Origin of the sequence: Mesorhizobium sp. B2-4-18 (assembly GCF_006441385.1) — a bacterium.
GTDB lineage: Bacteria > Pseudomonadota > Alphaproteobacteria > Rhizobiales > Rhizobiaceae > Mesorhizobium > Mesorhizobium australicum.
The window spans coordinates 109,673-340,358 of the sequence record NZ_VFUW01000005.1; the positions used below are offsets into that span (position 1 = coordinate 109,673).

A 230,686-nucleotide genomic window follows, 5' to 3' on the forward strand; every position below is an offset into this window, starting at 1 on the left:
CGAAATCCCGGTGGTCGGCTGGGGCAACTCGCTCGACACCACCCAGGAAGTGCTGAACGGCTATGTCAATGCCGGCCAGTGGCAGGATCCGCAGGCGACCAGCTATGTGGCGCTGTCGCTCGCCAACATGGCGGCCAGCGGCATTCCTCCGGGCTTCAACGTCATCACCGGCGCGCTCTATGAGAAGGACACCGCGGCGGTCTACGACAAGATCCTGTCCGGCAAATAATCCGCGATCCCCTGGCGCCGCGCGTTTTCGCACGGCGCCAGATATCTTCCTGTGCCGTGGCATGCCACCCGATGCGGTGGAGCTCGCGGCCCGTCCCAACCATGTCGCGGGTTCCCAGTGGAAAATCATTCGCTCATCCAACGCCTGATCGCGCGGCCGGAATTCGGACCTTTCATTCTGCTCATCGTGGAGATCGCCGTTTTCTGGGGTTTCAACCACGACTTCCTGTCGCCGCAGAACATCTCCAACACGCTGGCCTTCACGGTCGAGCTCGGCCTGATCGCGCTGGCGATGACGCTGTTGATGACTTCGGGCGAATTCGACCTCTCCGTCGGGTCCCTGTTCGGCTTCTCGCCCGTGCTGATGTGGACGCTGTTCAATGCCGGCGTCACCTCGCTGGAAATGGGCTTCCTTGTCGCGCTGGTGGTTGCCGCCTTGATCGGCCTGGTCAATGGCTGGTTCGTCACGCAGCTCAAGATCCCGTCCTTCCTGGTGACGCTCGGCATGCTGCTGGTGGTGCGCGGCAGCGCGCTTTTCATCACCGACGGGTTTCCGCAGCGCACCTGGAGTGCCGAAGGCAGCTGGCTGGCGGAGGCTCTGGTCGGCGACTTCTTCATCGGGCCGTTCCGCATCTACATGTCGCTGTTCTGGTTCATCGCCGCGGCGATCGCGCTCGGCTATGTCCTGACGCAAAGCCGGACCGGCAACTGGATCCAGGCGGCGGGCGGCAATCCCAACGCGGCGCGTGCCCGCGGCGTCAATGTCAATCGCGTCAAGGTCGGCCTGTTCGTCCTGTCGTCGGTCATGGCCTCGCTTGCCGGCGTCATCTCCTCGCTGCGCACATCCGCCGCCAACCCCAACAGCGGCACCGGCTACGAGCTCGAGGTGATCGCCATGGTGGTGATCGGCGGCACCGCACTCACCGGCGGGCGCGGCACCATCATCGGCACCGTGCTCGGCATCCTGATCCTGCGCGTGATGCGCAACGGCATCGTGCTGATCGGCGTGCCCGGCCTTGCCTACAACATCTTCATCGGCGCGATCATCCTTGGCATGATGGCGCTGCATTCATGGCTGGAACGCCGGCACCAGGCGGGGACTTGAACCATGGCCGAGCCATTGATCCGCATGCACAACATCCGCAAGTCCTATGGCCGCGTGCAGGCGCTGGTGGACGCCAATTTCCATGTCAACGAGCGTGAGATCGTCGGCCTTCTGGGCGACAATGGCGCCGGCAAATCGACGCTGATCAAGGTTCTCTCCGGCGCGGTGCCGCTGACCAGCGGCGATATCTTCATCCGCGGCAAGAAGGTCACCTTGCGCGATACCAGCGACGCCATCGCCCACGGCATCGAGACCATCTACCAGGACTCCGCCCTGGTCACGCAATTGTCGATCGCGCGCAACCTGTTCCTGGGTCGAGAACCGATCAAGCCGCCGCGCTTCCTCAACCGCATGGACCAGGACGCCATGAACACGGTCGCCCGCGATCTGCTCAAACAGGTCGGAATCTCCAAGAACATCCCGCCGACGACACCGATCGGCTCGCTCTCCGGCGGCGAGCGGCAGGCGGTCGCGATCGCGCGCGCCATGCATTTCGACAGCGACCTGATCATCCTCGACGAGCCGACCAACAATCTCGGCGTGGCCGAGACCCAAGGCGTGCTCAGCTTCGTGCGCAACGCCCGCGATTCCGGCCACTCCTGCATCTTCATCGCGCACAACATCCACCATGTCTTCCAGGTGGTCGACCGCATCGTCGTCATGCGCAGGGGCAAGGTGGTCGCCGACGACATCGATCCGAAGACGACAACCGTGACGGAAGTCGAGCGCATCATCACCGGCATGTCGGACAAGGACATCCGCGACGCCCTCGCCGACGGCAAGCCGGCGCACTGAGGACGTACGAAGCGACGTGTAGGGTTGCGGCATGAAGGCTACCGTCTCCGACATCGCCAGGAACTGCGGGCTGTCGACCGCGACGGTCGACAGGGTGCTCAACAACCGGCCCGGAGCGAGTGCCGCCAACCGGCAACGCGTCATGGAGGCCGCCAAGCAGCTCGGCTATCTGCCGGTCGCCGACCAGGTGACGCTTCCCTCGAGGCCCGCAAACCTGGAATTCTTCCTGCCGATCGGCTCGAACGACTTCATGCACGACCTGGCAAAGCACATCGAGGACTACGCCTCGCGCCTGCCGCTGGTGGCGTCCTGCCGGATTCACAATCTCGCCGGTATCTCGCCCAATGCCTTGCAGACCGCGGTCGAAAAGCTGTCGCTGCGCGCCAACGGCGTCGGTGTCATCGCGGTCGATCATCCCAGGACGCGCAACATCCTGCGCGACATGGTCGAGGCCGGTATCCGGCTGGTGACGCTGGTGTCCGATATTCCGGCCGCTCCCCGCTCGGCCTATGTCGGCATCGACAACCGCGTGGCGGGACGGACGGCGGCACTTTTGATGGGACGCTTTCTCGGCGGCCGCGAGGGGCAGCTGGCGATGGTCGTCGGTTCGCGTTCCTATCGCGGCCATGAAGAGCGCGAGATGGGCTTCCGCTCCGTGCTTGGCGAGGAGTTTCCCAACCTCACCGTCAGCAGCGCCGTCGAGATCAATGACGAGCCCGACGCCAGCTATGCCGCAACCATGAAAGCGTTGCGCAACGAGCCGGAACTGCTCGGCATCTATTGTGTCGGCGCCGGGCGCTCCGGCATTGCCAAGGCGATCCGGGAAACCAGGCCCAACCGCAAGCCGGTCTTCATCTGCCACGACCTGACCAGGGAGACACGCGGCTACCTCGTCGACGACCTCGCCGACGTCGTCATCGACCAGAACGCCAGGCTGATCGCGGAGCAGTCGGTGATCCAACTGCTCGGCTCGATCGCATCATCGGCGCCCTATCTCACCCGCAAATTCATCGAGCCGCGACTGATCTTCCGGGAAAACGTACCCGTGCAGTGAGATCCCGCATCTCCTGGGGAACCTGACCGCCCCTGCAAATCTGCACAGCAGCTATGCACAATTCATTGTTGCCGAATCATTGGGCAACTCGTACGTTCTGGTTGTCGGCCATCTACTCCTCCCAGATGCGATGCCGACGCTGAATGGGGTGCACCTCCTCCCGCGCCACATTCGAAATCGAGCCCGCTGCCACCTCCTCCCGGCAGCGGGCTTTTTTCGTTCAGTCAACGGGAAATAGCGTGCTGCCTATAGGGCAGCAGACATCGTTTCGGTCACGCGACCGCAAAATCACCAGCAGCCACGGCAATACTTAACCGGCGGCAGTGCCCCGGAAGGAAACGATCAGTCCTTCAGCCATCCGCACGAACTGCGTGCTCGGGCCCTCGGCACCGACGGTCTGCACACTGACCCGCGCACCTTCAAACAGCAGCGACAGCGTATCGGCGAGAAGCTCGGCCTGGCCGATGCCGGCATCCCGGCAGAGCCCGACCAGGCGTTCGCGCTGGGCTTCCTTGAGTTCCTTGATGACGCGCCTTGCCGGATGATCGGGTTCGGTCAGCTCGGCGGCGGCGTTGGCCATGTCGCAGCCACGGCCGTCGGTGTTGAGCATGGCGGCGGCCTTGCGAACCCAGGCATGAAGTTGAGCGAGCTTGTCACCCGGATGCTCGGCCTCGAACGTTTCCCACATCGCGCCAGCTTTCAATGCGTTGGCGCGCAGGCATTCGACGATCAGTTCGTCCTTGGATTCGAAGTGACGATAGAGCGTCATCTTGTTCGTGCCGGCAGCCTCGGTGATGGCGTCGACGCCGACGCCCTTGATGCCGTGCTTGTGGAACATGTCACGCGCAGTCTCCAGAATCCGATCCCGGGGACGAGAGCGCTCCACGACGCCGTCTGTCATCATGATCTCCTTTCGTTTCCAAAAAACTCTCGGCCACCTCTTGACTAGGGTGTTACCGGTCTGTAACTTCCAGAATGTTACTTACTGGTAACACCTATATCGTCCGTCGTCAATAACAAGGTCGTGAACTGGTCCTACCAGATCGAGATGGACGAAAAGATTGCCAATCATGCGGCCTCGGCCGGTGAAGAGATGAAAAACGGTTCGTGAGCACGGGCTGCGAATCGACAGACAAGGAGCCGGCCAATGCCACAGCGCCGCGATCTTACCATAGATGAGGCCGTCCGGGATCCGATGATCCGGCTGGTCATGAAGGCAGACGGGGTCGACCCCCGCGCGTTCGAGAACATGTTGCGCTCGCTTGCCGATGGGCAGCGTCGCGAGGTGCCGTTGCTGCGTTCACGGGAAGGGTCCCGGGACGGGCGCGGGCAGTTGTCCAGGGTCGCCAGCGCCTTCGGGCGGGCAAGAGCGGCCGGAGAGGCGTGCGTGTCGTGGTAAACTTCTTCATCCATCGTCCGATCTTCGCCTCGGCGATCGCCATCATCATGGTGCTCGCCGGCACGATTTGTTATTTCCTGCTGCCCGTCTCGCAGTTTCCCGACATCACACCGCCGCAAGTCGTCGTCAGCGCCCACTATCCGGGCGCCAGCGCGCAAGTGGTGGCAGACACGGTGACGACGCCGCTGGAGCAGCAGATCAACGGCGTGCAAGGCATGACCTACATGTCCTCGACGAGCTCCAATGACGGCTCGTCGACCATCACCATCACCTTCGATGTCGGTTATTCCTTGAGCACGGCCGCCGTCGACGTCCAGAACCGCGTCTCGCAGGCCGCCTCGTCGCTGCCGGCGATCGTCAACCAGGGCGGCGTGACGATCAAGAAGCAGAACCCGAACTTCGTGCTCATCGTCAACCTGACCTCGCCCGACCATTCGGTCGATCCGGTGGCGCTCTCCAACCTTGCCTATCTGCAGGTGGTGGATCCGCTGAAGCGGCTGCCTGGTGTCGGCGACGTGCAGATTTTCGGCGAACGGCGTTATTCGATGCGCGTCTGGCTCGATCCGGACAAGCTCGCCAATCTCGGCATCACCGCGGTCGATGTGCAAAATGCCATCGCCGAACAGAACGTCCAGGTGGCGGCCGGCAAGATCGGCCAGTCGCCGGCGCCCGCCGGCACCGCCTTCGAGATGCAGGTCAACGCCGTCGGACGGTTGAGCGACCCGAAGGAATTCGGCGACATCGTCGTGCGTGCCAACACCGACACCGGTTCGCTGGTGCGGCTGCGCGACGTCGCCCGTATCGAGCTTGGCGCCCTGCAATATTCGTCCTCGGCCTTTTTCGGCAAGGACCCGACCGTGGTGCTCGCCGTTTATCAGATGCCCGGCTCCAACGCGCTCGATCTGCAGCAGCGCGTCAAGGACAAGATGCAGGAACTGTCGGCCCGTTTTCCCAAGGGCGTCGACTATGCGATGCACTACGATACGACGCGCTTCGTCTCGGCCTCGATGCATGACGTGCTGATCACGCTTGGCGAAGCCCTGGTGCTCGTCGTCGCCGTGGTCTTCATCTTCCTGCAAAGCTGGCGCACCACAATCATCCCGACGATCGCCATCCCGGTGTCGCTGGTGGCGACGCTCGTCATCATGGAGATGATGGGCTTCTCGCTCAACATGCTCTCGCTGCTCGGCATGGTGCTGGCGATCGGCCTTGTCGTCGACGATGCCATCGTGGTGGTCGAGAATGTCGAACGACAGCTCGAGGCCGGACTGAAACCGCTGGCGGCGACAAAGGCCGCCATGGCCGAGGTCACCGGCCCGATCATTGCGACCACCGCGGTGCTGATGGCGGTGTTCGTGCCGGTTGCCTTCATTCCCGGTGTCTCCGGCAAGCTCTACAACCAGTTCGCGCTGACGGTGGCGATCTCCGTCGGCATCTCCGCCTTCAACTCGCTGACGCTCAGCCCGGCGCTCAGTGCAGCCTTCCTGCGCCATCGCGGCGAAACGCAATTCTTCCTGTTCCGCTGGTTCAATACGGGCTTCGACAGACTGTCGCATGCCTATGCCAATGGCGTGCGCATCCTTATCCGGCTGCGCTGGATCATGCTTGGCCTCTTCGCCGCCGGCCTGGTCGCCACCTACTTCGTCTGGCAAAAGCTGCCCTCGACCTTCCTTCCGGTCGAGGACCAGGGCTATTTCTTCGTCGTCATCCAGCTGCCCGACGGCGCTTCGCTGGAGCGTACCGATGCAGTGGCACAGAAGGCGCGCGACATCCTGCAGGCAACGCCAGGCGTCGACATCGTCGGCTCGATCAGCGGCCTGAACTTCCTCACCAGCGCGGCGCAGTCGAACTCGGCGGTCGAGTTCGCCATCCTCAAGCCGTGGGAGGAGCGTGGCCCCGACCAGAGCGCCTCGAAGCTCGTCGGCGACGTGCGTGGCAAGCTGATGCAGATTCCGGAGGCTTTTGCGCTCTCCTTCGATCCACCCTCCATCCCCGGCATCGGCACCACGGGCGGCTTCGAATTCGTCGTCGAGGACCTCACCGGCCGCGGCAGCACGGCCCTCAACGACGCCACGCAAGCGGTGATCGCCGAGGCCCGCAAGCAGCCTGAAATCAATCCGCAGCAGCTGTTTTCGCCGTTCTCGACCTCGACGCCGCAGTTCAACTACGATCTCGACCGCGCCAAGGCGAAGCTGCTCGGCCTCAACCTGCCCGACGTCTTCAACACGCTGCAGATCTATCTCGGCTCGCTCTACGTGAACGACTTCAACCTGTTTGGCCGCACCTTCCGGGTGACCATCCAGGCCGACAAGGATTCACGTGCCGGTGCAGCCGACATTTCACGGCTCTATGTGCGCAATGCCTCCGGCGGCATGGTGCCGCTCAGCACGTTGGGGAAACTGGTGCCGTTCGTCGGCCCGGAAACCGTGCCGCACTACAACAACAACGCCTCGGCCACCATCAATGGCGGCGCCGCTCCCGGTTATTCGTCGGGCCAGGCGGTCGCCGCCATGGAACGAGCCGCGGCGACCGCGCTGCCCAGGGATTTCGGTTTCGAATGGACCGGCATCACTTTCCAGGAGCTCAAGGCGGGGTCGATCGCGTCGGTGGTCTTTGCCCTCGCCATCGTCTTCGTCTTCCTGATCCTGGCGGCGCAGTACGAGAGCTGGGCGATGCCCTTCATGGTGCTGCTGACCGTGCCGCTCGCACTGTTCGGCGCGTTCGCCGCACTTTGGGTGCGCGGCATGCAGATCGACGTCTATTCGCAGATCGGCTTCGTCATGCTGATCGGCCTGGCGGCCAAGAACGCGATCCTGATCGTCGAGTTCGCAAGACGGCGGCGCGAGGAAGGCCTCAGCATCGTCGAGGCATCGATGGAGGCCGCCCGGCTGAGACTGCGGCCGATCCTGATGACCGCGTTTGCCTTCATCCTCGGCGTGGTGCCGCTGATGATCGCCACCGGTGCGGGTGCCGCCAGCCGCCAGTCCATCGGCACCACCGTGTTCGGCGGCATGGTCGCCGCGACCATCCTGTCGCTGGTGTTCGTGCCGGTCTTCTACGCGGTCATCGAACAGCTGCGCGAACGGCGCGGCGGCGACGAGCCCGCTTCTCAACACACTGAACCAGCGGCCAAACCCGCCTTCCCTCCCCTGGCGGAAGCGGCCGAATAAGATTGGAGAATCATTATGCGTAAATGGAAAATCGCGTTGGGAACGGCTGTCGCGCTGGGTGCGATCTCGGTGGCCAGTGTCCACCTGCTGGACATGGGCAATCTCAGCCTGAATGCCGGCACGGCCGGGGCCGCGCCGGCTCCAGCAGCGTTCGTCATGCCGGTGCCGGTGGCGAACGTGGTCAAGAAGACGATCCCGATCTATCTCGACTATGCCGCGCGGACCGAGCCGATCCGCAGCATCACGCTGCAGGCACGCGTCCCCGGCTATTTGCAGGAACAGACGGCGCAAGACGGCGCCGACGTGCGGCAAGGCGACCTGCTCTACAGGATCTCGCCCGATGACTTCCAGGCCTCGCTCGACCAGGCGAAGGCACAGGTTCAGCGCGACACGGCGACCCTCGATTATGCACGTTCCAATCTCGGCCGCGGTACCGAACTCGCCAAGAGCGGCTACCTGGACAAGGACAGCTTCGACCAGCGCACCAGCACCTTGCGCGAGGCGCAGGCGTCGCTGGCGCTGAACCAGGCGGCTGTGCGCACGGCCGAGCTCAATTTGAGCTACGCTGAAATCCACGCGCCGTTCGCTGGACGTCTGGGCCGCAACCAGGCTTCCGTGGGAACGCTGGTCAGCGTTGCCGGCACCGTGCTCAACACGCTGGTGCAGCTCGATCCGATCTACGTCACCTTCAATCCGAGCGAGACGGATCTGGCGCAGATCGAGGAAGCGCGTGCCGCCGGCCCGATCGAGGTCGAGGTCCTGCTTCCCGGTGAGACCGAGGCCCACCAGAAGGGCGAGCTCACCTTTATCGACAACACGATCGATCACTCGACCGGCACGATCACCGCACGCGCCACAATCGGCAACGCCAAGTTCACGCTCTTGCCTGGCCAGTATGTTCGCGTGCGGCTGCACGTCAAACAACAGCCCGATGCGCTGATGGTGCCGCAGGTCGCACTGGGATCAAGCCAACTCGGCAAGTATCTCTATGTCGTCGGCAAGGGCAATACGGTCGACCAGCGGCTCGTTTCGCTGGGGCCGACCAGCGGCGACATGGTCGCCATCCTCAGCGGCGTCGCTGAAGGCGACCAGGTGATCACAGGCAATCTGCAGAAGATCGGCCCCGGAATGCCGATTTCGCCCCTGCCACAGAAACCGGCTACCTGACTCCCCCGCAGGCCCGGTTTCCGCGCGGCGCCCCGACCTTTTCTCAGGTCGCGGGCGCCGTTTTCACGAGCAGACCGACCAAAGCGGCGACGTCGGCGCGGTCGGCCTTGGCTGGCGGCATGAAGGCGCAATAGGGGTGACCAAGGCGCACCGAGACCGATGACAGCGCGATCAGGCGCCCTGCGTCCAGATCGGCCTGCGCCATCACCCGCTGGCCGAGGGCAATGCCCAGACCGGCAGCACCTCGTCATGGACCAGGCGGACCATCCGCAGGCCGGGATAGTGATAGTCGCCATAGCTGATGCGCACGTCGACATTCTGGCGCACCAGATCGATCGGATCATCCTCGGCTCGCACATCGATCGCCATATGCGGGAAGGCATCCAGGAGTACGGCCAGCCTCGGCGCCAGCCACAGCTCGGCAAGCGAGAACGGCACGCTGACGACTAGTCGCGTCCTCAGGCCCCCTTCCAGCATGCGCTGGCCGATCGCGGCAATGTCGCCGAGCGCGCGCGCCGTCTGCGGATACATGGCGTGCCCGGCATCGGTCAGCGCGATGCGGTTGCCCGTGCGCACGAAAAGCTGCTTGCCGAACCAGGCTTCGAGATTGCGGATCTGCTGGCTGACCGCCGCCGAGGACACGCCGAGCTCGGCTGCGGCCAAGGTGAAGCTGCCTGACCGGGCCGCGACCTCGAAGGCCTTGATCGCATTCAGCGGCGGCAGCCGGTCCAAATCAGGCTCCTGAAGTTTTTCTTGGCCAATCCTAATAATTTCCGGTGTTGAGAGAAAGAATATTTTGCCGTCTTCTGTGCCTAACGTTGGAGCACATGACATGAAAGACATTCTCGATCTCGACCGCTATCCGCTCGACCGTGAAGGCAGCGTCGAATGGAACCGCCTCGTCGGACAGTCGATCGCGGCGCTGGAAGCCGACGGCATGTTCAATCTCGAAGGTTTGTTGAAGCCCGGCGTCGCCGAACAGGCGGTGCGGGAGATCAAGCCGGTCATGGACACGCAATCCCATGTCCACAAGCGCATGCACAACATCTACTTCAAGCCGAGCATTCCCGAACTGGCGCCCGATCATCCCGCATTGCGCAAGGTCGAGACCGTCAGCCACACGGTCTGCGCCGACCAAATTCCCGGCAGCACGGTGATAGCGATCTATGAGTATGAGCCGCTGGTGCGTTTCCTCGCGGCGACGATGGGCAAGGCAAAGCTGCACGTCATGGAGGATCCGCTGGCCCGCACCAATGTCATGGCCTATCGCGCCGGCGAAGCGCTGAACTGGCACTTCGACCGCTCGGAATTCACCACCACCTTGCTGCTGCAGCAGGCGCAACGCGGCGGCGACCTCGAATACCGCACCGATCTCAGGTCGGATGACAACCCGAACTACGAGGGCGTCGCCCGGCTGCTCGAAGGACGTGACCCCGACGCCAGGATCCTGCGCATGAAACCAGGCACGCTGAACGTGTTTCGCGGCAAGAACACCGCGCATCGTGTCACCACGGTCAAAGGTGAACGCGAACGGATGATCGCGGTGTTCTCCTACTATGAGAAGCCAGGCGTGATGTTCAGCGAGGAGGAGCGCGTCGGCTTCTATGGCCGTGCGGCTTGACCCAGCCCTTCGCACCCCGGCCCGGGCCGCGAAGCGAAGATAAGAATTCGAGCAGAGCCTCTTGTTAGATTGTCGACAATCTGATTGTCTCTGCTCTGTTCTCGCGGGAGTGGGCCGGATGGTGAAGACGGAATTCAGTCCGATTGCCGACACGACACGCCGTGCCGAAATCGTGGCGCTGCTCAGACGCGCGATCCTGACCGGTCAGCTCGAGCCAGGCCAGAAGCTCAACGAGCTCAGGATTTCCGAACAGATGCGGGTCAGCCGCGCCCCGCTGCGCGAGGCGATGCGCGAGCTGGTCCAGGAAGGCATACTGACCAGCATTCCCTATGCAGGCACCTTCGTCATCAATGTCACCGCCAAGGACATCGACGACGTCTATTCGCTCAACAAGGTGCTGGACGAATTCGCCATCGAGCGGATGTGGGAACTGCGCGACCAGCGCTTTTTCGATGAGCTCGACCGGCGCCACGAGGCGGTGAAGCAGGCGACGCGCGACCGCGACACCACGCGCCAGATTGAGACCGCGCTGCAACTGCATGGCCTGATCCATGAATGGGCCGACAATTCAGTGCTCTTGGAAACCTGGCAAAGGCTGACCAGCCGGTTGCAGATGTATTTCGCCCTGCACCAGCAGGCACGCAACGAAGCCGTGCCCGCCGAAGACGTTCACGAGACTTATGTGCGGCTGCTCAAGAGCGACGACATGCGTGCCGCCCAGCGCCACGCACGCGAGCATATCGACCACGATTTCGAAGAGCTTCTTGCCTACGCGCGCGACCTCGAAAAGCGCCCGTCGAAAGGCGCCTGACCCTCCCCTCACCGCGGATAATGGATACTCCACGTGCAGATCGAAACCATCAAAGCCTATCACGTCGTGCAGCCTTTCGTTGACGGCCCCTATCGCATGTCCAAGGGGCGTGTGGCCGACTGCTTCGACGCTGTGATCGTCTCCATCACCTCCGACAGCGGCGTCACCGGCTGGGGTGAGACGGCGCCGCTCGGCAATTTCTACTCGGCCGCCTTCCCGGCCGGCACCCGGGCCGGCGTGCCGGAGATCGCACCGCACCTTATCGGCCAGGACCCGTGCGGGCTGACCAGCATCGGCCGACTGATGGACACGGTGTTCAAGGGCCATCCCTACATCAAATCGGCGCTCGACATGGCCTGCTGGGATTTGGCGGCGCGGGCCGCCGGCGTACCGCTGGTGACGCTGCTCGGCGGCAGGGAAAGCGACACGGCCGAACTCTACAAGGTCGTCACCCATGGCACGGTCGATCAAATGGCCGCACTTGCCAAGCGCATCGTCGAGGATGGTTTCCGCCGGCTCCAGGTCAAGGTCGGCGGCAATGTCCATGACGACGTCGAGCGCGTCATGGCGGTCGCCGCCTCGGTGCCGAAAGGCACTGTCATTTTCTGCGACGCCAATGCCGGGTGGACACCATACCAGGCGCGTCAGTTCACTGACGCGACGCGGGCGATCGACTATACGTTCGAGCAGCCTTGCACGACGATCGACGAGAACATGTCGGTGCGCCGCATGCTCGACAAGCCGATGGTGCTCGACGAATCCGTCACCTCGCTGGAGGCGATGCTGGAAATCCATCGCCTCGGCGCGGCGGACGGGCTGACGCTGAAGATCTCGCGGCTCGGCGGCGTCACCAAGACCCGGCTGATCCGTGACGTCGCCGTCGATCTCGGCTTCATGATCACGGTCGAGGATACCGGCGGCGCCGAGATCGACACATCCGCCATGGCGCATCTGTCGCTGTCGACGCCGGAGGAGCGCCGGCTGCACGCGATCGCCTTCCATGAATGGGTGACGGTGCGCACCGCGTCGAACGCGCCGCCGGTCACCGGCAGCCGCATGGGTATTCCCGCCGGCCCAGGCCTTGGCATCGACGTCGTTCCAGACCTGCTCGGCAAGCCCTTCTTCGAAGTTGGGCGCTGAGATGAAGATCCGCGGCATCAAGGCCACGCCGATCAATCTTCGCCTCGAAGCGCCCTATGCCTGGGTGTTCGGCGAACTCGACGGTTTTTCGCCTGTTATCGTCGAAGTCGAGACCGAGGACGGCCTTGTCGGGCTGGGCGAAGCACCGACGCCGGCAGCGGCCGCCATCATCAATGATGTTCTTGCCCAGCGGCTGGTCGGCCGCGACGCCTTCGACATTGCCGGCGCCGAACATGTCTGCCTGCCGTTTTGGACCGGCGTGCAGTCGATCAACGACCGCACCCGCATCACGGCCTTCGGCGCCATCGAGATGGCGCTTTGGGACCTGCGCGGCAAGGCCTGGAACCAGCCGCTCTATCAGTTGCTCGGCGGGGCCGTGCGCAAGGACATCCCGTTCACCGACTATTTCTCGCTGCGCGGCGATGGGGATGGTGTCAAGGGCGAGACGACGCCGGAAGAAGTCGCCGACTATTGCGTGGAACTGCACGAGACACACGGCACGACCTTCTTCGAAGGAAAATTCTCGACCGACGACCCAAGGATCTCGCTGAGAATGGTCGAGCTGATCCGCGAAAAACTCGGCGACGATGCGATGATCCGCATCGATTCGAACCAGGCTTACTCGCTCAGCACGGCGCGGCGGCTTGCGCGGCCGCTGGAAGAGCTCGGCGTGCGCAACTGGGAGGATCCGGTGGCGACATCAGAGGAGATGCGCGAACTGCGCCGCCATTGCTCGATCCCGTTCTCGACCCACAATATCGACATCGCGCGCGCCATGGACCTCAAGGTGCCGGATGCATTCGTCGGCAACCCGACCGCGCATGGCGGCATCGGCCGGATGCTACGCTTTGTCGGCGCCTGCGAGCACGCGGGCATCGATTTCTGGTGCTACAGCGGCGACAGCGGCATCGGCAGCGCGGCCTACCTGCATCTGTGCGCGGCCCTGGGCTGGATCCGGGAGCCGAACCAGTCGCTGTTTCGTATGCAACCTATGGACATCACCGAGGAGGGGCCGTTTTGCCCCAGGAACAATACGGTGCGTGTCCCGGAAGATCCCGGTCTTGGCGTCACCTTGTCGCGGGAAAATCTCGCGGCGTGCCATCGCGACTTTGCCGAGAACGGCCCTTGCAACAAATATCACGACCCGGCCAAGCCAGGGACATATCGCCGTTTGCCGCTGAACTAGGAGAACGACACGGGAAAGAACACGTATTTCAAGAACAAGAGTCCGCCGCCGCGATCGATGGCGACGGCAGGAGCGGACGGGTGGAAGCATTGCTCAAGAAAATCTGACCCCCGCGCCGCAAGGATCGGATGGACCAGGAAAAACCGCATGCTACAGTCCCGTGCGACTGACATCGTTGATGGCCGGGACAGGAGAACTCCACGGACTTCGTCAACTGAAAAACGCATTCATCAAACCATAAGAAACAGGGGAAGGGTTAAACCCATGATCAAGAACTACCGCATTCTCGACCTGATCCGGCGCAATCGCTCGCCGCTTGAAAATCACCTGATCGACGGCCTCGTCGACGGCCGTGTCAGCCGCCGCGACTTCATCCGCCATGGCAGCCTGCTTGGCCTGTCGCTGCCGCTGCTTGGAGGCATCACCACGGCTGCCGGCCTTGGTGGCATGCCGTCGCTGGCGCGCGCCCAGGGCGCACCCGGCGCCACCATCCGTGTCGCCAGCAGCGTGCCGGCGGCAGCCATCGATCCCGTCACGATCGCCGACGCCGGCGGCCTGCTGATCATGCAGCAGGTTGCGGAATTCCTCTGCGTCGACGGCCCCGACCTGGTGCTGCAGCCCGCGTTGGCTGAGAGCTGGAAGCCGAACGACAACGGCTCGGTTTGGACCTTCAAATTGCGCAAGGGCGTGAAATTCCACAGCGGCGGCGAGATGAAGGCCGAGGACGTGGTGGCGAGCATCGACCGCCTGGCCGATCCGGCAAACTCGTCCAACGCGCTGTCGGTGTTCACCGGTATCCTGTCGAAAGGGGCCAGCAAGAAGGTCGACGATTACACGGTGGAATTCCACCTCGACGCGCCGAACGGCAATTTTCCCTACATGGTCTCGTCCGACAATTACAACGCCGTCATCATCCCGGCGGACTACAAGGGCGACTACGAGAAGAGCTTCGACGGCACCGGCCCGTTCAAGGTGGAGAAATACACGCCGAAGGTCGGCGCTTCCTTCGTCCGCAACGAGAACTACTGGGGAGCGAAGGCGCTGCCTGACCGTACCGAATTCACCTTCTTTACCGACGTGCAGCCGATGATCCTGGCGCTGCAGGGTGGGCAGGTCGACGTCATCAACCAGATGCCGGTGCTGGCCGGCGTGGCCCTGCTCAACGATCCGGGCTTCGAAATCCTCAGCCTGAAGTCGTCGGCTCACCAGCAACTGCATCTGCGCTGCGACGATGGCCCGTTGAAGGATGCACGCGTGCGCCGCGCCATCGCGCTCTGCCTCGATCGCGACAAGCTCGCCGCCGGCCTGATGAAGGGACGCTCGGCGCTTGGCAATGACAGTCCATTCGCCGCGGTCTACCCCTCGACCGATACAAGCATACCGCAGCGCAAGCAGGACATCGCACAAGCCAAGCAGCTCATGGAAGCGGCCGGTGCCGGCAAGGGCTTCAAGATCACGCTGACCACCGAGCGCTATCTCGAAATCCCCGAATATGCCCAGCTCATCCAGAACTGGGTCAAGGAGATCGGCATCGAGCTCGAACTCAACATCCTCGACCAGAGCGCCTATTATGGTGACGCGGTGTTCGGCAAATCGAACTGGCTGGATTCGGTGATGGGCATCACCGACTATGGCCATCGCGGCGTGCCGAATGTTTATCTTGCCGCTCCCCTGAAGAGCGACGGCACCTGGAATGCCGCGCACTTCAAGAACAAGGACTACGACGCGCTGGCGACCAGCTATATCGCGGCGCTCGACCTCGAGGCGCAGAAGGCTGACGCCGGCAAGATCCAGAAGCTTCTGCTCGAGGAAACGCCTGTCATCTTCGGCTATTTCTACGACTACCTGACGGCGACGTCGAAGAGCGTGGCCGGCGTGCAACCGACAGCCATGTCGCAGCTGTTCCTCGAAAAGGCATCGAAGGCGTAAGCGAAAAGGGAAAGCCAGTCCTCTAACAGCCAGCTCCCCAGGGGGCTGGCTTTGCAAGGAGTCTTAGCCATTCTCTCCTTCTTTGCGCGGCGTGTGTCCCTGTCGCTGGTGACGCTGTTCCTGCTCAGCATCATGGTGTTCCTGGGCGGCCAGGTCCTGCCTGGCAATGTCGGGCGCGCGATCCTCGGCCCGTTCGCCGACCAACGCGCGGTCGACGCGCTCAATCACACGCTCGGCGTCGATCGCCCGCTGCTCACCCAGTACTGGAGCTGGATATCGAACTTCGTCCAGGGCGACATGGGCACGTCCTACATTTTCCGTTCGCCGGTGGCGCCCTTCGTCATCGGTGCGCTTGGCAATTCGATGAAGCTGGCGGGGGTCGCCTTCGTGCTGGTGGTGCCGATCGGCATCCTCGGCGGCGTCATTGCCGCACTCAACCTCAACCGCCCGCTCGACCGCATGATCAGCCTCGGCGGCCTGTCGGTGACGGTGCTGCCGGAATTCGTCACCGGCATCATCCTGATCCTGATCTTCGGCGTGTGGCTGCGCTGGCTGCCGATCTCGGCCGCGTGGCCCAGGGATGCCGGCTTCTTCACCCAGCTCTATTACCTGATCCTCCCGTCGCTGCCGCTGTTCCTGGTGCTGTTCGGCTATATCGCGCGCATGGCGCGTTCCGGCATGATCGAGGCGCTCGATTCCGACTATACGCGAACCGCCGTGCTCAAGGGCCTGCCCTGGCGCACGGTGATCTGGCGCCATGTGCTGCGCAATGCGCTGCTGCCGACCATCACCGTCATCGCGACCCAGACCGGCTATCTCATCGGCGGCCTTGTCGTGATCGAGACGCTGTTCCGCTACCAGGGCATCGGCTCGCTGATCTTCACCGCCGCGCGCGGCAAGGATTTTCCGATGCTGGAATCCGGCATCCTCACCATCGGCATCGTCTATGCGGTGGCCACATTGATCGCCGACTTCCTCTACTCCGTGCTCAATCCGCGCATCCGCCTGGGGTCAGACCAATGAGCGCCGTCCAGACCCCCGCCCCCGCACAGGACGACATGCGGCGCCGCGGCGCGGTGGCCGAAGTCTTCTTCTCCCTGCTGCGCTCGCGAACGTTCCTGGTCGGCATCGCCATCGTGCTGTTCTGGGTTGCCTGTGCGCTGTTTGGCGAACATTTTGTCCCCTACGATCCGCTCGCCGACGACATCATCAACGCGCTGGCGCCGCCTTCGCGCGAACACTGGTTCGGCACCGACCAGATCGGCCGCGACGTGTTCTCGCGCGTCATCGTCGGTTCGCGCGATATCCTCACCGTCGCGCCCCTGGCGACCTTGCTGGCGACGGTCGCCGGCACCGCGCTCGGCCTGCTCACCGGCTATTTCCGCGGCCTCGTCGACGATGTCGTCAGCCGCATCCTTGAAGCCTTCATGGCGATCCCCGTGGTGATCGTGGCGCTGCTTGCCATCGTCGCGCTGGGCACATCCAAGACCACCGTCATCATCGTCATCGGCCTGAGCTTCGCGCCGATCATCGCACGTACCGTGCGTTCGGCGGTGCTGGCCGAGCGCGAGCTCGACTATGTCGCCGCCGCACAGCTCAGGCATGAGAGCGCGCTGCATACGATGTTCGTCGAGATCCTGCCCAACGTCATCCCGCCGATCCTGGTCGAGACCACGGTGCGGTTGGGCTACGCCATCTTTGCGGTCGCTACCCTCTCCTTCATGGGCTTTGGCATCCAGCCGCCGTCACCCGACTGGGGGCTCTCCATTTCCAGCAATTACGGCATGATCGGCGGCGGCTTCTGGTGGACGGTGCTGTTCGACGCGCTCGCCATCGCCTCGCTGGTGATCGGCGTCAACCTGGCCGCCGACGGCGTGCATGGGGCCTTCAATGACTGAACCCGCCAATATATCGACCAGGAAGGCAAAGGACGCGCTCGATATCAAGAACCTGTCGGTCGCCTACCGGGTCGCCGGCCGCAATCGCGCGGTGCTGCGCGATCTCAGCCTCACCATCGGCCAGGGCGAGGCCTATGGGCTGGTCGGCGAATCCGGCTGCGGCAAGTCGACGGTAGCCCTCACGGTGGTGCGCTACCTCCCGCGCAACGGCTCGATATCGGGTGGCGCCATCTCACTCGACGGCCAGGATGTGATGAAGCTCGACGCGGAGGCGCTTCGGCGCGCGCGCGCCGAAAGCGTCTCCATGGTCTATCAGGACCCGGGAAAGGCGCTAAACCCGTCGATCCGCATCGGCCGGCAATTGACCGAAATTTTCGAGCTTGGCGGCATCACGGGCCAAGCTGCCACCGATCGCGTCATCGCCATGCTGAACCGCGTGCGCATCTCCGATCCGCCAAGCGTCATGCAGCGCTATCCGCACCAGCTGTCGGGCGGCATGCAGCAGCGCGTGGCGATCGCCATGGCGCTGGCCAACGATCCCTCGATGCTGATCCTCGACGAGCCGACCACCGGCCTCGACGCGACGGTCGAGGCCGAGGTGCTCGACCTCATCGCGCAGCTCAGGCAGGAAGTGTCGGCCTCGATCCTGTTCATCAGCCATAACCTCGCCGTCGTCTCCAACATGTGCGACCGGGTCGGCGTGCTCTATGCCGGCATGCTGGTCGAGGAAGGACCGACCGATGTCGTCTTCAACGATCCGCGCCACCCTTACACGGTGGCGCTGTTGCGTTGCCTGCCGCGCGGCGGCCAGCGCAAGGACCAGGGCCGGCTCGACACCATCCCGGGCTTCCTGCCCGGCATCGGCGCTGACATCAAGGGCTGCGCCTTCGCCGACCGCTGCGCGCTGGCCACCGACCGCTGCCGCACCGAATTGCCGCCGCTCTATGATCTGACCGACGAGCGCGGGAGGCGGCTGTCGCGCTGCCACTACCACGACCAGGCGCAGGCCCTGCCACGTGCCACGCCCGCCAACGTGGTGCGCGCACCGAAACCCACAACGGCGCCGGTGCTGCGCGTCGCCGGGCTGAACAAGACTTACGCCAGCCACGGCCATGCACTGCGCGCCGTCAAGGACGTTTCGCTCGATCTCAGGCCCGGCGAGACGCTCGGGCTGGTCGGCGAATCCGGCTCGGGCAAGACCACCTTCGCCAGGCTGCTGCTCGGTCTGGTGCCTCCCGATGAGGGCGGCACCATCGAGCTCGAGGGCAAGGCGCTGGCGCCGAAGCTGGAGAACCGGGGCGACGACCAGGTCAAGGCGATGCAGATCGTCTTCCAGAACCCGGACTCCGCCCTCAACCGCTCGCATTCGATCCGCCATCTGATCGGCCGTGCGCTGAAGCGGCTGGCGGGCTTGAGGGGTGCCGCACTGGAGGCACGCCTCAACGATCTCGTCCGCTCGGTGCGGCTCACCGACCGGCATCTGGCGGTCAAGCCGCGCCAGCTTTCGGGCGGGCTGAAGCAGCGGGTCGCCATTGCCCGTGCCTTCGCCGGCGACCCGCGCATCGTCGTCTGCGACGAGCCGACCTCGGCGCTCGACGTTTCCGTCCAGGCGGCGATCCTCAACCTGCTCGCCGACCTGCAGGCCAAGGAAGACGTCAGCTACATCTTTATTTCGCATGACCTTGGCGTGGTGCGTTATCTCTCCGACACGATCGCCGTGCTCTATCTCGGCCGCATCATGGAGATCGGGCCATCGGAGGACGTTTTTTCCGGACCGCATCACCCCTATACCGAGGCGCTGCTATCGGCCGTGCCCAAGCTCGATCAGGCCGAGACGGCACGCATCCGGCTCGATGGCGAAATCCCCAGCGCCACCAACCCGCCATCGGGCTGCGTCTTCCACACGCGCTGCCCACGCAAGATCGGGCCGGTCTGCGAACAGCAGGAGCCGCCGCTCGCCGAGGCCCAGCCGGGGCATTCGATCCGTTGCCACATTCCCTATGCCGAGTTGAGGCGGCTGCAGAAACCGGCGGCGGTCGCAGCCCTGCCGGCGTAAGCGGCCCGCATCGATCACGCCTGGCCGGTCATGCTGAAGGAGCGGTCCCCCTCGGCAAAGCCCCGATCACCAGTCCAGTCCCTTGCCAGCGTCCGCAATCCGGTCAACGCGACGTCGAGCACATCCGACGATGCGGGATTGCTGGGATAGGCGAGATAGATCGGCCGCTGAAACACAGGCGCATCCTCGATGCGTTTCATCTCACCGTTCTCGATGTAGCCGCTGACGGCACTGAGCGGCAGATAGGCCGCGGCTTTTTGCGACAGCACGTGCTGCAGGCCGATGAAGACCAGCCCGGCCGAGATTGCCGGCTGCACCATCCCAGCGAAGGCACGGTCGTGCTCGATGCGGAATTCGAGCCCCCAATCCATCAGGATGTAGTTTTGCGTCCACGGTCCTGGCTGTGCGGAATGCTGGACAAGCACGACCTGATCGACGGCCAGCGTCTCGTAGACGATGCCGGGATGCGGCCGCGGCAGATAGAGAATGCAGATGTCGAGCAGTCCTTCGGCCAATTGGTCGATCGCCAGGTCGGGAAAGCTTCCTTCGAGCCGCAGCGCCACGTTCGGCCGCTGGGCCCGCATCCACGCGATCCATGGCGAGGTGACGCGATCCCAAAGATAGGCGGGCGCGGTGAAGCGCAACAGCGACTCGTAACCGTCGGGAACGGCGATGTCCTGCCGCGATTGCTCCCAAGTGCGGGTGATGGAGGAGGCATGCGGCAGGAACTGCCGGCCAGCCGGCGTTAGCGTGACGCCGTCGCGATCCCTTACGAAAAGCCGGCGCCCCAACTGCTCCTCCAGCCCCCTTATCCGGGCGCTGACCGTTGACTGCGCGAGATTGAGCCGGCTGGCCGCGACGGTGAAACTGCCATGCTCGGCGACCTCCAGGAAGCTGCGCAGGTTTTCGGTGTCCATGCCATCACTCCAGCATCGAAAATTTCGATGGGCCCCATCAAAAAAAATCGCTTTCCGGTCGCGGTCAACAATGACCTAAATGGCCACTCTCCCGAGGGCAAGCGAGGAATGCAGCCATGCCAAGGCATTTCATGACGATCGACGCCGCCCGCAAAAGCCTCACGGAAATCGAAAATTCCGCTGTCGACGAGTTGCTGGCAGGCAGGCTCGACCGGCGTAATTTTCTCCGCCACGGCAGCATGCTTGGCCTGTCGCTGCCGTTGCTTGGCGGCATTTTGGGAGCGGCCGGTTTCGGCACGCGGAAGGCCCGCGCCGAGGGCAAGCCGGGCGGCACGGTGCGCGCCGGCGTGGCCACGCCCGGCGGTGCCATCGATCCCGTCACCTTCTATGACAGTGGCAGCTATCAGCTGGTTTTCCAGACCGCCGAATTCCTTTGCATCACCCAGCCGGATCTGACCTTGAAGCCGGTTCTGGCGGAAAGCTGGTCGCCCAATGCGGACGGCAGCGTCTGGACCTTCAAGCTGCGCAAGGGCGTAAAATTCCACAATGGTGAGGAATTCAAAGCCGACGACGTCGCCGCAACGTTCGACCGGCTGGCCGATCCCAACGGCGCCTCCAACGCGCTGTCGGTGTTCAAGGGCCTGTTGTCGAAGGGTGGAACCCGGAAGGTCGACGATCACACCGTCGCCTTCCATCTCGATGCGCCGAACGGCAGCTTTCCCTATTCGGTGTCGATCGACAATTACAACGCCGTCATCCTGCCGGCGAGCTACAAAGGCGATTACGAAAAGACTTTTGAGGGTACCGGGCCGTTCCGGATGGAGACCTATACGCCGAAGGTCGGCGCGACCTTCGTGCGCAATCCCGACTATTGGGGCGAGAAGGCATTGCCCGACCGGCTCGAATTCAAGTTCTACGGCGACGTGCAGCCGCGCATCCTGGCGCTGCAGGCCGGCGAGGTCGACATTCTCGACGCGGTTCCGCTCGATGTCAGCCAGGTGGTGCTGAACAGCCCCGACATCACGGTGCTGCGCGTCGCCTCGACCGCGCATCGCCAGTTGCACATGCGCTGCGACATGGCGCCCTTCACCGACAAGCGCGTGCGCCAGGCGCTGGCGCTTAGCATCGATCGGTCCAAGCTGGTCGACGGACTGTGCCGCGGCATGGCGGCGACCGGCAATGACAGCCCGTTCGCGCCGGCCTTCCCGGCCACCGACAAGTCGGTGCCGCAACGCACGCAGGATATCGCCAAGGCCAAGCAACTCATGGAGGCGGCGGGGCTTGCCGATGGTTTCGACATCACACTGACGACGTTGCGCTACTCCGATATTCCCGGCTACGCGCAGCTGTTCCAGAATTTCGCCAAGGAGATCGGCGCCCGCATCTCGCTCAACATAGAAGACCAGGACAAATATTACGGCAAGGCCGTATTCGGCCAATCGGACTGGCTGGACAGCCCGCTCGGCATCACCGACTACGCTCATCGCAGCGTGCCGAATGTGTTCCTCAAGAGCCCGCTGGTCAGCGACGGCCCCTGGAACGCGGCGCATTTCAAGAGCCCTGCCTATGACGGCATGGTCACGAGCTATCTCAAGGCGCTCGATATCGGCGCGCAGCGCGCGGCAGCCTCCGACATCCAGAAACTGCTGCTCGACGAGACACCCATCATCTTCAGCTACTTCCCCGATCTCCTGGTGCCGGTGCGCAAGAATGTCAGCGGCTTGCCGCCGATCGCCGCCGGGCTGCTGCTCGATCGGGTGTCGCTGGGGTAGATGCTGCCAAGATCATGCTCGGCAGGCAGAAGCAATATTGGACGGCTCCGTGTTTCGGGCGTGAGGCTATCCGGCAACAGGCCCGCGACGAACGATGGGGGGCCATCGCTCCAACGGTTCGACACCGGCAAACGCCCACCGTCCGGAAGCACTCGCCGGCCGTCGGCCCAGCCTCATATCGTCCTAACCACGCGCCGACGACAGACAGAAACAGGAGACTACCATTCGCAAGCCTCATCTGCGCGGTCGCGGACCGCATTTCCCCGTGCTCGACACTATCGAGCAGTACGAGTTCGAGCCCGGCTATGTCGCCTTCACCATGCCGTCGCTGAAGCGGCTGCGGGTCCAGGTCGGCTCGATGACCGTTGCCGACACCACCAAGGCATTGGTGTTGTACGAATCCGATCATCTGCCGGTCTACTATTTCCCGATCGAGGACGTGCGCGAGGAGTTCCTGCTGCCCTCAAAGACGACGACGGAAGATCCGTACAAGGGCGTTGCCACGCACTACTCGCTCAATACAGGCATCACCTTGGTCGAAGACGGTGCATGGCGCTATCTCGATCCGGTCAAGGGTTGTCCGCCGATCGCGGGCTACATGTCCTTCGTGTGGAGCAAGATGGGCCACTGGTTCGAGGAAGACGAGGAGATCTTCGTGCACGCCCGCGACCCGTTCCGCCGCGTCGACTGCCTGCCGTCGTCGCGGCGCGTCCAGGTCATCCTCGATGGCGAGCAGGTCGCCGATTCACGGCGCGGCGTGTTCCTGTTCGAAACCGGCCACCCGGTGCGCCACTATCTGCCGATCTCCGACACGCGCCTCGATATGTTCGCGCCCAGCCGTTACATCTCACGCTGCCCTTACAAGGGCATTTCCAACTATTATCACGTGACCACGCCCAAGAAACGGCACGAGAACATGGTCTGGTACTATCCGGAGCCGGTGCACGAGGCAGAACGCATCAAGGGACTGGTCTGCTTCCACCACGAACTGGTCGACAAGATCCTGGTCGATGGGGTCGAAATCTCGAAGGAAGCCACGGCCGCGTCCGACGGATATTTCTAGGCACGCCGCAGCCCGCTGAAGGCTTGATCGAGATATAGGTCAGCGCATACCCTCCTTGAGAAGGAGGGCTATCGATGGATCTTTTTAAACTGGACGGCGACGTTGCGCTGGTCACCGGGGCTGGCAGCGGCATTGGCCAGGCAATCGCGATCGGACTGGCCGAGGCAGGCGCCGATGTCGCTTGTTTTGGCCATGCGTCGAAGGGCGGGCTGGACGAAACCGCTCACCGGATCACGGCACTCGGCCGCAGGGCGCTGGTGCTGACGGGCACGGTGACGTCGGAGGCGACCTGGCCACGGCCATCGATCGCGCCGAAGCCGAACTCGGTCCGTTGACGGTCGCCGTCAACAATGCCGGCATTGCCGGCTCCGAACCAGCGGAGACACTGGCGCTGGAAAAATGGCGGAAGGTGCACGAGGTCAATGTCGCCGGCGTGTTCCTGTCCTGCCAGGCAGAAGCGCGCAAGATGCTGGCGCGGGGCAAGGGCTCGATTATCAACATCGCCTCGATGTCGGGCACCATCGTCAATCGCGGACTGACGCAGGCGCATTACAATTCCTCGAAGGCCGCCGTCATCCACATGTCGAAGAGCCTGGCCATGGAGTGGGCCGACCGCGGCCTGCGCGTCAACGTCGTCAGCCCGGGCTACACGCTGACGCCGATGAACAAACGGCCGGAGGTGGCCGAAGAGGTGAAGATCTTCAAACGCGACACGCCGATGGGACGCATGGCGGCGCCGGAGGAAATGGTCGGGCCGACGGTTTTCCTGGCCAGCCGCGCGTCGAGCTTCGTCACCGGCCTCGACCTGATCGTCGATGGCGGCTACGTCTGCTGGTAAACAGGGCGTGCGACCCGTGTCCCGCCGTCGTCGGCCGGCTTCGCCTGCGGTCTGGAATTCTGCTTCTTCGCGGCGTTAGTCGTTGCGCGGCATGAACGTTGGTATATATATTTTCATCCTGTGAAACCGCGCTGGCGAAATGGGGCTTGCCAGGGCGACAGCCGAGAGCAATTCCGCCGGAAATGCTCGGGATCATGGGACCTTGATGGCTCGCATGTTGCATGGCGCCGCAGGACTGACAATCGATCCGCGGACGATCGCCATCGCGGCGATCGATCGGCCATGAGACTGGCTGTCTCGGCAGCGTCCGTCATCACCGAAACCGAGCCTCATCGCGCCTGTGCCGGCTTTGGCCCCGACATGGCGAGAACGGTCTTGCACAACCGCCTGCCTTTCCAACACAATCAAGAAAAGACGCAACAAGGGAACGACCAATAACCGTCACAGCTTGAAGGAGAACCAAGCAATGCCATTCCGCAGTGTGATATCGAAATCCTCAATGGGAGCTTTTGCACTTGCCGCGGCAAGTGTCCTGACGCCGACAGCGCAGGCAGCGGCGCCGGAATCCAACGACCCGATCAAGATCGCGCTGTTCGACTGGACCAGCGTCAATCTCAACGCCAAGATCCTCGGCGGCATCCTGGAAAAGCTCGGCTATACCGTCGAATACCCGACCGCCGACTATCTCTCCAGCCTGACAACCGGCCTCACCAATGGCGATATCGATGTCGGCCTGGAATTCTGGGATACGACGGCAGGCGAAGCGATGAAGGCCTCCGACGGCACGGGCCAGACCGAAAGGCTCGGCAAGCTCGGCCCGAAGGCCAAGGAAGAGTGGTGGTTTCCCGAATACATGAAGGAGAAATGTCCGACTTTGCCGGACTGGCACGCTCTGCTCGACGCCACTTGCGCGGCATCGTTCTCGACCGCCGAGACGGCGCCAAAGGGGCGCTATCTCGGCGGCCCGGTGACCTGGGAAGGCTTTGACGACGAGCGTGTCGCGGCGCTGAAGCTGCCCTTCACCGTGATCCATGCCGGCACTGATGCCGCGATGTTCGCCGAGTTGGACTCCGCCTATCAGCGCAAGGCGCCGATCATGCTGTGGATCTATTCGCCGCATTGGGCGCCTGCAAAATACAAGGGCGAATGGGTGCAATTCCCCGAATACACGCCCGAATGCTACACCGACCCGAAATGGGGCGTGAACCCGGACGCCAAATACGACTGCGGCAAACCGCATGGCGAGATCTGGAAGTACTCCTGGAACGGCATGAAAGACAAATGGCCGGTCGCCTACAAAGTGGCCAAGGCCTACACGATCGACACCGACGAGTTGAACAAGATGAGCGGCGAGATCGATCTTGACGGCAAGACGCCGGAAGACGTCGCCGCCGCCTGGATCGCCGCTCACGAGGCAGACTGGAAAGCCTGGGCGCAGTGACCTCCGACTGGAAAGGGAGGCCCGGCTGTTGACCGGCCGGGCCTCAATTCCTGATGTTCCAGAAGGGCGACTGAATGACGGAAGCGATTGAACAGGCATCCGACGCGACGGATGCCCGGCCGATAAAACTTGCTTGCCGCAACGTCTGGAAACTGTTCGGCTCGAACGCCGCCAATTTCATCCGCGAGCGTGACGGCAAGGCCAGTATGGCGGAGGTCTCGGCGGCAGGCCTTGTGGGCGCGGTGCGCGCCGTCGACCTCGAAATCCGCCAGGGCGAGATCTTCATCATCATGGGCCTGTCCGGCTCCGGCAAATCGACCCTGGTGCGCTGCATGTCGCGGCTGGTCGAGCCGACACATGGCAAGGTCGAATTCGAAGGCAAGGACCTGCTCAAGATTTCCGATGCCGCCCTGATCGAGCTCAGGCGCCATCGCATGGGCATGGTGTTCCAGAATTTCGCGCTGTTGCCGCATCTCAACGTGCTCGACAACATCGCCTTTCCTCTGAGTATCCAGGGACAGGATCGGCCGACACGCGAGGCGCGCGCCCGGGAAGTCATCGAACTCGTCGGTCTGCGCGGCCGCGAGCATTTCTATCCGCGCGAACTGTCGGGCGGCCAGCAGCAGCGCGTCGGCATCGCCCGCAGCCTCGCCACCAAGCCGGAGATCTGGTTTCTCGACGAGCCGTTCTCGGCGCTCGATCCGCTGATCCGCCGCGAGATGCAGGACGAGCTGATGCGGCTGCAGACCATGCTGCACAAGACCATTGTCTTCATCACCCATGATTTCGACGAGGCCATCAGGCTGGCCGACCGCATCGCTATCATGAAGGACGGCCAAGTCATCCAGATCGGCACGCCGGAGGAACTGGTGGTCAATCCGGCGACCGACTATGTCGCCGAGTTCACCCGCGACGTCGACCGCGCCAAGGTGATCTCGGCGCGCAGCCTGATGCGTAGCTGCGATGGCGCCGAGCACGGCGGCACGGTGGCGCCCGAGGCCAAGATATCGAGTTTTTCGGCCAGCATCGTTGCCGCCGGCAAACCCTTCGCCGTGATCAACGGCACCGGCACGCCGATCGGCGAAGTGACGCCGCAAGCGGTGATCGATCTTCTGGCCGGCATCGAGCGGGCCCGCGCATGACGGTAACCGCAAACGCCAGCCGGACAAGGCCGCCGATCCAACGGTGGCTGGTGATCTGGGTGCTCGCGCTTGCCGCCGTGCTGGTGATGTTCCTGCTGCAGGACAGGCTGCCATGGGCCGTCAACTACCCGGTCGAGGGGGTCGTCCCCGTCGCCGACTGGGTCAGCGCGCTGATGGGCTGGATCAAGTCGAACCTGTCCTGGCTGACGCGCTCGGTCACCGCGGTGCTCGGCGTGCCGCTCGACTTCGCGCTCAATCTCTTGGCCAAGAATTTCAAGTTCGGCCATGGCGCCGACGCTTTCGTGCTGCCGCGTTTGTCCTGGGTTGGCGTCTGCGCCGTCGCCTTCCTCGCCGGCCATGCGGCGGGAGGCAGGAAGCTCAGCCTGCTGGTTGGCGGATGTTTCCTCTACATCGCGCTGTTCGGCCAATGGACCAGTGCCATGCTGACCCTGGCGCTGATCTCGATCGCGGTGCCGTTCTGCATTCTCACCGGGCTATTCGCCGGCATCTGGGCCTGGCGCACCCCGTGGGCCGAGCGGCTTGTGGTCTCCCCAGCACTTGACCTGATGCAGACGATCCCGACCTTCGCCTATCTCATCCCGATGCTGCTGCTGTTCGGCAACAGCCCGGTCTCGGCGATGATCGCCACCGCCATCTTCGCGACGCCGCCGATGGTGCGGGCGACGATGCTGGGCCTGTCCCGGGTGCCGTCCGAGATCGACGATTTCAGCGAGATGGCAGGCTGCACGGCGCGGCAGAAATTGTGGCGCGTGCTGCTGCCGTCGGCGCGGCCGACGCTGATGGTCGGCGTCAACCAGGTGATCATGCTGGCACTCAACATGGTGATCATCGCTTCGATGATCGGCGCCGGCGGCCTAGGCTACGACGTGCTTTTGGCGCTACGCGCGCTCAAGGTCGGCGAGGCGATGGAAGCCGGGCTTGCCATCGTCGCGCTGGCCATCGCGCTCGACCGGCTGAGCCAGGCCATTGCCCACAAGCAGGCGAAGGGCAATGTCCACCGATCCGCGAGCCCGGGGTTCTGGCGCCGCTATCCCAATCTGACGCTCGCAGTCGCCATCCTTGCCGTCACCACTCTGCTCGGCCTGTTCGTACCCGCCTTCGCGGCCGTGCCCAAGGCGATCACCTTCACCACCGCGCCACTGTGGAAAGCGGCGGTGAACTGGGTGACGATCAACTTCTTCGATCTCATCGAAGCCTTCCGCGTGGCGCTGATCCTCAATGTGCTCAATCCGCTGCGCGCCTTCTGCGAGGGCTTCCCCTGGCTGGGCGCGGTGTTCCTGCTCGGCCTTGCCGGCTACCAGCTTTCCGGCCCGCGGCTGGCCGTCCTGGTGGCAATGCTGACCGCTTTCTGCGCGGTCACCGGCCTGTGGGAAAAGACCATGGCGACGGTCTATCTCTGCGGCATCTCCGCCTTCATCGCCTGCCTGATCGGCATTCCCATCGGCCTGATGGCAGCCCGTAGCGACCGTTTCGAAAAGATCGTCACACCCGTCATCGACACCCTGCAGGTGCTGCCGTCCTTCTGTTTCATCATCCCGGTCGTGATGCTGTTCAGGGTTGGCGACGTGACGGCGATGATTGCAACGATAGCCTTCGCCGTAGTGCCGGCGATCCGCTACACCAATCACGGCATAAGGCAGGTGCCGCCGGCACTGATCGAGGCAGCGAAAGTGTCGGGCTGCACCCCGCGCCAGACCTTTTTCCGCGTGCAATTGCCGCTGGCGCTGCCGGAGATCATGCTCGGCGTCAACCAGACCATCCTGATGGCGTTGGCAATGATCATCATCTGCGCCATGGTCGGCACGCGCGATCTCGGCCAGGAAGTGTTCATCGCGCTGTCGAAAGCCGATTCCGGCCGCGGCATCGTCGCCGGCCTCGCCATCGCCTTCATCGGCATCGTCGCCGACCGGCTGTTCAATGCCTGGACGGCAAAGGCGCGGGCAAGGCTTGGATAGCGGCGGCGGCCTACTCGGCCGCCACTCCTTTCACCTCGAGATAGCTCTCCATGGAATCGTCCAATGCCTGCAGCCAGGGCGTATGGTGCAGCGGCGCCATGGTGCCGGTCATCAGCGAGCGATAGGAATGGTCGCGGAAGCTCATAATGTCTTCGGCCTTGTGATGCTCCCACTCCATGAAGGTCTGGTTGACCGCCTCGACGTCGAAGCCGGGATAGTCGGTCTGGTCCATGAGTTCCTTGGTGTAGTCGCCCTGGAACCAGATCATCTGCTCGGCGTCCTCCAGCGTCTCCTCGCGGGCGCGCCATTTGGCGCCATGCGCCGCCATCGCCTCGGCCGACGGCAGCTTGATGCGGCCCATGATGACGTCGCGCGCGAACCAGGCCTGCGCGTCGAACATGTTGAAGGTGTAGAACTGGTCCTGCATGCCGATATAGGACAGCTTCGGGTTCTTCTCCCAGACAACGCCCTCGTAGAGGTCCAACGGCCACATGCGGTTGGCGGTCTTGAGCTTGAGATCGTCAGTCAGGAACGGGAAGGAATGGAGATAGCCGGTGCACAGGATGATGGCGTCGACATCCTTGGTCGTGCCGTCCTTGAAATGCGCCGTCTTGCCGACGACCTTTTGCAGCAGCGGCACTTCCTTCCAATTCTCGGGCCATTTGAAGCCCATCGGTTTGGAACGATAGCTGGAGGTGATCGACTTGGCGCCATATTTGTAGCACTGCGAACCGATGTCCTCGGCCGAATAGGAGCGGCCGATGATCAGGATGTCCTTGCCCCTGAACTCCATGGCGTCGCGGAAATCGTGGCTGTGCAGGATGCGGCCGTTGAAGGTCGAGAAGCCCTCGAAATAGGGCACGTTGGGCACCGAAAAATGCCCCGAGGCGACGACGACATTGTCGAACTCTTCCGAATAGGTCACGTCGTTGGTGCGGTCATGCGCGGTGACGGTGAATTTCTTCGTCTCGTCCGAGAAGGTGACCATGCGCACCGGGCTGTTGAAGCGCACCCATTTGCGCAGGCCCGACTTCTCGACGCGGCCCTTGATGTAGTCCCACAACACCGCACGTGGCGGGTAGGAGCCGATCGGCCGGCCGAAATGCTCCTCGAATGTGTAGTCGGCGAATTCCAGGCATTCCTTCGGCCCGTTCGACCAGAGATAGCGGTACATCGAGCCGTGCACGGGATCGCCATGTTCGTCGAGGCCGGTACGCCAGGTGTAGTTCCACAGGCCACCCCAGTCGGACTGCTTTTCGAAGCAGACGATCTCGGGAATCTCGGCGCCCTTGTCGGCCGCCGACTTGAAAGCCCTGAGTTGGGCCAGACCGGACGGTCCGGCTCCGATGACGGCAACGCGAGTGTTCATTCCGGGCCTCCTTTTTTGATTTCCCCAGCGAAACAAATTTCACTGGCAGTGACAGTAATTGGCCTCTTGGTGCTGTCAACAGACATCTGCTGGAACGGCGTTTGCGCGCAGTGGATTCCTGGCGGAAAACCCGCGGGCGTCGCGATGGTCGCACTGCCGCGCGCAACATAAGATGGCTTGCCGTTGCGGTTGCGGTCCTGTATCGGCACCTGACATGTTCACCTTGAGTGAAATAAATCCTGACGATTGGGGGCGACATGGCAAAGGCTAATTCGGATTCCAAGGCTCCCGCGAGCGCAAAGGCAAAGCCGTCGCCGAAAGTGTCGACGGACGGCAGGACCATACGCGCGCCGCTGACACAAAACCCGCACGCTATTCGCGATACCCGCGAAAAAGTGCTGGAGGTCGCGATCGGCCGCGAGGTGCGGGCCTTCCGCAAGAAGCTCGGCATCACCGTGGCGGATCTCGCGGTCGCCACCGATATTTCGCTGGGCATGTTGTCGAAGATCGAGAACGGCATCACCTCTCCGTCGCTGACCACCTTGCAGGCACTGTCGCGGGCGCTCGGCGTTCCCGTCACCGCCTTCTTCCGCCGCTTCGAGGAAGAACGCAGCGCCGTCTTCGTCAAGGCCGGCCAAGGCCTCGACGTCGAGCGCCGCGGCACGCGCGCCGGCCACCAGTACAATCTGCTTGGCCATATCGGTTCGAACACCAGCGGCGTCGTCGTCGAGCCCTATCTGATCACGCTGACCGAGGATTCGGACGTGTTCCCGACCTTCCAGCACGAAGGCATGGAGTTCCTTTACATGCTCGAGGGCGAGGTCGTTTACCGGCACGGCAGCAACCTCTACCCGATGAAACCCGGCGACAGCCTGTTCTTCGACGCCGACGCACCGCATGGACCGGAGCAACTGACGAAACTGCCGATGCGTTATTTGTCGATTATCTGTTACCCGCAGGGCAGTGCGGGGTAGGCGGGCCGCCGCAGCCCCTCACCCGGATTGCCCCTAGGGCAGAGGAGCCCGACGCCAGCGTTGGCGATCTCTTCTCCCCTCGGGGAGGTGGCCGCGAAGCGGCCGGATGAGGGGGCTTTTAATCCGGTCCGAACCCCGGGCTCGTCGGGCTGCCATCGTCCAGCTTCGACAGCCATTCGACCAGTGTCGGGCGAAAGCGCGTGAGGCCTTTGTAGCTGGCGAGTTCCTCGGGTAGGTCGCGGATGACGCGGTGCAGGCGCCGTGCCCATTTCGGCTGCGTCACCAGCTCGTCCATCTTGATCAGGTAGCAGCGGATCGGAAAGACGATGCCATTGGAGCGCGGCAGCCGCCAGAAGCTCTGCAGTTCGACCCGCAGATGCACCTTGTCGCCGACATTCTCCGACGTCACCGTCGTGCGGTCCGGACCCCATTTGTGATAATTCTCCGGGCTGGTGTCCAGCCGCGGATTGATGGTCATCGTCCAGTTCAGGCGCCGTGCCGGCTTGCCCTGCTGGATGTTGGTGAGGAACTTCAGCGCGCGCGTGAAAATACCCTTCTCATGCGCCAGCGGCACAGGCGCGTGCCATTCGAAGAAATTCATGCCGATGTCGAAATCGAGCGACCAGTCGGCCTGGGTGGTGACCATGCCGGCGTCCATCCATAGATTGCCGTCGCGCTGGTCGAGGATGCAGAAATCGCCCTGGCTCTGGCGGGTGATGTATTCCATCGGCCCATAAGGCAAAGTCGAGGTGTCGCCGAAGGTGAAAGTATCATCGATGCCGAGCGGCCGGTTGATCCAGCGCCAGCGGTCGCCGTCGCGCGTCAGCGTGAAATGCTCGGGATAGCCCAGCGCCTGCTGCTCCATCAAAAGCTCCAGCAGGTCCCAGCCGGCGAGCGTCATGTGCGGCAGCGACTGGCAGCGCAGGGGATCCTCGGCCAGCACCAAGGCGCGGTCCTGCATCTCGGCGACATAGTGTTCGTCGACGTCGATCAGGTTTTCGAGCACCGAGCCTTTGGGGCCGACGACATGCGGCTCGATGTTGACCGCGTACATGTAGCTGTCTTCATGGAAGGGGAACGGAAACCGCCTGATGTGCTCGGGGCTGTTCTTGAAAGTGAAGTCGTCGCGGAACGTTTCCTTGCGGAAGGTGATGCCCATTCTCGCCTCCTACCTTTCCAAGACCAGCGACCTGCCCTCGAAGCGCGACACGCACGGCATGATCTTCCTGCCCGAACGGTGCTCTTCCTCGCTCAGCCAATGGTCGTTGTGGATGAATTTGCCGTCACACGAGATGACGTTGGTCTCGCACTGGCCGCAGACGCCGCCACGACAAAGATAGGGCGGATCGACGCCGGCGGCTTCGATGGCTTCCAGCAGGCTCTGCTGCTCGCCGACGCGGATGGTCTTGCCGCTGACGGCAAGCGTCACGTCGAATGGCAGGCCGGGCTGCGGCGCCGCGAAATGCTCGTAGTGGACGGTCTCCGGCGGCCATCCGAGGCTAGCTGCGCGGTCGCGCACCCAGTTGATCATGCCGGCCGGGCCGCAGACATAGAGGTGCGTCCCGAGCGGCTGCGAGGATAGCAACCGGTCGAGTTCGATCCGCTCCTCAAGGTCATCATGGTAGAGCCGAACGCGACGGCCGTAGCGTTCCCGCAGCACGTCGGCATAAGTGCCAAGCGAAGCGGTGCGGCAGGTGTAGTGCAGTTCGAAATTACCGCCCTCCCCCGCCAGTTGCGCGGTCTGGGCCATGAACGGCGTGATGCCGATGCCGCCGGCCAGCATCAGGTGTTTCTTGGCGCGAAGATCGAGCGAAAAAAGATTGACCGGATAGCTGATCACCATCTCCAGGCCCGGCTTGACCGACCTGTGCATGAACAGCGAGCCGCCGCGACCGACGTCGTCGCGGCGCACCGAGATGGTGTATTCGCGCGTGTCTAGCGGCGAGCCCATCAGCGAATAGGGATTGAGCCTTGTGCGCTGGCCATCGCGCATCTCGACCACGACATGGGCGCCGCCGGAAAAGGTCGGCAACAGCTCGCCATCACGCCGGCGAAAATGAAAGCGCGTGACCAGCTCATTGACCGGGACGACATCGCTGACGACGACGTCGAGCTTGGTGGTGCCGGTGCTCATCGAAATATCTCCTCCATCGGAGGAATTTCACTGCGATCTTCGGCATTGATGCAGACGCCCTGGAACGCGGCAAGGCGCCGGGAATAGTGATCGCGCACGAGAAGCAGCAGGCCACAATGCGAGCAGGTCGCCGGCTGCGTCGTCACATTCTCGGTGATGCCCTTGCAGTGCACGCACTGCATGCGCCGTGCCAGCGAGCCGCGATGCTCGGTCTGCATGGAGGTGTGGTCGATGCCGGCTTCGAGCGCCACCTGCATGGCCTGCCCGATCAGCCCTTCGGTGCCGGCGAGATAGAGGCGCAGACCCATATGCGCGTTATCAAGCGTCTGCTTCAGACGCGGCAGCAGACTGGCGAAGGACGGGGCGGTGTGAAATTGCGCCGGCTTCAACCCTTCGAGGGCAGCAATATATTTGCCGTCAGGACCGGGAATGAAGACGATCTCGGCACAATCGAAAAAGCCAGGTGGCGCGGTTCGGGCCATATCGGTAATCGCCAGCGCGCCTTCGGCGTCGGCGATGAACAGATGATGCCTGCCAGGCTGCGGAGACAGGGTTCCGTAAATGGGCCGGCTGATGATGGTCTTGGCTGCCATTCTCTCTTTGTGCCTCGAAAACCTTCGCTGTCGATTATGCCTCAGCCTTTCGCCGTGCGCTTGGTCTTCTTGGGATCGTCGAACGGCAAGGGCTGCGCCGTGGCCTTGATCAATCCGCTCTTGTTGCGGATTTCGAGCGTGGTGTCCTTGACCGCGCAGTCGACGTCGAGCCGGGCAATGCCCATCGATTTCTCGACCAGCGGCGAATACATGGCGCAGGTGACAACGCCGACCTTTTTGCCGTCGCGATAGACCGGAGCGCCCTCGTCCGCCGGCTCCTTGCCGTCGAGCAGGACGCCATAGATCTTGAAGCGCTCCTTGCCCTTCAGGCGATAGTGCTCCTCGGCACCGCGAAAGCCGGTCTTGCCGGGGCTGACGGTGAAGTCGAGGCCGAGCTCCCAAAGCGTATCGCCGGGGCCTTCATTCTCGAACGGATACTTTTGGGAATTGTCGTAGGGGTAGAACAGCAGGTAGCTTTCGACGCGCAGCATGTCGAGCGTGGTGAAGCGGCAGGGAATGATGCCGGCGTTCTTGCCCTCGTCGAGAATCCTGTCCCAGATCGTGCCGGCGTCCTGGCCACGGCAGAAGATCTCGTAGCCGCGTTCGCCGGTATAGCCGGTGCGCGAGATCATGACGGGAAAGCCGAACAGCTGCGTCTGCATGTGATGGAAGTAGTTGAGGTCGCGGATGCCGGGCACGTGCTTGGCCAGATAGTCGACCGCTGTTGGCCCCTGCAGCGACAAATCGTGCAGATTGTCGTCGAAGCGCAGCGACACGTCCCGTCCCATCGCCGCCCGCTGCAGTTCCTCATGGCCGGTGCCCGAGCCGTGCACCACCATCCAGGAATTCGGTCCCGTGCGGTAGAGGATGCAGTCGTCGGTGAATTTTCCCGCCTCGTTCAGCATGCAGGCATAGGCCGACTTGCCGGGATAGATCTTTTCGACGTCACGCGTGGTGGCGAGGTCGATCAGATGCGAGGCGTGCGGCCCTGTGATGTGCACCTTCTTCAGGCCGGAAACATCCATAAGGCCGGCCTTGGTGCGGATGGCGATATATTCCTCGTCGGCATCCTTGTCGTAGGTCCAGGCGGTACCCATGCCGCTCCAGTCTTCGAGTTTCGAACCCAGCGCACGATGGCGATCCGCCAGGGTCGAAAATCTCCAGGATGCCGTCATCCGCTCGTCCTCCATTCGAAAATGCTGCTGTTCCCTGCTCCCGTGCGCCAGGCCGGGAGCTTGGTCGAATATTGATCGCAAACGCGAGAGGCCCGCAATCCCCTAAAAGCAAATAATTTCATTGTCAGGCAAAATCGGCAGGTCGAAGCAAGCGGTTAACTCAGCGTAAATTCGTCTTGACAATTGCGAAATTCGGTCTGAATTTATGAAAAAAATTTCACTCTCTTGAAAGAGAGCGGCGGGCGGTGGATTCGGAACCGGGCGTCGGCAAAGAAGGGGAAAACCGATGGCAGACCTGCAGCAGCGCATCGAGGCGCTGTACCGCTCCGACTTGCGCGGATCCGCGCTCCTGATCATCTGCCTATGGGCGACGATCCTCTTCGTCCTCTTCATGACATGGCCATACATTCCGCAGGGCGGCATCAAGGCCGTCGTCGCCATTGCCGCCGCCGCCGTGCTCATCTTCAACACGGCAGCCATCCTGGCGATGGTCAAACACTACAAGGAAGACAAGGAATTCATCTACGGGCTCGACATCAAGAACGCCGACGCATCCCGCAACCGCAAGTCCTGAGGGGAGAAACAATGTCCCGCTATACGCCGCCGGAGCAGAGCAAGGCTGGGCAAGTCTTCGACATCGCCGTTGTCGTGGTCGCCATCTTCGTGGCGCTGTGGCTGCCGCTGAAGCTTGGTCTTGCCGGTGCCGCAAAATCAATCGACGCGCTCGATGCCAAGACCTGGGAAGCGCTCGGGCAGAATCCGACCATGGCGTCGATCTGGGAAAAGCTCGGCTATACGCCCGAGACCGCGCACGACATCATCCAGAACCGGTTCCACTACATCATCGACTGGCCGACGCTGATCATCATGGCGGCCGTCCTGATCGGTTATTTCGTGTTCCTGTTCCGGGCATCCGACCGCGAATATCGCGATGTGATCAACGAGAAGTTCGACGACAAGTAAAGTTTGGCGACGAAGAATTTGGGGACACGATCATGTGGGTGGCACTCTCTTACGCATGCTGGGGCATCTCGATCGTGCTCGCGCTGTGGATGCTCTACGACTGGTTCAAGGTCGATACGAACTACTCCGAGGACGTTTTGACCTCGTCGCGTGAAGGCGAGCTTGAAGCCGCTTCCGAAAAACACCGGATCTGAGTGGGGATTGATCGATGACGGTCGCGCTTGAAAACACCACCACCACCACAATTCACGGCGACCGGGTATCGCTGCTTCGGGTGCTTGGCCCGGCCCATGTCTGGGCGCTCGGCGTCGGCATCGTTCTGGTCGGCGAGTTCACCGGCTGGAATTTCTCGGCCGACAAGGGCGGCGCGCTGGCTGCCCTGATCGTGTGCTGGGTCGTCGGGCTGCTCTACACCTCGGTGGCCATGATCGATTCCGAGGTGACGTCGACAGTGGCCGCCGCCGGCGGCCAGTATGCGCAGGCCAAGCACATTGTCGGGCCGTTGATGGCGTTCAACGTCGCGCTGTTCCTGGTCTTTGCCTATACGATGCTGGAAGTGTCCGATGCCATCCTGCTCGGCGACACCATCGTCGCCAAGGCGGGTGTGGAAGGGCTGACCCACAATTCCTTCATCGCCGCCACCATCGTGGTGCTGGCCTGGCTCAACTATCGCGGCGTACTGATGACGCTCAACGTCAACTTCGTCATCACGGCCATCGCCTATGTCTCGATCGTCGTCCTGTTCTTCTCGGTCAGCCCCTGGACGCAAGGCGCGGTGCTGAAGCTCAACGAACTGGTCACTCCAGGCAACGCGCTGCCCTATGGCTGGATCGGTGTCATCGCCGCCTTCCAGTTCGGCATCTGGTATTATCTCGGCATCGAAGGGACCACCCAGGCCGCCGAGGAAGTGCGCTCGCCGGCACGCTCCCTGCCCTACGGCACCATGGCCGGCATGATCACGCTGCTCATCGCCGCCGCCATGACCTGGTATGTCTGCGCCTCGCTGATGCCTTGGGAATATCTCGGCATCACCTATTATCCGCTGTGGGACGCCGGCAAACTGACCGGCAGCCCCCTGCTCGAGAACCTCCTGTTCATAGCGACGCTGCTCGCCGCGCTTGCCTCCGCCAATGGTTGCATCAACGACGCGGCGCGCGCCTGGTTCTCGCTCGGACGCGACCGCTATCTGCCGAGCTGGTTTTCGGCGGTGCATCCGAAATACCGCACGCCCTATCGCTCGATCCTGTTCCTGCTGCCGATCGCGTTGGCCTTCGCCTTCATCGCCGACCTCAACCAGGCGATCACCTTCTCGATCCTGTCGGGCGTGCTGCAATACACCTTCATGAGCATCAACATCATGATGTTCAGGAAGAAGTGGCCGCTGGGCTCGATCCGCCGCGGCTACACGCACCCGTTCCATCCGCTGCCGGCAATCGTCCTGTTCTGCCTGTGCGTGGTGACCTTCTTCGCCATCTTCCTCGGCTTCGGCTCGCAGTTGATCGCCATGGTCGCCTTCTATTTCCTGATTTCGCTGTGGTTCCATTTCTATCGCTACAAATTCGTGCGGCGTGGGGACCAGTTCACCATGCCGTGGCCGAAACCGCAGGGCTATTGATGGGAGTAGGCCCGTCCAGGATTTGGATGGGCCTTGCACGATAAAATGTCAGACGTGACATCAGCACTGCTTGCCGGGGCAATTGTCCTGGCTCTCGTCCTTCACTTTGCGTGGCAGGCGCGCCGCAGCCGCGACAGGGCCTCGGCAGCGCTGGCCGCCGATGAGGCGGGCATTCGCGCCGTCGTCGCGGATGCAGACAATGTCTCGGACGGCACCGCCGGCGTCATCACCTGGGAAGGATCATGGAACGGCCAACGCGTGCAGGTGCGCACCATCGTCGACACGCTGGCGACGCGGAAACTGCCGGCGCGCTGGCTCAGCGTTTCGATCACCGAGAAGGTCTCGGTACCTGCCATTTTCGACATGATGATGCGGCCGGGCTCGCCGACGACGTTCTCCAATTTCGACCATCTCCAGCATACGCTGCCGAAGGCGCCCGGTTTTCCGGCCGAGGCGGTCCTGCGGACAGACCGCAGGGGCACACGGTTCCCGCAGAGCATCATCGCCGGCCATATGGAACCGTTTTCAGAAGGCCGCGCCAAGGAGCTGCTGATCACGCCGAACGGAGTGCGCATCGTGTGGCTGCTGGCCGAGGCCGAGCGGGCACGCTACGGTGTCTTCCGGCAAGCCGCGTTCGGTGACACACGGATCGATTCTGCGCTGATCGAGCGGTTGCTCGTATCACTCTCGGATCTGCGCGACGCCATCAACCGAAGCGAACGGCAGGCCGCATGAGCACTTCAGACACTTCGCCGGCGCCAGTGAGCCCTTATCTCGTCCTGGGCGCCGCAATCGTGCTGCCGGCAAGCGGTCATGTCATTCTGGGCATCCCGGTGCGCGGACTGCAGTTTCTTTTCTTCATGGTCATCCTGGCCTGGGTGACCGCCAGGATTTCACCGCCGGACGCCAGCTTCGTCGGCCGTCACGCCGGCGGCTTCCTGATCTATGCGCTGTCGATCCTCGACGCCTACAAGATCGCCCGCATTCGTACCGCCAAATGGGCTCATAATGCCCGGCCGGAAGGAAACGGTACGCAGAGCGGCATTGGGCCGCATACGTAACCAGAGGAAAATTTCTTTCATGCCATTGAATTAGAGGATTTCATTCGGTACATCATCTTAGTCACAAACGTCGGGAGGCTGACATGTGCGGAATCGTTGGACTTTTCCTGAAGGACAAGGCGCTGGAGCCGAAGCTCGGCGCGATGCTGTCGGAGATGCTGGTATCGCTCAGCGATCGCGGCCCTGACAGTGCCGGCATCGCCATCTATGGCGCGACATCCGGCAACGAGGCCAAGATCACCATCCAGTCGCCGAAGCCGGAACGCGATTTCCGCGGCCTGGACGCCGAACTCGCGAAGGCCGTCGGAGCGCCGGTGAGCATTGCGGTGAAATCGACCCACGCGGTGGTCAGGACCACGCCGGACAAGGTCGACGCGGCGCGTGAAGCCCTCCAGTCGCTCAGGCCCGACATCCGGATCATGGGCGCCGGCGAAGCGGTGGAAATCTACAAGGAAGTCGGCCTGCCCGAAGCCGTCGTCGATCGCTTCGACGTGCGCAAGATGACCGGCACGCATGGCATCGGTCATACCCGCATGGCGACGGAATCGGCAGTGACGACGATGGGTGCGCATCCTTTCTCGACCGGTGCCGACCAGTGCCTTGTGCACAATGGTTCATTGTCGAACCACAACAATGTTCGCCGCGAATTGATCCGCGAAGGCATGAAATTCGAGACCGAGAACGATACCGAAGTGGCGGCCGCCTACCTTTCCTCGCAAATGGCGCATGGCAAGAACCTCGGCGAGGCACTTGAAGGCACCCTGTCCGACCTCGATGGCTTCTTCACCTTCGTCGTCGGCACCAAGAATGGTTTTGGCGTGGTGCGCGATCCGATCGCCTGCAAGCCCGCCGTGATGGCCGAGACCGACCAGTATGTCGCCTTCGGCTCGGAATATCGCGCCCTGACCAAACTGCCGGGCATAGACAATGCGAGGGTCTGGGAACCGGAGCCCGCAACCGTTTATTTCTGGGAGCATTGAGTTCATGCCGGCAACCTCCAAGGCAACGCGCGACAGCCATGCGCGCGTCTTCGACCTCGACGTCCTGTCGCTGCGCGAACTCAATCAAGCGCTCCACAATCTGGCTCCGGGTTCGAACGAGACGGCGTGGGAAGTGCTCAACCCGAAAGGGAGCCATTCGGTCGCCGTCGGTGTCGACCATCCTGTCAGCATCGATGTGCGCGGCAGCGTCGGCTATTACTGCGGCGGAATGAACTCCGGCAGCGCCATCACCGTGCACGGCTCGGCCGGCCCCGGCGTTGGCGAGAACATGATGTCGGGCTCGATCACCGTCAAAGGCGATGCCAGCCAGTATGCCGGCGCCACCGGCAAGGGCGGGCTGCTGGTCATCGAAGGCAATGCCTCGTCGCGCTGCGGCATCTCGATGAAAGGCATCGACATCGTCGTGCACGGCAATATCGGCCATATGTCGGCCTTCATGGCGCAATCCGGCAACCTCGTTGTTCTGGGCGATGCCGGCGATGCACTGGGCGATTCCATCTACGAGGCGCGGCTCTTCGTGCGCGGCAAGGTCGACAGTCTCGGTGCGGATTGTATCGCCAAGGAGATGCGGCCCGAGCATCTTGAACTGCTGCAGGGTCTGCTCGACCGCGCCGGCGTGACCGGCGTCAAGCCGTCGGAGTTCAAGCGCTACGGCTCGGCGCGCACGCTCTACAATTTCAATATCGACAACGCCGACGCGTATTGAGGCAGCATGACCTATCGCAACCCGCCGACGACGCCGCGCAAATCCGCGACCTTCGACGACTACACGCTCTCCGAAATCCGCCGCGCCGCGGCGACCGGCATCTACGATATCAGAGGTGCCGGCGCCAAGCGCAAGCTGCCGCATTTCGATGACCTTCTGTTCCTCGGCGCCTCGATCTCGCGCTATCCGCTGGAAGGCTACCGCGAGCGCTGCGACACATCCGTGGTGCTCGGTTCGCGCCACGCCAAGAAGCCTATCGAACTGAAGATCCCGATCACCATTGCCGGCATGAGCTTCGGCTCGCTGTCCGGTCCCGCCAAGGAAGCGCTCGGGCGCGGCGCGACGCTGTCGGGCACCTCGACCACGACCGGCGATGGCGGCATGACAGAGGAAGAGCGCGGCCATTCCAAGCAACTGGTCTATCAGTACCTGCCCTCGCGCTACGGCATGAACCTGCGCGACCTGCGTCGCGCCGATGCGATCGAAGTGGTCGTCGGCCAGGGTGCCAAGCCCGGCGGTGGCGGCATGCTGCTCGGCCAGAAGATTTCGGACCGTGTCGCCGAGATGCGCACGCTGCCCAAAGGCATCGACCAGCGCTCGGCCTCGCGCCACCCCGACTGGACCGGACCGGACGATCTCGAGATCAAGATCCTCGAGCTGCGCGAAATCACCGATTGGGAAAAACCGATCTACGTCAAGGTCGGCGGCGCCCGGCCCTACTACGATACAGCGCTTGCGGTGAAGGCCGGCGCCGATGTCGTCGTGGTCGACGGCATGCAGGGCGGAACGGCTGCAACGCAGGAAGTGTTTATCGAGAATGTCGGCCAGCCGACGCTCGCCTGCATCAGGCCGGCGGTGCAGGCGCTGCAGGATCTCGGCATGCACCGCAAGGTTCAGCTCATCGTCTCAGGCGGCATCCGCAACGGCGCCGATGTGGCCAAGGCGCTGGCGCTCGGCGTCGACGCCGTGTCGATCGGCACCGCGGCACTCGTGGCGCTCGGTGACAACGATCCCCGCTGGGAGGCGGAGTACAACGAACTCGGCACCACATCAGGCGCCTATGACGACTGGCATGAGGGCAAGGATCCTGCCGGCATCACCACGCAGGACCCCGAACTGATGAAGCGGGTCGACCCCGTGGCCGCCGGGCGCCGGTTGGCGAACTATTTGAAGGTGATGACGCTGGAGGCGCAAACCATCGCCCGCGCCTGCGGCAAGAACAGCCTCCACAATCTCGAACCCGAGGACCTCGTCGCATTGACTATCGAGGCTGCCGCCATGGCCGGCGTGCCACTGGCCGGCACCAACTGGATACCGGGGAAGAACGGCTTCTGATCAACAAAGGGCCGAAGGCCATATGCTCTAGGGCCAACAATCGATAAGAAATGGGGAACTTCAGTGACAGTTGATCTTGCAGAGTTCGCAAGGGCGAAAAACGTCAAATATTTCATGATTTCCTACACTGACCTGTTCAGTGGCCAGCGTGCCAAGCTGGTACCGGCGCAAGCCATCGCCGACATGCAGAAGGACGGTGCCGGCTTTGCCGGGTTCGCCACCTGGCTCGACCTCACGCCGGCGCATCCCGACATGCTGGCGGTGCCGGATCCGGACTCGGTCATCCAGTTGCCATGGAAACCGGAAGTCGCCTGGGTCGCCGCCAACTGCATCATGGACGACAAGGACGTCGACCAGGCGCCGCGCAATACACTGAAGCGGCTGATCGCCGAGGCAGCCGCCGACGGTATGCACGTCAAGACCGGCGTCGAGGCCGAGTTCTTCCTGATCTCGCCGGACGGCAAGACGATCTCCGATGAGTACGACACGGCATCGAAGCCTTGCTACGACCAGCAAGCGGTGATGCGCCGTTACGATGTCATCGCCGAGATCTGCGACCACATGCTGGCGCTCGGCTGGGGCGCTTACCAGAACGACCACGAGGACGCTAACGGCCAATTCGAGATGAACTGGGCGTTCGACGATGCGCTGCCGACCGCCGACAAGCATTCCTTCTTCAAGTTCATGGTCAAGTCGATCGCGGAAAAACATGGGCTGCGCGCCACCTTCATGCCCAAACCGTTCCAGGGCCTGACCGGCAATGGCTGCCATGCCCACATCTCTGTCTGGGACAGATCGGGCAGGACCAATGTCTTCGCCGACAATTCGATGGAGCTCGGTCTTTCCGCCAAGGGCAAGAACTTCCTTGGCGGCATCATGAAGCACGCTTCGGCGCTCGCCGCGATCACCAACCCGACGGTCAATTCCTATAAGCGCATCAACGCGCCGCGCACCATTTCGGGCGCGACCTGGGCGCCGAACACGGTGACCTGGACCGGCAACAACCGCACCCACATGGTGCGCGTGCCCGGCCCCGGCCGCTTCGAATTGCGCCTGCCCGATGGCGCTGCCAACCCTTATCTCCTGCAGGCGGTCATCATCGCCGCCGGCCTCGACGGCATCCGCTCGAAGGCCGATCCGGGCAAGCGCTACGATATCGACATGTACCAGCATGGCCACACGGTGAGGGGCGCGCCTAAGCTGCCGCTCAACCTGCTCGATGCGTTGCGCGAGTTCGACAAGGACAAATCGCTCAAGGCGGCGCTGGGTGAGGAATTCTCGTCGGCATATCTAAAGCTGAAGCACCAGGAATGGAATTCCTATGCTTCGCATTTCACGCAATGGGAGCGCGACCACACGCTGGACATCTAGAGCATCGGACCGAAAAGTGTGACACGGTTTTCGGCAAAGGCGATGCGTCAAGAAAGTTCCTGCGTGGGGCGAGCGACCTCGGAATGAACGTATGAAATACTCGATCTTCTCGCTCGCCCGCGCCACTCTTTCCGGCCACAAAAACTGGCAACGCACCTGGCGCGACGCCGCGCCGAAGGACCGCTACGACGTGGTGATCATCGGCGGCGGCGGCCATGGGCTGGCCACCGCCTGGTTCCTGGCCAGCGAATTCGGCATCAAAAATGTCGCGGTGCTGGAAAAAGGCTGGATCGGCTCCGGCAATGCCGGCCGCAACACCACCATCATCCGCTCCAACTACGGCCTGCCCGGCAATACCGGCTTCTACGAATTGTCGATGAAGCTTTGGGAACGGATGGAGCAGGACCTCAACTACAACGCGATGGTCAGCCAGCGCGGCGTCATCAACCTCTACCATTCCGATGCGCAGCGCGACGCCTATGCACGGCGCGGCAACACCATGCGCATCAACGGCATCGATGCCGAACTGCTCGACCTGGCGGCGGTCAAGAAGATGATCCCGTTCCTGAACTTCGACAATGCGCGCTTTCCCGTGCAGGGCGGGCTGCTGCAGCGGCGCGGCGGCACGGCGCGGCACGATGCGGTGGCCTGGGGCTACGCCCACGCTGCCAGCGAACTCGGCGTCGACATCATCCAGAATTGCGAAGTCACGGGCTTTGTCAGGGACGCCAACGGCAAGGTGACTGGTGTCGAGACCTCGCGCGGCAGGATCGGCGCCGGCAAGGTCGGCATGGCGGTGGCCGGGTCCTCATCGCGCGTCGCGGCGATGGCTGGCCTGCGGCTGCCGATCGAAAGCCATGTGCTGCAGGCCTTCGTCTCGGAGGCGATCAAGCCGCTCATTCCCGGCGTCATGACGTTTGGCGCCGGCCATTTCTATGTCAGCCAGTCCGACAAGGGCGGGCTGGTCTTCGGCGGCGACATCGACGGCTACAATTCCTATGCCCAGCGCGGCAATATGCCTGTCATGGAAGATGTCTGCGAGGGCGGCATGGCGCTGATGCCGATGATAGGCCGCGTCCGCCTGCTGCGCCAATGGGGCGGCATCATGGATATGTCGATGGACGGCTCGCCGATCATCGACAAGACACCGGTCGACGGGCTCTACCTCAATGCCGGCTGGTGTTATGGCGGCTTCAAGGCGACACCCGGCTCAGGCTTCGTCTTCGCCCATCTGCTTGCTCGCGATGAATCGCACGCCGAGGCCGCCCGCTTCCGGCTCGACCGGTTCCGGTCTGGTGCTGTCATCGACGAAAAGGGCCAGGGCGCCCAACCGAACCTGCACTGAGGACAGTCGAAAAACATGCGTATTGTCTGTCCCTTCTGTGGTGAACGCGAGCTCGGCGAGTTCACCTATCTCGGCGACGCCAAGCCGGTGCGGCCGGCGCCTGGAGCGTCGGAAGATGAGGTCTACGATTACGTCTATCTGCGCGACAACATCGCCGGCGTGATGGATGAGAACTGGTATCATGGCGGCGGCTGCCGGGCCTGGCTGAAGGTCACCCGCAACACGCTGACGCACGAGATTTCGGCTGTGGAACCGGCGGCGGGTGCCGGGGCGAGGCAGGTTGCGAAATGAATATTTCCTGCCAACTCGGCGCCGCCCCTCACCTGCCTGCCGGCATCCTCTCCCCGTATAGTGACGGGGAGAGGGGTGCTGCCGTCCCCGGTTTCGCCGATCGCCAGCGCTGCAAGAAGGAAGCCAACTTAGCGGCCAGCCCCCTTCTCCCCGTCACTATACGGGGAGAAGTGCCCGGCAGGGCGATGAGGGGCAGTGCTGCCCTCCGCCATGACATCGAATCGACGAGAGGCTGGACATCGTGACCTCTCAACCCCATCGTCTCACATCCGGCGGTCTCGTCGACCGTTCGGCGCCGCTGAATTTCAGGTTCGACGGCAAGAGCTTCTCCGGTTTCAAAGGCGACACGCTTGCCTCGGCACTGGTTGCCAACGGCGTCAAGCTGGTTGGCCGCTCGTTCAAGTACCATCGCCCGCGCGGCATCCTGACCGCGGGATCGGAAGAACCTAACGCGCTGGTGGAGCTGCGCAGCGGTGCACGGCGCGAGCCGAACACCAAGGCGACGACAGCGGAGCTCTATGAAGGGCTCGACGCCGCCAGCCAGAACCGCTGGCCGTCGCTCGCCTTCGACGTGATGTCGGTCAACCAGCTGTTCGCGCCGATCTTCGTCGCCGGCTTCTACTACAAGACCTTCATGTGGCCGGCGAAGTTCTGGGAAGCGATCTATGAGCCGGCGATCCGCCGCGCCGCGGGTCTCGGCCGTGCAGCCGGCATTGCCGACCCGGATCATTACGACAAGGCCTGGGCGCATTGCGACGTGCTGATCGCCGGGTCCGGCCCGACGGGCCTCGCAGCCGCCCTCGCAGCAGGCCGCAGCGGCGCCCGCGTCATCCTGTGCGAAGAGGACTTTGTTCCCGGCGGGCGCCTGCTTGCCGATGGCGGCATGATCGACGGCATGCCTGCCGACGAATGGATCGCGCGCACGCTCAGTGAGCTTGCCGCCATGCCTGATGTCCGCATCATGACGCGCACGACGCTGTTCGGCGTCTATGATGGCGGCACCTATGGCGCGATCGAGCGTGTCAGCGACCATCTGCCCTCGCCGCCGGAGCACCAGGTGCGCCAGCGGCTATGGCGGATCGTGGCCAAGCGCTGCGTCGTCGCGGCAGGCGCGCTCGAACGGCCAATCGTCTTTGCCGGCAACGACACGCCGGGCGTGATGATGGCGTCCGCCATGCGCAGCTATATCGCACGTTATGCCGCGGCACCGGCCAGACGCATCGCGCTGTTCACCAACAACGAGGACGGCTGGCGCACCGTCGAGGCAGCGCTCGGGGCGGGACTGCAGGTCGCCGCCGTGATCGACGCGCGCGCGGAAATCTCTTCCGAGCACCGCTCGCTTGCCAGCAAGGGCGGCTTTGCGGTTCTGCATGGCTCCGTCAGCGGCATCGATGGCGGCAAGAATGGCGTGCGCAAGATTTCCGTCTCACTCACCGGCGGCGCGCGTGCCGAAGTGGAAGCCGACGGGCTTGCCGTTTCCGGCGGCTGGAACCCGGCGGTCGGGCTCACCTCCTATCATCGCGGCCGGCCGAAATGGCGCAACGATATCGCCGCCTTCGTGCCCGACGGCGCGCCTCCGGGAATGGTCGCGGCTGGTGCCGCCAACGGCGCCTTCGGGCTTGGCGCCTGCTTGCGCGAAGGATTTGCGGCGGGCGCGGTGGCGGCACGTGATGCCGGACATGGCAATGGCTCAGGCTCCACGCCGGTGGCCGACGACGAAGCCTTTTCGCTGACGCCGCTTTGGCACGTTGCCGGCAAGGGCAAGGCTTTCGTCGACCAACAGCATGATGTCACCGCATCGGATATCGAGCTGGCACAGCGCGAAGGGTTCGAATCGGTCGAGCACCTGAAGCGCTACACCACGCTCGGCATGGCGACCGACCAGGGCAAGACCTCGAACGTCGCCGGCCTCGCCATCATGGCGGCGGTCACGGGCAAATCCATTCCCGAGACCGGCACGACAATCTACCGGCCTCCCTATGTGCCGGTCGCCATCGGCGCCTTCGCCGGCCATCATCGCGACGAGAATTTTCACGCCACGCGGCTGACGCCGTCGCATCACTGGGCCGCCGAACAGGGCGCGATCTTCGTCGACACCGGCCTGTGGAAGCGCGCGCAATGGTATCCGCGCGCCGGCGAGAAGGATTGGCTGGAATCGGTGACCCGCGAGGTCAAGGCGGTGCGCTCAGGCGTCGGCTTCTGCGATGTCTCGACGCTGGGCAAGATCGACGTGCATGGCGCGGACGCCGGCACCTTCCTCGACCGCGTCTACATCAACACCTTCTCCACTCTTGCGGTGGGAAAAGCGCGCTACGGGCTGATGCTGCGCGAGGACGGCATCGTCTATGATGACGGCACCACGTCGCGGCTGGCCGAGGACCACTATTTCCTCACCACCACCACGGCCAAGGCCGGGCTGGTGATGCAGCATCTCGAATTCTGCCGGCAAGTGCTGTTTCCGGAACTCGATGTGCAGTTAACCTCGGTCTCGGACCAGTGGGCGCAATTTTCGATTGCCGGGCCCAAAACCCGCGACCTGTTGAAAGAGATCGTCGATCCTTCGGAAGACCTTTCCAACGAAGGGTTCCCCTTCATGGGCGCGCGCGAAGTCGCGTTGCGCGGCGGCGTCAGGGCGCGGTTGTTCCGCATTTCCTTCTCGGGCGAAATGGCGTTCGAGATTTCGGTGCCGGCGCGCTACGGCGAGGCGATGGCGCGCAATTTGATGATTGCGGGCAAGCCGTTCGGCGTGACGCCTTACGGCACCGAGGCACTCGGCGTCATGCGCATCGAAAAGGGTCACGTCGCGGGTCCGGAACTCAGCGGCACGACCACCGCGGCCGATCTCGGCCTCGGCAAGATGATGTCGACCAGGAAGGATTTCATCGGCCGCGTCATGGCCGGACGCGAGGCGCTGATCGCAGCGGATCGGCAGGTCGTCGTCGGCATCAAGCCGACCGACAAGGTCCGGCGCCTGCGTTCCGGCGCGCACATCATTCCGAAGGGGCAGACACCCGGGCCCGACAACGACCAGGGCTACGTCACCTCGGTCTGCTTTTCGCCGACATCAGACCAATGGATCGGGCTTGCACTTGTCGAGCGCGGCCGCGAGCGGTTCGGCGAGATCGTGCATGCGCACGATCCGCTACGCGGCGAGGATTACGATTTGGAACTGTGCAACCCTGTCTTCTATGACCCGGATGGAGGGCGCCAGCGTGGCTGAGTTTTCCTGGGAAACCCGCAGCCCTCTCCACCGCGCACTCGTCGCCGGTCCACACGGCGCGCGAGGCGACGCCGGCGTGACCCTGAGCGAGATCCGCAATTTCGACCTTGTCCAGGTGATGGCGCGGCGCGGCAAGACGGCCGAGATGGCGAGCGCCGCGAACGCGCATTTCGGCGTGACGGCGCCGGAAACACCGAAGGCGGCCGCAGCAGCCGAAGCCACGCTCATCTGGTCGGGACCGGATCAGTTCTTCGTGCTGTCGAAAGGCAGACACACGGTGGAGTCGCTGGCCCCGGTTTTCGCGACCTCGGCTTCGCTCTCGGACCAGTCACATGCGCGGGTGTTGATCAGCATTTCCGGCAACAAGGCGCGCGCCCTGCTCGCCAAACTGTCGTCGATCGATCTGTATCCGGCGGCGTTCCCGGTCGGAGCCGCGGCAACCACCTCGATGGATCACACCAGCGTCACGCTGTGGCGTGGCAATGATGCGCCGGACGGACAGGCTGTTTTCATCGTTCTGGTGTTTTCGACCTTCGCCGAAAGCCTGTGGCACACGATGCTGGACTCGGCTGCCGAGTATGGTGTCGAGATCGGGCATTCGGAGGACTTGGCGTAGCACTGCGCTTCTTCCCCGCCTTGCCAAACTCCGCTCCGCTGCTATTCTTGCTGCTAAAATAATTTCACACACAGGCAAACTTGTTTCTCGAACCGCAAGGCTGAGATGAGCCAGTCGCCCTACCCCACCGTGACAGCCGGACCGCCCAGGCCAAGCCTGATCCTGCGGCCCGGCCAGATCGCGCTGCCGGCCGGCATGGAGCGCTATACCGTACAGGGGAATGGCGCGGTGCTGATCGACGTCGAGGCCGGCGATACGATCACGGTTCGCAACGTCGAGGGAGGCCAGGCCTGCGAGCTGCTGGCTTGGGACAGGTCAGGCGCCAGCGATCCCGGCATTCTCAGTGAAAAATCCAACAGCAATGCCGCCGGCATCAAGGCGCTGCTCACCGAGGGCGACGACAGTCTTTCGGCGGTGCGCCGCGGCCTCGAACGCCGCCAGGTTCAGCTTGGGCAGGCCGAGGCGGTGCGCGTGTTTGGCGGCATGACACCAGCCGGTACCGAGCAGGCATTCACAGTCGCGCGCGACGGCGCGATGCTGATCGCCGCACCCGGCGGTCCGATGCTGGTCGATGGGCACGACACAGCGACGCCGCTCAGCGTCGTCGTGCGGCGCAACACGATCCGCCTGAAAACGAAATCCCGGCTTGCCGATCCATTGGCCGATCCGATGCTCGATTTGCGCGTCCATTCGGCGACGGCGGAATCGTATTTCGTCAAGGCGGGCGACTATCTGCAGATCATCGATGTCGACGGGCGCCAGTGCACCGACTTCCAGTGTTTCTCGGCCCGCAAGCTGGACAAGGGGCTCGACCATCCGCTCGACGTCACGACCACGCGCACGCTGATGGGCGCGAGCTATCCGATGCCCGGCCTGCATTCGAAATATTACGACCAGGACATGGAACCGCTGGTTGAGGTGGTGCAGGACACATGCGGCCGGCACGATGCCTTCGCGCTCGCCTGCGCGGCGAAATATTATGACGACATCGGCTATCCCGGCCACACCAACTGCTCGGAGAACTTTAATCGCGCGCTGGACGGCAAGGGCGTCAATCCCCGCGCCGGCTGGATGGCGATCAACTTCTTCTTCAACACGGCGATCGACGCCCATGGGGTCATGGTGTCGGACGAGCCATGGTCGCGGGCCGGCGACTATGTTCTGCTCAGAGCGCTGACCGACATCGTCTGCGTCTCCTCGGCCTGCCCCGACGACACGACGCCGGCCAATGGCTGGGACCTGACCGACATCCACGTGCGGACCTATTCCGGCCAGCACAAATTCTCGCGAGCGATCGCCAGACGCATGACGCCTGATTCGGAACCGAAAATGACCCGCGAGACAGCTTTCCATTCGAGCTTTGCCAAACACACACGCGACTTCGTCGAGTACAGGGGCTATTGGCTGGCCAATTCGTTCGCCAGGGAAGGCGCCATCGCCGAATATTGGGCCTGCCGGCAGGATGCCGTGATCATGGACCTGTCGCCGCTGCGCAAGTTCGAAGTGACCGGCCCGGATGCCGAAGCGCTGCTGCAATATACGCTGACGCGTGACGTCAAGAAGCTCGGCGTCGGCCAGGTCGTCTACTCCGCCATGTGTTACGAACATGGCGGCATGATCGACGACGGCACGCTTCTGCGGCTCGGCAAGGACAATTTCCGCTGGGTTGGCGGCGACGATCTGTCCGGCGAATGGCTGCGCGAGACGGCGACAAAACTCGGCCTCAACGTGCTGGTGCGCTCGTCCACCGACCAGATGCACAACATCGCCGTGCAAGGGCCAAAGAGCCGCGCCATCCTGAAGGAGGTGATCTGGACCTCGCCGCTGCAGCCATCGATCGAGGAACTCGAATGGTTCCGCTTCGCCGTCGCCAGGATCGGCGGCGGCAACGGCATCCCCGTCCTCGTTTCACGCACCGGCTATACCGGCGAACTCGGCTACGAGATTTGGTGCCATCCGCGCGACGCGCAAAAAGTCTTCGACGCGATCTGGGAGGCCGGCCAGCCGCATGGGCTGAAGCCGATGGGCCTGCAGGCGCTCGACATGGTGCGCATCGAGGCCGGACTGATCTTCGCCGGTTACGAATTTTCCGACCAGACCGATCCGTTCGAGGCTGGTATCGGCTTCACCGTGCCGCTGAAGAGCAAGACCGACGATTTCATCGGCCGCGAGGCGCTGATCCGGCGCAAGGATCATCCGCAGACAAAGCTGGTCGGCCTCGACATCGACAGCAATGTCGCCGTCGGCCACGGCGACTGCGTCCATGTCGGGCGCGCCCAGATCGGCGTCGTCACGTCGGGCATGCGCTCGCCGTTGCTGAGCAAGAACATCGCGCTGGCGCGGCTCGACGTCGCTCATGCCGCTGTCGGCACGGAGGTCGAGATCGGCAAGCTCGACGGCCACGCCAAGCGGCTGCCGGCTCGGGTCGTGGCCTTTGCCCACTACGATCCGCAAAAGACCAAACCACGTTCCTGACCTGCCCTTTTGGGACTCGCAAAGCGCCCGCCGGCCGCACCGCCGGACGCTTTGATGTTCGCGCGCGCAAGCGTGATGTGCATGGTTTCACAAATCGCTTGACGTGACGGCGCGCCGGATCAATCTTCACTCCTAAGAAAAAAATACAACTGAGTGGAAACACTGCGGCCGGAACGATCATTTGCCGGGGAGTAAGTTTCGCGTAGCCGAGGCATCACTGGCGGGGAACATCGAAAAAGGGGAACTCATCCACATGAGCACAATAAGTACGGTCCTGGACCAGCCTGCCGAAAGCAAGCTGCTCAGGCATATCGACTGGCGCGGCGCCTTCTGGGTGGCGAGTGGCGTTCCGGCGCTGGTCCTGTTCTCGATCGGCGGCATTGCCGGCACGACGGGAAAGCTGGCGTTCCTGATCTGGACGGTCTCCATGATCATGGGCTTTCTGCAATCCTTCACCTATGCCGAGATCGCTGGCCTGTTCCCGAACAAGTCCGGCGGTGCCTCGATCTACGGCGCCACGGCCTGGCTGCGCTACTCCAAGTTCATCGCGCCGCTGTCGGTGTGGTGCAACTGGTTCGCCTGGTCGCCGGTGCTGTCGCTCGGCTGCTCGATCGCCGCCGCCTATATCCTCAATGCACTGGCGCCGGTGCCGCTGTTCACCGAGGCCTCGCCCGATGTCGTCGCCTACATCGCCGCGCACGCCGGAACGGCGCCTGCCGACGCCATCACCGCGGTGACCGCCGCCGCGACGCCGGCGATCCGCAACTGGACGCTGTGGAGCCACACGCTAGGCCCGGTGTCCTTCACGCTCAATGCCACCTTCTTCATCGGCGCGGTGCTGATGCTGATCATCTTCTCGATCCAACATCGCGGCATTCTGGGCACTGCCAGCGTGCAGAAATATATCGGACTGCTGGTCATTATCCCGATGCTGATCGTCGGCGTGGTGCCGATCTTCACCGGCCAGATCGACTGGTCGAACTTTTCGCCGCTGGTGCCGCTCGCCGCCGCCTATGCACCTGAGCCCGGCTCCTGGAACATCGCCGGCTGGACATTGGCGCTCGGCGGCATGTTCATCGCCGCATGGTCGACCTACGGGTTCGAAACCGCCGTCTGCTACACGTCGGAGTTCAAGAACCCGGGTACCGATACGTTCAAGGCCATCTTCTATTCCGGCCTGCTCTGCATGCTTTTGTTCATCCTGGTGCCCTTCACCTTCCAGGGCGTGCTGGGCTTGAACGGCATGCTGGCAACACCGATCGTCGACGGCTCCGGCGTGGCCGATGCGCTGGCCGGCATGGTCGGCGGAGGCAGGCTTATCCACAGTCTGCTGGTGATGCTGATGATCCTGGCGCTGGTGCTGTGCATCATGACGGCGATGGCCGGCTCGTCGCGCACGCTCTACCAGGGCTCGGTCGACGGCTGGCTGCCCCGTTATCTCAGCCACGTCAACGAGCACGGCGCGCCGACGCGGGCCATGTGGACCGATCTCTGCTTCAATCTGGTCGTGCTGGCGATCGCCTCGGCCGACGCGACGAGCTTCTTCTTCATCCTCGCCGTGTCGAACTGCGGCTACATCATCTTCAATTTCCTCAACCTCAATGCCGGCTGGATCCACCGCATCGACAACGGCCATATCGCACGGCCGTGGAAAGCACCGAGCTGGCTCTTGGGGATCGGGGCGATCTTCGCCTACGTCAACGCGATCTTCATGGGCGCAGGCGCCAAGGTGTGGAACCCGATGGCGCTGTGGGCCGGACTGATCACGGCGGCGCTCATCATCCCGGTGTTCTGCTTCCGCCACTACATCCAGGACAAGGGCAAATTCCCCGACCACATGCTGGCCGATCTCGGCATGGCGGGAGCCGACCTTTCGGTCAAGAAGGCGGGCATGCTGCCCTATCTGACGCTGGTCGCCGGCGTGGCGGTCATGCTCATCGCGAATTGGGTGTTCGTCATCTGATGGTCTGACTGCGGCCTAAATCATTGCATCAAGGAAAACCGGCCGGTCGCAAATCGACCGGCCGGTTTTTTATTCCGCCGCCAACGGCAGTTGCGGCCGTTCGATGCCTTCGATCTCCCCTGGCTCCGGCGCCTGCTGGTCGGTCTTCGCCTTCTTCGGCTCGCGGCCGAAGAAGAGCGCATAGCCCGCCGGCAGCACCAGGATGGTGAGCACGGTGGCGACCAGAATGCCGCCCATCATGGCATAGGCGAGCGGTCCCCAGAACACGCCGCGCGAGATCGGGATCAGTGCCAGCACCGCCGTCATCGCCGTCAGCACGATCGGCCTGAAGCGGCGCACGGCCGAGCCGACGATCGCTTCGGAACGGTCCATGCCCTTGGCAATGTCCTGGTCGATCTGGTCGACCAGGATGATCGAGTTGCGCATGATGATGCCGAGCAGGGCGATGACACCGAGGATGGCGACGAAGCCGAACGGTGCACCGCTGATCAGCAGAGCCGCGGCCGCGCCGATGATGCCGAGCGGGCCGGTGGCCAGCACCAGCATCGCCTTGCCGAAGTTCTGCAGCTGGATCATCAGGAGCACGACGATGATGGCCAGCATGATCGGCGCCTTGGCGGCGATCGAAGCCTGGCTTTCGGCTGAATCCTCCGCACCGCCCTGGATCTCGATCTTGTAACCGGGCGCCAGGCCGTCACGCAGGCCCTGCATGTCCTTGTACATCTTGGTGACGACGTCGTTGGACTGCACGCCGTCTGGCAATGTGGCGCGCACGCTGATCGTCGGCAGGCGGTCGCGCCGCCATTCGATGCCTTGCTCCAGCACAGGCACCACCTTGGCCACCTGCGACAGCGGCACGAAGCCGCCGAAATCGGTCGGGATATAGACCGAGTCGACCGACGACAGCAGGCTGCGGCTGGCATCCGGCTCGCGGGCGACGATCGACACCGTCTCCTCGCCGTCGCGGAAATCGTCAAGCGGCGCGCCGGACATCGTCGCCTGCAGCATCTGGCGGATGCGCTGCGAGGTGACGCCGAGCGCACGGGCACGATCCTGATCGATGACCAGCTTCATCGCCGGAACGGGCTCCAGCCAGTCGTCATGGACGGCGCCGAGCAGGGGATCCTGCCGGAACTTCGCCTTCACCTGGTCGGCGATGCGGCGCACCTCCTGGCGGTCCGGACCCATGACGCGCATCTGCACGGGCCACCCGGTCGGCGGTCCGAGGAACAGGCGGTCGACCTTGGCACGGATCGACGGGAAGTCTTCGGCCAGAACCGTGCGCAGCTTGACGATCAGCCGCTCGCGCGCCGGCTCGTCATCGGCCATGACCAGCATCTGGGCGAAGTTCGGGTTGCGCAGTTGCTGGTCGAGCGGCAGGAAGAAGCGCGGGGCGCCCTCGCCGATATAAGTGGCGATGAAACGCTTGTCCTTGTCGTCCATCATCTTGGCTTCCAGGGCCTTGGCCTGCGCCTCGACCTCCTTGATGCTGGTGCCTTCCGGCAGCCAGAGGTCGACAAGAATTTCGGGCCGTGACGATTGCGGGAAGAAATTCTGCGGGATGAACTGGAACGCCCAAAGGCTAGTGCCGAAAGTCGCCAGCGTCATCACCAAAACGATGATGCGATGGCGCACGGCCCAGCCCACCGTGGCACGCAGCCGACGGTAGAAGCCTGTGTCGAAGGCGTCGTGATGGCTGCCGGCATGCTTGCGTTGCTTGAGGATCATATAGCCGAGCCAGGGCGTGAAATAGACCGCCACGAACCACGACACGATCAGCGCGATGCCGACGACATAGAACAAGGTGCGCACATATTCGCCAGCCGTCGAAGCAGCGAACCCGACCGGTATGAAGCCGGCGGTGGTGATCAGTGTGCCGGTCAACATCGGGAAGGCGGTCGAGGAATAGGCGAAGCTCGCCGCCTCGATCTTGACCAGCCCCTCCTCGAGCTTGCGCTCCATCATCTCAACGACGATCATGGCATCATCGACAAGCAGGCCGAGCGCGATGATCAGCGCGCCCAGCGAAATGCGCTGCAGGTCGATGCCGATCTCGTACATGATGGCGAAGGTGGCGGCGAGCACCAGCGGTATGGCGATGGCGATGACCAGCCCCGAGCGCCAGCCGATCGACAGGAACGAGACGACGAGCACGATCAGCAACGCTTCGCCGAGCGCATGCATGAATTCGCTGACGGCATCCGTGACGACGCCCGGCTGGTCGGAAATCTGGTCGACCGAAACGCCATAGGGCAGCGCCTCCTCGAAGCGCTTGTAGGTCGCCTCGACATCCTTGCCGACATCGGTGACTTTAAAACCCTTGGCCATGACCACGCCAAGCTGCACGCTGTCGTGGCCATTGAAGCGGTATTTGCGCTGGAAGGGGTCCTCCAGGCCCGAAGTGACGGTGGCGATGTCGCCCAGCCGGGTAACCTGGCCGCCGGCGCGCAGGCGCAGTTCGCGGATGTCGGCCGCCTTGGCGACGTCGCCTTCGACCGAGATGCGAACCGAATTGACGCCGGTGTCGACGGAACCCGCGGGGTCGACGTTGTTCTGGCCCTTGATCGCGTTCTGCAGGTCGGTCAGCGTCAGGCCGCGTTCGGCCAGCGCCTTGGACGAGACATCGATATAGAGCTTTTCCGGCTGGTCGCCGATGATGACGGCCTTTTCGACGCCGGGCGTCGTCAAAAGCATATCGCGCGCCTGGATGGCGAACTTCTTCAATTCGGGAAAGGAGAAGCCGTCGCCGCTGATCGAATGCAGGGTGATAAACGTGTCGCCGAACTCGTCGTTGAAATACGGCCCAAGCAGGCCCTGCGGCAGGTCGCCTTGGATATCGCCGACCTTCTTGCGCACCTGATAGAAAGCATCCGTCACTTCGGCGGCGTTGGTGTCACCCTTGATCTGGACGGTGATGATGGCGCTGCCGGCGCGGGTGAAGGAACGCACGAAATCGAGATGCGGCGTCTCCTGCAATTTGCGCTCGATCTTGTTGACGACCTGGTCCTCCATCTCCTGGATCGAGGAGCCCGGCCAGATCGCCTGCACGACCATGACGCGGAAGGTGAAGTCGGGATCCTCCTTCTGGCCCATGCGCATCAAGCCGAGCGCGCCGGCTATGATGATCAGCCCGAACAGGAAGCGCGCAATGGAGGGATGGCCGATGGCCCAACGCGACAGGTTGAAGGGACGCTTTTCTTCAGTGGGGGTCGTCATCGGAAGTGGTCCACTTTGCTTGGTTGCCGACGCTTGGTGCTTCGAAAAAGGGGCTTCGAGGAAGCGCGCGCGGAACGAAATCATCTGCGTTCGATACTGGCTTCCGGGCGGCGTTGCTCTTCGAGCGGAGAGACACTCATCGCGGTGGGACGCGAGGGTCGATGCGGGGGTACATCGGCCTTGACGTCTCGACCTTCGGGCACGCCGCCCGGAAACCTGCGGCCGCGGGAACGCGCGGCCGACCTGTCTGTCGTCAGCGCAACTGGCTGGCTTCGTCGCCCTCGGCCGAGGCGGACTGCTGTGCGGTGCCGCCGGGGAGTTTCACCTTCAGGTTCTCGGTCATGAACTGCGTACCGGCGGCGACCACGACGTCGCCCGGTTTCAATCCCTCCGCGACACGCACGCCGTCGGGGGCGAACTCGGCGACCTTGACCGAACGGGCATGCACGGTGTCGGCGCCACGATCGACCGTCCAGACGATCGACTGGCTGTCTTTCTCGGCGAGTGCACTGAGCGGGATGGACACGAGCTGCTTTTCGTTGGCCGCCGACGCCTCGATATTGGCGGTCATGCCGAGCAGCACGCGCGGGTCGTTGGGCAGGCTGACGCGGACGGCAAAGGTGCGCGACTGCGGATCGGCGCTGCCGGCGACCTCACGGACCTTGCCGTCGAGCTTCAGCCCATCGTCCGACCAGAAGCCCGCCTTGACGTCCTTGCCCGGCTTGAACTCGGCGATCTCCATTTCCGGAACCGCGATCAGCACTTCCTTTTCACCGTCGACCGCGACGGTGACCACGGGCGTGCCCGAGCCGACCACCTGGCCGACATCGGCGTTTACCGCCGTGACGATGCCGTCCCTGTCGGCCTTGAGGTCGGTATAGCCGACCTGGTTCCTGGCCTGGGCAAGCGTAGAGCGGGCGGAGTCGCGCGTGGCGATTGCCTGGTCATAGGTCAGTGTCGCCTGTTCGAGCTGCGATTTCGGCGCGAAGTTCTTGGCGAAAAGCTGTTCGGCGCGCTTGCGGGCGAGTTCGACCGTCTCGACCTGCCGTTCAGAGGCATCGAGTGCCGCCTGCGCGCTCTTGACCGACAGGTCATAGTCGGAGGGATCGATGCGGGCGAGCACGTCGCCAGGCGCCACGTGCTGGCCGATGTCGACGAGACGCTCGGTGATCTTGCCATTGACCCGGAAACCCAGCGTGCTCTCGGTGCGGGCGCGCACCGATCCGGAATAGGACAGCGTGCGGGTGTCATGCGCCTGGGCGATCTCGACGACCTTGACCGGACGGATGATGTCCTTCACCTCGGCTTTTTCCTGCGAGCAGCCGGCAAGCCCAAGCGATGCGACGATCAGGCCGGCAGCTGGGAGCTTGCGAAGGATGGAACTGGGCAAAAACATTTCGGTACTCCCGACTGGAGACGGACTGTCGACACCGGCACCGGCTGGCGACGGCTATTTCAAGGCTCTGATGGCGTAATCGATGAGGTCGTCGGGCATTGCCCGATTGGTCTTGGCGAGGCACTGCGCCACCATCTGCGGATGGCACAGGATGACGGTGGCGGCACCGAAGCAACGCGATGCGGTCACCGGGTCCTGCTTCCTGAACTCGCCAGCCTCGATGCCCTCGCCGATCACCTCGGCGAAGAGATCGTGAATGCTGTCGACATGCTTGTCGATCACGCCCCAGTCCCGCTCGAGCGCGACGATGACCATCTCGTGGACCTTCTGGTCGTCGAGCATGACCTCCATCGTCAGCTTGTATTGTGCATGCACATAACGACGCAGCCGCTCCTCGGCGCTGATCGGCAGGTGCATGATCTCGTAAGCCATCTTGTAGCTGGCGCCGAGCATCCGGCCACATACGGCCTGGTGGATCTCGACCTTGGAGGCAAAGAAACGATAGATGTTGGCCGGTGACATGCCGAGTTCGCGGGCGATGTCGGCGACATTGGTCTTGCCGTAGCCATAGTGCCGGAACAGGCGCTCGGCGCAATCGAGTATGCGCGTTACATTTTCCTGTCGGGCGACGTCGGCGACGATGGAGGCGGCTTCGGACATAGCTCTCTGTCAAATAACGAGTGACGAATTTCGATTTTCATCACTCGTAAATCTAAACGAGCGAGGTGTCAACGCGGATTCGGTGTACGCGTACGATAGGTGACAATTGGTGACATCCAGTAGACGTCACAAGGCGCCCTCAGGATGCGGGCCATTGAAAATATTCTCTCGAAGATCCCCGGGGCTTCAGGCGACCTTGGCCATTTCCCGCAGCCGGAACTTCTGGATCTTGCCGGTCGAGGTCTTCGGTATCTCGGCAAAGATCACCGCTTTCGGCACTTTGAAGCGGGCGAGCAGCGTCCGGCAGTGCTCGATGATCTCGGCCTCGCTCGCCTCCTTGCCCGGCTTCAGTTCCACATAGGCGACAGGCACCTCGCCCCATTTGTCGTCATGGCGCGCCACGACGCCGCAGGAGGCGACGGCGGGATGCTTGTAGAGCGCTTCCTCGACCTCGATCGAGGAAATGTTCTCGCCACCGGAGATGATGATGTCCTTGGAGCGGTCCTTGAGCTGGATATAGCCATCCGGGTGCATGACGCCGAGATCGCCAGAGTGGAACCAGCCGCCGCCGAAAGCCTCGTCAGTCGCCCTGCGGTTCTTCAGGTAGCCCTTCATGACGATGTTGCCACGAAACATCACCTCGCCGATGGTCTCGCCGTCGGCGGGCGTCTCGGCCATGGTCTCGGGGTCCATTACCGTCAGGCCTTCGAGTGCGGCATAGCGCACGCCCTGCCGTGCCTTCTTGCCCGCCCTCGCCCCTTTGTCGAGTGCGTCCCAGCCATTATGCCATTCGTTGACGACAGCGGGACCATAGGTCTCTGTCAGGCCGTAGAGATGGGTGACGGCAAAGCCAGCATCGGCCATGCCCGACAGCACGGCTTCGGGCGGCGGGGCGGCCGCCGTGTTGAAGGTGACGGTTTGCGCAAACGCGCGCTTGTCCTCGTCCTTGGCGTTGATCAGCACCGACATGACCACCGGCGCCCCGCACAGATGGGTGACGCCATGATCGGCGATAGCGTCATAAATGGGCTTCGGCCGCACCCAGCGCAGGCAGACATGCGTGCCGGCCTGGACGGCGAGCGTCCAGGGAAAACACCAGCCATTGCAGTGGAACATCGGCAAGGTCCAGAGATAGACCGCGTGCTTGGCCATGCCGGCATGGATGGTGTTGGTGTAGGCCATCAGCGCAGCACCTCGGTGATGGTAGACGACGCCCTTGGGATTGCCTGTCGTGCCCGAAGTATAATTGAGCGAGATGGCGTCCCATTCGTCGTCCGGCATCGACCAGGCGAACGCCTCGTCGCCATTGGCGACAAAGGCTTCATAGTCCACCGTGCCGACCCTCTCGCCTTTCGGATAGGGCGCGTCGGTGGCGTATTCGGGATCGTCGTAGTCGATGACCAGCGGTTTGACCACGGCCAGACCGAGCGCTTCCCGCACCACGCCGGAAAACTCGCGATCGACGATCAGCACCTTGGTCTCGGCATGGTCGAGCTGGAAGGCGATGACGGCGGCGTCGAGACGCGTGTTGAGCGAGTGCAGCACCGCCTTGGTCATCGGCACGCCGAAATGCGCTTCCAGCATCGGCGGCGTGTTCGACAGCATGACCGTCACCGTGTCGCCCTTGCCGATGCCATGCTTGTGCAGGGCCGAGGCGAGCTTCAACGAACGGCGCCAGAAATCGCGGTAGCTGATGCGCTGGCTGCCATGGATGATGGCGACATGGTCGGGATAGGTTCTTGCAGCGCGCTCCAGATAGGTGAGCGGCGTCAGCGGCTGGTGATTGGCCGCGTTCCTGTCGAGATCCTGTTCGTAGGGATTGGCCATCCCATTCTCCCCAAAGTCTTTTCGAGCTTTCTAACCTTACGCTCGTCGTCACGCTATCCCCCTGATGGGCCGAGAATGCTATCCTGCACCGACTTGCTAGAATGGGGATCTGTGCCGCGCCGGCAGGAAATCTCTTCCTGTTATCCAAATTTGACTTTTGTCGAGAGCCGTGACTAATGTCAGCCAAGGAGGCGGCATGGCGATCCGACCGGCAGAACAGCTCATCCACAAGGCGGCCTGGCTTTACTATGCCCATGGGCTTCGCCAGGACGAAGTGGCCAATCAACTCAACATTTCGCGCGCCTCCGTCGCTATGTATCTGCGCAAGGCGCGCGAGACAGGCATCGTCAACATCTCGACCTCGACGCAGCTCTTCACGGACGACGTCATGGCGCGCAGGCTGGAAGACGCCCTGAAGCTCGACGCCGTCTGGATCGCGCCTGAGAACGCCTATCTCGCCGACCCCTCGACCGATATCGCGGTGCTGGCGGCAAGCGTTTTCCTGGAACTCGTCGGGAAAGGCGACCGCATCGGCGTCGCCTGGGGCCGCACCGTCTACACCATCGCCGACATCATGTCCTATGCCGACCTGCAGGACGTCACCGTGGTGCAGCTCTGCGGCAATCTCGGCGCACCCTATTCCTACCGGCCCGATCAATGCACTATGGAAATCGCGCGCCGGCTCAATGCCAAGGGCCTCAACTTCTACGCGCCCCTGGTGCTGTCGACCGAGGAACTGGCGCAAGGCCTGCGCGCCGAACCTGTGATCCGCGACCAGCTTGCCGGGATCAGCGACTGCGATCTTGCGCTCTACTCCATCGGCGCGGTCGATGCCGACAGCCATCTGGTGAAGTGCGGCGCGCTGACGGCAGCCGAGATGGCGGCGCTGCGCAGGGAAGGTGCCGCGGGTGTCATTGCCGGGCAGATCATCGATGCCCGTGGCGAGTTGCTCGACTGCAGCTACAACCGGCGGGTCATCTCGGCGGGGCTTGCTTCACTGCGCGTCATCGGTAAGCGGCTGATGGTCGTGCAGGAAGACAGCAAGTTCGAGCCGCTGCTCGCCGCGATCGCCGGCGGCCTCTGCACGCATCTGGTGGTCGGCGCGCATATGGCGCAGCGGCTGCTCGATCATGCCGGAACGTCAGCAGAAAAGGCGTCCTGAAAACCAATCCTTTGCCGACGCATTTGTCATCAAGGCGTCGCGGCATTCCTGTTCACCATCAAAGACAGCAACTGGACGAAGCGAACATGAAGAATCTGTGGAACGACGACGTGGCCGAACAACTCGTTGCCGACTATGCGAAGAAGGGCGTCGGCCGCGATCTGGCGTTGCGTGTCTACACGACGCGGCTTCTGGGCGGCGTGCCGCAACTGGTCCTGCATGGCGGCGGCAACACCTCCTGCAAGATCAAGGCGACCGATCTCGTCGGTGACGAATGGGACGTGCTGTGCGTCAAGGGCAGCGGCTGGGATATGGCGGTCATCGAGCCGCAGGGCCTGCCGGCGGTCAAGATGGGCGCCCTGCTCAAGGCGCGCAAGCTGGACAGGCTTTCCGACGAGGACATGGTCGCATTGCAGCGGGCCAACCTGATCGACCCCGCCTCGCCCAACCCTTCGGTCGAGACCCTGCTGCATGCCTTCCTGCCGCACAAGTTCGTCGACCACACCCACTCGACCGCTATCCTGGCTATCGTCGACCAGGAAGACAGCAAGCCGCTGGTGGCAAAGGTGTTCGGAGCAAAAATGGGCTATGTGCCCTACATCATGCCGGGCTTCGATCTCGCCAAGGCGGCGGCCGATGTCTTCGACGCCGACCCGACGGTAGAAGGCCTGATCCTCGACAAGCACGGCATCTTCACTTTCGGCGAGGATGCCAGGCAGGCCTATGACCGGATGATCCACTATGTGAACGTCGCCGAGGATTATGTGGCCGAGCATGCCAAGCCGAAGGCTGCAAAGACAGCGCTGCCGGCAAGACTAGCGTCACCAGCGGCGATCGCGCCCATGCTGCGCGGCGCTGTAGCGGCCCCACGCGGCGAAGGCCGCTTCGACCGCATGATCTCTGACTTCCGCACCTCGGACGCGATTGTCGATTTCATCAATTCTGCAGAGATCGCCGACTATGCAGGACGCGGCGTGTCGACGCCGGATCTGTCGATCCGCATCAAGACCGGGCCGCTGGCCGTGCCGGCGCCCGATGCCGACAAGATCGGCGACTACAAGGCCGTAATCCAGAGCCATGTCGACGCTTTCGCCAAGGATTACCGCGCCTATTTCGAGACCAATGACGCGCTCGACGACGTCAAGCGCACCATGCTCGATCCGATGCCCCGGCTGACGCTGGTGCCGGGGCTCGGCATGTTCGGCCATGGCCGCACGCTGAAGGATGCCAGGATCGCCTCGGACGTTGGCGAGATGTGGATCGAGGCCGTGCGCGGCGCCGAGGCCGTCGGGCGTTTCCACCCGCTATCCAAGGCCGACCTGTTCCCGCTCGAATACTGGTCGCTGGAACAGGCCAAGCTCGCCTCCAACAAGCCGAAGCCGCTGACCGGCCAGGTGGTGCTGATCACCGGCGGCGCCGGTGCGATTGGTGCGGCGACCGCAAAACTGTTCGCCGACAATGGCGCTCATGCCGTCGTCGTCGATCTCGACGCCGAAAAGGCCGCCGATGCCGCCAGGAAAGCGGGCAACAATTCGATTGGCGTCGGCGCCGACATCACCGACCCGGACCAGATGCGTGCCGCCTTCGACAAGGCGGTCGCCGTCTTCGGCGGCGTCGACATATTGGTGTCCAATGCGGGTGCTGCCTGGGAAGGCCGCATCGGCGAGCTTGACGATACGCTGCTGCGCAAGAGCTTCGAGCTCAATTTCTTCGCTCACCAGTCGGCGGCGCAGAACGCCGTGCGCATCATGCTGGAACAAGGTACAGGTGGGGCGCTGTTGTTCAACACCTCCAAGCAGGCGGTCAATCCGGGTCCGAAATTCGGCGCCTATGGCGTGCCGAAAGCGGCGACGCTGTTCCTGTCAAGGCAATACGCGCTCGACTACGGCGCCCATGGCATCCGTTCCAACGCCGTCAACGCCGACCGCATCCGCTCCGGGCTTTTGACCGACGCCATGATCGCCAGCCGCTCGGGCGCACGCGGCGTGTCGGAGAAGGAATACATGTCCGGCAATCTGCTCGGCCAGGAAGTGACCGCGCAGGACGTGGCTCAGGCCTTCCTGCACCATGCGCTGGCCGACCGGACGACCGCCGATGTGACGACGGTCGACGGTGGCAACATCGCGGCGGCGCTGCGGTAAGCACCTCCAATTGACAATAAAAAGGGCGGCTCACGGGCCGCCCTTTTCCTTTGTGTGTTGACGAGCCTTACTTCGCGTTGGGGCTCGGCATCCAGGCCGGCATGGCGACATTGGCATGGGCGAACTGCGGCAGCTTGGCCGACAGGTCCTCCATGTTCTTGATATCCTTGTCGATCAGCTCCTTCTGGGTGATCAGCGTCGGCGGCACGATGACGTTGTGGCCGGGATCTTCGCCGGCGAGCAGTTGCGCCAGGGCGCGCACCGAGACCTGGCCGACGACTGCCGGGTTGGTCGCCGCGGTAGCCGCCCAGGCACTGTCGGGCTCGCGCATCGCCGCGATGTCGGATGTCGAAATGTCGGCCGAATAGATCTTGATCTTCTTGTTCAGGCCGGCTTCGTCGACGGCGATCTTCACGCCCTTGGCGAACTCGTCATAGGGCGCGAACATCACGTTGATGTCGGGGTGCGCCGACAGCACCGAGCGCGCCTGGTTGGCGACGGAGTTGGCGATCGGATTGTCGAGCGTGCCGAACATGGCGGCTTCCTTTATGCCGGCATATTTTTTCTTGACGTCAACCCAGGTCTCGTTGCGGCGGTCGAGCGGAGCAATGCCGGCGACATAGACATAGCCGGCGTTCCAGCTTTCGCCATTGTCCTTGACTGCCTGTTCGAGCGCCAGCCGTGCCAGATCTTTGTCCGACTGTTCGATTTGCGGGATCTTGGGGTTTTCGACATTGACGTCGAATGCCACCACCTTGATGCCGGCGTCGACGGCACGCTGGGCGGCGTCCTTCATCGATTCCGTCAGGCCGTGCTGGATGATGATGCCCTGCACGCCAAGCGCGATGGCCTGGTCGACCATGTCGGACTGAAGGGCGGCGTCCTGGCGGCTGTCGAGCACGCGCAGGTCGATACCGAGCGCCTTCGACTGCGCCTCGACGCCCGACAGATACGCCTGGAAGAAGTCGCCGGTCGAGAGATAACGGACCAACGCGATCTTGACGCCGGGTTTGTCGAACGGCGCCGGCTTGTCGGCGGCAAATGCCCCCTGCATCAGCATGGTTGCGCCGGCGAGCCCAAGCGCCACTTTCCCCAGAAGTCTTCTAGTGATGTTCACCTTGTTTTCCTCCACTTTTGTTGAACCCAAATCCTATCCGGCCGAATGCTAGTTCCTGCCCCTGCCCGAAAGGGCAAAGGTGAAGACAAGGGCGACGACCAGAACCACGCCCTTGACGAAATCCTGCGTGTAGTAAGGCGCGTTCATCATTGTCAGGCCTTGCAGCAAGATGCCGACGAACAGCGCGCCGATGGCGGTGCCAAAGGCGTTCGGCTTGGCGGCGCCGAGCACCGCGTAGCCGATCAGCGCCGCGGCAACCGCATCGAGCAGCAGATTATTACCCGAGGCGATGTCGCCGCGTCCAAGCCGGGCCGCGAGCAAAATGCCGCCGATCGAGGCAAAAACGCCTGAAATAACGTAGGCCCAGATCTTGTATGCCTTGACAGGCGCGCCAGCGAGTTCGGCGGCGCGCTCATTGCTGCCGACCGCATACATCATGCGGCCGAAGCGGGTGTATTCGAGGAAGAACCAGATCAGCACGGCCAGCACCAGAAGCACGACGACCGAGACCGGGATGAGGTTTGGGATGAAGAAGTCGAAGCGGTGGCGGCCGAGCGCCAGGAAGGCATCGGAGAACTTGCCGCTGGCGACCGAGCCATCGGGCATGGTCATGCCGGTGGCGATCGAGCGGCCTTCCGTGGGGATGCGCTGCAGGCCGACCAGCAGGAACATCATCCCGAGCGTCGCCAGCAGATCGGGTACACGCATGTAGACGATCAGCCAGCCATTGATCAGGCCGACAATGGCGCCAATCAACAGGCAGACGATGACCGCCACGAACGCGTTTTGCTCCAGCACCACCATCACATAGGCCGCAGCCATCATGGCAGAGGTTGCGACCGAACCAATCGACAGGTCGAAGCCGCCGACGACAAGCGTGGCGGTAACACCGAGCGCCAGCACACCGGTGATGGCGACAGACTGGAAGATGAAGACGGCACTTTGCGGCGAAACGAACCCGTCGGCGGCGATCGCGAAATAGGCGACCAATCCGAACAGCAGCACGATGAACCCATAGCGGATGGCGTAGTCGCGCAGCGTCATTCGGCGCACCCCGGCGCCGCTGCCCCATTTACCCAACTCGCAGCCATGGTCTCTCCATTCTAATTCCATCGGCCGCCACGCTCAGGCAGCGCTGTGCAGCGGTCCACCGGCAACCTCGGCCAGCAGGCGGTCGAGGTCGACATCGGCATTGCGGTGTTCGCCGACGATCGTATGCTCCGACATCACCAGGATGCGGTCTGCCGTCTCCAGCGCTTCGTCGAGTTCGGTGACGAACAGAAGCGTGGCGCGGCCATTGGCGCTGGCCCTCAGCTTGGCGGCGATGTCGCGCCGGGCCGAAATGTCGACGCCCTGGAACGGCTCGTCGAGGATGAACAGCGCGGCATTCTGCGCCATCCAGCGGGCGACCATCACCTTCTGCTGGTTGCCGCCCGACAGCGCCGACATCTCGTCCTTCTCGGAGCGGCAGACGATGCCCAATTGCTCGATCTGCCTGCGCGCGGTGGCGCGTTCGAGGCGGCGCCTGAGCACGCTCAGACTGGACATGCGCTTCAGAAACGGCAGGCTGACATTGCGCTCGATGTTGAAGCCGTCGACGATGCCGCTGGTCGCACGATCCTTGGCGACGAGGAACACGCCGGCGGCGATCGCGTCGCCCGCCGAGCGCGGCGCGTAAGGCTTGCCGTTCATCGTCATGGTGCCGTCGAGCGGCCGGCGCACACCGAACAGCGTCTCGGCAAGCGCGGTCTTGCCGACGCCGACGAGGCCGGTGATGGCGACGACCTCGCCATCGCCGAGTGTCAGCGACATCGGCTTGGCGCCCTGCGCGATGCGCAGGCCTTCGACGCTCAGGACCGCCCTGGCGGAACTCCTGGCCACGATCCGGTCGAGATGGATCTTGCGGCCGAGCATGGCGTTGACCGCACCTTCATAATCGAGCGGCTTGGCATCGAAGGCGCCCGATACGACACCGTCGCGCATCGAGACGATGCGGTCGGCGAGCCGCCTGATGTCCGACATGCGATGCGAGATATAGAGGATCGCCACGCCCTGCTCGCGCAGACGGTCGACCAGCGCGAACAGCCTGTCGGCCTCGGCACTGGAGAGCGACGAGGTCGGCTCATCGAGGATCAGCACTTTCGGCTGGTGCGCCAGCGCCCGGGCAATCGCCACCATCTGGCGGTCGGCCAGCGAAAGATCGCTGACGCGCGCCTTCAAATCGATGGCCAGCCCCATGCGGTCGGCGACCGCCTTGGCCTCACGGCGCACGCGAGCGGGATTGAACAGGGTCGGCACGCCCCGGCCGCTCAGCCGGTCGAGCGTGAGATTGGTGGCGACATCGAGATCGGCGACCACGCCGTCATTTATGTTCTGGTGCACGGTGACGACACCCGCGCGGATCGCTTCCGCCGGCGTGTTCGGCGCGAACTCCGCACCGGCGAGGGTCATAGAGCCGCCGCCACGCTCGTAGACGCCGCTGATGATCTTGACGAGGGTGGATTTGCCGGCGCCGTTGGCGCCCATCAGCACGGTCACTTCACCGGCATGGAGGTCCAGCGCGATGCCGCCAAGCACCTCGTTGCGGCCAAAGGATTTCCTCAGTCCCTCTACGCGGAACACGGCATTGCCGACCATGCGTTCCTCCCTAGTCATGACGCTATGGTCAACGTCGGCAATTGTCAACACGATTGACAATTGCCAGACAGCTTCCTAGCTTGGCCCCGCCGCTTGGGCTCCTTATGATCGGAGCACATAGGCGGGAGGGAACAAGGATGACTGGGAACTTGCCGTTCGAAGCATTGTCGGTGAAGACGCTCGCAACTTGTCTCGGCACGAACGAAGCGCTGTGCGCGAAGATCGGCAAGGATGCGAGCGCCTGGAAAGTTCGCGAGGTTGGCGACGGCAATCTGAACCTGGTGTTCATCGTCGAAGGCGCCTGTGGCGGCGCCATCGTCAAGCAGGCCCTGCCCTATGTCCGCCTCGTCGGCGACAGCTGGCCGCTGCCGCTCAAACGCTCCTTCTTCGAATACCACGCGCTGACCCGGCAAGAGGCACGCGCGCCGGGCTCGGTGCCGGAGATCTACTATTTCGACGAGGTCCAGGCGCTGATCATCATGGAGTATCTGGCGCCGCCATACATCATTCTCAGGCGCGCCCTGATCGATGGGCGCCGACTGCCGAACATTGCCAGGGATATCGGCCTGTTCATGGCCCGCACGCTGTTTCGCGGTTCCGACCTGTCGATGGTGACCAAGGAGCGCAAGGCGGATTTGGCGCTGTTCGCCGACAATGTCGAGCTTTGCGACATCACCGAGAACCTGGTGTTTTCCGACCCCTATTTCGACGCCAAGATGAACCGCCACACCAGTCCGCAGCTCGATAGGCTGGTGGCGGAACTGCGGGCCGACCGCGACCTCAAGGTGGAGGCGCAGCGGCTGAAGCATATGTTCGCCGCCAATGCCGAGACGCTTTTGCATGGCGACCTGCATTCCGGCTCGATCATGGTCACCGATCAGGAAACACGGATGATCGATCCGGAGTTCGCCTTCTACGGCCCGATGGCCTTCGACGTCGGCATGCTGCTCGCCAATTTCTGGATGTCCTTCTTCTCGCAGCGCGGGCATGAGCAGAACGGCAGGCGCGACGCCATGCGTGCCTATCTGCTCGGCGTCACGGCCGAGACCTGGGCCGTGTTCCGCGCCGAGTTCTCGCTGTTATGGCGCACCGAGCGCACCGGCATGCTCTATCAAAAAAGCCTGTTCGAGGATCAGGGCGACCGGCTGGGCGCCGAGCAGGCACTCGATAATGTCCTGCATCAGATCTGGGACGATCTGCTCGGCTTTGCCGGCATCGAGGTTCACAGGCGCATCCTTGGCCTCGCGCACAATGCAGACTTCGAGACCATTGCCGATGAAGATCTGCGCGCCAGTTGTGAGGCGAAGGCACTGAAATTCGGCCGCCACATCGCCGTCAATCGGCGCCAGATCCACAGCATCGACGAGGTCAACAATCTGGCCGCGCTGATCGAACAGGAGAACAGCATTTGAACGTCGGCGACCGCCACTTTCGGACCATCTGGCTGAGCGACGACGGCCGCTCGGTGGAGATCATCGACCAGCGCTGGCTGCCGCATGAGTTCCGTATCGAGAAGCTCGTCACGGTCGCCGGCATCGCCACCGCGATCCGCGACATGTGGGTGCGTGGCGCACCGTTGATCGGGGTCACCGCGGCCTATGGCGTCGCCATGCAGATGACGGATGATGCATCCGACGAAGCGCTCGACACTGTGTGGGAGATACTGCACGATACCAGGCCGACGGCGATCAACCTGCGCTGGGCGCTCGACGAGATGCGGCGCTTTCTGCGGCCGTTGCCGCTTGGTGAACGCGCCGCGGCCGCCTACCGGCGTGCCAATGAGATCGCCGACGAGGATGTCGGGCTCAACCGCGCCATCGGCGAGAACGGTCTCGCCATCATCAAGGATATCGCGGCGCGCAAGCAGCCGGGCGAGACGGTCAATATCCTCACCCACTGCAATGCCGGCTGGCTGGCGACGGTCGACTACGGGACAGCCACTTCACCGATCTACCTCGCTGTCGAAGCCGGCATTCCGGTCCATGTCTATGTCGATGAAACACGCCCACGCAACCAGGGCGCCCAACTCACCGCCTGGGAGATGGCTGGCCACGGCGTGCCGCACACGCTGATCGTTGACAATGCCGGGGGCCATCTGATGCAGCGCGGCGCAATCGACATGGTCATCGTCGGCACCGACCGCACCACCGCCGACGGCGACGTCTGCAACAAGATCGGCACCTATCTGAAGGCGCTCGCCGCCGCAGACAACGACGTGCCGTTCTACGTTGCGCTGCCTTCGCCGACCATCGACTGGATGGTGGGCGACGGACTTGCCGAAATCCCGATCGAGGAACGTTCCGGCGACGAGGTTTCGCTGGTGTGGGGCAAGACCGCGAGCGGCGAGATCGCCCAGGTACGCGTCTCGCCCGAAGCAACGCCTGCGGCAAACCCCGCCTTCGACGTGACGCCGGCGCGGCTGGTCACCGGGCTGATCACCGAGCGCGGCATCGCCAAGGCGTCGCGCGAGGGGCTGAAGGCGATGTTCCCCGAGCGGGGATAGGCGGGCCGCGCTCAGAACTCGGCATTGTCCAGCGCGTTCACGAATTCCAGCGAGCGCCGCAAGGCGCCGCGAATGGTGCCGATATCCACCGGCGTGCTTCGCCGCTGGGGATCATTGCGCTGCGGGCGCTGCAGCCGCAACGGCAGTTCGATGCTGACTGGCAGCGTGGCGGGCAGCACGGCCCAGTAGGATGCATAGTCGACAGAGCCGTCGCCGATGGCGCAGAAGGCCCATCCCTCGCCGGTGCTGACGACATCCTTCAGATGAGCATGTCCAACCGTATCGATGGCATCGGCGATATCTTGCGCCGGCTGCATCGTCTCGCCGCTGTAAGTGAAGATGTTGCCGGCATCGTGGTTCAGGCAGACGTACGGCGATCCGATGTCGCGGACGAAGCTTGCCCCCGATCGCGCGCTGCCGAGCAGATCGCCACTGCCATGTCCGGGGTTTTCGAGCGCCAGAACCATGCCGGCCTCCTCCAGCCTCGGCAGGAGAGCGTCGATCGTCGCGCGGATCGCCGCGCTGTTTCTCGCCGGGCCGGCATTGGTGATCAGGAACGACGCGCCGAGACCGGCGGCAAAGCCGATGCGCCGGGACAAGGCGTCGGCGGCATCGGCCCCCGACAGGTTGAGATGAGCCGACACGGCGTTGATGCCCAGCCCGGCATGTTCCGCTGCCCGGCGCAGCTTCGCGGCGTGCGCAGCCGCAAACAGACCCTCGTCGAAATCGACATAGCCGCTGATAAAGGCCGGCTCGACATGGGCGGCACCCACAGCGGCAATCTCCTCGACGGCCAATTCCATGGAATAGCCGTCGAAGAGAGCGGTCGAGACCGATATGATCCGCGAAGGCAGGGCTCAGGCTCCCTTGCCGTAGACGATCAATTCCGAGGCTTCCTTCACCTTGGCCGGCGAGAGTGCCTCGCGCCAGTCGTCACGGACCACGACGCCCTTGGCGAAGCGCATCAGGCGCAGTGCGGCGTCGGACGGCACTTTCGGCGAGAAGCCGAACCACATGGCGATCTCGACATTCAGATGACCGATCAGGAAGTCGAGCGCGGCCTGCCTGGGAATACCATATTTGCGCTCGCACTCCTCGACGGCCTCGACCATCGTGTCGACGAAGGGCATGGCGACCATTTCGGACAGGCCGGGCTCCAGGATCGCCAGCTGTTCGACCGTCACCCGGTGGCTGTCGATGATCGGCGACCACATCGCCTTGCACACCTCCTCGCCAAGCGCGTAGTCCTCTTCAGGTCCCTGCATCAGGGCGCAGACGATCGACTGCTTGGCGATGCCGCCATGATAGTCGCGACGCGCGGCCCACTCCGTCTCGTCGCCGAACAGCGGCGGATGGCACGGATGGCCGACGAAATAGGTGAGATCTGGCCTGTCCTTCGGCAGGTCGCCGGCATAGGGTGCGGCCGCATCCAGAACGAGGATCATGGTGCCCTTGGCAAGCATCGGCGAGATTTGCCGCGTCACCTGGCCGATGATGTTGTCCGGCAGAGCCATCACCACGACCTTGGCGCCGGGAATGCCTTCCTCCATGGCGACGGCGGCGATATCGGCTTCTCCCAACCGCTTGCGGCCGGCCTCGCCGATCTCCACGGCGCGGACATCGTAACCTGCTTCGATCAGCTTGCGTGTCACGCGGAAGCCCATCTTCCCTCCGGCTCCAAGCACCGCCACGGATGTCGTCATTTGCTTCTCTCCCATTTCCTCTTGATGGCGCGCCGATGGCGCAGATTCAGCCGAACGCTTGCAGCGCGGCCTCGAGCTCCGGATGCGTGGCGGCGTAGTCGCGCGCGGGAATGCCTGCCGCGGCGGCTTCGAAAGCATCGTGCAGACTTTGAACGCCGGCGGCCGGACCGCCGGGATGCGCCATGATCCCGCCGCCGCAGCAATAGATGAAATCGTTCGTGCCGAGCCTTCCATAGGTCTCGCCCGCCTGCACCGCGGTCTGTCCGGACGAAAACACCGGCATCACCGTATCGGGCCGGTCGGCCCGGCCGAACATCGGAGTGAGGCAGGCGTGGGCGGATGCCATCACCGAATCGTCGGGCTCGCAGAACTTGTTGGACAGCCCGTTGACGTGCATGTGGTCGATGCCGGCCAGGCGCCAGAATTTCTGGTAGGCGAGATAGCTCATGCCGACGTCAGGAGAACGGCTGAAGAGACCCCAGCCCGCCCGATGGCCGTGCAGCGCGACGGCGGAATGCCGGCGCATCTTGACGACACCCGACAGGCCGACGGAATTGAGGACAAGCATGGCGCAGGTGCCGCCACGGCGCTCGATCAGGTCAAGCTGGCGGTGCATGGCGTCGATGTCGCCGGAAATGTTGGCCGCGTACATGACCTTGCGCCCGGTCCTGTCGGCGTGCCGGTCGATGACAGCCATGACCGCCTCGAACCGCTGTTCGAACGGCGAATGCGGGGGATCTCCCATCAGTTCGTCGTCCTTGATGAAGTCGAGGCCGGCTGAGATCAGCGTATCGGCCAGGGTCGCGGTCTCCCGCGGCGTAAGGCCGATGCTCGGTTTGACGATGGTGCCGATCAGCGGCCGTCCCGTGACACCGGTCAGACGACGCGTGCCTTCGACAGCGAAAGCCGGCCCCGGATAGGCATCAGCGAAGACATCGGGAAAGCTGACGTCGAGCAGACGCATGGCCGAGAAATGATGCAGCTCGAACAGATTGCCGAGCACCGTCGACCAGACCGAAGCCAGCACGGTGCCCATGTTCTCGATGTTCCAGGAAAGACCCACCTTGGCCCGGCGCGGCCTGACGGCCGCCGCATCTCCGGGCGCGCGCGAAAACGGCAACGCCTCGCCATCGACCTCGCCAAGATCCTCGATGAATTCGACGCGCGCGCCAAATCTGAGCAGCAGTTCCGGCGTCTCCCCAGGGATCCGACGGAATGTCCCGCTCGATTGCTCACCCGCCATCGCGGCCGCGGCGACCTCCATGGGATAGCGGGTTTCGATCAGGTAGGTGGCGTTAAGACGACCGGTCAATGCAGGCTTCCCGGCTGGAATGAACTTCATAACGGGAGCGATAGCATCAAAAAGATATCATGTCATCACATGAGTTTTCCCGGTCAAAAAATTTGCGACTGTCAGTCCCCGCCGTCGTTGCCCGCCAGTTTCGAATAGAGTTCGTTGGCGCGGCCTATATGGTCCGCCATGGCGGCGCTGGCGCCTTCGGCGTCGCCGCTGGCGATCGCCTTGTAGATGCGTTCGTGTTCCTCGACCGTCAGACGCTCGGCGCCTTTCACGGCCACGAGATCGCGCTTGAAGCGCGACAGCCATTCGAGCATGCCCTTGGCCACGGCCGCGATCATCGAATTGCCGCTCATTTCCGCTATGACGGCGTGGAATTCCATGTCGGCGGTTACGAACCGAGCCTGGTCGCCCTTCGCCTCGCGTAGGTGGCGCAAGGTCCCGGCAAGCCGTTCCAGGCTCTTGGCCGTGGCGCGTCGCGTGGCGATCCGAACCAGGCCCGTTTCCAGCAAGAGCCTGACTTCTTTGAGTTCTTCGAGGCCGCGCGAATTCGTCGCCAGCATCATGACCATTGCCGCGGAGACCTGATCGACGATCACCTCCGGCGTCGGGTTGATGACGCGCGCCCGTTCGCCGTGCGATATCCGGATGAGCCCCATCTGCTGCAGCGTCAGCATCGCTTCCCGGATCGACGGCCGCCCGACGCCGATCATCGTCATCAGTTCCTTTTCCGACGGCAATTGGGAACCGGGCGGAAATTCGGATGTCGAGATCGCCGCCATCAGCCGATCGAGCACCTCGACATACAACTTCTTCTTCTGGACCGGTTCCATCCGCATCTCTCCTGATCGTTTCCCGGGGGCAATCGATCCCGAGTCGCACCAACAGGCAAGGTCCCCGCTAATAATTGACATTACATATATGATGACCTAGCGTCCAGTGTGGCCAGTCTCAATGCGGCGCGTGACGGCAAACATAGTGTCGGCACGGCCCGACTGGCCAGGGATGAGACGGAGAACCCGGCGGGCGCGTTGCTCCCGTGGACGCAGTCAAATGAGGTTCCGAGTGGCTTGCCTATTTGGTATGCTGGTATAACATGTAGCTGGTATGGTGTCCTTCGGAAGAGACACCTTTACGGAGTGACAGACGAGCCGATCAGGTCGGCCGATTTTTGGGAGGAGAGATCATGAAGTTTTCAATTGTGGCGGCGCTTGCCGGCGCCGCGCTGGCCAGTGCTTCTGTTTTGCCGGCGATCGCATCGTCGGACAAACCGGTGATCGCGCTCGCCAACGCCTATTACGGCAACACCTGGCGCCACCAGATGGTGGAGGCGTTCGAGGCCTCGGCCAAGGAAGCCAAGGCAGGTGGCCAGATCGCCGATTACATCATCATGAACGGTGACGGCTCGGTGGCGCAGCAGAACAGCCAGATCGCCGAGCTGATCCTCAAGAAGGTCGATGTGCTCGCCGTCGACGCCGCCTCGGAGACCGCGGTCAACGGCATCATCGAAAAGGCCTGCAAGGCCGGCATCATCGTCGTTTCCTTCGATTCGGTTGCTTCGGCGCCCTGCAACTACCAGCTCAACTTCGACTTCAAGGGCTACAAGGCGGCCCAGGCCGAAGCCGTCTTCAAGATGATCGGCGGCAAGGGCAACGTCATCCAGGTGCGCGGCGTGAAGGGCTCTGCGCCCGACAACGACATGTTCAACGCGCAGCAGTCGGTGCTGGCGAAATATCCCGACATCAAGGTTGTCGCCACCGTCTACGGCCAGGCGACCGCCTCGGTCGCGCAGGCGGCGATCGCCAACGTCCTGCCCTCGCTGCCACATGTCGACGCCGTGCTCGGCCAGGGCGGCAGCGACGATGTCGGCATCGCCCAGGCCTTCGTCCAGTATGGCGGCGATTATGCCGGCAAGATGCCGATCATCGAAGGCGGCGGCGGCACCGACTTCGTCAAATGGTGGGCCGAAGAGAATGCCAAGAACGGCTACCAGACCGTCTCGATGAACACCACGCCGGGCATTGGCGGCGCCGCGTTCTGGCTCGGCCTTTCGTTGCTCAAGGGCGGCAAGGCACCGAAGCTGATGATCATGCCGGTGGCGACGGTCGATGCCAGCAATCTCAAGGAGTATGCGAAGCTGCCGGGCGGCCAGATCATCAGCCCTACCTATTCGCTCGACTGGGTCAAGCAGAACCTGCTCAGCAAGTAAGGCTGCCATTGCCAGGGACCGGGCGCGCCAAACGGCCGCGCCCGGTCCCTGCCCGTAAGAAACGGAGGACGAATGTCCCATCTCGCCGTAACCGATCCGGAGGGTGCAGCCGCTACGGTGCCCGACACCAGGCCAAACGTCGTCTCGCTGTCGCGGATCACCAAGAGCTTCGGGCCGACGCTGGCGAATGCGCAGATCGACCTCGCCGTCTCGGCCGGCGAAATCATCGGCCTGGTCGGTGGCAACGGCGCCGGCAAATCGACACTGATGCGCATCCTGTGCGGGGCGACGTCACCGACCCTCGGCTCGATTTCGTTCACCGGCCAGGATGTGGGCTTCGCCGACTACGACACGGCGGAGGCGCAAAGGCGCGGCATCCGCATGGTGCATCAGGAACTGTCGCTGTGCGCCAACCTTTCCGTGGCCGAGAACTTCTTCCTGGAGACGCCAGGCGACGCAGGCAACCGGCCGGGCTGGCGCGCGCTCTATCGAGCCCGCGCCCGGGCGGCGCTGGACGCCGTCTTTCCCGCCAACGGCATCGATGTGAACGCCGAAGTCGGCCATCTCTCCATCGCCGAGCGGCAGATGGTCGAGATCGCGCGCGCCGCCGCCACGCCGGGTGTCAAGCTGATCGTGCTCGACGAGCCGACCTCCTCGCTCGACCTCGACCGCTCGCGGCAGTTGCGGGCCTTCATCCGCGAACGAGCCAAATCCGGCCTTGCCTTCATCTTCATCAGCCACAAGCTGCAGGAAATCATCGACATCGCCACGCAGGTGATGGTGCTGCGCAACGGGCGCACCGCCTGGCGCGGCGATGTGGCCGGCACCTCCATCGGCCAACTTGTGCAGCTCATGGGCGGCGACGCCAATTCGATCCACCAGCACGGCGCCGCCGCCGCCAGCAGCGGCGAGGTGCTGGTCAAACTGTCCGGCTTCCTGACCGCCGGTCTCGGCCGCGACATCGAGATCGGCCGCGGCGAGATCATCGGACTGGCGGGGCTCGAGGGCAGCGGCCAGAAGGAGTTGCTGCACGCCATTTTCGAGCCGGATTCCACCAGGGGGGCCGCGGTGACCCGGAGCGGCGATGCCGGTTTCATTGCCGGCGACCGCCAGAAGGAAGGCGTGTTCCCGCTGTGGAGCGTGCTTGGAAACATCAGCATCGGCAGCCTTGCCCGCCGTCCGGCACTGGGGCTGGTTTCGCAGCGTGCCAACCGCGAGGCGGCGGCCGAAGCGGCTGGCCGGCTGCGGCTCGACGACAAGCGCTTCGGCTCCAACATCCTTGAACTCAGCGGCGGCAACCAGCAGAAGGCGCTGGTTGCGCGCGCGCTCGTCGCCGACGCTCCGATCCTGCTGCTCGACGATCCGACGCGCGGCGTCGATATCGCCACCAAGCAGGACTTCTACAGGCTCTGCAACGAGATCGCGCGCAGCGGGCGCACGCTGGTCTGGCATACGACCGAAGATGCCGAGCTTTTGGCCTGCGACCGCGTGCTGGTGTTTTCGGGCGGGCGCATCGTGAAGGAATTGAGCGGAGCGGCGATCACGGAATCGGCCGTCGTCGGCGCATCCTTCGCCCAGCAGGCGGGCACGCGCGCCGGCCCGCGACACAGCACCGCCGGCGCCGGGCTTGCCCGCCGGCTGGTGAACGCGGCTCCCTTCATCGGCCTCGCCGCCGTGCTGGCAGTGATGATCTCGGCCAACCCGGCGGTCGCTTCGATCTTCGGGCTCGACCTGCTCCTGATGCCGGCGCTGTCGCTGGTGCTGGTGACGGCGGCGCAGATGTTCATCGTCGGCGGCAGCGAGATCGATCTCGGCGTCGGCGCCTTTGCCGGCCTGGTCAGCGTGCTTTCCGCCACGCTGCTCTACGATCAGCCATGGCTCGGCGCGCTGGCGCTGGTGGCGGCGGTCGCCGCCTATGCCGGGCTTGGCGGCCTGATCCAGGCACGCAAGATCCCAGCCATCGTCGTCACGCTTGGCGCCTCCTTCATCTGGATGGGACTGGGCTACGCGCTGCAGCCGACGCCGGGCGGCGCCAGCCCCGAATGGCTGTCGGCGATGTTCAGCTGGTCACTGGGTTTCCTGCCCACCTCCATCATCCTCATCGCCGCGGTCGCGCTGGTGGTGCTGGTGATCGACCGGCTGCCGCTCGGCGTGGTGCTGCGCGGCTTCGGCAACAATCCGACCGCCATGATCCGCTCCGGCTGGTCGCCGACGCGCTATGCGCTGGTGCGCTACCTCGTCGCCGGACTGTTCGCGGCTGCCGCCGGCCTGTCGCTGACCGCGATCAACACGGCAAGCGATATCAATTCCGGCAATTCGTTCACGCTGCTCAGCGTCGCCGCCGTGGTGATGGGCGGCTGCTCGCTGCTGGGCGGCGTCATCTCGCCGGTCGGCGCCGTCGCCGGGGCGGTCACGCTGGCCTTGATCGGCGCCTTGCTCGGCACGCTGAACGTGAGCAGCGACTTCAACGCGGCAACGCAAGGGCTGATCCTCATCGCCCTGCTGACGCTGCGCAGCCTGACCGCCGACCGCAGGAGCGAACAATGAACGGCCTCGCCGCCTTCAGCCTGTGGGCGCAGAAGAACCGCTGGGTCTGGTCGGCGATCGGCGTGCTCGTGCTTTGGCTGGTTCTGTCCATCGTCACCAACCGGTTCAGCCTCTCCAGCCTGTCGGGCATCATTCTATCGGCGTCGTTCCTGACCGTTGTCGGCATAGGCCAGATGTTCGTCGTCACCACCGGGCGCGGCAATATCGACCTTTCGGTGGCGTCGGTGATCACGCTCAGCGCCTTCGTGGCGCTGCTCACCATCAAGGGCCAGGATGCCAACCTCGCCATCGGCGTGGGTGCGGCGATCCTGCTCGGCCTCGCGGTCGGCGGCTTGAATTCGCTGCTCGTCGTCGGGCTGAACATACCAGCCATCATCGCCACGCTGGCGACGGGTTATGTGCTGGCGACGGCAACGCTGCTGTCGAACCGCGCCATATCGGGTTTCGCCGTCAGCCCGCTCTTGAAGACGCTGGCGACGGGCCGCGTCTCCGGCGTGCCGATCATGGCCGTCATCGCCATTGTCGGCGTGGCCGCGACCGCGTTCGTGCTGCGCTACACGGTGTTCGGACAGTTGCTGTCGGCGGTCGGCCAGAATCGCACCGCCGCGCGACTGGCGGCGATCCGCAACAACCGGATCATCGCGTCGGCGTTCATCATCTCGGCGGTGCTGGCTTCGCTCAACGGGCTGCTGCTCGGCGCTTATATAGGCGGCGCCTTCCTCGAAATGGGCCAGCCCTATCTTCTGCAGTCGATCGCCGCGGTGGTTCTTGGCGGAACGCTGATCTTCGGCGGCTCGGCCAGCGCCGTCGGCACGCTGTTCGCCAGCATCCTTTTGATCCTCATCGTCACCACCATGCAGATCGTCGGCCTGCCGCCAGGTGCGCAGGACATCGTGCAAGGCATCGTCGTCATCTTCGTTCTGGCGCTGGCCGGCCGGCAGGTGCTGTCGAGGCGAGCCGCCGTCGACCGCGCAGGCGACGACGGCACGCTGAAATCCGAGTGATGATTTCTCTTGCCAAGCTGTGGTAGAGTGATCATACCAGTGGATAAGATGACGATCGGCAATACCGGCGTCCCGCGACCAAGGAGCAAGGGCTAGATGACGACGATTGCGCTGTTCGGTGCCGGTGGCAAAATGGGCTACCGCCTTTCGACCAATTTCCGCGGTTCGCCCTATACGATCCGCCATGTCGAGGTCAGCGAGGCCGGCCGCGAGCGGCTGAAGACCGGACTGGGCTTCGACACGGTCAGCGCCGACGAGGCGCTGGAAGGCGCCGACGTGGTGATCCTGGCCGTGCCGGACACCCATATCGGCAAGGTCGCGGCCGGCATCGAGAGCAAGCTTGCGCCGGGCACGATGGTCATCGTGCTCGATGCCGCCGCACCGTTTGCCGGCCATCTGCCTAATCGTCCCGACCTGACCTACTTCGTCACCCATCCCTGTCATCCGCCGATCTTCAACGACGAGACCGACATGGCGGCCAAGAAGGATTATTTCGGCGGCGTCAAGGCCAAGCAGCACATGGTCAGCGCACTGATGCAGGGACCGGAGGCCGACTACGCCAAGGGGGAGGCTATCGCCAAGATCATCTGGGCGCCGGTAATGCGCTCGCACCGCGTTTCCGTCGAACAGATGGCGCTGCTCGAGCCGGGACTTTCGGAAACGGTGTGCGCCTCGCTGCTGGTCGTCATGAAGGAAGCGGTCGACGAGGTGGTGGCGCGCGGCGTCGACCAGCAGGCGGCACTCGACTTCCTGCTTGGCCACATGAACGTGCTCGGCGCCGTCATCTTCGGCGAAACCAAGGGGGTGTTCTCGGATGCCTGCAACAAGGCGATCGAGTTTGGCAAGCCGGTGCTGATGCGCGACGACTGGAAGCGCGTCTTCGAGCCCGAAGAGATCGCGGCCAGCATCCAGCGGATCACTTGAGCGTCTTTAGGTACAGATCTGCCTTAGGTACAGATCACCTGAATTTGTGGTTGACTCATCATACCAGTTAGCTAAGCTAATGTTCGCTCGGATCACGCTTCGCCGGGAGTTCGATGCTGAGACGGGTGGAGGATGGGGGAATAGGAACTTGCCTTGGCGGAGCTGGTGGCTTGAGCCCGGGCGTTCCGCAACCTTCACACGCTGACGAATTCAAACACAGACAAGTGGCTCGAACGATCGAGACACAGGCTTTTCAAACGGGAGGACTTCATGAAACTGACACGCAGAATGACGCTCGCCGCCTTCGCCGGCGTGCTGGCGCTCGGCACGGCGATGCCCGCCTACGCGGCGGACCTCATCGCCATCATCACCCCATCGCACGACAATCCGTTCTTCAAGGCGGAAGCCGTCGGCGCCGAGGCCAAGACCAAGGAACTCGGCTACGAGGCGCTGGTGCTGGTGCATGACGACGACGCCAACAAGCAGTCCGAGCTGATCGATACCGCGATCGGCCGCGGCGCCAAGGCGATCATCCTCGACAATGCCGGCGCCGACGCGACCGTCGCCGCCGTGCAGAAGGCCAAGGACGCCGGCATTCCCTCCTTCCTGATCGATCGCGAGATCAACGCCACAGGCGTTGCCGTGGCGCAGATCGTCTCCAACAACTACCAGGGCGCCCAGCTCGGCGCGCAGGAGTTCGTCAAGCTGATGGGCGAAAAGGGTAATTTCGTCGAGCTGGTCGGCAAGGAATCCGACACCAATGCCGGCATCCGCTCCAAGGGCTACCATGACGTCATCGACGATTATCCGGACCTGAAAATGGTCGCGCAGCAATCGGCCAACTGGAGCCAGACCGAGGCCTATTCCAAGATGGAATCGATCCTGCAGGCCAACCCCGACATCAAGGGCGTCATCTCCGGCAACGACACGATGGCGATGGGCGCCTATGCGGCGCTCGCGGCGGCGAACCGCAAGGATGTCATCGTCGTCGGCTTCGACGGTTCGAACGACGTGCGCGATTCCATCACCTCGGGCGGCATCAAGGCGACGGTGCTGCAGCCGGCCTACGCCCAGGCGCAGATGGCGGTCGAACAGGCCAACGACTTCATCAAGAACAAGAAGTCGCCCGAGAAGGAAAAGCAGCTGATGGACTGCGTGCTCATCAATGGCGACAATGCCGCCAAGCTGGAAACCTTCGCGCTGAAGAACTGAGCCGGCACGATATAATTGCGAGGGGCGGACACGCGTTCGCCCCTCAGTGCTTTATTTTGATGCAATTCCGGACGGGAAACCGTTTCACAATTTTCCTGGAATTGCTCTAATTTCACGTTCCGGGTGCTTTTGACCGCCATGCCGAAGACATTGACCTGGCTAACCCCTTTTAGTTGGCTGACGCTTGTCGCGCTCGCGGGCCTTGGCCTCGGCGGTTGCAAAATCCTGCCGACGCCGGTGGCGCAGAGTGAAAACAGCGCGTCTGCCTTTAACCCGGACAAGATGGTCGAGGACATCTGGGCCCCGAAGGTCATCCCCTACCTCAGGCAGAAGGCTGGGCCGTTCGCCGAGGTCCATGCCTTGGCGAAAACCGATCCGGCGGCGGCTGGCGCCAAATACGGCAATCCAAGGAAGCAGGCGAATTCGCCATGGACCTTCGCGGTCCGCGTCGAGGGCAAGATCGTCGCCGCCAACACGCAGTCGCGCGCAGCAACGTTGGATATCGACGTGGACGGCGACGGCAAGGCCGATGCGCGCGTCCAGATCGGGCCGGCGATACGTGGCACCGCACTTAGAGACAGCCTCGATTTCGTCCAGTTCAACGACTTCACCAATCAGATCGACTTCGCCCAGTTCGGCAAGGCCTTCAACGCCTATGCCGATAAGACCGTGCTGTCCAAACTGCCGCGCGAGGCGCTTGAAGGCCGCATCGTCAAGGTGATCGGCGCCTATACGATCGAAGGCGGCCAAGACCTGCCACTGGTGACTCCGGCGGAGGCCGAGATCGGACCGAAGCCATGAGCCCCGCTCACGAGGTTATCCTGAAGCTGGAGGACGTCTCGAAGGTTTATGCCGGCACGGTCGCGGTCAAGCAGGCGAACTTCGAGGTGCACAAGGGGGCCGTCAACGTGCTGGTCGGCGAAAACGGCGCCGGCAAGTCGACGCTGATGAAGATCATCGCCGGCGTCGAGCAGCCGACCCTCGGCCGTATCCTGCTCGAAGGCGAAGAGGTTTCCTTCTCCTCGTCGGGAGACGCGGTCGCGCGCGGCATCGGCATGGTGTTCCAGGAGCTGAACCTGTTCGGCAATATGACCGTGGCCGAGAACATCTTCGCCACACGCGAGATCACCAACCGCCTGGGCAAGATCGATCGCAAGGCACAGGAAAAGCGGGCGGGCGAATTCCTCGACCGGCTCGAGGCCGGCATCCGGCCAGACATGCTGATCGAGGATTTGCGCATCGGCCAGCAGCAACTGGTCGAGATCGCCAAGGCGGTGTCGCTCGACGCCAAGATCCTGATCATGGACGAGCCGACCTCGGCGCTGAGTGCCACGGAAGTCGAAATCCTGTTCAAGGTGATCGCCGACCTCAAGGCGCGCGGCGTCGCTATCGTCTACATCTCGCACCGGCTGGAAGAACTGATCCGCATCGGCGACACGGTCACCGTGCTGCGCGACGGCCGCATCACCGGCCAGGAGGAAATGAAGAACGTCGACACGCAGTGGATCGTGCGCCAGATGATCGGCTCGGACGCCAAGGATTTCGCCAAGGCCGACGGCCACCAGCCAGGCGAGGAAATCTTCCGCGCCGAGGAGATCTGCCTGCCGCGCGTCACCGGCGGGCTGGCGGTCGACCATGTCTCGCTGTCGCTGCGCGCCGGCGAAATCCTCGGCATATACGGGCTGATGGGCGCCGGGCGCAGCGAATTGTTCGACTGCATCATGGGCCGTCACGGCCATGCCAGCGGCAAGATCTTCATCGCCGGAAGGCAAGTGAAGGAGCGCGACACGACGCGCCGTATCCAGCGCGGGCTCGCACTGATCCCCGAGGATCGCCAGCGCGAAGGCCTGGTGTCGAGCCTCTCGGTGGCCAGCAACCTGACGCTGGCGAGCCTGTCGCGTTTCGTGCGCCTGTTCCATATCCGAGGCGGCGTCGAATGGCAGGCCGTGATGCAGATGGTGCGGGAACTGGCAATCAAGGTCGCCGACCCGGCGCAGGAAGTCTCGTCGCTGTCGGGCGGCAACCAGCAGAAGGTGGTGATCGGCAAGGCGCTGCTCACCGGACCGAAAGTGCTTCTGATGGACGAGCCCAGCCGTGGCATCGATGTCGGCGCCAAGGCCGATGTCTTCCGCACCATGCGCAAGCTTTCGCGCGACGGGCTGGGCATCCTGTTCGCCACCTCCGACCTCGACGAAGTGATGGCACTGTCCGACCGCATCGCGGTGATGAGCAATGGCAGATTGACCGGCATGTTCGACCGCACCGAAGCGACGGAGGCGGCGATCGTCGCCGCGTCGGCGCTGGGCCACGGACCGGCCGCACATGGGGAGCAACGCTGATGACTGACATTCCGGCCAAGGCGACCGCTCCTTCCGCCTCCGGCGGCTCCGCGTTGCTGACACTGATGAAGCTCAGGACCTTTATCGCGCTGATCGCGGTCCTGGTGTTCTTCTCGATCGCCGCGCCGAACTTCCTGTCTGCGGCGAACCTGATCCTGATGGCCAAGCACGTGGCGCTCAACGCCTTCCTGGCCATGGGCATGACCTTCGTCATCATCACCGGCGGCATTGATCTTTCGGTCGGCTCGATCGTCGGCCTGTGCGGCATGGTGGCCGGCTATCTCGTGCTCAACGGCATCGACCTGCAGATCGGCTACACCATCTATTTCAACGTCGTCGAGATCGCCCTGATCACGCTTCTGGTCGGCATAGCGATCGGCGCCGTCAACGGGCTGCTGATCACCAGGCTCAACGTCGCACCCTTCATCGCCACGCTCGGCGTGCTCTATGTCGCGCGCGGTTTCGCGCTGCTGTCCTCCGACGGCCGCACCTTCCCCAACCTGGTCGGCAAGCCGGAACTCGGCACCACCGGCTTCGGCTTCCTCGGCGCCGGCCGGCTGCTCGGCCTGCCGGTGTCGATCTGGATTCTGATCGTGGTGGCGCTGGGGGCTGCCTATCTCGCGCGCTACACCCCGCTCGGCCGGCACATCTTCGCCGTCGGCGGCAATGAGAGGGCGGCGCGCATCTCAGGCGTGCGCGTCAACATGGTCAAGATGTTCGTCTACATGTTTTCCGGCTTCTGCGCGGCGATCGTCGGCCTGATCATCTCCTCGGAGCTGATGGCCTCGCATCCGGCGACGGGCGAGAGCTTCGAATTGAACGCCATCGCCGCGGCGGTGCTCGGCGGCACCTCGATGTCGGGCGGGCGCGGCACGATCGGCGGCACCATCGTCGGCGCCTTCGTTATCGGCATCCTGTCGGACGGGCTGGTGATGATGGGCGTGAGTTCTTTCTGGCAGATGGTGATCAAGGGGCTGGTCATCATCGTCGCCGTGGTCGTCGACCAGGCGCAGCGCCGGCTGCAGCAGCGTGTCACCCTCATGCAGATGGCAAAGGCGGGTTGAGAGAATGGCGGGCTTAAGTGGAGCGCTGATCGGCTGCGGCTTCTTCGCCGTCAACCAGATGCATGCCTGGCGTGACATCGAAGGCGCCGCGATCATCGCCGTCTGCGACCGCGATCCCGAGCGGCTCAAGATAGTCGGCGACCAGTTCGGCGTGACGCGGCGCTACACCGACGCGGCGGAACTTTTCACCGCCGAGACGCTCGACTTCGTCGACATTGCCACCACGGTCGGCAGCCATCGGCCGCTGGTCGAGATGGCGGCCGCGCACGGCGTTCCCGTGATCTGCCAGAAACCATTCGCGCCAACGCTTGGCGATGCCAAGGCGATGGTGAAGGCTTGCGCGGATGCCGGCGTGCCGCTGATGGTGCATGAGAATTTTCGCTGGCAATCGCCGATCCAGGCGGTGCGCGCGGTGCTCGACAGCGGCGAGATCGGCACGCCCTTCTTCGGACGCATCTCCTTCCGCTCCGGCTATGACGTGTTTTCCGGCCAGCCCTATCTCGCGACGGGCAAGCGCTTCATCATCGAGGATCTCGGCATCCATATCCTCGATATCGCCCGCTTCCTGCTCGGCGATGTGTCGAGCCTGACCGCGCGGACCAAACGCATCAACCCGGCCATCGCCGGCGAGGATGTCGCCACGATCCTCATGGATCACGCCGGCGGCGCCACCTCGGTGGTCGATTGCAGTTATGCGACCAAGCTTGCGGTGGAGCCGTTCCCGGAGACGCTCATCGAACTCGACGGCAGCGACGGCACGATCCGGCTGGCGCAAGGCTATCGGCTGACCGTCACCGGCAAGAGCGGAACCAAGGTGAGCGACATCTCGCCGCCGCTGCTGCCCTGGGCCTCGCGGCCTTGGCACAACATCCAGGAAAGCGTGCTGGCCATCCAGCGGCACTGGGTCGACTGCCTTGCATCAGGCCAGGAACCGGCGACTTCAGGCGCGGACAATCTGAGGACATTCGCCCTGGTCGAGGCCGCCTATGCCGGTGCCGCCAGCCGAGAACCGGTGCAGATCGACGCGCTGCTCAGATGACGGCGGACGCTTTCCAGCTCTACGGCACGCGCGCGGCCGAGCCCAAGCCGGTCACGCTGCGTGCGGGGGCATTGAGCGCGGAACTGGTCAACGGCAATTTGCGCACCATCCGCCACGGCGGCACCGAAGTGCTGCGCGCCATCGCCTATATCGTGCGCGACCGCGACTGGGGCACCTATGAGCCCGACCTGACGGACCTGACCATCGACCAGAAGGACGACCGTTTCTCCGTCGGCTACGCGGCAAGCTGCCTCAGTCCGGACGGCAGCCGGCTCGGCTTCCACGCGACGATCGAAGGGTCCGCCGACGGCAGGCTGGTCTTCGATGTGACCGTGCTCCCCGAGAGCGATTTCGAAACCAACCGCTGCGGCTTCTGCATCCTGCACCCGATCGCCGGCCTCGCCGGCAGCCCGGTGACGGTCGAGCACACCGACGGCAGCGTGGTCGAGACGGAATTCCCCGATCTGATCGACCCGTGGCAGCCGTTCAAGGATTTGCGCGCCATCACGCATCAGGTCCGGCCCGGCGTTGTCGCGCAATGCCGGATGGAAGGCGACGCATTCGAGATGGAGGACCAGCGCAACTGGTCCGACGCCTCGTACAAAACCTATGTGCGGCCGCTGGCGCTGCCATGGCCCTATGTGCTGCCGGCCGGGCAGGCGCTGCGCCAGACGATCAGCCTGCGCATCACCGGCGATGCCAATGTGCCTGCCTCGGCGGCGCCGGCCGAACCGGTCCGCGTCGAGCTCGGGCAAGCCGGCGCGAAGCTGCCCGATATCGGCATCGTGGTCTATCCCGAGGAGATCGAGGCGGCACTTGCCGACCTGCCGTTGCTGCGAGGGCTCGGTCCCCGGCAACTGCTTTTCCACTTCGACCCGACGCGTGGTCACGGCCTCGAGGCGCTGCGCGCCCATGCCCGGCTGGCGGCCGCCTATCCTGTTTCGACGACGCTGGAGTGCGTGGTCGCTTGTGCCGGCGATCTGGACGCCGAACTTTCCGAGGTCGCCGACATGGTGCGCCGGGCAGGCCTGCGGCTCGACGCCATCGCGGTGTCGCCTGCGGTCGACCGGCAATCGACGCCGCCGGGCAGTGCCTGGCCGGCATGCCCACCGCTCGAGGACGTCTACGCGGCCGCCCGCCGCGCCTTTCCCGGCCTCCGCCTCGGCGGCGGCATGTTCAGCTATTTCACCGAACTCAACCGCAAGCGCGTTCCAGCCGGCCAGCTCGACTTCATCACCCACTGCACCAACCCGATCGTGCATGCCGCCGACGATCTCAGCGTGATGCAGTCGCTGGAGGCGCTGCCCTTCATCACCCGGTCCATGCGGGCGATCTTCGGGACAAAGCCGTACCGGATCGGACCATCGACGATTGCCATGCGCCAGAACCCGTATGGCGGCGCGACCAAGGACAATCCTCAGGGACAGCGCATCGCCATGGCGAACCGCGACCCGCGCCACGCCGCGCGGTTCGCCGCCGCATGGACGATCGGTTATGCCGCGCGGGTCGCGCCGGCGGGACTGGAGATGCTGACACTGTCCAGTTTCGCTGGACCGTTCGGCGTGGTCGCGGGATCGGGCGAACCCGCCGCAGAGGGATCGCCGCGGCCGATTTTCCAGGCCGTCAAAGGGCTTTGTGAGTTGGCCGGGCTGACGCATGTTTCCGCCATGACGAGCGACGAGACGCGGGTCCTGGCGCTGGCCGGCCGCTCCGCGTCGGGCGAGACCATCGTCTGGCTGGCGAACCTGACACCGAACGACATGCGGGTCGACGCTTCCGCGCTTGGCCGGGGCGATCTCGTGATGTCTCCCTATGCGATTACCAGCATCGGTTACTTCTCGGAATTCATCACATAGAGCGCACGCGAGCGCTCGAGGTGCTTGATCATCGCCTTCTCGGCGCCGTCGGCATCCCCGTGCTCGATGCGGTCGATGATCTCTTCGTGCTCGGTCAGCGTGTATTTTTCCTTGCCGGTCCAGATCAGCATTTCGGTGTGGTATTCCTTCAGCCAGCCCAGTGTGGCTTCGCTGACGGCGACATAGATCGGATTGCCTGAAATGGACGCGATCTGGGTATGGAATTTCATGTCGGCGGAGATGAAGGCTTCGGAATCGCCGCGCGCGGCGCGCTGCTCGGCCACGGTCGCCTTCAGCAGTTGCACATCCTCTGATTTGGCCCTTTCCGCAGCTTCCCTGACCATGCCGCGCTCGAAGAAGATGCGCGCGGTCTTCAGGTGCTCCAGCGTGTCCCGGGACGAGGACAGGATGATCTTGGCCGCACCGTCGACCTGCTTGATGATCGACTTGGCGGTGAGTTGCAGCACCTTGGCGCGCTCGCCATGCGAGATGGCGACCAACCCCATATTGCTCAGCGCCTGCATGGCCTCGCGGATCGCCGGCCGGCCGACCTCGAAGCGCTCCATCAACTCGCGCTCGGACGGCATGTCGTCGCCCGGCTGCAGTTCGCCGCTGGTGATCAGCCGCTTCAGTCTTGCAAAGACTTCGTCGGAAAGTTTGCGCCGGACGATCGGCTCCGAACGGTTCATCGTGACGAATCACTCCCTGGCCCGGTTCCTGTTTAGCATTCCCGGCAGGATTACCGGAATGCCCGCGCCTGGAGCGGGTTCGCTCCAGCTTTGCCGCAGCCCACCCGCTCTTGCCGAGGCTCGGATATTTCTTGCAATACTTATGTACTCATTATACCAGATTTCCTGCGCGACGAAACTTTTTTCGAACCTTTTTCGAGCGGCCGACCGACCATGATCACGCTTACCTATCGCATCGAGACCCCTGGCAGCATCGAGGCGCTGGCCGCAAAGATCGCCAGCGACCAGTCGACCGGCACCTTCGTCGCGCTGCCGGGCGAGACCGAGGAGCTGAAGGCGCGCGTAGCGGCGCGCGTCCTGGCGATCCGGCACCTGCCGGATGCCGTGCAACCCTCTCTCCCGGGATCCGGCAGCGGGCCCTTCCGCCGCGCCGATGTCGACATCGGCTTCCCCTTCGATGCCATCGGCACCGACCTGTCGGCACTGATGACCATCGCCATTGGTGGCACCTATTCGATCAGGGGCCTGTCCGGCATCCGCGTCATCGACATGAAGCTGCCGGAACAATACCGGGGCGCCCATCCGGGCCCGCAGTTCGGCGTCGCGGGCAGCCGCGGGCTGACCGGTGTCGAGGGCCGACCGATCATCGGCACCATCGTCAAGCCGGCGCTGGGTCTCAGGCCGCACGAGACAGCCGCGATGGTGGGCGAACTGATCGAGGCCGGCGTCGATTTCATCAAGGACGACGAGAAGCTGATGAGCCCGGCCTATTCGCCGCTGGCGGAGCGGGTGAAGGCGATCATGCCAGGGATTCTCGACCATGAGCAGAAGACCGGCAAGAAAGTGATGTACGCCTTCGGCATCTCGCATGCCGATCCCGACGAGATGATGCGCAACCACGATCTTGTGCTCCAAGCCGGCGGCAATTGCGCGGTCGTCAACATCAACTCGATCGGCTTCGGTGGCATGGCTTTTCTGCGGAAGCGTTCCGGCTTGGTGCTGCATGCCCATCGCAATGGCTGGGACATTCTCACACGCCACCCCGGCCTCGGCATGGACTTCAAGGTCTGGCAGCAATTCTGGCGGCTGCTCGGCGTCGACCAGTTCCAGATCAACGGCATCGGCTCGAAATATTGGGAGCCGGACGATTCCTTCATCCGCTCCTTCGAGGCGGTGGCGACGCCGCTGTTTTCATCAGACGATTGCGCGCTGCCCGTGGCCTGCTCCGGCCAGTGGGGCGGCCAGGCACCCGAAACCTATGAGCGCACCGGCCGCACGGTAGACCTCCTCTACCTCTGCGGCGGCGGCATCGTCAGCCATCCGGACGGACCTGGTGCCGGCGTGCGGGCCGTGCTGCAAGCCTGGCAGGCGGCGGTCGAGGGCATTGCGCTGGCGGACTATGCCCGCGATCACATCGAACTGGCCCGATCGATCGAAAAGTTCGGCGACGGCAAGGCAGCATGAGCATGGCCGCGCAAAACCTGCTCCTCAGTTATTATGGCGACGACCTTACCGGTTCGACGGACGTCATGGAGGCGCTTGAGCTCGGCGGCGTTCCGACGGTGCTGTTCATGAACCAGCCCGATCCGTCCTTGCTGGCGCGATTTTCGCATTGCCGCGCGGTTGGATTGGCGGGCACCAGCCGAAGCGAAACGCCGCAATGGATGGAGGAAAACCTTACGCCGGCCTTCGAATGGCTGAAAGGCCTCGGGGCGGCGATCTGCCACTACAAGATCTGCTCTACCTTCGATTCCAGCCCGGCGGTCGGCAGCATTGGCCGCGCCACCGAAATCGGCAGGCGTATTTTCGGCCGAGCGAGCGTGCCGATGGTGGTCGGGGCGCCGCAGCTCAAGCGCTACACCGCCTTCGGCAATCTCTTCGCGGCATTCCGCGGTGCATATTTCCGCATCGACCGGCATCCGGTGATGAGCAGGCATCCGGTGACGCCGATGGACGAGGCCGACCTGCTCATCCACCTTTCGCGCCAGACCAGCCTAAGTTCCGGTCTGGTCGACCTGGCGGCGCTGCAGGCGGACGATCTTTCGCAAACGGTCGATCAGATCCTGCGAGACAAGGACATCGTCCTGTTCGACGTCGACAGCCTCCGGACTCAGCAGCGGGTCGGCGAACAGCTTTGGCGCATCCATGAAAAGGGCCATGGCTTCGTCGTCGGATCGTCCGGCGCCGAATATGCCTTGCTTGCCGCGTGGGCCGCCAAAGGCATCGTGTCGGGGCATGCGGCATTCGCGTCGCCCGGTCCGGTGGATCGGCTCGCCGTGGTGTCGGGCAGCGTCTCGCCCACCACGGAAAAGCAAATCCGCCACGCACTCGCCCACGGGTTCGAGGGTATTGAGATGGATGCGATGCGGCTGGTCCGCGAGGGCGCCGGCGAAGCGATCGAGCAGGCGGTCGCGGCCGGGCTGGCGAGCCTTGCCAAGGGCCGCAGCGTCATCCTCTACACCGCGCTTGGTCCACAGGCCGATCGCGGCGCCGAGATCGACCGGATCGAGGGCGCCCGCAATACGCTCGGGCGGGCACTGGGGACCATCCTGCGCCGTCTGATCGCCGAGCAGAAACTCAAGCGCGCGGTGATCGCTGGTGGCGATACGTCCAGCCACGCGCTCGGACAATTGGCCATCGACGCGCTGACCGTGCGCATGCCGTTGCCGCAATCGCCGGGATCTCCGCTCTGCGTCGCCCATGGCGGCGGTGAAATCGACGGTCTTGAGATCGCACTGAAAGGCGGCCAGGTCGGCACCGACGCCTATTTCGAGACGATCCGGCTGGGAAGCTAGTCGACGAGCCAAGCCGTTCAATACAACGGCTTGCCCATGTGCTTCGGCGTCGGCCACTGCGCCGTGATGCCGGGTTGCACTGGCCGTTCGAGGTAGGTCGCCAGAACCACGTAGCTGCGCGTCGAGGTGACGCCGGGTGTCTCGTAGAGACGCAACAGGAGGCCTTCGAGCGCCTTGGTGTCCTCGGTGCGCACCTTGAGCAATACGCATGTATCGCCGGCGACGGTGTGGATCTCCTCAACCTCGGGATATTCCGAGATCGCCATCAGTTCCGGGGTCTTGCCCCAGCCGCTGGTGTCTATGTGAACGAAGGTGAGCAGCGGCTTTCGCACCGCGTTGGGATCGATGATGGCGGCCGTGTTGCGAATGGCGCCGCTGCGCCGAAGCCGCTTGACGCGCTCGTGCGCTGCCGGCGGCGACAGGCCGACGCGATCGCCGAGCTCGGCATAGCTGACGGTCGCGTCTTCGACGAGAACGCCTAATATTTTTCGGTCGGTCGCGTCGACATCCCGGGCCGCCGGCCTGTTCCGCGGAATGCCATCTGTTTCTTCATCCATAGCGGTATTCCCGATTGTCACGGAATTTAATACGGCCATTATGATGATATGTCGAACAACGATCAAGCTACAGCCTTGGGCGCGGACACCAGGCCGCCCATCCCGGCCCTCGCTTATCTCTTGACCGGGTGCATCGCCGTGATCGGCTCGAATTCGCTTGTGCTAGGTCCGATCGCTCCGGCAGTGGCCGTGTCGTTCTCGACCAGCGTCCCGATGGTGATGATGGCGGCGGCCGCGTTCGGCCTCGGCACATCGGCGAGCGCCCTGTTCCTGGCACGCCATATCGACCGGCTCGGCGCGCGCCGGATGCTGCGGGCGGCCTTGCTGCTGCTGGCATTGGCCTTGGTCGCCAGCGCGGCCGCGCCGACGGTGAGCGCGCTGGTTGCCGCGCAGCTTGTCGCTGGGATCGCGGCCGGCGTCGCCATGCCGGCAATCTATGCCAGTGCCGCGGCCATCGCCCCGCCCGGGCGGGAAAGCGGCACGATCGGCGTGGTGCTGACCGGGTGGACGCTCAGCATGGTGGCTGGCGTTTCGCTGTCGGCGGTGCTTGCCGATCTCGTGCACTGGCGCGCCGTCTTTGTCGCCGTGGCCGTGCTGGCGGCACTGGCGCTTGGCGGCCTCAGCGCATCGTCGCTCCCGGATGTCCGGAAGGCCGGACCGGCACCCGCCCCGCTGGTGGCGTTGAACATTCCCGGCATTGTGCCGCTTCTCATCGCATGCGGCACCTTCATGACCGCCTTCTACGGTGTCTATGGCTACCTTGGCGACCACCTCCACAGCGGGCTGGGGCAGCCGGTCAGCGCCAATGGGCTGGCGGCCCTCGCCTATGGCGCGGGATTTGGCACGGCGGCGCTCTTCGACGGCATCATCGATCGGCTGGGCGCCCGACGCGTCATGCCCTTTGCCTACCTTCTCGTCGCCATCGTCTACGTGGCGATCGCCGCGACCAGCGGCAGCTATGGCTTGACGCTCGCCATGGTGGCTGCCTGGGGACTTGCCAATCATTTCGGGCTGAACGTGCTGGTGATGCGCCTGTCGGCGCTCGATCCGTCGCGGCGGGGCACGATCATGGGGCTGAACAGCGCGGTGACCTACCTCGCGGTGTTCGTCGGCACCACCGGCTTCGGGCCGCTCTATTCCGGCTTCGGCTTCGCCACATGCGCGGCAGTTGCGGCCTTGCTGATGCTGATTGCCGCTGGCGCGGCGGCATGGCGCACACGCTAGAACGATCCGCCTGTTGCATTGCTCCAGTCGGCAAAACGTGATTGGCCAAGGACACCTGCTGCGTTGACAGCGGCCCCACCATCCTCCCATACAAAGCGCGTTAATGTTCTCAGGGCGGGGTGAAAGTCCCCACCGGCGGTAACGGTTTCGGCCGAAGCCCGCGAGCGCTCTCCGGTATCGGAGAGGTCAGCAGATCCGGTGTGATTCCGGAGCCGACGGTTACAGTCCGGATGAAAGAGAACGAAACGGAAGACGGACCGCCCCGGCGGGCCGCATTTCGTATCGTGCGTCCTGATTCTGGTTCGAAACGGAAGGATGGACCCATGAATCAGCATTCCCACAAAGACTATGAAGCAATCCGCATCGCCGTCATCAGGGCGCGCTGGCATGCCGACATCGTCGACCAGTGCGTGCAAGCCTTTGGGGCGGAACTGGCCGAGATTGGCGGCGGACGCTTTGCCGTCGACATCTTCGACGTGCCCGGCGCCTACGAGATTCCGCTCCATGCCAAGACGCTCGCCGGGACCGGCCGCTACGCCGCGATCCTCGGCACGGCATTCGTCGTCAATGGCGGCATCTACCGGCACGACTTCGTCGCCAACGCCGTTGTCGACGGCATGATGAACGTGCAGCTGTCGACCGGCGTGCCCGTGCTTTCGGCGGTGCTCACGCCCCACAATTTCCACGACAGCGCCGAGCATCATCGCTTCTTCTTCGAGCATTTCACGGTCAAGGGGAAGGAAGCGGCAAACGCCTGTGTGCAGATACTCGCCGCGCGGGAAAAGATCGCGGCCTGAAGCGGCGCTGCCGGGGTGGAAATCCCGGTAACGGGCTGTAGTATCCCGGAAAATACTGAGTTCGGGAGGATGCCGGTGCAGACCAAGAAGATCATCAATGACGGCAACCGTGCCGTCGACGAAATGCTCGAAGGGATCCTGGCCGCGCATCCTCGCCACCTCAGGAGCGTGGACGGCAGTCCGCGCTCGATCATCGCCCGCGATGGACCGAGGCCCGGCAAGGTCGGGCTGGTGATCGGCGGCGGCTCCGGCCACGAGCCGACCTTTCTCGGCTTTGTCGGCAAGGGGCTGGCGGACGCGGCGGCTGTCGGCAACGTCTTTGCCTCGCCGCCGCCCGATCCGATCGTCGAATGCACCAAGGCGATCAGCGGCGGCGCCGGCGTGCTGTTCATGTACGGCAACTATGCCGGCGACGTGATGAATTTCGACATGGCGGCCGAGATGGCCGCCATGGACGACATCGAGGTGCGCACGGTGCTGACCACCGACGACGTCGCCTCGGCGCCGCGTGACCAGCGGCGGAAGCGCCGTGGTGTCGCGGGTAATTTCTTCATCTTCAAGGCGGCCGGTGCCGCCTGCGACCTGATGCTCTCCCTCGACGAATGCGAGCGCGTCGCGCGCAAGGCCAACGACCGCACCTTCACCATGGGCGTGGCACTGTCGCCCTGCTCGCTGCCGCAGACCCGGCGGCCGAATTTCGAGATCGGCGCGGACGAGATGGAAATCGGCATGGGCATCCATGGCGAACCCGGCATCGCCCGCGGCAAGCTCGGGACCGCCGACGAAATCACCGACGAGATGCTCGACAAGATTTTCGCCGAGATGGCGCCGAAGCGCGGCGACAAGGTCGCGGTGCTGGTCAATTCGCTGGGTTCGACGCCGCTGATGGAGCTCTACATCATGAACCGCCGGGTCAAGCAGAGGCTCGACGCCATCGGCGTTTCGGTCCACGCGACCTGGGTCGGCAACTACTGCACGTCGCTGGAAATGGCCGGCGCTTCGGTGACGCTTTTCCATCTCGACGAAGAATTGCAGGCGATGCTCGACCACCCCTGCGACTGCGCCATGTTCCGTGCCGGCTGAGGAGCGCTCCATGACCATCGCCGCGTTCGACCTGAAAAGAATGTTCGATGCGATCGCCGTGGCGATGGAAGCCGACAGGGACCGGCTTTGCCAGCTCGACGGCGTCATCGGCGACGCCGACCACGGCATTGCCATGGCGCTCGGGTTCAACGCCGCGCGCGATGCTCTGGCATCGCTCGACCTTGCGGCGGCCGAGCCGACCGCGCTCCTCAACGCCGCGGCGAAATCGTTTCTCAATGCCGTCGGCGCGTCCTGCGGCCCGCTCTATGCCACCGCCTTCATGCGCGCCGCCGCCGCCGTCAAGGGCAAGGCGACGCTGGCGGATGCCGATGTCGTCGCGCTGCTGCAGGCCATGGCGCAAGGCATCAAGGATCGCGGCAAGGCCGAAACCGGCGAAAAGACAATGGTCGACGCCTGGCAACCGGCGGCGGAAGCGGCCGGCGCCAGCAATGCAGCAGGAAAAAACCTTGCCGAAAGCCTCCAGGCCGCTTTTGCCGCCGCCGAGCGCGGCGCGGAATCGACCAAGGACATGATCGCCGCCAAGGGCCGCTCGTCGCGGCTCGGCGAGCGCTCGCTCGGCCATATCGATCCCGGTGCGGCTTCGGCCGTCACGGTCATCGGTGCGATGCGCGACAGTCTCGCTTAGCCCTTCGCCGCGTCGAGCTTGTCGATCGCCTGGACGTTGCCGGCCGACGGTCCTTTCTCGTCGAACTCCGAGGCCAGCCAGGTATCGACAATGGCCTTGGCGAGTTCCGGGCCGATGACGCGGGCGCCCATGGTGATGATCTGGGCGTTATTGGATTTCGCCGCGCGTTCGGCCGAATAGGTGTCGTGGGTGAGTGCGGCGCGGATGCCCGGCACCTTGTTGGCCGAGATCGAGACGCCGATGCCGGTGCCGCAGAACAGGATGCCGCGATCGTTCTCGCCGTCGACGATCGTCTGGGCAAGTTTCCGCGACAGATCGGCATAGAAGCCGGCCTGGCTGAGGTCGCTGACGGTGAGCCCCGGCTTGGTCGCCAGATGCGCTGATATGACGTCGAGCAGCGGCTTGCCGGCGCTGTCGGCTCCAATGGCTATTTTCATTTTTTGTCCTTTCCAGTTCGATGATTCAGATGGCGGCCGACGCGCGGCGCAGGATGTCGATGTAGCCTTCGGCCTGCCAGGCCGAGCGGCCGATGAACAAGCCGTCGATGTTGGGCTGGGCGATCAGTTCCGCGGCATTGCCGGGATTGACGCTGCCGCCATAGAGCACCGGCGGCACGGACGGCAGCAGGCCGCCGGCGACCGTCTTGATCAGCGCCTGCTGCCTGTCGGCATAGTCGGAACTGGCCGGAATGCCCTTGTCGCCGATCGCCCAGACCGGCTCGTAGGCGAACAGGATTTTTGCTCCCCTCGCCTCGCCCTCGAGGAATTGCAGTGCACCCTCGACCTGGCTGGTCAGCACCGCATCGGCCTTGCCGCCTTCGCGCTCGGCCAGCGTCTCGCCGACGCAGATCAGCGGTATCAGTGCGTGCTTGACCGCCGCCGCCGTCTTCAGCCCAACCGTGCGGTCGGTCTCGCCGAAGTGCTCGCGCCTTTCGCTGTGGCCGAGTTCGACCAGGTCTAGGCCACAATCGTTCAGCATCACCGGCGAGATCTCGCCGGTCCAGGCGCCGGCGTCGGCCCAATGCATGTTCTGCGCGCCGACCTTGACGCGCGTCGTCGACAGCGCCTGCCCGACCTCGCGCACCGCCGTGAAAGGCGGGACGACGAAAGGCTGGATGCGATCGTCGAAACCCGCCACGAAGCCGGCCAGTGCGCCTGCAAAATCAAGCGCCTCGGCGAGCGTCTTGTTCATCTTCCAGCTTGTACCGACCCAGTAAACCACGCGTACACTCCTTGATCCTCAATCCCCGTTTGATCATCAATCCTTGTCGGCAACCACCGTCAGCGAGACGCCGGCCGCATCCAGCGTGTCGCGCATTCCGGGCTCCGGCCCGCGCCCGGTGAAGACGGCGTCGAATGCTTTGAGATCGGTCAGGAAATGCAGCGCGCTGCGGCCAAACTTGCCGTGATCCACCAGCAGATATTTGCGTGTCGCCGCGGCCATCATCAGTCGCTTGGCCTGCACCACTTCCTGGTCCTGATGGAAGGCGGAGGCGCCATGGATGGCGGACGACGACAGGAAGGCGACGTCGGCACGCAGCGACCGCAGCGAAGCCTCGGCGAGCAGGCCGAAGAAGCCGTGGAATTTCTTCGAGTACTGGCCGCCGAGCGCGATCAGGTTGATGCCTGCGGCACCGGCCAGGTCCTGGATGACGGCGAGATTGTTGGTAATCACCGTCAGTGGCCTGAGATCGGCGAGATACCGCGCGATACCGCCCGCGGTCGAGCCGTCGTCGATGATGACCGTCTGGCCGGGTTCGATCATGGCCACGGCCGCCGCCGCAAGGCGCTGTTTTTCCCCAATCGCCTGCTTCTGCCGGTAGCGGAAATCGCTTTCAAAAAGGCTGCTCGGCTGGATCGAGGCGCCGCCGCGCACCTTGCGCAGCAAACCGCTCTCCTCGAGCTCGTCGAGGTCGCGATGCACGGTCATCCTGGAGACGCCAAAGCGGGAGGCAAGATCGTCGACGCTCGCCGCGCCGGCGTCCACCAGGAAGTCCATGATGCGTTGACGTCTGTTGTCGCTCTTCATTCCCGCCGACCCGCCAACGCAGAAGCCTGGCTCCTTATCGAGCGAAGATATAACAGATATGATCGCGTAAGTATCATGATTTTTGTGATAATGGGATATTTTTGTGGGATATTTCGCCGGCTTTTATCGCGCCGCTGTAACAAGAATTGCTGCCGGGACGGTCTGTCACGGTTGCGGTTGCGCGGGATTCCGGCCAGAAGCATCGGTGGGCTGAACGATGCGCGGGCGGCCCGCAACCACAGTTCGAAACCAGATACGGGAGACTAATCGTTGGCTCGCATCACACTGAGACAATTGCTCGATCACGCCGCCGAATACGGCTATGGCGTGCCGGCCTTCAACATGAACAACATGGAACAGGGCCTCGCCATCATGGAGGCTGCCGAGGAGACCAAGTCCCCGGTCATCCTGCAGGCGAGCCGCGGCGCGCGCGCCTATGCCAATGACGTGGTGCTGGCCAAGCTGATCGACGCGCTGGTCGAAATCCATCCCGACATCCCGGTCTGCATGCATCTCGACCATGGCAACAACGAAGCCACCTGCGTCACCGCGATCCAGCACGGCTTCACCTCGGTGATGATGGACGGCTCGCTCAAGGAAGACGGCAAGTCGCCGGCCGACTATGCCTATAATTCCGGTATCACCAAGCGCGTCGTCGACATGGCGCATTGGGGCGGCGTGTCGGTGGAAGGCGAGATCGGCGTTCTGGGCTCGCTCGAGAGCGGCGGCGGCGAGCAGGAAGACGGCCACGGCGTCGAAGGCGCGATCAGCCACGACCAGCTCCTGACCGATCCGGTGCAGGCCGAGCAGTTCGTGCGCGACACCCATGTCGATGCGCTGGCGGTGGCCATGGGCACCAGCCACGGCGCCTACAAATTCTCGCGCAAGCCCGACGGCGCGGTGCTGGCGATGAACGTAATCGAGGAGATCCATCGCCGCTTGCCGAACATGCATCTGGTCATGCACGGCTCGTCCTCGGTGCCGGAGGACTTGCAGGAGATCATCAACAAATATGGCGGCCAGATGAAGCCGACCTGGGGCGTCCCGGTGGAAGAGATCCAGCGCGGCATCAAGCATGGCGTGCGCAAGATCAACATCGACACCGACAACCGCATGGCGCTGACCGGCGCGATCCGCAAGGTGCTGACCGAAAATCCCAGCGAGTTCGATCCGCGCAAATATCTGACGCCGGCGATGGCGGCGATGAGGAAGCTCTGCAAGGAGCGCTTCGAGCAGTTCGGCACCGCCGGCAATGCGCCGAAGATCAAGCCGCTACCGGTTTCGGAAATGGCCAAGCGCTACAAGTCGGGCAGCCTCGATCCGAAATTCGCCTGAGTTCGATCCGGTTGCATTTCATGGACAGGAGCCGCATGGGCTCCTGTCCGATTTCTATCCGGCCTTCGGCGAAATCCCCGCCCTGCCGGCGTCGATGAACGGTGCCCAATAATCGACCGACTCGCGGATCATGGCGACCACCTGATGGTCGACCGGCTCGCGCTCGCGGAAGGATAGTTCGAGGCAGATTTCGTTGTCGGTGCCGCCGCCGCGCCGCACCGTCTCCAGCAGCTTCTCAGGCGTGATGCGGCCGTCCTTGTTGTGGGCCGCGGTGAATGGCCAATGGCCACCCTTGTTCATCGACGATTGCTTGATGTGGATGATCGGCGACTTCAGGGGAAAAGCTTCGGCCCAGGCATAGGGATCGATGTCGGCCGGATTGGAGGAAGTGACGTCGCCATGGTCGATGTCGACCATCATCTCCAGCGGAATGGCCATGCCGGCCGCGTCGATCGCGTCCTGCAGCATCCGGCAATTCTCGATCGTGTGACCGAATTCGCGACCGACCGACATCGGCTCCCAGAACAGATAGGTCAGGCCTGCCGCCCGGGCGTGCTCGGCGACCTCGCGCCAGCAGTCCATCGCGATGTCGAACAGCCTGGCGCGACGGGCGGGATCGTCATAGTCCCGATGCGTGAAGATGGCGAACTGCGTGCCCATGCCGCTGGCGCCAAGCTCGGCCGAGATGTCGGCAAAGGTCTTGAACCAGTCGACATAATAGCGGCGCACATCGGCATCCGGATGGCCGAAATGGTTCAGCCGGCCATAGGGGCCGGTCATGCCGGAGGTGACGCGCACGCCGGTGCGATCCAAGGCGTTGCGGAACAGGCGGACGAACTTGACGATCGTCGCCGCCGGCCAGCCTGGGTTGACGAATTCATGCGTGAGCTGAACGTCGCGAATGCCGATCTCATAGGCGACGGTATCGATCAGATCATCCGGCTCGGCGAAGCGGTTGACCAGCGGATTGGTGTTGAGGGAGAGCGTGAAAGCCAAGGTCGCGATCCCTTCAACGCCGGCGCAGAACAGGGGCGATGAGCGCCATCAGCCTGCCCTCGCCTGCCGGCTCGCGCACCAGTGCTCAAAGGCCGACTTCTCCTCGGCGGACAAATGCAGGCCATGCTTGGTGCGCCGTTCGAGAATGTCGGCCGCGTCTTCCGCCCATTCCTGTTCAAAGAGGTAGTTCGCCTCGCGCTCGAAGAAATCCTTGCCGAAGCACCGCCCCAGTGCGGCGAGCGATCGGGCGCCGCCGACCACGGACCGCGTCCTGGTGCCGTAGAGCCGGCCGTAATGCTTGAGCAGCGATGCCGGCATCCATGGATACTCGTTTGCGAGGTTGCCAAGAAACTGTTCGAAGTCGGCATTGGCGATGTCGCCGCCGGGCAGATGCGCCTTCGCGGTCCAGGCTTTGCCCATGCGGGGAAAGAACGGTGCGATCCTGTCCAGCGCATGCTCGGCCAGTTTGCGGAAGGTGGTGATCTTGCCGCCGAAGACGGAGAGCAGCGGCGCCTGCGCGTCCGGCGCGTCGAGTTCGAAAATATAGTCGCGCGTCACCGCGCTCGGATTGTCGGCGTTGTCGTCATAGAGCGGCCGGACACCGGAGAACGAATGGACCACGTCGCCCCGCGCAAGGCCGCGCTTGAAATAGCGGTTGACCACCTTGATGAGGTAATCGATCTCGCTCTCATCCGCCCTCACATCCTCGGGCCGGCCCTCGTAGGGGATGTCGGTGGTTCCGATCAAGGCTAGATCGTTCTGGTAGGGATTGATGAAGATGACGCGCTTGTCGTTGTTCTGGACGAGATAAGCCTGCCTTCCCTCCCAGAATTTGGGCACGACGATATGGCTGCCCTTGACGAGGCGGACATTGCGCCTGGAGTTCTGGCCGGCAACGCGGTTGACGATGTCGTTGACCCAAGGGCCGGCGGCATTGATCAGCGCGCGGGCCCGTACACTGGTCTTGATGCCGGTCCTGACGTCGCGCATCTCGACAACCCAGAGGCCGCCCTCGCGGCGGGCCGCGGTGCAGGCGGTGCGGGTGAGGACCTTCGCTCCCCGTTCGGCCGCGTCGAGCGCATTGATGACGACGAGGCGGGCATCGTCGACCCAGCAGTCGGAATATTCGAAGCCGCGCTTGAAACTGTCCTTGATCGGCGCGCCCTCGGGCGCGGTGCGCAGGTCGAGCGTCCGCGTGGCGGGCAGCCGCTTGCGGCCGCCGAGGTGGTCGTAGAGGAAGAGGCCGAGCCGCACCAGCCATGCCGGCCGGTCGTCCGGGCTGTGCGGCAGCACGAAGCGCATGGGCCAGATGATGTGCGGCGCCGATTCCAGCAGCACCTCGCGCTCGATCAGCGCCTCGCGCACGAGGCGGAACTCGTAGTATTCGAGGTAGCGCAGACCGCCATGGACGAGCTTGCCCGAGCGTGAGCTGGTGCCTTCGGCGAGATCGTCCTTTTCGCACAGGACGACGGAAAGCCCGCGGCCGGCGGCGTCGCGCGCGATGCCGGCGCCATTGATGCCGCCGCCAATGACGAAGAGGTCGACTATGTCAGGGCCGACGCTCATCTTGCCGTCGCCCCACTGCCTGATTTTCGCATCATGGCCATCGCTCTCAGCACGGATTGACCGGAGGCAGGCCGGCCAGGTAGCGGCGCACTTCCTCGGCGGCCTGCTCGGCGGCATAGGTCACGGTGCGCACCGAAGCGCCGGCGATATGCGGCGTCAGCGTCACGTTGGGCAGCTGCAGCAAGGGCCAGTCCGAGGGCACCGGTTCGACCGCGAAGGTTTCCAGCATGGCGCTGGCGATCTGCCCTGAAACCAGCGCCTCGTAGAGTGCGTCGTAGTCGACCAGCGGGCCACGCGCCGTATTGACGAAGATCACGCCCGGCTTCATCCGCGCGATGGTGTCCTTGCCGATCAGACCGCGTGTCTCCTGCGTCACCCGTGAATGCAGCGTGACCACATCGGAGCGCGACAGGAGGTCGTCGAGCGCAACCAGTTCGACGCCAGCGTTGCGATCCTCGGCGCTCAGTTGCACATAGGGATCGCTGACCAGGACGTGGCAGCCGAAGGCGCGCAGCAGGCGCACCACCTTCGTGCCGATATTGCCGTAGCCGACCACGCCGACGGTCATTTCGCCGAGCTCGCGGCCGGTGCGGTCGGCGCGGTAGAGATCGCCGCGCCATTCCCCCTTGCGCAAGGCCTCGTGGCCGACTCGGATCAGCCGCGTCTCGGCCAGGATGGCGCCGATGGTAAACTCAGCCACGGCGGTGGCGTTGCGGCCGGGCACATTGACCACGGTGATGCCATGCGCGCGGGCCGCTTCCATGTCGATGTTGATCGGGCCGCCGCGCGACACCGCGACCAGCTTGAGCCCTGGCAGGCGCCGCATCATGCCCTCCGACAGGGGCGCAAGCTGGGTGACGAGGATTTCGGCATCGTCGATGAAGTCGACGACCTCGTCGGGATGGCCGAAATATTCCTTGACCTTGTCGAGGCCCAGCGCGGCGTTGCCGAACTCCATCGGCTCGTCGGGCCAGGCCGTCCGCAATGTCCTGATATCGAGGTCGCCACTGGCCACCTTCTCGATTTTGACGCGAAACACCTCCGGCAGCATGAAGTTGTCGCCAATGATCGCTATTTTCCTCAGCATACTCGACTTCTCAATTTTCCTGTGATGTCGCCATGGCACGCCAGACCGGCCGCAGGGCCTGGTGCGCCAGCATGTAGGACGGGGTCATCCTGTCGTAGATCGCGGCGAGATCCGGGTCGCTCGGCTCGGCCTCGCCGAGCAGCGGCGTCACCCATTCGCCGACGCATTCGTCCATGGAGGCGTATTGACCGATGCAGACCGCGGCGATCATTGCGGCACCGGCCGCGCCGGCCTCCTCGCGCGCGCTGGTGCGCGTGTCGGCACCGATGGCCGCACCCAGGATCTTGCGCAGCGCCGGGCTTCTGGCGGCGCCGCCGGTCAGGCGAATTTCGCGCGGCAACGGGCCCATGGCGGCGTAGCAATCGCGCGCCGCGAAGGCCAAGCCTTCGAAGACGGCGCGCACCAGATCGGCGTAGCCGTGACGCGACGAAATGCCGACGAAGCCTGCCCTGGCATTGGCATCGACGAACGGTCCGCGCTCGCCGGCTTCCGACACGTAGGGCTGGTAGAGCAGCGAAGCCGGCTGCGAGGCCGCGATCCAGGCATCGACCAGCGCGATCATCTCGCCATTGCTGCGGGTTATGCCTTGCGAGGCGAGGATGCCCGAAGCGAGGCCAAGCACCCAGTCGATGTTGAGCGTCGCCGCCATGTTGGACTGCATCTGCGCGAAGACGCCCGGCGCCGGCATCGCCATCGTATAACCGGTCGCCGCTTCGTTGAGCTGCACATCATCAGGGGTCTCGGCCAGCCGCATGTGCATGCCGGTGGAACCGATGATCGAGCAGCCGGGCTTGCGCTCGCGGTCGAGAAGGCCGGCGCCGAGCGCGGTGCAGACGACGTCGACATAACCGAGCACGACGGGTGTGCCGGCAAGCATTCCGGTGACTTCGGCGGCGGCCGGCGACAGTCCGGCGCTGTGGCTCGTGCCGTCGACGATCGGCGGCAGCAGGTGCCTGAGATCGGCGACGCCGAGGACGTCGAGCACGTCCCCACTGTAGTCACGGGTGCGGAAGTTGCCGAAAGTGAAGGTCCCTTCGGACGGATCGGTGGCGCGTTCGCCGGTCAGCTTGAAATAGAGCCAATCCTTGCAGTGGAACGCGGTCGCGGCCTTGCCGAGCATTTCGGGCATGGTGCGCTTCATGAAGGCGAACTGCGAGCCTTGCTGGCAGGCGGCGAGACCGCTGCCGGTCTTCTCGAAGCGCAGCCGGTCATCGGGCCGCGCACGGATTTCCTCGACGACGCCGGCGGCGCGCGCGTCGAGCCAGAGCCAACCCTTGGCCACCGGCTCGCCCCCGCCGTCGATCAGCCAGGTGCCGTCGCCCTGCCCGGTCACCGCGATGGCGACGGTCCGGCTGGCGAGATCGGGCACCTTGTCGGCAAGCTGGCGCAGGGTCGTGGCGGCATCGGCCCATGTGCGGGCCAGATCCTGTTCGGCGCCGCCGCCCGGCAGCGTCTCATAATGGTTCGGCGTTGCCGCGGCCGCGATCTGGCGGCCCTTCGTGTCGAAAGCGATGGACTTGATGACGGAAGTGCCGGCATCGATGCCGATCAGTACGTCGCGCATTACGCGAGCTCCATGCCGTGCGAGATCGCCTTGCCGCTCGCCTGGTCGAAGACGTGCAGGTTTTTGGGATCGATGCTGACATTGATGGGCGCGCCGAGGTCGAGCCGGGTGCGGTCATGCTCCACCAGGACCAGCGAGCCGCCGGCGAAGTCGGCGGCGATGTGGGTCTGGTCGCCGAGCCATTGGTTGGCCGAGACCCTGGCCGGAACCCCCTCCTTCGAACGCCGGACCGCATAGGGCCTGATGCCGATGACCACCCGCTCGCGGCTGAGCAGCTGGTCGCGAACCGGAGTGCTGAAGGCGTCCTTGTCATAGTCGAGCGACAGCCCGTCGGGCAGCTTGAGACTGATGCGGCCGGCGGTCGTGCCGACAAAGGCCTCGAAGACGTTCATCGGCGGCTCGCCGACGAAGGTGCCGGTGAACAGGTTCGCCGGGCGCTCCTTGATCCGGTCCGGCGTATCGAACTGCTGCAGCACGCCGCCCTCCATCACCGCGATGCGGTCGGCCAGCGCATTCGCCTCGGTCTGGTCGTGGGTGACCAGGATCGCGGTCAGGCCGCGTTCCTTGATGAAGTGCTTGATGCGGCCGCGCAGCACGGCGCGAAGCTGCGGCTCGAGCTGGCCCATCGGCTCGTCCAGCAGATGCAGGTCGGCCTCGCGGATCAGCGCCCGGCCGAGGCTGGCGCGCTGCTGCTGGCCACCCGAAATGGAGCTGGGATAGCGCTCCAATATGTCCTCGATCTCCAGCAGCTTTGCGATGCTGGCGACCTTGGCGTCGACCTCGCTCCTGGGCAGCCTTGCGGCCTTGAGGGCAAAGGCCATGTTCTCGCGCACGGTGAGCGGCGGATAGAGCGAATAGCCCTCGAAGGCCATCGCCACATTGCGTTTGACCGGCGGCAAGGTGTGTACCGTGCGGCCGGCGACCGCGATCGCGCCACGCGACACCTCCTCGAAGCCAGCGATCATTCGCAAGGTCGAGGTCTTGCCGCAGCCCGACGACCCGAGCAGCGCCACGATCTCGCCCTCGCCGATCTCCATCGTCAGGTTCTTGACGGCGTGAACGCCCCTGTCGATCGGGCCATAGAACTTGTCGACGCCTGATATGGTGAGCGCGCTCGGGCTCATGCCGCTTCTCCGTTGCGCAGTTTGACGACATTCCTGGCGCCGATGCGCTCGCCGCTCGCCCGATCGAACAGCAGGGCGCTCTCGCCGTCGACGGCGATATGCGCCTTGCCTTCGCTGCGCCCCGGGGTTCCGGCCGGGCGCGAGACCAGGATTTCACGGCCGCGCACGGTGCGCACCAGGGTAACGATCTTTTCGTTGAGCGGCGTCTCCGCCTCGACGGTCACCGGAACGGCGCCGGGTTCGTTTTCGCCGACGAAATGCAGGGCCTCGGGTCTCAGCCCGATGATGCAGTCGCGGCCGATGGCGGCCTCGGGAGCATCGGCGAGATGGACCTGCACATTGGACAGGCCGACATAGCCCCCCCGGGCATCGCGCGCGGGCTTGACGTCGAGCAGGTTGATGGTCGGATCGCCGAACAGCCGCGCGATCTCGATGTTGGCCGGCTCACGATAGATCTGCTCGGGCGTACCAAGCTGCCTGATGACGCCTTGCGACATCACCGCGATGCGGTCGCCGAGCGCCATGGCTTCCTTGTAGTCCTGGGTAACGTAAACGACGGTGGCGCCGCGATCGGCGAGCAGCCGCGGCAGTTCGAGCCGCATCTCGAAACGCAGCTTGGCGTCGACATTGCGCAAGGGATCGTCGAGCAGAAGCAGCGGCGGCGAACCGACCAAAGCGCGGGCAAGGGCCGTGCGCTGCTTCTGGCCGTTGGAGAGCGCGCGCGGCTTGTGGGAAAGCACATGGCCGATCTTCAACAATTTGGCGACGCTCTCGACACCGGCCTTGATCGCGCTCTGCGACGAGCGCTTGGCCGCCAGCGGCGTCGCGATATTGTCGAAAGCGCTCATATGCGGAAACAGCGCGAAATTCTGGAACGCCATGCCGACGCCGCGGAATTCCGCGTCGACATCGGTCATGTCCTCGCCGCCGATCAGGATCTTGCCTTCGTCCGGATCGATGACGCCGGCGACCAGCCGCAACAGCACCGTCTTGCCGGCGCCCGAGGGACCAAACAGCACCAGCGTTTCGCCATCGGCGACGGTCAGCGACAGATTGTCGAGGACGGTCTGGCTCTTGTAGCGCTTGACGACGTTTCTGAGTTCGAGGCTGGCCATTTCTATCCTTTCACCGCGCCGAGCGACAGGCCCTCGACCAGATAGCGCTGTGCATAAAGGGCGAGCGCCAGCGTCGGCGTGATCGACAAGACTATGGCCGCCGAAATCTGGCCGTACTGGATGCCCGATGAAGTGATGAAGGCCAACGCGCCGACCGTCACCGGCTGCTTGTCGGCCGAAGCCAACACCAGCGCGAAAACGAAATTGTTCCAGGCGAAGATGAAGGCAAGCAGGCCGGCCGCCGCGATGCCAGGGCCGGCGAGCGGCAGCGCGATCTTGCGAAAGGTGGCGAACCAGGAATGGCCGCCGATGCGGTAGGCATATTCGATGTCGGCCGGAATATCCTCGAAATAGCCGCGCACGATCCACAGGATCAGCGGCAGGCAGATCAGCTGGTAGACCCAGATCAGCCCGATATAGGTGTTGGCCAGGCCGAGCTTCTGGAAATAGAGGGTCAGCGGCAGCAGCACCAGAAGTGCCGGCGCGAACTTGAACGACAGCAGCGTGAAGGCGATGTCTTCCGAACCGCGGAATTTGTGGCGCGCGAAGGCGTAGGCCGCCGGCACGCCGAGCAGCAGTGAAACCGCCACCGAGGTCACCGACAGGAATACCGAGTTCCAGAGGTTGCGCATGAAGGCGATGTCGAGCGTGCCGGCGGCCGTCATCAGCTTGCCGGTGATCAACGCCGTGTAGTTGGCGAGCGTCGGTTCGAAGATGAGCTGCGGCGGGATGCGCAGAATGGTCTCGTTGGTCTGGAACGACATCATGAAGATCCACAGGATCGGGAACATGAAGAAGATCACGACCAGCGTCAGTGCCGCGCCGCGCAGGATGCGTTCGAGAAGCGAGGTATGTTCCATCGCCGCCTCCTATGCCTGGCCGCGGGCGCGTTCGCGCAGCCTGAGCCAGTTCTTGATGAAGATGTTTGAGAGGAAATAGGTGATCGCCCACAGGATGATCATCAGCGCCGCCGAGCGACCGACATTGGTCGACTGGAAGAAGTTGAGATAGGCCTCGACCTGGAACACGGTCAGCGTGTCGCCCGGCCCGCCCTGTGTCATGGCGTAGATGATGTCGAACTGCTGGATGGAATCGAGCAGGCGAAACAAGGTCGCCGTCAGGATGTAGGGCGTCAGCATCGGCAGCGTGATGCGGAAAAAGACGAAGCTCCTCGGCACGCCGTCGAGCGCGGCGGCCTCGAAGGGCTGCGTCGGCAGGCTGCGCAGGCCGGCAAGCAGCAGGATCATGATGAAGGGCGTGTAGACCCAGATGTCGACCAGCACGACGGTGAACAGCGCCGTCGACGGTGACGACGCCCAGCGAAAATCCTGCAGCCCGATGAGGCTGGCGAGATAGCTCAGCACGCCGAAGCCCGGATTGGTCATCAGCTTCCACATCAGTGCTGCCAGCGCGGGCGCCGTCATCAGCGGCATCAACAGCATGATCGAGATGAAGTTGTTGAGCGTCGAGCGCTTCTGCAGCAGCAGCGCGATGGCGAGACCGAGAAGCAGTTCCAGCACGACCGTGGTGCCGGCATAGAGCAGCGACACTTTCAACGTATTCCAGAATTTCGGGTCGGTGAAGAAGGAGATGTAGTTGTCGCCCCAGTTGAACTGGCGCGCCCAAGGCTGGCTCAGACGATAGCGTTGGAACGAGTAAACGACCGACGTCAGGAACGGGATCAGGATGCCTATGCAGACCAGCAAGGCCGGCAGGCTGAGCACATAGGGCAGCACCCGCTTGCTGATCCTGAAGCCGGATGGCTTGAGCCTTTGCGATACCACCGCAGTCATCGAGCTGCTCCGTTGTTGCTGTCGCTTCGCCCTGCCGGCCGCCCAAGGGAGCAAGGCGGCCGGTGGGGCGAAATGGCGGTCACCTTTCGGCACCGCATCGCAAACATGAAAGATGTGGCGAGGGCCGAACCGCCAAGCAGGCCGGCCCTCGTTGCGACTTAACCGAGGCCGGCTTCCTTGAGCTGGCCGTTGATGCTCTCGGCGAGCTTGTCGAGGCCCTCGTCGATCGGCACTTCCTTGGACACCATCTTCTGCAGCGTCGCCGCCCATTCGGTGGTGAGATCGAAGAACAACGGCTGCGCCGTGAACTTGATCGAGGCGCCGGGTGCCGAGGCGTCGAACATCTCGACATAGCCCGGATAGCTCTTGTTCAGCTTCTCGCGGAAGACCTCATCTTTCCAGACCGACTGGCGGACTGGGTTGACAAAATCCATCTTGGTGGCGCCGAACAGCGCATGCTCAGGTCCGGAGGCCCATTGCATGAAGTACCATGTGGCGTCCTTGTCCTTGGAGAAGTTGGACATCGACAGCGACCAGATCCAGATGTTCGGCGTTGGTGCCTTGGCCTCCGGATTCGCCTTGAAGGCGGCGAAGGCAAGCTTGCCGGCCATCTTGTTGTCGCCACCATTCATGAAGTAGCCAAGGATATCGGCGTCGAAGATCATCGCCGAGGCGCCGGCGCCCAGATCGGTGCCGACCTGGTACCAGGTGTAGGTCGACCAGTCCTTCGGGCCGCTCTCCTGGATCATCTGCACCCACTGCTTGTGGAAAGCCTTGGACTGGGCGGTGTTCATGGCGGCCGACAATTTACCGTCGGCCGACACGTTCAGGTCCTTCTGATCGAAATTGGCGTAGGCCGACAGGAACCCCGGGTGTATGGTCGCCCAGGAGCGCGAGCCGCGCACACCAATGCCGTAGACGCCGCCGCCGACATCCTTGGTGAGCTTGGCGGCAGCGGCCACCATCTCGTCCATATTGCCGGGAACCTTGACGCCCGCCTTGTCGAACATCGCCTTGTTGTAGGTGATGTTGTTCTGCTCGAACCCCCACGGAATGCACCACTGCTTGGCGTCTTCCGATCCCAAAGCTCCGCCCGGCTTGCCGTTCCAGGCGCAGGAATTCTTGACGCCTGGCAGGAAGTCGTCCCAAGCATAGTTCGGGTTGGTCTTGGCCGGATCCTTGATCCATTCGTTGAGGTCGGTGATCCAGCCGGCTGGGCCATAGGTCCAGGTCATGTACGCGCCGGTCATGAAGGCATCATATTCGGGCGAGCTCGCCGACAATGCGGCCGTCACCTTGTCGAAATAGACGTCTTCGGGGAATACGTCGTAGACGACGTTCATGCCGGTCAGCTTCTTGAAGTTCTCAAGATTGGCGATCATGGCGTCGGCATAGGGATGCTTGTTGAGCAAGAGCTTGATGGTCTTGCCCTTATGCGCCTGCCAGTCGAAGTCCGCGGCAAGCGCGCGGGTCTGGCCGAGGTTGAGCAGCGTGCCGGCGGTGCCGGCGGCGAGACCCATGGCACCCAGGCCCTTGATCAGTCCACGACGGTCGACTTGTCCGCGCAGGAAGGCATCTATCAGGTCTTTCTCTTTCTCATGCATTTCGTCTTCTCCTCCACAGGGTAGTTTCAACTGGACTGTTGCCGGCTACCCGACCGGCGTCTCTTCCACGAGCGATCGCGCCGTGCGCTCGTCCGTTATCAGGCCCTTGAGATAGCGCCCCTCCAGCACCGACTTGATTGCGCGAACCTTAATCCTGCCGCCGGCGACGGCGACAATCCGGCGGCTGGCGATATCCTCGCGCGCCAGTGCCAGCGCCCGGTTGGAAACGGTCGTCGCCACTGCCTTGCCGGCCTCGTCAAAGAAATGGCCGAGCAATTCGCCGACACCGCCATTGCGACGGATCTCCTCCATCTCGCCCTTCTCGATCATGCCGGTGGCGACAAGCGAAGCCTCGCGTTCGGCGGTGCCGATGCCCGCAAACAACAGGTCGGCGGATCTGGCGAGATCGAAGACCTCACTAATGCCCTTCTGGCCCAGCAGCACGATGCGGTCCTCCGCCGTGTTGGCGAACATCGGCACCGGCATCACATAGGCCTCGGCACCGGTGCGTTCGGCGAGACGGTGGATGACATCATGCGGGTTGGCCGAGAATTTCCGCGTCAGGCCACCAAGCAGCGAGACGAAACGGATGCGGTCGGTGGTGGTCCGCGGCAGATATTCCACGCAGGCCGCGAGCGTGCGGCCATGGCCGACGCCGATCAGCGCCTGCTCGCCGCGCTCGATCTCGCGCTTGAGGAACTGCGCGCCGGCGATGCCGAGCGCCTTGAGCGGCAGATCCTCGGAATCGAAATCCGGAACCACCTCGCAATAGTCGAGGCCGTAGCGGCGGGACAATTCGTCCTCGAGCTCGACGCATTCCGACACTTCGCCGTCGATATAGACCTTCACCAGGCCTTCCTGGTTGGCCTTGGTGATGAGGCGGTGCGCCTTGAGGCTGGTCAGCCCCAGCCGCTTGGCGACCTCGGACTGGGTCAGGCCGCCGGCGTAATGAAGCCACGCGGCCCGCGCCGCCATGCTGGCATCATCGTCCCGCAAAAGGCCGTTTCCAAAACCAACCACGTTTCCATCCCGGTGATATTTTTATCAGTTGCTGCAAAATTTTTCACACGGATCGGACGAAGTCAAGCGCCACCTTCAAATTGCATGGCGTTTGGTCGGCTGCCGCGCGACGGTTCGCCGGGAACCTCACGAAGGCAAAAAGGTTCTTACATCGACAGCCCGAGGTCGCGACGTACCGGCCAGCCGCAAGCAACGTCGTCAGCGAGGGCGCCGAAATCCTGAGAAAAATGGAGGGCGGAGCACCAGCGCCGCCCTGACAGGGCGATGTTCGAGCCGCTTTGCTGCGATATGCCACTTCATCCGACATGGCCCGATCTTGTCGCCCGGTTGCTGCTTGCGCTGCTGGCTGGTTTCTTCATCGGCCTGAACAGGGAAGCGCGCGGCCACACCGCCGGGCTTCGCACGACCATCCTGGTCGCCCTGGCAGCCGCTGTGGCCATGATCCAGGCCAACATACTGCTTGATACCACGGGTAAGGGAATGGACTTCTTCGCCAGCATGGACGTGCTGCGTCTGCCGCTTGGCGTGCTGACCGGCGTCGGCTTCATCGGCGGCGGCGCCATCCTTCGGCGCGGCGATCTCGTGACTGGGATCACCACCGCGGCCACCATGTGGATCATGACGATGATCGGACTTGCCGTTGGCGGCGGCCAGTTTGGTCTTGCGGCAATTGCAACCGTGCTGACGCTACTGACACTTCAGGTGTTGAAATGGGTCGACCTCAAGTTGCCGCGCGACCACCATGCGATCCTGTCGGTTTCCTGGGCAAACGGATTCCCACCTGACCTTCCGGAGATGGTGCGGCCGCTCGGCTACGGCGCGCGCCTTGCCAAGATCGAGCATGATCCCAGCCGCGACCGCTTCGTGTACTCGTTCAATCTCGAATGGAGACAGTCCGACGCCGCCGAACCCTCGACGGAAATCCTGGCGCTGGTCGCGCGCGAATGCGAGATCGAGCGATTCGAGCTCATCGGCGAGAAGGCGTCCTGAAGAGCAATTTTTCCGCCCCGGGGACGCGGCAGATACCGCGGGTCGCCTGCCCGGGAGGTCAATCGAAGAGAAAGGTTACTGCAGGGTCCGTGCGGCGGACGGCACGGAATGGCCATGTGCCATGCCGGCATCGGCATCACCCTCGCCGAGCGAACGATCGAGGCCCGTCGCCACCACCGAGACCCTGAAGCGGCCTTCCATGCTCTTGTCGAAGATGGCGCCGACGATGATATCGGCGTCCTCATAGACCTCTTCACGGATGCGCGTGGCCGCCTCGTCGACCTCGAACAGGGTCATGTCCCGGCCGCCCGAAATCGACACCAGCACGCCCTTGGCGCCCTTCATCGACATTTCGTCAAGCAGCGGATTGGCGATCGCGGCTTCCGCCGCCTTCATCGCCCGGCCTTCGCCCGAAGCCTCGCCGGTTCCCATCATGGCGCGGCCCATGCCGCGCATCACCGATTTGACGTCGGCGAAGTCGAGATTGATCAGGCCTTCCTTGACGATGAGGTCGGTAATGCAGCTGACGCCTGAATAAAGCACCCTGTCGGCGATGACGAAGGCATCGGCAAAAGTGGTCTTGGCATCGGCAATCCGGAACAGGTTCTGGTTGGGGATCACGATCACGGTGTCGGCGGCCTCGCGCAGCCGCTCGATGCCCTCTTCGGCCATCTGCATGCGGCGCCTGCCCTCGAAGGTGAACGGCTTGGTGACGACGCCGACCGTCAGGATGCCGGCCTTGCGCGCCGCCTGGGCGATGATCGGGGCCGCACCGGTTCCGGTGCCGCCGCCCATGCCGGCAGTGACGAAACACATGTGGGTGCCGGCCAAATGATCCATGATCTCGTCCAGCGATTCTTCGGCCGCGGCACGGCCGATCTCGGGCAACGAGCCGGCGCCAAGGCCTTCCGTGACGTGCGCGCCAAGCTGGATCAGCCGCGTCGCCTTCGACATAGTCAGCGCCTGGGCATCGGTGTTGGCGGCAATGAACTCGGTTCCCTGAAGCTGTTCCACGATCATGTTGTTGATCGCGTTGCCGCCGCCGCCGCCGACGCCGATCACGGTGATCTTGGGTCTCATCTCGGAGATTTCCGGCTTCTTGAACTCGGCCATGCCTGCTTCTCCTTCGCCAATTGCGTGCGCTTCACGACCCACAAGCAGACTGCCTGCAAGACATTGCAATCGAGCGGCATGACGCGAATCAGTCCGTTCGGATGGGTACCCCAAAAAGCCAGAGAGCGGCCGGACGTGCAAGTGCGTGAAGGTCAAGTTTTGTGATGAAGAGGCCGACCTACGAGAACGACTGTCCGGTTTCGGACGATCGCGATAATGTCGTCGTGGATCAGGCACCAAGCGGATGCCTGCGATGGATGCCTAGAACTCGCATTTGCCGATGGCCATCGATGGCTGAGCGAGATTTTCTACGAACTTCGTCGGCAAGCAAGGCCGAGGGGATATATGCCCTCCAGACCCAAAGGTATGAAAGAATGTCCAGCTTGCCATCGATGAGGGTGCGACAGCCGGGGAGAGTGCGACAGCCGGGATCGCGACGCGGATTTTTGCGGCGATGAAACGCCCCGTCGACCACGGCGCCATGGCCGTCTCAGGCTATACCGTTCCCTGGCATACAGCGGCAGGAACACCAGTCGCCCTCCATGTCTCGTCGTCGCGGCCGGTACGCGACGTGCACGTCGTGCGGCTCGACACGCAAGCGGCCGAGCCGATGGGCTGGCGCGTCGAGCCGACGGGAAATGCCGTGTCCCGTCGCGATTTCGATCACGGATCCTTCCTCAGGGTCGCGGCGGCGGAACTTGCCAAGGCCACCGAGATCGAAGGCGTCGCCTTCGAAGTATACTTGACCCGCAACGATGGCGCCCGCGTGCTGTTCGAAAGCGGAAACCTGCGCCTCGGCTTGCAGGACGGGCGGCTGATATCAGGCGACGACGGCAACTCGCCCGATAGCGACGTGGTCTTGCCGGCAAACACCTGGCTCAAGGTCGAGATTTCGTCGAACGACGGCGCGACCGTGCTGCGGATCGATTCGGACGATCTCCTGTCGCCGTTTCGCCTGGATCGTCGATTCGACCTGCCGTGGCGGCTCCTGACCGGCGACATGGTCTTCGGCACCAGCACGGCAAACGATGTCAGGTCGCTCAACGCGAAATTCTCGACGATCTCGCTGCAAACCGCGGCTGGCCGTATCGCCTGGACGTTTCCGACCCTGCTGCCGAGAGGCCCGCTCGCCTCGACAGGCACCGATCGCGTCCTCTTCCTGGAAACGGTCAACCAGCCCGCCTTCTGCATGACCTCGCGCCGCTGGGACGGGTCGAGTTTCGACCCCCGGCTGGTGCCGTCGCATTACGACGCCGTGCATTGCCACGACGACGACATGGGGGCGTTGCGGTGGCCGGCCTCATACCAATTGCAGGTTCCCGCCGAGGCGCCCGCCGGGGTCTATGCCTTCGAGGTCGGTCACGATGAAGGATCGGAGCGTATCGTCTTCTTCATCACTTCGTCGGAGCGCCGGGCGCCGTTGTTGTTCCTGGTGCCGACGGCCACCTATCTCGCTTACGCGGACGAATTCCTGCCGGCGCATCTCTACGAATGGATGTGCGAAGATCGCGGCCATCGCTTCGCGATCGATAACAATCTGAAGTCGCTCTACGACTATCACAGCGACCTCAGCGGCGTGTCGATCTGTTCCACCAGGAAGCCCAAGGCGACGCTGCGTGACGACTACAATTATCCGCTCTGCGGCTGCCCGCACAATCTGCCGGTCGACCTGCATTTTCTACGCTTCTGCCACAACAATGATATCGCCTTCGATCTCATCACCGACCGCGACCTGCACGAACTGGGTCTTGGCGGCCTGCAGGGCTATCAGGCGGTCATCACCGGCAGCCATCCCGAATACATGTCGGTCGAGATGGAGCATGCGCTGCGGCAGTTCGCGGCGGCGGGCGGCAGCATCGCCTATCTCGGCGGCAATGGCTTTGCCGGCAAGGTGGCGTTCCAGGACGATCTGATGGAATTGCGCCGCTCGCCGCTCGAGGCGGGCCGGACCTGGGACGGCCCCATCGCCGAACAGTCACTGTCGATTACCAACCAGCCGGGAGGCTACCTGCGCGCCAGCGGGCGCGGCGAGTTCTCGCTGACCGGCGTCGCCATCTCGCTGATGGGTTTCGATGGCGCGCGGCCTTTCACGCGTACGCCGGAAAGCCGTCAGCCCTCGGCCGCGTGGTTGTTCGACGGCGTCACCAGCGAGACCTTCGGCGACGAGGGCATCGTGCTTGGAGGCGCCGCCGGCTACGAGGTCGATGCCACCGACCCGCATCTGGGCACATCCCCCGACACCATGGTCATTGCCCGCGCGACCGGATTCCCGGACAGCTTCGTCCATGACGCGACGCGCTGGTACGAAGGAGGTGACAGAGAGCGCGACGAGCGCCGCTGCGCGGAGATGACGCTGCGCCATCTGCCCTCGGGCGGTCTGATCTTCTGCGCGAGTTCGGTCGCCTGGTGCGGCGCCTTGCCCGCGGGCGATGCCATGAACGACGTCGGCCGGATCACCAGGAATTTGCTGACGCATCTGGCGCAGGAAAAGAGCGGGCCGGCTCCGGATCGATAGCCGGAAAGGAAGGCAGCCCGCCGCACCGCGCCGGCTCCGGCGGTTGGCTTGCCGCGCAACGATCGAAGCGTCTATCATGCCTGATCAATCGGCGGCTTGGGTGTTCCCGCCGTGCCGGGCCTAAGCTTTGTCCGCGGCGCGTGTCGTCAGGTCATTTTCAGAACGGATGAAGGTGCGCCCCGCCAATGGCCGGCAGAACACATTTCGGTTTGACCGCCGTCGACACCGTGCCCCTGCACGAGAAGGTCTATCTGGAGCTTGTGCGAGCCCTGATGTCGGGCCAATTCCTGCCCGGCCAGAAGCTGACCTCGCGCAAGCTCGCCAGGGAACTCGGTACCAGCGACATGCCGGTGCGCAGTGCCTTCATGCGGCTGCAGGCATTGCGTGCACTGAGCCCGATGCCGAATGGCAGCGTCGAGGTGCCGGTGATCTCGGCCGAGCGGTTCTCGCAATTGACCGCCGTGCGCACACTGCTCGAAGGCCCGGCGACCGAGCTTGCGACGATACTGATCAACGGCAACAATCTGCGGGCGATCCGACGCCATTGCACGGAACTGACCCTGACGGCCCGCAAAGGCGATATCGGCGACTATCTCAGGAAGAACCACGATTTTAAGTTCTCGATCTATCGCCATTGCGGCAACGAGCAGATGATCTTCCTGATCGAGACGGTGTGGATGCAGGTCGGCCCGTTTCTCAGAAACCTCGCCGTGGGATTCGAGGACGACCTCTCCTCCATCCTGGATATCGACTATCACGAGGAAGTCGTTGCCGCGATCGAGGCGCAGGACGGTGCGCGAGCGCGGGCGGCCATCGTTCGCGACATCGACGAAGGTGCTGCCCACATCCTGCGGCAGGTCAGGTTCCCGGAAGCGAGGAGCTAAACCGGTGTCTCCTGCACTCCAGATGCCACTTGGCTTTCCCTTGCCTTGTCGCTATGTTGCGATCGCAGATCGCGCAATTGGTTCCTGAAATGCCTCCCGACATACCGGCTAATGACTTGAAAAGATGAAGGAAACTTTTCCGACCGATGTCGGAGATGCCTTCATGAACTCATCAGCTGCTTTGTCGTGAGAATAGGGTGCTCGCCTCAGATGCGACACCGCAGGGAACCAGAGGTTTGAAATTGAGCGATGCAATTGCGGACGTTTTGAACTGGCTTGAAAGCCGAAGCGACATCCAGAGTCTGAGGGCCGCGGTGTGCGACCTCAACGGCATCATGCGGGGAAAACGCATCCCCGTCGAGCAGGCCCGCAAGGCGCTGGAGGGCAAGCTGCGCATGCCTTACTCGCTGATCGGGCTCGACGTCTGGGGCGAGGACATCGAAGGCAACAGCCTGGTCTTCTCGACCGGCGATGCCGATGGCCTTTGCCAATGGACGGGTCGCGGCATTCTGCCGGTGGAATGGACGGCGCATCCGACGGCGCTCGTCCCGCTCTGGCTCGCCGATGAGAGCGGAGCGCCCTATCTCGGCGACCCCCGGCGGGCACTGGCTCGTATCCTCGATCGCTACAAGGCGCTCGGCCTGACGCCGGTCGCGGCGACCGAACTGGAATTCTACCTGGTCGATCCGCAATCGCAGCGGCCGGTCGGACCGGTCTCACCGGTCACCGGGCGGCGTCTCGATTCCGACGCGGCGCTGTCGATCGACGAGATCGACGATTTCGAAGCCTTCATCCACGACATCTATGAAGCCTGCCGGGCGCAAGGCATTCCCGTCGATACGGCGATCGCCGAAAATGGTGTCGGCCAGTTCGAGATCAACCTGAACCATGTCGCCGACGCCTTGCGGGCGGCCGACGATGCGGTGTTGTTCAAGCGCACGGTGAAGGGCATTGCCCGCAAGCACGGCTTTGCCGCCTGCTTCATGGCCAAGCCCTATGGCGACCGCGCCGGCAACGGCTTCCATGTCCATTTCAGCCTGGTCGATGCCGATGGGCGCAACGTGTTCGACGACGGCACCGACCAGGGGTCCGACACCATGCGACACGCGGTCGGCGGGCTGCTGGCGGCGATGGCCGAAAGCACGCTGGTGTTCGCGCCGCACTTCAATTCCTACCGCAGGCTGCGCCCGAGATCCTACGCGCCGACCGCGGTCGCCTGGGGTTACGAGAACCGCATGGTCGCGATCCGCATCCCCGGCGGCCCGACCGGCGCGCGCCGCATCGAACATCGCGTCTCGGGAGCCGACGCCAACCCCTATCTCGTGCTTGCCGCCATACTGGGCGCCGCGCTGATCGGCATCGAGAAGCAGATGTCGCCAGGCGACCCGGCGGGGAATGACGGGCAAGGCGTTGCCCCGGCCAAATTGCCGCCGGACTGGGCGTCGGCGATCGCAACCTTTGAAGGCGGGACGCATGTGGCGGAGATCTTCCCGGCGATCCTGCGCGACTCCTTCGTCGCCTGCAAACGCCAGGAATTGAATACGTTTGCCCTCAACGTCAGCGATTTCGAGATCGAGACCTATCTCGAAAGCGTCTGAGGCCTTTACGACGAGCGCTCGGCCTTCAGCACCGTGACCGCCGCCTCGCTGTTGTGAACGTAGTCGTTGGCGTCGGGCTGCTTCTGTACCAGCAGGATGAACAGAAGGTCGGTCAGCGTCAGCTGCGCGTCGCGCGCGGTGATGGAGGAAGAGCGCGCGCGTTCCTCGTCGGCGAGGGTGTAGAGGCGGATGTCGGCGACGCGGCTCAGCGGATTGTCGTGCAGGCCGGTGACGGCGATCACCGTCGTGCCACGCTTGCTGGCAAGCTCCGCGATACGCAAGGTTTCGATGCTGGCGCCGGAATAGGACAGCGCGAACAGCACATCGTCAGGCCCGAGCGTCGAGGCGTTGGCCATCTGGATGTGGCTGTCGCTGTCATGCAGCACATTGCGGCCGAGCTTCATCAGCTTGTATGAAAAATCGCGCGCCACCAGCGAGGAGGCGCCGACGCCGACCAGATGGATGCGCCGCGCGCCATCAAGCAGGTCCAGCGTCCTGGAGAGGATGCGCTCGCTGTTGGCGGCGACGGTCTGCTGCATCGACAGCAGCTTGCTGCCGATCAGCTTCTTCAGGATGACCGGAAAAGTATCACCCACCTCGATCGAGCCATGGATGACGCCGGCCGGCACCTGCCAATCCTGCGCCTTGGCCTCGCTGACGGCGAGCTTGAGCTCCTGGTAGCTGGCATAGCCGAGCTTCTGGCTGAACTTGACGACGCTAGACTGGCTGCGGCCGATCTCGGCCGCAAGTGCCGCCGTCGACAGCCGCAGCATCTGGTCGGGATTGTCGATGATATAACGGCCGATCTCGCGATCGCCGGGCGCCATGCCGTCGAGCTCGGCACTGATCCTGCTTAAGACGGACACGGAAATCCCTCGCTCTTCACTGCAAAGACGAGGAATAAATTATTCCAATTTTGATTGACAGCCAAGAACGCAGAATTAATTCTCGGCTCAACCCGGGGTCATCGCTCGGGATTCCCGGGTAGGTCACCGGATGTGGCCGTCAAGGTTTCAGCCATGGACAGATTGCGGATCGTCGGCGGACGGAGACTGGAAGGCGCGGTCACCATATCGGGCGCCAAGAATGCCGCTTTGCCGCAGATCGCGGCCGCTCTTCTCAGCCCCTACCCGCTGGAACTGACCAACCTGCCCGATGTGACCGACGTCGAAAACATGCTCGGCGTGGTGCGACTTCACGGCGCCGAAATCACCCGGTCCGCCCATGCCGCCACAATCGACACAAGTACCGCCGTTTCCAAGGAGACCTCCTACGACACGGTACGAAAAATGCGGGCGACGGTGCTCGTCCTGGCGCCGTTGCTGGCGCGGTTCGGCCATGCCCGGGTTTCGCTGCCGGGCGGCTGCGCGATCGGCGCGCGGCCGGTCGACATGCATGTCGCCGCACTCGCCGCGCTTGGCGCCAGGATCGCCGTCGAGAACGGCCTGATCGTCGCCTCGGCCCCGAACGGGCTGACCGGCACGCGCATCGTGCTCCCCTCGCCATCGGTCGGCGCGACGGAAACCGCCATGATGGCGGCAACCGCGGCCAAGGGCGAAACCGAGATCCTGAACGCGGCGCGCGAGCCGGAAGTGGCCGATCTCGCCGCCTGCCTCGTTGCCATGGGCGCGCGCATCGAAGGCGCCGGCACGCACCGCATCCTGATCGCGGGCGACACCAGCTGGCACGCCGCCAGGCACGACATCATCCCCGATCGCATCGAGGCCGGCACCTATGCCATCGCGGCCGCCATTACCGGCGGCCAGCTCGAACTGACGCACGCCCGGCTCGAGCACATGGCCTCGGTGGTGCAATTGCTGGAGGCGACCGGCGTCAGCGTCTGGCCAGGCGATCGCGGTCTGATCGTGTCGCGCGACCGCCCGCTCAAGGCCGCGGATCTGACGACGGAACCCTATCCGGGCTTTCCGACCGACCTGCAGGCGCAGTTCATGGCGCTGATGTGCTGTGCCCAGGGTGCGTCGCTGCTGCGCGAAACCATTTTCGAGAACCGCTTCATGCATGTGCCCGAACTGATGCGGCTCGGCGCCAACATCAAGCTGCAAGGCACCATGGCGCTGGTGCGCGGCGGCGAGAAATTGCACGGCGCGCAAGTGATGGCCACCGATCTGCGGGCTTCGGTGTCGCTGGTGCTGGCGGCGCTGGTCTGTGAAGGCGAGACGACAATCAACCGCGTCTATCACCTCGACCGCGGCTACGAGCAACTGGACCGCAAGCTGCGCCTGTGCGGCGCCGGCATCGAGCGGCTGGGCGCATGAATACCGAAGCGGATTATTTTCTCGGCGTCGATGGCGGCGGCACCGGTTGCCGCGCCCGTCTCGAGGACGCGCAAGGCACGGTGCTGGGACAGGGCCTGTCGGGGCCGGCGACGACGCGGCTCGGCATCGAGGCAGCCTGGGCCTCCATCGCCAAAGCTTTCGGCGCGGCGATCGAGGAAGCAGGTTTCGCGCCAGCCGAAACCGCCAAGATCCATGCCGGCATCGGCCTTGCCGGCATCGGCCGCAAAGGCGCGCTTGAGGCGTTGCGGGCAATCGCGCATCCCTTTGCCAGCATCGACTTCGTCAGCGACGGCATCGGTGCCTGCCTTGGCGCGCATTCCGGCCAGGACGGCGCCATCGTCATCGCCGGGACCGGCTCGATCGGCCTCGGCTTCGTCGAGGGCCGCGACCTGCGCGCCGGCGGCTACGGGTTTCCGATCTCCGACGAGGGCAGCGGCGCCGACCTTGGACTGAAAGCCGTGCAACTGGCATTGCGCGCCCATGACGGCCGCCACGAGCGCACGGCGCTGCTGGCGGAGGTCATGCAGCGCTTCGCGGGCGACCCGATGGAGGCTGTCGCCTGGATGGACCGCGCCAGCGCCACGGACTATGCCGCGCTTGCACCCATGGTGATGCGCCATGCCGACCAGGGCGATCCCGTGGGGCGCCGCATCGTGCAAGGTGCCGCCGAACAGATCGACACGCTGGTGCGGGTGCTGTTCGAAAAAGGCGCGCTGCGCGTGACGTTGCTGGGCGGCCTCGCCAGCCCGCTCGAACCCTGGCTTTCTCCCGATGTGCGCCGCCGCCTGAAGCCCGCCGACGGCGACGCCGTATCCGGCGCGATCATTCTTGCCAAGCGTTCGGTTTGCAAGGGATAGCCAATTTGGGCAGGAATAGAATATTCCAAATCTCCGTTGACGATACGAATATCAAATTCTAGAAAGTTAACAAAGAAAAACTGCGATGACGGACCCCAAGGTCCGTCCGCACTGGCTGCCCGTCGAGTCATGCCGGGCGTCGTGCGGCAGAATTTTTGAAAGCGCTGGGATGACCGAGCAAGGATTGATGTCTGAGCTGGATCGCTTGGTTTCCGAGGGTCGGAACCCAAGGACCGTCGACATCGATCTGCTGCCGACCCTCGACGTGCTGCGCAGGATCAATGACGAGGACAAGATCGTCCCAGCGGCCGTCGAAAAGGTGCTGCCCGAGATTGCCGGCGCGGTGGACCGGATCGTGCTTGCCTTCCAGAGGGGCGCGCGCCTCATCTACATGGGCGCCGGCACCAGCGGCCGGCTTGGCGTGCTCGACGCTTCGGAATGCCCGCCGACATTCGGCGTGCCCGAAGGCATGGTGGTCGGCCTGATTGCCGGCGGGTCCGACGCGCTGGTGCGCTCGCTCGAAGGCGCCGAGGACGACCCGAAGATGGGCGCCAAGGCCTTGCAGGGGATCGGACTCACACCCGACGACGTGGTGGTCGGCATCGCGGTCAGCGGACGCACGCCCTATGTCATCGGCGGGCTGACCCATGCCAGGCAGATCGGCGCAACGACGGTCGCCCTCTCCTGCAATCCGGCATCGGCCATTGCCGGTATCGCCGACATCGCGATCTCGCCGGTCGTCGGCCCCGAAGTGCTCACCGGCTCGACGCGGCTGAAATCGGGAACCGCGCAGAAGCTGGTGCTCAACATGCTGACCACGGCCTCGATGATCCGGATCGGCAAGAGCTACCAGAATCTGATGGTCGACCTGAACCCATCGAACAGGAAGCTGGTGGCCCGGGCGATCAGGATGGTCATGCAGACGACCGGCTGTACCGCGCCGCAGGCGCGGCAGGCGCTCGACCGGACCGGCAAGGACGTCAAGTTGGCGATCCTGGTGACCATCACCGGCCTCGACGTGGACGCGGCGCGGGCCGCTTTGTCCAGGGCCGGAGGGTTCCTGCGAAAGGCGATCGGCGACGAAGCAACCTGAAGCCACTTTAGACAAGACGGCGTCAAGCCGCATAGACTGGGCCGACACTCCATAGCATGTGTGCCTTGGAAGCGGTCCTCGGAAACTGCAAGGCATCGAGTTCAATAATGGGAGACGAGAATGGTTCATCTTACAAGAAGGCTGCTTTCGGGCATCACCCTTGCCACGATGCTCGGCATCGGGACGGTTTCGGCGCAGGCGGCGACACTGCACATGGCCTGGTCCCAGGACGCCACCGGGCTTGATCCGCACAAGCAGACGGCCTTTTCCTCGCTGCGGCTTTTGGAGCTGATCTATGAGCCGCTGGTGCGCGTCGACGCCAGTCTGCGGATCATCCCCGCCATCGCCTCCTCCTGGGAGTTTTCGAAGGACGGCAAGGGGCTGACCTTCAAGCTCGATCCCAAGGCGAAATTCCAGGACGGCACCGCCGTGACATCCGCCGACGTCAAGGCGTCGTTCGAGCGCATTCTCGACGAGAAGACCGGTGCCGCTGCCCGCGCCAACTTCCTGTCGATCGCCAGCATCGACACGCCGGATGCGGCGACCGTCGTGTTCCACCTGTCGCAGGCCGACGCACCTATCCTGACGGCGATGAGCGACGTCAACGCGGCCATCGTTCCGGCGACCGAGATCAAGGCCGGCTCGATCGGCACCAGGACGGTCGGTTCGGGCCCGTTCAAGCTCGACAAGTGGGATCCCAACGCCAAGGAAGTCTTGAGCGCCAACAAGAACTGGGCCGGCGGCGCGACCGGCGTCGACGGCATCGAGATCAGTGTGCTGCCCGACGAGGCGGCGATCCTCGCCGCCATGCGCACCAAGCAGATCGATTTCGCCTTGCTCAACGATCCGCTCGTCGCCACGCTGGTGCCGAAGGAAGCCAACTTGCAATTGAACCGCGTGCCGGTGCTGGCCTACAACGTGCTGCAGCTCAACCCGTCGCGGAAGCCGATGACCGAGCTCAAGGTGCGCCAGGCGATCTCCTGCGCCATCGACCGGCAGGAGGTGCTGGACACCGCCGCGCTGGGCGAAGGCAAGGTCACCGGACCGCTGACCATCCCGGCGCTGGCCACCGATCCCAGCCAGTTGTTCTGCTACAAGCGCGATGTCGAAAAGGCCAAGAAGCTGATGGCCGAGGCCGGCTTTGCCGACGGCTTTTCGGCGACCGTGATCGGCGCCACGGGCGAGCCGCCGACGGCAGCGGCCGAAGCCCAGGTCATCCAGTCGCAGCTCGCCGAAATCGGCGTCAAACTCGATATCAAGATGATGGAGCTCAACGTCTATGTCGACGCCTGGCTGAAGGGCGATTTCGACATGGCGATCGCGCTCAATGGCGGCCGGGCCGACCCCTATACCATGTACAACCGCTACTGGACCAAATCAGGCAATCTGCAAAAGGTGGCGAACTACATCGACGACACGCTCGACAGCCTGATGCAGCAGGGCCGCGCAGAGACCGATCCGGCCAAACGCAAAGCGATCTTCGCCGAATTCGAGAAGCACCTCGCCGAAATGTCGCCGTGGATCTGGCTCTACACCTCCTATAGCTATACGGCGCAACAGAAGAACATATCCGGGTTCGTGCCGACGCCGACCGGCACGCTGTTCAGCCTGAGCAAGGTGACGATCCAGTAGCTTCGGCAACGGGACGAGAGGTCTTCCTGGCGTGAACTATCTCCTGCGACGGCTGGCGACGTTTCCTCTCGTCCTGCTTGGCGTGTCCATCCTGGTCTTCGTCGCGATCCGGATGGTGCCTGGCGATTCGATCACGGCGATGCTGGGAACCGAGGCCGGCCTGCTGACGCCGGCGCAGCGCGATGCGCTCGCCGCCTATTTCGGCATCGACCAGCCCTGGTTCGTCCAGTACTGGCGCTGGATCGGCGGCATCCTGCACGGCAATTTCGGCATATCCGTCACCTATGGCAGGCCGGTTCTCGACGTCATCCTCGAGCGCTTTCCGCTGACCTTGGAGCTGGCGCTCCTCTCTATGATCATCGCGCTCCTGGTCGGCATGCCGGCTGGCATCTATGCCGCCACCCACAGCGAGAAGCCGTCGGACCTCGGTGTGCGCGTCGTCGCCATGATCGGCCAGTCGACGCCGAGCTTCGTGCTTGGCTTGTTGATCATCTACACGCTGTCGGCGGGCTTCGGCGTGCTGCCGGCGATGGGCGAATTCGTGCCGCTCTGGCAGAATCCCTTGCGCAATCTCAGCCAGTTGACCCTGCCCGCCATCACGCTGGGCTTTGCCTTCGCGGCGTCGGTCACCCGCATTGCGCGATCGGCAATGCTCGACGTGTTGAGCGACGATTACGTGCGCACTGCACGCAGCAAGGGCGCTTCGGCGCGCAGCGTCATCTGGCGGCACGCTTTGCCCAATGCACTGATCCCGGTGGTGACGCTGAGCGGCATAGAATTCGGCTACCTCCTGGGCGGCGCCGTCATCGTCGAGCAGATCTACGCCCTGCCCGGTCTCGGACGCATGGTGCTCGACGCCATCCTGCAGCGCGATTACGCGCTGGTGCAGGGCAGCGTGCTGTTCATCGCCTTCAACTTCATGATCGTCAATCTCCTGGTCGACCTCGCCTATGTCGCGCTCGATCCGCGCATCCGGCTGGGGGAACAGTGATGCGCATCCTGCGTGCCATCTTCGGCCATGGCAGCGGCCGCATCGGCGGCGTCATCGTGAGCGTCTATCTGCTGCTTGCCATCCTCGGCCTGCTCGGGCTGACGCCGCACAATCCGATCACGCAGTACCGTATCGACCGGCTGCATGCGCCCAGCGCCGCCTACTGGATGGGCACCGATCTGTTCGGCCGCGACGTCGCCAGCCGCTTGATGGCGGGCATCGGCCAATCCTTTACGGTCGCCTTCTTCTCGGTGGCCTTCGCGGCGCTTGCCGGAACGATCCTGGGGTTGGCCGCCGCCTGGCTCGGGCGCCGCTGGGACGGCGTCGTGATGCGGATCATGGACGTGCTGCTGGCCTTCCCGGCGATCCTCCTGGCGCTGCTCATCGTCACCGTCGCCGGACCCGGCACCTGGACCAGCGTGGTCGCCATCGGCATCGTCTACACGCCGATCTTCACCCGTGTGGTGCGCGGCCCCGCGCTGTCGCTCAAGACACGCGAATTCGTCGATGCCGCGCGCACCTTCGGCAGCAGCTCAAGCTACATCGTCACGCGCCACCTGCTCCTCAACCTGGTGGCGCCGCTGACCGTGCAGGTGACGCTGGCGCTGGCCTGGGCGCTGCTGACCGAAGCCGGCCTGAGCTTTCTCGGCCTCGGCACGCAGCCGCCGGCCGCGTCGCTCGGACTGATGCTGAGCGACAGCCGCAACCTGATGGAGACGGCACCCTGGCTGATGATCTTCCCGGGCCTGGCGATCATGATCAGCATTCTCGGCTTCAACCTTCTGGGCGACGCCTTGCGCGACATACTCGACCCGAGGATGCGGAGCGCGTTCGCATGACCCCGCTCTTGTCAGTCTCGGACCTGCGCGTCGGCTTCGGCCGCGCCCCCCGGGCCAATGAGGTGGTGCGCGGCGTCAGTTTCGATATCGCCGATGGCGAGACGCTGGCCATTGTCGGCGAAAGCGGCTCGGGCAAGTCGGTGACGGCGCTGTCGATCAACCGGCTCGTCGATTTCGGTGGCGGCCGCATCACTGGCGGCTCGATGAAGCTCAAGCGGGCCAATGGGACCATCTTCGAGTTGACGACCGCGACCGAACCGCAACTGACCGGCATTCGCGGCGCCGAGATCGGCATGATTTTTCAGGAACCGATGACCTCGCTCAACCCGGTGCTGACCATCGGCACCCAGATCGAGGAATCGTTCCGCCTGCATCGCGGCCTGACCGGCCGGCAGGCTACTGCGGCAGCCAGGGACGCACTCGACCGCGTGCGCATTCCCGATGCCGCAAGGCGGCTGAAATACACGCCCAACCAGCTGTCCGGCGGCATGCTGCAGCGGGTGATGATCGCCATTGCACTGGCCTGCAACCCGCGCCTGCTGATCGCCGACGAGCCGACGACGGCGCTCGACGTTACCGTGCAGGCACAGATCATGGCGCTGCTTGCCGAGCTGAAGCGCGAAAGCGGCATGTCCGTCATCTTCATCACCCACGATATCGGCCTGGTTGCCGGCATCGCCGACAAGGTGATGGTGATGCAGAACGGGCAGGCCGTCGAACAGGGTGAGCTCAACCGGATCCTCGACAGCCCCCAGCATCCCTACACCCAGCATCTGCTGCACGCCGTGCCGCATTTCGCCAGCGGTCGCGCGACGCGCTCGGATGGGCAACGCGACAACGGCGCGAGCGCCGAACCGGCCTTGAAGGTCGATGGCCTCGTGGTTCGGTTTCCCCTCAAGAGCAGTTTCTTCAGCCGCGCCACCGGCGCGGTGCATGCCGTCGACGGCGTCGATTTCGACCTGATGCACGGCGAGACGCTGGCCATCGTCGGCGAGAGCGGTTCGGGCAAATCCACTGCCGCCAAGGCGGTGCTGGGGCTTGTGCGGCCGGCGCGCGGCAGCTTCTCGGTCGGCGCCCAAGTGGCCTCGCCGAGGCGCAGCGCCAAGCCCATGCAGATGGTGTTCCAGAACCCTTATGCCTCTCTCAATCCAAGGCTGACGATCGAGAGCATTCTGGCGGAACCCGTGATCGCCACCGGCGGCCGGGTGGATGCCGAAACGCGGGCCAGAATGGCGCGCCTGCTGGAACGCGTCGGCCTGCCCAAGAACAGCCTCGAGCGCTATCCGCATGAGTTCTCCGGTGGCCAGCGGCAAAGGCTGTGCATCGCCCGCGCGCTGATGCTCAACCCGTCCGTCGTGGTCCTCGATGAAGCAGTGTCGGCGCTCGATGTGTCGGTGCAGGCCAAGGTGCTGGAGCTGCTGGTCGACCTGCAGCGTGAGTTTGGGCTGGCCTATCTGTTCATCTCGCATGACATGGCGGTGGTCGAGCGGATCGCGCACCGCATCGCGGTCATCTATGCCGGCCAGATCGTCGAGATCGGCGACGCTCAATCCGTGCTGTCGAAGCCGAGACATTCCTATACGAAGAAGCTCATATCAGCCGTTCCGGCCGTCGACCGTCGGCGCGAGCATTTCGAGATCGACACGCGCCAGGTGCCCTCGCTGGTGCGCCCGCCAGGGTTCGAGCCGGCGCCGGCGAAATGGGAGCGGTTTGGCGGGGATCACATGGCGAGGGTGGAGGTGTGATGGACGGTGCACTGGGATATGCAAGGTCGGCGGGACAGCACCCCCCTCTGGCCTGCCGGCCATCTCCCCCGCAAGGGGGGAGATTAGCAGCTTCGGCATCCCGCCCCTTCCTGCGACGTCGGCGATTGGCGAAAGCCGCTATTACGGCCAATCTCCCCCCTTGCGGGGGAGATGTCCGGCAGGACAGAGGGGGGTGCGAAGGATCGCCGACTTTTCCGTTTGACGACATGCCCACGTGCGGTGGCCGGCATTGAGCCCCCTTGCCCAGCTCTTCGATCGCGCGTTCCAACCGCTCGCAGCGGCAGTGGCGGCCAAGCGCATTCCCGGCGGCGTGCTCGGCCTCGTCGGTGGAAATGGCGAGCGCATCACCAGAGCGATCGGCTCCGCGCAGCTTGTGCCTAAGGTCAGGCCGATGACTGTTGAGACCTGGTTCGACCTAGCGTCGCTGACCAAGGTGATCTTTACCACGCCGCGTATCCTGGCGCTGGCGCAGGACGGCATCATCGATCTCGACGCGTCGCTGATTTCCCTGCTTCCCGACCTTCGCCAGTATGACGCGAACGCATGGGAGCGGAAGGTGACTTTTCGCCAGTGCCTGGGCCACCAGACGCCCTTCCCGGCCGTCGAGCCGATCTACACCTATGGGCGCGACCCCGAACTGCTGCGCGCCTTCGTCCTGCAGCGCGAATGGCGGGCGCGCGACCCTGTCTATTCCGACATCAACTTCATCCTACTCGGCTTTGCGATGGAGCGGCTGTCGGGCAAGAGCATCCGCGCCGTGGAACCCGGCCCGGGCTTTGCCTGGTTCGCGGAACCCGATGCCGCCGCGGCGACCGAGGACTGCACCTGGCGCCATCGCGTGCTGTCCGGCGAGGTCCACGACGACAATTGCTCGGCGCTGCAGGGCGCCGGCCATGCCGGTCTGTTCGGCACGGCCGCTTCGGTGCTCGATTTCGCCTGGGGATTGCTGGACGGAACCGGCGCATCCGAACGGTTGATCGCGCTGATGCGCGAGCCCCTGTCGGCCACCCGCACCCATGGCTGGGAGCGCCCTTACCAAGGCTGGTCCGGCGGTGCGCTGTGCGGTCCGGGAACGATCGGCCACACCGGCTTCACCGGCACAGGATTGTGGATCGACTTCGACAAGGGCAAGGCGTGGACCTTGCTTACCAACCGGATCCATCCGACACGTCATTTCGACAGCGGCATCGTTCAGCTTCGGCAAGCGGTCGGCGACCTCATCAATGGAGCTCAATGATGGAACCAATCTGGGCCGTCGGCCTGATGACCGGCACGGTGCTTGACGGCAACATCGATGTCGCCCTGATCAAGACCGATGGCGAGCGGATAGACGATTTCGGCACTTACCGGCTGATGCCCTATCCCGCGTCGATCCGGTCGCTGCTGGAAGAGACGCTGGCGGCGGCGCGGGCCTGGAATTTCACCGGGCCGGAACCTGCGATTTTTCGCAAGGCCGAAGAGGCGCTGACGCGCGCGCAGTCGGCGGCGGTGAAGGAACTCGTGGAAGGTTACGGCATGACGATGGCCGAGATCGGGGTCGTCGGCTTTCACGGCCAGACCGTGCTGCATCGCGCGCCGCAGGTCGGACGGCTCGGCCAGACCCGGCAGCTCGGCGACGGCGAGCTCATGCATGCCATCCTCGGCACCAAGGTCGCCTACGATTTCCGCTCGGCCGACATGCGCGCCGGCGGACAAGGCGCGCCTTTGGCCGCTGCCTATCACACCGCGCTGATGCGCGGCGCCGGCGCCAGTGGCGAGGTGGCGGTGCTCAATCTCGGCGGCGTCGCCAACATCACCTGGTGGGACGGCGCCGACAATGTCATCGCCTTCGACACCGGCCCCGCCAACGCGCCGCTCAATGACTTCATCAAATCGAAGGGGCTCGGCGAAATGGACCGCGACGGCGCGCTTGGCGGCGCGGGAAAGGTGGACGAAGCCCGGCTCGCCAAGCTGTTGCAGCATCCCTATCTGACCAAGGCCTATCCGAAATCACTCGACCGTTTCGATTTCGGCGCGGCCATGGCCGACAGCCTGAGCGCCGAGGATGGCGCGGCCCTGCTCACCGCCTTCACCGCGTCCGCTGTCGGCAAGGCGCTCGACCTTCTGCCCAGCCGGCCGAAGAAGCTGGTGGTCAGCGGTGGAGGTCGCCACAACCCGACAATGATGGCGATGCTCGCCAGCCGCGCCGGGGTCGAGGTCGTACTGGCCGAAAGCCTCGGCTGGAGCGGCGACGCGGTGGAGGCGGAGTGTTTTGCCTTCCTCGCGGTTCGCGTGCTGCGCGGCCTGCCGATCAGTTTCCCGAGCACGACGGGCGCGCCGCGGCCGATGCGCGGCGGAAAGCTGGCTGGCTGATCAGTCGACCAGTTTCTTCCGCAGGAAGATGCGGCTGCGGCCGACCGGGAAATCGGCCAGCGTCCCGAAAGGCTGGTAGCCTTGCCTCTGATAGACCTTGGCGGCGTTGGGATTGAATGTGTCGATCCAGGCGTTTTGGCAGCCGCGCGCCACGGCTTCGCGTTCGGCCGCGTCGAGCATCCGGCCTGCCATGTGCTGGCCGCGCAGCCTTTCGTCGACCCACAGCCACTGCACATAGAGCCAGCCCCAGGCGGTGTAGCCTGAAATGCCGGCGACGATCGCCCCGATCTCGTCGCGCACGAACACCGCCAGCGCCTTCTTTTCGGACGCGCCGACATCGCCGTCGTTGAACGCCGTCAGCCGTTCACTGAGAAAGGCGAGTTCTTCCGGCAGGGGATCGGCGGTCGTTTCAAGTGTCGTGTTCATGGCTTTCGCGATACTCGCTTGGAAAGATCAAGAGGGACGGAAATCAGATGCGGTGATGCCATAGCGCTTGAGCTTGTCGTAGAACGTCTTGCGCGGCACGCCGAGCGCGTCGATGGCGCCGCGCACGTCGCCGCCATGGTCGCGCAGCGCGTCGCGGATGAGCTGCGCCTCGTAATGCCCGACCCGCTCCGGCAGTGCGGCGGCGGGCGCTGGCAATCGTGCGGGCGAGAACCTGGTTTCGTCATCGGGACCAAGACCGAGCGCGACGCGATCGGCGAAATGGGCGAGTTCGCGCACATTGCCCGGCCAGTCGTGCGACTGGAGATGATGGCTCACGGCGGCGTTCACCTTGGCGACAGGCCGGCCAAACCGTTTCGCCGCCTTGCCAAGGAAGTGGCCGAACAGCATCTCGATATCGCCGCGCCGCTCGCGCAGCGGCGGAATGCGCAGCGTCACCACGTTGAGGCGGAAATAGAGATCCTCGCGAAAATCGCCGCGCTGGTCCTGCCGGCTGAGATCGACCTTGGTCGCCGCGACGACCCGGAGATCGAGGCGCCTTGTTTCGTTCGAGCCGAGCGGGGTGAGGCTGCGCGTCTCCAGCACCCGCAACAGCTTGACCTGCAGGGCCGGCGGCATGGATTCGATCTCGTCGAGGAACAGCGTGCCGCCGCTGGAATGCTCTATGCTGCCGATCCGCCGTCGCTGCGCCCCGGTAAACGCGCCGGCCTCGTGCCCGAACAGCTCGCTTTCGATGACGGTCTCGGGCAGAGCGCCGCAGTTCAGTGCCACGAACGGCTTTGCACGCCGCCGGCCCCACCGGTGCAGGAGGTCGGCCACCACTTCCTTGCCGGTTCCGGTCTCGCCTTCCACCAGCACGTCGACGTCCATGTCGGCGATCTGGCGCAAGGTCTCGCGCAACCGCCTTATGGCCGGCGCCTCGCCGATCAACGGCATGCCGTCCGCGGCAAGTGCGGCGGCTTCGCGGAGCCGCCGGTTTTCCATCACCAGCCGCCGCTTCTCCGATGCACGTTTCAGCGCCTCCACCAGACGCTCCCCCGCATAGGGTTTCGGGATGAAATCATAGACCCCATCCTTGAGCGCGGCGACCGCAAGATCGACATCGCCATGCCCGGTGACCAGGATCACCGGCAAGTCGGGATCAACAGCCTTGACGCGGTCGAAGAGTTGCAGCCCATTCATGCCGGGCATGCGGATGTCGCTGACGACCACACCCTCGAAGTCCCTGTCGACGACACCAAGCGCTGCCTCGGCAGCGTCGAGCCCGATCACCGTGAAGCCGGCAAGTTCGAGCAGTTGCGTGGTGGCATGCAGCAGATCCGCATCGTCGTCGACGAGCGCGACCAGCCCTGATCCCTGCGTCATTCGATCCGCCTCAAGTCGATGGTGAAGGATGCGCCGCTGGCGGTGCCGGGGTCGAGCCGCAGCGTGCCGCCCAATTCCTGGGCGATCTCCTGCGAGATCACCAGGCCGAGGCCAAGCCCCTTCTCCTTGGTGGTCTGGAACGGCATGAACAGATTGGCGGCGGCGTCCTGATCGAGGCCGGGGCCATTGTCGCGCACCGAAATCAGCACGCGGTCGCCGCGTTCGGCGAGGTCGATCTCAATGCGGGGATCAGGCCGGTCCTTCATGGCGTCCAGCGCGTTCTGCAACAGGTTCACGAGGATCTGCTCCAGCCGGATGCGGCTTGCCATCACCAATGGCGATGCGGTGCCGCCCGGCTTGACGATGGTGACGCCGGAATCGCGGATGCGGCCGGACAGCAGCGACAGCGCGCCCTCGATCGCCTCGCGTACCGGCAAGGGCGAGGCAGCGACGCCAGGCCGTCGCGCAAAGGTGCGCAGCGTGCTGGTGATCGCGCCGATGCGCTCGGTCATCGAGACGATCGAGGTCAGGTTGCCGCTTGCCGGTTCGGTCTTGCCGGCCTCGAGAAAGCGGCGGGCATTCTCGGCATAGGTGCGGATGGCGGCGACCGGCTGATTGATCTCATGCGCCACACCGGCGGCGATCTGGCCGAGGATGGAGAGCCGGTTGGCCTGGGCAAGATCGTCGCGCAGCCGGCGGACCTTGGCCTCGGCGTTTTCGCGCTCGGCGATTTCGCCGGCAAGGGCCGTGTTCGATCGCGTCAGTTCGGCGGTCCGGCAACTGACCCGGCTTTCGAGTTCGGCATTCATGCGCGCCAGCGCCTCCTGCCGCAGCCGGCGTGTGCGCCGGCGCCGGGTGAACACATAGGCAAGCAGCCCCATCAGCAGCAGCCCGAGCAGTGTCGTCAGGCGCGCCGTGTTGGCGGCGGCGGTCAAGGCGGCATCGGCGGGCGTCAGCAGCCACAGGCGCCAGCCGGGGACGGCACCGGGCAAGTCCTGCACCACCTCGACGAACCGGCGCGATTTTCCGGCTTCTTCGATCGTCGCCAGGCCGTCACCGGCGCCACGCCGTATCGGCAGCGGCTCGAAGGCGGCGTCGACCAGTTGAAGCTGGTCATGCGCTGCGGCGGCATCCGCGGCGGAGAGCGGCGCCAGCGCATGGAACCGCCAGTCGGGCTGGCTGGTGGCCAGAACGACGCCGCGCTCGTCGGTGACGAAAACGAGAAAGCCGCTCGCCCGCCAATTGGCTTCGACACCGCCGAGTTCGACCTTCAGAACCGCGACGCCAAGCGGTTTGCCACCGTCGTCGACACGGCCGGCAAGGTAGAGTCCCGGCTTGCCGCTGATCGTGCCGAGGCCATACTGGCTGGCCGCGCCCTTGGCCATCGCATCGGTGAAATAGTGGCGAAAATTATAATCGATACCGACAAAGCTGTCCGGCTGGCCGGCATTGCTGGCCGATATCGCCATGCCCGCCGTGTCGATGACATAGATGGCGGACGCCGACGCATCGCCGGCTATGGCCTTCAGCTTGGCGTCGAGCGCTGTTTCCTCGACTTTCCCGGCGCGGCGCAGCGCATCACGCACCGCATCGTCGCGCGCCAGCACCAGCGGCACGAGACGTTGCTTTTCGATTTCGCCGGTCAGGGTTCCGGCCGCCAGCGGCAAGGCGGCCAATGCCCCGTCGCGCAGGTCATCGGCGGCCTGACCCTCGGCGATGCGCCCGGCGGTTGCAACCGCGCCGGCAAGCACAGCCAGCGCTATTGCCGCAAACAGCCAACGGCCGCGCAGGCGCGCTACCGCTTCGCGCAGCAGGTCGCGGCCGGTAAACCCCGGGGATCCGCTATCGATGCGCTGTTGTGGCGTCGGCCCTCTCCCTTTGCTCCCCGGCTTTGCCCCAGTCTAATGCGAAATTCCGCCCTGGCAAACAAGGCTTGTGCGGAAATCCGCACAACCCTCTGTCAAAGGCAAGGCAGAAACGGCTGAATCCAGGGATTCCGGTCTATCCGGCATCTGGCACAGCGCTTGCAAAAGTCCTTGCAGCGGCGGGCGACCGGAACGCCGCGATGGGAGAAGTCACGCAGGGCGGGGTCCGTCCATCCGGCCAGGGAGAGTTCGATGCATATCGCAGACCAATCCGCCGCGCCCGCCGCGCAGCGCAAGCCCCTCTATGCCCAGCTCTACGTGCAGGTGCTGGTGGCGATCACCGTGGGCATCCTGCTCGGCCACTATTATCCGTCGATCGGCGAGAGCATGAAGCCATTGGGCGACGCCTTCATCAAGCTGGTCAAGATGATCATCGCTCCGGTCATCTTCCTGACGGTGGCAACCGGCATCGCCGGCATGAGCGACCTGCAAAAGGTCGGACGCGTCGCCGGCAAGGCGATGCTGTACTTCCTCACCTTCTCGACACTGGCGCTGATCATCGGCCTGATCGTGGCCAATGTCGTGCAACCGGGCGCCGGCTTCAACATCGACCCGGCGACGCTCGACGCCTCGACGGTCAACACTTACGCCGCCAAGGCACATGACCAGTCGGTTACCGGCTTCCTGATGAACATCATCCCGACGACGATCGTCGGCGCCTTCGCAGACGGCGACATCCTGCAGGTGCTGTTCTTCTCGGTGCTGTTCGGCATCGCGCTGGCGCTGGTCGGCGACAAGGGCACGCCGGTGCTCAATTTCCTGCAAGCGCTGATGGCGCCGATGTTCAAGCTGGTCAGCGTGCTGATGAAGGCAGCCCCGATCGGCGCGTTCGGTGCGATGGCCTTCACCATCGGCAAATACGGCATCGGCTCGGTCATCAACCTCGCCATGCTGGTCGGAACCTTCTACGCGACCTCGTTCCTGTTCGTGTTCGTCGTGCTCGGTGCCGTCTGCCGCTACAACGGCTTCTCGATCCTGTCGCTGATCCGCTACATCAAGGAAGAGCTGCTGCTGGTGCTCGGCACCTCGTCGTCGGAAGCGGCCCTGCCCTCGCTGATGGAGAAGATGGAGAAGGCCGGCGCCAAGCGCTCGGTGGTCGGACTGGTCATCCCGACCGGCTATTCCTTCAATCTCGACGGCACCAACATCTACATGACGCTTGCCGCCCTGTTCATTGCCCAAGCGACGAACATCCATCTGTCGATATCAGACCAGATCCTGCTTTTGCTGGTGGCGATGCTGTCGTCCAAGGGTGCCGCCGGCATCACCGGGGCAGGCTTCATCACCCTGGCCGCCACGCTTTCGGTGGTTCCCTCGGTGCCGGTCGCCGGCATGGCGCTGATCCTCGGCGTCGACCGCTTCATGTCGGAATGCCGGGCGCTGACCAACTTCGTCGGCAATGCGGTGGCGACGCTGGTCGTGGCGCGCTGGGAAGGCGAACTCGACGAGGCCAAGCTGGCGAGAGCGCTGGCTGGGACCGCCGACGACAGCCTGCCGGCGGACATCGTTCCCGCCGAGTGATCCACGGTTTCATACGACGGATAATGGCCGCAAGCACGCCGCTTGCGGCCATGGTCATGTGTCATCGCTATCAGACGGCTTTGCGCAGCGGTGGCACGGCCTTGCCACCCCCCGCGAAGGGGTCGCAGCGCGACGGACCGGCTTGCGGCGAGACAGGGCCGCGCAAGCTTGAGCTCAGCCGTTGAAGTCCTTCCGCGTGTCCGGATATGTGCTTGGGCCGACCGGCATGGGAGCCGCCAACGTGCCCAAATCATCGGACAGGACGAGGCTCGCCGCGCCGACCAGCCCGGCGTGGCGGCCGAGCTGGGCCTGGACGACCGGCACGTCGCGATAGGCGCGCATGGCGCGCTGGCGGATGGTCGCCTCGATGACGGGCGCCATCAGGTCGAGGCCATTGGCGATGCCGCCGCCAACGACCAGCACGTCGGGCGAATAGAGGTGCAAAAGGTTGGTGAAGCCGACGCCCAGCCAGCGCGCCTCCTCCTCGAGCAGAGCCAGAGCGAGGTCGTCCTGCAGCCGCGCGGCCTCGACCACGTGACGACCCATGACCTCGGCGTTGGCCGAGAGGCGGCGCAGCGTCGAACCGTCCAAAGGAGACGTTGCGGCATTGGCGCGGCGGCCGAGCGCGGTTCCCGAAGCGATGGCCTCGAAGCAGCCGACGACGCCGCACACGCAGCGCTCGCCTTCGCTGGTGATGGTCATGTGGCCGATCTCGGCGGCAAGGCCGCGACGGCCGTGCAGGATGCGTCCGTCGGCGACGACGCCGCCGCCGATGCCGGTCGAGACGGTGACGAAAACCAGCGAGCGCGCACCGTGGCCGGCGCCGAAGCGCCATTCGCCGAGCGCTGCCGCATTGGCGTCGTTCTCCAGCCGCACCGGCAGGCCGAGCCGCCGCTCGAGGATGTCGGCCAGCGGCACGTCCTGCCAGCCCGCCAGCGTCGGCGGTCCGACGGCGATGCCGGCCAGCGGATCGAGCGGCCCCGGTGCGCCGACGCCGACGCCGAGGATCGACAGCCCCGGCGCTTCGGCATGGACGGTCACGGCTAGCGCCTCGATCTGGGCGATCACCACGTCGGGGCCGGCCTGCGCCTGCGTCGGCACAGCCGCGAAGGCCAGGATCTTGCCGTCACGGTCGACCAGGGCGGCACGAAGCTCGGTGCCGCCAAGATCGATCGCGAGGGCGACTTCAATGCTCATCAGGCCGCGACCTTCAGACCATGCAGCCAGCCGATGCGGCCGGCGAGATCCTTGTCGCCGAAAGCGAGCGAACCGAGCACCACGGTCTCGGCGCCGGCGGCGCGCAGCAGCGGCACGGTTTCGTGGCGGATGCCGCCATCGGCGGCGAGCACCACGGCCGACTCACGACCAGCGTTCCTCAGGATGGCGCGGGCTTCGCCCAGCCTGTCACAGGCCTTCTCCGACAGGCCCTGGCCCTTGACGCCGATCGCGGTTCCAAGAAGCGTGACGAACGCCACTTCGGAGACGAAAGGCTTCATCGCCTCTACAGGGGTCTCCAGCCTCAGCACGACGCCGGCCTCGGCGCCGAGTTCATGCGCCAGCCGCACCGCGCGCAGACCCGCCTCGCCGTTCTCGGCATGGACGCTGATCATGTCGGCGCCGGCCTCGATGAACTGGCGCGTCTGTTCCTCGACGATTGCTTGGTCGACCATCAGATGGACGTGGACGGGCCTGGCCGTCAGTTTGGCGATACGGGCGACGAGATCGGGGAAGAACAGGAAGGACGGCGCGAAATGGCCGTCCGCGACGTCGATGTGGTGCATATCGACATAGGGTTCGATGCGCTGCAAGTCGCTCTCGAAATTGGCGAGATTGGCCGACCACGATGAGAATTCGGCGATCAGACGGTCGCGCGGCAGTGCGGCGATGGCGGCCGGGCCTGACAAAGGTTTCGAGATCATGATTGGTCCTGGTTGTTGAAATTTCTATCGAGAAAGCCGCCGATGGCGGCGCGGATTTCGGTGAAGTGGCGATCCTTGTCGAGGGCTTTCGGCGTCACCTCGGTGAAGGCGGCGCCGGGGATGGTCTCAGCCAGTTCGCGGGCGGTCGCCAGGGGATGGACGAGGTCTATGCCGCTGCCGACGACGAGCGTCGGGACTGCGAGGCCGGTCGCCATCGCCCGCGTCACGCCAGGCCCGTCATTGGCGATCGCTTGCATCACCTCGGCAAAGACAACCGCGTTTTCGCGGGCGAAGAAACCGAGCAGCGAGGCGAGATTGTCCGGCGCCTCGCTGCGAAAGCGGGCCGCCGTTGCCGAAGCCGCGAAGATGTCGCGCGCCTCTTCCAGCGGGTGGTCGCGGATGAGTTCCGCCACTTCGACGTAAGGGCGCATGTTTTGCGGGGCCGCGTCGAAGGTCCAGGCCGGGCGCACCAGCACCAGGCCGAGGATACGGTCGGGGTGGCGGCTTGCCAGGTTCAGCGCGATCGCCGCCCCCATCGAGATGCCACCGGCAACGAAGCGCTCGATGCCAGCTGCATCGGCAGCGGCCAGCACATCGTCGGCGAACATCCCGATCGAAAACGGACGCTTGCCGCCGGCACCTGAGCCGCCCTGCGCGCGGCATTCCACCGTCAGCCGGCGGCGCGACGGACTGTCGGGAAAGTTCAGCGCCACCTGCGCGGCATCGCCGCCGAGGCCATGCTGGAAGACGATGGGAAGCCCCTGCCCCGTGTCGAAGACGTGGAGCGCAGCGTCGTCGCGCAGCATGATCGTCGGCGCGGCACCCATCAGAGCAGCCCCCGCAGGATGGTTGCGACGCCAGGAGCCTCGTCGGCGGACAAGCCGTGGGTGACGAGCGCGCCATCGAAACCCACCCCCTTCAGCCGCGCGACGAAATCCGGGAAGTCGACGACACCCTGGCCTGATGTGGCGAAGCGGCCGTCGGCAAAACGATCCTTGGCGTGCGCCATGGCGATGTGGCCAGCGGCCTCATCGATCGCGGCGGCGACGATGGCTCTCGCTTCATCGGGCTTTGCATGCTCGAACAGGTTGGCGGGGTCGAGCACGATCTTCAGATGCTTCGAACCCATCTCGGCGATCAGCCGGGTCGCATCCATGGCCGAGGTGACGATGTTGGTCTGCTCGGGCTCAATGCCGAGATCGACGCCGGCCTCCTCGGCCAGCGCCAGTGCCTTCGCCATTTCGACGGCCATGTCGAACCAGGCCGACGGATCGGCATTGTCGGGATGGTATGCCCATTGGTCGGCTGCGTTGCGCGAGCCGGTGCAGAGCGTCACCAGTGGGATGTCGAGCTTGGCTGCAGTGTCGATGACCACCGCCAGGCGCCTCAGCCCGTCGTCGCGCGCAGCCTTGTCGGGATGCGCCATGTTGTAGGTGCCCGACAACGCGGCCAGCGAAACGCCTGACGATCGCGCGGCGGCACCAATGGCGGCGACGGCATTCGCCGGCACGGCATCCGGCATCGACGGCAGGCCGGCGCAGGCGAGATTGAACTGCGTCGTCTCGTAGCCGGCCTGCTTCACGGCAGCCAGCACGGTGGCCGGGTCGGTGCCCGCAAATGTCTTGGCGAAGATGCCGAGGCGCATCAGACCGCACCCGAAACCGAGGCAAGCTCGATCCGCTCGCCAGTCTCCACAGAGCGCGCAATTGCCACCATGGCGCGGATCGACGCAATGCCGTCCCCGACATTGGCGCCGCGCATCGGCGCGCCGGTGAGCACGGTGTCGGCAAGGCCCTCGAGCTGGCGACGGAAGAAGTGGCCGTCGGCACCAAGCGGTTTTCGCGAGGTCGCGTCCTTCTCATGGAAGATGTCGACCTCGCTGGCGCGGAAATACCAAGGATTGAAGGTTTTGGCGATGACGGAACCGTTCTCGCCATAGAGCTGAAACCCTTCGTGCCAGTCCATGCGCACGGCGACGGTGAGGTCGAGATGGCCGAGCGCGCCGCTGGCGAATTCGGTTTCGACGAACCAGCAATAGGCGCCGAAGCGCTCGTTGAGGCGGGCGCGCACGGCAACGATGTCGCCACAGAGGAAGCGGGCGGTGTCAACCAGATGCGATCCGTGCGCCAGCATGAAATATCGCCTGAGATCAGCCTTGGGATTTCCGCCGGGCTTTTTTGCGAGCTTGCTGGTGACTGGCAGCGGCTGCACGGCGTCGGTGTTGGTGTAGCGGTGGGTGGAATCGCAATACCAGGCCTTCAGTGCCAGCACCTCGCCCATCTCGTCGCGAACGAAGTCGCGGGCGGCCTCCAGCGCCGGATCGAAGCGCTTCATGTGGCCGACCTGCAGCACCTTGCCGGAGCGCTTGACCGCCTCTGCCAAGGCCTCGCCTTCCTCGACCGAGGTACCGATCGGCTTTTCGCAGAGAACATGCTTGCCGGCATCGAGCGCCTTGATCGACATTGGCACGTGATAGGCATCCGACGTGGCGACGATGACTGCTTCGAGCTCGGGATCTGCGAGCATGGCGTCATAGTCGGCATACATCTTCTTTGGTTCATAGGTGGCGCCCATGCGGGCGAGCAAATCGGGTGCCGCATCGCAGATGGCGTAGAGGTCGGCATTGCTGGCCTTGACGCAGGATTCCAGATGCGCGAACTGGGCGATCGGGCCGCAGCCGAGCACACCGACCCTGAGGCGTCTGTCCTGTTTCTTGATCATCGTCTCAGGCCCCGTAGCCGCGCATCGTCCGGCGGTTGGTCTTGACCGCGCCGGCCGGATCGGCGGCGGCGGTGTCGGATTCTTCTTCCAGCACCAGCCAGCCGTTGAAGTTCGGCGCGGTACCGGCGATCTCGATGACTTTAGGCGTGTCGCATACGCCTTGGCCCAGCATCGCCCAGGTGCCGTCGGCATCGACGTCCTTGAGGTGGATGTAGCGGATGCGGTCGCGGTAGGTGGTGAGCGTGTCGGCCATGTCCCTGTGGCCGCGCAGGATGTGACCGGTATCCGGCACCCAGCCGACCAGATCGGGGTCGAGCAAGGCAAAAATCGCGTCGTAATCGGCGCGGTCGAACAGCAGCGTGTTGTGGTGCGAACTCGGATGCACCGCCACCTGGACACCCGCCTTGCGGCCGAGTTCGCCGGCCTTGTTGTAAACCTCGGCCGCGACAGCGAATTTGTCGTGGCGTGGCCCGTCGGAGACGACGGTGGCCGAGCCCATCGACACGAGCGCATCGGGAAAGTTTGCCACGAAATCGATCCAGCGCCTGGCGGTTTCGAGATCGGTGCCGATCCCGTTCTTGAGCGTGAAGCCGCTCCTGGAGCCGAAGGCGAAGGAAATGAGCGCCAGACCGGACGACTTCAGCGCGGCGGCGAACTCGGTGGGTTTGCCGGCATAGTGGCCGATCATGGTGTCGGTGATCTCGATGCCGGCATAGCCACCATCGGCGATCGCCTTCAACAGATCGTCGGGGCCGCCGGTGAACCGGTCTCCCAGCATTTCCCAGGTGAAGGTCTGGCAGCCGACTTTGAGGTCTTTCACGTTCATCCTTTCATTCCTTGATCCCGCCCATTCCTTGATGCCGCCCTGCGTCAGCCCTTCGATGATGGAAGAACGGCACGAGTGCAATCAGCGGAACGGTGACGACGGCGGAGGCGCGGCGATATCGCCCGCCAGCAGACAGGGTCCAATCATCCATTGCAACACACGGACCCTGCTCCGTCAGTCTCCTTGGGAGGGACATCCTACTTGACCGAGCCTGGGTCATGCGGATTCGAGCAAGGGCGTCAGCGGGACCTCCAAGGCCTTTTCGCTGTGATCACGGACGATGGCCTGCCCGGTCCAATACGCAGCCAGCTTGATAGGATGGGGGCCATGGTGATCTATGCCTGAACCCGTCGCGGTCCCTGGCCGCCCTCGAAATATCCGACGCGCGGACGACCCACGGGCTTTGGCGCCCGCGATCGGCCGGTTTTCATGTCCGTCATTTTCTCCTCCAGGGCCAGCAGCCTCCCGACACCGCGCCAGCATTTCCGCATGTTCTATAAAAAATTTACGCGCGTCAATATTTAAAACGTTGTATAGCCATTTCGAGCCCGATCCGGCACCGTCGCGACGATCGGGCAGACGTGATCGCATTGGGAGGTACGACAGAAAATGCAGGCAAACTCACAAGCCAAACTCGGCATCGGTGTCATCGGATGCGGCAACATCTCGATGACGTACCTGCGCAATGCCGCGCTTTTCGGCGGCATCGAATTGCGCGCCTGCGCCGATATTTCAGCCGAGATGGCGGCGCTGCGAGCCAAGGAATACGGTATTCGGCCCCTTGGCGTCGATGCGCTGCTGGCCGATCCCGAGATCGACCTCGTCCTCAACCTGACCATTCCGGCGGCGCATTTCGATATTTCATTCTCCGCCCTTTCGGCGGGAAAGCATGTCTTCACCGAAAAACCGCTCGCAACCTCGGCCGGCGACGGCCGCCGCCTGGTGGCGGAGGCGGCCAAACGCGGCCTGCTGCTCGGCTCGGCTCCAGACACCTTCCTTGGCGCAGCCGGACGCAAAGCGCGCCGCCTGATGGATGAGGGCGCCATCGGCCGCCCTGTCACCGGCACCGCCTTCATGATGGGGCGCGGCATGGAACACTGGCATCCCAATCCGCAATTCTACTACGAGCCGGGCGGCGGCCCGGTGTTCGACATGGGTCCATACTACCTGACGATGCTGGTCAACCTGCTCGGCCCGGTCGCGCGCGTCATGGCGATGGCGACACGCGGCCAGGAGGAACGGCTGATATCGGCCGAAGGGCCATTCAAGAACACCACATTCAAGGTCGGCACGCCGACCAATGTGCTGTCGCTGCTCGAATTCCGCTCCGGCGCGACCGTCACTTTCGGCGCTTCATGGGATGTCTTCAGGCATTCCAATCATCCGATCGAACTGCACGGCACGGAAGGCTCGCTGCGGCTGCCCGACCCGGATACGTTCGGCGGCACGGTGTCGCTGTCGGAACGCGGCGCCGACTGGAAGGATTTCGCCAGCGAAGGCGAACTCTACGGCGCCCGCAACTGGCCTTACGCGGCGCCCGACCGCGCCAACTACCGCATGCTCGGCGTCGCCGACCTGGTGCATTCGCTGCAGACAGGCGCGACGCCCCGCGCTTCCGGCAATCTGGCGCTGCATGTGCTGGAGATCATGGAAGCGATCCTGCATTCGGGCGAGACGGGGAGTTCGGTCGCCATAGCAGGTGACGTCGTCCAGCCGGCCCTGCTTGGCGAAGACGAAGCGCGCGGCCTGCTCGCCTAAGCGTTCCTTGTTTTCACGCAATCCGGACGGAAAACCGCTGCACACTTTTCCTGGAATTGCTTTGACGGAGATGACGATGACGCTCGACCCAGATGCGCTGCGTGCCTTGGAAATCGGCCGTGCCGCCGGCGGCGAACCCTTCGAGAATGACAGCGTCGCGGCGGCGCGGGCCACGTACAACGCTTCGTTCCCGACGCTGCAGGGCGAGCACGAGCCGGTCGCGGCAACCGAGCAGCAGCAGATCGACGGGCCGAACGGCCCGGTGACGATCCGCATCCATCGCGGTATCGGCGCGCCGCGGACGGGGGCGCGCGCCGTGCTCTATCTGCATGGTGGCGGCTGGGTGATCGGCAATCTCTCCTCGCATGACGATATCTGCCGCTGGCTGGCCAATCTCGGCAACGCCGTCGTCGTCTGTCCCGATTACCGGCTGGCGCCGGAGCACAAGTTTCCCGCCGGGCTCGAGGATTGCGCGGCAGCGCTGCGCTTCATGGCCGCTGGAGAACTCGGCATCGACCCTACCCGTATTGCCGTCGCTGGCGACAGTGCCGGCGGCAACCTTGCCGCCGTGCTGGCATTGCTCGCCCGCGACAGGCTGGCGCCGCCGCTCGCCGCCCAGATCCTGATCTATCCCAACACCGATGCCCGCCAGACGGCGGACAGCTACCGGCGTTTCGGCGAAGGCTTCGGACTCACCGCCGCCACCATGGCCTGGTTCCGCGACCACTATGTGCGAACGCCCGATGATATCGCGGACTGGCGCGTATCGCCGCTGCTGGCCTCCAGCCTCGCCGGCGCACCGTCGGCCTTCGTCGTGATCGCCGGCCACGACATCCTTGCCGACGAAGGCACGGCCTATGCCGAGCGCCTGCGCGCCGACGGAGTGCCGCTGGCGTTGCGACACTGGCCGGGTCAGATCCACGGCTTCGTCTCGATGGGCCGCCACATCCTGGCCGCGCGGCAAACGGTAAGCGAGGCGGCGGCCTGGCTCCGCCTACAAACGCCGGAGCCGATCACTCAGGCCGACTGACGCATCACCAGGGTGGCGCCAAGCTTGACGTTGCGCGCCAGATCATGGCCGGACGGATCGGCCTCGTCCAGCAACGCCAGCAGGATCTCGACGCTGCGGCCGGCCATGGCGGCGAAGTCCTGTGCCATGGTGGTCAGCGCGGGACAGGTGTAGCGGCTCAACGGATGATCATCGTGGGCGGCGACGCGAAAATCGCAATCGGCGCGGCGGCCGATCTTCAGCCCGCGCGAAAAGGCGGCCGCCATCACACCGAAGGCGAGACGGTCATTGGCGCAGAGCAGCGTGCGGGCCGGCAGGCCGCCTTTCTCGAGCGTCCTGTCCATCCATTCATGGCCGATGCGCTCGAAGTCCCAGCTATAGTCGCCCGCCGCCTTGAGAACGGTGGGCTCCAGGCCCGCGGCCTGCATCGCGTCGATATAGCTCTGCAGGCGTTCGCCCGAATTGTGGTTGACGTGCGGGATGTCGACATAGACAGGCGGTTCGCCGGACCGGCAGAGATAATCGACGATGGTCGAGGTGCTCTGGTGGTTGTCATTGCCGACGAATGGCGTGTCGCCTTCGATATAGGTGTCGAAATAGACGATCGGGATGTCCTCGCTCATCCGTTCGAAGACGCCGGGTTCGGAGACCAAGCCCAAGGGCGCGACGATAGCACCCGCGACCTTCAGCGACATCAGCGTCCTGACCGATTCCGCCTCCAGTTTCGGCGAACCGTGCGAGGAGATGACGATCGGCCAAAACCCTTCGTCGCGACAGCGCCGTTCGATGCGGCTGACCATCTCGGCGTAGAACGGATCGGTGATCGCCGGTACGACGATGCCGACATTGCGGGTGCGCTTGCGGTTGAGGTTGCGGGCAAAAACATTCGGCTGATAGTCGGACGAACTAAGCGCCGCCTCGATGCGCGCCCGGGTCGCCGGCTTCACGCTGGCCGGATCGTCGAAATACTTCGACAGGGTCGGCCGCGAAACGCCGGACGCCCTGGCGAAATCATTCATCGTCCGGTGGGTCTTTTCCGCCATCTATATTTCAGGCCCCTTATCCTCGATGCCAGCCTTAACGCTCTGGCGAGAATCAGTCTTGCGATCGTCGCGGTGAGGCAGCATTGCTTGAGCCAACTTATTCAGTCAAATTTCCACGGTTTCCAGTACAACGCAGAAGCATTGCGCACGTCAAATTATTTATTGACGCTCCGAAAACGACAACTTAGGTTTTGAACATGCACGGATAAAGGAATTTCTGGCCAAGCGGAGCCCGTCCGTCCGGCAGATGGTGAGGACATGAAGAAACTGGTTTGTGCCGGCGAGATCCTGGTCGAGATCATGGCCGAGCGGATCGGCCAGAGTTTTCGCGCCCCCGGCCCGCTGGTCGGTCCGTTTCCCTCGGGCGCTCCCGCCATCTTCGTCGATCAGGCGGCGCGGCTCGGCCAGCCGGCGGGGCTGATCGCGGCAGTGGGCGACGACGATTTCGGCCATTTGAACATCGAGCGCCTGCGTGCCGACGGCGCCGACATCTCGGCCATTACCGTCCATCACGGTGCCGCGACCGGAACCGCCTTCGTCACCTATGAGAGCGATGGCAGCCGGCACTTCGTCTACAACATCAAGCAGAGTGCCGCCGGCCTGATCGAGATGGGCGCGGAAGCGCGCGCGCTGCTGGCCGGCGCCGACCATTTTCACGTCATGGGGACATCGCTGTTCTCGCCCGAGGTGATCGAAATTGCCCGCAACGGGATCGAAGCCGTCAAGATGCGCGGCGGCACGGTCTCTTTCGACCCCAACATCCGCAAGGAGATGCTCGATCTACCAGGGATGCGCGACGCCTTGCACTTCGTGTTGTCAAAGACCGACGTGTTCCTGCCGAGCGGGCCGGAACTCTTCACCTTCGCCGAGGCAAACGACGAGGAAAGCGCGGTACGCGAAATGCTGGACCGCGGCATCTCCACTATCGTCGTCAAGAAGGGCGCGCAGGGCGCCGTCCACTACGATCAGTCGGGGCGCACGGCTTCACCCGGCTTCGTCGTCGAGGAAATCGATCCGACCGGCGCCGGAGACTGCTTTGCCGCGGCCTTCGTCTCCTTCTGGCTGCGTGGAGAGGCACCGGAAAGGGCGCTGCGAATAGCCAATGGCTGCGGCGCGCTGGCGGTGACGAAGAAGGGACCAATGGAAGGCATCGCCTCGCTCGCCACCGTCGAGGCGTTCATCGAGACCGCCCGGACCGGAGCACCGGCATGAGCCAGGCGACCGATCGACTGGCTAGCATCGCCACGCGCCGTGCGGCCGGCGAACGCTGTGGCATCGCCTCGATCTGCTCGGCCCATCCGCTGGTCGTCGAAGCGGCGCTGCGCCACGGCAAGGCGCGCGGCGCCGATGTGCTGATCGAGGCCACCTGCAACCAGGTCAACCACGAGGGCGGCTACACCGGCATGACACCGCGCGATTTCCGCCGCTTCGTCGAGACGATCGCCGGCAAGGCCGGCTTTCCCCTGGACAGGCTGGTGCTCGGCGGCGATCATCTGGGCCCCAATCCTTGGAAGCACCTGCCGGCGCCCGCGGCGATGGAAAAAGCCGCACGCATGGTGGATGCCTATGCCGAGGCCGGCTTCACCAAGATCCACCTGGACGCCAGCATGGGCTGCGCCGGCGAAGGCGCGGCACCGCCCGACGCCACCATCGCCGCGCGCGCCGCCGAGTTGGCCGAGGTGGCGGAGGCCGCGGTTGAACGAACAGGCGGCACCAGGCCTGTCTACGTCATCGGCACGGAAGTGCCGGTGCCGGGCGGCGCACAGGAGGCCATGGACCATCTGGCGGTGACGACACCGGAGGCCGCGGGTGAGACGGTTCGCATCCACCACGATGCCTTTAGCCGGCGCGGCCTCGACCAGGCTTTCTCGCGGGCGATCGGCGTCGTCGTGCAGCCGGGCGTCGAATTCGGCAATGCCGAGGTCATCACCTACCGGCCGGAACGCGCCCGGGCGCTTGCCGGCACGCTGCGAGACCTGCCGCAATTCGTCTTCGAGGCCCACTCGACCGACTACCAGCCCGCTGCGGCGTTGAGCGCGCTGGTCGACGATGGTTTTGCCATACTCAAGGTCGGGCCCTGGATGACCTTCGCGCTGCGCGAAGCCCTCTACGGCCTGAGCCACATCGCCGACATTCTGGTTCCCGATCCATCGCGGGAAAGCCTGCCGGCGGCCATGGAGCGCGTCATGCTGGCGGCGCCCGGCAATTGGAAGAATTACTATCACGGCTCCGAGGCCGAGCAGCGGATCGAGCGGCATTTTTCCTACAGCGACCGTATCCGCTACTACTGGCCTGCGCCGGCGGCGCGGCAGTCCGTGAACGCGCTGATGCAGGCGCTGGGCGAGCGCGACATCCCCTCACCCCTGATCAGCCAGTATCTCGGCCGCCTCGACAGCGCGGTAGCGAGCGGATCCGTCGCGCCAAAGGCCAGGGAACTCCTCATCGCAGGCGTGACGGACGTTCTCGACATCTATGCCAGCGCAACCGGCTGATCCCGACTTTCATGGCTGTGGCACCAGGGCCCACGTGGTGCGGCGCAACGCCAGATCGCGATGCGCGTCAGCGGCGGCGTCAAGGGCTCCGGCTATGGTTGCTCCGGCGGCAAGGCCTCGGTCGGCGAATTCACCGATTTGCGCTGGGTGACGGCCGAGGACCGGGCCAGCACTATCCGTTCTGACCTGGCCTCGCGTCGAGCAAGCCGCGGCGAAGATCAAACAGCCAGCGACGGTATGAAGCGGACGCTTGCGGATTGTTTCTGGCCAGGGGCCAGCACAATGCAGCCGGTGTCGATGTCCTTGTCGCCCCTCCGGTTGAAAGCATCGGTAATGTTGCTGACCGGCTCGGCGCAAAAGAACGGTTCGCCCGGCGGCGTGTAGAGGGCGAGGAAGTCGAGCGGCGCCTCTGCCTCGATGTCCAGCTGCCGTCCGTGTTCGGGCCAGGTAATCCGGGCGCGGCGCGCCCATCCGGTGAAGACCGTGTCGAAGTCCACTTCCGATACGTCAAAGCCGATCGACGGGTCGGCCCCCACGGGCGGCGGGACATGCCGGATGGGCAGCACCTCCGCATCGGTTTCCCACATGCCTGATACCCGTGCCTGGACATGCGTCCACGGTGTCGACGGGAAGTAAGGATGGAGACCGAGGCCAACCGGCATCGGCGCGTCCGACAGGTTGCGCATGGTAATGGTCATGCAAAGCCTGCCTTCGGCCAGCGAGATCACTTGCTCGGCTTCGTAGCTCCATGGCCAGGAATCGGCGGCGTGGCGATAGCCCAGGACGATCATGCTCGCTTCATGGCTCACGACGGCCCACGGGTGACGCCAGCCATGGCCGTGCTCATGATGTGGATCGTCCGGGGCCGTCGGCAATTGAATGGGGCGCCCCGCGAATTCAAAGCGGCCATTCCTTATGCGGTTGGAATAGGGCACGAGCGGAAAGCAGGCCATGGCGCCGGCATCGCCACGGCCGATCGCCGCTGGGTGAGCCGCACGCAGCCAATCCACGGCCGAACCATCCCGCCACCATTGATACGACGCCAGCGCTCCACCAGCGGCGGGAGCAATTTCGACCGTCGCGATGCCGTCGCTGATCGAGACCAGTTCCGTGTACTGCGCGACGGCCACAGCGAAATTCTTTGTCATCGGCACTCCCCCAATCCCTTGACTCCAATCCCCACGCCTATAAGACATATCATATGAATAGTATGAAGAATAGAAAATCATTCAGCACGGCCCGCACGTCACGAGTCGCGGTCGCGGTTTCCAGCGGTTCCACCGCGCTGCACGCCACCGTCGTCGAGCAGATCGGGCTGCGCATCGTGCAGGGCGACTTCCTGCCCGGCGAGGCGCTGCCTAATGCCGACGATTCCAGCGAGATGCTGGGGGTCAGCCGCACAGTGCTGCGCGAGGCGATCAAGGTGCTGGCGGGCAAGGGGCTGGTCGAATCCAGGCCGAAGACCGGCACGCGGGTGCGTCCTCGCGCCGATTGGAATTTCCTCGACCCCGACGTCCTGTCTTGGCGCTATGCCGGCGGTGTCAGTGCGGAGGATGTGCGGGCGCTGTTTGAACTGCGCCGCGCCATCGAGCCGATGTCGGCGGCCCTTGCCGCGCAGCGTGCGACGCCGGCTCAGATCGCCGAGATCCATGCAGCGCTGGCTGAAATGGAAGCACTGAGCGATGACGGAGACCGCTTCGCCAAGCCCGATCTGGTGTTCCACCAGACCATATTGCGCATGACCGGCAACGAGCTGATCGGCTCGCTGGCCGCGCTGGTCGAGACCGCGTTGGTAATGAGCTTTCGCCTCTCCAACGACAATCCGGAAGGGCAGCGCCATTCCTTGCCGCTGCACCGGGAAGTCGCCGAGAAGATTGCCGACGGCGACGCCGCCGGCGCGCAAAAGGCATTGCTGGTGCTCATCGACAATGCCGAGGATGACGTGCGCCGCAGCGTCGAGAACCGCAACAAACGCCACAACGAGCGGGGCCTGCAATCGTGACCGAGACCAAACGCAAATTGCGGTCCGAAGCCTGGTTCGGCGGTGAAGGCAAGAACGCTTTCATGCACCGCAGCTGGATGAAGAACCAGGGCATTCCCGCTGACGCTTTCGACGGCCGCCCGGTGATCGGCATCTGCAATACCTGGTCGGAACTGACACCATGCAATGCGCATCTGCGGGCGTTGGCCGATCACGTCAAGCGCGGCGTGTATGAGGCCGGCGGCCTGCCGTTCGAATTCCCTGTCATGTCGCTAGGCGAGAGCAACATGCGCCCCACCGCCATGCTGTTTCGCAACCTGGCCAGCATGGATGTCGAGGAATCCATCCGCGGCAATCCGATCGACGGCGTCATCCTGCTTGTCGGTTGCGACAAGACCACGCCGGCGCTCTTGATGGGGGCTGCCTCGTGCAACCTGCCGACCATCGCCGTCTCCGGTGGGCCGATGCTGAACGGCAAGTTCCGCGGACAGGATATCGGCTCAGGCACGCATGTCTGGAAATTCGCCGAGGAGGTCAAGGCCGGCCGCATGCCGGTCGCCGACTTCCTCGCCGCCGAGCAGGGCCAGAGCCGGTCGGCCGGCAGCTGCATGACGATGGGCACAGCCTCGACCATGGCCAGCATGGTGGAAGCACTCGGCATCGGCATGCCCGACAACGCCGCGATCCCGGCAGTGGATTCGCGCCGAGGCGTGCTTGCCCAGTTGGCCGGACGGCAGATCGTCGATCTTGTCCACCGCGACGTGACGATTGCAAAGATCCTTACCAGGCAAGCCTTCGAGAATGCCATTCGCGTCAATGGCGCGATCGGCGGCTCGACCAATGCGGTGCTGCACCTGATCGCCATCGCCAACCGGGTCGGTGTCGATCTCGGCCTCGATGACTGGGACCGCCTTGGCCGCGGCGTGCCAACCATTGTCGACCTGATGCCGTCGGGCCGGTTCCTGATGGAAGATTTCTACTATGCCGGGGGGCTAGCTGCGGTCATGGCGTCGCTTGATGAAGTGGGGCTTCTTCATCGCGACGCCATGACCGTCAGCGCCAAGACCATCGGTGAACTGATCGACGGCGCGCCCAACTATAACCGTGAGGTCATACGGCCGCTGCGCGAGCCGCTGACCAAGGAGGGCGGCATTTCGATCCTGCGTGGCAATCTGGCGCCCAACGGAGCCGTCATCAAGCCGTCCGCGGCAACGCCCGAACTGATGCAGCATCGCGGCAAGGCGGTCGTCTTCGAGAACATCGAGCATTACCATGCCCGCATCGACGATCCGGAGCTGGATATCGACGCCTCCTCGGTGATGGTGTTGAAGAATTGCGGACCACGCGGTTATCCCGGGATGGCCGAGGTCGGCAACATGCCGCTGCCAGCCAAGCTGCTCAGAGAAGGCGTTTCCGACATGGTGCGCATTTCGGACGCGCGCATGAGCGGTACCGCCTACGGCACGGTGGTGCTGCATGTGGCGCCGGAGGCCGCGGCCGGTGGTGTGCTGGCCCTGGTGCGCGACGGCGATCTCATCGAGCTGGACGTCGCCGGCCGCCGTCTCGAGCTTTTGGTTTCGGACGAGGAACTGGCGATCCGCCGCCGTGACTGGAAGCCGCCGGAGCCGCCGCAAGGTGGCTACCAGAGCCTCTATGTCGAGCGCGTGCTGCAGGCCGACAAGGGCTGCGACTTCGACTTTCTCGTCGGTCGGCGCGATGCCGGCATCCCCCGGCATTCCCATTAGAGAGGCGCGCAATGACGAATCAGATCGGCAGCTACGCGACCTACCCCAGCCTGAAGGGCCGCAGCGTGTTCATAACCGGCGGCGGCAGCGGCATCGGTGAAAGCCTGGTGCGCCATTTCTGCGCGCAGGGCAGCCGCGTCGCCTTCGTCGATCTGGCCGAGGAGCCTTCACGGCGCCTGGTCGATGCGATCGCGGCCGAAGGGCATGCCGCGCCGCTGTTCATTCCCTGCGACCTGCGCAATGTCGAGCAGCTGCAGGCGGCGACCGTCGAGGCGATGCGGCACAACGGCCCGATCCAGGTGCTGTGCAACAATGCCGGCAATGACGACCGCCACCAGACCAAGGACGTCACGGTGGCCTATTGGGACGACCGCATGGCGGTCAATCTGCGCCACCAGTTCTTCGCCGCCCAGGCGGTGCGTCCGCAAATGGACTCGCTGGGCGGCGGCTCGATCATCAATTTCGGTTCCATCACCTGGATGGTCGGCGATCCCGACTGCCCTGCCTATGTCACCGCGAAAGCCGCTGTCTACGGCATGACGCGGGCGCTGGCCCGCGAACTCGGCCCCGAGCGCATCCGCGTCAACTGCATGGTGCCTGGCTGGGTGATGACAGAGCGCCAGATGCGGCTATGGCTGAACCCCGCCGGCGAACGCCAGATCGCGGAGCGGCAGTGCCTGCCCGACCGGCTGCAGCCATCCGACATTGCGCGCATGGCGCTGTTCCTCGCCGCCGACGACAGCCTGATGTGCACGAGCCAACAGTTCATCGTCGACGCGGGCTGGGTGTGACCCGGTACGGCCTCTAGGGAAGAAGGGTATTTCATGCGTCTTGTTCAGTACACAACGATCGACGGCGGCAGGCGGGTCGGCCGCGTTTCCGATGACGACGGCAATCGCCTGTATCTACTCGACAAGACAAGCACCGTGCTGGAGCTCGCCGAAGCGGCGATCGCCCAGGGTGCGTCGATCGCGGCGCTGGTCGAGAAGCGGACGGCTGCGGCCACGATCGACTATGGCGAACTGCTGCGCGATGGCCGCGTGCTCGCTCCCGTCGACCATCCGGAACCGGCGCGCTTCCTGGTCACCGGCACCGGCCTCACCCACACGGGAAGTGCCGCCGCGCGCGACAAGATGCATGTGCTGACCCATGGCGAGGACGCCGAGGAGTCGGATTCGCTGAAGATCTTCCGCATGGGCTTGGACGGGGGCAAGCCCGGCGCCGGCAAGATCGGCATCCAGCCCGAATGGTTCTTCAAGGGCGTCGGCACCTGTGTCGTGCCGCCTGGCGCCGATCTGCCGATGCCTGCCTTCGCGAAAGCCGGCGCCGAAGAAGCCGAGATCGTCGGCCTTTACCTCAATGGGCCGGATGGCCGCCCTTATCGCATCGGCTATGCGCTGGGCAACGAATATTCCGACCATGTGACGGAGGCCGAGAACTACCTTTATCTCGCCCACTCGAAACTCCGCTCCTGCTCGATCGGACCGGAGCTTTTGATCGGCGACCTGCCCGAAGAAGTGCGTGGCCATTCCCGCATTCTGCGCGACGGCACTGTTATCTGGGAACAGGAATTCCTGTCGGGCGAAGCGCACATGTCGCATTCGATCGCCAATCTCGAACACTTCCATTTCCGCTACCCGATGCACCGCAGGGCGGGCGACCTGCACGCCTATTTCTTCGGAGCGGCGGTGATGAGCTACGCCTCCGGCGTCAAGACGGCTTCCGGCGACGAGTATGAAATCCAGGCACAGACATTCGGCAAGCCGTTGCGCAACCGGATGGTGTCGGTGCCGGACGAGGGACTGGTCGCCGTCACCCAGCTGTGACGGCGATAGCCCCGGAAATTACGGTCCACCAGAACGACAATGGGAGATTAAAAATGGGACTGAAGAAAGCGTTTCTGAGACTAGCGACCATCGGGCTCAGCATCGGCCTGATGACGTCGGCGGCGCTGGCCGCGAACCTTCGCGTGCTGGCCTGGGACGGTTATGCCGACCCGGACTGGGTGAAGGACTTCACCGCCGCCACCGGCATCGGCGTCGATGTCGTCTTCATCGGCAGCGATGACGAAATCTGGGCCAAGATCAAGGGCAGCGAAGGGCAGGACTTCGACGTCTTCGCCGTCAACACCGCCCAGTTGCAGCGCTACATCAAGGCCGATCTGGTGTCGCCGATCGACATCACCAAGCTGCCGAACCAGAAGGACGTGCTGCCGCGCTTCCGTGATCTGTCTCAGGTCAGCGGCGACACCAAGGACGGCAAGGTCTACGGTATTCCGTTCTGCTTCGATTCCATCGGGCTGATCTACGACACCGACAAGGTCAAGCCGGCGCCGACCTCGATGTCCGTCCTGTGGGATCCGGCCTACAAGGGCAAGATCCTCGCCTACGACAATGGCGAGCACAATTTCTCGTTCACCGCGCTGACGCTCGGCTACAAGGATCCGTTCAACCTCGACGAAAAACAAATGGCGGCGGTCAAGGCCAAGCTGGTCGAGCTCAAGCGCAATGTGCTGAGCTTCTACACCACCGCCGACGAGGCGCAGCAGATCTACCAGAACAATGATGTTGCGCTGATCTGGGCCAATTATGGCCAGCAGCAGGTGAAGGCACTGCAGAAGATCGGCGCCCATGTCGCCTACGTCAATCCGAGCGAAGGCGCGCTTGCCTGGCTCGACAACTGGGTGATCTCCAAGGGTGTCCGCGACAATGCCGCGGCCGAGAAATGGATCGACTTCATGCTGACGAAGAAGGTCAGCGGCGCGCTTTCCGAGCGCACCGGATTCGGCAACACGGTGGTCGAGTCGAGCAGTGCGGGCGGCAACGACAAGCTGGTCTGGCTCAACAATGTCGAGGATCCGCTCAAGCGTTCGGACTTGTGGAACGAGGTCAAGGCGACGCCCTGATCCCTTCCGCGCCTGACTTCGAAGGACCCGGCGGTCCGGACGTTCCGGACCGCCGAAGCGTATGCGAGAATATCCCATGAGCCAGAACACCGACCTCTTGACGCTGCGGTCCGTCTCGAAATCCTACGGCACGGTTCCCGTGCTGCACGACATCGACCTGTCGCTCCGGGACGGTGAGTTCCTCACCGTCCTTGGACCGTCGGGTTCGGGCAAGACCACGGTCCTGCGGCTGATCGGCGGGCTGGAGCCGCTGACGTCAGGCGAGATCCGGCTGGACGGCCAGGACATCAGCCGCATGCCGATCAACAAGCGGCCGTTCAACACGGTGTTCCAGGACTATGCGCTGTTCCCCCATATGACCGTCTCCGGCAATGTCGGCTATGGGCTTTCGGTGCGCCATATCAAGCGCAAGGAGATCGCCAGCCGCGTGGCGCAAGCCCTCGATCTGGTGCAGCTCGGACGTTTCGCCGAGCGCTTTCCGGCACAGCTTTCCGGCGGCCAGCGCCAGCGTGTCGCGCTCGCCCGGGCGCTGATCTGCCAGCCGCGCCTGATCCTGCTCGACGAGCCGCTGGCGGCACTCGATCTCGAATTGCGCCGGCAGATGCAGGAGTTCCTGAAATCCATCCAGCGCGAGATCAAGACCACCTTCCTGTTCGTCACCCACGACCAGGAAGAAGCGATCGGCATGGCCGATCGGATCTGCGTCATGCAGGCCGGCCATATCCGCCAGCTCGGCACGCCGCATGAGCTCTACTACAAGCCGAATTGCGAATTCGTGGCGCGCTTCTTCGGCGAGAACAATCTGGTGGCTGGAAAACTCGGTCCAGTGCAAGGCGAGCAGCGACCGATCGAGACGGCACTCGGACGGCTGGTCTGCTCGATCAGCGACCAGCCGCATCTGAAGATTGCCCCGGATGGCGCCGCGGCTTTCGCGGCGTTCCGCCCCGAAGCCTTGCATCTCGCGGACGCCCGTGATGGCGCCAATCGCTTTTCCGGTGCCATTGTCGATCTCGCCTTTGCCGGCTCGTCGACGGTCGCCACGATCATGGCGGGGGCGGACGATGCCGCGCAGCGCCTGCGGCTGCGCATGCCGAGCCGGATCGACGGCAGCATCTTGAAATCCGGCGAGACGGTCTGGCTTTCGTTTGCGCCGCATGAAGGCCATCTGGTGCTGGCATGAGCGGAACCGGCTCGACACACGCCGCGCAACGGCGGCTGTCACGGCTGGTGACGGTGCTGGCATTCGCCTTGCCGGTTATCTTCGTTCTCGTGCCGCTGGCAATCTTCCTGGTCTACAGTTTCTTCAGCGTCGACCAGGGTACGATCGTCCATGCACCGACGCTCGGCAACTATGTCAGGTTCTTCACCGACCCGATCTTTCTGCCGGTGTTCTGGAACACCATCGTGCTGTGCGTATCGGTGGCCGTGATCTGTATCCTGCTCGCCTATCCCGCCGCCTACTTCCTGACGACGCTGAAGGGGCGGTGGCGCTACGCCCTCCTGATGTTGCTGCTGGTGCCGCTGCTGATGAGCTACGTCATCAAGATCTACGCGATCCGCAGCATCCTCGGCCTCAACGGCTTCCTCAACAACGCGCTGGTGGCGCTCGGCATCCTGGATCAGCCGTCGACGCTTTTCGTCTTCAACATGAACGCCATCCTCTTGACGCTGAGCCTGCTTTTGATCCCGTTCGCCATCCTGCCGATCTTCCTGTCGCTGGAGCGGATTCCGCAGACCTTGCTGCGCGCCTCGGATGACCTGGGCGCCAGCAGCCTGCAGACATTCCTGCGCATCACCTTGCCGCTGAGCCTGCCCGGCGTCGCCTCGGCGGCGAGCTTCGTCTTCGTACTGGCGATCGGCGATTTCCTGACACCGCAGATGGTCGGCGGGATCAGCGGCTTCACCTTCGGCCGTATCCTCTACAGCCAGTTCGGCACGGCCTATAACTGGCCGTTCGGCGCCGCGCTGTCGGTGGCGCTTGCGATCGTGGTGATCGCCGCCATTCTCATTGGCGAACGGTTCGGGCGCAGCCGGGGGACGTCGGTATGAGCGCGCTGCCCCGGCCGTCCACCATCTTCCTGGCCGCGATTACGACGCTGGTCGCGGTACTGCTTTACAGCCCACTGTTCGTGCCGATCGTGTCGTCGTTCTTCACCATTTCGCATGGCAATGTCGACTGGTCGTCGCCGACCTTTTCGACCTATGTGGCGCTGGCTGAAAACCATGACATCCTGACCGCGTTGCGCACCACGCTGATCGTCGGCGTCTGTACCGTGATCCTGTCGGTGGTCAGCGGGACGCTGCTGGCGCTCTACTACCACGGCCGCCGCTCGGGACGTTCGGTTCTGCAGTTCATCATCTTCCTGCCATTCCTGATGCCGCCTATCATCAGCGGCCTGGCGCTGCTGATCTTCTTCCGCGAGATCGGCCTCGAACGCTCGCTGCTGACGGTTGTCATCGGCCACACCGTGTTCGTGCTGGCGATCGTCTACCGCACTGTGCTGATGCGGCTGCAGTCGATGAGCCGCACACTGGTCGAAGCATCCTACGATCTCGGCGCCAGCGGTTGGCAGACCTTCTGGCGCATCATCCTGCCGAACCTGTCGAGCGCCATGGTCGGCGGCGCCATCCTGGCCTTCGCGCTGTCGTTCGACGAGACGATGATCACCATCCTGGTCACCGGCACGCAAAGCACGCTGCCGGTGCGGCTGTGGGCGATGATGCGGCTAGGCTTCTCGCCCGACATCAACGCGCTGGTGGCGCTGATCCTGATGTTCACCGTGCTGCTCTGCGTGCTCGCCGCCCGTTTTCTCATTCCCAGGCAAATGGCGACGGAACGTACCTGAGTTTCAAACGGTTGGGTCAAGGTCGAAGACTCGTCCGGGATTGAGGATGTTCTTCGGATCGAGCGCCGTCTTCAGCCGCCGCATCGTGGCGATCTCGGCGTCACTGCGCACCAGATTCAGCCACTGCTTCTTGTCGAGGCCGATGCCATGCTCGGCCGACACGCCACCTCCGGCCGCCGCCACGCCGCGATAGATGATACCGTAGGCCGCCGCCGGGTCCGCCGTCAGCACCTGATAGTGCAGGTTGCCGTCCCCGAGATGGCCGAAGACGTAGATGTCGGCACCGGGATCGACCGCGCGGATGGCGGCATCCGCTTCTTGCAGGAACGCCCCCATTCGCGCCAACGGGATGCTGATGTCGACGCCGATCAGGCCTTTCATCGAAAACAGGACGCGGTTGGCGTCCTCCCGCACATCCCACAGCGCGCGGAATTCGCGCGGCGATTGGGAGACGACAACATCGTCGACGACGCCGTCCTCGACCGCCTGCATCAAGACCTCGGCGAAGCGCTCGCCGTCACGTTCTGGCTCACTGCCCTGGATTTCGGCCAGCACATAGACGGGTGATCCGGCCGGAAGCGGCGCCGGCATGGCCATGCTGGCGACCATGACGTCATAGAGCGGCGCGATATTGACCTCATAGGCGGACAAAAGCGGGCCGAGCTTTTGCCGCAGCAGCCCAAGCAGGCCAATCGCCGCATCGAGCGAAGGCAGCGCGCAGAAGGCGTTCACCTCGGATGCGGGCTTGGGATGCAGCCGGAGCGCGGCGCGGGTGACGACGCCAAGCGTCCCTTCCGCGCCGATGAAGAGTTGGCCGAGGTCGTAGCCGGAATTGTCCTTGGGCAGGCCCTTGAGCGACGTCAGCACGGTGCCATCCGCGAGTACCGCCTCCAGCCCCAGCACCTGTGCCCGGTACATGCCATAACGCAGCACGCGGATGCCGCCGGCATTGGTGGCGATGTTGCCGCCGACCGTGGCGGAGCCGCGCGCGCCGATATCGACGCCGAACATCAGCCCGGCGCCGTCGGCCGCTTCCTGCACCGATTGCAGCGTCGCGCCAGCTTCGGCGACGATGGTGGCGGTTTGACGATCCGGGGCGGCAAGGCCGGTCATGCGTTCCAGCGATAGCACGACCTCGCCCGGCTGGACGCGCGCGCCACCGGCCAGCCCGGTGCGCCCGCCCTGGACGATGACCGGCTGGCCAAGAGCGTTGCACGCGGCGAGTGCCGCCGCGACACCCTCGGCATCGCGCGGGCGCAGCACGGCTTCGGGAAGCACGCCGAGCTTGCCGTCGGGATCGTCACGATAGCGCTGGTCCACGTCGGAGCCGGCGAGCATGCCGCCCGCGCCCAGCCTGTTGCCAAGCGCGGAGAGCAGCCGTTGTGTTTCAGGCGACATCCGGCTCAGGCGCCTGCGTGACAGGGCGCACCGTCAGCATCCAACAACCAGATCGCCCGATGAGTATCCTTGTCCAGCACGCTAGCCATCCCTGAATTGCAGCCGGCCGATCCTAATCGCGCCCGCTTGTCGTGCAAGCGATATCGAGCTGCCTCAGGCTATGCCGGCATCGATCGCGATGGGCGAGATCGATGCCGGAAGTACAACGTCGGCTTACTGAAGCTTGGCCTGCAGCGCGTTGACGTCATCGGTGGTCATTTCACCATCGGTCGTCACCTTGCCGTCGGCGATCTTCCACAGCCGGAACGGGCCAGTGATGTCGCCAAACTTGTCGAAGGCGACGGGACCGATGACGCCTTCATAGCGGATCGGCTTGCCGTCCTTGATCAGGCCGAGCGCCTTGGCGAATTCTTCCTTGCCGGCATAAATCGGCGTGCCGGCGGGATCGACCGCCTTGTACATGGCGTCCTTGATCTTGGCCGGGTCCTCGGAGCCGGCAATCGCGATGGCGAGCCCGACAATGGCGCCGGCATCATAGGAGCGGTCTGCCGCGGGATTTGACGGTTCGATGCCGGAAAACGCCTTGTAGTTCTTGGTGAAATACTCCGTCGAGGCGGTCGGGCTGGTGCCGGAAGACGTGCCATAGGCGTCCTTCAGATAACCGGCGCCGACGGACTCGATGAAATCAGGGCTGTTCATGCCGTCATTGAGCAGGAATTTCTGCACGCCGCCCTGCGAAATCCAGGTGCGGGCGATGGTGGCGCCGTCGACGGGCGTGCTGACCAGGTACAGTCCATCCGGTTCGCCACCCATCGCCGCGGTGACTTCCGAGGCGTAGCTCGACTGCTTCTCGTTGTAGGGGGTGTCGGAGACGATGGTGCCGCCGAGCGCTTTGTAGGCCCGCGAGAATTCGGCCACCATGTTGACGCCGAAGTCGTTGTTGACGTGGATGATCGCCAGCTTCTTGAAACCCTTGTCGACGGCATATTTGGCGGCGGCCACGCCCTGCAGCGCGTCCGAGGTGATGGTGCGGAAGAAGATGCCGTTGGTCTTGCCGTCGCGGCCGAGTGTCGTCAGTGTCGGCGAGGACGACGCCGGCGAGACCTGGACGATCTTGGCCGGCGCGGTCACCGAGGTCAGGATCGGGATCGACACCGAGGAAATGATGCCACCGATGATCACAGGCACTTTCTTGACCTGCACCAGCTGGGTGGCGGCATCGACCGCGATGTTGCCCTGGCTCTGGCTGTCGCGCGTGTCGGTGACGAGATCGCAGCCGCGCACGCCGCCGGCTTGGTTGATGTCGCGGAAGGCCATTTCGACCGATTTGGCGCCGGCCTGGCCGTATTCGCCGGCCGGACCGGTCAGTTCCATGACGAGGCCGACGGTGATCTTGCAGTCGGCGGCCTGTGCGGCACCCGCCATCGTCACGAGAGCAAGTGCCGTGGTGAGCTGGAGTATCGTCTTTCTCATTGTTGTTCCCCTTGAGTTACACGAACTGATTTGACGTCTGGAAAGTCTCAGTGTTCCGGCACCTGCAGCCAGGTTTCATGCAGATGCCGCCATTGGACGCCGTTGGGCGCCGATGAACGGGTGGTAAAGACCGCGCTCGACTGGCGGCGGCTGTGCTTGCCCGCGCGCAGCTGCGCCTCGACATAGAGGACGACGATCGTATCGCCATCCTGCCAGCCGGGCCGGATGTCCTCGATCGAGATGGCAAAGCCGTCGTCGCAAGTGGCGCGGCTGGAGCGCACATGGTCGATCACGGCATCGCGGTCGAGGATCTGGCCGCCTGGTGCGATCATGGTCAGGCCTTCGCCCATGACGGCTTCGAAGCGGCCGAAATCCACCTTGTCGGCGCGCGAGGCGACGAACCAGTCGACGAAAAAGCGATGCAGATCGACGACTTCGGCGCTGGCCTGCGAAAACAACCTGTCGTCCATGGTCTTCATATCCGGCCCGCGTTGAGATTGTAGTGCATGATCGAGCCGTGGCGGCCGTGGCGGTCGCGCTCCAGCGTGTAGACATCTCCCTCAAGGCCGTTGCCCCTCGCTATCACGGCTGCAATCCGCGCACGGTCATCGGCGTCGAGTACGACATCCATGATCTTGGCGTTGGCCAGCGCATGCGCCTGGTTGCGGGCACCGACGATGACCGCGGCCACTCGCGGCTGCTCCAGCACCCAGGCGCTGGCGATGGTGGCGATGTCGACGGCGTGGCGGTCGCCCACCGCCTTCAGTGCGCGAAGCAGTTGCTGGAACAGGTCCCAGCCGCCGAAATCGTCTATGATCAGCTTGTATTTGACCAGCGAGCGGTTTTCGAGCGGCGTGCGGGGTTCGGCGACATCAAGCCATTTGTCGCTGAGAAAGCCGCCGGCCACAGAACCGTAGCAGAGGAAGCTGACGCCGTTTTCCTCCGCAAGCGTCGCGAGGCTGTTCGCCGGACGCTGGTCGAGCACCGAATATTGCAGCTGCTGGCTGACCAGCGGGATGCCGGCTGACAGGATTTCGGCAAGCCGGGGCGTATCGAAATTGGTGGTGCCGAGATTGCGCAGCTTGCCCTCGCGCCGAAGCTCGTCGAGCCAACCCATCGCCTCGACATAGCGCGGCTGCGCATAATCCCACCAGTGAAATTGCACGAGGTCGAGCCGCTCGGTCTTAAGCCTGCGCAGTGACTGGTCGACGATGCCCCTGATATAGTCGCGGCTGATCGTAGCGAGCCGTTCAAGGTCGGGCACCAGCTTGGTGTGCACCTTCATTTTGGCGGCTGCATCGAGACCACGCTCATTGGCCAGCCGCAAGCGCGCGGCGCCGATCAATTCCTCGACGCCGGTGTAGATATCGGCGCAGTCATAGGTCCAGATGCCGGCATCGAAGGTGGCGATCAGGTCGCTTACGGCCTGACTGCGATCGATGGCGCCATGGCCGCCGGCCAGTTGCCAGCCACCGCGTATGACGCGCGAAATCGCGTAGCCCGGGCTGAGCTCGAATGCCTTGGCGGTCATGTCAGGTCATTCCCCTTCGGCAGCGGCACGGCCGTGGTTTCGGCATGGCTGAACCGCCGCTTGGCCAGCCTGACGATCCGCAGCCTGCTGGCACAGTTGGGATCGGGACAGGCGATCTCCGCGTCCGAGGTCATCCAGTCGTTCGGGTGGGTCGGGCGCTGCTTCGCCGCCAGGAGCGGCAGCACCGCCGAGATCGAATAGATCGAAAAGCCCTGCCCGGCTGGCATCGACAGCATCTCGCCCTTGAGCTCGAAATAGTCGCCGGCCCTGGCGCCGCAATAGATCGGCTTGCCCCGCGGAATGACCGCCTCGACGCGGAGATCGAAGAGTTCGAAACTGTCGTCAGCCATTTCAGGCCTCCACCAGGCTGAAGGTGATGTCGCAGGCGCCGTTGCGGCGGATGATGCCGCAGCCAGCCGCGAATTGATCGCGCTCCCCGGGTCTCACCTGCGCGACGACGCTGCCGGCCAGCCAGCCGATCGGGAACAGCAGACGCGCGCCCTGCCCGTAGAACAGGCCGATGTCGAAGATTGCGTTGGGGTTGCCGCCCCACATGCGCGGCGGCACGTAGGACAACACGATGTCACCTGGCTGCGGCGTAAGGGTCGCGTTCTCCGCCGGCAGCGGCTGGGCATAGGCCTGCCCCTCGAGATCGGCTGATGGAACCGGAGAGGAGATCTCAGGTCCCGTCCACATGGCGTGAATGGCGGGGACGACACGTGGCGTGGCGAGATAGGCTGTGAGAAAGGCCGCATTCTCCGGCGCCTTTTCCGGCAGCAGCAGCGCAGTGACGGAAAGCTTGGAGCGGGGCTCGCTGATCCTGATGGAGGTCATATCTGGCCTTTCGCGACGGCGGATTGCAGTTTGCTGCGCAGGAAGGTGAAGGGCCGGCTGATGTCGGCGACCAGTGCTTCGCGCGCCGCCCGAGCATCCTGCGTGGCCAGCGCCTCGACGATGCGGCGGTGATACTGGGCGGTGTCGACCTCGCCGGCTTCCGAGAAAGCGTAGATGGCGACGCGGATGCATGGACCTGATTGCAGCCACAGGCTCTCGATCATCGGGATCAACACGGCCGAGCCGCAGGAGCGATAGATCTCGAAGTGAAAGCTCTGGTTGAGCGTCACTTCGCGGTCGACATCCTTCTTGTGTTTCAGCGCCCGCATCTCGTCCCACTCGCCGAGAATGGTTTCGATGGTGGAGATCTGGCGCGGCCCCATGCGGGCGGCGGCCAGCGCGATCGCCTCGCCCTCGATCAGGACGCGGGCACGCAAGAGATCGTCGAGGCGCTCCAGCGTGATTGGCGGCACCCGCACCGAACGGTTGGGCAGCGCCTCCAGCGCCTTTTCCGTGATCAGCCGGCCAAGCGCCTCCCGCACCGGCATTGTCGAAGTGACCAGCGCATCGGCCAGCCCACGGATAGTCAGCACCTGGCTTGGCTCGAACAGGCCGCCGATCAAGGCCCGACGCAGCTCGGAATAGACGCGATCCTGCACCGTCTCGCGGCCGACCGGAGCCAGCTGGGCCGCGATCGCCTCGTTGTTTTTCTCGATGGCAGCCTTTTGCATGGAATTCCGTTCTCGGCGGGTTTTCGGCTTGCAGATGAAATTAAAGCCGAATAGCGTGATCAAAGCAAGTGTGATCACAAATCATAATCAGAAGACGGCGACGACCGTCTTCGGCCAGAGGGTTTGATGAGCGAGGCAGCGGAAAGGCAGGGGAAGGAGACCCGTGTCCCGGTTCTGACGGCAAGCAACGTCGTCAGGCGGTTCGGCGGCCTTGTCGCCGTCAACGATGTCTCGTTTCATGTCAAAGCCGGCGAAATCCTCGGCCTGATCGGACCCAACGGGGCCGGCAAGACGACCATGTTCGACCTGCTCGCAGGCAGCATCCTGCCGACCAGCGGCGACATCCTTCTCAACGGCACGCGCGTCTCGGGCGAAGCCGCTCATTTGCGCATCGGCAGAGGGCTCGGCCGCACCTTCCAGATCCCGCGCCCGCTACCCAATCTGACGCTGATCGAAAACATCATGCTCGCGGCACAGGGCCAGGCCGGCGAAAAGCTGCTGGCTAACTTCCTCACGCCGTGGCGGGTGGCGGCACAGGAAAAAGCCGCCCGGACGAAAGCCCTCGACCTGCTCGAACTCGTCACCCTCAGCCATCTCGCCCATGAGCCGGCGCGCGTGCTGTCCGGCGGCCAGCGCAAGCTGCTCGAACTTGCCCGGGTCATGATGGCCGACCCGGCGATCATCCTGCTTGACGAACCCGCCGCCGGCGTCAATGCGGCGTTGCTCGAAGTCATCATCGACCGCATCCGCGACATCAACGCGGGCGGCATCACCTTCCTGCTGATCGAGCACAACATCGACATGGTGACGCGGCTCTGCCACCGCGTCCTTGTCATGGCGAGCGGCCAACTGCTGAGCGAAGGCACGGCAGAAGAGGTCGCGCGCGACCCGCGCGTCATCGAGGCCTATCTCGGAGGCACCGCATGAGCGAGACCGTTCTCGATGTCCGCGACCTCGAAGCCGGCTATGAGCCCGGCGTGCCGATCGTGCGCGGCGCCTCGATCACCGTCGACAGAGGCGAGATCGTCGTCGTGCTCGGCCCCAACGGCGCCGGCAAGTCGAGCTTCATCAAGGCGATCGCCGGCCTCGTGCCGATCACCGGTGGCACGGTGCTGCTGGACGGCAGGGACATCACCGCCGCGCCCGCCCACACCATGGTGCGGCTTGGCCTCGCCTTCGTGCCGCAGACCGAGAACATCTTTCCGCTGATGTCGGTGGAGGACAATCTCAAGGTGTCCTGCGGCATCCTCGAGCGGCGCGAAATCCCGGCCCGCATCGAGGAAATGTACGCCGCCTTCCCCGACCTTGTCCGCCAGCGCCGCACCGCCGCCGGCAATCTGTCGGGAGGCCAGCGGCAGATGCTTGCCGTGGCGCGGGCGCTGATCGTCCATCCCAAGGTGCTGGTGCTGGACGAGCCGTCCGCCGGCCTGTCGCCGAAGTTCGTCGCGATGGTATTCGAGATGCTGGCCGGCATCCGCAAGTCCGGAGTCACCATCCTTTTGGTCGAGCAGAACGCCAAGGCAGCGCTTGCCATCGGCGACCGCGCCTATGTGCTGGCCGAAGGCAAGGACCGGCACGAAGGCATAGCCTCCGAATTGTGGAACGACCCTGTCGTCGCCGAACTCTATCTTGGCCAGCGCCCTTCTCACGTAGGTAAGGGAGGCGCGGCATGAGCCTGCAATTCATCGTCGACGGATTGCTGACCGGCTCGATGATCGGCCTCGGCGCAATCGGCGTGACGCTCACCTATTCGATCCTGCGTTTCTCCAACTTCGCCCATGGCGACTTCATGGCCTGGGGCACCTATGCGACGCTGGCCGTGGTCAGTGCCATCGGTGCGATGTTCGGCAAGGTGGCGCCGATCGGGCCGCTGTCCTTCGGCTGGCCGCTTCTTGTTGCCCTGATCGTCGGCATGGCATTCACCGCCTTGCTCGCACTGCTGCTCGACAAGATCCTGTTTTCGCGGCTGCGCTCGCAGGGCCAGGCGATCATCGTGGTGATGGCGAGCTTCGGCGCCTCGATGGCGCTACGCAGCCTGCTCGAATTCACCTTCACCTCACGGCCGACCTATTTCAGCCGGGCGATCCAGATCGCCATGCCGGTCGGCTTCGGCATCCGCATCACGCCCGACCAGATCGCATTGCTCGTGTTGACCGCCATACTCGTGCTCGGCGTGCATCTGTTGATGACGCGCACGCAGACTGGCCGCGCCATGCAGGCCTTGAGCCAGAACGCGGCACTGGCCCGCGTCGTCGGGATCGACGTTGCCAGCGTGGTGCGGGTGACGTGGATCATCGGCGGCGCGCTCGCCTGCGTGGCTGGCGTGATGATCGGCATCCTGGTGCAGATCCGCCCGTTCATGGGCTTCGACATGCTGCTGCCGATGTTCGCCGCCGCCATCCTAGGCGGCATCGGCAGCATCCCGGGCGCGGTGCTCGGCGGCCTGATCATCGGTCTCGCCGAAGCCGGCGCGGTGCAGCTGATCGGCGCCGAATGGCGCGCCGCCGTTTCCTTCGTCATCTTGATGGCTGTGCTGTTCGTGCGGCCGATCGGCCTTTTCGGAGTTCGGGAAAGATGATCGATCTGGTCGGCTACGGCGCCTTCTTCCTGACCACGGCGCTGATCTTCTCACTGGTCACGCTGGGGCTCAACCTGCAATGGGGCCTGACCGGCCTGTTCAATGTCGGCCTGGCGGGCTTCGTCGCCATCGGCGCCTACACCTCGGCGCTGCTGACGACACCGGACGATCCCGCGCGGCTCGGCGGCTTTGGCCTGCCCATCCTCGCCGGCTGGGTGGGTGCCATGATCGTTGGCGGCATTGCGGCCGCGCTTACCGGCATGGCGACGTTGCGTCTTAGATCCGACTATCTGGCGATCACCACTTTCGGCGTGGCCGTCGTCGTGCAATTGGTCGCACTCAACGCGCAGAACCTGACCGGCGGCCCGTTCGGCATCGGCTTCATCCCGCGCCCCTTCGGCGGCCTGGCGGAGACGCCGCTGCTGTTCAACCTGTCGAACCTTGCCGTCGTCTGCGCTGTGACGCTGATTGCCTATCTCGCCTTGGAACACTTGTCGCGCAGCCCCTGGGGGCGTGTGCTGAAGGCGCTGCGGGAGGACGAGCGGGCCGCGATTTCGCTGGGCAAGAGCGCGCGCTTCTACCGCGTCCAGGCGTTTGCCGTCGGCGGCGCCATCATGGCGCTGGCTGGCGCGCTGCAGGCGCATTTCACCGGCTTCATCGCGCCGGACAATTACCTGCCGATCCTCACCTTTCAGGTCTGGGTGATGCTGATCGTCGGGGGCTCGGGCAGCAATCTCGGCGCGGTCATCGGCACTGTCCTGGTCTGGGGGATTTGGGCCGGATCGGGCACGCTGACCAGCGTGTTCTTCCCGCCCGAGCAGCAGGCGCGCGCCGCTTCGCTGCAGATCGTCGCCATCGGCGTGATGCTCTGCGTGATCCTGCTGATGCGGCCGAACGGATTGTTCGGCGACAGGCCGCTGCGGACGCGCTTCAGCAAGCGCACGCGGATCGCGACGGACAAAAGCAGTTCCGGTTCATGAATTCCCTGATCCGGCAGAGTGCGAACGGCACTTCGCTTTGGCATGCCATCAGCCGCGATCGCCGCAAGCGGCCTGCGCTGAGTGGCAACCTCGATGTCGACCTTGCCATTGTCGGCGGCGGATTTTCTGGCCTTTCAACCGCATTGCACGCCGCCGGAAAAGGACTTTCCATCGCCGTTCTCGAAGCCGAGATCATCGCCTGGGGCGCGACTGGCAGGAATGCCGGTTTCGTCGTGCCGAACTTCGCCAGGATGGACCCCGGCAGCATCCTCGCGCATCTCGGCGCCGAGCGCGGCGAACGCCTCATCGATTTTGCCGCCGGCAGTGCCGACCTCGTCTTCGGATTGATCCGGCGGCACGGCATCGACTGCGACGCGGTGCAGAACGGATGGATCCAGCCGGCGCACTCGCCGGCGGCCCTGGAGAAGGTCAAATCCCGCGCGGACCAATGGGCGCGGCGCGGCCGGCCTGTCGTAACCCTGGATCGGCAAGAGGTCGAAGCGCTGACCGGCGCACGCGGCTATGTCGGTGGCTGGATGGATCGTTCCAGCGGCGTGCTCAATCCGGTCGCCTATGCGCGGGGGCTCGCCGATGCGGCGGAGAAGGCCGGCGCGAAGATTTTCGAGCACACGCCGGTCACCTCGATCGATCGCGTCGCCGATGGTTGGGCACTTCAAACACGGTTGGGCCTGGTACGCGCGGCCAAGGTGCTGATCGCTACCAACGCCTATGGCGGGTCGCTCGATCCGTTGCTGCGGCGAACCTATATTCCGCTGAAGGTCTTCCAGATCGCGACCGCGCCCCTGCCGCATGAAATCCGAACGCGTCTGCTGCCTGGCGGACAAGGCGTCGGCGACACCAGGCGCAACCTCTTCACCTTTCGCTTCGACGCCGACAACCGGCTGATCAGCGGCGGCATGCATATTCTTGGCGCCGGCGCCGATACGCGCGTGCCGCAAACAATCTGGCGACGGCTCGGCCGGCACCTCGACCTGCCTGATTTGCCCCCCCTTGCCTACAGCTGGTCGGGGATGGCGGCGGTCGAACCGGATTTCCTGCCGCATCTCCTGGACCTCGGACCGGGGCTGATCGCCGGTCGCGCCTGCAATGGACGCGGCATCGCCATGACCACGGCGATGGGCAAGGTGCTGGCCGACTGGGCCGCTGGAGCCGAAGCGCGTGATGTGCCGGTGCCCTTCGCACCGCCGGCGCCAATTCCGTTCCATGCCCTGCTGCGGCACGCGCCCAACATGCTGCTCGGCTGGAGCATCCTGCGCGACCGGATGGACGAGACGGCATAGGCCGACCGAGCCTGCCCGCGATCAGTGCGCCATGTGGAGATTGTCGCAGAGGACCGCGGCCGCCACGGAGATATCCTCTTCAAGGGAAGCCCGAACGGCCGGGCCGTTGCGCTGTTCCAGCGCGGCGACGATCCCGCGGTGTGCGTCATTGGATTGCGGAATGTAGCGATCGGCCCGCATCAGGAGCTTGAGATAGGGTCCGACGCGCCCCCAGAGATCGCGGATCATGTTCAAGAGGATCGGCGCGCCGGCGTGCTCATAAATAGCAAAATGGAAGGCTTCGTTCAGGGCCAGATAGGCCGTGGCGTCCTGCGCCTCGATGGCCCGCTGCATGTCGGCGAGCGCGGCTTGGATGTCGGCCAGCCCGCTTTCAGTCATCCGTGACGTGGCCATCTCGCCTGCCAGTCCCTCGACGGCGATGCGGATGCGCGTCAGTTCCGAGAAGGCGGGCGCGGAGAGCAAGGGCACGATGATCGAGCGGTTGTTCTGCATTTCCAGAAGTCGCTCGGCGACCAGTCTTTGCAGCGCCTCGCGGATCGGCGTCGTCGAAATGCCAAAGCTCTCGGCAAGCTTGCGGATGACCAGTGTCTGGCCCGGGCTGAAGCCGCCCGAGATCAATTCCTGCTTGAGCGCGCCGTAGGCGCGATCGTTGAGGGTTTGATGCTCGAGCTTCAGCATGCGTGCCCGCTCAGCTCACCATTTCGACAGTGCGCGATCGAGCGCCTCGGCCAGCTGCTCGGCATTGTCCCTGGCAAAGGGCAGCGGCGGCCTGATCTTCAGCACATTGCCGCGTGGACCGCACGACGAGATCAGCACGCCGTCCTCGCGCATGGCTTCAACGACGGATGAAGTCTTGGCAGCAGCAGTGGCCTCATCCTCCGCCATCAGCTCGACGCCGAAATAGAGGCCGTTGTGCCTGACATCGGCGACCATGCCGTGCCGGCTCTGCAAGGCGCGCAGCAATTCTCCTGTATAGGCGCCAACCGTCCGCGCGTTCTCGATCAGCCCCTCGCCCTCGATCACATCGAGCACGGCGATGCCGACCGCGGCGGCGACCGGATTGCCGCCGAAAGTGTTGAAGTAGCCGGTGTTCGAACCGAACGAGCTCACCAGCTGCGGCCGCACGATCACCGCGCCCATCGGATGCCCGTCGCCGATCGGCTTGCCCATGGTGACGATGTCAGGCGCGAGGCCATAGTTGGCGAAGCCCCACATGCCCTGGCCAAGCCGGCCGAAACCGGACTGGACCTCGTCGGCAATGACGATGCCGCCGGCCTTCCTGACATGATCGGCCGCATCGCGCATGACGGAAGCGTCGGGGAAGAAGATGCCGTCGCTTGAAAAGGCGGAATCGAGCAGCAGCGCCGCCGGGCGGATATTTTGCGCCCGCATATCCTCGATAGCGGCGGCGACATTTCTGGCGAAATCATGCGCGGCGCGGCCGCCGTCGCGGAACGTGTCCGGCGCTGCCACGGCCCGATGCCGGGCGGGCACGCCCGCTGCCCCGACCGCAGCCGGCGACAGCTGTGCTGTCGCGATGGTCGCGCCGTGGTAGGCGAAGTCGGTGATGATCACGCCGGTGTTGCCGGTCGAGTGCTGGGCGATGCGGATGGCGAGATCGTTGGCCTCGCTGCCGGTGCAAGTGAACATGGCATGGCCGAGACGGGGGGGAAGCGTGCCGAGCAGCCTTTCCGCGTAGTCGAGAATGATCTCGCTGAGATAGCGCGTGTGCGTGTTGAGCGTGGCGGCCTGCCCAGATAGCGCCTCCACGACGCGCGGATGGCAGTGTCCGACGGAGGCGACGTTGTTATAGGCGTCGAGGTATTTTCGGCCTTGGGCATCGTAGAGCCAGACACCGCTGCCACGCACCAGATGGATGGGGCTGCGGTAGAAGGCGCGATAGGTTGGCCCGAGCAATCTGGCGCGGCGTTCGAGCAGCGCTTGCTCGGATGCCGCCGAGTCGACATTTGCAGGATGTGGCGAGGACAGGGACACGGCATCTACTCCGGCTTGGAATGGTCGAGAAAATAGCGGCGGGCGTCCGCGGACGACAGTCCGTCCAGCCGCTCAAGCGAGGCCCAGACCTCGGTGATGAGGCGCAGGACATAGTCGCGCTTGGCTGGAAAACGCTCGGCCTGCCAGCTGGCGATGTTGGCGATGAGTGCGAGGCGGGCACGAATGAGGTGAAAGAGGATGCCAAGTTCTTCGATCTCGAGCGGCTGCACGGACTGATAGCCGGCGACGAAGCGCGCGGCGGGCGCCAGCGGATGACCTTCGGCCGGCCAGCGATAGACGGCCCCGATGGCGAGATCGCAGATCAGCGGCGAATGGATCATGTCGCCGAAATCGAGGATGCCGTTGACCATTTCCGGTCGCGAAGCGTCCATCACCACATTGTAGGAGTTCATGTCGTTGTGGACGATCTGGGCGCGCAGTCCGGGAATAACCGGCGCCGCGTGCTCCTCGTAGGCGTCAATGGCGCGCTCGACCATGGCGCGGTGGCCGGCATCAACGATATGCGCCAGCATGGGCCGCGTCTTGGCGACCTTGCGGATGTCCCACAAAAGGTCGCTGCCGGCGGCCGGATGGAAGAAGCCGCGCAGCGCCCGGCCAAGCCGGGCGAGGAAGATGCCGAGATTGCGATCCTGTGCCGATGAGGTGGGCGAGCGCGAAAGCAGCTGGCCCGGCAGATAGGTGACGAGCCGCACGATGCGCGGCACCGATCCGCCGAGGTCGACCATGAACTGCGCTTCGCCTTCAAGGCTCTTGCGCACCGAGGGAACCGGCAAAGCCGGGTCGACGATCAGTATGTGGTCGAGCGCCTTGTTCTGGAAATCGGTGAAATCAGCCTCTTCCGCCGGATGCGAGACCTTCAGGACAAATTCACCCTCGCCTTCTGTCTGGATGTGAAAATTGTGGTCGCGTTCGCCTGGCAGCGTGCGCGCGCTGCCAGTGAGCCCATAGTGGCGACGCAACAGGGCAAGCGCCTCGGCGATCGAGACATCGGGCGCATCGTCCGCGAGCGTCTCGCCGAAAGCATCCGATACGGCCGCGTTCATGGCCTGACCTCGGCATCGATGGGTTCGAGGCCGCACCAGTCGGCGATGAAGAGCGCAATGGTCTGGGTGACCTTGCGCACGGAATCGAGATCGACAGCCTCGTCATAGCCGTGCGGCATGCGGCAGATCGGGCCGTAGACAATTGCCGGCGTGTCGGCATAAAGGCCGAAGAAGCGCGCATCGGTGGTGGCCGAGGTGACATGTTCCGTCAACGGCTCACCCCACACGGCGGTATGGCTGCGGCGCAGCACGGCTTCCATCTCGTCGGCGCCTTCCAGCACATAGCCCTCGGCCATGAAGCCGTTGTAGGTCATCCTGGGCGGGCGATTGGCGAGGAACGGATCGGCGCGGGCGGCATCGGCGATGCAGGCCTCGAGTTCGGCCCTGGCGTCCTCGAGCTTCTGGCCGGGATAGGTCGCGACCCGCATCTCGAAGACGCAGCGCGCCGGAACGCTCGATGTCCATTCGCCGCCTTCGATCTTGCCGAGGTTGAATCGGATCGGGTGCGGATGATTACAGAAATGCCTGTCGTCAACCTTTCTGGCATTCCAGACGATTTCGAGTTGCTTCAGCGCCTGGATGATGAGAAATGCCTTCTCGATGGCATTGGCGCCGGCGGAAAAGGCGCCCGACGCGTGCTGCGGATCGCCGTCGACCTCGACCCTGAACCAGATCGGCCCAACCTGCGCCCGCATCAGTCTTGGTTCCAGCGGTTCGGGAATGAAGGCGGCGTCGGCGCGATAACCGCGCTGCAGGCAAGCAAGCGCGCCATTGCCGGTGCACTCCTCCTCGACCACCGACTGCAGGAACACTTTCGCCGCCGGCTGATAGCCGAGGCCGCGCAAGGCGGCCAGCGCATAGAGACAGGCCGACAGGCCGGCCTTCATGTCGCCGGCGCCGCGCCCATGCATCCAGCCATCCTCGATCGCCGGATCGTAGGGATCTCGCACCCAGCGGTCGAGCGGTCCGGTCGGCACCACATCGATATGGCCGTTGAGGATCAGCGAGCGACCGGTGACGTTTTTCGGCGTGTGGGTGGCGACGACGTTGAACGCGTCATCGTAGGAAACCGCTACGGGCGAGAATCCAGGCAGGTCGCGGATCGCATCGACATCGACACGCCACATATCGACCGCATAGCCATTGGCTTCATAGGCGGCCGCCATGAAGGATTGCGCGGCGTGTTCCTCACCACGCTGCGAGGGAAAGCGTACGAGGTCCGCCAAGAAGGCGAGCTGGCGGTCGAAGCCATCGTCGACCGCCCGCAAGATGGCCTCGTCCGCAATTCGTTCAGGCATGATATTCCGCTTCTCCATGGATGGTGTATCATATCTCATATGCCATTCTTCGAAAAGGCAAGGCGACAGGCGGGTCAAAATCATGGCCCACCTCTGGAGCCACTTGGCAGGCGGCCGCAGAGTTGGCATCAGCTTCTTGACATGCCGGCCAGGCTGCGCGGCGGAGGACCGAGGACAGATGCAAGTCACTGAAGGCTCATTGCCGGATGAAACCACCGATCTGGCGCCGGGTTACCGGCGCGTGCCGGCAGGCAAAATCATCAATGCGGTGACGTGGATGGAGGCGCGTGCCCCGGTGCCCGGTCTCGCGCATCCGCTAGCGATGACCCGCGTCACCAAGCCCGATCCCGCCGTCTACCGCGCAGTCTTCCTCGAGATCGGCGCTCCCTGGCTCTGGGACCGCGCCGCCGAAATGTCGGACGCCGACATCGCGGCGCATTTCGCCGACCCACGTCAGCATCTCTACTACGGCCATGATGAGAGTGGGGGGCATGTCGGCATGGTCGAATTCTCGGTCGCCGACAGCAACGAGATCGAGATCACCTATTTCGGCCTGTTTCCCTCCTTGACTGGCCAAGGCTTCGGCAAACGGCTGATGGCGGGCGCGCTCGGCCAGGCATGGCGCCTAGGCCCCATCCGCATCTGGCTGCACACCAGCAGCTTCGATCATCACAGCGTTATCGGTTTCTACCGGGCTTGCGGATTTGAACCCTATGCAACCGGTTTCGAAATCACCGATGATCCCAGGATCAAGGGCACCCTGCCGCGCGATTGCGCGCCGCAAATTCCGCTGATCGAAACGGAATGGGTGCCCGGCGCCAGATGAGACCGTCGTCGCAACCCGCCAGCCTGGCATCGCCTCACCATCGCCGGTGGGTACGGCGCGAGAGCATCTTGTCGAGGCTGGAGCGGCATGTCGACACGCGCATCGTGCTGTTCGCCGCGCCCGCTGGCTTCGGCAAATCGACGACAATGGCGCAATGGGCGGCCGAGGTCGCGCGCCACGGCCGGCTGACGGCCTGGCTGTCGTGCGAGGCGACGGACAATGACGAAGGCGCCTTCCTGTCGCATCTGGTGGGGGCGTTGCGCCATCTCGTCCAGAACCCGGCCGAGCTCGACCTCGCCTTCCAGTCGAGCCCCATCCCGCAACTCGACGTGGTGCTTGCGGCACTCGTGTCGGGTTTGGCGGCACGCCACGCCGACATCACCCTGTTCTTCGACGACTATCACGCCATCGATGCACCGGCGGTGAAGCGGTTCATGGAACGGCTGACCCGGCAGGCACCAACCAACGTCGTCTTCGTCATCGGTTCGCGCAACCTGCCCGAGCTGCAGCTCGGCAAGCTCAGGGTGCTCGGCGATATCTTTGAAATCGGCCCGGACGATCTGCGTTTCGCCTCGTCGGAAGCCGAAGCCTTCTTCAACGACAAGCTTGGCCTCTCTGTCAGCAGCGGCACGGTGGAAACACTGTGCTCGCGCACCGAAGGCTGGGCCGCCGGCCTGCAGCTCGCCTCGCTGTCGCTTGGTGCGGCCCATGCGCCCGAAACAGTCATCGGCAATTTCACCGGCGCCAACCGCAACGTCGCCGACTTCCTGATGGGAGAAGTGTTCCTGGAACTGCCGCCGGCGCTGGCGAAATTCCTGCTCTATTCCTCGATTTTCGAGCGCTTCAGCGCCGAGGCCTGCCGGGCGGTGATGCGGGCGGCAGACGCCGAGGTTGCCATCACCGAGATCGAGACCCGCAACCTGTTCCTGGTGCCGCTCGACGAGGAACGGCGCTGGTTCCGCTATCATCACCTTTTCCACGACTTCCTCAGCCGTGAAATGGAACGGCGCGAGCCGGAGATGATCGCACCGCTGCACCTGGCGGCTTCGGAATGGTTTGGCGAACGCAAGATGCTGACCGAGGCCATCGGCCATGCGCTCGCCGCCGGCGACGAAGCCCGCGCCGCGGTGTTCATCGAGAACAACGCGCTCGAACTCATCGCCCAATGCCAGCTTCTCTATGTGCGCCAGCTGCTGGCGCTGCTGCCAAGGAAACTGATCGACCAGCGCATCCGGCTGCAACTCGTCGTGCTGTGGCTTGCGGTGCACAGCAGCCAGCCCGAGATTGCCCAGCAGACCCTCGCCAATGCGCGCCAGCTCGTCGAAACCGGGCCGACCGATAGCAAGGACCCGGGCACGCTGACCGGCACGACCATCGAGGCGGAACTCGAGGTCCTTGCAGCGGCCGTGCACAGCACGCTGGAACAGTTCGAGGACGCGCGCGACACCGCACTGGCGGCCCTGCGCATCATCGCCCCCGACGCGTGGTTCATGGAAGGCGCGACTGCAAACGTCATCGGCTACAATCTCTACGCGCTGGGCGACCTTGAGGGGGCACGCGCTGCTGTGGACGCGGCGCGCAAGGCCCATGAGCGAAGCGGCAGCCTGCTCGGCGTCACCATCGCCAACTGCTACATGGCCGTCATCGAGCGCTCGGCCGGCCGCCTGCCCGCGGCCGAACGGCTGCTGCGCAACGCGATCATCGAGGCCAGGACGCGGATCGGCGCCAACTCCTATGCCGAGGCCCTCGCCGGAACGCTGCTTGCCGAACTCGCCTATGAGACCAACGCATCCGGCGAAGCACTGGCGCTGGTCGAGAATCTCGGGCCGCTGATCGAGGGCGCAGCGGTCATTGTCTATCCCCTGGCCAGCGTGCCGACCTATGCCCGGGTGCTGCAGCTGACCGGTCGCGGCCAAGCCGCCCTCGACATGCTGGAGCGCGTCTACCAGCGCGTGCGCGGCTCCGTCTACCGCCGCCTCGCTTCGGTGCTGGTGCACGATCGCATCCGGCTGCTTCTTGACCAGAACCGCACCCCGGAAGCCCGCGCGCTGCTCGACGAGCATCGCCGCGAAAGCGCTGAAACCGCCTCTACCGTCGCCAATGAATTCGAGTTCTTCGCCGAAGGCCGGCTGCTTACGGCGGAAAAATCCTACGCGGCGGCGGCGGCGATTTTCGACGCGCTGCTGGAGCGAACGAAAAGCAGCGGGCGCATGCGCCGGCACATACTGGCGCTGATCCTGCGCGCCAAGAGCGCCGGCCATGACCAGCGGGAAGCAGACCGCCATCTGCACGAAGCATTGCGCCTTGCGCAACCCTCGGGCTTCATCCGCTCCTTCGTCGACGAAGGCAAGTCTGTCGTCGAGGGTTTGATGCGGCTGCGGGCGGCCCGGGCAAAGGCCGACCCGTCACTGTCGGCCTATGCGACGCGCATCATCGATGCCGCGCAGACGATGCCCGTGACGACGCGCAAAACAGCCGCCCCGACGGTCGAGAAAGAACAGCTCACCCAGCGCGAGTCCGAGCTGCTGCACTTTCTGTCGGAAGGCATGTCAAATCGCGATATCGCCGTTGCACTGTCGGTAAGCGAAACGACTGTGAAGTGGCATTTGAAAAACATCTTCGGCAAGCTCTCGGTATCGAACCGCGTCCAGGCAGTGCGCGCCGCGCAGGTCGCCGCAAACCTCCGCACCCCTCCGAAAGGAGGGGCATAGATGACTGACATGGCCCCTCTTTAGGGTCGGGCCGGGCGATTGTTAGCCTGCTAGCGTCTGGTTTTTAGAGGATGCCGCGGATGGCGACAGGCTACGTTTTTCACGAACAGCTGATGTGGCATGATACCGGCTCCAGCGCCGACATGATGCCTCCCGGCCGTTTCGTGGAACCCGGGCGCCACCTGGAATCGCCTGGATCGAAGCGACGGCTCAACAATCTCATCCAAGTCAGCGGCCTGGCAGGCCATCTGGTTCCGATCATTGCCGAACCGGTAACGGTGGAAGACCTGCTGCGCGTCCACACGCAGCGCCACGTCGATGATATCAGGATGCTGAGCGAAGGCGGATCCGGTTTCGCCGGGCCTCAGGCACCGATCGGCCTCAACAGTTTCGACATCGCGCTGTTGTCCGCCGGCACCACCTATGCCGCGATGCGCGCCGTGCTGACCGGCCGCGTCGACAATGCCTACGCGCTGGCGCGGCCGCCGGGGCACCACGCCGAACCCGACCAGGCCATGGGCAATTGCCTGTTTTCCAACATCGGCGTCGCCGTGCGGCGGCTGCAGCACGAGGGCCTGCTCGGCCGCGCCGCCGTGGTGGACTGGGACGTGCATCACGGCAATGGCACCGAGACGGTGTTTTATTCCGATCCGTCGGTGCTGACGATTTCGCTCCATCAGGACAATCTGTACCCGACCGGACGCGGCGCGCTCGTCGACAACGGCAAGGGACCCGGCGAAGGCTATAACATCAACGTCCCGCTGCCGGCCGGCAGCGGCACCGGCGCCTATGAAGCCACGTTCGACCGCGTCATCGGTCCTGCCTTGCGCGCGTTCAAGCCCGACCTCGTCATCGTCGCTTCCGGTTTCGACGCGTCCGGCTTCGATCCGCTCGGCCGCATGATGCTCAACAGCGAATGTTTTCGCCGCCTTGCCGCGCGCATGGTGGCGTTTGCGGCCGAAGTCTCGAACGGACGGCTGATGATGAGCCATGAAGGCGGCTATTCCGAGGGCTATGTGCCATTCTGCGGCCACGCCGTCATCGAGACGCTGGCCAATCACCGCACCGAGGTGGTCGACCCGCTGTCGGACCATATCGACGAGTGGGCGGGGCAGGACCTGCAGCCGCATCAGGCGGCGGTGATCGATGCCGCCGAGGGCCTGCTCGCGGGCTTGCGCCAACGCCTCGCCAGCGCGGCCTGAAGCGATGGATTTCGCCATCACGACATTGCTCAATGCGCTGACGCTGATCAGCATCCTGATGCTGGTCGGGCTCGGGCTCGCCATCAGCTTCGGCCTGATGAACGTGACCAATCTGGCGCATGGCGAGTTTGTGACCGTCGGCGCCTTCGCGGTATACTTCATCCAGAGTATGGGCGGCTCGTTCTGGCTGGGCCTGGCTGCGGCGCCGATCGCCGGCGCCGTGGTCGGCTGCATCCTGGAATTCGCCGTCATTCGCCACCTCTATTCGCGGCCGGTGTCGACGGTGCTTGCCACCTGGGGCGTCAGCCTCATCCTGCAGCAAGGGCTGGAATTGACCTTTGGCCTCGGCGCCAAGCCGGTGACGCCGCCGGTCGAGGGCACGCTCGACCTCTTCTTCACCGTCTATCCGGCCTACCGGCTGATCCTGATTGCCATGGCCATGCTGACCCTGCTCGGCGTCATCCTGCTGATCAGCCGGACGTCGTTCGGGCTCGACATCCGCACCGTCATCCAGAACCGCGAAATGGCGGAGGGCGTCGGTATCAACACGCGCCGCACTTACGCCATCGCCTTCACCTTCGGCGCGGCAATCGCGGGGCTGGCTGGGGGACTGGTCGCGCCGCTGGCGATCGTGCTGCCGCAGATGGGGGTGAACTATCTCGCCAACGCCTTCTTCGTCGTCATCGTCGGCGGGGTCGGCTCGATTGGCGGCCTCGTCGCCGGCAGCGTCTTCGTCGGCGGGCTGACCAGCATCCTAAACTACCAGATCTCGCCATCGCTGGCGCAGGCGGTCGTGCTGCTGGCGGCCATCGTCGCCGTGCGGGTGCGGCCCAACGGCCTGTTCAACGGGGCGTCGCGATGATCGCCCGCGACCGCAACTGGCTGCTGATCTTCGCCGTCTGCGTGGCGCTCGCGATCCTCTATCCCTTCCTCGCCGACGGCTACCAACTGACGGTGATCCGCGACGCGCTGATCTTCGGCCTGTTCGCGGCGAGCCTCGACTTCTTCTGGGGCCGCACCGGAATCCTGTGTTTCGGCCACGCCGCCTTCTTTGGCATCGGCGGCTACATCATGGCATTGGTCACGCTCAATGACGCGATTCCTTTCGGCAGCCTGCTCGGCATCGTGGGCGCCATTGCGGGGGCTGCCTTCGTCGCCGCCATCATCGGTTACTTCCTGTTCTTCGGCGGCATCCGCGGCAGCTACTTCACCATCGTCACGCTGGCCATGGGCGTCATCTGCCAGCAGGCGGCCATCTCCTGGAGTTCGGTCACCGGCGGCGACAGCGGCCTGATCGGGATCCCGCCGATCGAATTCGATCTTGGCGGCCGGCATGTCGATCTCAGCCAGGACCTGTCGAGCTATATCTTCGTCGCGGTCATCGTGGCGGTGGCCGTTCTGTCGCTGTGGTCGATCAGCCGTGGCCGCTGGGGCACGGTGCTGACCGCCATTCAGGATAATGAGGTCCGGGCGGCGGCACTCGGCCACAATGCGCCGTTACGGCTGCTCGTCACCTTCATCCTTTCGGCAGCCATCGCCGGGCTTGCCGGCGCGCTCTATGTCTGCATGGCCGGGCTGGTTGCCCCCGATCTGTCCGGACTGCTTCTGTCGACGGAGGTCATTGTCTGGGTGGCGGTCGGCGGGCGCGGCACGCTGCTTGGCCCAGTGCTGGGCGCAATCTTCATCCAGCGCGCACAGCAGACGATCAGCAGCTTCAATCCGAGCCTGTGGCCGCTGCTGCTGGGCTGCGTCTTCGTCATCATCGTCTTTGTCCTGCCGGACGGCATCCTGTCGATCTATGCGCGGCTGAAGAGCCTGTTCAAAGGCAGGAGCCAGGCCTGATGAGCGACGTCCTGCTCCAAGCCGAAAATGTCGGCATCCGCTTCGGAGGGTTGCAGGCCCTCGAAGGATTGAACCTGACGGTCCGCGACAAGGCGCTCTGCTGCATCATCGGCCCGAACGGCGCCGGCAAGAGTACCTTCCTCAACGTGCTGACCGGCACGTTGCGCCCGACCAGCGGCAGCGTCCATTTCCTCGGCCGCGACATTGCCGGCCTGCCGCTGCATCGCATCGCCCGGCTCGGCATTGCCCGCAAGTTCCAGATCCCGTCGGTCTTCCCGAGCCTCTCGGTTGAGGACAACCTCAAGGTCGCACGATGGGGTGCCCCCTCCCCGGCGCGGCCAATCGGTGAATTGATGGAACTGGTCGCGCTGACCAATCGTGCTGCCACATTGGCCGGCGAACTGGCGCACGGCCAGAAGCAATGGCTGGAGATCGGCATGGCGCTGGCCATCGAGCCACGGCTGCTTTTGCTCGACGAGCCAACCGCCGGCATGACGCCGCAGGAGACGCTGGCGACGGCCGAAATGCTGCTGCGGCTGAAGGGCGAGTTCTCGATCGTCGCCGTCGAGCACGACATACGCTTCGTGCGGGCGCTGAATTGCGAAACGCTGGTGCTGCACCAGGGTCGCCGGCTTCGCAGCGGTCCCTTCCACGACATCGAGGCCGACGAGATGGTCCGCGACGTCTATCTGGGGAGGCGCTGACCATGCTGCGGACACTTGCCGTGTCGGCCGGCTACGGCCTGCTCCCGGTGCTGAACGGCATCGACCTCGGCGTCGCGGCGGGCGAAGTGGTCGGCCTGCTCGGCCGCAACGGCGCCGGGAAGACAACGCTGCTGCGCGTCATCGCCGGGGGCCTGAAGGCGAGCGGCGGTGCGGTGGTTCTCGGCGACCAGGATCTCACCAACGCCCCGGCCTTCCGCCGCGCGCGGGCGGGCATCGCCCATGTGCCGCAGGGCCGCGGTATCTTCAACCAGCTGACGGTGCGGCAGAACCTGGAAGTCGGCACGCGCGCCGCCAAGGATCGTGGCGACGGCGACATTCCAGCCGACATCTTTGGCTATTTTCCCATCCTTCGCGAGCGCGAGGCGCAGACCGCCGGTACGCTCTCGGGGGGCCAGCAGCAGATGCTGGCGATAGGCCGCGCACTGTGCGGCCTGCCGTCGGTGCTGCTGCTCGACGAGCCTTCGGAAGGCATCCAGCCGAACATCGTGCAGTCGATCGCCGAGCTGGTGCCGCGCATCGCGCGCGAGCGCGGCATCGCCATCGTCCTGGTCGAGCAGAATCTCGATCTCGTCCTTAAGGCGGCGGACCGCTGCCTGGTGATGGAGAAGGGCAGGATCGTGCATGAGGGCACGCCGGAAGCATTCGCCGACGAGACCCTGCTGAAGGACCTCTTGGCTTTGTAAGGCGTGCATGGGGCGCGCCTGGACTGGAAGGGAACACAACAATGATAAACAGAAGAACTGTTCTGAAATCCGGCGGCGCCGCGGCCGCCTTCGCAATGGTCGGCGCGCCGGGAATCCTGCGCGCCGCAGACACGGTCAAGGTCGGGCTGTCGATCCCGATCACCGGGCTGCAGGCGATCCTCGGCGAGACGCTGCTCAACTGCTACAAGCTCGCCGCCGCCGAACTCAACGCCGCCAACGGCATTGGCGGGCGCCAGGTGGAGCTCTTCATCGAGGACAACCAGACCACGACCAAGGGCTCCATCGACAAGGCCCGCAAGCTCCTCAACGAGGACAAGGTCGACGTGATCATGGGAACGATCATTTCGCCCGAGCGCAGCGCCACGCTTTCCGTCACCTCGAAGGCCAAGAAGCTGTTCTTCTACCCGACCAATTTCGAGGGCGGCGAATGCAATCGCTACTTCGTCGCCACCGGACCTATCCCGATGCAGCAGGTAGACCCGATGATGCCGTGGGTGGCCGAAAACCTCGGCAAGACCATCTACATCATGGCGTCCGACTATGCCTGGCCGCAGAAAATGACCGAGGCGATCACAGCCGCCTATGAAAAGGCCGGCGGCAAGATTGTCGGCGCCGACTATTATCCGTTCGGCACCACGGATTTCGGCCCGGCCTTCCAGAAGATCAAGTCGCTGAAGCCCGACGTCGTGTGGTCGATGGTGGTCGGCAACGACGCCGTCACGCAGCTCAAGCAGTATCGCAGCTTCGACATCAAGCAGCCTCTGATCGCACCGCTCGACGAGGTCTTCAACAAGGACGCGCTGCCGCCTGGCGTCGCCGCCGGCACCTACGCGCCGCAGCCCTACTGGATGGCGCTCGACAACCCGGTCAACAAGAAGTTCATCGCGAACTTCCGCGAAAAATTCGGCCAGGAGAAGATGGTCAATGGCATCGGCGAGGCCGGCTATAACGGCCTGCATCTCTACGCGCTGGCGGCGGAGAAGGCCGGCTCGCTGAAGGACGACGATGTGCTCAAGGCGCTGCCGACGATCGAGTTCGATGCGCCACAAGGCAAGATCCGGGTCGATGCCAGCAACAACCACACACTCTGCCATTCCTATGTCGGCAAGGCGGCGGCGGACGGCATCGGCTACGAGATCGTCAAGGATTTCGGCACGATCGCGCCGGTAACGCCTTACTGCAAGCTGTAGGCATCAACCGATCCTGACGGCGGCTTTGCCGCTGCCGTCAGGGTGCCTTTGGCGCCGGCAGTCGCTCTCGCAATTCGTCGACGAGCACCCTGGTGTTTTCGGAATAGTCGATGGGCACCACGACGAGATGCACGCCGCCGCCGGCGAAGGCCTGTTCCAACGCCGGTTGCAGGTCGGCTATCGCGCCAACCCTGGTGCCCCTGGCGCCATAGGCTTCGGCGTATTTGACGAAGTCGGGATTGCCGAAGGTCATGCCGAAATCCGGGAATTCGTCGACAGCCTGCTTCCAGCGTATCATGCCATAAGCGTGGTCTTCCAGCAGCAGGATGACGAGATTGAGCTTGAGCCGGACAGCAGTCTCCAGTTCCTGGCTGTTCATCATGAAACCGCCGTCGCCGCAAATGGCCATGACACGGCGTCGGGGATAGAGCAGTGCCGCCATCATCGCCGACGGCAGGCCAGCGCCCATGGTGGCCAGCGCATTGTCGAGCAGCAGCGTGTTGGCCATGCGCGTGCGGTAGTTGCGCGCGAACCAGATCTTGTACATGCCGTTGTCCAGCGCGAGGATCCCATCCGCCGGCATCACGGCGCGCACGTCATGTACGATGCGCTGCGGCGTGAAGCGGTCTTCGGTGGCGCGCGCGGCGATGCGGCTCAAAATGCCTTCGCGCAGTGGCAGCAGGGCCTGCGCGTTGGGAATCCTGCCCTCGACGCGGTCCGCCAGCAGCGCCAGCGATGGGCCGAGGTCGCCGACGATCTCGGCCTGCGGGAAATAGACCTGCTCGACATCAGCCGTCTGGTAGCCGACATGAATGACCTTCGGCCCCTTCGCCCCCATGATGAAGGGCGGCTTCTCGACCGTGTCGTGGCCGATGGTGATGATCAGGTCGGCCTGCTCGATGGCCTCGTGCACGTAGTCGCGTTCCGAAAGAGCCGCCGTGCCCATGTAGAGTTCGGTGCCGCCGGGTACCGTGCCCTTGCCCATCTGCGTGGTAAAATAGGGAATCTGCGTTCGCAGCACGAACTGGGCGACATCGGGAGTCACCCGCGGGCGCGACGCCGCGGCGCCAAACATCAGCAGCGGACGCTTGGCCTCGATGATCATGCGGGCGGCGCGATCGAGCGCGCCAGCGCTGGCCAGGGGCAATTCGACCGGATGTGTCGGCACCAGCGCGATCGGCTCGCATTCCGCCGCCGCAATGTCTTCCGGCAATTCGAGGTGCACGGGGCCGGGGCGCTCTTCCTGGGCGACGCGGAAGGCTTCGCGCACCAGCGACGGGATCATCCTAGGCGAGACGATCTGGCGCGACAGCTTGGTCAGCGGCTTCATCGCCGCGACGATGTCGACGATCTGGAAGCGCGCCTGCCGGGACGACAGGATGCCCTTCTGGCCGGTGATCATGATCATCGGCATCGCGCCGAGCAGCGCATAGGCAGAGCCGGTGGTCAGATTGAGCGCGCCGGGGCCAAGCGTGGTGATGCACACACCCGGCTTGCCGGTGAGCCTGCCATAGGTGGCGGCCATGAAGGCCGCCGCCTGCTCGTGGCGCGTCAGGATCAGCTGGATCGACGAGCGGCGGATGGATTCGACGATGTCGAGATTTTCTTCGCCCGGAATGCCGAAAATTCGTTCGACCCCTTCATTTTCGAGGGCCGCCACGAACAGATCCGAACCCTTGGTCATCAACCGTCTCTCCTGCGATGCGCGCATTCCATAAGCCACCTTCATATGGCATCGGAATGCGACGCCTCAAAGAGCGCAAGTCGTCTGTTGGCGATCACGCCATCATTTTCGGCAAGGTGGCCGCCAATGCGTCGACGGCCAGCCGGACCTTGAGCGACAGATGCGGCGTCCGCAGCCAGAGCGCATGGCAATCGTAGGGATAGCGCGACTGGTCCGGCAACAACTCGACCAGCGTGCCGGCCTGGATGCGCTCGCGAGCCAGCCAGTAAGGCAACCACGCCAGTCCCATGCCGTCGACGGCGGCATCGGCGATGGCATCCAGATCGTCGAGCCGCAGCCGGCCGTTTGGGGTTACCTCGAGCGCAGTCTGCCCCTCGCGCGGAAATAGCCACGGCTGAACGATCATGCCGAGCCGGCGGTAGACAATCGCCTGGTGATCGGCGAGGTCCTCGATCCGCCGTGGCTCGCCATGAATTTCAAGATAGGAAGGCGCGGCACAGACGACCATGTCCTGGCGTGCAAGGCGACGCGCGATCACGCCAGCCTTATCATCCAGACCGCCGGTCCGGATGGCGAGGTCATAGCCATCCTCCGCAAGATCGGCGAAACGGTCGCTGAGCGAGAGGTCGAGTTGCAGCATTGGATATTGCCCTGCCAGCTTCAGCAGCACGGGGGTGACGCAATGGCGCCCGAAATGCGCCGGCATGGTGACGCGCAATTTTCCGCGCGGTTCCGAGAGCTGGTCGGCGGCGAGCGCATCGGCGGCTTCGGCCTCGGCCAGCACCAGGCGACACCGCTCATAATAGGCGCGGCCGAAATCGGTCAGGCTCTGGCGGCGCGTGGTCCGGTTAATCAGACGCATGCCAAGCCGCTCCTCGAGAAACCGGACATGCTTGCCGACCATCGGTCCGGATAGATCGAGCGCGGTGGCCGCCGCCGCGAACGAGCCAAGATCGACCGCCCTGACGAACACGGCCATGCTCTCGAGCCTATCCATATTCGAAACTCCTGGTTTCTACTGAACAATCCAAACAGCCGTTTATCGCACAAAGCTTTCGCGTCATAGCTCATTCAGTGTCAAATATTTTGGAGTGAGCCAAATGGCCCGTATCATTCGCTTCCACCAGCATGGCGGTCCCGAGGTCCTGCGCATCGAGGAGGTCGACCTTCCGCCACCGGGTCCGGGCGAGGTTCAGATCCGCGTCAAGGCGCTCGGCCTCAACCGCGCCGAGGCGCTGCTGCGCGCGGGCAGCTACATTGAGACACCCGTCCTGCCCTCCGGGCTTGGGCTGGAAGCGGCGGGCGTCATCGAGGCAATTGGCGAAGGCGTGATGGGGCTGGCACATGGTGACGCCGTGAGCGTCATCCCGCCGCAATCGATGGTTCGCTGGCCGGCTTACGGTGAGCTTGTCACCTTTCCCGCGGGGCTCATCGTCAAGCATCCGGCGTCCCTCGACTGGCAAACCGCGGCGGCGGTCTGGATGCCGTACCTCACCGCCTACGGCGCCCTGATCGACATCGCCAGGCTGCGCCGCGAAGAGGTCGTCGTCATCACGGCGGCTTCGAGCAGCGTCGGGCTTGCGGCGATCCAGATCGCCAACAGCGTTGGCGCGATAACGATCGCGGTGACGCGGACATCAGTGAAGAGGCAGGCTCTGCTCGACGCCGGCGCGGCGCATGTCGTGGTCCTTGAGGAAGAGGAACTTGCCGACAGACTGAGCCAGATCGCCGGGCCGCAAGGCGTGCGCGTGGTGCTGGATGCGATCGGCGGGCCGATCTTAGAGCCGCTGACGGCGGCGATGTCGCGCGGCGGCATTCTGATCGAATATGGCGGCCTCAGCAGCCAGCCGACGCCGTTCCCGTTGCCTGCGGTACTAGGCAAGACACTGACATTGCGCGGCTATCTCGTGCATGAGATCACCGGCAACCCGGAGAAGTTGGAGGCGGCCAAGGCATTCATCCTCGAAGGCCTCGCGGACGGCGCGCTCAGGCCGATCATCGACAGGATCTTTCCCTTCGACCGGATCGTCGAGGCGCATCGCTATCTCGAATCGAACGGGCAGTTCGGCAAGATCGTGGTGACTGTTTGAGCAGCAAATCGTTCTCACCGGCAACATTGCCCCTTGAAGGCTTCGCCCCGCATTCCTAACTCCCGTGTGCGGGCCGGGCCCCTCTGACTGTCGCTTTGGCGACCGTGATGTCGGACCGCTTCAACGGGCCCGTTTCCATTCGTTTCGGTTAAGCGGGCTCATTCCTTTCTGGTTAGGAGCCCCGCATGACATCTTCCCTCCTTGGCATGGTTTGCCCCTCCTGCCGCGTCGCCCTCGTGATGAGCGAACGCCAGGGGATCGAGATCGACTACTGTCCGCAGTGCCGCGGCGTCTGGCTCGATCGTGGCGAACTCGACAAGATCATCGAACGGTCCAGCAGGGACGCGTCGCCCGCGCCGCAGCCGTTTGCCCAGCCGCAACACAGCCGGGACCGCGATGGCGACTATTCCCGCTCGCATGGCCACCGCTATCCGAAGCGGAAGAAATCATTTTTCGAAGAGCTGTTCGATTGACCATGAGGCCGGTCTTTCCAAGGCCGGCCCTTTGCCGAAGACGCCCGAAACCACAGCGATAAAGGTCACCCCGATGATTTCCCGCACAAGCCGATTTGTCACCCTCTTTGCCGGCCTGTTCCTTGCATTCTCCATGGTCGCGATCGATCATGCCGAGGCGCGGCGCGGCGGCAGTTTCGGCAGCCGCGGCACACGCACGTTCCAATCGGCACCGCCGACCCGGACCGCGCCGGCGCCGACCGCTCCGGTCGAGCGTTCGATGACACCCAACACCGGCGTCAACAATGCTGCCCGGCAACCGCAGGCCGGCCTGCAGAGGCCCGGCTTCATGAGCGGCTTCGGTGGAACGATGATGCGCGGCCTGCTGATCGGCGGCCTGATCGGACTGCTCCTTGGCCAAGGTTTCGGCGGCCTCGCCGGCATGTTCGGATTCCTGCTCCAGGCCCTGCTCATCGGTGGCGCGATCATGCTGGCCATCAGGTTCTTCCGGTCGCAATCCGCGCGTGGCCCCGCGCCCGCGCTCGCCGGCATGGGCGATGCCCAAGCTTCACGGTTCGAGAACCGCGCAACGGCACAGCAGAACACGAGCAGCGCTGGCTCCTTCACAATTCCCGGGTTTGGCGGGGGATCGGGCGGAGGCTACGAAACCACCCGATCCGAAGAGATCACGCTGGCCCAGGCCGACCTTGACGCGTTCCAGCAGCTGTTGACCGATGTCCAGGAAGCGTTCGGGCGCGAAGACCATGCGGCATTGCGCCGGTCGGTCACGCCCGAAATGGTATCCTATCTCTCGGAAGAGCTGGCCGACAATGCCCGGAAAGGTCTCAGGAACGAAGTGTCCGACGTCACCCTGCTGCAGGCCGACATCGCGGAAAGCTGGCGCGAGGATGACCGCGACTACGCCACGGCGGCGTTGCGCTACGAGTCTCGCGACGTGATGCGCGAACGGGCGAGCGGCAAGGTCGTCGAGGGCGACGAAGAGCATCCGACGGAGACGACCGAGTTGTGGACGTTCACGCGCCAGAATGGCTTGACCTGGAAGCTCTCGGCCATCCAAGAGGCTTGAGCCCGGCTAGTCTGCTGGCCGGCGGTCACGCGACGATCTTGACACACATCGGCGTGCCGATCTCGATGCTGCGCCCGGTATTGGTCAGCATGCCGTTGCCGGCGTCGCGGACGAAGATCGAAATGCGGTCGGCATTCTGGTTGGCGGAGAACAGATGGCCGCCCGAAGGCGTCAGCGCCAGGTTGCGTGGCGTGGCGCCTCCGCAAGGGACATAGCCGACAAGACTTAAGCTGCCGGTCTGCTGGTCGACCGCCATGATGACGACGCTGTCGTGGCCACGGTTGCCGCCATAGACGAAACGGCCGTCCGGCGAGATCTGGATATCGGCGCAGTGATTGCTGTCGCGGGCCTCGGCCGGCACCGCCGGCTTGGTGTCGATGATCGATAGCCTGCCGGTCGCATTGTCGAGCGCCATCGACGCGACGGTCGAATCCAGCTCGTTCATGACAAAGACAAAGCGGCCGTTCGGGTGCAAGGCAATGTGACGCGGGCCGGCACCCGGAGGGAGCGCGGACTCTGCGAGCTTCACCAGACTTCCGTTCTGTCCGATCCGATAGGACACCAGCCGGTCGATGCCGAGATCGGCGACGATTGCCGTTCCACCGGCAATGGTTTCGGTGACGCTGTGGGCATGCGAGCGTTCCTGCCGCGTCGCGTTGGGGCCGGTGCCTTTGTGCGAAACGCTGGCCAATGGCGCGGACAGTGCGCCCTCCCCGTCGAAACCATACACGGCCACCGCACGGTCCGGACCACCCTCGCCCATACCGTAATTGGCGACCAGGAGTTTGGTGCCGTCGCGCGTGACGGTATTGTGCGCCGTGATGCTGCCCAGCGAAGGCTGTTTGTTCAAATAGGCGAGCGTGCCCGAGCCGCGATCGAAGCTGTAGGCCGAGACCGTGCCCTCGCGCCAGGTGAAGACTTCCGAATTGGCGTAGATGCGCGAGCCATCCGGTGTCACCGACAGGAAGGTAGGGTTGTCGACATTATTCGTCTCGGCCAGCTTTCTTGTTTGCAGCGTTTCCTCGTCGAAGCTGTAGACACCAAGGCCGACGCCTCGCGCACTCTGAAAATAAGGCGCTTCGCGGTTCAGGCTGCCGACGAAGACCAGACAGGCTTTGCGCATGTTTTCCCTCCCTGCCCGCCGGTGCTCAGTACCGTGGGACCGCCAAAATTTCGCTTGTCCTCGCTTGCAACGTAACCTCATATGTGAAAATAGTATTTACAAAAGAAGATTGACGGGAGGAGACGTCGTGCACCCAGGCGCTTTGAAGCGTGCTCGAATGGCTGGATGGGCGCTCTCGCGAGCCCGGTGGACTACGCCATGAGCGATTTCGCGCTAACCGTTGGCGTTGTCTCGACGCATCCCAGGAATATGCCCGCCGATCATGCCGCCCTCCCGGTGTGGAACGCCGAGAACTGGTTCTATGAGGACTGGCCGGTCGGCCAGAAAATCCGCTCGCTGCGTCGCACCATGGCCGAGGGCGACAGTCACCTTTTCAACGCACTGGTGCTCGACATCCATCCTTACGTGCAGGACCAGATGTTTGCCGAGAGCGAGGGCATTTTCGGCAAGCGGCTGATTGCCGGCGCGTTCGTCTTCTCGGCGGGCCTCGGGCTGGTCGCCACCAACTGCGTCAACGCTTTTTCCTATGGCTATGACAAGCTACGATTCATAAAGCCTGTCTTCATCGGCGACACGATCTATTCGATCCGTTCCAACCTCGACAAACACCCCCGCTACAAGGAGATGGGGCTGATCCGCGCCAGCTACGAGGTGTTCAAGGGCGAAGGCGAGCTCGTTCTTTATTGCGAGCATCTGCAGACGGTGAAGTACCGCAACCCTGCCGATTTCGTCGGCAAGACGGAGAAGTAGAAATGCCGGCAGCAGCCGAATTGCCGCTTGCCGGTCTCGTCGTCGTCGACATGAGCCAGTTCCTGTCTGGACCCTACTGCTCGCTCAGGCTGCTCGATCTCGGCGCCCGCGTCATCAAGATAGAGCGTCCTGACGGCGGCGACCTGTCGCGCCGGCTCTATCTCAGCGACACCGAGATCGGCGGCGATTCCACCATCTTCCATGCCATCAACCGGGCCAAGGAAAGCCTCGCCATCGATCTGAAGAACGAGGCGGACCTCAATACATTGCGCGGGCTGCTGGCCAAGACCGATGTGCTGATCCAGAATTTCCGACCGGGCGTCATCGAGCGCCTTGGGCTCGACTACGAGACCGTCCGCCAGATCAATCCGCGCCTGGTCTATGCCTCGATCAGCGGCTATGGCGAGGATGGCCCGTGGGTGAAGCGCCCGGGCCAGGATCTGCTGGCGCAGTCGCGCTCCGGCGTGATGTGGCTGAACGGCGACGAAGACCAGGGACCGGTGCCGTTCGGCCTCGCCATCGGCGACATGCTGGCGGGTGCGGCCTGCGCGCAAGGCATCCTGGCCGCACTGGTGCGGCGCGGCATCACAGGCCAGGGCAGCCATATCGAGACCAGCCTTCTGGAAGCGCTGGTCGACTTCCAGTTCGAGGTGCTGACCACGCATCTCAATGACGGGCGCCGCCTGCCCAGGCGCTCGAGCTTCCGCAGCGCGCATGCCTATCTCTCGGCGCCTTACGGAGTCTATCCGGCCAAGGACGGCTATCTCGCCATCGCCATGACGCCGATCCCCAAGTTGGCCGACCTTTTGTCGCTCGATGAATTGGCTCCCTATCGCGACAAGCCGGCATCCTGGTTCACCGCGCGCGACGATATCAAGGCAATCATCGCCCAGAGGATCGCGACCAAGACCATCGACGATTGGCTGGCCATTCTCGAACCCGCCGACATCTGGTGCGCCAAGGTGCTGACCTGGCCGGAGATGCTGGCAAGCGAGGGTTTTCAGGCCCTCGACATGCTGCAGACGGTGACGCGCGAGGACGACGTCTCGATCCTCACCACCAGTTCGCCGCTGAGGGTCGACGGTATCAGGGCCAAGGTCGACCGCGCGGCACCCCGTATCGGCGAGCACAGCGCAAAAATCCGCGAGGAGTTCGACCTGTGAGCCTCAAGCTTAGGGGTATGACCTGGAGCCATCCGCGTGGCTATGATCCCATGGTTGCCTGCTCGGCGCTATGGCGCGAGCGGACGGGAGTTGCCATCGAATGGGACAAGCGTTCGCTGCAGGATTTCGAATCCTTCCCGGTCGAGGAGTTGGCGCGCGCCTACGACCTCATCGTCATCGACCATCCGCATGTCGGCCAGATCACCGCGGAGCGCTGCCTCGAGCCTCTCGACGTCGCCGGCCGCGAGGCGGAACGCGCCGCGCTTGCGTCGGGGAGCGTTGGCCAGTCCTATCCGAGTTACACATGGCAAGACCGGCAATGGGCGTTTCCGATCGATGCGGCCAGCCAAGTGCAGGCCTGGCGGCCGGACGCGCTCGATGCGCCGGCAGCGACGTGGAGCGAAGTGCTCGATCTCGCCCGGCAAGGCCGCGTGCTGCTGCCGCTGCGACCGCCGCATTGCCTGATGACCTTCTACACGCTGGCCGGTAATCTCGGGCATCCCTGCGCGACCGATCCGTCGGGCGATCTCATCGCTGTCGAGACGGGCTGCGAAGTCTTCGAGACGATGCGTGAGATCGCCGCGCTGGTCGACCCGACGTGCTTCGACATGGACCCGATCGCCGTTTCGGAACGCATGGCCGAGGCTGGTTCCCGCATTGTCTGCGCGCCGCTGATCTATGGCTACGTCTCTTATGCGGCGTCGGGTTTTCGCGCCAACAGGTTGGCTTTTGCCGACATCCCGGCGGTCGGTTCCAATGGTCCGATCGGCTCGGCGCTCGGCGGCACAGGCATAGCGGTATCAGCCTTCTCCAAGGCTAAAGAGGCAGCGATCGATTTTGCCTATTGGGTCGCCAGCGGCGATGTCCAGCGTGGCATCTATGCCGCCGCCGGCGGCCAGCCGGGCCATGCGGCTGCCTGGGAAGACCAGACTATCAATGAAGTGGCCGGCAACTTCTATCGAGGCACGCGCGCGACGCTGGAGGGCGCCTGGGTGCGGCCGCGCCATGACGGCTACATGGCGTTCCAGCAGGCGGCGTCAGACCGCATCAATTCCGGCCTGACCTCAGGTCATCGTTCCAGCCAGGTCATTGCCGATCTCATCAGCCTGTTCCGGGCCAGTTCCCCCTCGCCTGGCGAGAGCTGAGCGAGGTCGTTATTTCAACCACCAAAGCCTGCGGGCATTGCCCGACAACAGCCTGTCACGCTCCGAAACGCTGCAACCCGAAAGCAGCGCGTGGGTCGCCGCGATCCAGGTCGAGAGACCGCCACCAAGCGTGCAGACCGGCCAGTCGCTGCCCCAGACGACGCGGTCCCAGCCGAATGAATTGATGGTGTGTTCGACGTAAGGCCGCAGCGTATCGACGGTCCAATTGGCGGCGTCGGCATAGGCGACCACGCCGGAAATCTTGGCCATCACGTTCGGGCGCCGTGCGATCTCGCTCATGTGTTCGCGCCAGGGATGCTCGGCTCCGCCCTTGATGTCGGGAACGCCGCAATGGTCGAGGACGAACTGGACGTCGGGCGCCAGTTCGGCGAGCGCGATCGCCTTGGGAATCTGATGCGGCAGCACGACGAGGTCGAAGGTCAGGCCGGTGCCGCCAAGCCGCTTGATGTTGTCACGGAACAGTGCGCCCTCCGAAAGATCGTCCGGGACGACGTGAAGGACGCGGCGGAAACCTTTGACGAAGGGGTTTGTCCGCTGGCGCTCGAGATAAGCGGCAAAGTCAGCGTCTTCGGGACGGCAGGATGCTATCGCCCCAGAGAGCATGCTGCCCGCTTGCCGCGAGAGGCCCTCGACACGGGCGGTCTCCGCCTCGATGTCGGCCGGGTCGACATCGACCTCCATGTGCAGCACGCGTTCGACACCGGCACGCTTTGCCTCCGTGGCGTATTCCTCATAGGAGAAATCGCGGTTCAGTGCCGGTACGCCGGCAAGCCAGGGGTAGCGAAGCGCCGAGCGATCGATGAGATGCAAATGGGTGTCGATGATCATGGCGGGCTCCTCCCTGTAGCTTTTTCGATCCTCTCACGGAGGAATTCTTCATTCAAATAAGAATTCAGGCCGATGAACCGACGGCCGACCCAGCGAGGTGCGACAGCTTCTCGCAGGTTGCGAGCAGCAACTCGATGGTGCGGGTGATGTCGGGTGCCGAGGGCGCGTTGACGACCGTAATGTAGGGGATCGACAGCGCCGCTATGGCCTTGCCGTCGGAACCACGCACCGGAGCGGAAAGGTTGAAGACGCCCGCGGTCTGCATGGAAGCCATCATCTCGTAGCCGCGGTCGCGGATCTGGTCGAGACGGGCGAAGAACTCGGCCGGCTGCGCGGTCTTGTCGGTGCTGCGGACGTGCTCCGAGATCATCATCTGCCGCTCTTCCGGTGAACGGAAGGCGAGCAGGACATGGCCTGAACCGGTGTCGAACAGGCTGATGTGGGAGCCGACTCGGATCGAAATCCCCCAGTAGTTCGGCGCCTCCTGCTGGCCTATCACCACGGCGGAACCGCGATCAAAAACAACGAGTTGATTGGCCTGCTGCGAGGTCTCGGCCAGTTCGCGCATCAGCGGCGTCGCATAGGAAACCAGCCGCCGCACCGGCGCGTGCAATTGTGCCAGGCCAAACAGCTTGAGCGTCAGCGAATAGCGGTCGCCATCGAGCCGCGTGACGTAGCCGCGCCGCACCAGCCGGTCCAGCATGCGGTAGAATTCATTGGGGCTGCGGTCGAGCTTCTTGGCGATTTCCGCTTGGGTCAGGCCACCGTCCACGCCCGCTAGAAGCTCAAGGATGTCGAGCCCCTTGTCGAGCGCCGGCGCGCGATAACGTTCGTCTTCGCTGTCGTCCATGGCTCATCCCTCCAGTGAATTCAACTCTTCATATACGCAGGAACGCGGCCAGGCGGAAACAAATTTCGCCTTGACGTACGGATGAATGTTTTGTTTGTATATGAATGTAGCATTTCTTGTCACGTGACGAGTTGCGGGCGCCACCGAGGCGCACCCAGGGAGGATACCAATGAACAGACTGCTTTCCGGCGTATGCGCCGGCGCATTGATGCTTGCGTCAGGCGCAGGCACCGCCCTTGCCGGCGACCTGCCCGGCAAGTTCGACGGCGTGACCGTCGACGTGAAGCTGATCGGCGGCCAGCAATATGAGAAGCTCTACGAGCGCATTCCCGAATGGGAGAAGGCGACAGGCGCCAAGGTCAACATCCTGACCAAGAAGAACGGCTTCGACATCGACAAGGAATTGAAGTCCGACATCGCCTCGGGCAGCACCAACTGGTGCGTCGGCTGGAATCATTCCTCCTTCGCGCCGCAATACACCGGCCTCTACACCGACCTCAGCAAGCTCCTGCCGAAGTCGGAGATCGACGCCTTCGTGCCGTCGACGATCAAGGCGGCAACCATCGACGGCAAGCTGGAAATGCTGCCGCGCGCGCAGTTCGACGTCTCGGCGCTCTACTACCAGAAGAGCCTGTACGAGAACGCCGACAACAAGACCAAGTTCAAGGCCAAATACGGCTATGACCTGGTGCCGCCGGACACCTGGAAGGAAGTCACCGACCAGGCTGAGTTCTTCGCCAACCCTCCCAATTTCTACGGCACGCAGTTTGCCGGCAAGGAAGAGGCGATCAATGGCCGCTTCTACGAAATGGTCGTCGCCGAGGGCGGCGAATATCTCGACAAGGACGGCAAGCCGGTCTTCAATTCCGAAGCCGGCGTCCGGGCGCTCGACTGGTTCGTCAACCTCTACAAGGCCAAGGCCGTGCCGGCCGGAACCACCAACTACCTCTGGGACGATCTCGGCCAGGGCTTTGCCTCGGGCACCGTCGCCATCAATCTGGACTGGCCGGGCTGGGCTGGCTTCTTCAACGATCCGAAATCGTCGAAAGTCGCGGGCAATGTCGGCGTCAAGGTCGCGCCGAAAGGCTCCGCCGGGGTGCGCACCGGCTGGTCGGGCTTCCATGGCTTCTCGGTGACCGAGAACTGCCCGAACAAGGAGGCAGCGGCATCGCTCGTATGGTGGCTGACCAACGAGGACAGCCAGAAGCTCGAGGCCACCGCCGGCCCGCTGCCAACGCGCACCGCGGTCTGGGATTGGGACCTGCAGCAAGCCGCCAACGACCCTTACAAGAAGGAGGTTCTGTCGGCTTTCCAGGAAGAAGCCAAGCACGCCTTCGCCGTGCCGCAGACGCCTGAGTGGATCGAGATCTCGAACGCCGTCTATCCCGAGTTGCAGGCCGCGATTCTCGGCGACAAGACCTCCAAGCAGGCACTGGACGAAGCCGCCGCCAAGGCGACGCAGATCCTGCAGGACGCTGGCAAACTGTAAGCATTGCTCCCAAGATTGCCTTCCCCATCGTGAATGGGGGAGGCGATCGCCTTTTGCCGGCGTTGCCCGTTTCATCATGTCGGGCCTCTGCCCAAATTTGAATGCCAGACACCAGAGGAGCCCGATGAAGGGCCTCAAGCCATCCGCGCCATTCCTGCTGCTGCTTCCGGCCATCGTCGTTCTGGCGGCGGTCGTCGTGGTGCCGCTGCTTCTGTCGCTCTATTCAAGCTTCACGCCGTTCCGCCTGACCAAACCCGAGACGTTCTTCGTCTTCATCGGCCTCAGGAATTACTTGTCGATCCTGGCCAACACCGATTTCTGGTGGGCATTCGGCCGTACCGTCCTGTTGCTGACGATCGCGCTCAATCTTGAAATGCTGCTTGGCCTTGGTCTCGCCATGCTGGTTGAGAAGGCGACGCGCGGCCAGCGCATCCTGCGCACGCTGATGATGTTTCCGATGATGTTCTCGCCGATCCTCGTCGGCTTCCAGTTCAAGTTCATGTTCAACGACAATATCGGCCTGGTGAACAATGCGCTGCAGTCGCTTGGCATCACCAGAGACGCCATTCCGTGGCTGATCGAGGGCCACCTCGCCTTCATCGCCATCTCGGTTGCCGAGATCTGGTCGTCGACGGCGATCTTCGCCATCCTGATCCTCGCCGGGCTGCTCGCCATGCCCAAGGAGCCGATCGAGGCGGCGCGCGTCGATGGCTGCACGCCGTGGCAGACCTTCCGCTATGTGACCTGGCCGTTCGTCATGCCCTTCGCCTACATCGCCATGACCATCCGCTCGCTCGACGTGGCGCGTGCCTATGACATCGTCAAGATCATGACCGATGGCGGCCCGGCCGGCCGCACCGAGCTTTTGTGGATTCTGGTCGCACGCACCGCCTACAGCGACGGGCGCATGGGCATGGCCAACGCCATGGCCTATTTCTCGATCCTGCTGTCGATCGCCTTCACAGTCTACTTCTTCAACAAGCTCGCCGCGGCGCGCACGCAAATCGGCGCGGAGTGGTGAAGATGGACGAGAATTCTTCCGCCCGCCTTAAGCGCAGGCTGCTTGATATCGTCTATCGCATCGGCCTGTTCCTGGCGATGCTGACCATCTGCCTGCCGGGCCTGTGGATCGTCCTGTCGTCGCTGCGGCCGACGGTCGAGATCATGGCCAAGCCGCCTGTGTGGATCCCGCAGGATATTTCGTTCGACGCCTATGTCGCGATGTTCTCAGGCATCGGCAAGGGCGGCATTCCTGTCATCGAATATTTCCGCAACTCGCTGATCATATCGGTGACTTCGACGGTGATCGCGGTCGCCATCGGCATGGCGGGCGGCTATGCCTTCGCGCGCTATCGCTTTCGCGGTAAATCGAGCGTCTTCCTCGGCCTGATGCTGACACGCACGGCGCCCGGTATCGCGCTGTCGCTGCCGCTGTTCTTCCTCTATGTGCGGCTCGGTATCATCGACACGCATTTCGGGCTGATCCTTGCCTATGTCGCGCTCAACGTGCCTTTCACCATCTGGCTGATCGACGGCTTCTTTCGCCAGGTGCCGAAGGATCTCGCCGAGGCAGCACAAATCGACGGCTGCACGCGCTGGCAGGCCTTTTGGCAGGTCGAGTTCCCGCTCGCCGGACCAGGCATCGCATCGGCCGCGATCTTCGCCTTCCTGACCTGCTGGAACGAGTTCGCGCTGGCCTCCCAACTGACCCGCTCGGTCAGCGCCAAGACGCTGCCGGTCGGCCTGCTCGACTACACGGCCGAGTTCACCATCGACTGGCGCGGCATGTGCGCGCTCGCCGTGGTGATGATCATTCCGGCGCTCACCCTCACTTTCATCGTCCAGAAGCACCTTGTCGGCGGCCTGACCTCCGGCGCGGTGAAAGGCTGATCTCATGGCAACGGTTTCCCTCAAAAAGCTGACCAAGCGCTACGGCAATATCGAGATCGTGCATGGCATCGACCTCGACATCACCGACCGCGAATTCATCGCGCTGGTCGGTCCTTCCGGCTGCGGCAAGTCGACGACGCTGCGCATGATAGCCGGGCTGGAAGAGATCAGCGCCGGTTCGATCGAGATTGGCGGGCGCGTCGTCAACGATTTGCCGCCGCGTTCGCGCAACATCTCGATGGTGTTCCAGTCCTATGCGCTCTACCCGCATATGACGGTGCGCGAAAACCTCGGCTTCTCCTTGAAGATCGCCGGCGCCGCCAAGGACGACATGGATCGCCGCGTCGCCGAGGCCTCGGCTATCCTGGGGCTCGATGCTTTGCTCGACCGTCGGCCGTCGCAACTGTCCGGCGGCCAGCGCCAGCGCGTCGCCATGGGTCGTGCCATCGTGCGCGACCCCGACGTCTTCCTGTTCGACGAGCCGCTTTCCAATCTCGATGCCAAGCTCAGAACGCAGATGCGCACCGAGATCAAGAAGCTGCACGCCAAGGTGCAATCAACGGTGATCTACGTCACCCACGACCAGGTCGAGGCGATGACGCTTGCCGACCGTATCGTCATCATGCGCGACGGACATATCGAACAGGTTGGCACCCCAGATGAAGTGTTCCGCCGGCCAGCCACGCGCTTCGTTGCCGGCTTCATCGGCTCGCCGCCGATGAACCTGCACGAAGCGAGGGTCGACGACGGCCAGCTGGTTTTCGCCAGCGGCGCCAAGCTGCCCCTGCCCGGTCAGTTCAAGGCCAATGTCGCTGGCGGCGACAAGGTCGTGTTCGGGTTGCGGCCAGACGACATCTATCCGACCGGCCATGGTATCAGCTCCGGCGGCGCGGCCGACGTGCATCAGATCGAACTGCCGATCACCGTCACCGAACCGCTCGGCAACGAGACGTTGGTGTTCGTCGAGTTCAACGGCGGTGACTGGGTGTCTCGCATGCTGAACCCCAGGCTGCTGAAGCCAGGCGAGCGCGTCGCCATGAGCCTCGACCTGTCGCAGGCGCATCTGTTTGCCGCTGAGACCGGAAAGACATTGCGGAGCTGACCGACATGGCCAAGATCGAAAAGATAGAATTGCGCATGGTCGACCTTGTGCCCAAGGTCAAACGCACCGACGCGATCCAGAGCTTCGTCAGCCAAGAGACGCCAATCGTCACCATTACCGATTCCGACGGCGCGGTCGGAACTGGTTACAGCTACACGATCGGCACCGGCGGCTCGTCGGTGATGCGGCTCCTGTCCGACCATCTGGTGCCGCGCCTGATCGGCCGCGATCCTGATATGATCGAAGCGATCTGGCACGATCTCGAATTCGCCACCCACGCCACCACGATCGGCGCCATCACGGCAATCGCCATCGCGGCGATCGACACAGCGCTCTGGGACCTCAGGGCGAAGAAACAGGGCCTGCCGCTATGGAAGCTCGCTGGCGGCGCCAAGGACCGCTGCCCGCTTTACACGACAGAAGGCGGCTGGCTGCACATCGAGACGCAGGCGCTGGTCGACGATGCGGTGGCCGCCAAGGCCAAGGGGTTTCGCGGCTCGAAAGTGAAGATCGGCAGGCCGCACGGCTCTGAGGATCTCGCGCGGCTGTCGGCGGTGCGCAAGGCAGTGGGCGACGGCTACGAGATCATGACCGACGCCAATCAGGGTTTCTCCGTCGACGAGGCGATCCGGCGTGCAGCGAGGCTTCGAGAACTCGATCTCGCCTGGATCGAGGAGCCGCTGCCGGCCGACGACATGGACGGGCATGTCAGGCTGTCGAATTCGACGCCGACGCCGATCGCCATCGGCGAGTCGCTCTATTCCGTCAGGCACTTCCGCGAATACATGCAGAAAGGCGCCTGCTCGATCGTGCAGGTCGATGTCGGCCGCATCGGCGGCATCACGCCCTGGCTCAAGATCGCCCATGCGGCGGAGGCCTTCGACATTCCAGTCTGCCCGCATTTCCTGATGGAATTGCATGTCAGCCTGACCTGCGCTGTTCAGAACGGCAGGTATGTCGAGTACATTCCGCAACTCGACCAGTTGACCGGCAAGCACATGCGCATCGAGGATGGGCATGCGCTGGCGCCCGACGAGCCCGGTATCGGCATCGATTGGGACTGGGACGCGGTCAAGGCCATGAGCATCGCCGAATTCACCACGGCGATCACGAGATAAGGAGCTGATATGCAGCGGATGGGATTTGTGCTTGGGCTGAAGCCGGAGAAGGTCGAGGACTATGTTCGCCTCCATGCCGCCGTCTGGCCTGACGTGCTGACCATGATTTCGGCATGCAACATCAAGAACTATTCCATTTACCTGAAGCGGCCGGAGAACCTGCTGTTCAGCACCTTCGAATACCACGGCACCGACTACGAGGCCGACATGGCCAAGATGGGGGCCGATCCGAGGACGCAGGAATGGTGGGCCGTCTGCATACCTTGCCAGGAGCCGCTTGCGACCCGCAAGGAGGGTGAATGGTGGGCTTCGATGGACGAGGTCTTCCACCATGACTGAGGCCGGTTTCGACCCTGCCTCACTCGTCCAGGCCTGGGCCAAACCCTCACGACCCCGACCGATCGTCACTTTCGGTGCAGGGTCGATTGTCGGCGACGCGCATTTCCCGGCCTACCGAAAAGCGGGATTTCCGATCGCCGGTCTTTACGATCCGGACCAGGCCAAGGCGCAAGCCCTGGCCGATAAATGGGACGTGACGGCGTTCCGCTCGGTGCAAGAAGCCGCCGGAGTTAAGGACGCGATCTTCGATCTGGCAACGCCACCGGGGCGGCACGCCGATATCCTGAAGGCTCTGCCCGGCGGTGCGGTCGCCCTGATCCAGAAGCCAATGGGCAATTATCTCGGCGAGGCAAGCGAAATCCTCGAAATCTGCCGCGCCAAGAAGCTCAAGGCGGCGGTGAATTTCCAGCTCCGTTTCGCGCCGATGATGCTGGCGCTGAAGGACGCCATCGCCAAGGGCTGGCTCGGCGAGGTCGTCGATTTCGACGCCTGGCTGGCGCTGGCGACGCCGTGGCAGTTGTGGGAATTCCTGCTCAAGGCGCCGCGCGTCGAGATCGCCATGCACTCGATCCACTATCTCGACCTTATCCGGCAGTTGCTCGGTGACCCCAAGGGCGTGCATGCCAAGACGCTGGGCCATCCCAATCATTCCGTGGCGCAGACGCGCACCAGCGCCATTCTCGACTATGGCGACACCGTGCGCTGCGCGCTATCGATCAACCACGACCACAAGTTCGGGCGCCGGCATCAGGCCTGCGAATTTCGCGTCTGCGGCACCGAGGGTGCCGCCTATCTCAAGCTCGGTCTCAATCTCGATTATCCCCGGGGCGAGCCGGACATTCTGGAAATCTATCCGAAGGGCGGATCGGACTGGATCGCGGTGCCCTTGGCCGGCGAGTGGTTTCCCGACGCCTTTGTCGGGCGCATGGCAAATGTTCAGCGCTTTGCATCCGGCGAAGACGCAGCACTGATCAGTTCGGTCGAGGATGCATGGAACACAATGGCGCTGGTGGAAGCCGCCTATCGTTCGAGCGCGGCGCCGGCGACGCCGGTCGCGGAAAGGCCCTGATGGAACAGACCCAGTATTTCGAGGATTACGAGATCGGCTCGACACGGCTGACCAGCGGCCGCACGATTACCGAGACCGACTTCATCGTCCATGCCGGTCACACCGGCGATTTCTTCCCGCACCACGTGGACGCCGAGTTCATGAAGACAACGCCGTTCGGCCAGCGCATCGCGCATGGCACGCTGGTGTTCTCGGTCGGCATCGGGCTGACGGCAACGGTCATCAATCCCGTCGCCTTTTCCTATGGCTACGACCGGCTGCGGTTCATCAAGCCCGTGTTCATCGGCGACACGATCCGCACACGCACCACCATCGCGGCCAAGGAGGACGACCCCAAGCGACCGGGTTCCGGACGCGTGATCGAGCGCTGCGAAGTGATCAACCAGCGCGGCGAGGTGGTGCTGGCGGCCGACCACATCTACATCGTCGAACGCCAGCCGGCCTGAGGCAATGTGCGCTATGCGCCGGTAGCGCGCTTGGTGATGCGCTCCAGACCGAGCAGCAGGACCAGCGTTGCCGCCACCAGGATCATGGTGAGCGCCGCCCCGGCAAAGATGTCGCCGCGATCGGTCAGTGAGAAAATCGACACCGGCAGCGTCACCCAACCCGGCGGATAGACCATCACGGTCGCGCCAAGCTCGCCCATGGACAGCGCGAAGCTCAGCCCGAAGGCCGCGACCAGATAGGGTGCGAGCAAGGGCAGCGTGACATGCCGGAGCCGATAGGCAGGGCGTGCGCCAAGGCTCGACGCGACCTGCTCGAAGTCGGGCGACAGCCGCGCAAGCCCGGCCGAGACATTGCCGAAGGTGAAAGCCGAGATCAGCACGAAATGCGCGATCATGACGATTGCGATCGTGCCGTTGAGCAACAGCGGGGGATGGCTGAACGCAACCAGCAGGCCAAGGCCGACCGACACCGAAGGCACAGCGCTCGGGATGAAGAACAGCAGGCCGAGTGCCCTCGCCAGCGTGGCGCCCTGGATGCGCAGCGCAAGTGCTGCCCAGGTGCCGCTGACCAGCGCCAGCGCGCTGGCCAGGAAGCCGGTGACAAGGCTGGCCTTGACCGCGTTCCAGGCCGCGCCGCGCGCGACATCGGTGTAGTGCTCCGTGGTCAAGCCATTGGGCAGCACGCCGTTCCACTGGTCGGCCAAGCTGGACAGCAGGATCACCGCCAGCGGCGCCAGGAACAGCACGCCGAAGACCAGCGCGAAGATCACCCAGATGACGAAGCGACCGGAACGCGACCAGACCAGCATCGCTAGACTCCCAACCGGCCGGCAGCGAACCGGTAGAGACCGAACAGGCCGAGCGACAGGGCTATGTTGACCACGGCGATGATGCAGGCGACCTGGTAGGCCGATTCCTGGATCGCCTTGCCATAGATCAGCAGCGGCAGCGTGATGACGCCCTTGGCGCCGATGAACAGGACGATGCCGAATTCGTTGACGGTGAGGAGCAGGCAGAGGCTGCCGCCGGCGATGAGCGCGGGTACCGCCGCCGGCAGAATGACCTGGCGGACAATGCGGAACGGTCGCGCGCCAAGCACGCTTGCCGCTTCGATCTGGCCGCGATCGACCAGCGAAAAGGCGGCAAGCAGCGGCCGCAGGATGAAGGGCGTGTAGACCGTGACCTCGGCCAGAACGACGCCCCATGTCGAATAAAGGAAGTCGACCGGCGGCAGCGGCAGCGAGAAGGCTTCCATCAGCCCGGAGTTGAGCATGCCGGCGGAGCCGTAAAGGAAGGTGAAGGCCAGCGTCACCAGGAAGGTCGGCAGGGCGATGAAAGTGTCGATCAGCCTGGCGATGAAGCCGCTGCCTGGAAACGGCACGAAGGCAAGGATCAGCGCCAGCACCAGGCCAACGACCAGGCATCCGGCCGTCGCCGTGACCGAGATCGTCACCGTGTTGACCAGCGCGTTGAGGAAGAAGCGCGAATGCAGGACGCGGACGATCTCGGCGACATTGGCGACGCCGCTGTCGTCGAGGAAGGCCTGGCGTACAATCAACGCCAGCGGGTAGAAGAACAGCAGTGCCAGCAGGGCCGCCGGCGGCACGATCCACAGCCGGCCCGGCTCTCGCTTTCTGGCCGTCGGCATACCAATGGCGAGCGCTTCAGACACCGGCGTCTTCCGGAAGAAGCGACGTATCGGCCGGCGCAAAGAACAGCGGCACCTCTGTGCCGGGTTCCGGCAAGGCCATTGGCAGTTTCGTTGCCGAGACGCGCACCGGCGTGCCGTCAACATCGAGCACCAGATGCGTGAGTTCACCCTGCCAGTGCACTTCCCTGAGCGTGCCGACAATGCGGTTGGTGTGCTCGCTGTCGGCCGTCAGGCTCAGATGCTGTGGCCTGATGCAAAGCAGGCTCTTGTCGCCAACCTTCTCGCCGCGACCGGCACCGGCGAGCACGGCATCGCCATGCCTGGCCATGGCAAAGCCTTTCGGGCCGGCAGCATCGGCAACCGTCACCGGCAGAAGGTTGGCGCGACCGAGAAACTCGGCGGTGAAGCGGTTTGGCGGACGGCGATAGAGTTCGGTCGTCGGCCCATGCGAACAGACCCTGCCGTCGCGCATGATGGCGATCTTGTCGGCAAGCGTCAGCGCCTCGGTCTGGTCGTGGGTGACGTAGAGGATGGTCAGGCCCGGCAGGCTGCGGTGCAGGCGGGCGATCTCCTCGACCATGTTGCGGCGGATCTGCGCGTCGAGCGCCGAAAGCGGTTCGTCAAGCAGCAGCACGCGCGGCCGCACGGCAAGCGCCCGCGCAATCGCGACGCGCTGCTGCTGGCCGCCCGAAAGCTCGCGCGGATAACGCCGGGCAAACGTCGCCATGCCGACGGTGGCGAGCGCATCCTTCACCCGCTCGCCGATCAGCGCCTTGTCGGCGCCTTGTGCCCTGAGGCCAAAGGCGACGTTGTCCTCGACCCGCATGTGCGGGAACAGCGCGTAGTTCTGCACCACCATGCCGAGCCCACGCTCATAGGGCGGCAGATCGGTGACGTCGGTGGCGCCGATGCGGATGCGGCCGCTTGCCGGCCGCACGAAGCCGGCAACGGCACGCAGAGCGGTCGTCTTGCCGGAGCCGGATGGGCCTATCATCGCCAGGATTTCGCCAGGCGCGATATCGAGGGTCAGCGGATGCAGGACGACATGGGCGCCATAGGCGACAACGACCTTGTCGAAGTGGACGTTCGAGCCGGCGCCGCGAACCTTCGCGGCGTCGATGTCCGTGACACTAGGGCCCGTGAAGGCGGCGGCCGACATGGCATTGTTCTCCGGATTGCTTCCCGTGCGGATCAACTTCCGGTCGCTTCGTTCCACTTCTTGACATAGTCGGGAAGCTTGCTCAGCGCCTCGTCCCAGTTCGGCGACCAGATGGTCAGGCCTTTCATCGCCTCCTGCAGCTTGGCGAAATTGGCGTCGGACGGCGTCACGTCCTTGCGGGCCGGCATGCCGAGGGCAACGGAACTTACAGTCGCCTGTGCCTCCTTGGACAGCAGGAAGTCGATCAGCTTCTTGCCGTTGTCGCTATTTGGCGCACCGGTGACCAGGCCGATTTCGTAGGGCAGCGCAAAGGTGGAGCGGGTGCCATCGGGGCCAGCGGGCCAGAACACCTTGATGTTGGGATTGTCTGCCATCTGCGACATGTTCATCTGCAGGTCGCCATTGGCCACATGCAGCTCGCCCTTGTTGACCAGCGCGGTCAGCTTGCCGGTCGAGGCGGACGGGCCGACATTGTTGTCCTGCAGCTTCTTCATGAACTCGAAGCCGGCATCCTCGCCGCCAAAGGCATGGATGATCTGCAGCATGACGGCCGTCCCGTCGCCAGCCTGGCCGGGGGTCGAGTACTGGATCTTGCCCTTGAACTTCGGATCGAGCAGATCGTTATAGCTCTTCGGCGCTTCGGACAGCACGGCGCTGTTGTAGATGAAATTCATGTAGTTATTGACCAGCGGCCGATACTTGTCGGTGCCGCCGTCGATCTGGGATGCGGCTTCGGGTTTGTAATCCTGCAGCAGACCGTCCGCGGCGGCGCGCTGGATGAAGGGCGGCAAGGTCACCAGCACGTCGGCCTGCGGGTTCGACTTTTCCTTGGCGACGCGCTCGACGACGCCGCCCGAGCCCGCCTCGATATACTGAACGGTGATGCCGGTGGCCTTGGTGAAGGCTGCGAATTCGGTCTCGTACCAGCTGCCATTGCCATCATGCAGCCCATCGGCGGAGTAGACGGTGACGACGCCGTCGGCAAGTGCCGGCCCAATGAGAGCCGCCGACGCGAGCAATGCGGCGAAGGCCCCGACCATGGTTGCGTTTCTTGATTTCATAACCAGTTCCCCTTTGATTGAAGGCACATTCTGCGATGCACTAGGACCAACCGGCCTTTGGGTCTCTGGCGGACGTTGAGCCGGTTGGATGTCTTCGTTGTGACAACTCTGGGGATTGGGCATCGATAAGTAAAATCTATTTATTTTATGAGACCCAAACTTTCTCTGATATTTGTCATGGAACTGTCGCATCGATGTCGTGGATACAATATGCTGCGCCGATGGCGGCTATCGGTTTGAAAATATAGGTTATCGGCCGAACACAATGCCTGCGGTCTGCGCCCGCAATCGCGGATCATGCGAGCGGATGGTCACTGGCCGGCCTTCGAGAATTTCGAAACAGCGCGCGAGCGTGTCGTCTTCCAGCCGGCGCATCGCCTCGTAGGTGAAGAAGGTAAGATGCGGAAACAGGATCACATTGTCGCGACCAAACAATGCGCTCATCGGATGGCCTGACCTCGCCAGCGGCTCGACCGAATAGACATCGAGCCCGGCACCACCGATGCGACCGGCAACGATCGCCTCGACGAGCGCCGCCTCATCGATCAGCGCACCGCGCGAGACATTGACGATGATGGCCGACGGTTTCAGGCAGGCGAGCTCATGCTTGCCGATCAGGCCGCGTGTCTGGTCATTCAGCACGCAATGCAACGAAACGAAATCACAGGCACGCAACACGGCGTGCAGGTCGTCGGCCTTCTCGATGCCGGCGGCGCGCATCGTCGCGGCATCGACACCGGGATCAAAACCAACGACGCGCGCGCGAAATCCCCGGCCGGCCATGCGCGCCATGCTGCGGCCGATCTTGCCGCAGCCGATCAGCCCAAGCGTGGCGCCTGATATATCGCGTCCCAGCCAGCGCTGTTCGGGCCAGATCCAGCCGTCTCGCGTCATTGCCTGGGTGATCCCCGGCAGCCGCTTGGCGAGCGCAATCATCAGCGCGAAGGCACCTTCGGCAACGGTTTCCTCGGCATAGTCGGGCACGTTGACCACGGGAATGCCGCGCCGCATCGCTGCGGGAATATCGATGGCATCGATGCCGACGCCGTATTTGACGATACCCTTCAGCCTGGGAGCGGCGTCGATCACCCGCGCGGTGATGGGCGTGTAGCACATGAGCAGGAGATCGGCGTCGGCCACCGCGTTGGCGAGATCGGGTTCGGGAATGCCATCCGGCAGCGTCACCAGGTCGACGCCTCTCGCCCGTAGGCCGGTATCAATTTCAGGACATTCGAGTTCGCGGTCTGTGCGGACGACCTTCATGGTCAGGCCGCCAGAACCGCGGTCTCGACGATGTCGAGCGCGCGGTCGAGATCAGTTTTGGAGATAACCAACGGCGGCGAGAGCGTCAGCACATTGCCGTGGCTCACCTTGAAGCTCAGGCCTTGTTCCAGGCAGGTGTAGAAGACACGTTCGGCGAGGTCCCGCGCCGGCTGGCGCGAGGCCCGGTCCTCGACGAGTTCGACGCCAACCATCAGCCCCCTGCCCCTGACGTCACCGACATGGGGCGAGCGCGCCATCAGGTCCTGCATACGTGCAAGCATATGGCCGCCAAGCTCAGCCGAACGCTCGACCAGCCCCTCCTCCAGGATGATGTCGATGGTCGTCAGCGCCGCACGCGTTGTCACGGGGTTCTTTTCGTGGGTGTAGTGACCGATGGCGAAGCCGCCGGTGACGTCGAGATCGCGGCGGGCGATGACGGCGGCGATCGGCAGGATGCCGCCGCCGAGTGACTTGCCGAGAACGACGATATCGGGCGTCACGCCGTCATGTTCGTGGGCGAAGAATTTGCCGGTCTTGCCGAGGCCGGTTGGTATCTCGTCGAAGATCAGCAGCGTGCCGTGCCTGTCGCAGGCTTCGCGCACGCGCTTCCAGAAACCGGGCGGAGGTGGATTGGGCGTCGCGCGCATCGGCTCGGCAACGACAGCCGCCACGTCCTGCTCGCGGCCGAGCACATAGGCGATCATGTTGGCGCAAGCGAGCCCCGATGCCTCCAGGGAATCGTGGCCATAGGGACAGCGATAGCCGTCCCAGGGCGCGACGTGCTCGGTGCCGGTCATCATCGGGCCTGCGATATGCGAACGGAACGTCGCCTCGCCGCCGACGCTTGCCGCGCCAAAACCGGCGCCGTGAAACGCGTCCCAGAACGACACCGTCTTGAAGCGACCTGTAGCGGCGCGCGCGATCTTCAGCGCGACCTCGATGGCATCGGAGCCGCCGGTGGTGAACAACACCTTGCCGAGATCGCCGGGAGCCAGCGCGGCCAGTTTTTCGGCCAGTTCGACGGCGGGCTCGCAGGTAAAGCGCCGCGGCGCGAAGCAGAGGTCGTCGAGTTGCTTCTTGATCGCCGCCACCAGTTTTGGGTGGCCGTAGCCGAGGTGATGCACGCTGTTGCCGTGGAAATCCATGAAGCGGCGGCCGGCGGTGTCCTCGATCCAGATGCCTTGCGCCCTAGCGATCGTCGAAAGACAGGGGCTGGACAGGCTCTGGTGCATGAACGCGGCCGCATCGCGATCGAGCAGGCCGCGAATGCGGGGGTCGTTCTGGCCGGTATCCCAGCGGCCGCGCGCCGCCGTCGTGTTGGAATCGCCTTCGGTATGCACAAGCTCTGATATCGCGGCCATCATTGTCTCCGAAATGCGAATGAGGGAGCGTGGGACGCTCCCTCGGTTTGTTCCGCCAGCTTATGTGATCCGGTCAGGACCAAGGCAGCGAAAATGTCTTCACATTGGTGTAGCTCTTCATCGCCTCGATGACGCCTTCCTTGTAGCCATTGCCGCTGTCCTTGATGCCGCCGAAGGGCGACATCTCGATGCGGTAGCCCGGCACTTCCCAGATGTTCACCGTGCCGACCTGCAGGCCGGCGATGTATTTTTGCATGCGGGGAAACGAATTGGTGCAGACGCCCGACGACAGGCCGAAGGCGGTCGAGTTGGACAACGCGATCAGTGCTTCATCGTCATCCGGCGCGCGCACGATCGGGATGATCGGCCCGAACGTTTCTTCCATCACCAGTTCGGATGTGTGCGGCACGCGGTCGACGACGATTGGCGGCAGCAGCGCACCCTGACGACCCGGGTTGTAGAGGATCTCTGCCCCCTGCTCGGCCGCCATGTGGACGCGCGCTTCGAACAACGCCGCCGCCTTCTCATGCACGACGGTGCCGAGATCGGTCGAGCGGTCCATCGGATCGCCGAAGCGGATCTTCTTGGCCCGCTCCAGCACCAGCGGCACGAAGCGGTCGGCGACGCTTTCCTGGACGAGGATGCGCTTGACCGCCGTGCAGCGCTGGCCGGAGTTTTTGGTCGCACCGGCGACCGCGAGATCGGCGGCCTTGGCCAGATCGTCATCGGAGAGATCGTTGAGGATGATCAGCGGATCGTTGCCGCCGAGTTCCAGCACCTGGCGCCTGTAACCGGCGCTGCGGGCGATCATCTTGCCGACCGGCACGCCGCCGGTGAAGGTGATCAAGTCGATATTCTCGTTGGTGATCATCTCGTTGCCGATGTCGACCGGCCAGCCGGTCACCACCGAAAGCATTTCCGGCGGCAGGCCGGCTTCATAAAGAATGTCGGCCAGCACCAACGCCGTCATCGGCGTCAGTTCGGTCGGCTTCACCACCACGCAATTGTTGGTGGCGATGGCCGGCGCCACCTTGTGCGAGACCATGTTGAGCGGATGGTTGAATGGCGTGATCGCCGAGATAGCCTTCAGCGGCTCGCGCGTGGTGAAGATCTTGCGCGCCTTGCCGTGCGGGGTGAGGTCGCAGGAGAAGATCTGGCCATCGTCCTGGATGCACATCTGCGCCGACAGCGTGAACACATCATAGGCGCGGCCGACTTCGTAGAGCGAGTCGGCCTTGGAGATACCGAGCTCGAGCGTGATCAGATCGGATATTTCTTCCCGGCGCGACGCCAGTGCTTCCGCCGTGCGGAACAGGATCTGCTGGCGCTCGTAGCGCGTCAGCTTCGACTTGTAGCCTGCAGCGATCTCGAACGCCTGGCGGGCGTGTTCGGCGCGGCCGGCGGGGACGGTGCCGATGACGGTGTCGTTCCAGGGGTAACGCACCTCGACAACACCACCGGCATCGACCTTCTTGCCGGCAATGCGCATCGGCTCGTGGCGAACTTTGATGGCAGGGTCAAGCTTGGTCATGTGCTCTGCTCCGGCAGATTCTTGGGTACGTCGCGGCGAGGGGTCGACCCCCACTCCGGCCCTTCGGGCCACCTCTCCCCCGATCGACGGGGGAGAGGAAGGCCGCCAGGGCTAGCGGCGGCTTAGCCTAAAAGCGTGGTGGCGCCGACCTCGCCTGATTTCCTCTCCCCCGTCGATCGGGGGAGAGGTGTCGAGCGAAGCTCGACGGAGTGGGGGTCGACCAGCGCCATCATGGAGGCGACACCTACCGGCACCCGACCCATCCGTCACGCGAGCGCCGCGGCAAGCGTGGCGTAGTAGAAGGCGTCGAAGTTCCTCAGCGCCGGCTCATTGGGCATATCCGGCAGCACGCGGTTGACGATGAACGGCACTTCCTGCTCGGTCAGCCCGCCATGCGAGCGCAGCGGCTCGTTCAGCGCCGCCAGATCATGACGATGTTCCGATGTGCCGATCGTCTTGTTCTCGGTCGAGACCAGCACGATGTCGCCGATGCGGTCAGCCGGCAGTTCGAAGCGCTCACAGGCCGTCCTGCTATCGACGACCAGCATGATGCCGTCAACCTTGGCCAGCCGCGCCATGATGCCCGCCTGGTCCGCGCCATCAGGCAAATAGGCGGTGGCGAAAGAGCCCAGCGCGCCATGGTGCACGACATAGGGGTCGGTGATCGGCAGGATGACGCGGGCGGCATCCTTGCCCAGCCATTCGTCAAGCAGGTCCTGGACGTAGACGACGTCGGGCGCACCGCCGGCCTTGTGCTTGGGCTTCATGCCATGGTCGGCGGTGACAACGATCGCGGCGCCCAGCGCATCAAGTTCGGTCAGGTACTTGTCGAACATCTCGTAGAAGGCGTTGGCCTGCGGCACGCCCGGTGCGTATTTGTGCTGCACGTAGTCCGTCGTCGTCAGGTACATGATGTCGGGGCGGAATTCCCTCAGCAACTGGACGCCGGCGGCGAAGACGAATTCCGACAATTCGGCCGAATAGACTTCCGGCACAGGCAGGCCGAAATGCTTCGAGGCATTGTCGATGCCGTGCTCGCCAACCGTGGTCGTATCGGACTTCTCCGCCGAAAAGCACAGCGCACGCCCTTCGCCGAAAGATAGGCCCTTGCCGAGCAGCGCACGCAGCTTGTCTTTGGCGGTCACCACGGCAACCTTGGCGCCAGCATCATAGAAGGCCTGAAAGATGGTCGGCGCGCGCAGGAAGCGCGGGTCGTTCATCATCACTTCCTTGCCGGTCTCGCGCTCGTAGAGATAGTTGCCGCAAATACCGTGCACCGAGGGCGGGCGACCGGTGGCGATCGACAAATTGTTGGGATTGGTAAAGCTCGGAATGACCGAGTGTGCGAAACGCACCGTGCCCTTCTCCTTGATCCTGACCAGGGCCGGCATCAGCCCGGCCTTGATCGCTTCATCGAGATAGGCCGGCTCGCAGCCGTCGAGGCAGATGGCGATCGCCGGCACGCGCGGCCAGGCGTAGGTGCGGCCGTTGACCGCGACGTTGATGGGAGACATCTGGTTCATCAAAAATCCTCGAAATCGGCCGCTTCAGGCGGCGAGTTTGGCGCGCTCGGCGATTGCCGCGGCGGGCGGAGCTGCGGTGTCGACGCCCATTTCATCAAGCGATTGCGCCGCCGCCTCGACGACGCGGCGCATGACATGTTCGTCCATTTGGCCGATGCAGCCGACACGGAAGGAGTCCACGACCGTCAGCTTGCCGGGGTAGATGATAAAGCCCTTGTCCTTCATCAGTTCGTAGAAGCGATCGAAGGCGAAGTTGGCGTGGGCCGGGTTGAAGAAGGTGACGATGATCGGCGACAGCCAGCGGTCCTTGAGCAATGTCTCGAAGCCGAGTTCGCGCATGCCCGACACCATGACGTCGCGGTTCCTGGTGTAGCGGGCACCACGGCCGGCAACGCCGCCTTCCGCCTCATGCTGGCGCAGCGCCTCCAGGAAAGCGGCGACGACATGCGTCGGCGGCGTGTAGCGCCACTGGCCGGTCTTGTTCATATGCGCCCACTGGGCGTGGACGTCGAGCGACAGGGAATGGCTGCGCCCCTTGGCTGCCTCGAGTTCGCTCTTGCGGGCGATGATGAAGCCGAAGCCGGGCACGCCCTCGATGCATTTATTGGCCGACGAGACCATCGCCTCATAGCGGATCTCGTTGACGTCGAGCGCGACGGCGCCGAACGCGCTCATGGAATCGACCAGCAGCTTGCGGCCCTTGGCATGGACGGCCGCGGCGATCTCGGCGACCGGGTTCAAAATGCCGGAGCTGGTCTCGCAATGAATGGCGATGACGTGGGTGATGGCGTGGTCGGCTTCGAGCGCTGCCGCCACCTCGTCGCCGCGCGGCGGCAGGTAATCGCCCTTGTCGATCAGCGTATAGGCCCGGCCGAGATACTGCATGGTCTGCGCGGCACGAAGGCCGTAGGCACCATTGGCCAGCACCAGAACCTTGCCATCCCTGGGCACGAACGACCCCAGCATCGCCTCGACGCAGAACGAGCCTGAGCCTTGCATCGGCACGCAGTCGAACTCGCCGTTGGTGTCGCCGGTCAGCGCCAGTAGGCGACGGCGCATGTCTGATGTCATGGCGCGGAAGTCGCCGTCCCACGATCCCCAGTCGCGCAGCATCGCCTGCTTGACCGAATAGGCCGTGGTGAGCGGCCCGGGGGTCAACAGATAGGGCTCGCCCAGCGCCGGCCTGGCCAGCGGCTCCGCGGCAAATTTCGTTTCGGCGAGCATGATGTCCTCCGACAGGTCGCTGCTTTTTTTATCTGGCGCCATTGTTGGCTGAGGGCACCTATTTGTAAAATCGTTATTTTGTATCGATGTATCGATTTCAGTGATGATCCGATACAGACAGCAGAAGCTGCATGGCGCTCGTGACAGCTTCGTGAAACCCGGCAGGCCCATTCCAAGACATAAACCGAATCGTTTGTTTCCGGCTTTTGCATAGCAGGGCTTATGATAGGCTGCTGGTAATCAGAGAGGCTCGGGAACGAAGAAGATGCGCTATGTTCAGTTGCGGGCCTTTCATCAGGTGGCGATCTCCGGCGGCTTTTCGCGGGCGGCCGAAGCGCTGTTCCTGACCCAGCCGGCGATATCGGACCAGGTGCGCAAGCTTGAGGAAGAGTATGATGTCCTGCTGTTCAATCGTAACAAGAAGCAGGTCACGCTGACCCATTCCGGCCAGAAACTGCTCGAAATAACCCACCGCATGTTCGACACCGAGCAGCAGGCGCTTGAGCTTCTGACCGAGTCGCGCGCCCTGCGTTCCGGCACGCTGCGCATCGTCGCCGATGCCGCGCATCATCTGCTTCACATTCTCGGCAGCTTTCGCGCCCGCTATCCCGGAGTGCAGGTCTCGGTGCGTGCCGGAAACACCGAGACGGTGATCAGCAGCCTCTATAGCTACGATGCCGATATCGGCGTGCTGGGCGAGGTGCCCGCCGGACGCGACTTCGAAGTGCTGAAACTGAACTCGACGCCCATCATCGCCTTCACCTCGATCGACCATCCGCTGTCGGGGAAGAAATCGCTGACGCTCAAGCAGCTCGCACAGGAATCCCTGGTCATGCGCGAGCGCGGCTCGAAGACGCGCCAGAAGCTCGAAGACCTGGCCGCCGCGTCGAAGATCGAACTCAGGCCTGTGATCGAGGCAGAAGGCCGGGAAGCCGTGCGCGAGATCGTCGCCTCTGGCGCCGGCATCGGCTTTGTCTCGGCGGCCGAATTCGGCCAGGACTCGCGGCTCATCCCGATCACCATCGACGCGCCCGAGACCTTGATGGACGAGGCGCTGATCTGCCTGCGCGAGCGCAGCGGCGGCAAACTGGTGCGCGCCTTTCTCGACATGGCGCGCTCGATGTCGACGGACTAAGCGGCGGCACGAATCTCCACCACATCGGCTTTCACCCGCTCCGATTTCGGATCGTAGGGGCTGCGCAGATGCGCGGTGGCCGCATAACGTACGCCGGCTAGATCGATCTCGAAATGGCCGCCGCTCAGGAACACAGCATCCACGCCGGTTTCGTTTTCGATCAAGCCGAGCGCCACTGACCGGCCAAGCGTGTGGCCATAGGCGGCCGAGCGGACCTCGCCGACCGGCTTGCCGTCGCGCAGGACCAACTCGCCGCCCCACAGCATCGGCTCGGTGTCGTCGAGCGTAAGGAGCACGATACGCTTTGCCGGTGCCGACGACGACTTTGCCTCAACAAGCGCGTCATGGCCGATGAACCCACCCGGTTTGTCCATGGCAACAGCAAAGCCAAGCCCGGCCTGCCACGGGTTGATGTCGGGCGTCAGTTCCCGGCTCCAGGCCCGAAAACCCTTTTCGATGCGCAAGGCGTCGAGCGCGTAGTAGCCGGCGTCGGCCAAGCCGAATTCACCGCCGGCCTCGTGCAACGCCTCGTAGACGCCGACGGCGAATTCGGCCGGCACGATCAGTTCCCAGCCGAGTTCGCCGACATAGGTCATGCGGTTGGCATAGACAGTGGCGTAGCCGATATCGATCTCGCGGATAGTGGCGAAGGGAAAGCCGGCGTTGGAAAGATCGGCCGACGACAGTTTGCCGAGGAGATCGCGCGAACGCGGCCCCATTAACGCCAGCACCGCATAGGCCGAGGTGACGTCGGTCAGGACGGCATGCGCATCCGGCGGAATGTTCTTGACGATCCAGTCGGCGTCGTGGACCGCCTGGGCGGAACCGGTAACGATGAGGAATTTTTCCGCGCCAAGCCGCATCACGGTGAGATCGCTTTCGTAGCCGCCGCGCGCATTGAGCACGCCGGTGTAGATCGATGTGCCGACCGGCACATCGATGTCGCCGGCGCAGATGCGGTTCAACACGGCACAGGCATCGCGGCCCTGGACAAGAAGCTTGGCGAAGGAGGTCTGGTCGAAGATGGCGACGGCTTCGCGCGTCGCCTTCATCTCGCGCCGCACGGCCTCGTGCCAGTTCTGGCGGCCGAAGGCATAGTCGTTCCCGGTTTTCTCTCCTGGCGCCGCGAACCAGTTGGCACGCTCCCAGCCCATCTTGGAACCGAAGCAGGCGCCCTTGGCGGCGAGCCGATCATAGAGCGGTGAGCGGCGGAACGGCCGCGCGGTATCCAATTCGCGGTTCGGCCACGGCATGGCGTAGTGCAGGCCGAGCGTCTCCTTGACGCGGTCATGCAGCCAGCGCGGATTGTTGTTGAAAGCGGCGAAGCGCCTGATGTCGACCGGCCACAAATCCATGGTCGGCGCGCCGTTAACGATCCATTCGGCCAATGCCTTGCCGGCGCCACCGGCACTGGCAATGCCCATCGAATTGAAGCCGGCGCCGAGATAGAAATTCTTCAACTCCGGCGCCTCGCCGAGGAGGAAATTGTTGTCCGGCGTAAAGCTCTCGGGACCGTTGTAGAATTTCTTGACTTCGGCCCGCGCCAACTGCGGCACGCGCACCAGCGCGTTTTCCATCAGGATCTCGAACTGGTCCCAGTCGTCGGGCAGCAGAGCGAATTCGAAATTTTCGGGAATGCCGTTCATGCCCCACGGCTTGGCGTGCGGCTCGAAGCCACCCATCACCAGACCGCCGACCTCCTCCTTGAAGTAGATGAAGCCATCGGGGTCGCGCATCACGGGCAGGTCCGGATGCACACCCTCGATCCGGCCGGTGACGATGTACATGTGCTCGGCCGAATGCAGCGGCACCGAGACGCCGCACATCAGCCCGACCTTGCGCGCCCATTGGCCGGCGCAGTTGACGACGATCTCGGCGGCGATGTCGCCGCGGTCCGTCTCGACGCCGCAGGCGACGCCATTTTTCACCGTGATACCGGTGACCTGCACCCGCTCGAAGATTTTGACGCCACCATTGCGCGCGCCCTTGGCCAGCGATTGCGTGAGATCGGTGGGATTGGCCTTGCCGTCTCCGGGCAGCCAGACGGCGCCGACCAGATCGTCTGTCGCCATCACCGGCCAGAGCTCGGCTGCCTCGCGAGGCGAGATGACGTCGATCTCGACCCCTTGGGCACGCGCCGACGCGGCCGTGCGCTTCAACACCGCCATGCGGTCGGTGGTGCGCGCGACGGACAGCGAACCGCAGTTCTTCCAGCCGGTGGCGAGGCCGGTCTCGACCTCCAGTTCGCTATAGAGCTGCGTGGAGTACCGGATCAGGCTGGTCATGTTGGAATGGCTGCGCAGCTGACCGACAAGACCGGCCGCGTGCCAGGTGGTGCCGCCGCTGAGCTGTCCCTGCTCAAGCAGCACCACATCGCTCCAGCCCAGCTTGGTCAGATGATAGGCGACCGAGCAGCCGATGATGCCGCCGCCGACAATGACAATTCGAGCCTGGGTGGGAAATTCATGTGCCATGAGCGTTCCGCCATTTGAGGGATGGCCGAGACATTACCATGGGAAAACCAAATATCAACTCATAATATCACAAAATATCACATCAAGCTGCAACGATGAGTTCAGGCCCCCTGTGCGAAAGCGCCTCGGCAAGCGCGAATTCGGGGTCGGTGTCGACGATTACCCCAGTGGCACGTTCGAAATTCGGAATTCTGAGCGGCGTCAGCTTGCCGAATTTGCTGCTGTCGAGCACGAAATAGGCCTTGCCGGCGAGGCTAATCATCCGGCCCCGCTGTTCGGCCCCGGCGCGGGTGAAATCGGTCACCTCGCCGACCGGAGACAGCGCTCCGCCACCCAGAAAGGCCATATCGACGCGAAAGCGCGCCATCGCATCGAGCGTGTCGATGCCGGAAGCCGCCTCCTCGCCCGGGTCGACTTCGCCGCCCAGCATGTGCACGCGCATGCCGGGAACATGGCATAGATGCAGCGCTATCTTCAGGCTGGCCGTGCAGATCGTCAGATCGCGCAGTTCCGTCATTGCATGCGCGATGGCCAACGTGGTGGTGCCGGAATCGAGAAAGACCACCATGCCATCCCTGACCAGCCTGGCGGCCGCCCTGCCGATCGCGGCCTTGCCTTGGGCATTTTCCTGGCTGCGCTGGCTCATCGCGGGTTCGCTCGGTTCGAAGCGGGCGGCCCCGCCATGCACGATGCCGAGCCTGCCCTGGTCGGAAAGCAGCTTCAAATCGCGGCGGATGGTTTCGCGCGAGACGTCGAAGAACCCAGCCAGTTCGGCGACGCTAACGGAACCCTGGGCGCCCAGCCGCCGCAGGATCTCGTCATGGCGGCGCGGGGCAAGGGCACGTGCCGGCAGGCGGCTGACGGGAGACATGGCATCCTCGTGTCAAGCATTGATGTTGCAATATGTGGCAGCGAACCGGCGCGGTGGCAACCACGCGCCACGATTGCGGGCTGCCCCCTGCCCTTCAGGCTTAGAATTTTCGCGACAACCCGCCGCCATCCGTCGCGTTGACCAGCGTGTCGCTTCCCTCGCGAAGATGCTGTCTCAGAACGCTCACCGCCTTCTTGCCATCGCGCCGGCGGCAGGCGGTCAGCAGATCGCGGTGTTCGCTCTGCGAGCGGGTGCGATAATCCGGATTCGACAGCTCGAGCAGAAGAGTGGGTCCGCCCGGCATGGTCCGGGCGGAGAAATCAGTCAATCGACCTTTACGGCGACCACCGCGGCGCAGTCGCCGGCCTTGACCAGGCCAGGGAAATGCCGCGCCGCCAGCGTGCCCGACATTTTGGCCCGGATTTCCCGCGGCGCGACGCCGGTGCGGCCGGTGGAATGGATGCGGGCCACCACCGCGCCTTCTTCGACAGGTTCGCCGAGATCGACCATGGTTTCGATCATGCCGTCATCCTCGGCGAAGCAGAAGCAATCGCCCGAGGGCATGTCCAGCCACTGCGTTATGCCCGTCTCGGCCGCCCCGGCGACGATACCCTCATGACGCAGCACGTTGAGGATGCCGCGCCGCGCGATCCGCACCGTCTCGGCTCGCGACGTACCGCCACCGCCGAGCTCGGTGGTGACGAAGACCTTGCCCATCTCTTCGGCCGCCGTGTCATACATGCCGATCGCATCGATCTCGGTCATGCGCATCGAGAATGGTGCCGAGAATGCCGCCACCGCGGCAAAGGCTTTCTGCTCCAGCGCCTTGTCGGGCAAAGTGTGGGCGGCACAGAACGGTACGAAATCCAGCGTCCTGCCGCCGGAATGGAAGTCGAAGACGATGTCGGCGCGGGGAAGCAGCTCGCGTTGGAAATAATCGGCGATCTTCTGCGTCACCGTGCCGTCGGGCCGGCCGGGGAAACTGCGGTTCATGTTGCCCTTGTCGATCGGCGAGGTGCGCGTGCCGGCCCGAAAAGCAGGATAGTTCATCGCCGGCACGATTATGACGGTGCCGCTGACCTGGCTGGGATCGAGCGTGCGGGCGAGTTCGTAGAGCGCTAGCGGCCCTTCATACTCGTCGCCATGATTGCCGCCGGTCAGCAGCGCCGCCGGCCCCTTGCCGTTGCGGATGACGCAGATCGGGATCATCACCGAGCCCCAGGCCGAGTCGTCGCGGCTATAGGGCAGGCGCAGGAAACCATGCTGGACGCCGTCACGATCGAAATCGACGGTCGGCGTGACCGGCGACGGGCGAAGACTGGACATCGGGCTCAATCCTTCACCACCAGCTTGCGCGGCACGTTGGCCAGGCACTCCACACCGGTTTCGGTGATCAGGATGGATTCAGTGATCTCCAGCCCCATCGTCTCCAGCCACAGGCCGGTCATGAAATGGAAGGTCATGCCGGGCTTGAGTTCGGTGCGATCTCCGGGGCGCAGGCTCATCGTGCGCTCGCCCCAGTCCGGTGGATAGGAAAGCCCGATCGAATAGCCGGTGCGGTTGTCCTTGACGATGCCGTATTTCTTCAACACGGCGAAGAAGGCATTGGCGATGTCCTCGCAGGCATTACCCGGCTTTGCGGCGGCAAGGCCAGCTTCCATGCCTTCCAGCGTTGCCTTCTCGGCATCGAGGAATTCCTGCGTCGGCTTGCCGAGGAAGACGGTGCGCGACAGCGGGCAATGGTACCTGTTGTAGCAGCCGGCGATCTCGAAGAAAGTGCCCTCGCCCGACTTCATCGGCTTATCGTCCCAGGTCAGGTGCGGCGCCGAGGCGTCGGCGCCCGAGGGCAGCAGCGGCACGATCGCGGGATAGTCACCGCCAATGCCGCCGACGCCGCGCGTGCCGGCATCGTAGATCTCGGCGACGAGATCGTTCTTACGCATGCCGACTTCGATCTTGTCGACGATGCGCTGGTGCATCGCCTCCACGATGCGAGCGGCCTTGCGCATATAGTCGATCTCGGTTGGGCTCTTCACCGCGCGCTGCCAGTTGACCAGCGCGGTGGCATCGACGAAGCGGGCGTTGGGTAAATGCTTCTGCAGCGAGGCGAAGGCGGCGGCGGAGAACCAGTAATTGTCCATCTCGACGCCGACGGTGTGCTTGCCCCAGCCGCGATCGGTCAGCACACCCGATAGGAAATCCATCGGGTGGCGCTCGGTCGACTGCACATAGTGATCGGCATAGCCGACGATGTTGTCATGGGCGAGGTAGGCGGTACGCTTGGCGCCGTTGGCGTCCTGGCCACGGCCGTACCAGACCGGCTCGCCCGATGGTGGCACGATGACCGCCTGGTGGACGTAGAAGGACCAGCCGTCATAGCCGGTCAGCCAGGCCATGTTGGAGGGATCGCTGACGATCAAAAGATCGACGCCTTTCGCCTCCATGGCTTTCCGCGTCTTGGCGAGGCGTTCCGCATATTCGCTTCGCGAGAATTTCAGGTTCGGCTGCATTTTGTTGGTCCTCGTTTGTTGGGGCTGGAGCCCGTTTCAACTCGTTGAATCTGGCTCCAGGGAATTTTTTGATTGAGCATGATGCTGGGGAAACCGGTTGCCATTTTCCGGATCATGCTCCTGCGGCCGGCGTCAGCTTTCAAAGATCGTTCCGGCTTTCGCGGCCAGCGCACGGTCGCGAGCGAGCGTGGCGATCGCCGTATCCTGCACGCCCGTGCCGGTCAGATCGGCGATGGTTATGTCGCTGGCCGAGCGCCGGCCATGCCTCGCGCCGGCGATGATCTGGCCGAGCTCGGTCACCTCCGCGTCTCCAGCCATCACGCCCGCCGCGATGGCATGGTGCAATTCGCCCAGGCGCCGCGTCTGTTTCGCGCTATCGGCGACATAGAGATCGGCCATGCGCAGGATCGCCGGCGCTATCTCGTTCTTGTGCTCGGCGTCCGAACCCATGGCGGTGATGTGCTGGCCGGCCGAGACAAACCCTGCCTTGATCAGTGGTTCGGTCGACGGGGTGGTCGTGACGACGATGTCGGCACCGGCAACAGCGTTGGCTGCGTCAGTCTCGGCGCGCACGTCGATGCCGAGCCTTTCGCGTAAGGTGGCCGCGGTCACTTCGGCCTTGGCGGCATCGCGCGCCCAGATGCGGGCCTGCGTGATCGGCCGCACCAGCGTCAGCGCTTGCAGTTGCAGCCCAGCCTGCACGCCGGCGCCGAAGATCGAGGCGACCGACGAGTCCGGCCGCGACAGATGCTTGGCCGCGACGGCTCCCGCAGCAGCGGTGCGAACATCGGTGAGATAGCCGTTGTCGAGCAGCAAGGCCTCGACCAACCCTGTCTTCGACGACAGCAGCACCATCATGCCGTTGACGCTGGGCAGGCCAAGTTTGGGATTGTCGAAGAAGCCGGGGCTGATCTTGATGGCGAACCCATCGATACCAGGCACATAGGCGGTCTTGACGTCAACCTCGCCGCGATGCTGCGGGATATCGAGCCGCAGGATCGGCGGCATCGCCACCGGCAGCGTGGCTAGCGCGCGAAAAGCGTTCTCGACACAGGCGACGGCGTCGAGATCGAGCGTCACGATTGTGCGCAGTTCAGCTTCGGTGAGGATGGTCATCGTGCTCATGCGGCGCGCTCCGAAATCGATGGCGTTTCCCCGCAGACAATCTTCCTATGCAGTTGCATGTCGATGTTGCGGCCGGAAAGCAGAACCACAACCGGCCCCTCCGCCTTGACCTTGCCGGCGAGCAGCGCCGCGATGCCTACCGCACCGGCTCCCTCGACGATCTCGCGTTCCTGTTCATAGGCGTGGCGAATGCCGGCAGCGATTTCGTCCTCGCTGAGCAGGACGACATCGTCGAGCAGGTCGCGGCACATGGCGAAGGTCAGCCGGTTGTCGAGGCCGATGCCGCCGCCGAGCGAATCCGCCAGCGTCGTCAGTTCCTCGACCAGCACAGGGCGGCCCGCATCCAGGCTGGCCTTCATTGCCGCCCCGCGCGCCATCGAGATGCCGACGACTCTGGTTCCGGGACGGACGCCCTTGACGGCGGCCGCTACACCCGAGGCCAACCCACCTCCGGACAGTTGCACCAGCACCAGAGCGGCATCCGGGACCTGCTCCATCACCTCCAGCCCGAGCGTGCCTTGACCGGCAATGATGGCCGGATGGTCGAAGGGCGGCAGCATGACAAGCCCCTCCTCCGTCACCAGCCGCTCGACCTCGTGCTGGGCATCGTCCTGGCTGTTGCCGACGATACGGATTTCCGCGCCGAGGCGGCGAATTTCGTCCAGCTTATTCCTGGGTACCAGTCGAGACATGCAGATCACAGCACGCATGCCCTCGAGCTTTGCCGCATGCGCAAGCGCACGGCCATGATTGCCGGTCGATGCCGCGACGACGCCGCGCGCCTTCTCCCTTGCGCTGAGCGAAGCGACGGCGTTGGAAGCGCCCCGCAATTTAAAGCTGCCGGTGGTCTGGCGGTGCTCGAGCTTGAGTTGAACCGGGACGCCCAGCCTTTCGGAGAGACTTGCCGAAAGCACGATCGACGTGCGCTCGATCTTGCCGGCAATTCGCTCGCCCGCGGCACGGATATCGCCAAGGGTGACGGTCGCCATGGTCGTCAACCGCGCGGCAAGGGCAGCGTCATCAGACGGCCGAATTCGGGATGGGCTGTCTCATCACCGCAAAGGCGCAGACAGTTCCAGGCGGTCGCCTGATTGCTGGTCACCACCGGGCGGCCGATCGCCTGTTCCATGCCGGTGACCGCCAGCGCGCCGCGCAGTGCCGTGCAGGACACGAACAGCGCGTCGGCTTGCGGATGCGTCGCCCGGCGCGCGAGATCGATTAGGGCTGCCGGGGCAATGCGCGCCATCTCGCGGTCGTCCTCGAAGCCGAGACAGGTGAAGCTTAGGACTTCGAAGCCACGTTCGGCGAAATAGGTCGCCATCGGTCTGGAGGTTTCGACGGTATAGGGCGTGAGGATGCTGATCCGGCGCACGCCGAAGGCGTTCAGCCCGCGCATGCCAGCCATCGGAGGAGTGACAACGGGTATACCTGACTTGGCGGCCTGGATCGCCTTCTCGATCTCGGCATCGCCAATCACCACCGAGGCCGACGTGCAGGAGTAGCAGATGGCGTCGAGCGGCTCGTCGGGCAGGATCAAGGCAGCGCCCGCCGTCAGCGCCGGCTGCATCTTGCGCAGGTTCTCAGGCGTCGTCGGGTTGGCGTAGGGAATGCGCGCGACATAGACGCCGATCCGTTCGCTCGCCACCATGCGGCGAAAATCCGGCTCGGTCGTGTGGTCGGTGGCCAGGATGATCAGCCCGACACGCCGCTCCAGCGGACGCTCATCGAGCGCTGGCCGGTCGGGCACAAGCTTGATCTCGGACAAGGGCTTCATCTTTTATCTTTCGATCTTGCCGTAGCGGCGTTCCAGCCAGCGCAGCAGCACGACCGAAATCAGGCTGATGGCGAGGAAGAAGGCGCCGACCAGCGTGATCGGCTCGAGGTAGCGATAGTAGGTGTTGGCGACGCTTTTCGCCTGGTTCATCAGCTCCAGCACTGTGATCGCCGAGAGCAGCGGCGTCTCCTTGAACATGGCGATGAAGTAATTGGCCAGCGCCGGGATCATCGGCGGAATAGCCTGCGGGATGATGATGTGGGACCAGGTCTGCCGCGCGCTGAGATTGCACGCCTTGGCGGCTTCCCACTGACCACGCGGCACATTGTCGATGCCGGCGCGGTAGACCTCCGCCGTGTAGGTGCCGTAGTGCAAGCCAAGTCCGATGACGCCGGCGACCAGCGGCGGCAAGAGAATGCCGATGTCGGGCAAGACGTAGAAGATGAAATAGAGCTGCACCAGGAGCGGTGTGCCGCGGATGAATTCGGCCACCCAACCGACGGTGCGCGACAGCGCCTTGTTCGGCGAGCGGCGCGCCAGCGCGATGCCCAGACCGACGATCGCGGCCAGTACCGAGCCGAGCAGCGTCGCCAGGATGGTGATCTTCACCCCCTGGATCAGGGTCGGCAGGATCTGCCGGACAAAGTCCCAGTCCCAATCCATCAGTGGACCCAATCCATCAGGAATGCTCTGGCCATCAGACGCGCACTCCGTCGAGGCCGCGCGCCATGCGGCGTTCCAGCGAGCGCACACCCCACGAGATGAGCAGCGCCAGGATGAAATAGATGATGAGGATCGTGGTGAACGGCACCATGGTGTTGCCGGTCTGGGCACGCACCACCTGTGCCTGGAACGTCAGGTCGGCGAGCGAAATCAGCGAGACCACCGATGTCGCCTTGAGCAGCTCGATGGCATTGTTGCCGAAGGTCGGCAGCATCACCAGAAACGCCTGCGGCAGGATGACGTGGCGCATGCCTTGCCAACGGCCGAGATTGAGCGCGACGCAGGCCTCATGCTGTTCGCGGCCGATCGACTGCACGGCGCCGCGCACCACCTCGGCTGCATAGGCGCCCACGTTCAAGCCCAGCGCCAACACACCGGCCTGCAGCGGGGTCAGTTCGAAACCCACCAGCGGCAACACGAAATAGGCGAAGAACAGCTGCACGAAGATCGAGGTGCCGCGGAAGAACTCGATATAGGCCGTGGCCAGGGCCCGCAGCACGAAGAAGCGCGACAGGCGCCCCATGCCGGCGAAAAAGGCCATGATCAGGGCGAGCACCGACCCCATCAGCGTCAGCTCGATGGTGACAAGCGCTCCCTGCAATATCAGGCCGAAATAGCCGGACCACTGGGTCATAGAGTTGAAGTTTCCAACGTTGGTTTCAGCTTCCTTCTCCCCGTTTATGGGGAGAAGATGCCGGCAGGCAGATGAGGGGCAGCGCTAGCTTGTCCAAATATGGCGCCGCCCCTCATCCGTCACTTCGTGACACCTTCTCCCCGTGAACGGGGAGAAGGCAAGAAAGACGCCCTTATTTCGCCGCGCAGAGTTTGTCGCGCGTGGTCGACATAGCCGCCGCCGCCGAGAAGCCGTAGGGCTCGATAATCTTTGCGAACTCACCCGACTTCTTCATCTTGGCGAGTTCGACGTCGAAGGCATCGCGCAACGCCTCGTCGCCCTTCTTGAAGGCCGCGCCGTCGCAATAGACCGGCGCGCCCTGCACCGGGGCGATGACTTCGAGGTTCGGATCGGCGGCCTTCTTCATCAGGTCGTTGATCGAAAGGACAGGCAGCGAATAGGCGTCGATGCGGCCGTCCTGCACCATCTTCAGGCCACTCTGGCCGTCCGGCACGACGATGACGCGTTCGCGTGGCACGCCGGCGTTGAGCGCAAGCTTCTCCTCGGTGCCGCCGCCCGGCGCGCCGATGGTGGCTGACGTGTCCTTGGCGACATCCTCGTAGCTCTTGAAGCCTTTCGGATTGCCCTTCTTCACCAGCATCGCTTCGGCGTCGCACAGAACCGGCTCGGAATAGGCAACCGCGGCGCAACGCTCCGGCTTCATGAACAGGCCGGCGGTGACGACGTCGAAGCGGCCGGCCTGCAGGCCGGGAATCATGGCGCCATATTCCGAGATCGAGGCGGCGACATCGGCAACGCCCAGCCGCTTGAATATCTCGCGCGCGACGTCGGGCGCGGCACCCGAAACCTTGCCGTCGGCGGCGACAGCCGTATAGGGCGGCTCATTGGCGATGGCCAAGCGAGCGAAGCCTTGCGACTTCAGCTGTTCAAGCTTGCTGTCGTCGGCCGAACCCGTGATCGAGGCGGCCAGAACCGCCGAAAGCGCGAGACCGGCGACGCCGGCCAGAGTTCCAAGTTTCTTCATTGTTCCCAACTCCTTGTTCTTGTCTTGGTTTGCGTGATCTTAGGACGGCTCAACCGCCCATAGGGACGGCATCGCCGCCTTTGGCATGCGGTCAGACACGATGTCCGGCCGCGATGATCTTCTTCAGGAACCCTTGCGTGCGCTCCTGCTTGGGATTGCGGAAAATCTCGTCGGGCTTGCCTTCCTCGACTATCCTGCCGCGATCGAAGAACAGCACCCGGTCGGCGAAGTCGTGGGCGAAACCCATCTCGTGGGTGACCAGCAGCATGGTCATGTCGGTCTCGGCGCAGAGCCGCCACAAGACACTGAGCACCTCCTCGACCAGTTCCGGGTCGAGCGCCGACGTCACCTCATCGAACAGCATGATCTTCGGCTGCAAAGCAAGCGCACGGGCGATCGCCACGCGCTGCTTCTGACCGCCTGACAACTGCGCCGGCATCGCCTTCGCCTTGTCGGCCATGCCGACCATCTCGAGCAGTTCCATCGCCCGCTTCTGCGCCGCGGCGCGCGGCGTGCCCTTGGTCAGCATCGGCGCTAGGGTCACATTATCGATGACGCTCTTGTGCGGAAACAGGTTGAACAGCTGGAAGACCATGCCGGTTTTCTGGCGCATTCGCGCCAGATGGCGCTCGTCGGCCGGCAGCAGCTGGCCGTTGCGCTCCATGTGGTAGAGTTGCTCGCCGTCGATCTGGATGTGACCGCCGTCGATGCGCTCCAGCGTCATCAGGATGCGCAAGATCGTCGTCTTGCCCGAGCCGGAGGGGCCGATCAGCGCCAGCTTCTCACGCGGCATGACCTGCATCGACAGGCCGTCCAGAACCTTGAAGCTGCCAAAGCTCTTCGAGATGCTGTCGATCTTGATGATGGGCGCGGTTGCGGACAAATGAATTTCCCCGTGCTGGAGAAGCCTGGTGCCCTAACGATGCGGAACGCGCCAAATCATGTCAATTGGGAAAATAATATCATGACAATTATTCTGATTGCGCACATTTTCCGGTCAATCCCAGCCGGCTTTTTGGACATGCCTTTGTCAGAACGCCTTGGTGTATTGGGCGGCATGCTCAGATTGCAAGCAGCAGATGCTCCGGATCGCCAAGCAAGAGCTTGGTGACAACGCCGAGACCCGCGCGCAGTTCCCCCTCGGTGGTCGAACCCAGCGAAATGCGCACCGCCGGATGCCAGGGCGTATCCGAAATACGGAAGGAGGTGCCCGGCGCAATGGCCACGCCTTGCAGCCGAGCCTGGGCGACAAAGCTTTCCTCGGAACGGTCGGCCGGCAGTTGCAGCCAGATATGCAACCCGTCGCGACGGGCACGGTAGTCGACGCCGGCCAGCACCTCGCCCGCGATGTCCTGTCGCCGCCGCAACGCCGCGCGCTGCCAGCGCACCAGCTCCATCGCGGTGCCGTCGGTCACCCATTTGGTGGCGATCTCGGCCACCAGCGGTGTCGCCATCCAGTTCGAGACTAGATGCCGGTTGGCGACAGCGGCAACGTAGCGATCGGGCGCGGCGAGATAGCCGATGCGCAGGCCGGGCACGGTGATCTTGGTGAAGGAGGTGACGTAGAGCGTCCGTTCCGGCGCGAAAGCGGCGACCGGCGGCGGTCGATCCTCGACCAAGGGACCCAGCACGTCGTTCTCGATGATGGCGATGTCGTGCTTGCGCGCCACCGCCGCGATCTGCTCGCGACGCTCCGCATCCATGAGCGTTGCCGTGGGATTGATTACCGAAGGCTGCACGAAGACGGCGCGGATGTCGGACAGCCGGCAGGCTTCGTCCAGCGCTTCCGGAATCAGGCCATTGCTGTCGATCGGCAGGCCTTGAAGATTGAAGCCGAGATAGCGCGCCAGCGGCACCAGCGTATGATGACCGATCGCCTCGGTGGCAACGGTGGAGCCGGGCGGCGCCACGCTCATCAGCGCCACCGTCATGCCGGCCGTGGCGCCATTGGTGAGGCTGATGTTCTGCGCGGAGGCGTCCAGCCCGCACAGCTTCAGCCATTCGACCGCCACGGCACGGTGGCGCGGGAACACCATGTTTGGCCGGAACGACAGTGCCGAACTCGAAGGCAGGTTTTCGGCGAGCCAGCCCAGCGCCTGCTTCATCTGCTCCAGGTGCATCGGCTCGCAGACCGGCTTCAGGATCGACAGGTCGATGACTTCACCCAGGCGCTCCGGCAGATAAGGCGGCTCCGGTTCGCGGCGCTGCGTCTGCACAAAGCTGCCGCGGCCGATCTCGCCCGAAATCAGGCCGCGCCGGATCAGTTCCTCATAGGCACGACTGACCGTCTGCACTGAAAGCTTGAGGTCGTCGGCCAGGCGGCGGTGGGTCGGCAACCGCGTGCCGTTGGCGAGGCGGCCGTCGTGGATGGCGCGCGCGAACTGGTCGGCCAACGATTGATAGGCCGGCCGCCGGATGAGCGCGGGATCAGGGTGCCACAATGTCATGACTTATTAGAGATCGAAATCAGTGCAATTGACAATCGAAATAATGCGCCGTCATGGTACGATCGACGAAAAAGTGAGCGCTGATGACTGCTGCGAAACTCGACGCGATCGACCTCAAAATCCTCGACGCCATCCAGCGTGATGGACGCATCACCAAGCTGGCGTTGGCCGAGCAGGTCGGGCTGTCGCCGACGCCGTGCTGGATGCGGCTGCGCAAGCTGGAAAAGGCCGGCATCGTCTCGGGTTATCATGCCCGGATCGCCATGCGCGTTGTGGCGCCAGTCGCCACCGTACTGATGGAGGTGACGCTGGCCAGCCATCGCCAGGCCGATTTCGACCGCTTCGAGCGCGTCGTCCGCGACATTCCCGAGATCGTCGCCTGCTGGTCGGTGGGCGGCGGCGTCGATTATGTGCTGAAGGTGATGGCGCGCGACATCGACGCCTATCAGCGGCTGGTCGACGGCTTGCTCGATCGCGAGATCGGCATCGACCGCTACTTCACCTACATCGTCATCAAGACAGTGAAGGATGATGTCGCGCTGCCGATAGCGGACCTGCTGCCGGCGTCGACCTAGACCGGAGAGATCGACTGCCCCTCGCCGCAATAGAGAGACTCTCTCTACGGCCAGGCGTCCAAACAGCCTCTCTGTCTGCCGGTGATGGGTAGTCTCCCCGCATCAAACCGAACCGGGAGGCTTCGACCATGTCCGCGCATTTCGCCCGCTCGCATCGCCACGAAGCGCTCGACCGGCTCGCCGACCGCCGGCTGCTGCGCGAACTCGCCTATATCGACGGCCACTGGACGGCAAGCGAGGCGGCCGAGAGTTTCGAGGTCACCGATCCCGCGACCGGCACCACCGTGGCCTTCGTCGCAGCGCTCGATGCCGGCCAGACGACAAAAGCCATCGACGCCGCCGCGCGCGCCTTTCCGGCCTGGCGGGCGCTGCTGCCGCAGGAGCGCTCCAAAATCCTGCGAAAATGGTTCGAGCTGATCATCGCAGCGAAAGACGACCTCGCTTTGCTGATGACGCTTGAGCAGGGCAAACCGCTCAAGGAGTCGCTTGGCGAAATCGACTACGCCGCCTCTTTCATCGAGTGGTATGCCGAGGAAGCAAAACGCCTCAACGCCGAGAGCGTCACCAGCCATCTGCCGAACGCGGAAATGATGGTGCGGCGCGAACCACTCGGCGTCGTCGGCGTGGTCACGCCGTGGAATTTTCCTTCGGCGATGCTGACCCGCAAGGCAGCCGCCGCTCTTGCCGCCGGCTGCACCATCGTTACCCATCCGTCTTCTGAGACGCCACTTTCGGCGCTGGCGCTGGCCGAACTCGGCGAACGCGCCGGACTGCCGGCCGGCGTTTTCAACATCGTCACCGGCAAGGCCGCGACGATCGTTGGACGCATGTGCGAAGATTCGCGCGTGCGCGCCATGAGTTTTACCGGCTCGACCGAGATCGGCCGGCTGATCGCCGCCCAAAGCGCGCCGACGATGAAGCGGCTGGTGATGGAGCTTGGTGGTCACGCGCCGCTGATCGTCTTTGCCGATGCCGATCTCGACAAAGCGGTCACCATTGCCATCGACGCCAAATTCGCCACATCAGGCCAGGACTGCCTTGCGGCCAACCGCATCTATGTCCAGCGTCCGCTCTATGACCGCTTCTGCGCCGCTTTCGCCAAGCGCGTCGAGGCGCTGCGGGCCGGCAATGGCTTGGCCGATGACATCGACATCGGGCCGCTGATGCATGAGCGCGCCGTCAAGAAGGTCGAGGAACAGGTCGCCGACGCCGTGGCCCTCGGCGCGCGTTGCCTCGCCGGCGGCAAGCGCCATCAGGCCGGACCGCTCTTCTACCAGCCGACGCTGCTGGCCGATGTCGCCGACGACGCGCTGATCATGCGCGAAGAGACCTTTGGTCCGGTCGCCGCCGTCACGCCTTTCGACAGCGAGGACGAAGTCATCGCACGCGCCAATGCGACCGAATATGGCCTGGTCGCCTATGTGGTGACCGAGAACGGCGCGCTCCAGCAGCGCATGGGCCGCGCGCTCGACTACGGCATGGTCGCCATCAACCGTGTGAAGATCACCGGCGCGCCGATCCCGTTCGGTGGCGTCAAGCAGTCCGGCATCGGCCGCGAAGGTTCGCGCCACGGGCTAGAAGCTTTCACCGACCTCAAATACCTTTGCCTGGATGTGGCGTAGGCTCGCACCCGGATCTCTTTCAAGGAGTTAAAAATGCTCGACCAATCCAACGAACTCGCCGCATGGGATCGCGACCATTTCTTCCATCCCTCAACGCATATGGGCACGCACGCACGCGGTGAATCGCCGACGCGGATCATGGCCGGCGGTGAAGGCGTCACCGTCTGGGACAACAATGGCAGGAAGAGCATCGATGCCTTCGCCGGCCTCTATTGCGTCAATGTCGGCTATGGCCGCCAGAAGATATCAGATGCAATCGCGACCCAGGCGAAGAACCTGGCCTATTACCACGCCTATGTCGGGCACGGCACCGAGGCCTCGATCACATTGGCGAAGATGATCATCGACCGCGCGCCGAAGGGCATGTCGAGGGTCTATTTCGGCCTCTCCGGATCGGATGCCAACGAAACCAACATCAAGCTGATCTGGTATTACAACAACGTGCTCGGCCGGCCGGAGAAGAAGAAGATCATCTCGCGCTGGCGCGGCTATCACGGCTCGGGTGTCATGACGGGCTCGCTGACCGGGCTGGAGCTCTTCCACAATGCCTTCGACCTGCCGCGCGCGCCGATCCTGCACACCGAGGCGCCCTACTATTTCCGCCGCGCCGACCGCTCGATGAGCGAGGAGCAGTTCTCGCAGCATTGCGCCGACAAGCTCGAGGAGATGATCCTCGCCGAAGGGCCCGAAACCGTCGCCGCCTTCATCGGCGAGCCGATCCTCGGCACCGGCGGCATCGTGCCGCCGCCCGCCGGCTATTGGGAAAAGATCCAGGCGGTGCTGAAGAAGTATGACGTGCTCCTGGTCGCCGACGAGGTGGTGACGGGCTTCGGCCGGCTGGGCACCATGTTCGGCTCCGACCATTACGGCATGAAGCCCGACCTTATCACCATCGCCAAGGGCCTGACCTCGGCCTATGCGCCGCTGTCGGGCGTCATCGTGGCCGACAAGATGTGGCAGGTGCTGGTGCAAGGCTCCGACAAGCTCGGCTCGCTCGGCCATGGCTGGACTTATTCGGCGCATCCGATCTGCGTTGCCGCCGGCGTCGCCAATCTTGAACTGATCGATGAGATGGACCTGGTGCGGAATGCCGGCGAGACCGGCGCTTATTTCCGTGCCGAACTGGCCAAGGCCGTCGGGGGTCACAAACACGTCGGTGAGGTGCGCGGCGACGGCATGCTGGCGGCGGTGGAATTCGTCAAAGACCGTGACGACCGTGTCTTCTTCGATGCTTCGCAGAAGATTGGGCCGCAGGTCGCCACGGCCCTTGCCGCAAGCGGCGTCATCGGCCGCGCCATGCCGCAGGGCGACATTCTTGGCTTCGCGCCGCCGCTGTGCCTGACCCGCGAGGAAGCCGACATCGTGGTGGCCAAGACCGCCGATGCCGTGAACAGCGTATTTGCCAATCTCTGAGACGACCGATGAATGCCATGACCAAAACCGTCCCCGCCACCATGGCCGCCGTGCTGCTCACCGGGCACGGCGGACCGGAAAAGCTCGTCTACCGAACCGATGTGAAAGTGCCCGCGCCTGCGTCAGGTGAAGTGCTGGTGAAAGTCACCGCTTGCGGCATGAACAATACCGATGTCTGGGTGCGCCAGGGCGCCTATGGCACGGAAGAGGACGCGGCCGCCGTTTCGACTTGGCGCCGCCAGGGCAACACGCTGACCTTCCCGCGCATCCAGGGCACCGACACTGTCGGCACCATCGTTGCCGTCGGCGAAGGCGTTTCGTCGGATCGAATCGGCGAACGGGTGATGGTCGATTTCTCCATCTACAACCGCGACGACGATTCCCTGGCCGACATCGACTATATGGGCCATGGCCGCGACGGCGGCTATGCCGAGTATCAGACCGTGCCGGCCGACAACGCGCATGTTGTCGACACCATTTTGAGCGACGTCGAACTCGCCACCTTCTGCTGCGCCTACCTCACCGGCGAACAGATGCTGGAACGGGCCAGGCTCAAGGCAGGCGAGCGGGTGCTGGTCACCGGCGCGTCGGGCGGCGTCGGCTCCGGCATCGTGCAACTGGCGCGGGCGCGCGGCGCCATTCCCTATGCCGTCGTCGGCAAGGGCAAGGAACAGGCGGTGCTCGACATCGGCGCCGAGGCGGTCGTCACCCGTGGCGTCGCGGACCTGCCGCAAGCCGTGAGCGAGGCGACCGGCGGCCAGCCGATCGATGTGGTCGCCGATCTCGTTGGCGGCGCGATCTTCAACGATCTGCTGCGCGTCCTGAGGCCGGAGGGCCGCTACACCACGGCCGGCGCGATCGCCGGCCCGGTCGTCCAGCTCGATCTCAGGACCATGTATCTGAAACAGTTGCAGCTGCACGGATCGAGCCAGGGCACGCGCTCCGATTTCCGCCGCATCATTCGCTATATCGAACAGGGCAAGATCCGGCCGCTTGTCGGCGGCGTCTACAAACTCTCCGATTTCCACCGCGCACAAGCCGATTTCGTCGCCAAGGATTTCGTCGGCAAGCTGGTGGTGGTGCCCGACGCCGTCGCGAAGTGACCTGCCGAAACCTGCATTTCGCCTGAAGCTCCCCTCGCCTGCTGCCGCCACAATCGGAATGGCTTGCAGACCAGCCGGTAAGCCGCCACAAACGGCGACGCCCGCCGCGCCGTCGGCCCGGGCATACGGTCACGGATACAGGCGAGACATGACAGCCCGAATGATACTGCTCGACGCCAAGCCGCTTGGCATCGAGGATGTCGCCGAGATCGCGCGGCGCAATGCGCGGCTGATGTTGGGCGAGGAGGCGATGCGCCGCATCCGGGCGAGCCGCGCGCTCATCGAGCAGCTGACGCAACTCGGCAAGCCGATGTACGGCGTCACCACCGGCCTCGGCGCCTGCGTCGACACGCCGCTCGCGCAGGCCGATCTGATCGCCTTCCAACACAGCGTGCCGCTCAGCCACAGCATGGGCATCGGCCCGGCCCTTCCCACCGAGGCGGTCCGCGCGCTGATGGCCGCGCGCATTTCGGGAATGGCCGCCGGCGGCACCGGCACTTCCGAACGCGTGGTGATGGGCCTTGTGGCGGCACTCAACGCCGGCGTCCATCCGGTGATCCCGACCTGGGGATCGATCGGAGCGGCGGACCTTGCCCATCTCGGCCACATGGCGCGAGCGCTGCGCGGCGACGGCGAGACGGAGTTCCAGGGCAGGATCATGCCGTCGGCCGAGGCGCTCGCGCTCGCCGGGCTCGAACGGCTCGACCTGCGCGAGAAGGATGGCCATGCCATCATCGTCGCCAACAGCCTGTCGACCGGCACGGCTTGCCTCTGCCTGGAGGATGTCGCCCACCTCATCGACTGGTCGCTGGCCGCGGTGGCACTCAACCACGAAGCGTTCCGCTCGTCACTCACCGCCATCGATGAAGCTGCGCTGTCGGCGCGACCGGCGTTCGGCCAGCGGGAGATCGGGGCGCGGCTGCGGGCGGAACTCGCTGGAAGCGGGCTCTGGAGGGAGAACGCCGCGCGGCGGCTCCAGGATCCGCTCAGCTATCGCTGCGTGCCGCAGGTGTGGGGCGGCCTGTTGCATGCGTTCGAACAGGCGAAGCTGACAACGGAGATCGAACTGGCCCATTCCGGCGACAACCCGGTGATCCTACCCGAGGACGGACGCCTCGTCTCGAACGGCAATTTCGACCTCACCGCGATGACGCTGGCCTGGGAGCAGCTCGGCCAGGCGCTTGCGCATTGCGCCGTGGGCACCGCCAACCGCTGCATGAAGCTGATGTCGCCGACGGTGGCGGAACTGCCGCGCTTCCTGTCGGCCAGGGGCGGCAGCCGCCAGGGCTACGCCGAATTGCAGAAACCGCTTGCCGCGCTGGAGGCCGAGATCCGGCATCTGGCCAACCCGATGTCGCTCAGCCCGCTTGCCGTATCGGACGGGATCGAGGACCAGTCGTCGATGGCACCACGGGTGGTGGCCAAGACAGCCGAGATTGTGGAACGCCTGCGCTATCTCGTGGCGATGGAGCTGATCTTCGCGGCGACGGGCGTGGAGTTGCGCGGCGTCGTCGACAGCATGGGCGAAGGACCACGGCGCACCTATGCCGCCGTGCGTGCGCTCGTCAGCCCGCTCGACGATGACCGCGAGATGAGCGCGGACATGACGCGGGTCGCCCGGATGGTGGCGGGTCCCCGAGACTGAGTTCCGGCTTATCGCTGGAAAGGTCCCCCTGAGATTGAGGTTCTCGGCCAGAAGGCAGAAGCGGTCGATCAACCGGACAAGGTCCTCGCCCTGCTCGGCGACAACGGCGCCTCGCTCGGCAGGCGAGTTATCGGAGAGAGCCTTCCACAACCGGCCTTGCCGATCGCAGAGATCCGCCAGCTCGGAACATTCGCTAGCGGTCAGTTTCAAGAGCTGGCCGGAGGTCACCAATCCAATGCCTGGAGGCGTGGTTGCTCCAAGGGAAAGATAGGCCGGCGGCACGCTGCCTTTTGCGTTCGTCACCGACTTTCGGCAGATGACATCGAAGATCTGGTCGACGGCCTGCTTGGCGCCGGCGACGCGCGAGGGATGATCCGTATCGGCTGCCGCATGCGGCAGAAGCTCGAGTTTTCCGCTGTGCTTCTCGACGAGGCCCAGATAGGGCAGCATCGGTCCGGAAAGGCGACCGGTCGCGGCATCCTTGAACAGGTCGGCATCGATCGCGGCATGACGCACCCTGCCCGAGGACAAGGCTTCGCCGAGGGCCGCAACGTCGACAAGCTCGCCGCGATCGTAGTTGACCAGCACCGC

202 protein-coding genes, 2 pseudogenes and 1 riboswitch (2 of these 205 cut by a window edge) are annotated in these 230,686 nt (G+C 64.1%); of the genes and pseudogenes, 117 read left to right on the top strand and 87 right to left on the bottom strand.

Annotation, left to right across the window (positions count from 1 at the left end):
- The 4 genes from FJ527_RS13875 to FJ527_RS13890 form a co-directional block, all read left to right on the top strand.
- A protein-coding gene (locus FJ527_RS13875) for a substrate-binding domain-containing protein (protein WP_015318875.1) crosses the window boundary here: on the top strand, nt 1–229 show its end. It extends 707 nt beyond the left edge of the window; only the last 229 of its 936 coding nucleotides appear in the window; the start codon falls outside the window, past its left edge; its stop codon occupies nt 227–229.
- Between the two features lie 117 nt (nt 230–346).
- Nucleotides 347–1,333, top strand: a complete 987-nt coding sequence (locus FJ527_RS13880; RefSeq protein WP_015318876.1) for an ABC transporter permease — start codon at nt 347–349, stop codon at nt 1,331–1,333.
- Nucleotides 1,334–1,336: 3 nt separating this feature from the next.
- Nucleotides 1,337–2,128, top strand: coding sequence for an ATP-binding cassette domain-containing protein (locus tag FJ527_RS13885; RefSeq protein WP_015318877.1), 792 nt, complete (start codon nt 1,337–1,339; stop codon nt 2,126–2,128).
- A gap of 31 nt (nt 2,129–2,159) precedes the next feature.
- Nucleotides 2,160–3,182, top strand: a complete 1,023-nt coding sequence (locus tag FJ527_RS13890; protein WP_015318878.1) for a LacI family DNA-binding transcriptional regulator — start codon at nt 2,160–2,162, stop codon at nt 3,180–3,182.
- A gap of 310 nt (nt 3,183–3,492) precedes the next feature.
- Here the strand turns inward: FJ527_RS13890 and FJ527_RS13900 are convergent, their stop codons facing one another.
- Nucleotides 3,493–4,083 carry a TetR/AcrR family transcriptional regulator gene (locus tag FJ527_RS13900; protein ID WP_015318879.1) on the bottom strand — a complete coding sequence of 197 codons (591 nt, stop codon included), beginning with the start codon at nt 4,081–4,083 and terminating at the stop codon, nt 3,493–3,495.
- Nucleotides 4,084–4,574: 491 nt separating this feature from the next.
- Between FJ527_RS13900 and FJ527_RS13910 the strand changes: the two genes are divergently transcribed.
- Together FJ527_RS13910 and FJ527_RS13915 are read left to right on the top strand one after the other, a co-directional pair.
- On the top strand, nt 4,575–7,751 hold the full coding sequence (locus FJ527_RS13910; RefSeq protein ID WP_140823538.1) for a multidrug efflux RND transporter permease subunit: 3,177 nt from the start codon (nt 4,575–4,577) through the stop codon (nt 7,749–7,751).
- Between the two features lie 15 nt (nt 7,752–7,766).
- Nucleotides 7,767–8,918, top strand: a complete 1,152-nt coding sequence (locus tag FJ527_RS13915; RefSeq protein WP_015318882.1) for an efflux RND transporter periplasmic adaptor subunit — start codon at nt 7,767–7,769, stop codon at nt 8,916–8,918.
- A 43-nt stretch (nt 8,919–8,961) separates the two neighbouring features.
- On the opposite strand, the gene FJ527_RS29605 is transcribed toward FJ527_RS13915, so the two are convergent.
- Complete coding sequence (locus FJ527_RS29605) at nt 8,962–9,123, bottom strand: hypothetical protein (protein ID WP_224582864.1); 162 nt, start codon at nt 9,121–9,123, stop codon at nt 8,962–8,964.
- A complete protein-coding gene (locus FJ527_RS13920) occupies nt 9,123–9,650 on the bottom strand; it encodes a LysR family transcriptional regulator (protein WP_224582862.1) in 528 nt (175 codons plus the stop codon). Before FJ527_RS13920 ends, FJ527_RS29605 begins: the two co-directional genes overlap by 1 nt.
- A gap of 100 nt (nt 9,651–9,750) precedes the next feature.
- Between FJ527_RS13920 and FJ527_RS13925 the strand changes: the two genes are divergently transcribed.
- From FJ527_RS13925 to FJ527_RS13960, 8 genes are all read left to right on the top strand, one after another.
- Nucleotides 9,751–10,539: a 2OG-Fe(II) oxygenase gene (locus tag FJ527_RS13925; RefSeq protein WP_140788060.1), complete on the top strand. Its 789-nt coding sequence runs from the start codon at nt 9,751–9,753 to the stop codon at nt 10,537–10,539.
- A gap of 118 nt (nt 10,540–10,657) precedes the next feature.
- Nucleotides 10,658–11,350: a GntR family transcriptional regulator gene (locus FJ527_RS13930; protein ID WP_140724693.1), complete on the top strand. Its 693-nt coding sequence runs from the start codon at nt 10,658–10,660 to the stop codon at nt 11,348–11,350.
- 33 nt (nt 11,351–11,383) lie between these two features.
- Nucleotides 11,384–12,490, top strand: a complete 1,107-nt coding sequence (locus FJ527_RS13935) for a mandelate racemase/muconate lactonizing enzyme family protein (RefSeq protein WP_140823362.1) — start codon at nt 11,384–11,386, stop codon at nt 12,488–12,490.
- A 1-nt stretch (nt 12,491) separates the two neighbouring features.
- The gene (locus tag FJ527_RS13940; RefSeq protein WP_140823363.1) at nt 12,492–13,676 is read left to right on the top strand and encodes a mandelate racemase/muconate lactonizing enzyme family protein; all 1,185 of its coding nucleotides are present in this window, start codon (nt 12,492–12,494) and stop codon (nt 13,674–13,676) included.
- Nucleotides 13,677–13,940: 264 nt separating this feature from the next.
- On the top strand, nt 13,941–15,605 hold the full coding sequence (locus tag FJ527_RS13945) for an ABC transporter substrate-binding protein (RefSeq protein ID WP_140823364.1): 1,665 nt from the start codon (nt 13,941–13,943) through the stop codon (nt 15,603–15,605).
- A gap of 69 nt (nt 15,606–15,674) precedes the next feature.
- The gene (locus FJ527_RS13950) at nt 15,675–16,628 is read left to right on the top strand and encodes an ABC transporter permease (protein ID WP_140661458.1); all 954 of its coding nucleotides are present in this window, start codon (nt 15,675–15,677) and stop codon (nt 16,626–16,628) included.
- Nucleotides 16,625–17,503: an ABC transporter permease gene (locus FJ527_RS13955; protein ID WP_140661459.1), complete on the top strand. Its 879-nt coding sequence runs from the start codon at nt 16,625–16,627 to the stop codon at nt 17,501–17,503. Before FJ527_RS13950 ends, FJ527_RS13955 begins: the two co-directional genes overlap by 4 nt.
- Nucleotides 17,496–19,559, top strand: a complete 2,064-nt coding sequence (locus tag FJ527_RS13960) for an ABC transporter ATP-binding protein (protein WP_140823365.1) — start codon at nt 17,496–17,498, stop codon at nt 19,557–19,559. Before FJ527_RS13955 ends, FJ527_RS13960 begins: the two co-directional genes overlap by 8 nt.
- A gap of 14 nt (nt 19,560–19,573) precedes the next feature.
- Here the strand turns inward: FJ527_RS13960 and FJ527_RS13965 are convergent, their stop codons facing one another.
- Nucleotides 19,574–20,476: a LysR family transcriptional regulator gene (locus FJ527_RS13965; protein ID WP_140823366.1), complete on the bottom strand. Its 903-nt coding sequence runs from the start codon at nt 20,474–20,476 to the stop codon at nt 19,574–19,576.
- 116 nt (nt 20,477–20,592) lie between these two features.
- Between FJ527_RS13965 and FJ527_RS13970 the strand changes: the two genes are divergently transcribed.
- The 6 genes and pseudogenes from FJ527_RS13970 (at nt 20,593) to FJ527_RS13995 (ending at nt 28,708) form a co-directional block, all read left to right on the top strand.
- Complete coding sequence (locus FJ527_RS13970) at nt 20,593–22,248, top strand: ABC transporter substrate-binding protein (protein WP_140823367.1); 1,656 nt, start codon at nt 20,593–20,595, stop codon at nt 22,246–22,248.
- Nucleotides 22,249–22,513: 265 nt separating this feature from the next.
- Nucleotides 22,514–23,311, top strand: coding sequence for a DUF427 domain-containing protein (locus FJ527_RS13975; RefSeq protein ID WP_015318895.1), 798 nt, complete (start codon nt 22,514–22,516; stop codon nt 23,309–23,311).
- Between the two features lie 74 nt (nt 23,312–23,385).
- Nucleotides 23,386–24,149 (top strand): annotated as a pseudogene (locus tag FJ527_RS13980) (SDR family oxidoreductase).
- Nucleotides 24,150–24,615: 466 nt separating this feature from the next.
- On the top strand, nt 24,616–25,590 hold the full coding sequence (locus tag FJ527_RS13985; RefSeq protein WP_140823368.1) for an ABC transporter substrate-binding protein: 975 nt from the start codon (nt 24,616–24,618) through the stop codon (nt 25,588–25,590).
- A gap of 74 nt (nt 25,591–25,664) precedes the next feature.
- A complete protein-coding gene (locus tag FJ527_RS13990; protein ID WP_140823369.1) occupies nt 25,665–26,732 on the top strand; it encodes a glycine betaine/L-proline ABC transporter ATP-binding protein in 1,068 nt (355 codons plus the stop codon).
- Nucleotides 26,729–28,708, top strand: coding sequence for an ABC transporter permease subunit (locus FJ527_RS13995; protein WP_140823370.1), 1,980 nt, complete (start codon nt 26,729–26,731; stop codon nt 28,706–28,708). Before FJ527_RS13990 ends, FJ527_RS13995 begins: the two co-directional genes overlap by 4 nt.
- Nucleotides 28,709–28,718: 10 nt before the next feature.
- Here the strand turns inward: FJ527_RS13995 and FJ527_RS14000 are convergent, their stop codons facing one another.
- Nucleotides 28,719–30,077: an NAD(P)/FAD-dependent oxidoreductase gene (locus tag FJ527_RS14000; RefSeq protein WP_140661467.1), complete on the bottom strand. Its 1,359-nt coding sequence runs from the start codon at nt 30,075–30,077 to the stop codon at nt 28,719–28,721.
- Between the two features lie 257 nt (nt 30,078–30,334).
- On the opposite strand from FJ527_RS14000, the gene FJ527_RS14005 reads away from it, so the two are divergent.
- Complete coding sequence (locus FJ527_RS14005; RefSeq protein WP_140823371.1) at nt 30,335–31,051, top strand: XRE family transcriptional regulator; 717 nt, start codon at nt 30,335–30,337, stop codon at nt 31,049–31,051.
- Nucleotides 31,052–31,169: 118 nt separating this feature from the next.
- Here the strand turns inward: FJ527_RS14005 and FJ527_RS14010 are convergent, their stop codons facing one another.
- From FJ527_RS14010 to FJ527_RS14025, 4 genes are read right to left on the bottom strand one after another with little or no spacing between them, the layout of a single operon-like run.
- Nucleotides 31,170–32,210 carry a DUF3445 domain-containing protein gene (locus tag FJ527_RS14010; RefSeq protein ID WP_140823372.1) on the bottom strand — a complete coding sequence of 347 codons (1,041 nt, stop codon included), beginning with the start codon at nt 32,208–32,210 and terminating at the stop codon, nt 31,170–31,172.
- Between the two features lie 9 nt (nt 32,211–32,219).
- The gene (locus FJ527_RS14015) at nt 32,220–33,185 is read right to left on the bottom strand and encodes a PDR/VanB family oxidoreductase (protein WP_140715114.1); all 966 of its coding nucleotides are present in this window, start codon (nt 33,183–33,185) and stop codon (nt 32,220–32,222) included.
- Nucleotides 33,182–33,778 carry a dimethylamine monooxygenase subunit DmmA family protein gene (locus tag FJ527_RS14020; RefSeq protein WP_140617368.1) on the bottom strand — a complete coding sequence of 199 codons (597 nt, stop codon included), beginning with the start codon at nt 33,776–33,778 and terminating at the stop codon, nt 33,182–33,184. Before FJ527_RS14020 ends, FJ527_RS14015 begins: the two co-directional genes overlap by 4 nt.
- Nucleotides 33,779–33,819: 41 nt before the next feature.
- Nucleotides 33,820–34,953: an aminomethyltransferase family protein gene (locus FJ527_RS14025; protein WP_140823373.1), complete on the bottom strand. Its 1,134-nt coding sequence runs from the start codon at nt 34,951–34,953 to the stop codon at nt 33,820–33,822.
- A 286-nt stretch (nt 34,954–35,239) separates the two neighbouring features.
- Here FJ527_RS14025 and FJ527_RS14030 point away from each other — a divergent pair, with 286 nt between their 5' ends.
- From FJ527_RS14030 to FJ527_RS14110, 16 genes are all read left to right on the top strand, one after another.
- Nucleotides 35,240–35,527 carry a hypothetical protein gene (locus tag FJ527_RS14030; protein ID WP_140617370.1) on the top strand — a complete coding sequence of 96 codons (288 nt, stop codon included), beginning with the start codon at nt 35,240–35,242 and terminating at the stop codon, nt 35,525–35,527.
- Between the two features lie 11 nt (nt 35,528–35,538).
- Nucleotides 35,539–35,916, top strand: a complete 378-nt coding sequence (locus FJ527_RS14035; protein WP_127280938.1) for a hypothetical protein — start codon at nt 35,539–35,541, stop codon at nt 35,914–35,916.
- A 32-nt stretch (nt 35,917–35,948) separates the two neighbouring features.
- Nucleotides 35,949–36,110: a hypothetical protein gene (locus FJ527_RS14040; RefSeq protein WP_015318908.1), complete on the top strand. Its 162-nt coding sequence runs from the start codon at nt 35,949–35,951 to the stop codon at nt 36,108–36,110.
- A gap of 14 nt (nt 36,111–36,124) precedes the next feature.
- Nucleotides 36,125–37,531: an APC family permease gene (locus FJ527_RS14045; protein ID WP_140507951.1), complete on the top strand. Its 1,407-nt coding sequence runs from the start codon at nt 36,125–36,127 to the stop codon at nt 37,529–37,531.
- Nucleotides 37,532–37,576: 45 nt separating this feature from the next.
- Nucleotides 37,577–38,266, top strand: coding sequence for a hypothetical protein (locus FJ527_RS14050; RefSeq protein ID WP_181166354.1), 690 nt, complete (start codon nt 37,577–37,579; stop codon nt 38,264–38,266).
- A complete protein-coding gene (locus FJ527_RS14055) occupies nt 38,263–38,592 on the top strand; it encodes a hypothetical protein (RefSeq protein WP_140715120.1) in 330 nt (109 codons plus the stop codon). Before FJ527_RS14050 ends, FJ527_RS14055 begins: the two co-directional genes overlap by 4 nt.
- Nucleotides 38,593–38,675: 83 nt before the next feature.
- Nucleotides 38,676–39,572 (top strand): glutamine amidotransferase family protein, encoded by an 897-nt coding sequence (locus tag FJ527_RS14060; protein WP_015318912.1) that lies wholly within the window; start codon nt 38,676–38,678, stop codon nt 39,570–39,572.
- 4 nt (nt 39,573–39,576) lie between these two features.
- Nucleotides 39,577–40,299, top strand: coding sequence for a GXGXG domain-containing protein (locus FJ527_RS14065; RefSeq protein WP_015318913.1), 723 nt, complete (start codon nt 39,577–39,579; stop codon nt 40,297–40,299).
- Nucleotides 40,300–40,305: 6 nt separating this feature from the next.
- Nucleotides 40,306–41,634 carry an FMN-binding glutamate synthase family protein gene (locus tag FJ527_RS14070; protein WP_015318914.1) on the top strand — a complete coding sequence of 443 codons (1,329 nt, stop codon included), beginning with the start codon at nt 40,306–40,308 and terminating at the stop codon, nt 41,632–41,634.
- A gap of 63 nt (nt 41,635–41,697) precedes the next feature.
- Nucleotides 41,698–43,005 carry a type III glutamate--ammonia ligase gene (gene glnT, locus FJ527_RS14075; protein ID WP_140823374.1) on the top strand — a complete coding sequence of 436 codons (1,308 nt, stop codon included), beginning with the start codon at nt 41,698–41,700 and terminating at the stop codon, nt 43,003–43,005.
- Between the two features lie 91 nt (nt 43,006–43,096).
- Nucleotides 43,097–44,350: a sarcosine oxidase subunit beta family protein gene (locus FJ527_RS14080; RefSeq protein ID WP_140823375.1), complete on the top strand. Its 1,254-nt coding sequence runs from the start codon at nt 43,097–43,099 to the stop codon at nt 44,348–44,350.
- 15 nt (nt 44,351–44,365) lie between these two features.
- A complete protein-coding gene (locus FJ527_RS14085) occupies nt 44,366–44,641 on the top strand; it encodes a sarcosine oxidase subunit delta (RefSeq protein WP_140617375.1) in 276 nt (91 codons plus the stop codon).
- Between the two features lie 241 nt (nt 44,642–44,882).
- Nucleotides 44,883–47,861, top strand: coding sequence for a sarcosine oxidase subunit alpha (locus FJ527_RS14095; protein ID WP_181166355.1), 2,979 nt, complete (start codon nt 44,883–44,885; stop codon nt 47,859–47,861).
- Nucleotides 47,854–48,477, top strand: coding sequence for a sarcosine oxidase subunit gamma family protein (locus FJ527_RS14100; protein WP_140823539.1), 624 nt, complete (start codon nt 47,854–47,856; stop codon nt 48,475–48,477). The genes FJ527_RS14095 and FJ527_RS14100 overlap by 8 nt, the downstream gene beginning before the upstream one ends.
- Nucleotides 48,478–48,582: 105 nt before the next feature.
- Nucleotides 48,583–50,952 (top strand): aminomethyltransferase family protein, encoded by a 2,370-nt coding sequence (locus FJ527_RS14105; RefSeq protein ID WP_140823378.1) that lies wholly within the window; start codon nt 48,583–48,585, stop codon nt 50,950–50,952.
- 253 nt (nt 50,953–51,205) lie between these two features.
- Nucleotides 51,206–52,915, top strand: coding sequence for an APC family permease (locus tag FJ527_RS14110; protein ID WP_015318922.1), 1,710 nt, complete (start codon nt 51,206–51,208; stop codon nt 52,913–52,915).
- Nucleotides 52,916–52,984: 69 nt separating this feature from the next.
- On the opposite strand, the gene FJ527_RS14115 is transcribed toward FJ527_RS14110, so the two are convergent.
- From FJ527_RS14115 to FJ527_RS14130, 4 genes are all read right to left on the bottom strand, one after another.
- Nucleotides 52,985–56,131: an efflux RND transporter permease subunit gene (locus FJ527_RS14115; protein ID WP_140823379.1), complete on the bottom strand. Its 3,147-nt coding sequence runs from the start codon at nt 56,129–56,131 to the stop codon at nt 52,985–52,987.
- Between the two features lie 253 nt (nt 56,132–56,384).
- On the bottom strand, nt 56,385–57,527 hold the full coding sequence (locus tag FJ527_RS14120) for an efflux RND transporter periplasmic adaptor subunit (protein ID WP_140617379.1): 1,143 nt from the start codon (nt 57,525–57,527) through the stop codon (nt 56,385–56,387).
- A 54-nt stretch (nt 57,528–57,581) separates the two neighbouring features.
- Nucleotides 57,582–58,187, bottom strand: coding sequence for a TetR family transcriptional regulator (locus FJ527_RS14125; RefSeq protein ID WP_140823380.1), 606 nt, complete (start codon nt 58,185–58,187; stop codon nt 57,582–57,584).
- Nucleotides 58,188–58,373: 186 nt separating this feature from the next.
- On the bottom strand, nt 58,374–60,014 hold the full coding sequence (locus tag FJ527_RS14130) for an acyl-CoA synthetase (protein ID WP_140823381.1): 1,641 nt from the start codon (nt 60,012–60,014) through the stop codon (nt 58,374–58,376).
- 196 nt (nt 60,015–60,210) lie between these two features.
- Between FJ527_RS14130 and FJ527_RS14135 the strand changes: the two genes are divergently transcribed.
- Together FJ527_RS14135 and FJ527_RS14140 are read left to right on the top strand one after the other, a co-directional pair.
- Nucleotides 60,211–61,176, top strand: a complete 966-nt coding sequence (locus tag FJ527_RS14135) for a sugar-binding transcriptional regulator (protein WP_140715138.1) — start codon at nt 60,211–60,213, stop codon at nt 61,174–61,176.
- Nucleotides 61,177–61,262: 86 nt separating this feature from the next.
- Nucleotides 61,263–63,317: a bifunctional aldolase/short-chain dehydrogenase gene (locus FJ527_RS14140; protein WP_140823382.1), complete on the top strand. Its 2,055-nt coding sequence runs from the start codon at nt 61,263–61,265 to the stop codon at nt 63,315–63,317.
- 67 nt (nt 63,318–63,384) lie between these two features.
- Here FJ527_RS14140 and FJ527_RS14145 read toward each other — a convergent pair whose 3' ends face one another.
- The 3 genes from FJ527_RS14145 to FJ527_RS14155 all read right to left on the bottom strand — a co-directional run bounded on the left by FJ527_RS14145 (nt 63,385) and on the right by FJ527_RS14155 (nt 67,071).
- The gene (locus tag FJ527_RS14145; RefSeq protein WP_140823383.1) at nt 63,385–64,434 is read right to left on the bottom strand and encodes a substrate-binding domain-containing protein; all 1,050 of its coding nucleotides are present in this window, start codon (nt 64,432–64,434) and stop codon (nt 63,385–63,387) included.
- Between the two features lie 48 nt (nt 64,435–64,482).
- The gene (locus tag FJ527_RS14150) at nt 64,483–65,478 is read right to left on the bottom strand and encodes an ABC transporter permease (protein ID WP_140823384.1); all 996 of its coding nucleotides are present in this window, start codon (nt 65,476–65,478) and stop codon (nt 64,483–64,485) included.
- A gap of 81 nt (nt 65,479–65,559) precedes the next feature.
- Entirely contained in the window at nt 65,560–67,071 is a 1,512-nt protein-coding gene (locus FJ527_RS14155; protein ID WP_140617604.1) for a sugar ABC transporter ATP-binding protein, read from the bottom strand.
- A gap of 137 nt (nt 67,072–67,208) precedes the next feature.
- On the opposite strand from FJ527_RS14155, the gene mtnK reads away from it, so the two are divergent.
- Entirely contained in the window at nt 67,209–68,483 is a 1,275-nt protein-coding gene (mtnK, locus tag FJ527_RS14160; RefSeq protein WP_140823385.1) for an S-methyl-5-thioribose kinase, read from the top strand.
- Nucleotides 68,480–69,574 (top strand): S-methyl-5-thioribose-1-phosphate isomerase, encoded by a 1,095-nt coding sequence (gene mtnA / locus FJ527_RS14165; RefSeq protein ID WP_140823386.1) that lies wholly within the window; start codon nt 68,480–68,482, stop codon nt 69,572–69,574. Before mtnK ends, mtnA begins: the two co-directional genes overlap by 4 nt.
- 11 nt (nt 69,575–69,585) lie before the next feature.
- Here the strand turns inward: mtnA and FJ527_RS14170 are convergent, their stop codons facing one another.
- The 4 genes from FJ527_RS14170 to nanR all read right to left on the bottom strand — a co-directional run bounded on the left by FJ527_RS14170 (nt 69,586) and on the right by nanR (nt 73,407).
- Nucleotides 69,586–70,377, bottom strand: a complete 792-nt coding sequence (locus FJ527_RS14170) for a sugar phosphate isomerase/epimerase (protein WP_181166356.1) — start codon at nt 70,375–70,377, stop codon at nt 69,586–69,588.
- A 54-nt stretch (nt 70,378–70,431) separates the two neighbouring features.
- The gene (locus FJ527_RS14175) at nt 70,432–71,277 is read right to left on the bottom strand and encodes a phosphogluconate dehydrogenase C-terminal domain-containing protein (protein ID WP_140823388.1); all 846 of its coding nucleotides are present in this window, start codon (nt 71,275–71,277) and stop codon (nt 70,432–70,434) included.
- 46 nt (nt 71,278–71,323) lie between these two features.
- Entirely contained in the window at nt 71,324–72,589 is a 1,266-nt protein-coding gene (locus FJ527_RS14180; protein WP_348642616.1) for a ribulose-bisphosphate carboxylase large subunit family protein, read from the bottom strand.
- A gap of 101 nt (nt 72,590–72,690) precedes the next feature.
- Nucleotides 72,691–73,407: a transcriptional regulator NanR gene (gene nanR / locus FJ527_RS14185; protein WP_015318938.1), complete on the bottom strand. Its 717-nt coding sequence runs from the start codon at nt 73,405–73,407 to the stop codon at nt 72,691–72,693.
- Nucleotides 73,408–73,760: 353 nt separating this feature from the next.
- On the opposite strand from nanR, the gene FJ527_RS14190 reads away from it, so the two are divergent.
- The 10 genes from FJ527_RS14190 to FJ527_RS14235 all read left to right on the top strand — a co-directional run bounded on the left by FJ527_RS14190 (nt 73,761) and on the right by FJ527_RS14235 (nt 86,768).
- Nucleotides 73,761–74,783 carry an ABC transporter substrate-binding protein gene (locus tag FJ527_RS14190; RefSeq protein ID WP_140617391.1) on the top strand — a complete coding sequence of 341 codons (1,023 nt, stop codon included), beginning with the start codon at nt 73,761–73,763 and terminating at the stop codon, nt 74,781–74,783.
- Nucleotides 74,784–74,855: 72 nt separating this feature from the next.
- Nucleotides 74,856–77,330, top strand: a complete 2,475-nt coding sequence (locus FJ527_RS14195) for an ATP-binding cassette domain-containing protein (protein WP_140823390.1) — start codon at nt 74,856–74,858, stop codon at nt 77,328–77,330.
- Nucleotides 77,327–78,334 carry an ABC transporter permease gene (locus tag FJ527_RS14200; RefSeq protein ID WP_140617393.1) on the top strand — a complete coding sequence of 336 codons (1,008 nt, stop codon included), beginning with the start codon at nt 77,327–77,329 and terminating at the stop codon, nt 78,332–78,334. Before FJ527_RS14195 ends, FJ527_RS14200 begins: the two co-directional genes overlap by 4 nt.
- 96 nt (nt 78,335–78,430) lie before the next feature.
- On the top strand, nt 78,431–79,258 hold the full coding sequence (locus tag FJ527_RS14205) for a phosphogluconate dehydrogenase C-terminal domain-containing protein (protein WP_015318942.1): 828 nt from the start codon (nt 78,431–78,433) through the stop codon (nt 79,256–79,258).
- Between the two features lie 270 nt (nt 79,259–79,528).
- Nucleotides 79,529–80,470, top strand: coding sequence for a D-ribose ABC transporter substrate-binding protein (locus tag FJ527_RS14210; RefSeq protein WP_140823391.1), 942 nt, complete (start codon nt 79,529–79,531; stop codon nt 80,468–80,470).
- Nucleotides 80,471–80,608: 138 nt separating this feature from the next.
- The gene (locus FJ527_RS14215) at nt 80,609–81,271 is read left to right on the top strand and encodes a DUF2291 family protein (RefSeq protein ID WP_140823392.1); all 663 of its coding nucleotides are present in this window, start codon (nt 80,609–80,611) and stop codon (nt 81,269–81,271) included.
- Complete coding sequence (locus FJ527_RS14220; RefSeq protein WP_140823393.1) at nt 81,268–82,809, top strand: sugar ABC transporter ATP-binding protein; 1,542 nt, start codon at nt 81,268–81,270, stop codon at nt 82,807–82,809. Before FJ527_RS14215 ends, FJ527_RS14220 begins: the two co-directional genes overlap by 4 nt.
- Nucleotides 82,809–83,873, top strand: coding sequence for an ABC transporter permease (locus FJ527_RS14225; protein ID WP_140661496.1), 1,065 nt, complete (start codon nt 82,809–82,811; stop codon nt 83,871–83,873). The genes FJ527_RS14220 and FJ527_RS14225 overlap by 1 nt, the downstream gene beginning before the upstream one ends.
- A gap of 4 nt (nt 83,874–83,877) precedes the next feature.
- Complete coding sequence (locus FJ527_RS14230) at nt 83,878–84,912, top strand: Gfo/Idh/MocA family oxidoreductase (protein WP_140823394.1); 1,035 nt, start codon at nt 83,878–83,880, stop codon at nt 84,910–84,912.
- Nucleotides 84,909–86,768, top strand: a complete 1,860-nt coding sequence (locus FJ527_RS14235; RefSeq protein ID WP_140823395.1) for a hypothetical protein — start codon at nt 84,909–84,911, stop codon at nt 86,766–86,768. Before FJ527_RS14230 ends, FJ527_RS14235 begins: the two co-directional genes overlap by 4 nt.
- Here the strand turns inward: FJ527_RS14235 and FJ527_RS14240 are convergent.
- Nucleotides 86,744–87,457, bottom strand: a complete 714-nt coding sequence (locus FJ527_RS14240) for a transcriptional regulator NanR (RefSeq protein WP_140617398.1) — start codon at nt 87,455–87,457, stop codon at nt 86,744–86,746. The genes FJ527_RS14235 and FJ527_RS14240 overlap by 25 nt on opposite strands.
- Nucleotides 87,458–87,670: 213 nt before the next feature.
- Between FJ527_RS14240 and oiaX the strand changes: the two genes are divergently transcribed.
- Entirely contained in the window at nt 87,671–88,921 is a 1,251-nt protein-coding gene (gene oiaX / locus FJ527_RS14245; RefSeq protein WP_140823396.1) for a 3-oxo-isoapionate-4-phosphate decarboxylase OiaX, read from the top strand.
- Between the two features lie 2 nt (nt 88,922–88,923).
- Nucleotides 88,924–90,252 (top strand): four-carbon acid sugar kinase family protein, encoded by a 1,329-nt coding sequence (locus tag FJ527_RS14250; protein WP_140823397.1) that lies wholly within the window; start codon nt 88,924–88,926, stop codon nt 90,250–90,252.
- A gap of 17 nt (nt 90,253–90,269) precedes the next feature.
- On the opposite strand, the gene FJ527_RS14255 is transcribed toward FJ527_RS14250, so the two are convergent.
- Nucleotides 90,270–90,809: an Lrp/AsnC family transcriptional regulator gene (locus FJ527_RS14255; RefSeq protein ID WP_015318952.1), complete on the bottom strand. Its 540-nt coding sequence runs from the start codon at nt 90,807–90,809 to the stop codon at nt 90,270–90,272.
- A gap of 48 nt (nt 90,810–90,857) precedes the next feature.
- On the opposite strand from FJ527_RS14255, the gene FJ527_RS14260 reads away from it, so the two are divergent.
- The 4 genes from FJ527_RS14260 to dhaL all read left to right on the top strand — a co-directional run bounded on the left by FJ527_RS14260 (nt 90,858) and on the right by dhaL (nt 94,559).
- A complete protein-coding gene (locus FJ527_RS14260) occupies nt 90,858–92,033 on the top strand; it encodes an MFS transporter (protein ID WP_140823398.1) in 1,176 nt (391 codons plus the stop codon).
- 101 nt (nt 92,034–92,134) lie between these two features.
- A riboswitch (FMN riboswitch) is annotated at nt 92,135–92,279 on the top strand.
- A gap of 77 nt (nt 92,280–92,356) precedes the next feature.
- Nucleotides 92,357–92,830 carry a 6,7-dimethyl-8-ribityllumazine synthase gene (locus FJ527_RS14265; RefSeq protein ID WP_140823399.1) on the top strand — a complete coding sequence of 158 codons (474 nt, stop codon included), beginning with the start codon at nt 92,357–92,359 and terminating at the stop codon, nt 92,828–92,830.
- 75 nt (nt 92,831–92,905) lie between these two features.
- Entirely contained in the window at nt 92,906–93,913 is a 1,008-nt protein-coding gene (locus FJ527_RS14270; protein WP_140823400.1) for a dihydroxyacetone kinase subunit DhaK, read from the top strand.
- A gap of 10 nt (nt 93,914–93,923) precedes the next feature.
- A complete protein-coding gene (gene dhaL, locus FJ527_RS14275; RefSeq protein ID WP_140661504.1) occupies nt 93,924–94,559 on the top strand; it encodes a dihydroxyacetone kinase subunit DhaL in 636 nt (211 codons plus the stop codon).
- On the opposite strand, the gene FJ527_RS14280 is transcribed toward dhaL, so the two are convergent.
- The 3 genes from FJ527_RS14280 to FJ527_RS14290 are packed head-to-tail and all read right to left on the bottom strand — an operon-like array spanning nt 94,556 to nt 96,587.
- Nucleotides 94,556–94,996, bottom strand: coding sequence for an RpiB/LacA/LacB family sugar-phosphate isomerase (locus FJ527_RS14280; protein ID WP_015318957.1), 441 nt, complete (start codon nt 94,994–94,996; stop codon nt 94,556–94,558). The genes dhaL and FJ527_RS14280 overlap by 4 nt on opposite strands.
- Before the next feature lie 25 nt (nt 94,997–95,021).
- Complete coding sequence (locus tag FJ527_RS14285; RefSeq protein ID WP_140823401.1) at nt 95,022–95,780, bottom strand: triose-phosphate isomerase; 759 nt, start codon at nt 95,778–95,780, stop codon at nt 95,022–95,024.
- A 36-nt stretch (nt 95,781–95,816) separates the two neighbouring features.
- Nucleotides 95,817–96,587: a DeoR/GlpR family DNA-binding transcription regulator gene (locus FJ527_RS14290; RefSeq protein ID WP_140823402.1), complete on the bottom strand. Its 771-nt coding sequence runs from the start codon at nt 96,585–96,587 to the stop codon at nt 95,817–95,819.
- Nucleotides 96,588–96,857: 270 nt separating this feature from the next.
- Between FJ527_RS14290 and fba the strand changes: the two genes are divergently transcribed.
- On the top strand, nt 96,858–97,922 hold the full coding sequence (gene fba, locus FJ527_RS14295) for a class II fructose-bisphosphate aldolase (protein WP_015318960.1): 1,065 nt from the start codon (nt 96,858–96,860) through the stop codon (nt 97,920–97,922).
- A 54-nt stretch (nt 97,923–97,976) separates the two neighbouring features.
- Here fba and FJ527_RS14300 read toward each other — a convergent pair whose 3' ends face one another.
- The 10 genes from FJ527_RS14300 to FJ527_RS14345 form a co-directional block, all read right to left on the bottom strand.
- Nucleotides 97,977–98,918, bottom strand: a complete 942-nt coding sequence (locus FJ527_RS14300) for a TIM barrel protein (protein WP_140823403.1) — start codon at nt 98,916–98,918, stop codon at nt 97,977–97,979.
- A 48-nt stretch (nt 98,919–98,966) separates the two neighbouring features.
- On the bottom strand, nt 98,967–100,484 hold the full coding sequence (locus tag FJ527_RS14305) for a glycerol-3-phosphate dehydrogenase (RefSeq protein ID WP_140823404.1): 1,518 nt from the start codon (nt 100,482–100,484) through the stop codon (nt 98,967–98,969).
- 46 nt (nt 100,485–100,530) lie between these two features.
- Entirely contained in the window at nt 100,531–101,571 is a 1,041-nt protein-coding gene (locus FJ527_RS14310; protein WP_181166358.1) for a 2-hydroxyacid dehydrogenase, read from the bottom strand.
- A 10-nt stretch (nt 101,572–101,581) separates the two neighbouring features.
- Nucleotides 101,582–103,135 carry an FGGY-family carbohydrate kinase gene (locus FJ527_RS14315; RefSeq protein ID WP_140823405.1) on the bottom strand — a complete coding sequence of 518 codons (1,554 nt, stop codon included), beginning with the start codon at nt 103,133–103,135 and terminating at the stop codon, nt 101,582–101,584.
- Nucleotides 103,135–104,259, bottom strand: coding sequence for an ABC transporter ATP-binding protein (locus FJ527_RS14320; RefSeq protein ID WP_015318965.1), 1,125 nt, complete (start codon nt 104,257–104,259; stop codon nt 103,135–103,137). Before FJ527_RS14320 ends, FJ527_RS14315 begins: the two co-directional genes overlap by 1 nt.
- Nucleotides 104,256–105,374: an ABC transporter ATP-binding protein gene (locus FJ527_RS14325; RefSeq protein WP_140823406.1), complete on the bottom strand. Its 1,119-nt coding sequence runs from the start codon at nt 105,372–105,374 to the stop codon at nt 104,256–104,258. Before FJ527_RS14325 ends, FJ527_RS14320 begins: the two co-directional genes overlap by 4 nt.
- A 2-nt stretch (nt 105,375–105,376) precedes the next feature.
- Entirely contained in the window at nt 105,377–106,234 is an 858-nt protein-coding gene (locus FJ527_RS14330) for a carbohydrate ABC transporter permease (RefSeq protein ID WP_015318967.1), read from the bottom strand.
- Between the two features lie 9 nt (nt 106,235–106,243).
- A complete protein-coding gene (locus FJ527_RS14335) occupies nt 106,244–107,167 on the bottom strand; it encodes a sugar ABC transporter permease (RefSeq protein ID WP_015318968.1) in 924 nt (307 codons plus the stop codon).
- 158 nt (nt 107,168–107,325) lie between these two features.
- Nucleotides 107,326–108,771 carry an extracellular solute-binding protein gene (locus FJ527_RS14340; RefSeq protein WP_140715183.1) on the bottom strand — a complete coding sequence of 482 codons (1,446 nt, stop codon included), beginning with the start codon at nt 108,769–108,771 and terminating at the stop codon, nt 107,326–107,328.
- A gap of 45 nt (nt 108,772–108,816) precedes the next feature.
- Nucleotides 108,817–109,791: a sugar-binding transcriptional regulator gene (locus FJ527_RS14345; RefSeq protein WP_015318970.1), complete on the bottom strand. Its 975-nt coding sequence runs from the start codon at nt 109,789–109,791 to the stop codon at nt 108,817–108,819.
- 264 nt (nt 109,792–110,055) lie between these two features.
- Here FJ527_RS14345 and FJ527_RS14350 point away from each other — a divergent pair, with 264 nt between their 5' ends.
- Complete coding sequence (locus tag FJ527_RS14350; protein WP_140715185.1) at nt 110,056–110,781, top strand: MgtC/SapB family protein; 726 nt, start codon at nt 110,056–110,058, stop codon at nt 110,779–110,781.
- 75 nt (nt 110,782–110,856) lie between these two features.
- Here FJ527_RS14350 and ftsZ read toward each other — a convergent pair whose 3' ends face one another.
- Nucleotides 110,857–111,894, bottom strand: a complete 1,038-nt coding sequence (gene ftsZ / locus FJ527_RS14355; protein ID WP_140715186.1) for a cell division protein FtsZ — start codon at nt 111,892–111,894, stop codon at nt 110,857–110,859.
- A 454-nt stretch (nt 111,895–112,348) separates the two neighbouring features.
- Here ftsZ and FJ527_RS14360 point away from each other — a divergent pair, with 454 nt between their 5' ends.
- The 3 genes from FJ527_RS14360 to FJ527_RS14370 all read left to right on the top strand — a co-directional run bounded on the left by FJ527_RS14360 (nt 112,349) and on the right by FJ527_RS14370 (nt 116,891).
- Nucleotides 112,349–114,409: a N,N-dimethylformamidase beta subunit family domain-containing protein gene (locus FJ527_RS14360; protein WP_140823407.1), complete on the top strand. Its 2,061-nt coding sequence runs from the start codon at nt 112,349–112,351 to the stop codon at nt 114,407–114,409.
- Nucleotides 114,410–114,594: 185 nt separating this feature from the next.
- The gene (locus FJ527_RS14365; RefSeq protein WP_140823408.1) at nt 114,595–115,293 is read left to right on the top strand and encodes a GntR family transcriptional regulator; all 699 of its coding nucleotides are present in this window, start codon (nt 114,595–114,597) and stop codon (nt 115,291–115,293) included.
- Nucleotides 115,294–115,535: 242 nt separating this feature from the next.
- Entirely contained in the window at nt 115,536–116,891 is a 1,356-nt protein-coding gene (locus tag FJ527_RS14370; RefSeq protein ID WP_140617417.1) for a glutamine synthetase family protein, read from the top strand.
- Nucleotides 116,892–116,896: 5 nt separating this feature from the next.
- Here FJ527_RS14370 and FJ527_RS14375 read toward each other — a convergent pair whose 3' ends face one another.
- Nucleotides 116,897–117,757, bottom strand: coding sequence for a MurR/RpiR family transcriptional regulator (locus FJ527_RS14375; protein ID WP_140661518.1), 861 nt, complete (start codon nt 117,755–117,757; stop codon nt 116,897–116,899).
- Between the two features lie 153 nt (nt 117,758–117,910).
- On the opposite strand from FJ527_RS14375, the gene murA reads away from it, so the two are divergent.
- The 9 genes from murA to FJ527_RS14425 all read left to right on the top strand — a co-directional run bounded on the left by murA (nt 117,911) and on the right by FJ527_RS14425 (nt 128,718).
- Nucleotides 117,911–119,167: a UDP-N-acetylglucosamine 1-carboxyvinyltransferase gene (gene murA, locus FJ527_RS14380; RefSeq protein WP_140823409.1), complete on the top strand. Its 1,257-nt coding sequence runs from the start codon at nt 117,911–117,913 to the stop codon at nt 119,165–119,167.
- A complete protein-coding gene (locus FJ527_RS14385) occupies nt 119,164–120,045 on the top strand; it encodes an N-acetylglucosamine kinase (RefSeq protein ID WP_140724570.1) in 882 nt (293 codons plus the stop codon). The genes murA and FJ527_RS14385 overlap by 4 nt, the downstream gene beginning before the upstream one ends.
- Nucleotides 120,046–120,214: 169 nt before the next feature.
- Nucleotides 120,215–121,138, top strand: a complete 924-nt coding sequence (murQ, locus tag FJ527_RS14390) for an N-acetylmuramic acid 6-phosphate etherase (protein ID WP_140823410.1) — start codon at nt 120,215–120,217, stop codon at nt 121,136–121,138.
- A gap of 120 nt (nt 121,139–121,258) precedes the next feature.
- Complete coding sequence (locus FJ527_RS14395; RefSeq protein WP_140823411.1) at nt 121,259–122,770, top strand: ABC transporter substrate-binding protein; 1,512 nt, start codon at nt 121,259–121,261, stop codon at nt 122,768–122,770.
- 31 nt (nt 122,771–122,801) lie between these two features.
- Complete coding sequence (locus FJ527_RS14400; RefSeq protein ID WP_140823412.1) at nt 122,802–123,761, top strand: ABC transporter permease; 960 nt, start codon at nt 122,802–122,804, stop codon at nt 123,759–123,761.
- Nucleotides 123,761–124,600, top strand: coding sequence for an ABC transporter permease (locus tag FJ527_RS14405; protein WP_140823413.1), 840 nt, complete (start codon nt 123,761–123,763; stop codon nt 124,598–124,600). Before FJ527_RS14400 ends, FJ527_RS14405 begins: the two co-directional genes overlap by 1 nt.
- On the top strand, nt 124,597–126,345 hold the full coding sequence (locus tag FJ527_RS14410; RefSeq protein ID WP_140823414.1) for an ABC transporter ATP-binding protein: 1,749 nt from the start codon (nt 124,597–124,599) through the stop codon (nt 126,343–126,345). Before FJ527_RS14405 ends, FJ527_RS14410 begins: the two co-directional genes overlap by 4 nt.
- A gap of 250 nt (nt 126,346–126,595) precedes the next feature.
- Entirely contained in the window at nt 126,596–127,603 is a 1,008-nt protein-coding gene (locus tag FJ527_RS14420) for a serine hydrolase (protein WP_140823415.1), read from the top strand.
- Nucleotides 127,603–128,718, top strand: coding sequence for an anhydro-N-acetylmuramic acid kinase (locus FJ527_RS14425; protein ID WP_140724551.1), 1,116 nt, complete (start codon nt 127,603–127,605; stop codon nt 128,716–128,718). The genes FJ527_RS14420 and FJ527_RS14425 overlap by 1 nt, the downstream gene beginning before the upstream one ends.
- Here FJ527_RS14425 and FJ527_RS14430 read toward each other — a convergent pair whose 3' ends face one another.
- The 3 genes from FJ527_RS14430 to FJ527_RS14440 are packed head-to-tail and all read right to left on the bottom strand — an operon-like array spanning nt 128,719 to nt 132,284.
- Nucleotides 128,719–129,144, bottom strand: coding sequence for a GNAT family N-acetyltransferase (locus FJ527_RS14430; RefSeq protein ID WP_015318986.1), 426 nt, complete (start codon nt 129,142–129,144; stop codon nt 128,719–128,721).
- A gap of 27 nt (nt 129,145–129,171) precedes the next feature.
- Complete coding sequence (locus FJ527_RS14435; protein WP_140823416.1) at nt 129,172–130,527, bottom strand: sigma-54 dependent transcriptional regulator; 1,356 nt, start codon at nt 130,525–130,527, stop codon at nt 129,172–129,174.
- Nucleotides 130,524–132,284, bottom strand: a complete 1,761-nt coding sequence (locus tag FJ527_RS14440) for a sensor histidine kinase (RefSeq protein WP_246677726.1) — start codon at nt 132,282–132,284, stop codon at nt 130,524–130,526. The genes FJ527_RS14435 and FJ527_RS14440 overlap by 4 nt, the downstream gene beginning before the upstream one ends.
- Nucleotides 132,285–132,644: 360 nt before the next feature.
- On the opposite strand from FJ527_RS14440, the gene FJ527_RS14445 reads away from it, so the two are divergent.
- Nucleotides 132,645–133,973, top strand: coding sequence for a dicarboxylate/amino acid:cation symporter (locus tag FJ527_RS14445; protein ID WP_140823418.1), 1,329 nt, complete (start codon nt 132,645–132,647; stop codon nt 133,971–133,973).
- 174 nt (nt 133,974–134,147) lie between these two features.
- Here the strand turns inward: FJ527_RS14445 and FJ527_RS14450 are convergent, their stop codons facing one another.
- The 6 genes from FJ527_RS14450 to FJ527_RS14475 are packed head-to-tail and all read right to left on the bottom strand — an operon-like array spanning nt 134,148 to nt 139,439.
- Nucleotides 134,148–135,170, bottom strand: a complete 1,023-nt coding sequence (locus FJ527_RS14450; protein ID WP_140823419.1) for an ROK family protein — start codon at nt 135,168–135,170, stop codon at nt 134,148–134,150.
- Nucleotides 135,170–135,892 (bottom strand): ribulose-phosphate 3-epimerase, encoded by a 723-nt coding sequence (locus tag FJ527_RS14455; RefSeq protein WP_140823420.1) that lies wholly within the window; start codon nt 135,890–135,892, stop codon nt 135,170–135,172. Before FJ527_RS14455 ends, FJ527_RS14450 begins: the two co-directional genes overlap by 1 nt.
- A complete protein-coding gene (locus FJ527_RS14460; protein ID WP_140823421.1) occupies nt 135,889–136,719 on the bottom strand; it encodes an alpha/beta hydrolase in 831 nt (276 codons plus the stop codon). Before FJ527_RS14460 ends, FJ527_RS14455 begins: the two co-directional genes overlap by 4 nt.
- On the bottom strand, nt 136,719–137,537 hold the full coding sequence (locus FJ527_RS14465; protein WP_140823422.1) for a sugar phosphate isomerase/epimerase: 819 nt from the start codon (nt 137,535–137,537) through the stop codon (nt 136,719–136,721). The genes FJ527_RS14460 and FJ527_RS14465 overlap by 1 nt, the downstream gene beginning before the upstream one ends.
- Nucleotides 137,537–138,613, bottom strand: a complete 1,077-nt coding sequence (locus FJ527_RS14470; protein ID WP_140823423.1) for a Gfo/Idh/MocA family oxidoreductase — start codon at nt 138,611–138,613, stop codon at nt 137,537–137,539. Before FJ527_RS14470 ends, FJ527_RS14465 begins: the two co-directional genes overlap by 1 nt.
- A 4-nt stretch (nt 138,614–138,617) precedes the next feature.
- Nucleotides 138,618–139,439, bottom strand: coding sequence for a sugar phosphate isomerase/epimerase (locus FJ527_RS14475; protein WP_015318995.1), 822 nt, complete (start codon nt 139,437–139,439; stop codon nt 138,618–138,620).
- A gap of 609 nt (nt 139,440–140,048) precedes the next feature.
- On the opposite strand from FJ527_RS14475, the gene FJ527_RS14485 reads away from it, so the two are divergent.
- Both FJ527_RS14485 and FJ527_RS14490 read left to right on the top strand, forming a co-directional pair.
- A complete protein-coding gene (locus FJ527_RS14485) occupies nt 140,049–141,197 on the top strand; it encodes a Gfo/Idh/MocA family oxidoreductase (RefSeq protein ID WP_140823424.1) in 1,149 nt (382 codons plus the stop codon).
- A 76-nt stretch (nt 141,198–141,273) separates the two neighbouring features.
- Entirely contained in the window at nt 141,274–142,227 is a 954-nt protein-coding gene (locus tag FJ527_RS14490) for an alpha/beta hydrolase (protein ID WP_015319004.1), read from the top strand.
- Here FJ527_RS14490 and FJ527_RS14495 read toward each other — a convergent pair.
- Entirely contained in the window at nt 142,215–143,249 is a 1,035-nt protein-coding gene (locus FJ527_RS14495) for a LacI family DNA-binding transcriptional regulator (protein ID WP_140823425.1), read from the bottom strand. The two genes, FJ527_RS14490 and FJ527_RS14495, sit on opposite strands and share 13 nt — an antisense overlap.
- A 258-nt stretch (nt 143,250–143,507) precedes the next feature.
- Here FJ527_RS14495 and FJ527_RS14500 point away from each other — a divergent pair, with 258 nt between their 5' ends.
- Together FJ527_RS14500 and FJ527_RS14505 are read left to right on the top strand one after the other, a co-directional pair.
- Nucleotides 143,508–144,461, top strand: a complete 954-nt coding sequence (locus FJ527_RS14500; RefSeq protein WP_140823426.1) for a sugar kinase — start codon at nt 143,508–143,510, stop codon at nt 144,459–144,461.
- Nucleotides 144,458–145,741, top strand: a complete 1,284-nt coding sequence (locus FJ527_RS14505) for a D-tagatose-bisphosphate aldolase, class II, non-catalytic subunit (RefSeq protein ID WP_140823427.1) — start codon at nt 144,458–144,460, stop codon at nt 145,739–145,741. The genes FJ527_RS14500 and FJ527_RS14505 overlap by 4 nt, the downstream gene beginning before the upstream one ends.
- Nucleotides 145,742–145,959: 218 nt before the next feature.
- Here the strand turns inward: FJ527_RS14505 and FJ527_RS14510 are convergent, their stop codons facing one another.
- Nucleotides 145,960–146,871, bottom strand: coding sequence for an aldose 1-epimerase (locus tag FJ527_RS14510; protein ID WP_246677716.1), 912 nt, complete (start codon nt 146,869–146,871; stop codon nt 145,960–145,962).
- A gap of 71 nt (nt 146,872–146,942) precedes the next feature.
- On the opposite strand from FJ527_RS14510, the gene FJ527_RS14515 reads away from it, so the two are divergent.
- The 8 genes from FJ527_RS14515 (at nt 146,943) to FJ527_RS14550 (ending at nt 155,218) form a co-directional block, all read left to right on the top strand.
- The gene (locus tag FJ527_RS14515) at nt 146,943–147,743 is read left to right on the top strand and encodes a FadR/GntR family transcriptional regulator (protein ID WP_246677717.1); all 801 of its coding nucleotides are present in this window, start codon (nt 146,943–146,945) and stop codon (nt 147,741–147,743) included.
- Nucleotides 147,740–149,467, top strand: a complete 1,728-nt coding sequence (locus tag FJ527_RS14520) for an IlvD/Edd family dehydratase (RefSeq protein ID WP_140715228.1) — start codon at nt 147,740–147,742, stop codon at nt 149,465–149,467. The genes FJ527_RS14515 and FJ527_RS14520 overlap by 4 nt, the downstream gene beginning before the upstream one ends.
- 11 nt (nt 149,468–149,478) lie before the next feature.
- Complete coding sequence (locus tag FJ527_RS14525; RefSeq protein WP_140823429.1) at nt 149,479–150,258, top strand: SDR family oxidoreductase; 780 nt, start codon at nt 149,479–149,481, stop codon at nt 150,256–150,258.
- Nucleotides 150,259–150,291: 33 nt separating this feature from the next.
- Nucleotides 150,292–151,293 (top strand): AraD1 family protein, encoded by a 1,002-nt coding sequence (gene araD1, locus FJ527_RS14530; protein ID WP_015319012.1) that lies wholly within the window; start codon nt 150,292–150,294, stop codon nt 151,291–151,293.
- 53 nt (nt 151,294–151,346) lie between these two features.
- Entirely contained in the window at nt 151,347–152,372 is a 1,026-nt protein-coding gene (locus FJ527_RS14535) for an ABC transporter substrate-binding protein (protein ID WP_015319013.1), read from the top strand.
- 76 nt (nt 152,373–152,448) lie between these two features.
- On the top strand, nt 152,449–153,552 hold the full coding sequence (locus FJ527_RS14540) for an ABC transporter ATP-binding protein (protein WP_140715234.1): 1,104 nt from the start codon (nt 152,449–152,451) through the stop codon (nt 153,550–153,552).
- Entirely contained in the window at nt 153,549–154,421 is an 873-nt protein-coding gene (locus tag FJ527_RS14545) for an ABC transporter permease (protein ID WP_140823430.1), read from the top strand. The genes FJ527_RS14540 and FJ527_RS14545 overlap by 4 nt, the downstream gene beginning before the upstream one ends.
- Complete coding sequence (locus FJ527_RS14550) at nt 154,418–155,218, top strand: ABC transporter permease (protein WP_015319016.1); 801 nt, start codon at nt 154,418–154,420, stop codon at nt 155,216–155,218. Before FJ527_RS14545 ends, FJ527_RS14550 begins: the two co-directional genes overlap by 4 nt.
- Before the next feature lie 3 nt (nt 155,219–155,221).
- On the opposite strand, the gene FJ527_RS14555 is transcribed toward FJ527_RS14550, so the two are convergent.
- From FJ527_RS14555 to FJ527_RS14585, 7 genes are all read right to left on the bottom strand, one after another.
- Nucleotides 155,222–156,616 carry an FAD-binding oxidoreductase gene (locus tag FJ527_RS14555; RefSeq protein WP_140823431.1) on the bottom strand — a complete coding sequence of 465 codons (1,395 nt, stop codon included), beginning with the start codon at nt 156,614–156,616 and terminating at the stop codon, nt 155,222–155,224.
- A gap of 213 nt (nt 156,617–156,829) precedes the next feature.
- Nucleotides 156,830–158,089 (bottom strand): ABC transporter substrate-binding protein, encoded by a 1,260-nt coding sequence (locus tag FJ527_RS14560; RefSeq protein ID WP_140823432.1) that lies wholly within the window; start codon nt 158,087–158,089, stop codon nt 156,830–156,832.
- Between the two features lie 47 nt (nt 158,090–158,136).
- The gene (locus FJ527_RS14565) at nt 158,137–158,568 is read right to left on the bottom strand and encodes a DUF4440 domain-containing protein (RefSeq protein WP_041163518.1); all 432 of its coding nucleotides are present in this window, start codon (nt 158,566–158,568) and stop codon (nt 158,137–158,139) included.
- Nucleotides 158,565–159,620, bottom strand: a complete 1,056-nt coding sequence (locus tag FJ527_RS14570; protein WP_140823433.1) for an aldo/keto reductase — start codon at nt 159,618–159,620, stop codon at nt 158,565–158,567. Before FJ527_RS14570 ends, FJ527_RS14565 begins: the two co-directional genes overlap by 4 nt.
- Entirely contained in the window at nt 159,617–159,970 is a 354-nt protein-coding gene (locus FJ527_RS14575) for a TIGR04076 family protein (protein ID WP_140617451.1), read from the bottom strand. Before FJ527_RS14575 ends, FJ527_RS14570 begins: the two co-directional genes overlap by 4 nt.
- Nucleotide 159,971: 1 nt before the next feature.
- Nucleotides 159,972–160,454 carry a DUF3830 family protein gene (locus tag FJ527_RS14580; RefSeq protein WP_140823434.1) on the bottom strand — a complete coding sequence of 161 codons (483 nt, stop codon included), beginning with the start codon at nt 160,452–160,454 and terminating at the stop codon, nt 159,972–159,974.
- Nucleotides 160,451–161,185 carry a GntR family transcriptional regulator gene (locus tag FJ527_RS14585; protein WP_140823435.1) on the bottom strand — a complete coding sequence of 245 codons (735 nt, stop codon included), beginning with the start codon at nt 161,183–161,185 and terminating at the stop codon, nt 160,451–160,453. Before FJ527_RS14585 ends, FJ527_RS14580 begins: the two co-directional genes overlap by 4 nt.
- Nucleotides 161,186–161,311: 126 nt before the next feature.
- On the opposite strand from FJ527_RS14585, the gene FJ527_RS14590 reads away from it, so the two are divergent.
- From FJ527_RS14590 to FJ527_RS14610, 5 genes are read left to right on the top strand one after another with little or no spacing between them, the layout of a single operon-like run.
- On the top strand, nt 161,312–162,112 hold the full coding sequence (locus FJ527_RS14590; RefSeq protein ID WP_140823436.1) for an ABC transporter ATP-binding protein: 801 nt from the start codon (nt 161,312–161,314) through the stop codon (nt 162,110–162,112).
- A complete protein-coding gene (locus FJ527_RS14595; protein WP_140823437.1) occupies nt 162,109–162,858 on the top strand; it encodes an ABC transporter ATP-binding protein in 750 nt (249 codons plus the stop codon). The genes FJ527_RS14590 and FJ527_RS14595 overlap by 4 nt, the downstream gene beginning before the upstream one ends.
- Nucleotides 162,855–163,763 carry a branched-chain amino acid ABC transporter permease gene (locus tag FJ527_RS14600; RefSeq protein ID WP_023771168.1) on the top strand — a complete coding sequence of 303 codons (909 nt, stop codon included), beginning with the start codon at nt 162,855–162,857 and terminating at the stop codon, nt 163,761–163,763. Before FJ527_RS14595 ends, FJ527_RS14600 begins: the two co-directional genes overlap by 4 nt.
- Entirely contained in the window at nt 163,760–164,743 is a 984-nt protein-coding gene (locus FJ527_RS14605; protein WP_181166359.1) for a branched-chain amino acid ABC transporter permease, read from the top strand. The genes FJ527_RS14600 and FJ527_RS14605 overlap by 4 nt, the downstream gene beginning before the upstream one ends.
- On the top strand, nt 164,740–166,044 hold the full coding sequence (locus FJ527_RS14610; RefSeq protein ID WP_140823438.1) for an FAD-dependent oxidoreductase: 1,305 nt from the start codon (nt 164,740–164,742) through the stop codon (nt 166,042–166,044). The genes FJ527_RS14605 and FJ527_RS14610 overlap by 4 nt, the downstream gene beginning before the upstream one ends.
- Before the next feature lie 21 nt (nt 166,045–166,065).
- On the opposite strand, the gene FJ527_RS14615 is transcribed toward FJ527_RS14610, so the two are convergent.
- The 4 genes from FJ527_RS14615 to FJ527_RS14630 are packed head-to-tail and all read right to left on the bottom strand — an operon-like array spanning nt 166,066 to nt 170,401.
- Nucleotides 166,066–166,722: a GntR family transcriptional regulator gene (locus FJ527_RS14615; protein WP_140823439.1), complete on the bottom strand. Its 657-nt coding sequence runs from the start codon at nt 166,720–166,722 to the stop codon at nt 166,066–166,068.
- Between the two features lie 15 nt (nt 166,723–166,737).
- A complete protein-coding gene (locus FJ527_RS14620; protein ID WP_140823440.1) occupies nt 166,738–168,039 on the bottom strand; it encodes an aspartate aminotransferase family protein in 1,302 nt (433 codons plus the stop codon).
- Between the two features lie 5 nt (nt 168,040–168,044).
- A complete protein-coding gene (locus FJ527_RS14625) occupies nt 168,045–169,103 on the bottom strand; it encodes a phosphotransferase (protein ID WP_140715254.1) in 1,059 nt (352 codons plus the stop codon).
- Complete coding sequence (locus tag FJ527_RS14630) at nt 169,100–170,401, bottom strand: ArgE/DapE family deacylase (protein WP_181166360.1); 1,302 nt, start codon at nt 170,399–170,401, stop codon at nt 169,100–169,102. The genes FJ527_RS14625 and FJ527_RS14630 overlap by 4 nt, the downstream gene beginning before the upstream one ends.
- 178 nt (nt 170,402–170,579) lie before the next feature.
- Here FJ527_RS14630 and FJ527_RS14635 point away from each other — a divergent pair, with 178 nt between their 5' ends.
- From FJ527_RS14635 to FJ527_RS14670, 8 genes are all read left to right on the top strand, one after another.
- Nucleotides 170,580–171,227: a GNAT family N-acetyltransferase gene (locus FJ527_RS14635; RefSeq protein ID WP_140823441.1), complete on the top strand. Its 648-nt coding sequence runs from the start codon at nt 170,580–170,582 to the stop codon at nt 171,225–171,227.
- 68 nt (nt 171,228–171,295) lie between these two features.
- Entirely contained in the window at nt 171,296–173,938 is a 2,643-nt protein-coding gene (locus FJ527_RS14640; RefSeq protein WP_246677718.1) for a LuxR C-terminal-related transcriptional regulator, read from the top strand.
- Between the two features lie 80 nt (nt 173,939–174,018).
- Nucleotides 174,019–175,140: a class II histone deacetylase gene (locus tag FJ527_RS14645; protein WP_140823443.1), complete on the top strand. Its 1,122-nt coding sequence runs from the start codon at nt 174,019–174,021 to the stop codon at nt 175,138–175,140.
- A gap of 4 nt (nt 175,141–175,144) precedes the next feature.
- Nucleotides 175,145–176,002 (top strand): urea ABC transporter permease subunit UrtB, encoded by an 858-nt coding sequence (urtB, locus tag FJ527_RS14650; RefSeq protein ID WP_140823444.1) that lies wholly within the window; start codon nt 175,145–175,147, stop codon nt 176,000–176,002.
- On the top strand, nt 175,999–176,982 hold the full coding sequence (locus tag FJ527_RS14655) for a branched-chain amino acid ABC transporter permease (RefSeq protein ID WP_140823445.1): 984 nt from the start codon (nt 175,999–176,001) through the stop codon (nt 176,980–176,982). The genes urtB and FJ527_RS14655 overlap by 4 nt, the downstream gene beginning before the upstream one ends.
- Complete coding sequence (locus FJ527_RS14660; RefSeq protein WP_140617462.1) at nt 176,982–177,686, top strand: ATP-binding cassette domain-containing protein; 705 nt, start codon at nt 176,982–176,984, stop codon at nt 177,684–177,686. The genes FJ527_RS14655 and FJ527_RS14660 overlap by 1 nt, the downstream gene beginning before the upstream one ends.
- Before the next feature lie 2 nt (nt 177,687–177,688).
- The gene (locus FJ527_RS14665; protein ID WP_140661557.1) at nt 177,689–178,390 is read left to right on the top strand and encodes an ABC transporter ATP-binding protein; all 702 of its coding nucleotides are present in this window, start codon (nt 177,689–177,691) and stop codon (nt 178,388–178,390) included.
- Nucleotides 178,391–178,431: 41 nt separating this feature from the next.
- Nucleotides 178,432–179,601 carry a substrate-binding protein gene (locus FJ527_RS14670; RefSeq protein WP_140661558.1) on the top strand — a complete coding sequence of 390 codons (1,170 nt, stop codon included), beginning with the start codon at nt 178,432–178,434 and terminating at the stop codon, nt 179,599–179,601.
- A gap of 37 nt (nt 179,602–179,638) precedes the next feature.
- Here FJ527_RS14670 and FJ527_RS14675 read toward each other — a convergent pair whose 3' ends face one another.
- Together FJ527_RS14675 and FJ527_RS14680 are read right to left on the bottom strand one after the other, a co-directional pair.
- Nucleotides 179,639–181,285: an acetolactate synthase large subunit gene (locus FJ527_RS14675; RefSeq protein WP_140823446.1), complete on the bottom strand. Its 1,647-nt coding sequence runs from the start codon at nt 181,283–181,285 to the stop codon at nt 179,639–179,641.
- A gap of 94 nt (nt 181,286–181,379) precedes the next feature.
- Nucleotides 181,380–182,282 carry a LysR family transcriptional regulator gene (locus FJ527_RS14680; RefSeq protein WP_140823447.1) on the bottom strand — a complete coding sequence of 301 codons (903 nt, stop codon included), beginning with the start codon at nt 182,280–182,282 and terminating at the stop codon, nt 181,380–181,382.
- 103 nt (nt 182,283–182,385) lie between these two features.
- Between FJ527_RS14680 and FJ527_RS14685 the strand changes: the two genes are divergently transcribed.
- The 3 genes from FJ527_RS14685 (at nt 182,386) to FJ527_RS14695 (ending at nt 184,914) form a co-directional block, all read left to right on the top strand.
- Nucleotides 182,386–183,375, top strand: a complete 990-nt coding sequence (locus FJ527_RS14685; protein WP_140823448.1) for a zinc-dependent alcohol dehydrogenase family protein — start codon at nt 182,386–182,388, stop codon at nt 183,373–183,375.
- 185 nt (nt 183,376–183,560) lie between these two features.
- Nucleotides 183,561–183,848: a zf-TFIIB domain-containing protein gene (locus FJ527_RS14690; RefSeq protein WP_140823449.1), complete on the top strand. Its 288-nt coding sequence runs from the start codon at nt 183,561–183,563 to the stop codon at nt 183,846–183,848.
- Nucleotides 183,849–183,921: 73 nt separating this feature from the next.
- Nucleotides 183,922–184,914, top strand: coding sequence for a Tim44 domain-containing protein (locus tag FJ527_RS14695; protein WP_140823450.1), 993 nt, complete (start codon nt 183,922–183,924; stop codon nt 184,912–184,914).
- Between the two features lie 25 nt (nt 184,915–184,939).
- Here the strand turns inward: FJ527_RS14695 and FJ527_RS14700 are convergent, their stop codons facing one another.
- Nucleotides 184,940–186,037 carry a lactonase family protein gene (locus FJ527_RS14700; RefSeq protein WP_140823451.1) on the bottom strand — a complete coding sequence of 366 codons (1,098 nt, stop codon included), beginning with the start codon at nt 186,035–186,037 and terminating at the stop codon, nt 184,940–184,942.
- Nucleotides 186,038–186,235: 198 nt separating this feature from the next.
- On the opposite strand from FJ527_RS14700, the gene FJ527_RS14705 reads away from it, so the two are divergent.
- The 3 genes from FJ527_RS14705 to FJ527_RS14715 are packed head-to-tail and all read left to right on the top strand — an operon-like array spanning nt 186,236 to nt 189,095.
- Nucleotides 186,236–186,787: a MaoC family dehydratase gene (locus FJ527_RS14705; protein WP_140823452.1), complete on the top strand. Its 552-nt coding sequence runs from the start codon at nt 186,236–186,238 to the stop codon at nt 186,785–186,787.
- Nucleotides 186,788–186,789: 2 nt separating this feature from the next.
- Nucleotides 186,790–187,950: a CaiB/BaiF CoA-transferase family protein gene (locus FJ527_RS14710; RefSeq protein ID WP_140661565.1), complete on the top strand. Its 1,161-nt coding sequence runs from the start codon at nt 186,790–186,792 to the stop codon at nt 187,948–187,950.
- Entirely contained in the window at nt 187,947–189,095 is a 1,149-nt protein-coding gene (locus tag FJ527_RS14715; RefSeq protein ID WP_181166361.1) for an extracellular solute-binding protein, read from the top strand. The genes FJ527_RS14710 and FJ527_RS14715 overlap by 4 nt, the downstream gene beginning before the upstream one ends.
- Before the next feature lie 9 nt (nt 189,096–189,104).
- Here FJ527_RS14715 and FJ527_RS14720 read toward each other — a convergent pair whose 3' ends face one another.
- The gene (locus tag FJ527_RS14720; protein ID WP_140823453.1) at nt 189,105–189,944 is read right to left on the bottom strand and encodes an amidohydrolase; all 840 of its coding nucleotides are present in this window, start codon (nt 189,942–189,944) and stop codon (nt 189,105–189,107) included.
- 64 nt (nt 189,945–190,008) lie between these two features.
- Complete coding sequence (locus FJ527_RS14725) at nt 190,009–190,794, bottom strand: IclR family transcriptional regulator (protein ID WP_023771193.1); 786 nt, start codon at nt 190,792–190,794, stop codon at nt 190,009–190,011.
- Between the two features lie 169 nt (nt 190,795–190,963).
- On the opposite strand from FJ527_RS14725, the gene FJ527_RS14730 reads away from it, so the two are divergent.
- The 8 genes from FJ527_RS14730 (at nt 190,964) to FJ527_RS14765 (ending at nt 198,247) form a co-directional block, all read left to right on the top strand.
- On the top strand, nt 190,964–192,283 hold the full coding sequence (locus tag FJ527_RS14730; protein ID WP_140823454.1) for a sugar ABC transporter substrate-binding protein: 1,320 nt from the start codon (nt 190,964–190,966) through the stop codon (nt 192,281–192,283).
- Nucleotides 192,284–192,407: 124 nt separating this feature from the next.
- Nucleotides 192,408–193,304, top strand: a complete 897-nt coding sequence (locus FJ527_RS14735; RefSeq protein ID WP_140823455.1) for a sugar ABC transporter permease — start codon at nt 192,408–192,410, stop codon at nt 193,302–193,304.
- 2 nt (nt 193,305–193,306) lie between these two features.
- A complete protein-coding gene (locus FJ527_RS14740; RefSeq protein ID WP_140823456.1) occupies nt 193,307–194,173 on the top strand; it encodes a carbohydrate ABC transporter permease in 867 nt (288 codons plus the stop codon).
- A gap of 4 nt (nt 194,174–194,177) precedes the next feature.
- The gene (gene ugpC, locus FJ527_RS14745; protein ID WP_015319055.1) at nt 194,178–195,275 is read left to right on the top strand and encodes a sn-glycerol-3-phosphate ABC transporter ATP-binding protein UgpC; all 1,098 of its coding nucleotides are present in this window, start codon (nt 194,178–194,180) and stop codon (nt 195,273–195,275) included.
- Between the two features lie 5 nt (nt 195,276–195,280).
- Nucleotides 195,281–196,393 (top strand): mandelate racemase/muconate lactonizing enzyme family protein, encoded by a 1,113-nt coding sequence (locus tag FJ527_RS14750; protein ID WP_140823457.1) that lies wholly within the window; start codon nt 195,281–195,283, stop codon nt 196,391–196,393.
- Nucleotides 196,394–196,402: 9 nt separating this feature from the next.
- Complete coding sequence (locus FJ527_RS14755) at nt 196,403–196,732, top strand: L-rhamnose mutarotase (RefSeq protein WP_140823458.1); 330 nt, start codon at nt 196,403–196,405, stop codon at nt 196,730–196,732.
- The gene (locus tag FJ527_RS14760) at nt 196,725–197,801 is read left to right on the top strand and encodes a Gfo/Idh/MocA family oxidoreductase (RefSeq protein WP_140724415.1); all 1,077 of its coding nucleotides are present in this window, start codon (nt 196,725–196,727) and stop codon (nt 197,799–197,801) included. The genes FJ527_RS14755 and FJ527_RS14760 overlap by 8 nt, the downstream gene beginning before the upstream one ends.
- Nucleotides 197,798–198,247: a MaoC/PaaZ C-terminal domain-containing protein gene (locus FJ527_RS14765; RefSeq protein WP_181166368.1), complete on the top strand. Its 450-nt coding sequence runs from the start codon at nt 197,798–197,800 to the stop codon at nt 198,245–198,247. The genes FJ527_RS14760 and FJ527_RS14765 overlap by 4 nt, the downstream gene beginning before the upstream one ends.
- Nucleotides 198,248–198,258: 11 nt before the next feature.
- Here the strand turns inward: FJ527_RS14765 and FJ527_RS14770 are convergent, their stop codons facing one another.
- The 9 genes from FJ527_RS14770 to FJ527_RS14810 all read right to left on the bottom strand — a co-directional run bounded on the left by FJ527_RS14770 (nt 198,259) and on the right by FJ527_RS14810 (nt 209,020).
- Nucleotides 198,259–199,056, bottom strand: coding sequence for an ABC transporter permease subunit (locus tag FJ527_RS14770; protein WP_140823460.1), 798 nt, complete (start codon nt 199,054–199,056; stop codon nt 198,259–198,261).
- Between the two features lie 2 nt (nt 199,057–199,058).
- Nucleotides 199,059–199,919, bottom strand: coding sequence for a 2-aminoethylphosphonate ABC transporter permease subunit (locus FJ527_RS14775; RefSeq protein WP_015319061.1), 861 nt, complete (start codon nt 199,917–199,919; stop codon nt 199,059–199,061).
- Nucleotides 199,912–201,057: an ATP-binding cassette domain-containing protein gene (locus FJ527_RS14780; protein WP_140617479.1), complete on the bottom strand. Its 1,146-nt coding sequence runs from the start codon at nt 201,055–201,057 to the stop codon at nt 199,912–199,914. Before FJ527_RS14780 ends, FJ527_RS14775 begins: the two co-directional genes overlap by 8 nt.
- Before the next feature lie 32 nt (nt 201,058–201,089).
- Nucleotides 201,090–202,118 (bottom strand): 2-aminoethylphosphonate ABC transporter substrate-binding protein, encoded by a 1,029-nt coding sequence (locus FJ527_RS14785; protein ID WP_140823461.1) that lies wholly within the window; start codon nt 202,116–202,118, stop codon nt 201,090–201,092.
- 249 nt (nt 202,119–202,367) lie between these two features.
- On the bottom strand, nt 202,368–203,381 hold the full coding sequence (locus tag FJ527_RS14790; RefSeq protein WP_140823462.1) for a C-terminal binding protein: 1,014 nt from the start codon (nt 203,379–203,381) through the stop codon (nt 202,368–202,370).
- A gap of 2 nt (nt 203,382–203,383) precedes the next feature.
- Nucleotides 203,384–204,742, bottom strand: a complete 1,359-nt coding sequence (locus FJ527_RS14795; RefSeq protein WP_140823463.1) for an aspartate aminotransferase family protein — start codon at nt 204,740–204,742, stop codon at nt 203,384–203,386.
- Between the two features lie 73 nt (nt 204,743–204,815).
- Nucleotides 204,816–206,273, bottom strand: a complete 1,458-nt coding sequence (phnY, locus tag FJ527_RS14800; protein ID WP_140823464.1) for a phosphonoacetaldehyde dehydrogenase — start codon at nt 206,271–206,273, stop codon at nt 204,816–204,818.
- 266 nt (nt 206,274–206,539) lie between these two features.
- Entirely contained in the window at nt 206,540–207,796 is a 1,257-nt protein-coding gene (phnA, locus tag FJ527_RS14805; RefSeq protein ID WP_140823465.1) for a phosphonoacetate hydrolase, read from the bottom strand.
- Nucleotides 207,797–207,820: 24 nt separating this feature from the next.
- On the bottom strand, nt 207,821–209,020 hold the full coding sequence (locus FJ527_RS14810) for a 2-aminoethylphosphonate--pyruvate transaminase (protein WP_140823466.1): 1,200 nt from the start codon (nt 209,018–209,020) through the stop codon (nt 207,821–207,823).
- Between the two features lie 265 nt (nt 209,021–209,285).
- Here FJ527_RS14810 and FJ527_RS14815 point away from each other — a divergent pair, with 265 nt between their 5' ends.
- Nucleotides 209,286–210,155, top strand: coding sequence for a LysR substrate-binding domain-containing protein (locus tag FJ527_RS14815; protein WP_140823467.1), 870 nt, complete (start codon nt 209,286–209,288; stop codon nt 210,153–210,155).
- Here FJ527_RS14815 and FJ527_RS14820 read toward each other — a convergent pair.
- From FJ527_RS14820 to FJ527_RS14880, 13 genes are all read right to left on the bottom strand, one after another.
- Nucleotides 210,152–212,629: an FAD-dependent oxidoreductase gene (locus FJ527_RS14820; protein WP_140823468.1), complete on the bottom strand. Its 2,478-nt coding sequence runs from the start codon at nt 212,627–212,629 to the stop codon at nt 210,152–210,154. The genes FJ527_RS14815 and FJ527_RS14820 overlap by 4 nt on opposite strands.
- Before the next feature lie 82 nt (nt 212,630–212,711).
- Nucleotides 212,712–213,500: a DeoR/GlpR family DNA-binding transcription regulator gene (locus tag FJ527_RS14825; RefSeq protein ID WP_140823469.1), complete on the bottom strand. Its 789-nt coding sequence runs from the start codon at nt 213,498–213,500 to the stop codon at nt 212,712–212,714.
- A gap of 100 nt (nt 213,501–213,600) precedes the next feature.
- Entirely contained in the window at nt 213,601–213,828 is a 228-nt protein-coding gene (locus FJ527_RS14830; RefSeq protein ID WP_224643394.1) for an FCD domain-containing protein, read from the bottom strand.
- The gene (gene doeB, locus FJ527_RS14835) at nt 213,825–214,826 is read right to left on the bottom strand and encodes a N(2)-acetyl-L-2,4-diaminobutanoate deacetylase DoeB (protein WP_140823470.1); all 1,002 of its coding nucleotides are present in this window, start codon (nt 214,824–214,826) and stop codon (nt 213,825–213,827) included. The genes FJ527_RS14830 and doeB overlap by 4 nt, the downstream gene beginning before the upstream one ends.
- A gap of 5 nt (nt 214,827–214,831) precedes the next feature.
- The gene (gene doeA / locus FJ527_RS14840; RefSeq protein WP_140661586.1) at nt 214,832–216,010 is read right to left on the bottom strand and encodes an ectoine hydrolase DoeA; all 1,179 of its coding nucleotides are present in this window, start codon (nt 216,008–216,010) and stop codon (nt 214,832–214,834) included.
- A 132-nt stretch (nt 216,011–216,142) separates the two neighbouring features.
- A complete protein-coding gene (eutC, locus tag FJ527_RS14845) occupies nt 216,143–217,135 on the bottom strand; it encodes an ectoine utilization protein EutC (RefSeq protein ID WP_140823471.1) in 993 nt (330 codons plus the stop codon).
- On the bottom strand, nt 217,132–218,124 hold the full coding sequence (gene eutB, locus FJ527_RS14850) for a hydroxyectoine utilization dehydratase EutB (RefSeq protein WP_140791536.1): 993 nt from the start codon (nt 218,122–218,124) through the stop codon (nt 217,132–217,134). The genes eutC and eutB overlap by 4 nt, the downstream gene beginning before the upstream one ends.
- Before the next feature lie 5 nt (nt 218,125–218,129).
- Entirely contained in the window at nt 218,130–218,909 is a 780-nt protein-coding gene (eutA, locus tag FJ527_RS14855; RefSeq protein WP_140791534.1) for an ectoine utilization protein EutA, read from the bottom strand.
- 3 nt (nt 218,910–218,912) lie between these two features.
- A complete protein-coding gene (gene ehuD, locus FJ527_RS14860) occupies nt 218,913–219,572 on the bottom strand; it encodes an ectoine/hydroxyectoine ABC transporter permease subunit EhuD (protein WP_015319077.1) in 660 nt (219 codons plus the stop codon).
- A gap of 34 nt (nt 219,573–219,606) precedes the next feature.
- Nucleotides 219,607–220,266 (bottom strand): ectoine/hydroxyectoine ABC transporter permease subunit EhuC, encoded by a 660-nt coding sequence (gene ehuC / locus FJ527_RS14865; protein WP_140823472.1) that lies wholly within the window; start codon nt 220,264–220,266, stop codon nt 219,607–219,609.
- A gap of 172 nt (nt 220,267–220,438) precedes the next feature.
- Nucleotides 220,439–221,290: an ectoine/hydroxyectoine ABC transporter substrate-binding protein EhuB gene (gene ehuB, locus FJ527_RS14870; protein ID WP_015319079.1), complete on the bottom strand. Its 852-nt coding sequence runs from the start codon at nt 221,288–221,290 to the stop codon at nt 220,439–220,441.
- 91 nt (nt 221,291–221,381) lie between these two features.
- Complete coding sequence (gene ehuA, locus FJ527_RS14875; protein WP_015319080.1) at nt 221,382–222,173, bottom strand: ectoine/hydroxyectoine ABC transporter ATP-binding protein EhuA; 792 nt, start codon at nt 222,171–222,173, stop codon at nt 221,382–221,384.
- A gap of 178 nt (nt 222,174–222,351) precedes the next feature.
- Nucleotides 222,352–223,737, bottom strand: coding sequence for a PLP-dependent aminotransferase family protein (locus tag FJ527_RS14880; RefSeq protein ID WP_140823473.1), 1,386 nt, complete (start codon nt 223,735–223,737; stop codon nt 222,352–222,354).
- Nucleotides 223,738–223,820: 83 nt separating this feature from the next.
- Here FJ527_RS14880 and FJ527_RS14885 point away from each other — a divergent pair, with 83 nt between their 5' ends.
- From FJ527_RS14885 to hutH, 5 genes are all read left to right on the top strand, one after another.
- Nucleotides 223,821–224,312 (top strand): Lrp/AsnC family transcriptional regulator, encoded by a 492-nt coding sequence (locus FJ527_RS14885; protein ID WP_140823474.1) that lies wholly within the window; start codon nt 223,821–223,823, stop codon nt 224,310–224,312.
- Nucleotides 224,313–224,440: 128 nt separating this feature from the next.
- A complete protein-coding gene (locus FJ527_RS14890) occupies nt 224,441–225,934 on the top strand; it encodes an NAD-dependent succinate-semialdehyde dehydrogenase (protein ID WP_140823475.1) in 1,494 nt (497 codons plus the stop codon).
- Nucleotides 225,935–225,967: 33 nt separating this feature from the next.
- The gene (locus FJ527_RS14895; protein ID WP_140823476.1) at nt 225,968–227,347 is read left to right on the top strand and encodes an aspartate aminotransferase family protein; all 1,380 of its coding nucleotides are present in this window, start codon (nt 225,968–225,970) and stop codon (nt 227,345–227,347) included.
- An 8-nt stretch (nt 227,348–227,355) separates the two neighbouring features.
- A complete protein-coding gene (locus tag FJ527_RS14900) occupies nt 227,356–228,450 on the top strand; it encodes an alcohol dehydrogenase family protein (protein WP_140823477.1) in 1,095 nt (364 codons plus the stop codon).
- A 148-nt stretch (nt 228,451–228,598) separates the two neighbouring features.
- On the top strand, nt 228,599–230,095 hold the full coding sequence (hutH, locus tag FJ527_RS14905; RefSeq protein WP_140823478.1) for a histidine ammonia-lyase: 1,497 nt from the start codon (nt 228,599–228,601) through the stop codon (nt 230,093–230,095).
- A gap of 222 nt (nt 230,096–230,317) precedes the next feature.
- Here the strand turns inward: hutH and FJ527_RS14910 are convergent.
- Nucleotides 230,318–230,686, bottom strand: a pseudogene (locus FJ527_RS14910) (NAD(P)-dependent oxidoreductase) (its annotated part continues 822 nt past the right edge of the window); the annotation flags it as partial.

Excerpts from the sequence above, each read along its gene's own strand:
- FJ527_RS13885 (WP_015318877.1), top strand. The coding sequence starts at position 1,337 with ATGGCCGAGCCATTGATCCGCATGCACAACATCCGCAAGTCCTATGGC.
- FJ527_RS13890 (WP_015318878.1), top strand. The coding sequence starts at position 2,160 with ATGAAGGCTACCGTCTCCGACATCGCCAGGAACTGCGGGCTGTCGACC.
- FJ527_RS13900 (WP_015318879.1), bottom strand. The coding sequence starts at position 4,083 with ATGACAGACGGCGTCGTGGAGCGCTCTCGTCCCCGGGATCGGATTCTG.
- FJ527_RS13915 (WP_015318882.1), top strand. The coding sequence starts at position 7,767 with ATGCGTAAATGGAAAATCGCGTTGGGAACGGCTGTCGCGCTGGGTGCG.
- FJ527_RS29605 (WP_224582864.1), bottom strand. The coding sequence starts at position 9,123 with ATGGCGCAGGCCGATCTGGACGCAGGGCGCCTGATCGCGCTGTCATCG.
- FJ527_RS13925 (WP_140788060.1), top strand. The coding sequence starts at position 9,751 with ATGAAAGACATTCTCGATCTCGACCGCTATCCGCTCGACCGTGAAGGC.
- FJ527_RS13930 (WP_140724693.1), top strand. The coding sequence starts at position 10,658 with ATGGTGAAGACGGAATTCAGTCCGATTGCCGACACGACACGCCGTGCC.
- FJ527_RS13940 (WP_140823363.1), top strand. The coding sequence starts at position 12,492 with ATGAAGATCCGCGGCATCAAGGCCACGCCGATCAATCTTCGCCTCGAA.
- FJ527_RS13945 (WP_140823364.1), top strand. The coding sequence starts at position 13,941 with ATGATCAAGAACTACCGCATTCTCGACCTGATCCGGCGCAATCGCTCG.
- FJ527_RS13955 (WP_140661459.1), top strand. The coding sequence starts at position 16,625 with ATGAGCGCCGTCCAGACCCCCGCCCCCGCACAGGACGACATGCGGCGC.
- FJ527_RS13960 (WP_140823365.1), top strand. The coding sequence starts at position 17,496 with ATGACTGAACCCGCCAATATATCGACCAGGAAGGCAAAGGACGCGCTC.
- FJ527_RS13965 (WP_140823366.1), bottom strand. The coding sequence starts at position 20,476 with ATGGACACCGAAAACCTGCGCAGCTTCCTGGAGGTCGCCGAGCATGGC.
- FJ527_RS13970 (WP_140823367.1), top strand. The coding sequence starts at position 20,593 with ATGCCAAGGCATTTCATGACGATCGACGCCGCCCGCAAAAGCCTCACG.
- FJ527_RS13985 (WP_140823368.1), top strand. The coding sequence starts at position 24,616 with ATGCCATTCCGCAGTGTGATATCGAAATCCTCAATGGGAGCTTTTGCA.
- FJ527_RS13990 (WP_140823369.1), top strand. The coding sequence starts at position 25,665 with ATGACGGAAGCGATTGAACAGGCATCCGACGCGACGGATGCCCGGCCG.
- FJ527_RS13995 (WP_140823370.1), top strand. The coding sequence starts at position 26,729 with ATGACGGTAACCGCAAACGCCAGCCGGACAAGGCCGCCGATCCAACGG.
- FJ527_RS14000 (WP_140661467.1), bottom strand. The coding sequence starts at position 30,077 with ATGAACACTCGCGTTGCCGTCATCGGAGCCGGACCGTCCGGTCTGGCC.
- FJ527_RS14005 (WP_140823371.1), top strand. The coding sequence starts at position 30,335 with ATGGCAAAGGCTAATTCGGATTCCAAGGCTCCCGCGAGCGCAAAGGCA.
- FJ527_RS14010 (WP_140823372.1), bottom strand. The coding sequence starts at position 32,210 with ATGGGCATCACCTTCCGCAAGGAAACGTTCCGCGACGACTTCACTTTC.
- FJ527_RS14015 (WP_140715114.1), bottom strand. The coding sequence starts at position 33,185 with ATGAGCACCGGCACCACCAAGCTCGACGTCGTCGTCAGCGATGTCGTC.
- FJ527_RS14020 (WP_140617368.1), bottom strand. The coding sequence starts at position 33,778 with ATGGCAGCCAAGACCATCATCAGCCGGCCCATTTACGGAACCCTGTCT.
- FJ527_RS14025 (WP_140823373.1), bottom strand. The coding sequence starts at position 34,953 with ATGACGGCATCCTGGAGATTTTCGACCCTGGCGGATCGCCATCGTGCG.
- FJ527_RS14030 (WP_140617370.1), top strand. The coding sequence starts at position 35,240 with ATGGCAGACCTGCAGCAGCGCATCGAGGCGCTGTACCGCTCCGACTTG.
- FJ527_RS14035 (WP_127280938.1), top strand. The coding sequence starts at position 35,539 with ATGTCCCGCTATACGCCGCCGGAGCAGAGCAAGGCTGGGCAAGTCTTC.
- FJ527_RS14040 (WP_015318908.1), top strand. The coding sequence starts at position 35,949 with ATGTGGGTGGCACTCTCTTACGCATGCTGGGGCATCTCGATCGTGCTC.
- FJ527_RS14045 (WP_140507951.1), top strand. The coding sequence starts at position 36,125 with ATGACGGTCGCGCTTGAAAACACCACCACCACCACAATTCACGGCGAC.
- FJ527_RS14050 (WP_181166354.1), top strand. The coding sequence starts at position 37,577 with ATGTCAGACGTGACATCAGCACTGCTTGCCGGGGCAATTGTCCTGGCT.
- FJ527_RS14055 (WP_140715120.1), top strand. The coding sequence starts at position 38,263 with ATGAGCACTTCAGACACTTCGCCGGCGCCAGTGAGCCCTTATCTCGTC.
- FJ527_RS14060 (WP_015318912.1), top strand. The coding sequence starts at position 38,676 with ATGTGCGGAATCGTTGGACTTTTCCTGAAGGACAAGGCGCTGGAGCCG.
- FJ527_RS14065 (WP_015318913.1), top strand. The coding sequence starts at position 39,577 with ATGCCGGCAACCTCCAAGGCAACGCGCGACAGCCATGCGCGCGTCTTC.
- FJ527_RS14070 (WP_015318914.1), top strand. The coding sequence starts at position 40,306 with ATGACCTATCGCAACCCGCCGACGACGCCGCGCAAATCCGCGACCTTC.
- FJ527_RS14080 (WP_140823375.1), top strand. The coding sequence starts at position 43,097 with ATGAAATACTCGATCTTCTCGCTCGCCCGCGCCACTCTTTCCGGCCAC.
- FJ527_RS14085 (WP_140617375.1), top strand. The coding sequence starts at position 44,366 with ATGCGTATTGTCTGTCCCTTCTGTGGTGAACGCGAGCTCGGCGAGTTC.
- FJ527_RS14105 (WP_140823378.1), top strand. The coding sequence starts at position 48,583 with ATGAGCCAGTCGCCCTACCCCACCGTGACAGCCGGACCGCCCAGGCCA.
- FJ527_RS14110 (WP_015318922.1), top strand. The coding sequence starts at position 51,206 with ATGAGCACAATAAGTACGGTCCTGGACCAGCCTGCCGAAAGCAAGCTG.
- FJ527_RS14115 (WP_140823379.1), bottom strand. The coding sequence starts at position 56,131 with ATGACGACCCCCACTGAAGAAAAGCGTCCCTTCAACCTGTCGCGTTGG.
- FJ527_RS14120 (WP_140617379.1), bottom strand. The coding sequence starts at position 57,527 with ATGTTTTTGCCCAGTTCCATCCTTCGCAAGCTCCCAGCTGCCGGCCTG.
- FJ527_RS14125 (WP_140823380.1), bottom strand. The coding sequence starts at position 58,187 with ATGTCCGAAGCCGCCTCCATCGTCGCCGACGTCGCCCGACAGGAAAAT.
- FJ527_RS14130 (WP_140823381.1), bottom strand. The coding sequence starts at position 60,014 with ATGGCCAATCCCTACGAACAGGATCTCGACAGGAACGCGGCCAATCAC.
- FJ527_RS14135 (WP_140715138.1), top strand. The coding sequence starts at position 60,211 with ATGGCGATCCGACCGGCAGAACAGCTCATCCACAAGGCGGCCTGGCTT.
- FJ527_RS14140 (WP_140823382.1), top strand. The coding sequence starts at position 61,263 with ATGAAGAATCTGTGGAACGACGACGTGGCCGAACAACTCGTTGCCGAC.
- FJ527_RS14150 (WP_140823384.1), bottom strand. The coding sequence starts at position 65,478 with ATGACGCTGCGCGACTACGCCATCCGCTATGGGTTCATCGTGCTGCTG.
- FJ527_RS14155 (WP_140617604.1), bottom strand. The coding sequence starts at position 67,071 with ATGGTCGGCAATGCCGTGTTCCGCGTAGAGGGACTGAGGAAATCCTTT.
- mtnK (WP_140823385.1), top strand. The coding sequence starts at position 67,209 with ATGACTGGGAACTTGCCGTTCGAAGCATTGTCGGTGAAGACGCTCGCA.
- FJ527_RS14170 (WP_181166356.1), bottom strand. The coding sequence starts at position 70,377 with ATGGAATTGGCCGTCGAGGAGATTGCCGCTGTGGGTGCCGCCCATGTC.
- FJ527_RS14175 (WP_140823388.1), bottom strand. The coding sequence starts at position 71,277 with ATGACGACATCCGTGGCGGTGCTTGGAGCCGGAGGGAAGATGGGCTTC.
- nanR (WP_015318938.1), bottom strand. The coding sequence starts at position 73,407 with ATGGAACCGGTCCAGAAGAAGAAGTTGTATGTCGAGGTGCTCGATCGG.
- FJ527_RS14190 (WP_140617391.1), top strand. The coding sequence starts at position 73,761 with ATGAAGTTTTCAATTGTGGCGGCGCTTGCCGGCGCCGCGCTGGCCAGT.
- FJ527_RS14195 (WP_140823390.1), top strand. The coding sequence starts at position 74,856 with ATGTCCCATCTCGCCGTAACCGATCCGGAGGGTGCAGCCGCTACGGTG.
- FJ527_RS14200 (WP_140617393.1), top strand. The coding sequence starts at position 77,327 with ATGAACGGCCTCGCCGCCTTCAGCCTGTGGGCGCAGAAGAACCGCTGG.
- FJ527_RS14205 (WP_015318942.1), top strand. The coding sequence starts at position 78,431 with ATGACGACGATTGCGCTGTTCGGTGCCGGTGGCAAAATGGGCTACCGC.
- FJ527_RS14210 (WP_140823391.1), top strand. The coding sequence starts at position 79,529 with ATGAAACTGACACGCAGAATGACGCTCGCCGCCTTCGCCGGCGTGCTG.
- FJ527_RS14215 (WP_140823392.1), top strand. The coding sequence starts at position 80,609 with ATGCCGAAGACATTGACCTGGCTAACCCCTTTTAGTTGGCTGACGCTT.
- FJ527_RS14220 (WP_140823393.1), top strand. The coding sequence starts at position 81,268 with ATGAGCCCCGCTCACGAGGTTATCCTGAAGCTGGAGGACGTCTCGAAG.
- FJ527_RS14225 (WP_140661496.1), top strand. The coding sequence starts at position 82,809 with ATGACTGACATTCCGGCCAAGGCGACCGCTCCTTCCGCCTCCGGCGGC.
- FJ527_RS14230 (WP_140823394.1), top strand. The coding sequence starts at position 83,878 with ATGGCGGGCTTAAGTGGAGCGCTGATCGGCTGCGGCTTCTTCGCCGTC.
- FJ527_RS14235 (WP_140823395.1), top strand. The coding sequence starts at position 84,909 with ATGACGGCGGACGCTTTCCAGCTCTACGGCACGCGCGCGGCCGAGCCC.
- FJ527_RS14240 (WP_140617398.1), bottom strand. The coding sequence starts at position 87,457 with ATGAACCGTTCGGAGCCGATCGTCCGGCGCAAACTTTCCGACGAAGTC.
- oiaX (WP_140823396.1), top strand. The coding sequence starts at position 87,671 with ATGATCACGCTTACCTATCGCATCGAGACCCCTGGCAGCATCGAGGCG.
- FJ527_RS14250 (WP_140823397.1), top strand. The coding sequence starts at position 88,924 with ATGGCCGCGCAAAACCTGCTCCTCAGTTATTATGGCGACGACCTTACC.
- FJ527_RS14255 (WP_015318952.1), bottom strand. The coding sequence starts at position 90,809 with ATGGATGAAGAAACAGATGGCATTCCGCGGAACAGGCCGGCGGCCCGG.
- FJ527_RS14260 (WP_140823398.1), top strand. The coding sequence starts at position 90,858 with ATGTCGAACAACGATCAAGCTACAGCCTTGGGCGCGGACACCAGGCCG.
- FJ527_RS14265 (WP_140823399.1), top strand. The coding sequence starts at position 92,357 with ATGAATCAGCATTCCCACAAAGACTATGAAGCAATCCGCATCGCCGTC.
- dhaL (WP_140661504.1), top strand. The coding sequence starts at position 93,924 with ATGACCATCGCCGCGTTCGACCTGAAAAGAATGTTCGATGCGATCGCC.
- FJ527_RS14280 (WP_015318957.1), bottom strand. The coding sequence starts at position 94,996 with ATGAAAATAGCCATTGGAGCCGACAGCGCCGGCAAGCCGCTGCTCGAC.
- FJ527_RS14290 (WP_140823402.1), bottom strand. The coding sequence starts at position 96,587 with ATGAAGAGCGACAACAGACGTCAACGCATCATGGACTTCCTGGTGGAC.
- FJ527_RS14305 (WP_140823404.1), bottom strand. The coding sequence starts at position 100,484 with ATGAGCGTCGGCCCTGACATAGTCGACCTCTTCGTCATTGGCGGCGGC.
- FJ527_RS14310 (WP_181166358.1), bottom strand. The coding sequence starts at position 101,571 with ATGCTGAGGAAAATAGCGATCATTGGCGACAACTTCATGCTGCCGGAG.
- FJ527_RS14315 (WP_140823405.1), bottom strand. The coding sequence starts at position 103,135 with ATGCGCGACGTACTGATCGGCATCGATGCCGGCACTTCCGTCATCAAG.
- FJ527_RS14320 (WP_015318965.1), bottom strand. The coding sequence starts at position 104,259 with ATGAGCCCGAGCGCGCTCACCATATCAGGCGTCGACAAGTTCTATGGC.
- FJ527_RS14325 (WP_140823406.1), bottom strand. The coding sequence starts at position 105,374 with ATGGCCAGCCTCGAACTCAGAAACGTCGTCAAGCGCTACAAGAGCCAG.
- FJ527_RS14330 (WP_015318967.1), bottom strand. The coding sequence starts at position 106,234 with ATGGAACATACCTCGCTTCTCGAACGCATCCTGCGCGGCGCGGCACTG.
- FJ527_RS14335 (WP_015318968.1), bottom strand. The coding sequence starts at position 107,167 with ATGACTGCGGTGGTATCGCAAAGGCTCAAGCCATCCGGCTTCAGGATC.
- FJ527_RS14340 (WP_140715183.1), bottom strand. The coding sequence starts at position 108,771 with ATGCATGAGAAAGAGAAAGACCTGATAGATGCCTTCCTGCGCGGACAA.
- FJ527_RS14350 (WP_140715185.1), top strand. The coding sequence starts at position 110,056 with ATGTTCGAGCCGCTTTGCTGCGATATGCCACTTCATCCGACATGGCCC.
- ftsZ (WP_140715186.1), bottom strand. The coding sequence starts at position 111,894 with ATGGCCGAGTTCAAGAAGCCGGAAATCTCCGAGATGAGACCCAAGATC.
- FJ527_RS14360 (WP_140823407.1), top strand. The coding sequence starts at position 112,349 with ATGAAACGCCCCGTCGACCACGGCGCCATGGCCGTCTCAGGCTATACC.
- FJ527_RS14365 (WP_140823408.1), top strand. The coding sequence starts at position 114,595 with ATGGCCGGCAGAACACATTTCGGTTTGACCGCCGTCGACACCGTGCCC.
- murA (WP_140823409.1), top strand. The coding sequence starts at position 117,911 with ATGGACAGATTGCGGATCGTCGGCGGACGGAGACTGGAAGGCGCGGTC.
- FJ527_RS14385 (WP_140724570.1), top strand. The coding sequence starts at position 119,164 with ATGAATACCGAAGCGGATTATTTTCTCGGCGTCGATGGCGGCGGCACC.
- murQ (WP_140823410.1), top strand. The coding sequence starts at position 120,215 with ATGACCGAGCAAGGATTGATGTCTGAGCTGGATCGCTTGGTTTCCGAG.
- FJ527_RS14395 (WP_140823411.1), top strand. The coding sequence starts at position 121,259 with ATGGTTCATCTTACAAGAAGGCTGCTTTCGGGCATCACCCTTGCCACG.
- FJ527_RS14405 (WP_140823413.1), top strand. The coding sequence starts at position 123,761 with ATGCGCATCCTGCGTGCCATCTTCGGCCATGGCAGCGGCCGCATCGGC.
- FJ527_RS14410 (WP_140823414.1), top strand. The coding sequence starts at position 124,597 with ATGACCCCGCTCTTGTCAGTCTCGGACCTGCGCGTCGGCTTCGGCCGC.
- FJ527_RS14425 (WP_140724551.1), top strand. The coding sequence starts at position 127,603 with ATGGAACCAATCTGGGCCGTCGGCCTGATGACCGGCACGGTGCTTGAC.
- FJ527_RS14430 (WP_015318986.1), bottom strand. The coding sequence starts at position 129,144 with ATGAACACGACACTTGAAACGACCGCCGATCCCCTGCCGGAAGAACTC.
- FJ527_RS14435 (WP_140823416.1), bottom strand. The coding sequence starts at position 130,527 with ATGACGCAGGGATCAGGGCTGGTCGCGCTCGTCGACGACGATGCGGAT.
- FJ527_RS14445 (WP_140823418.1), top strand. The coding sequence starts at position 132,645 with ATGCATATCGCAGACCAATCCGCCGCGCCCGCCGCGCAGCGCAAGCCC.
- FJ527_RS14450 (WP_140823419.1), bottom strand. The coding sequence starts at position 135,170 with ATGAGCATTGAAGTCGCCCTCGCGATCGATCTTGGCGGCACCGAGCTT.
- FJ527_RS14455 (WP_140823420.1), bottom strand. The coding sequence starts at position 135,892 with ATGATCTCGAAACCTTTGTCAGGCCCGGCCGCCATCGCCGCACTGCCG.
- FJ527_RS14460 (WP_140823421.1), bottom strand. The coding sequence starts at position 136,719 with ATGGGTGCCGCGCCGACGATCATGCTGCGCGACGACGCTGCGCTCCAC.
- FJ527_RS14465 (WP_140823422.1), bottom strand. The coding sequence starts at position 137,537 with ATGCGCCTCGGCATCTTCGCCAAGACATTTGCGGGCACCGACCCGGCC.
- FJ527_RS14470 (WP_140823423.1), bottom strand. The coding sequence starts at position 138,613 with ATGATCAAGAAACAGGACAGACGCCTCAGGGTCGGTGTGCTCGGCTGC.
- FJ527_RS14475 (WP_015318995.1), bottom strand. The coding sequence starts at position 139,439 with ATGAACGTGAAAGACCTCAAAGTCGGCTGCCAGACCTTCACCTGGGAA.
- FJ527_RS14485 (WP_140823424.1), top strand. The coding sequence starts at position 140,049 with ATGCAGGCAAACTCACAAGCCAAACTCGGCATCGGTGTCATCGGATGC.
- FJ527_RS14490 (WP_015319004.1), top strand. The coding sequence starts at position 141,274 with ATGACGCTCGACCCAGATGCGCTGCGTGCCTTGGAAATCGGCCGTGCC.
- FJ527_RS14495 (WP_140823425.1), bottom strand. The coding sequence starts at position 143,249 with ATGGCGGAAAAGACCCACCGGACGATGAATGATTTCGCCAGGGCGTCC.
- FJ527_RS14500 (WP_140823426.1), top strand. The coding sequence starts at position 143,508 with ATGAAGAAACTGGTTTGTGCCGGCGAGATCCTGGTCGAGATCATGGCC.
- FJ527_RS14505 (WP_140823427.1), top strand. The coding sequence starts at position 144,458 with ATGAGCCAGGCGACCGATCGACTGGCTAGCATCGCCACGCGCCGTGCG.
- FJ527_RS14515 (WP_246677717.1), top strand. The coding sequence starts at position 146,943 with ATGAATAGTATGAAGAATAGAAAATCATTCAGCACGGCCCGCACGTCA.
- FJ527_RS14525 (WP_140823429.1), top strand. The coding sequence starts at position 149,479 with ATGACGAATCAGATCGGCAGCTACGCGACCTACCCCAGCCTGAAGGGC.
- araD1 (WP_015319012.1), top strand. The coding sequence starts at position 150,292 with ATGCGTCTTGTTCAGTACACAACGATCGACGGCGGCAGGCGGGTCGGC.
- FJ527_RS14535 (WP_015319013.1), top strand. The coding sequence starts at position 151,347 with ATGGGACTGAAGAAAGCGTTTCTGAGACTAGCGACCATCGGGCTCAGC.
- FJ527_RS14540 (WP_140715234.1), top strand. The coding sequence starts at position 152,449 with ATGAGCCAGAACACCGACCTCTTGACGCTGCGGTCCGTCTCGAAATCC.
- FJ527_RS14545 (WP_140823430.1), top strand. The coding sequence starts at position 153,549 with ATGAGCGGAACCGGCTCGACACACGCCGCGCAACGGCGGCTGTCACGG.
- FJ527_RS14550 (WP_015319016.1), top strand. The coding sequence starts at position 154,418 with ATGAGCGCGCTGCCCCGGCCGTCCACCATCTTCCTGGCCGCGATTACG.
- FJ527_RS14555 (WP_140823431.1), bottom strand. The coding sequence starts at position 156,616 with ATGTCGCCTGAAACACAACGGCTGCTCTCCGCGCTTGGCAACAGGCTG.
- FJ527_RS14560 (WP_140823432.1), bottom strand. The coding sequence starts at position 158,089 with ATGAGAAAGACGATACTCCAGCTCACCACGGCACTTGCTCTCGTGACG.
- FJ527_RS14565 (WP_041163518.1), bottom strand. The coding sequence starts at position 158,568 with ATGAAGACCATGGACGACAGGTTGTTTTCGCAGGCCAGCGCCGAAGTC.
- FJ527_RS14570 (WP_140823433.1), bottom strand. The coding sequence starts at position 159,620 with ATGACCGCCAAGGCATTCGAGCTCAGCCCGGGCTACGCGATTTCGCGC.
- FJ527_RS14575 (WP_140617451.1), bottom strand. The coding sequence starts at position 159,970 with ATGGCTGACGACAGTTTCGAACTCTTCGATCTCCGCGTCGAGGCGGTC.
- FJ527_RS14580 (WP_140823434.1), bottom strand. The coding sequence starts at position 160,454 with ATGACCTCCATCAGGATCAGCGAGCCCCGCTCCAAGCTTTCCGTCACT.
- FJ527_RS14585 (WP_140823435.1), bottom strand. The coding sequence starts at position 161,185 with ATGCAAAAGGCTGCCATCGAGAAAAACAACGAGGCGATCGCGGCCCAG.
- FJ527_RS14590 (WP_140823436.1), top strand. The coding sequence starts at position 161,312 with ATGAGCGAGGCAGCGGAAAGGCAGGGGAAGGAGACCCGTGTCCCGGTT.
- FJ527_RS14595 (WP_140823437.1), top strand. The coding sequence starts at position 162,109 with ATGAGCGAGACCGTTCTCGATGTCCGCGACCTCGAAGCCGGCTATGAG.
- FJ527_RS14600 (WP_023771168.1), top strand. The coding sequence starts at position 162,855 with ATGAGCCTGCAATTCATCGTCGACGGATTGCTGACCGGCTCGATGATC.
- FJ527_RS14605 (WP_181166359.1), top strand. The coding sequence starts at position 163,760 with ATGATCGATCTGGTCGGCTACGGCGCCTTCTTCCTGACCACGGCGCTG.
- FJ527_RS14610 (WP_140823438.1), top strand. The coding sequence starts at position 164,740 with ATGAATTCCCTGATCCGGCAGAGTGCGAACGGCACTTCGCTTTGGCAT.
- FJ527_RS14615 (WP_140823439.1), bottom strand. The coding sequence starts at position 166,722 with ATGCTGAAGCTCGAGCATCAAACCCTCAACGATCGCGCCTACGGCGCG.
- FJ527_RS14625 (WP_140715254.1), bottom strand. The coding sequence starts at position 169,103 with ATGAACGCGGCCGTATCGGATGCTTTCGGCGAGACGCTCGCGGACGAT.
- FJ527_RS14630 (WP_181166360.1), bottom strand. The coding sequence starts at position 170,401 with ATGCCTGAACGAATTGCGGACGAGGCCATCTTGCGGGCGGTCGACGAT.
- FJ527_RS14635 (WP_140823441.1), top strand. The coding sequence starts at position 170,580 with ATGCAAGTCACTGAAGGCTCATTGCCGGATGAAACCACCGATCTGGCG.
- FJ527_RS14645 (WP_140823443.1), top strand. The coding sequence starts at position 174,019 with ATGGCGACAGGCTACGTTTTTCACGAACAGCTGATGTGGCATGATACC.
- urtB (WP_140823444.1), top strand. The coding sequence starts at position 175,145 with ATGGATTTCGCCATCACGACATTGCTCAATGCGCTGACGCTGATCAGC.
- FJ527_RS14655 (WP_140823445.1), top strand. The coding sequence starts at position 175,999 with ATGATCGCCCGCGACCGCAACTGGCTGCTGATCTTCGCCGTCTGCGTG.
- FJ527_RS14660 (WP_140617462.1), top strand. The coding sequence starts at position 176,982 with ATGAGCGACGTCCTGCTCCAAGCCGAAAATGTCGGCATCCGCTTCGGA.
- FJ527_RS14665 (WP_140661557.1), top strand. The coding sequence starts at position 177,689 with ATGCTGCGGACACTTGCCGTGTCGGCCGGCTACGGCCTGCTCCCGGTG.
- FJ527_RS14670 (WP_140661558.1), top strand. The coding sequence starts at position 178,432 with ATGATAAACAGAAGAACTGTTCTGAAATCCGGCGGCGCCGCGGCCGCC.
- FJ527_RS14675 (WP_140823446.1), bottom strand. The coding sequence starts at position 181,285 with ATGACCAAGGGTTCGGATCTGTTCGTGGCGGCCCTCGAAAATGAAGGG.
- FJ527_RS14680 (WP_140823447.1), bottom strand. The coding sequence starts at position 182,282 with ATGGATAGGCTCGAGAGCATGGCCGTGTTCGTCAGGGCGGTCGATCTT.
- FJ527_RS14685 (WP_140823448.1), top strand. The coding sequence starts at position 182,386 with ATGGCCCGTATCATTCGCTTCCACCAGCATGGCGGTCCCGAGGTCCTG.
- FJ527_RS14690 (WP_140823449.1), top strand. The coding sequence starts at position 183,561 with ATGACATCTTCCCTCCTTGGCATGGTTTGCCCCTCCTGCCGCGTCGCC.
- FJ527_RS14695 (WP_140823450.1), top strand. The coding sequence starts at position 183,922 with ATGATTTCCCGCACAAGCCGATTTGTCACCCTCTTTGCCGGCCTGTTC.
- FJ527_RS14700 (WP_140823451.1), bottom strand. The coding sequence starts at position 186,037 with ATGCGCAAAGCCTGTCTGGTCTTCGTCGGCAGCCTGAACCGCGAAGCG.
- FJ527_RS14705 (WP_140823452.1), top strand. The coding sequence starts at position 186,236 with ATGAGCGATTTCGCGCTAACCGTTGGCGTTGTCTCGACGCATCCCAGG.
- FJ527_RS14710 (WP_140661565.1), top strand. The coding sequence starts at position 186,790 with ATGCCGGCAGCAGCCGAATTGCCGCTTGCCGGTCTCGTCGTCGTCGAC.
- FJ527_RS14720 (WP_140823453.1), bottom strand. The coding sequence starts at position 189,944 with ATGATCATCGACACCCATTTGCATCTCATCGATCGCTCGGCGCTTCGC.
- FJ527_RS14725 (WP_023771193.1), bottom strand. The coding sequence starts at position 190,794 with ATGGACGACAGCGAAGACGAACGTTATCGCGCGCCGGCGCTCGACAAG.
- FJ527_RS14730 (WP_140823454.1), top strand. The coding sequence starts at position 190,964 with ATGAACAGACTGCTTTCCGGCGTATGCGCCGGCGCATTGATGCTTGCG.
- FJ527_RS14735 (WP_140823455.1), top strand. The coding sequence starts at position 192,408 with ATGAAGGGCCTCAAGCCATCCGCGCCATTCCTGCTGCTGCTTCCGGCC.
- FJ527_RS14740 (WP_140823456.1), top strand. The coding sequence starts at position 193,307 with ATGGACGAGAATTCTTCCGCCCGCCTTAAGCGCAGGCTGCTTGATATC.
- ugpC (WP_015319055.1), top strand. The coding sequence starts at position 194,178 with ATGGCAACGGTTTCCCTCAAAAAGCTGACCAAGCGCTACGGCAATATC.
- FJ527_RS14750 (WP_140823457.1), top strand. The coding sequence starts at position 195,281 with ATGGCCAAGATCGAAAAGATAGAATTGCGCATGGTCGACCTTGTGCCC.
- FJ527_RS14755 (WP_140823458.1), top strand. The coding sequence starts at position 196,403 with ATGCAGCGGATGGGATTTGTGCTTGGGCTGAAGCCGGAGAAGGTCGAG.
- FJ527_RS14760 (WP_140724415.1), top strand. The coding sequence starts at position 196,725 with ATGACTGAGGCCGGTTTCGACCCTGCCTCACTCGTCCAGGCCTGGGCC.
- FJ527_RS14770 (WP_140823460.1), bottom strand. The coding sequence starts at position 199,056 with ATGCTGGTCTGGTCGCGTTCCGGTCGCTTCGTCATCTGGGTGATCTTC.
- FJ527_RS14780 (WP_140617479.1), bottom strand. The coding sequence starts at position 201,057 with ATGTCGGCCGCCGCCTTCACGGGCCCTAGTGTCACGGACATCGACGCC.
- FJ527_RS14785 (WP_140823461.1), bottom strand. The coding sequence starts at position 202,118 with ATGAAATCAAGAAACGCAACCATGGTCGGGGCCTTCGCCGCATTGCTC.
- FJ527_RS14790 (WP_140823462.1), bottom strand. The coding sequence starts at position 203,381 with ATGAAGGTCGTCCGCACAGACCGCGAACTCGAATGTCCTGAAATTGAT.
- FJ527_RS14795 (WP_140823463.1), bottom strand. The coding sequence starts at position 204,742 with ATGGCCGCGATATCAGAGCTTGTGCATACCGAAGGCGATTCCAACACG.
- phnY (WP_140823464.1), bottom strand. The coding sequence starts at position 206,273 with ATGACCAAGCTTGACCCTGCCATCAAAGTTCGCCACGAGCCGATGCGC.
- phnA (WP_140823465.1), bottom strand. The coding sequence starts at position 207,796 with ATGAACCAGATGTCTCCCATCAACGTCGCGGTCAACGGCCGCACCTAC.
- FJ527_RS14810 (WP_140823466.1), bottom strand. The coding sequence starts at position 209,020 with ATGCTCGCCGAAACGAAATTTGCCGCGGAGCCGCTGGCCAGGCCGGCG.
- FJ527_RS14815 (WP_140823467.1), top strand. The coding sequence starts at position 209,286 with ATGCGCTATGTTCAGTTGCGGGCCTTTCATCAGGTGGCGATCTCCGGC.
- FJ527_RS14820 (WP_140823468.1), bottom strand. The coding sequence starts at position 212,629 with ATGGCACATGAATTTCCCACCCAGGCTCGAATTGTCATTGTCGGCGGC.
- FJ527_RS14825 (WP_140823469.1), bottom strand. The coding sequence starts at position 213,500 with ATGTCTCCCGTCAGCCGCCTGCCGGCACGTGCCCTTGCCCCGCGCCGC.
- doeB (WP_140823470.1), bottom strand. The coding sequence starts at position 214,826 with ATGTCCAGTCTTCGCCCGTCGCCGGTCACGCCGACCGTCGATTTCGAT.
- doeA (WP_140661586.1), bottom strand. The coding sequence starts at position 216,010 with ATGCAGCCGAACCTGAAATTCTCGCGAAGCGAATATGCGGAACGCCTC.
- eutC (WP_140823471.1), bottom strand. The coding sequence starts at position 217,135 with ATGAGCACGATGACCATCCTCACCGAAGCTGAACTGCGCACAATCGTG.
- eutB (WP_140791536.1), bottom strand. The coding sequence starts at position 218,124 with ATGGCGACCGTCACCCTTGGCGATATCCGTGCCGCGGGCGAGCGAATT.
- eutA (WP_140791534.1), bottom strand. The coding sequence starts at position 218,909 with ATGAAGCCCTTGTCCGAGATCAAGCTTGTGCCCGACCGGCCAGCGCTC.
- ehuD (WP_015319077.1), bottom strand. The coding sequence starts at position 219,572 with ATGGATTGGGACTGGGACTTTGTCCGGCAGATCCTGCCGACCCTGATC.
- ehuC (WP_140823472.1), bottom strand. The coding sequence starts at position 220,266 with ATGACCCAGTGGTCCGGCTATTTCGGCCTGATATTGCAGGGAGCGCTT.
- ehuB (WP_015319079.1), bottom strand. The coding sequence starts at position 221,290 with ATGAAGAAACTTGGAACTCTGGCCGGCGTCGCCGGTCTCGCGCTTTCG.
- FJ527_RS14880 (WP_140823473.1), bottom strand. The coding sequence starts at position 223,737 with ATGACATTGTGGCACCCTGATCCCGCGCTCATCCGGCGGCCGGCCTAT.
- FJ527_RS14885 (WP_140823474.1), top strand. The coding sequence starts at position 223,821 with ATGACTGCTGCGAAACTCGACGCGATCGACCTCAAAATCCTCGACGCC.
- FJ527_RS14890 (WP_140823475.1), top strand. The coding sequence starts at position 224,441 with ATGTCCGCGCATTTCGCCCGCTCGCATCGCCACGAAGCGCTCGACCGG.
- FJ527_RS14895 (WP_140823476.1), top strand. The coding sequence starts at position 225,968 with ATGCTCGACCAATCCAACGAACTCGCCGCATGGGATCGCGACCATTTC.
- FJ527_RS14900 (WP_140823477.1), top strand. The coding sequence starts at position 227,356 with ATGAATGCCATGACCAAAACCGTCCCCGCCACCATGGCCGCCGTGCTG.
- hutH (WP_140823478.1), top strand. The coding sequence starts at position 228,599 with ATGACAGCCCGAATGATACTGCTCGACGCCAAGCCGCTTGGCATCGAG.